The 228,872-nt window shown below is 64.5% G+C and carries 200 protein-coding genes, 4 tRNA genes and 2 pseudogenes (2 of these 206 running past the window's edge); 99 read left to right on the top strand and 107 right to left on the bottom strand.

Annotated features, from left to right (window positions below; genetic code table 11):
- The 6 genes in view from ACSUZJ_RS00240 to mnhG are tightly spaced (at most 40 nt apart) and all read left to right on the top strand, a layout consistent with a single transcriptional unit that may run on beyond the window.
- Window positions 1-2,723, top strand: the 3' portion of a protein-coding gene (locus tag ACSUZJ_RS00240) for a monovalent cation/H+ antiporter subunit A (RefSeq protein ID WP_499412270.1). The gene continues 178 nt to the left of window position 1, outside the view; only the last 2,723 of its 2,901 coding nucleotides appear in the window; its start codon lies beyond the left edge, outside the window; the stop codon is at window positions 2,721-2,723.
- Window positions 2,723-3,067 (top strand): Na+/H+ antiporter subunit C, encoded by a 345-nt coding sequence (locus ACSUZJ_RS00245; protein WP_499412271.1) that lies wholly within the window; start codon window positions 2,723-2,725, stop codon window positions 3,065-3,067. Before ACSUZJ_RS00240 ends, ACSUZJ_RS00245 begins: the two co-directional genes overlap by 1 nt.
- The gene (locus ACSUZJ_RS00250) at window positions 3,064-4,719 is read left to right on the top strand and encodes a monovalent cation/H+ antiporter subunit D (protein WP_499412273.1); all 1,656 of its coding nucleotides are present in this window, start codon (window positions 3,064-3,066) and stop codon (window positions 4,717-4,719) included. The genes ACSUZJ_RS00245 and ACSUZJ_RS00250 overlap by 4 nt, the downstream gene beginning before the upstream one ends.
- A complete protein-coding gene (locus ACSUZJ_RS00255; protein WP_499412274.1) occupies window positions 4,716-5,234 on the top strand; it encodes a Na+/H+ antiporter subunit E in 519 nt (172 codons plus the stop codon). The genes ACSUZJ_RS00250 and ACSUZJ_RS00255 overlap by 4 nt, the downstream gene beginning before the upstream one ends.
- 40 nt (window positions 5,235-5,274) lie before the next feature.
- Entirely contained in the window at window positions 5,275-5,496 is a 222-nt protein-coding gene (locus tag ACSUZJ_RS00260) for a K+/H+ antiporter subunit F (protein ID WP_499416657.1), read from the top strand.
- Window positions 5,493-5,867 (top strand): monovalent cation/H(+) antiporter subunit G, encoded by a 375-nt coding sequence (mnhG, locus tag ACSUZJ_RS00265; RefSeq protein WP_499412276.1) that lies wholly within the window; start codon window positions 5,493-5,495, stop codon window positions 5,865-5,867. The genes ACSUZJ_RS00260 and mnhG overlap by 4 nt, the downstream gene beginning before the upstream one ends.
- Window positions 5,868-5,879: 12 nt before the next feature.
- Here mnhG and ACSUZJ_RS00270 read toward each other — a convergent pair whose 3' ends face one another.
- Complete coding sequence (locus tag ACSUZJ_RS00270) at window positions 5,880-6,983, bottom strand: FecR family protein (RefSeq protein ID WP_499412277.1); 1,104 nt, start codon at window positions 6,981-6,983, stop codon at window positions 5,880-5,882.
- Window positions 6,980-7,990, bottom strand: a complete 1,011-nt coding sequence (locus tag ACSUZJ_RS00275) for a hypothetical protein (protein ID WP_499412278.1) — start codon at window positions 7,988-7,990, stop codon at window positions 6,980-6,982. Before ACSUZJ_RS00275 ends, ACSUZJ_RS00270 begins: the two co-directional genes overlap by 4 nt.
- 255 nt (window positions 7,991-8,245) lie before the next feature.
- Here ACSUZJ_RS00275 and ACSUZJ_RS00280 point away from each other — a divergent pair, with 255 nt between their 5' ends.
- From ACSUZJ_RS00280 to ACSUZJ_RS00290, 3 genes are all read left to right on the top strand, one after another.
- On the top strand, window positions 8,246-9,373 hold the full coding sequence (locus ACSUZJ_RS00280; protein ID WP_499412279.1) for a type IV toxin-antitoxin system AbiEi family antitoxin: 1,128 nt from the start codon (window positions 8,246-8,248) through the stop codon (window positions 9,371-9,373).
- Window positions 9,360-10,214, top strand: coding sequence for a nucleotidyl transferase AbiEii/AbiGii toxin family protein (locus ACSUZJ_RS00285; protein ID WP_499412281.1), 855 nt, complete (start codon window positions 9,360-9,362; stop codon window positions 10,212-10,214). Before ACSUZJ_RS00280 ends, ACSUZJ_RS00285 begins: the two co-directional genes overlap by 14 nt.
- 634 nt (window positions 10,215-10,848) lie before the next feature.
- A complete protein-coding gene (locus ACSUZJ_RS00290; RefSeq protein WP_499412282.1) occupies window positions 10,849-12,102 on the top strand; it encodes an AIPR family protein in 1,254 nt (417 codons plus the stop codon).
- A gap of 1,323 nt (window positions 12,103-13,425) precedes the next feature.
- Here the strand turns inward: ACSUZJ_RS00290 and ACSUZJ_RS00295 are convergent.
- The 7 genes from ACSUZJ_RS00295 to ssb all read right to left on the bottom strand — a co-directional run bounded on the left by ACSUZJ_RS00295 (window position 13,426) and on the right by ssb (window position 21,989).
- Window positions 13,426-15,624, bottom strand: coding sequence for an AAA family ATPase (locus ACSUZJ_RS00295; RefSeq protein ID WP_499412283.1), 2,199 nt, complete (start codon window positions 15,622-15,624; stop codon window positions 13,426-13,428).
- Between the two features lie 71 nt (window positions 15,625-15,695).
- Window positions 15,696-16,136, bottom strand: a complete 441-nt coding sequence (locus tag ACSUZJ_RS00300) for a VPA1267 family protein (RefSeq protein ID WP_499412284.1) — start codon at window positions 16,134-16,136, stop codon at window positions 15,696-15,698.
- On the bottom strand, window positions 16,136-16,570 hold the full coding sequence (locus ACSUZJ_RS00305) for a hypothetical protein (RefSeq protein ID WP_499412286.1): 435 nt from the start codon (window positions 16,568-16,570) through the stop codon (window positions 16,136-16,138). The genes ACSUZJ_RS00300 and ACSUZJ_RS00305 overlap by 1 nt, the downstream gene beginning before the upstream one ends.
- A complete protein-coding gene (locus ACSUZJ_RS00310; protein ID WP_499412287.1) occupies window positions 16,567-18,579 on the bottom strand; it encodes an integrase in 2,013 nt (670 codons plus the stop codon). The genes ACSUZJ_RS00305 and ACSUZJ_RS00310 overlap by 4 nt, the downstream gene beginning before the upstream one ends.
- Entirely contained in the window at window positions 18,576-20,114 is a 1,539-nt protein-coding gene (locus ACSUZJ_RS00315) for a site-specific integrase (protein WP_499412288.1), read from the bottom strand. Before ACSUZJ_RS00315 ends, ACSUZJ_RS00310 begins: the two co-directional genes overlap by 4 nt.
- On the bottom strand, window positions 20,098-21,357 hold the full coding sequence (locus ACSUZJ_RS00320) for a tyrosine-type recombinase/integrase (RefSeq protein WP_499412289.1): 1,260 nt from the start codon (window positions 21,355-21,357) through the stop codon (window positions 20,098-20,100). Before ACSUZJ_RS00320 ends, ACSUZJ_RS00315 begins: the two co-directional genes overlap by 17 nt.
- Before the next feature lie 134 nt (window positions 21,358-21,491).
- Window positions 21,492-21,989 (bottom strand): single-stranded DNA-binding protein, encoded by a 498-nt coding sequence (gene ssb / locus ACSUZJ_RS00325; protein ID WP_499412290.1) that lies wholly within the window; start codon window positions 21,987-21,989, stop codon window positions 21,492-21,494.
- Window positions 21,990-22,527: 538 nt separating this feature from the next.
- Here ssb and uvrA point away from each other — a divergent pair.
- Complete coding sequence (gene uvrA, locus ACSUZJ_RS00330) at window positions 22,528-25,377, top strand: excinuclease ABC subunit UvrA (RefSeq protein ID WP_499412292.1); 2,850 nt, start codon at window positions 22,528-22,530, stop codon at window positions 25,375-25,377.
- Between the two features lie 187 nt (window positions 25,378-25,564).
- On the opposite strand, the gene ACSUZJ_RS00335 is transcribed toward uvrA, so the two are convergent.
- A complete protein-coding gene (locus ACSUZJ_RS00335; protein ID WP_499412293.1) occupies window positions 25,565-26,362 on the bottom strand; it encodes a lipid-binding SYLF domain-containing protein in 798 nt (265 codons plus the stop codon).
- 203 nt (window positions 26,363-26,565) lie between these two features.
- Between ACSUZJ_RS00335 and ACSUZJ_RS00340 the strand changes: the two genes are divergently transcribed.
- Both ACSUZJ_RS00340 and ACSUZJ_RS00345 read left to right on the top strand, forming a co-directional pair.
- Window positions 26,566-27,021 carry a DUF2214 family protein gene (locus tag ACSUZJ_RS00340; RefSeq protein ID WP_499412294.1) on the top strand — a complete coding sequence of 152 codons (456 nt, stop codon included), beginning with the start codon at window positions 26,566-26,568 and terminating at the stop codon, window positions 27,019-27,021.
- Window positions 27,022-27,087: 66 nt separating this feature from the next.
- Window positions 27,088-27,396, top strand: a complete 309-nt coding sequence (locus ACSUZJ_RS00345) for a P-loop NTPase family protein (RefSeq protein ID WP_499412295.1) — start codon at window positions 27,088-27,090, stop codon at window positions 27,394-27,396.
- Between the two features lie 348 nt (window positions 27,397-27,744).
- Here the strand turns inward: ACSUZJ_RS00345 and ACSUZJ_RS00350 are convergent, their stop codons facing one another.
- The gene (locus tag ACSUZJ_RS00350) at window positions 27,745-29,610 is read right to left on the bottom strand and encodes a phosphoenolpyruvate carboxykinase (GTP) (protein ID WP_499412297.1); all 1,866 of its coding nucleotides are present in this window, start codon (window positions 29,608-29,610) and stop codon (window positions 27,745-27,747) included.
- A gap of 349 nt (window positions 29,611-29,959) precedes the next feature.
- Here ACSUZJ_RS00350 and ACSUZJ_RS00355 point away from each other — a divergent pair, with 349 nt between their 5' ends.
- Entirely contained in the window at window positions 29,960-30,949 is a 990-nt protein-coding gene (locus ACSUZJ_RS00355) for a D-2-hydroxyacid dehydrogenase family protein (RefSeq protein WP_499412298.1), read from the top strand.
- A 207-nt stretch (window positions 30,950-31,156) separates the two neighbouring features.
- On the opposite strand, the gene ACSUZJ_RS00360 is transcribed toward ACSUZJ_RS00355, so the two are convergent.
- On the bottom strand, window positions 31,157-31,912 hold the full coding sequence (locus ACSUZJ_RS00360; protein ID WP_499412299.1) for an L-asparaginase: 756 nt from the start codon (window positions 31,910-31,912) through the stop codon (window positions 31,157-31,159).
- A gap of 138 nt (window positions 31,913-32,050) precedes the next feature.
- Here ACSUZJ_RS00360 and ACSUZJ_RS00365 point away from each other — a divergent pair, with 138 nt between their 5' ends.
- Together ACSUZJ_RS00365 and ACSUZJ_RS00370 are read left to right on the top strand one after the other, a co-directional pair.
- Entirely contained in the window at window positions 32,051-32,536 is a 486-nt protein-coding gene (locus ACSUZJ_RS00365) for an asparaginase domain-containing protein (RefSeq protein WP_499412300.1), read from the top strand.
- 101 nt (window positions 32,537-32,637) lie between these two features.
- Entirely contained in the window at window positions 32,638-34,239 is a 1,602-nt protein-coding gene (locus tag ACSUZJ_RS00370; RefSeq protein WP_499412302.1) for a catalase, read from the top strand.
- Window positions 34,240-34,478: 239 nt separating this feature from the next.
- Here ACSUZJ_RS00370 and ACSUZJ_RS00375 read toward each other — a convergent pair whose 3' ends face one another.
- The 4 genes from ACSUZJ_RS00375 to ACSUZJ_RS00390 all read right to left on the bottom strand — a co-directional run bounded on the left by ACSUZJ_RS00375 (window position 34,479) and on the right by ACSUZJ_RS00390 (window position 41,358).
- Entirely contained in the window at window positions 34,479-35,375 is an 897-nt protein-coding gene (locus tag ACSUZJ_RS00375; protein WP_499412303.1) for a recombination-associated protein RdgC, read from the bottom strand.
- An 86-nt stretch (window positions 35,376-35,461) separates the two neighbouring features.
- The gene (gene dinB, locus ACSUZJ_RS00380) at window positions 35,462-36,538 is read right to left on the bottom strand and encodes a DNA polymerase IV (RefSeq protein WP_499412304.1); all 1,077 of its coding nucleotides are present in this window, start codon (window positions 36,536-36,538) and stop codon (window positions 35,462-35,464) included.
- A 421-nt stretch (window positions 36,539-36,959) separates the two neighbouring features.
- Complete coding sequence (locus ACSUZJ_RS00385) at window positions 36,960-38,771, bottom strand: S8 family serine peptidase (protein ID WP_499412306.1); 1,812 nt, start codon at window positions 38,769-38,771, stop codon at window positions 36,960-36,962.
- 364 nt (window positions 38,772-39,135) lie between these two features.
- Window positions 39,136-41,358 (bottom strand): TonB-dependent receptor, encoded by a 2,223-nt coding sequence (locus tag ACSUZJ_RS00390; protein WP_499412307.1) that lies wholly within the window; start codon window positions 41,356-41,358, stop codon window positions 39,136-39,138.
- Between ACSUZJ_RS00390 and ACSUZJ_RS00395 the strand changes: the two genes are divergently transcribed.
- The 4 genes from ACSUZJ_RS00395 to ACSUZJ_RS00410 all read left to right on the top strand — a co-directional run bounded on the left by ACSUZJ_RS00395 (window position 41,357) and on the right by ACSUZJ_RS00410 (window position 42,169).
- Window positions 41,357-41,521, top strand: a complete 165-nt coding sequence (locus tag ACSUZJ_RS00395) for a hypothetical protein (RefSeq protein WP_499412308.1) — start codon at window positions 41,357-41,359, stop codon at window positions 41,519-41,521. The two genes, ACSUZJ_RS00390 and ACSUZJ_RS00395, sit on opposite strands and share 2 nt — an antisense overlap.
- A gap of 306 nt (window positions 41,522-41,827) precedes the next feature.
- Window positions 41,828-41,903: transfer RNA gene (locus ACSUZJ_RS00400), tRNA-Val, on the top strand.
- A gap of 36 nt (window positions 41,904-41,939) precedes the next feature.
- Window positions 41,940-42,016, top strand: a tRNA-Asp gene (locus tag ACSUZJ_RS00405).
- Window positions 42,017-42,092: 76 nt separating this feature from the next.
- Window positions 42,093-42,169: transfer RNA gene (locus ACSUZJ_RS00410), tRNA-Asp, on the top strand.
- A 260-nt stretch (window positions 42,170-42,429) separates the two neighbouring features.
- Here the strand turns inward: ACSUZJ_RS00410 and ACSUZJ_RS00415 are convergent.
- The 7 genes from ACSUZJ_RS00415 to ACSUZJ_RS00445 all read right to left on the bottom strand — a co-directional run bounded on the left by ACSUZJ_RS00415 (window position 42,430) and on the right by ACSUZJ_RS00445 (window position 53,787).
- Entirely contained in the window at window positions 42,430-43,593 is a 1,164-nt protein-coding gene (locus ACSUZJ_RS00415; RefSeq protein ID WP_499412309.1) for a GGDEF domain-containing protein, read from the bottom strand.
- Window positions 43,594-43,903: 310 nt separating this feature from the next.
- Window positions 43,904-46,237 carry a YgiQ family radical SAM protein gene (locus ACSUZJ_RS00420; RefSeq protein WP_499412311.1) on the bottom strand — a complete coding sequence of 778 codons (2,334 nt, stop codon included), beginning with the start codon at window positions 46,235-46,237 and terminating at the stop codon, window positions 43,904-43,906.
- Between the two features lie 93 nt (window positions 46,238-46,330).
- Window positions 46,331-46,615: a DUF4404 family protein gene (locus tag ACSUZJ_RS00425; protein ID WP_499412312.1), complete on the bottom strand. Its 285-nt coding sequence runs from the start codon at window positions 46,613-46,615 to the stop codon at window positions 46,331-46,333.
- Between the two features lie 12 nt (window positions 46,616-46,627).
- The gene (locus ACSUZJ_RS00430) at window positions 46,628-46,840 is read right to left on the bottom strand and encodes a VF530 family protein (RefSeq protein WP_312547380.1); all 213 of its coding nucleotides are present in this window, start codon (window positions 46,838-46,840) and stop codon (window positions 46,628-46,630) included.
- A gap of 230 nt (window positions 46,841-47,070) precedes the next feature.
- The gene (locus ACSUZJ_RS00435) at window positions 47,071-49,191 is read right to left on the bottom strand and encodes a M3 family metallopeptidase (protein ID WP_499412313.1); all 2,121 of its coding nucleotides are present in this window, start codon (window positions 49,189-49,191) and stop codon (window positions 47,071-47,073) included.
- 140 nt (window positions 49,192-49,331) lie between these two features.
- The gene (locus tag ACSUZJ_RS00440; protein ID WP_499412314.1) at window positions 49,332-51,455 is read right to left on the bottom strand and encodes a M3 family metallopeptidase; all 2,124 of its coding nucleotides are present in this window, start codon (window positions 51,453-51,455) and stop codon (window positions 49,332-49,334) included.
- 196 nt (window positions 51,456-51,651) lie between these two features.
- Window positions 51,652-53,787: a M3 family metallopeptidase gene (locus ACSUZJ_RS00445; RefSeq protein ID WP_499412316.1), complete on the bottom strand. Its 2,136-nt coding sequence runs from the start codon at window positions 53,785-53,787 to the stop codon at window positions 51,652-51,654.
- Between the two features lie 356 nt (window positions 53,788-54,143).
- Between ACSUZJ_RS00445 and ACSUZJ_RS00450 the strand changes: the two genes are divergently transcribed.
- Window positions 54,144-54,650: a PEP-CTERM sorting domain-containing protein gene (locus ACSUZJ_RS00450; RefSeq protein ID WP_499412317.1), complete on the top strand. Its 507-nt coding sequence runs from the start codon at window positions 54,144-54,146 to the stop codon at window positions 54,648-54,650.
- Window positions 54,651-54,695: 45 nt separating this feature from the next.
- Complete coding sequence (locus ACSUZJ_RS00455; protein ID WP_499412318.1) at window positions 54,696-55,994, top strand: FAD-dependent oxidoreductase; 1,299 nt, start codon at window positions 54,696-54,698, stop codon at window positions 55,992-55,994.
- Between the two features lie 152 nt (window positions 55,995-56,146).
- Here ACSUZJ_RS00455 and ACSUZJ_RS00460 read toward each other — a convergent pair whose 3' ends face one another.
- Both ACSUZJ_RS00460 and ACSUZJ_RS00465 read right to left on the bottom strand, forming a co-directional pair.
- The gene (locus ACSUZJ_RS00460) at window positions 56,147-56,350 is read right to left on the bottom strand and encodes a SlyX family protein (RefSeq protein ID WP_499412320.1); all 204 of its coding nucleotides are present in this window, start codon (window positions 56,348-56,350) and stop codon (window positions 56,147-56,149) included.
- A gap of 25 nt (window positions 56,351-56,375) precedes the next feature.
- Window positions 56,376-58,457: a UvrD-helicase domain-containing protein gene (locus ACSUZJ_RS00465; RefSeq protein WP_499412321.1), complete on the bottom strand. Its 2,082-nt coding sequence runs from the start codon at window positions 58,455-58,457 to the stop codon at window positions 56,376-56,378.
- A gap of 69 nt (window positions 58,458-58,526) precedes the next feature.
- Here ACSUZJ_RS00465 and modA point away from each other — a divergent pair, with 69 nt between their 5' ends.
- From modA to ACSUZJ_RS00485, 4 genes are all read left to right on the top strand, one after another.
- The gene (gene modA, locus ACSUZJ_RS00470; RefSeq protein WP_499412322.1) at window positions 58,527-59,309 is read left to right on the top strand and encodes a molybdate ABC transporter substrate-binding protein; all 783 of its coding nucleotides are present in this window, start codon (window positions 58,527-58,529) and stop codon (window positions 59,307-59,309) included.
- Window positions 59,306-60,004 (top strand): molybdate ABC transporter permease subunit, encoded by a 699-nt coding sequence (modB, locus tag ACSUZJ_RS00475; RefSeq protein WP_499412324.1) that lies wholly within the window; start codon window positions 59,306-59,308, stop codon window positions 60,002-60,004. The genes modA and modB overlap by 4 nt, the downstream gene beginning before the upstream one ends.
- 80 nt (window positions 60,005-60,084) lie before the next feature.
- Window positions 60,085-60,570, top strand: a complete 486-nt coding sequence (locus tag ACSUZJ_RS00480; protein ID WP_499412325.1) for an SRPBCC family protein — start codon at window positions 60,085-60,087, stop codon at window positions 60,568-60,570.
- 195 nt (window positions 60,571-60,765) lie between these two features.
- Window positions 60,766-61,305, top strand: coding sequence for an REP-associated tyrosine transposase (locus ACSUZJ_RS00485; RefSeq protein ID WP_499412326.1), 540 nt, complete (start codon window positions 60,766-60,768; stop codon window positions 61,303-61,305).
- A gap of 134 nt (window positions 61,306-61,439) precedes the next feature.
- Here the strand turns inward: ACSUZJ_RS00485 and ACSUZJ_RS00490 are convergent, their stop codons facing one another.
- From ACSUZJ_RS00490 to hemE, 3 genes are all read right to left on the bottom strand, one after another.
- Window positions 61,440-62,879 (bottom strand): dihydrolipoyl dehydrogenase, encoded by a 1,440-nt coding sequence (locus tag ACSUZJ_RS00490; protein WP_499412327.1) that lies wholly within the window; start codon window positions 62,877-62,879, stop codon window positions 61,440-61,442.
- A 47-nt stretch (window positions 62,880-62,926) separates the two neighbouring features.
- Window positions 62,927-64,930 (bottom strand): primosomal protein N', encoded by a 2,004-nt coding sequence (locus ACSUZJ_RS00495; RefSeq protein ID WP_499412329.1) that lies wholly within the window; start codon window positions 64,928-64,930, stop codon window positions 62,927-62,929.
- A gap of 605 nt (window positions 64,931-65,535) precedes the next feature.
- Window positions 65,536-66,618 (bottom strand): uroporphyrinogen decarboxylase, encoded by a 1,083-nt coding sequence (gene hemE, locus ACSUZJ_RS00500; protein ID WP_499412330.1) that lies wholly within the window; start codon window positions 66,616-66,618, stop codon window positions 65,536-65,538.
- 133 nt (window positions 66,619-66,751) lie between these two features.
- On the opposite strand from hemE, the gene ACSUZJ_RS00505 reads away from it, so the two are divergent.
- The 7 genes from ACSUZJ_RS00505 (at window position 66,752) to ACSUZJ_RS00535 (ending at window position 79,271) form a co-directional block, all read left to right on the top strand.
- Entirely contained in the window at window positions 66,752-68,689 is a 1,938-nt protein-coding gene (locus tag ACSUZJ_RS00505) for a S9 family peptidase (RefSeq protein WP_499416659.1), read from the top strand.
- A complete protein-coding gene (locus ACSUZJ_RS00510; RefSeq protein ID WP_499412331.1) occupies window positions 68,686-72,825 on the top strand; it encodes a DEAD/DEAH box helicase in 4,140 nt (1,379 codons plus the stop codon). Before ACSUZJ_RS00505 ends, ACSUZJ_RS00510 begins: the two co-directional genes overlap by 4 nt.
- A 335-nt stretch (window positions 72,826-73,160) precedes the next feature.
- The gene (locus ACSUZJ_RS00515) at window positions 73,161-75,077 is read left to right on the top strand and encodes a DUF885 domain-containing protein (RefSeq protein WP_499412332.1); all 1,917 of its coding nucleotides are present in this window, start codon (window positions 73,161-73,163) and stop codon (window positions 75,075-75,077) included.
- A 197-nt stretch (window positions 75,078-75,274) separates the two neighbouring features.
- Window positions 75,275-76,072, top strand: a complete 798-nt coding sequence (locus tag ACSUZJ_RS00520) for a CsgG/HfaB family protein (protein ID WP_499412333.1) — start codon at window positions 75,275-75,277, stop codon at window positions 76,070-76,072.
- A 334-nt stretch (window positions 76,073-76,406) separates the two neighbouring features.
- On the top strand, window positions 76,407-78,161 hold the full coding sequence (locus ACSUZJ_RS00525) for an extracellular catalytic domain type 1 short-chain-length polyhydroxyalkanoate depolymerase (RefSeq protein ID WP_499412335.1): 1,755 nt from the start codon (window positions 76,407-76,409) through the stop codon (window positions 78,159-78,161).
- Window positions 78,162-78,460: 299 nt separating this feature from the next.
- The gene (locus tag ACSUZJ_RS00530; RefSeq protein ID WP_499412336.1) at window positions 78,461-78,928 is read left to right on the top strand and encodes a hypothetical protein; all 468 of its coding nucleotides are present in this window, start codon (window positions 78,461-78,463) and stop codon (window positions 78,926-78,928) included.
- 79 nt (window positions 78,929-79,007) lie between these two features.
- A complete protein-coding gene (locus tag ACSUZJ_RS00535; RefSeq protein ID WP_499412337.1) occupies window positions 79,008-79,271 on the top strand; it encodes an MbcA/ParS/Xre antitoxin family protein in 264 nt (87 codons plus the stop codon).
- A gap of 70 nt (window positions 79,272-79,341) precedes the next feature.
- Here ACSUZJ_RS00535 and tatC read toward each other — a convergent pair whose 3' ends face one another.
- From tatC to ACSUZJ_RS00685, 30 genes are all read right to left on the bottom strand, one after another.
- A complete protein-coding gene (tatC, locus tag ACSUZJ_RS00540; protein WP_499412338.1) occupies window positions 79,342-80,097 on the bottom strand; it encodes a twin-arginine translocase subunit TatC in 756 nt (251 codons plus the stop codon).
- Window positions 80,098-80,592: a Sec-independent protein translocase protein TatB gene (gene tatB, locus ACSUZJ_RS00545; protein ID WP_499412340.1), complete on the bottom strand. Its 495-nt coding sequence runs from the start codon at window positions 80,590-80,592 to the stop codon at window positions 80,098-80,100.
- A gap of 15 nt (window positions 80,593-80,607) precedes the next feature.
- Window positions 80,608-80,850: a Sec-independent protein translocase subunit TatA gene (gene tatA, locus ACSUZJ_RS00550; RefSeq protein WP_499416661.1), complete on the bottom strand. Its 243-nt coding sequence runs from the start codon at window positions 80,848-80,850 to the stop codon at window positions 80,608-80,610.
- A gap of 99 nt (window positions 80,851-80,949) precedes the next feature.
- Window positions 80,950-81,324: a histidine triad nucleotide-binding protein gene (locus ACSUZJ_RS00555; RefSeq protein ID WP_499412341.1), complete on the bottom strand. Its 375-nt coding sequence runs from the start codon at window positions 81,322-81,324 to the stop codon at window positions 80,950-80,952.
- A gap of 115 nt (window positions 81,325-81,439) precedes the next feature.
- Window positions 81,440-81,781: a phosphoribosyl-ATP diphosphatase gene (locus ACSUZJ_RS00560; protein WP_499412343.1), complete on the bottom strand. Its 342-nt coding sequence runs from the start codon at window positions 81,779-81,781 to the stop codon at window positions 81,440-81,442.
- The gene (gene hisI, locus ACSUZJ_RS00565; RefSeq protein ID WP_499412344.1) at window positions 81,774-82,211 is read right to left on the bottom strand and encodes a phosphoribosyl-AMP cyclohydrolase; all 438 of its coding nucleotides are present in this window, start codon (window positions 82,209-82,211) and stop codon (window positions 81,774-81,776) included. Before hisI ends, ACSUZJ_RS00560 begins: the two co-directional genes overlap by 8 nt.
- A 2-nt stretch (window positions 82,212-82,213) precedes the next feature.
- On the bottom strand, window positions 82,214-82,975 hold the full coding sequence (gene hisF, locus ACSUZJ_RS00570) for an imidazole glycerol phosphate synthase subunit HisF (protein WP_499412345.1): 762 nt from the start codon (window positions 82,973-82,975) through the stop codon (window positions 82,214-82,216).
- 19 nt (window positions 82,976-82,994) lie between these two features.
- Window positions 82,995-83,771, bottom strand: a complete 777-nt coding sequence (gene hisA / locus ACSUZJ_RS00575; RefSeq protein ID WP_499412347.1) for a 1-(5-phosphoribosyl)-5-[(5-phosphoribosylamino)methylideneamino]imidazole-4-carboxamide isomerase — start codon at window positions 83,769-83,771, stop codon at window positions 82,995-82,997.
- 28 nt (window positions 83,772-83,799) lie between these two features.
- Complete coding sequence (hisH, locus tag ACSUZJ_RS00580; RefSeq protein ID WP_499412349.1) at window positions 83,800-84,441, bottom strand: imidazole glycerol phosphate synthase subunit HisH; 642 nt, start codon at window positions 84,439-84,441, stop codon at window positions 83,800-83,802.
- 16 nt (window positions 84,442-84,457) lie between these two features.
- Window positions 84,458-85,048, bottom strand: coding sequence for an imidazoleglycerol-phosphate dehydratase HisB (gene hisB / locus ACSUZJ_RS00585; RefSeq protein ID WP_499412351.1), 591 nt, complete (start codon window positions 85,046-85,048; stop codon window positions 84,458-84,460).
- Between the two features lie 19 nt (window positions 85,049-85,067).
- Window positions 85,068-86,174 (bottom strand): histidinol-phosphate transaminase, encoded by a 1,107-nt coding sequence (gene hisC, locus ACSUZJ_RS00590; protein WP_499412352.1) that lies wholly within the window; start codon window positions 86,172-86,174, stop codon window positions 85,068-85,070.
- Between the two features lie 2 nt (window positions 86,175-86,176).
- Window positions 86,177-86,995, bottom strand: a complete 819-nt coding sequence (locus ACSUZJ_RS00595) for a DNA-methyltransferase (RefSeq protein ID WP_499412354.1) — start codon at window positions 86,993-86,995, stop codon at window positions 86,177-86,179.
- A complete protein-coding gene (gene hisD, locus ACSUZJ_RS00600) occupies window positions 86,992-88,311 on the bottom strand; it encodes a histidinol dehydrogenase (protein ID WP_499412356.1) in 1,320 nt (439 codons plus the stop codon). Before hisD ends, ACSUZJ_RS00595 begins: the two co-directional genes overlap by 4 nt.
- Before the next feature lie 14 nt (window positions 88,312-88,325).
- On the bottom strand, window positions 88,326-89,018 hold the full coding sequence (gene hisG / locus ACSUZJ_RS00605) for an ATP phosphoribosyltransferase (RefSeq protein WP_499412357.1): 693 nt from the start codon (window positions 89,016-89,018) through the stop codon (window positions 88,326-88,328).
- A 7-nt stretch (window positions 89,019-89,025) separates the two neighbouring features.
- Complete coding sequence (gene murA, locus ACSUZJ_RS00610) at window positions 89,026-90,276, bottom strand: UDP-N-acetylglucosamine 1-carboxyvinyltransferase (protein WP_499412359.1); 1,251 nt, start codon at window positions 90,274-90,276, stop codon at window positions 89,026-89,028.
- A 2-nt stretch (window positions 90,277-90,278) separates the two neighbouring features.
- On the bottom strand, window positions 90,279-90,515 hold the full coding sequence (locus ACSUZJ_RS00615) for a BolA family protein (RefSeq protein ID WP_499412360.1): 237 nt from the start codon (window positions 90,513-90,515) through the stop codon (window positions 90,279-90,281).
- A gap of 58 nt (window positions 90,516-90,573) precedes the next feature.
- Window positions 90,574-91,296, bottom strand: coding sequence for an ABC transporter permease (locus tag ACSUZJ_RS00620; protein ID WP_499416663.1), 723 nt, complete (start codon window positions 91,294-91,296; stop codon window positions 90,574-90,576).
- 41 nt (window positions 91,297-91,337) lie between these two features.
- Complete coding sequence (locus ACSUZJ_RS00625; RefSeq protein ID WP_499412361.1) at window positions 91,338-92,279, bottom strand: ABC transporter ATP-binding protein; 942 nt, start codon at window positions 92,277-92,279, stop codon at window positions 91,338-91,340.
- Between the two features lie 329 nt (window positions 92,280-92,608).
- Window positions 92,609-92,884 (bottom strand): STAS domain-containing protein, encoded by a 276-nt coding sequence (locus tag ACSUZJ_RS00630; RefSeq protein ID WP_499412362.1) that lies wholly within the window; start codon window positions 92,882-92,884, stop codon window positions 92,609-92,611.
- Between the two features lie 3 nt (window positions 92,885-92,887).
- Window positions 92,888-93,535, bottom strand: coding sequence for an MlaC/ttg2D family ABC transporter substrate-binding protein (locus ACSUZJ_RS00635; RefSeq protein WP_499412364.1), 648 nt, complete (start codon window positions 93,533-93,535; stop codon window positions 92,888-92,890).
- Window positions 93,536-93,615: 80 nt separating this feature from the next.
- Window positions 93,616-94,407, bottom strand: coding sequence for an MlaA family lipoprotein (locus tag ACSUZJ_RS00640; protein ID WP_499412366.1), 792 nt, complete (start codon window positions 94,405-94,407; stop codon window positions 93,616-93,618).
- Complete coding sequence (gene mlaD / locus ACSUZJ_RS00645; protein WP_499412368.1) at window positions 94,404-94,877, bottom strand: outer membrane lipid asymmetry maintenance protein MlaD; 474 nt, start codon at window positions 94,875-94,877, stop codon at window positions 94,404-94,406. The genes ACSUZJ_RS00640 and mlaD overlap by 4 nt, the downstream gene beginning before the upstream one ends.
- 50 nt (window positions 94,878-94,927) lie before the next feature.
- Window positions 94,928-95,713, bottom strand: a complete 786-nt coding sequence (mlaE, locus tag ACSUZJ_RS00650; RefSeq protein WP_499412370.1) for a lipid asymmetry maintenance ABC transporter permease subunit MlaE — start codon at window positions 95,711-95,713, stop codon at window positions 94,928-94,930.
- Window positions 95,710-96,513: an ABC transporter ATP-binding protein gene (locus ACSUZJ_RS00655; RefSeq protein WP_499412372.1), complete on the bottom strand. Its 804-nt coding sequence runs from the start codon at window positions 96,511-96,513 to the stop codon at window positions 95,710-95,712. The genes mlaE and ACSUZJ_RS00655 overlap by 4 nt, the downstream gene beginning before the upstream one ends.
- A 359-nt stretch (window positions 96,514-96,872) precedes the next feature.
- Complete coding sequence (locus tag ACSUZJ_RS00660) at window positions 96,873-98,336, bottom strand: glutamate synthase subunit beta (RefSeq protein ID WP_499412374.1); 1,464 nt, start codon at window positions 98,334-98,336, stop codon at window positions 96,873-96,875.
- A 141-nt stretch (window positions 98,337-98,477) separates the two neighbouring features.
- Complete coding sequence (locus ACSUZJ_RS00665; RefSeq protein ID WP_499412376.1) at window positions 98,478-103,199, bottom strand: glutamate synthase-related protein; 4,722 nt, start codon at window positions 103,197-103,199, stop codon at window positions 98,478-98,480.
- 301 nt (window positions 103,200-103,500) lie between these two features.
- Window positions 103,501-104,205, bottom strand: coding sequence for a transposase (locus ACSUZJ_RS00670; protein ID WP_499412378.1), 705 nt, complete (start codon window positions 104,203-104,205; stop codon window positions 103,501-103,503).
- Window positions 104,206-104,426: 221 nt separating this feature from the next.
- A complete protein-coding gene (locus ACSUZJ_RS00675) occupies window positions 104,427-105,107 on the bottom strand; it encodes a response regulator transcription factor (RefSeq protein WP_499412380.1) in 681 nt (226 codons plus the stop codon).
- Entirely contained in the window at window positions 105,104-106,309 is a 1,206-nt protein-coding gene (locus ACSUZJ_RS00680; protein ID WP_499416665.1) for a PAS domain-containing sensor histidine kinase, read from the bottom strand. The genes ACSUZJ_RS00675 and ACSUZJ_RS00680 overlap by 4 nt, the downstream gene beginning before the upstream one ends.
- 312 nt (window positions 106,310-106,621) lie before the next feature.
- Window positions 106,622-109,738: a DEAD/DEAH box helicase gene (locus ACSUZJ_RS00685; protein ID WP_499412382.1), complete on the bottom strand. Its 3,117-nt coding sequence runs from the start codon at window positions 109,736-109,738 to the stop codon at window positions 106,622-106,624.
- A 343-nt stretch (window positions 109,739-110,081) separates the two neighbouring features.
- On the opposite strand from ACSUZJ_RS00685, the gene ACSUZJ_RS00690 reads away from it, so the two are divergent.
- The gene (locus ACSUZJ_RS00690; RefSeq protein WP_499412383.1) at window positions 110,082-112,436 is read left to right on the top strand and encodes a Tex family protein; all 2,355 of its coding nucleotides are present in this window, start codon (window positions 110,082-110,084) and stop codon (window positions 112,434-112,436) included.
- A gap of 10 nt (window positions 112,437-112,446) precedes the next feature.
- On the top strand, window positions 112,447-112,893 hold the full coding sequence (locus ACSUZJ_RS00695) for a GNAT family N-acetyltransferase (protein ID WP_499412384.1): 447 nt from the start codon (window positions 112,447-112,449) through the stop codon (window positions 112,891-112,893).
- Window positions 112,894-113,006: 113 nt separating this feature from the next.
- Here the strand turns inward: ACSUZJ_RS00695 and ACSUZJ_RS00700 are convergent, their stop codons facing one another.
- The gene (locus tag ACSUZJ_RS00700; RefSeq protein WP_499412385.1) at window positions 113,007-113,318 is read right to left on the bottom strand and encodes a hypothetical protein; all 312 of its coding nucleotides are present in this window, start codon (window positions 113,316-113,318) and stop codon (window positions 113,007-113,009) included.
- A 155-nt stretch (window positions 113,319-113,473) separates the two neighbouring features.
- Here ACSUZJ_RS00700 and grxD point away from each other — a divergent pair, with 155 nt between their 5' ends.
- Window positions 113,474-113,785 carry a Grx4 family monothiol glutaredoxin gene (gene grxD, locus ACSUZJ_RS00705; protein ID WP_499412386.1) on the top strand — a complete coding sequence of 104 codons (312 nt, stop codon included), beginning with the start codon at window positions 113,474-113,476 and terminating at the stop codon, window positions 113,783-113,785.
- A 3-nt stretch (window positions 113,786-113,788) separates the two neighbouring features.
- Window positions 113,789-114,412, top strand: a complete 624-nt coding sequence (locus ACSUZJ_RS00710) for a UbiX family flavin prenyltransferase (RefSeq protein ID WP_499412388.1) — start codon at window positions 113,789-113,791, stop codon at window positions 114,410-114,412.
- 9 nt (window positions 114,413-114,421) lie between these two features.
- Here the strand turns inward: ACSUZJ_RS00710 and ACSUZJ_RS00715 are convergent, their stop codons facing one another.
- The 3 genes from ACSUZJ_RS00715 to ACSUZJ_RS00725 form a co-directional block, all read right to left on the bottom strand.
- The gene (locus ACSUZJ_RS00715) at window positions 114,422-114,595 is read right to left on the bottom strand and encodes a hypothetical protein (RefSeq protein WP_499412389.1); all 174 of its coding nucleotides are present in this window, start codon (window positions 114,593-114,595) and stop codon (window positions 114,422-114,424) included.
- 118 nt (window positions 114,596-114,713) lie between these two features.
- The gene (locus ACSUZJ_RS00720) at window positions 114,714-115,127 is read right to left on the bottom strand and encodes a hypothetical protein (protein ID WP_499412390.1); all 414 of its coding nucleotides are present in this window, start codon (window positions 115,125-115,127) and stop codon (window positions 114,714-114,716) included.
- Window positions 115,128-115,404: 277 nt separating this feature from the next.
- Window positions 115,405-116,457, bottom strand: a complete 1,053-nt coding sequence (locus ACSUZJ_RS00725; protein ID WP_499412391.1) for an MBL fold metallo-hydrolase — start codon at window positions 116,455-116,457, stop codon at window positions 115,405-115,407.
- Window positions 116,458-116,585: 128 nt separating this feature from the next.
- Here ACSUZJ_RS00725 and ACSUZJ_RS00730 point away from each other — a divergent pair, with 128 nt between their 5' ends.
- From ACSUZJ_RS00730 to ACSUZJ_RS00775, 10 genes are all read left to right on the top strand, one after another.
- Window positions 116,586-117,008 carry a MerR family transcriptional regulator gene (locus ACSUZJ_RS00730; RefSeq protein ID WP_499412392.1) on the top strand — a complete coding sequence of 141 codons (423 nt, stop codon included), beginning with the start codon at window positions 116,586-116,588 and terminating at the stop codon, window positions 117,006-117,008.
- Between the two features lie 126 nt (window positions 117,009-117,134).
- Window positions 117,135-118,319, top strand: a complete 1,185-nt coding sequence (locus tag ACSUZJ_RS00735; protein ID WP_499412394.1) for an isovaleryl-CoA dehydrogenase — start codon at window positions 117,135-117,137, stop codon at window positions 118,317-118,319.
- A gap of 241 nt (window positions 118,320-118,560) precedes the next feature.
- Window positions 118,561-120,387 (top strand): bifunctional isocitrate dehydrogenase kinase/phosphatase, encoded by a 1,827-nt coding sequence (gene aceK / locus ACSUZJ_RS00740; RefSeq protein WP_499412395.1) that lies wholly within the window; start codon window positions 118,561-118,563, stop codon window positions 120,385-120,387.
- On the top strand, window positions 120,380-121,579 hold the full coding sequence (locus ACSUZJ_RS00745) for an acetyl-CoA C-acyltransferase (RefSeq protein WP_499412396.1): 1,200 nt from the start codon (window positions 120,380-120,382) through the stop codon (window positions 121,577-121,579). Before aceK ends, ACSUZJ_RS00745 begins: the two co-directional genes overlap by 8 nt.
- 181 nt (window positions 121,580-121,760) lie before the next feature.
- Window positions 121,761-122,429 carry an SDR family oxidoreductase gene (locus ACSUZJ_RS00750; protein ID WP_499412397.1) on the top strand — a complete coding sequence of 223 codons (669 nt, stop codon included), beginning with the start codon at window positions 121,761-121,763 and terminating at the stop codon, window positions 122,427-122,429.
- 37 nt (window positions 122,430-122,466) lie between these two features.
- Complete coding sequence (locus ACSUZJ_RS00755; RefSeq protein ID WP_499412399.1) at window positions 122,467-123,594, top strand: acyl-CoA dehydrogenase family protein; 1,128 nt, start codon at window positions 122,467-122,469, stop codon at window positions 123,592-123,594.
- A gap of 105 nt (window positions 123,595-123,699) precedes the next feature.
- Complete coding sequence (locus ACSUZJ_RS00760) at window positions 123,700-124,254, top strand: GNAT family N-acetyltransferase (RefSeq protein WP_499412401.1); 555 nt, start codon at window positions 123,700-123,702, stop codon at window positions 124,252-124,254.
- 106 nt (window positions 124,255-124,360) lie between these two features.
- Window positions 124,361-125,470 carry an MORN repeat-containing protein gene (locus tag ACSUZJ_RS00765; RefSeq protein ID WP_499412402.1) on the top strand — a complete coding sequence of 370 codons (1,110 nt, stop codon included), beginning with the start codon at window positions 124,361-124,363 and terminating at the stop codon, window positions 125,468-125,470.
- A 66-nt stretch (window positions 125,471-125,536) separates the two neighbouring features.
- On the top strand, window positions 125,537-126,562 hold the full coding sequence (locus tag ACSUZJ_RS00770) for an MORN repeat-containing protein (RefSeq protein WP_499412404.1): 1,026 nt from the start codon (window positions 125,537-125,539) through the stop codon (window positions 126,560-126,562).
- Window positions 126,563-126,642: 80 nt separating this feature from the next.
- Window positions 126,643-127,743: an MORN repeat-containing protein gene (locus tag ACSUZJ_RS00775; protein WP_499412405.1), complete on the top strand. Its 1,101-nt coding sequence runs from the start codon at window positions 126,643-126,645 to the stop codon at window positions 127,741-127,743.
- Window positions 127,744-127,753: 10 nt separating this feature from the next.
- Here the strand turns inward: ACSUZJ_RS00775 and ACSUZJ_RS00780 are convergent, their stop codons facing one another.
- Window positions 127,754-128,710: a S66 peptidase family protein gene (locus ACSUZJ_RS00780; protein WP_499412406.1), complete on the bottom strand. Its 957-nt coding sequence runs from the start codon at window positions 128,708-128,710 to the stop codon at window positions 127,754-127,756.
- Here ACSUZJ_RS00780 and ACSUZJ_RS00785 point away from each other — a divergent pair.
- The gene (locus tag ACSUZJ_RS00785) at window positions 128,694-128,939 is read left to right on the top strand and encodes a hypothetical protein (protein WP_499412407.1); all 246 of its coding nucleotides are present in this window, start codon (window positions 128,694-128,696) and stop codon (window positions 128,937-128,939) included. The genes ACSUZJ_RS00780 and ACSUZJ_RS00785 overlap by 17 nt on opposite strands.
- Here ACSUZJ_RS00785 and ACSUZJ_RS00790 read toward each other — a convergent pair.
- Together ACSUZJ_RS00790 and ACSUZJ_RS00795 are read right to left on the bottom strand one after the other, a co-directional pair.
- Complete coding sequence (locus ACSUZJ_RS00790) at window positions 128,920-131,676, bottom strand: TonB-dependent receptor (RefSeq protein WP_499412409.1); 2,757 nt, start codon at window positions 131,674-131,676, stop codon at window positions 128,920-128,922. The two genes, ACSUZJ_RS00785 and ACSUZJ_RS00790, sit on opposite strands and share 20 nt — an antisense overlap.
- 183 nt (window positions 131,677-131,859) lie before the next feature.
- Window positions 131,860-133,662 carry an ABC transporter substrate-binding protein gene (locus tag ACSUZJ_RS00795; protein WP_499412410.1) on the bottom strand — a complete coding sequence of 601 codons (1,803 nt, stop codon included), beginning with the start codon at window positions 133,660-133,662 and terminating at the stop codon, window positions 131,860-131,862.
- A 338-nt stretch (window positions 133,663-134,000) separates the two neighbouring features.
- On the opposite strand from ACSUZJ_RS00795, the gene ACSUZJ_RS00800 reads away from it, so the two are divergent.
- From ACSUZJ_RS00800 to ACSUZJ_RS00815, 4 genes are all read left to right on the top strand, one after another.
- Window positions 134,001-135,239: a nucleoside recognition domain-containing protein gene (locus tag ACSUZJ_RS00800; protein WP_499412412.1), complete on the top strand. Its 1,239-nt coding sequence runs from the start codon at window positions 134,001-134,003 to the stop codon at window positions 135,237-135,239.
- A gap of 8 nt (window positions 135,240-135,247) precedes the next feature.
- Window positions 135,248-136,861, top strand: coding sequence for a D-alanyl-D-alanine carboxypeptidase/D-alanyl-D-alanine endopeptidase (gene dacB / locus ACSUZJ_RS00805; protein WP_499412414.1), 1,614 nt, complete (start codon window positions 135,248-135,250; stop codon window positions 136,859-136,861).
- A 171-nt stretch (window positions 136,862-137,032) separates the two neighbouring features.
- Window positions 137,033-137,428, top strand: coding sequence for a hypothetical protein (locus tag ACSUZJ_RS00810; RefSeq protein ID WP_499412415.1), 396 nt, complete (start codon window positions 137,033-137,035; stop codon window positions 137,426-137,428).
- A gap of 1 nt (window position 137,429) precedes the next feature.
- Entirely contained in the window at window positions 137,430-138,260 is an 831-nt protein-coding gene (locus ACSUZJ_RS00815; protein WP_499412416.1) for a DUF2145 domain-containing protein, read from the top strand.
- Between the two features lie 94 nt (window positions 138,261-138,354).
- Here ACSUZJ_RS00815 and ACSUZJ_RS00820 read toward each other — a convergent pair whose 3' ends face one another.
- From ACSUZJ_RS00820 to ACSUZJ_RS00865, 10 genes and pseudogenes are all read right to left on the bottom strand, one after another.
- Window positions 138,355-139,011 (bottom strand): hypothetical protein, encoded by a 657-nt coding sequence (locus ACSUZJ_RS00820; protein ID WP_499412418.1) that lies wholly within the window; start codon window positions 139,009-139,011, stop codon window positions 138,355-138,357.
- A gap of 409 nt (window positions 139,012-139,420) precedes the next feature.
- A complete protein-coding gene (locus ACSUZJ_RS00825; RefSeq protein ID WP_499412419.1) occupies window positions 139,421-140,047 on the bottom strand; it encodes a M15 family metallopeptidase in 627 nt (208 codons plus the stop codon).
- Window positions 140,044-140,949: a LysR family transcriptional regulator gene (locus ACSUZJ_RS00830; protein WP_499412420.1), complete on the bottom strand. Its 906-nt coding sequence runs from the start codon at window positions 140,947-140,949 to the stop codon at window positions 140,044-140,046. The genes ACSUZJ_RS00825 and ACSUZJ_RS00830 overlap by 4 nt, the downstream gene beginning before the upstream one ends.
- A gap of 390 nt (window positions 140,950-141,339) precedes the next feature.
- A pseudogene (locus ACSUZJ_RS00835) lies at window positions 141,340-142,104 on the bottom strand (N-acetylmuramoyl-L-alanine amidase); the annotation flags it as partial.
- 25 nt (window positions 142,105-142,129) lie between these two features.
- On the bottom strand, window positions 142,130-143,056 hold the full coding sequence (locus ACSUZJ_RS00840) for an N-acetylglucosamine kinase (RefSeq protein ID WP_499412422.1): 927 nt from the start codon (window positions 143,054-143,056) through the stop codon (window positions 142,130-142,132).
- Between the two features lie 190 nt (window positions 143,057-143,246).
- The gene (locus ACSUZJ_RS00845; RefSeq protein ID WP_499412424.1) at window positions 143,247-144,800 is read right to left on the bottom strand and encodes a glycoside hydrolase family 10-like protein; all 1,554 of its coding nucleotides are present in this window, start codon (window positions 144,798-144,800) and stop codon (window positions 143,247-143,249) included.
- A gap of 95 nt (window positions 144,801-144,895) precedes the next feature.
- Complete coding sequence (locus ACSUZJ_RS00850; protein WP_499412425.1) at window positions 144,896-146,038, bottom strand: acyltransferase family protein; 1,143 nt, start codon at window positions 146,036-146,038, stop codon at window positions 144,896-144,898.
- A 17-nt stretch (window positions 146,039-146,055) separates the two neighbouring features.
- Window positions 146,056-147,321, bottom strand: coding sequence for an MFS transporter (locus ACSUZJ_RS00855; RefSeq protein WP_499412427.1), 1,266 nt, complete (start codon window positions 147,319-147,321; stop codon window positions 146,056-146,058).
- A 63-nt stretch (window positions 147,322-147,384) separates the two neighbouring features.
- Window positions 147,385-148,266, bottom strand: a complete 882-nt coding sequence (murQ, locus tag ACSUZJ_RS00860) for an N-acetylmuramic acid 6-phosphate etherase (protein ID WP_499412429.1) — start codon at window positions 148,264-148,266, stop codon at window positions 147,385-147,387.
- Window positions 148,267-148,487: 221 nt separating this feature from the next.
- Window positions 148,488-149,231, bottom strand: a complete 744-nt coding sequence (locus ACSUZJ_RS00865) for a GntR family transcriptional regulator (protein ID WP_499412430.1) — start codon at window positions 149,229-149,231, stop codon at window positions 148,488-148,490.
- 201 nt (window positions 149,232-149,432) lie between these two features.
- Between ACSUZJ_RS00865 and ACSUZJ_RS00870 the strand changes: the two genes are divergently transcribed.
- Entirely contained in the window at window positions 149,433-150,749 is a 1,317-nt protein-coding gene (locus ACSUZJ_RS00870; RefSeq protein ID WP_499412431.1) for a serine hydrolase domain-containing protein, read from the top strand.
- Window positions 150,750-150,869: 120 nt separating this feature from the next.
- On the top strand, window positions 150,870-152,105 hold the full coding sequence (locus tag ACSUZJ_RS00875) for a D-amino acid dehydrogenase (RefSeq protein WP_499412432.1): 1,236 nt from the start codon (window positions 150,870-150,872) through the stop codon (window positions 152,103-152,105).
- Between the two features lies 1 nt (window position 152,106).
- Here the strand turns inward: ACSUZJ_RS00875 and ACSUZJ_RS00880 are convergent, their stop codons facing one another.
- On the bottom strand, window positions 152,107-153,264 hold the full coding sequence (locus ACSUZJ_RS00880; RefSeq protein ID WP_499412434.1) for an aspartyl/asparaginyl beta-hydroxylase domain-containing protein: 1,158 nt from the start codon (window positions 153,262-153,264) through the stop codon (window positions 152,107-152,109).
- Window positions 153,265-153,421: 157 nt separating this feature from the next.
- Here ACSUZJ_RS00880 and ACSUZJ_RS00885 point away from each other — a divergent pair, with 157 nt between their 5' ends.
- The 10 genes from ACSUZJ_RS00885 to ACSUZJ_RS00930 all read left to right on the top strand — a co-directional run bounded on the left by ACSUZJ_RS00885 (window position 153,422) and on the right by ACSUZJ_RS00930 (window position 164,823).
- A complete protein-coding gene (locus tag ACSUZJ_RS00885; protein WP_499412435.1) occupies window positions 153,422-153,886 on the top strand; it encodes a YchJ family protein in 465 nt (154 codons plus the stop codon).
- Between the two features lie 71 nt (window positions 153,887-153,957).
- On the top strand, window positions 153,958-155,580 hold the full coding sequence (locus tag ACSUZJ_RS00890; protein WP_499412437.1) for a carboxyl transferase domain-containing protein: 1,623 nt from the start codon (window positions 153,958-153,960) through the stop codon (window positions 155,578-155,580).
- Window positions 155,581-155,613: 33 nt separating this feature from the next.
- A complete protein-coding gene (locus ACSUZJ_RS00895; RefSeq protein ID WP_499416667.1) occupies window positions 155,614-156,399 on the top strand; it encodes an enoyl-CoA hydratase/isomerase family protein in 786 nt (261 codons plus the stop codon).
- Window positions 156,400-156,418: 19 nt separating this feature from the next.
- Window positions 156,419-157,759, top strand: coding sequence for an adenosylmethionine--8-amino-7-oxononanoate transaminase (bioA, locus tag ACSUZJ_RS00900; protein ID WP_499412438.1), 1,341 nt, complete (start codon window positions 156,419-156,421; stop codon window positions 157,757-157,759).
- A gap of 2 nt (window positions 157,760-157,761) precedes the next feature.
- Window positions 157,762-158,943, top strand: a complete 1,182-nt coding sequence (gene bioF, locus ACSUZJ_RS00905; RefSeq protein ID WP_499412439.1) for an 8-amino-7-oxononanoate synthase — start codon at window positions 157,762-157,764, stop codon at window positions 158,941-158,943.
- 128 nt (window positions 158,944-159,071) lie between these two features.
- The gene (gene bioD / locus ACSUZJ_RS00910) at window positions 159,072-159,776 is read left to right on the top strand and encodes a dethiobiotin synthase (RefSeq protein ID WP_499416669.1); all 705 of its coding nucleotides are present in this window, start codon (window positions 159,072-159,074) and stop codon (window positions 159,774-159,776) included.
- Between the two features lie 32 nt (window positions 159,777-159,808).
- Entirely contained in the window at window positions 159,809-160,843 is a 1,035-nt protein-coding gene (bioB, locus tag ACSUZJ_RS00915; RefSeq protein ID WP_499412441.1) for a biotin synthase BioB, read from the top strand.
- An 86-nt stretch (window positions 160,844-160,929) separates the two neighbouring features.
- Window positions 160,930-162,972, top strand: a complete 2,043-nt coding sequence (locus ACSUZJ_RS00920; protein WP_499412442.1) for an acetyl/propionyl/methylcrotonyl-CoA carboxylase subunit alpha — start codon at window positions 160,930-160,932, stop codon at window positions 162,970-162,972.
- A complete protein-coding gene (locus ACSUZJ_RS00925; RefSeq protein ID WP_499412444.1) occupies window positions 162,972-163,901 on the top strand; it encodes a 2-hydroxyacid dehydrogenase in 930 nt (309 codons plus the stop codon). Before ACSUZJ_RS00920 ends, ACSUZJ_RS00925 begins: the two co-directional genes overlap by 1 nt.
- A 1-nt stretch (window position 163,902) precedes the next feature.
- Entirely contained in the window at window positions 163,903-164,823 is a 921-nt protein-coding gene (locus tag ACSUZJ_RS00930; RefSeq protein ID WP_499412445.1) for a hydroxymethylglutaryl-CoA lyase, read from the top strand.
- A 188-nt stretch (window positions 164,824-165,011) separates the two neighbouring features.
- On the opposite strand, the gene ACSUZJ_RS00935 is transcribed toward ACSUZJ_RS00930, so the two are convergent.
- Window positions 165,012-165,088 (bottom strand) — tRNA-Pro (locus ACSUZJ_RS00935).
- Between the two features lie 103 nt (window positions 165,089-165,191).
- On the opposite strand from ACSUZJ_RS00935, the gene ACSUZJ_RS00940 reads away from it, so the two are divergent.
- Window positions 165,192-165,809, top strand: a complete 618-nt coding sequence (locus ACSUZJ_RS00940) for a hypothetical protein (protein WP_499412447.1) — start codon at window positions 165,192-165,194, stop codon at window positions 165,807-165,809.
- Between the two features lie 247 nt (window positions 165,810-166,056).
- Here the strand turns inward: ACSUZJ_RS00940 and rsmI are convergent, their stop codons facing one another.
- The gene (gene rsmI / locus ACSUZJ_RS00945; protein WP_499412449.1) at window positions 166,057-166,962 is read right to left on the bottom strand and encodes a 16S rRNA (cytidine(1402)-2'-O)-methyltransferase; all 906 of its coding nucleotides are present in this window, start codon (window positions 166,960-166,962) and stop codon (window positions 166,057-166,059) included.
- 213 nt (window positions 166,963-167,175) lie between these two features.
- Here rsmI and ACSUZJ_RS00950 point away from each other — a divergent pair, with 213 nt between their 5' ends.
- The 6 genes from ACSUZJ_RS00950 (at window position 167,176) to ACSUZJ_RS00975 (ending at window position 171,329) form a co-directional block, all read left to right on the top strand.
- A complete protein-coding gene (locus ACSUZJ_RS00950) occupies window positions 167,176-168,228 on the top strand; it encodes a penicillin-binding protein activator (RefSeq protein ID WP_499412450.1) in 1,053 nt (350 codons plus the stop codon).
- A 2-nt stretch (window positions 168,229-168,230) separates the two neighbouring features.
- Window positions 168,231-168,590, top strand: a complete 360-nt coding sequence (locus tag ACSUZJ_RS00955; protein ID WP_499412451.1) for a YraN family protein — start codon at window positions 168,231-168,233, stop codon at window positions 168,588-168,590.
- A 67-nt stretch (window positions 168,591-168,657) separates the two neighbouring features.
- Window positions 168,658-169,254, top strand: a complete 597-nt coding sequence (locus tag ACSUZJ_RS00960) for a phosphoheptose isomerase (RefSeq protein WP_312553724.1) — start codon at window positions 168,658-168,660, stop codon at window positions 169,252-169,254.
- On the top strand, window positions 169,247-169,888 hold the full coding sequence (locus tag ACSUZJ_RS00965; RefSeq protein WP_499412453.1) for a BON domain-containing protein: 642 nt from the start codon (window positions 169,247-169,249) through the stop codon (window positions 169,886-169,888). Before ACSUZJ_RS00960 ends, ACSUZJ_RS00965 begins: the two co-directional genes overlap by 8 nt.
- Window positions 169,889-169,952: 64 nt before the next feature.
- Complete coding sequence (locus ACSUZJ_RS00970) at window positions 169,953-170,471, top strand: peroxiredoxin family protein (RefSeq protein WP_499412454.1); 519 nt, start codon at window positions 169,953-169,955, stop codon at window positions 170,469-170,471.
- Window positions 170,472-170,687: 216 nt separating this feature from the next.
- Window positions 170,688-171,329 (top strand): hypothetical protein, encoded by a 642-nt coding sequence (locus tag ACSUZJ_RS00975; protein ID WP_499412455.1) that lies wholly within the window; start codon window positions 170,688-170,690, stop codon window positions 171,327-171,329.
- A 50-nt stretch (window positions 171,330-171,379) separates the two neighbouring features.
- On the opposite strand, the gene ACSUZJ_RS00980 is transcribed toward ACSUZJ_RS00975, so the two are convergent.
- The 9 genes from ACSUZJ_RS00980 to ACSUZJ_RS01020 all read right to left on the bottom strand — a co-directional run bounded on the left by ACSUZJ_RS00980 (window position 171,380) and on the right by ACSUZJ_RS01020 (window position 179,972).
- Window positions 171,380-171,799, bottom strand: coding sequence for a PaaI family thioesterase (locus tag ACSUZJ_RS00980; protein ID WP_499412457.1), 420 nt, complete (start codon window positions 171,797-171,799; stop codon window positions 171,380-171,382).
- Window positions 171,800-172,102: 303 nt separating this feature from the next.
- The gene (locus ACSUZJ_RS00985) at window positions 172,103-174,091 is read right to left on the bottom strand and encodes a helicase-related protein (protein ID WP_499412458.1); all 1,989 of its coding nucleotides are present in this window, start codon (window positions 174,089-174,091) and stop codon (window positions 172,103-172,105) included.
- A 146-nt stretch (window positions 174,092-174,237) separates the two neighbouring features.
- On the bottom strand, window positions 174,238-175,236 hold the full coding sequence (gene lipA / locus ACSUZJ_RS00990) for a lipoyl synthase (protein ID WP_499412460.1): 999 nt from the start codon (window positions 175,234-175,236) through the stop codon (window positions 174,238-174,240).
- 21 nt (window positions 175,237-175,257) lie between these two features.
- A complete protein-coding gene (gene lipB / locus ACSUZJ_RS00995; protein WP_499412461.1) occupies window positions 175,258-175,989 on the bottom strand; it encodes a lipoyl(octanoyl) transferase LipB in 732 nt (243 codons plus the stop codon).
- 87 nt (window positions 175,990-176,076) lie between these two features.
- On the bottom strand, window positions 176,077-176,343 hold the full coding sequence (locus tag ACSUZJ_RS01000; protein WP_312552756.1) for a DUF493 family protein: 267 nt from the start codon (window positions 176,341-176,343) through the stop codon (window positions 176,077-176,079).
- 116 nt (window positions 176,344-176,459) lie between these two features.
- Window positions 176,460-178,370 (bottom strand): DUF6600 domain-containing protein, encoded by a 1,911-nt coding sequence (locus tag ACSUZJ_RS01005; RefSeq protein WP_499412462.1) that lies wholly within the window; start codon window positions 178,368-178,370, stop codon window positions 176,460-176,462.
- 141 nt (window positions 178,371-178,511) lie between these two features.
- On the bottom strand, window positions 178,512-179,153 hold the full coding sequence (locus ACSUZJ_RS01010; protein ID WP_499412463.1) for a LysE family transporter: 642 nt from the start codon (window positions 179,151-179,153) through the stop codon (window positions 178,512-178,514).
- A gap of 89 nt (window positions 179,154-179,242) precedes the next feature.
- Window positions 179,243-179,527, bottom strand: a complete 285-nt coding sequence (locus ACSUZJ_RS01015; RefSeq protein ID WP_499412465.1) for an HU family DNA-binding protein — start codon at window positions 179,525-179,527, stop codon at window positions 179,243-179,245.
- A 223-nt stretch (window positions 179,528-179,750) separates the two neighbouring features.
- Window positions 179,751-179,972, bottom strand: coding sequence for a BrnA antitoxin family protein (locus tag ACSUZJ_RS01020; RefSeq protein ID WP_499412467.1), 222 nt, complete (start codon window positions 179,970-179,972; stop codon window positions 179,751-179,753).
- 201 nt (window positions 179,973-180,173) lie between these two features.
- Here ACSUZJ_RS01020 and ACSUZJ_RS01025 point away from each other — a divergent pair, with 201 nt between their 5' ends.
- A complete protein-coding gene (locus ACSUZJ_RS01025; protein ID WP_499412469.1) occupies window positions 180,174-181,109 on the top strand; it encodes a DUF808 domain-containing protein in 936 nt (311 codons plus the stop codon).
- A 38-nt stretch (window positions 181,110-181,147) separates the two neighbouring features.
- Here the strand turns inward: ACSUZJ_RS01025 and ACSUZJ_RS01030 are convergent, their stop codons facing one another.
- From ACSUZJ_RS01030 to ACSUZJ_RS01055, 6 genes are all read right to left on the bottom strand, one after another.
- Window positions 181,148-181,474 carry a hypothetical protein gene (locus ACSUZJ_RS01030; protein WP_499412471.1) on the bottom strand — a complete coding sequence of 109 codons (327 nt, stop codon included), beginning with the start codon at window positions 181,472-181,474 and terminating at the stop codon, window positions 181,148-181,150.
- Window positions 181,475-181,707: 233 nt separating this feature from the next.
- Window positions 181,708-183,039 (bottom strand): DUF2135 domain-containing protein, encoded by a 1,332-nt coding sequence (locus tag ACSUZJ_RS01035; protein WP_499412473.1) that lies wholly within the window; start codon window positions 183,037-183,039, stop codon window positions 181,708-181,710.
- Window positions 183,036-183,581, bottom strand: a complete 546-nt coding sequence (locus tag ACSUZJ_RS01040) for a hypothetical protein (protein ID WP_499412475.1) — start codon at window positions 183,579-183,581, stop codon at window positions 183,036-183,038. Before ACSUZJ_RS01040 ends, ACSUZJ_RS01035 begins: the two co-directional genes overlap by 4 nt.
- A 311-nt stretch (window positions 183,582-183,892) precedes the next feature.
- A complete protein-coding gene (locus ACSUZJ_RS01045) occupies window positions 183,893-184,174 on the bottom strand; it encodes a hypothetical protein (protein WP_499412477.1) in 282 nt (93 codons plus the stop codon).
- A gap of 45 nt (window positions 184,175-184,219) precedes the next feature.
- Window positions 184,220-184,402, bottom strand: a complete 183-nt coding sequence (locus ACSUZJ_RS01050; RefSeq protein WP_499412480.1) for a hypothetical protein — start codon at window positions 184,400-184,402, stop codon at window positions 184,220-184,222.
- A gap of 24 nt (window positions 184,403-184,426) precedes the next feature.
- On the bottom strand, window positions 184,427-184,876 hold the full coding sequence (locus tag ACSUZJ_RS01055) for a hypothetical protein (RefSeq protein ID WP_499412482.1): 450 nt from the start codon (window positions 184,874-184,876) through the stop codon (window positions 184,427-184,429).
- A gap of 55 nt (window positions 184,877-184,931) precedes the next feature.
- Between ACSUZJ_RS01055 and ACSUZJ_RS01060 the strand changes: the two genes are divergently transcribed.
- The 3 genes from ACSUZJ_RS01060 (at window position 184,932) to ACSUZJ_RS01070 (ending at window position 187,772) form a co-directional block, all read left to right on the top strand.
- On the top strand, window positions 184,932-186,221 hold the full coding sequence (locus ACSUZJ_RS01060; protein ID WP_499412484.1) for an SDR family oxidoreductase: 1,290 nt from the start codon (window positions 184,932-184,934) through the stop codon (window positions 186,219-186,221).
- Complete coding sequence (locus ACSUZJ_RS01065) at window positions 186,221-186,685, top strand: DUF2269 family protein (protein WP_499412486.1); 465 nt, start codon at window positions 186,221-186,223, stop codon at window positions 186,683-186,685. Before ACSUZJ_RS01060 ends, ACSUZJ_RS01065 begins: the two co-directional genes overlap by 1 nt.
- A gap of 67 nt (window positions 186,686-186,752) precedes the next feature.
- On the top strand, window positions 186,753-187,772 hold the full coding sequence (locus ACSUZJ_RS01070; protein WP_499416671.1) for a zinc-dependent alcohol dehydrogenase family protein: 1,020 nt from the start codon (window positions 186,753-186,755) through the stop codon (window positions 187,770-187,772).
- Between the two features lie 3 nt (window positions 187,773-187,775).
- Here the strand turns inward: ACSUZJ_RS01070 and ACSUZJ_RS01075 are convergent, their stop codons facing one another.
- The 5 genes from ACSUZJ_RS01075 to ACSUZJ_RS01095 form a co-directional block, all read right to left on the bottom strand.
- Complete coding sequence (locus tag ACSUZJ_RS01075) at window positions 187,776-188,555, bottom strand: glutaminyl-peptide cyclotransferase (protein WP_499412488.1); 780 nt, start codon at window positions 188,553-188,555, stop codon at window positions 187,776-187,778.
- Between the two features lie 64 nt (window positions 188,556-188,619).
- The gene (locus ACSUZJ_RS01080) at window positions 188,620-189,102 is read right to left on the bottom strand and encodes a DUF6644 family protein (protein ID WP_499412490.1); all 483 of its coding nucleotides are present in this window, start codon (window positions 189,100-189,102) and stop codon (window positions 188,620-188,622) included.
- Window positions 189,102-189,443: a DUF6152 family protein gene (locus ACSUZJ_RS01085; protein WP_499412492.1), complete on the bottom strand. Its 342-nt coding sequence runs from the start codon at window positions 189,441-189,443 to the stop codon at window positions 189,102-189,104. The genes ACSUZJ_RS01080 and ACSUZJ_RS01085 overlap by 1 nt, the downstream gene beginning before the upstream one ends.
- A gap of 68 nt (window positions 189,444-189,511) precedes the next feature.
- A complete protein-coding gene (locus ACSUZJ_RS01090; RefSeq protein WP_499412494.1) occupies window positions 189,512-190,108 on the bottom strand; it encodes a histidine phosphatase family protein in 597 nt (198 codons plus the stop codon).
- A 319-nt stretch (window positions 190,109-190,427) separates the two neighbouring features.
- Window positions 190,428-191,447, bottom strand: coding sequence for a zinc-binding alcohol dehydrogenase family protein (locus tag ACSUZJ_RS01095; RefSeq protein ID WP_499412496.1), 1,020 nt, complete (start codon window positions 191,445-191,447; stop codon window positions 190,428-190,430).
- Window positions 191,448-191,546: 99 nt separating this feature from the next.
- Between ACSUZJ_RS01095 and ACSUZJ_RS01100 the strand changes: the two genes are divergently transcribed.
- The 6 genes and pseudogenes from ACSUZJ_RS01100 to ACSUZJ_RS01125 all read left to right on the top strand — a co-directional run bounded on the left by ACSUZJ_RS01100 (window position 191,547) and on the right by ACSUZJ_RS01125 (window position 197,759).
- A complete protein-coding gene (locus ACSUZJ_RS01100; RefSeq protein ID WP_499412498.1) occupies window positions 191,547-192,434 on the top strand; it encodes a LysR family transcriptional regulator in 888 nt (295 codons plus the stop codon).
- Window positions 192,435-192,669: 235 nt separating this feature from the next.
- Window positions 192,670-193,206, top strand: a complete 537-nt coding sequence (locus ACSUZJ_RS01105) for a (2Fe-2S)-binding protein (RefSeq protein ID WP_499412499.1) — start codon at window positions 192,670-192,672, stop codon at window positions 193,204-193,206.
- Window positions 193,203-194,237, top strand: a complete 1,035-nt coding sequence (locus tag ACSUZJ_RS01110) for an FAD binding domain-containing protein (protein ID WP_499412500.1) — start codon at window positions 193,203-193,205, stop codon at window positions 194,235-194,237. The genes ACSUZJ_RS01105 and ACSUZJ_RS01110 overlap by 4 nt, the downstream gene beginning before the upstream one ends.
- The gene (locus ACSUZJ_RS01115) at window positions 194,230-196,524 is read left to right on the top strand and encodes a xanthine dehydrogenase family protein molybdopterin-binding subunit (RefSeq protein ID WP_499412502.1); all 2,295 of its coding nucleotides are present in this window, start codon (window positions 194,230-194,232) and stop codon (window positions 196,522-196,524) included. Before ACSUZJ_RS01110 ends, ACSUZJ_RS01115 begins: the two co-directional genes overlap by 8 nt.
- Window positions 196,525-196,608: 84 nt before the next feature.
- Window positions 196,609-197,049, top strand: a complete 441-nt coding sequence (locus ACSUZJ_RS01120; protein WP_499412504.1) for a DoxX family protein — start codon at window positions 196,609-196,611, stop codon at window positions 197,047-197,049.
- Between the two features lie 15 nt (window positions 197,050-197,064).
- Window positions 197,065-197,759 (top strand): annotated as a pseudogene (locus ACSUZJ_RS01125) (SDR family oxidoreductase).
- Between the two features lie 269 nt (window positions 197,760-198,028).
- Here ACSUZJ_RS01125 and tssG read toward each other — a convergent pair.
- From tssG to tssE, 3 genes are read right to left on the bottom strand one after another with little or no spacing between them, the layout of a single operon-like run.
- Window positions 198,029-199,114 (bottom strand): type VI secretion system baseplate subunit TssG, encoded by a 1,086-nt coding sequence (gene tssG / locus ACSUZJ_RS01130; protein WP_499412506.1) that lies wholly within the window; start codon window positions 199,112-199,114, stop codon window positions 198,029-198,031.
- Window positions 199,078-200,910, bottom strand: coding sequence for a type VI secretion system baseplate subunit TssF (gene tssF, locus ACSUZJ_RS01135; protein ID WP_499412508.1), 1,833 nt, complete (start codon window positions 200,908-200,910; stop codon window positions 199,078-199,080). Before tssF ends, tssG begins: the two co-directional genes overlap by 37 nt.
- A 1-nt stretch (window position 200,911) precedes the next feature.
- Window positions 200,912-201,391, bottom strand: a complete 480-nt coding sequence (gene tssE / locus ACSUZJ_RS01140) for a type VI secretion system baseplate subunit TssE (RefSeq protein WP_499412510.1) — start codon at window positions 201,389-201,391, stop codon at window positions 200,912-200,914.
- A gap of 205 nt (window positions 201,392-201,596) precedes the next feature.
- Here tssE and tssK point away from each other — a divergent pair, with 205 nt between their 5' ends.
- From tssK to ACSUZJ_RS01160, 4 genes are all read left to right on the top strand, one after another.
- A complete protein-coding gene (tssK, locus tag ACSUZJ_RS01145; protein WP_499412512.1) occupies window positions 201,597-202,937 on the top strand; it encodes a type VI secretion system baseplate subunit TssK in 1,341 nt (446 codons plus the stop codon).
- Between the two features lie 12 nt (window positions 202,938-202,949).
- Window positions 202,950-203,213: a PAAR domain-containing protein gene (locus ACSUZJ_RS01150; RefSeq protein WP_499412514.1), complete on the top strand. Its 264-nt coding sequence runs from the start codon at window positions 202,950-202,952 to the stop codon at window positions 203,211-203,213.
- A 15-nt stretch (window positions 203,214-203,228) separates the two neighbouring features.
- On the top strand, window positions 203,229-204,608 hold the full coding sequence (locus ACSUZJ_RS01155; protein WP_499412516.1) for a hypothetical protein: 1,380 nt from the start codon (window positions 203,229-203,231) through the stop codon (window positions 204,606-204,608).
- Between the two features lie 180 nt (window positions 204,609-204,788).
- Window positions 204,789-205,229 carry a hypothetical protein gene (locus ACSUZJ_RS01160; RefSeq protein WP_499412518.1) on the top strand — a complete coding sequence of 147 codons (441 nt, stop codon included), beginning with the start codon at window positions 204,789-204,791 and terminating at the stop codon, window positions 205,227-205,229.
- Between the two features lie 236 nt (window positions 205,230-205,465).
- Here ACSUZJ_RS01160 and glmS read toward each other — a convergent pair whose 3' ends face one another.
- Window positions 205,466-207,295, bottom strand: a complete 1,830-nt coding sequence (gene glmS / locus ACSUZJ_RS01165) for a glutamine--fructose-6-phosphate transaminase (isomerizing) (protein WP_499412520.1) — start codon at window positions 207,293-207,295, stop codon at window positions 205,466-205,468.
- A 157-nt stretch (window positions 207,296-207,452) separates the two neighbouring features.
- Between glmS and ACSUZJ_RS01170 the strand changes: the two genes are divergently transcribed.
- Window positions 207,453-207,926, top strand: coding sequence for an Lrp/AsnC family transcriptional regulator (locus tag ACSUZJ_RS01170; protein WP_499412522.1), 474 nt, complete (start codon window positions 207,453-207,455; stop codon window positions 207,924-207,926).
- Between the two features lie 167 nt (window positions 207,927-208,093).
- On the opposite strand, the gene glmU is transcribed toward ACSUZJ_RS01170, so the two are convergent.
- Complete coding sequence (gene glmU / locus ACSUZJ_RS01175; protein ID WP_499412524.1) at window positions 208,094-209,470, bottom strand: bifunctional UDP-N-acetylglucosamine diphosphorylase/glucosamine-1-phosphate N-acetyltransferase GlmU; 1,377 nt, start codon at window positions 209,468-209,470, stop codon at window positions 208,094-208,096.
- 28 nt (window positions 209,471-209,498) lie between these two features.
- Between glmU and ACSUZJ_RS01180 the strand changes: the two genes are divergently transcribed.
- From ACSUZJ_RS01180 to ACSUZJ_RS01210, 7 genes are all read left to right on the top strand, one after another.
- Window positions 209,499-210,395 carry a DUF6279 family lipoprotein gene (locus ACSUZJ_RS01180; protein WP_499412526.1) on the top strand — a complete coding sequence of 299 codons (897 nt, stop codon included), beginning with the start codon at window positions 209,499-209,501 and terminating at the stop codon, window positions 210,393-210,395.
- A gap of 54 nt (window positions 210,396-210,449) precedes the next feature.
- Window positions 210,450-211,100, top strand: a complete 651-nt coding sequence (rsmD, locus tag ACSUZJ_RS01185) for a 16S rRNA (guanine(966)-N(2))-methyltransferase RsmD (protein WP_499412528.1) — start codon at window positions 210,450-210,452, stop codon at window positions 211,098-211,100.
- Between the two features lie 112 nt (window positions 211,101-211,212).
- Entirely contained in the window at window positions 211,213-211,710 is a 498-nt protein-coding gene (gene coaD, locus ACSUZJ_RS01190; protein WP_499412530.1) for a pantetheine-phosphate adenylyltransferase, read from the top strand.
- Window positions 211,711-211,738: 28 nt separating this feature from the next.
- Complete coding sequence (locus ACSUZJ_RS01195) at window positions 211,739-211,999, top strand: YfhL family 4Fe-4S dicluster ferredoxin (protein ID WP_499412532.1); 261 nt, start codon at window positions 211,739-211,741, stop codon at window positions 211,997-211,999.
- Between the two features lie 113 nt (window positions 212,000-212,112).
- Window positions 212,113-212,655: a DUF1003 domain-containing protein gene (locus tag ACSUZJ_RS01200; RefSeq protein ID WP_499412534.1), complete on the top strand. Its 543-nt coding sequence runs from the start codon at window positions 212,113-212,115 to the stop codon at window positions 212,653-212,655.
- A gap of 236 nt (window positions 212,656-212,891) precedes the next feature.
- A complete protein-coding gene (locus ACSUZJ_RS01205) occupies window positions 212,892-214,493 on the top strand; it encodes a methyl-accepting chemotaxis protein (RefSeq protein WP_499412536.1) in 1,602 nt (533 codons plus the stop codon).
- A 17-nt stretch (window positions 214,494-214,510) separates the two neighbouring features.
- Window positions 214,511-215,098: a chalcone isomerase family protein gene (locus tag ACSUZJ_RS01210; RefSeq protein WP_499412538.1), complete on the top strand. Its 588-nt coding sequence runs from the start codon at window positions 214,511-214,513 to the stop codon at window positions 215,096-215,098.
- 76 nt (window positions 215,099-215,174) lie between these two features.
- Here ACSUZJ_RS01210 and ACSUZJ_RS01215 read toward each other — a convergent pair whose 3' ends face one another.
- On the bottom strand, window positions 215,175-215,453 hold the full coding sequence (locus tag ACSUZJ_RS01215; protein WP_499412540.1) for a hypothetical protein: 279 nt from the start codon (window positions 215,451-215,453) through the stop codon (window positions 215,175-215,177).
- A 160-nt stretch (window positions 215,454-215,613) separates the two neighbouring features.
- Here ACSUZJ_RS01215 and ACSUZJ_RS01220 point away from each other — a divergent pair, with 160 nt between their 5' ends.
- The gene (locus ACSUZJ_RS01220; RefSeq protein ID WP_499412542.1) at window positions 215,614-216,570 is read left to right on the top strand and encodes a LysR family transcriptional regulator; all 957 of its coding nucleotides are present in this window, start codon (window positions 215,614-215,616) and stop codon (window positions 216,568-216,570) included.
- A gap of 289 nt (window positions 216,571-216,859) precedes the next feature.
- On the opposite strand, the gene ACSUZJ_RS01225 is transcribed toward ACSUZJ_RS01220, so the two are convergent.
- Window positions 216,860-217,315, bottom strand: a complete 456-nt coding sequence (locus tag ACSUZJ_RS01225) for an Lrp/AsnC ligand binding domain-containing protein (protein ID WP_229436257.1) — start codon at window positions 217,313-217,315, stop codon at window positions 216,860-216,862.
- A gap of 287 nt (window positions 217,316-217,602) precedes the next feature.
- Here ACSUZJ_RS01225 and putA point away from each other — a divergent pair, with 287 nt between their 5' ends.
- Window positions 217,603-221,250 carry a trifunctional transcriptional regulator/proline dehydrogenase/L-glutamate gamma-semialdehyde dehydrogenase gene (gene putA / locus ACSUZJ_RS01230; RefSeq protein ID WP_499412544.1) on the top strand — a complete coding sequence of 1,216 codons (3,648 nt, stop codon included), beginning with the start codon at window positions 217,603-217,605 and terminating at the stop codon, window positions 221,248-221,250.
- Between the two features lie 44 nt (window positions 221,251-221,294).
- On the top strand, window positions 221,295-222,410 hold the full coding sequence (ald, locus tag ACSUZJ_RS01235) for an alanine dehydrogenase (protein ID WP_499412546.1): 1,116 nt from the start codon (window positions 221,295-221,297) through the stop codon (window positions 222,408-222,410).
- On the opposite strand, the gene ACSUZJ_RS01240 is transcribed toward ald, so the two are convergent.
- Together ACSUZJ_RS01240 and ACSUZJ_RS01245 are read right to left on the bottom strand one after the other, a co-directional pair.
- A complete protein-coding gene (locus tag ACSUZJ_RS01240) occupies window positions 222,380-223,174 on the bottom strand; it encodes a 5'-methylthioadenosine/adenosylhomocysteine nucleosidase (protein ID WP_499412548.1) in 795 nt (264 codons plus the stop codon). The two genes, ald and ACSUZJ_RS01240, sit on opposite strands and share 31 nt — an antisense overlap.
- A gap of 181 nt (window positions 223,175-223,355) precedes the next feature.
- Window positions 223,356-223,685 carry a hypothetical protein gene (locus tag ACSUZJ_RS01245; RefSeq protein WP_499412550.1) on the bottom strand — a complete coding sequence of 110 codons (330 nt, stop codon included), beginning with the start codon at window positions 223,683-223,685 and terminating at the stop codon, window positions 223,356-223,358.
- Between the two features lie 1,034 nt (window positions 223,686-224,719).
- Between ACSUZJ_RS01245 and ACSUZJ_RS01250 the strand changes: the two genes are divergently transcribed.
- The 4 genes from ACSUZJ_RS01250 to ACSUZJ_RS01265 form a co-directional block, all read left to right on the top strand.
- Window positions 224,720-225,754, top strand: a complete 1,035-nt coding sequence (locus ACSUZJ_RS01250; protein ID WP_499412552.1) for an NAD(P)H-dependent flavin oxidoreductase — start codon at window positions 224,720-224,722, stop codon at window positions 225,752-225,754.
- A 15-nt stretch (window positions 225,755-225,769) separates the two neighbouring features.
- The gene (locus ACSUZJ_RS01255) at window positions 225,770-227,431 is read left to right on the top strand and encodes a GMC family oxidoreductase (RefSeq protein WP_499412554.1); all 1,662 of its coding nucleotides are present in this window, start codon (window positions 225,770-225,772) and stop codon (window positions 227,429-227,431) included.
- Between the two features lie 424 nt (window positions 227,432-227,855).
- The gene (locus ACSUZJ_RS01260) at window positions 227,856-228,629 is read left to right on the top strand and encodes an ABC transporter ATP-binding protein (RefSeq protein WP_499412556.1); all 774 of its coding nucleotides are present in this window, start codon (window positions 227,856-227,858) and stop codon (window positions 228,627-228,629) included.
- Window positions 228,626-228,872, top strand: the start of a protein-coding gene (locus tag ACSUZJ_RS01265) for an ABC transporter ATP-binding protein (RefSeq protein WP_499412558.1). It continues 473 nt past the right edge of the window; only the first 247 of its 720 coding nucleotides appear in the window; the start codon lies at window positions 228,626-228,628; its stop codon lies off the right edge, out of view. The genes ACSUZJ_RS01260 and ACSUZJ_RS01265 overlap by 4 nt, the downstream gene beginning before the upstream one ends.

Below are 228,872 nucleotides of genomic sequence, written 5' to 3' on the forward strand. Positions count from 1 at the left end.
AATGGCTGCCCGCCTTCGGCCTGGACCTGGTGCTGCGCATGGACGGGCTGGCCTGGCTGTTCACCGTCATGGTGCTCGGGATCGGCCTGCTGGTGCTGCTCTACGCGCGCTACTACATGTCGCCGCGCGACCCGGTGGCGCGCTTCGTCGCCTACATGCTCGCCTTCATGGGCTCGATGCTGGGCGTGGTCCTGTCGGGCAACCTGATCCAGCTGGTGGTGTTCTGGGAACTGACCAGCCTCACGTCCTTCCTCCTGATCGGCTACTGGCAAAGCCGCAACGACGCCCGGCGCGGCGCGCGCATGGCCTTCACCGTCACCACCACCGGCGGCCTGTGCCTGCTGGCCGGCGCCCTGGTGCTCGGCCACATCGTCGGCAGCTACGACCTCGACGCGGTGCTGTCCGCGGGCGAGCGCATCCGCGCCCACGACCTCTACCTGACGGCACTGGTGCTGGTGGTGCTCGGCGCCCTGACCAAGAGCGCGCAATTCCCCTTCCACTTCTGGCTGCCGCACGCGATGGCCGCACCGACCCCGGTCTCCGCCTACCTGCACTCGGCCACCATGGTGAAAGCCGGCGTGTTCCTGCTGATCCGCCTGTGGCCGGCCCTGTCCGGCACCGAGGCCTGGACCTGGCTGGTCGGCGGCGCCGGCGTGTGCACCCTGCTGATCGGCTCCTTCTTCGCCATCTTCCAGCACGACATGAAGGGCCTGCTGGCCTACTCGACCATCAGCCACCTCGGCCTGATCACGGTATTGATGAGCATTGGCACGCCCTTGTCGGTGGTGGCTGCGGTGTTCCACACCATGAACCACGCGATCTTCAAGGCCTCGCTGTTCATGGCGGTCGGCATCGTCGACCACGAGACCGGCACGCGCGACATGCGCCTCTTGCGCGGGCTGCGCCGGGCCATGCCGTTTACCGCCGCGCTGGCGATCGTCGCCAGCGCCGCGATGGCCGGCGTGCCGCTGCTGAACGGCTTCCTGTCCAAGGAGATGTTCTTCGCCGAAACCACCCACGTAGGCGGCACCGAGGACTGGTCGATGTCGTATGCCGCGGTGGCGATGGGCATCTTCAGCGTGGCCTATTCGCTGCGCTTCATCAGCGTCTTCTTCGGGCGCTTGGCCGAGGACCTGCCGCACCGTCCGCACGAACCGCCGCGCTGGATGCGCTTCCCGGTCGAATGCCTGGTGGTGCTGTGCATCGCGGTCGGCGTCATGCCCGAGCGCGTGGTCGGCGACGTGCTGGCCGTTGCCGCGCACTCGGTGCTGGGGCCGAACATGCCGGAGTATGACCTCGGCATCTGGCACGGTTTCAATTTGCCGCTGGTGATGAGCATCGTTGCCCTGCTTGGCGGCCTCGTCTTCTACGTCGTATTGCGGCGCCGCTTCGCCCTGGCCGAACGCGACAAGGTGCCGGTGCTGCACCGCTTCAAGGGCGCCCAGGCCTACGAAAACACCCTGCTGGCGGTCTACGGCGCCTCGGCCTGGCTGCTGCGCCGCACCGGCACCCGGCGCCTGCAGCCGCAACTGCTGGTCCTGATGGCGGCGATGGTGGCCGTGCCCCTGCTGCTGGTGCGTCCGCTGCCAGGCCTGCCGATGCCGGGCGTGGAGGACATCGACATCCTGTTCGCCCTGCTGTGGCTGATCGGCGCAGCCTGTGCGCTGGGTGCGGCCTGGCAAGCCAAGTACCACCGGCTGGTGGCGCTGATCCTGGCCGGCGGCGTCGGCGTCGTGGTCAGCCTGACTTTCCTGTGGCTGTCCGCGCCGGATTTGGCGCTCACGCAATTGATGGTCGAGACGGTGACGACCGTGCTGATCCTGCTCGGCCTGCGCTGGCTGCCGCCGCGCCTGCCGCCGCCGGGCCTGGCGCCGCGCATTCCGCGCAGCGCCTGGTTCCGCCGCGCACGCGACGGCTTCATCGCGGCCGCCGGCGGCCTGGGGCTGGCCGCGGCCACCTATGCGCTGCTGTCGAGCGCCCCACCCAAGACCATCAGCGATTTTTATCTGCTGCGCGCCCTGCCAGAAGGCGGCGGCGCCAACGTCGTGAACGTGCTGCTGGTCGACTTCCGCGGCTTCGACACCCTGGGCGAGATCACCGTGCTGTCGGCGGTGGCCTTGACGGTGTATGCGCTGCTGCGGCGCTTCCGCCCGGCGCCCGAGAGCGTGGCCATTCCCGTGCAGCAGGCCAGCGACGTCGACCCGGCCGTCACCCAGGCGCCGGCGGTGCAGGCGCGCAGCGGCTACCTGATGGTGCCGGCGGTGTACCTGCGCTTCCTGCTGCCCTTCATGGGCATGATCGCGGTCTACTTCTTCATGCGCGGCCACAACCTGCCCGGCGGCGGTTTCGTCGCCGGCCTGATCTTCGCCACCGCCCTGATCGTGCAGTACATGGTGGCCGGCACCGACTGGGTCGAATCGCACCTGCGCCTGCGTCCGCACCGCTGGATCGGCTTCGGGCTGCTCACCGCCTGCCTCACGGGCCTTGGCGCCTGGCTGTTCGGCTACCCCTTCCTGACCAGCCATACCGCCCACCTCGACCTGCCGCTGGTGGGAGAAATCCACGTGCCGAGCGCCTTCGTGTTCGACCTGGGCGTGTTCCTGGTCGTGGTCGGCACCACCATGCTGATCCTGGTGGCGCTGGCCCACCAGTCGCTGCGCAGCCACCGCATGCCACCGGGCGCGACCCGCCACGCCATGCCACCGACCAAGGAGATTGCCTGATGGAACTCGTCATCGCCCTGGCCATCGGCATCGTCTTCGGCTCCGGCATCTGGCTGCTGCTGCGTCCGCGCAGCTTCCAGGTGCTCACCGGCCTGATGCTGATGTCCTATGCCGTCAACCTGTTCATCTTCATCATGGGCCGCGTCTGGCTCGACCAGCCGCCCTTCACCCCGGCCGGCACCAGGACGGACCCGTCCACCCTGGCCGATCCGCTGCCGCAGGCGCTGGTACTGACCGCCATCGTGATCGGCTTCGCCACCACGGCCCTGTACCTGGTGGTGATGATCGGCGCGCGCGGCCTGACCGGCACCGACCACGTCGACGGCGAGGAGCCGGAAGTATGAGTTTGCCGCAGCACCTCGTCATCGTCCCCATCCTGCTGCCGCTGATCTGCGGCGCGGTGCTGGCGCCCTTCACCCAGGGTGCGCACCGCTTCAAGTTCGCGCTCGGCTATGCCTCGGTGCTGGGCCAGCTCGTTTGCGCCCTGCTCCTGATGCAGCAGACCGACAGCCAGGCCTGGTCGGGCGGCATCGGCGTCTACCTTGCCGCCAACTGGGCCGCGCCTTTCGGCATCGCCCTGATGGCCGACCGCCTGTCGGCGCTGATGTTATTGCTGTGTTCCGTGCTGGCCCTGGCCGCCCTGCACTACGCGATGCAGCGCTGGAGCCGCATCGGCGTGCACTTCCACCCGCTGTTCCAGTTCCTGCTGATGGGCATCAACGGCGCCTTCCTGACGCACGACCTGTTCAACCTGTTCGTGTTCTTCGAAGTCATGCTGGCCGCCTCCTATGGCCTGGTCCTGCACGGCTACAACGCCGAGCGCCTGCGCGCAAGCATGCAGTACATCGCCGTGAACCTGGCCGCCGCCCTGCTGTTCCTGCTCGGCACCGCCCTGATCTACGCCACCACCGGCACCCTGAACATGGCCGATCTCGCCGCCCGCATCGGCGCCATGCCGGCGGAGCACAGCGGCCTGCTGAAGCTGGGCGTGACGGTGCTGGTGCTGGCTTTCCTGGCCAAGGCCGCGATGTGGCCGCTGGGCTTCTGGCTGCCCACCACCTATGCCGCCGCCTCCCCGCCGGTGGCCGCGATGCTGGTCCTGATGACCAAGGTCGGCGCCTACGTCATCCTGCGCCTGTGGCTGCTGCTGTTCTCCGAAGGGTCCAATGCCGGTTTCGGCTTCGACGCCCTGATGTGGGGCGGCATGGCCACCATCGTGTTCGGCGCGGCCGGCATGCTCTCGACCGACAGCGCCGGGCGCATGGCCGGCTACAGCGCCGTCATCTCCTCGGGCACCCTGCTGGCGGTGATCGGCTATGGCCAGGCCTCGCTGGTCACGGCGGGCCTGTACTACCTGGTCGGCTCGACCCTGGCCGTGGCCGCCTTCCTGCTGCTGATCGAACTGGTCGACCGCATCCGCACCCCGGCTGCGGCGGTACTGGCGCTGACGATGGAAGCCTGGGCCGTGGACGAAGCGGAGGCCGACGACACGCCGGGCGAGCCGCGCGGCAAGGGCGTGCCGGCAGCCATGGCTTTCCTGTCGGTCGGATTTGCCGCCTGCGCCCTGATGATCGCCGGCCTGCCGCCGCTGTCGGGCTTTGTCGCCAAGTTCGGCATGTTCCACGCGCTGCTCAATCCGGAAAGCGGCAGCATCGGGACCGCCGGCTGGACCCTGATGGCCCTGATCATCGGCTCCGGCCTGATCGCGGCCATCTCGATGCTGCGCTTCGGCGTGCGCACCTTCTGGGCCACGCCCGTGGCGACGCCGCCGCGCCTGCACCTCTCTGAGGTGGCGCCGGTCACGGCCCTGCTGCTGCTATCGCTGGCAATGACGGTGCAGGCGCGCCCGCTGTTCGACTTCCTGGGCCGCGCCAGCGCCGACATCCACCGCCCGGCCAACTACATCGAACGGGTGCTGACCGAACCGGCCGTGCCCGGCCCCGGCACCAGTCCGGTCACAGGCTCAGGCGCAAGCGCGGGCAAGGAGGCGCCATGACCCGCTGGCTTCCCTATCCCTTCGTGTCGCTGATCCTGTGCGTACTGTGGCTGCTGCTGAACCAGACCGCCGACGCCGCCAACATCCTGCTCGGCGCCCTGCTGGGGATCGTGGTGCCGCTGCTGGTGCGCAACCTGCAGCCGCTCGGCTATCCGCGCCTGCGCGCGCCGCTCACCTTCATCCGCCTGATGGGCATGGCCGGCGTCGAGATCGTGCGCTCCTGCTTCAACGTGTCGCGCATCATCCTGTTCGCCGACTACAAACAGGTCAATGCGCAGTTCATCCGCATCCCGCTGACGATCACCGATCCCTACGGGCTGGCGATGCTGTCCTGCCTGATCAACATGACCCCCGGCACGGTCTGGGTCGAGATCCTGCCCGAGCGCTACGAACTGTCGCTGCACGTGTTCGACCTGCACGACGAGCAATGGTGGATCGACACCATCAAGACGCGCTATGAACAACCCTTGATCGAGATTTTTGAAACGGAGGCGGCCCGTGGCGACCCTGCTTGAGTACTCTGTTGCCTATGCCCTGGTGTGCGTGCTGGTGGCGATGGTGTTTTGCGCCTTGCGCCTGCTGCGCGGCCCTTCGGCCCACGACCGCGTGCTCGCGCTCGACACGCTGTGGATGACCGGCATGCTGCTGGCCCTGGTGCTGGGCATCCGCTTCGGCACGCAGGTGTATTTCGAGGTCGCGGTGCTGATCGCGCTGGTCGGCTTCGTGTCGACGATTGCCATGGCCAAGTTCCTGATGCGCGGGGAGATCATCGAATGAGCGGCGTCGAAGACTTGCCCGGCTGGGCGGCGCTGGTCGTGGCGCTGCTCCTGATCCTCGGTTCGAGCATCGTCCTGATCGGCGCCCTGGGCCTGGCGCGCCTGCCGACCTTCTACCAGCGCATGCACGGGCCGGCGATCACGATCACCCTGGGCGCCGGCTGCCTCCTGATCGCGTCGATGGTGTTCTTCACGGTCGGCCAGGCACGCCTCGTGATCCACGAGGTGATCATTTCCCTCTTCCTCCTGATGACGGCGCCGGTGGTGTCGATGCTGATCATGCGCGCGGCCGTCTACCGCGACCTGCGGGCGCGCAAGGGAGAAAGCGGCGCGACCGCCGGCGGGGTCTACACGATCAGGGAAGAGAAATAAGGTCTTGCCGCCTTAGTGGATGACTGGCGGTTTCTCCTCCGTCGGCGGGGGCGGCGGCGGGACCGCGGGAGGCGGCGTCACGTCCGTATTCGCCGGGGGCGCCGGTTGCGTCTCGGGGATGGGCTGCTCGACTGGAGGGGGCACAGGCGGAAGCTCGCGCGTTGGTGTCGTGTCCGTATTGGCCGGCGGTGCCGTCCGCGGTGTCGACTGCACGGGCGGCGGCAGGTCCGGTGGTGATTCCGGCGGTGGCGGCAGGTCCGGCGGTGATTCCGGCGGTGGCGGTGGCGGCGGTTCCGGCGGTCGTCCGGGCGGTGCCGGCGGTAATGGCTCGGGCTGCGGTATGGGAGGCGGCTCGGGCTGCGCTTGCGGCAGCGTCTCCAGGCGCGGCGGCGGTTCCTGCTGCTCAGGCCTGTCCCTGTCGTGGCGCAGGATCTCCAGGAGTCCCCCGATGGCGCCGCCAACCGCGGCAGCGCCCATGGGAGAAAGGCCACCGGACGGTTGCGCGGCGGGTTGGTGGAAGTAATTCCGGGTCCACGCAATCCTGGCCATGGTCTCTTCCGGCGTCAACTGCGACACCTGGACCGCCCCCTCGCGCGTGGCGGCATACTCCATGTCCGCACCCAGGATCGCCGGGCTGGGACTGCGCATCTCGACCTCGCCCGCGATGACGGTCACGCGAGACTCCTCTTCCGCGCTCATGATGTGGACGAGACTGCGCGCCACACCGGCCATTTTCAGCCCATCTTCGAACTCCTGGCATCTGATGTTGTGGAACACCACCCGGCCGCGGAAGATCTTCATCAGCAGGCAGGCGCCCTGCTTGAACAGCGGATCGGTGTTCTCGTCGAGCTGGATGGTGCCGCCATCGTTCAACACCAGCATCGCACTGGTGCGCGGTCCGGTGGAAACGGTGTCGCCATCGGCCACGTAACTGCCGCTGCGCGCCGGCTGGCCGTTGAGATAGGCGTTCGGACCGTCGACCTTCAGCCGCGCAATCGTCCCCGCACGGATCGGCGGCAGTTCGGCCTCGGCGGAGGGCGGACTGGTCGAGGCGCAACCGCCCAGGGCGAGCGTGCAGAATGCAAGCCCGGATAACAGCAGACGAAGGGATCTCATTTTCTCTCTCCATGTTGTTCAGCGGGATAGCGTGGCGCGCCGAACAGGTCGTAGGTGCCATCCAGCTCCGCCCGCCTGACGGCGCCAGCCGGGATCCAGAACACCTTGCGCACGGCGGCATCCCAAACGATGAAGTCGCGCGTCGTCTGGTTCAGCAGGAACAAGGGTCCGGCCCCGGGAAACGCCAGCTTCTCGTCCAGGGTCAGCGTGATGCGGGGATAGGTGATGGACCGTTGCAGGACGCCGTAATCCATCGGCAGCAGGACGAGGTAGAGGACCGCCGCGATGAAGGAAGGCGCGACCAGCCAGGCGCGCCCTCGCCAGGGCAGCGTGGTGCGCCAGGTGAGATAAGCGAGTACGACAGCAAGCGCGAAGCCGAACACCAGTTCCTCGAAGGCATTGTTCAGCAGGTGCTCGTCGCGTGCCAGCAGGGCCTGCTTCAGCTTACCTGCACCGTGCTCCATCATCGCGGCGGGACAGGGCGCGCTGCCGGATTCGGCATACAACAGGTTGCCGATGCAGAGCGGATGCTGGAACTTCAGGAGGTAGGTCTCGGCATGCCAGAGAAACGCGAAGAACAGGAAGACGAAGGCCAGCAAGCGCATCCATCCCCCTGCTCCGAAACCGGGCAGGCGGCTGCGCAGAAGCGCGTGCCAGCGCTGTGCGCGGCTGCCCAGCAGATGCCGTACCACCATCGCCGCGATGACCGCCGGCCCCAGCACGGCAAGCAGGGGCAAGGCCACGTTGCTCACCGTCGAATACCCGACGACGAGAAAAAATTTCCCGCCTTCCTGGACGATATAGTGGTTATCGAAGTCGAGCACGCCTTGCAGGCCGAGCATGCTCAGGTGGGCGCGCGTGATCAGGTAACCGGTGGCGAAGAACATCGCCGTGATACTCGCCAGCGAACCGCCCAGCCACACGAGGAAGCCCTTGACCCCGGCAACGAGGCTCGCCGGCCCTTCCCTCGGAACGGAAGAGGACAACTCGGAAGGATTGTCGGCCATCACGTTCCCTGTTGATCCATCACACACAGTGCGCGATCGGGACCTGACGATGATACGGCGGCGCCGCACGCGGTCACTTTGACCTTGAGCAGACGTCGCGGAGGATGGCTGCCCGCAGGGGCGGAACAGGCATGGCTGTTTTTAGAAAGAAAAAGTTCGCCAGATCGAGGGCATGGAGGGCTGTGACCCAATGGCGCTGGGCGCAGGAATTCTCGTGTTGTTCAGTTTTAATCGCTGTTCACGATACGTGAACACATGGATTCATTTGAACACCCAGGACATTTCGTTCATAATTCAAGCCTGTTCACGTTTCGTGAAAACCTGAAAACCATGAACAACACCGCTCCGATCTCGCCAGCCAGGATGGAACTCGATCTCATCAATCGCGCCTTGTCCGAGCTACGCCAATCCCTCGACGTCCATGGCAAAGTCCTGCCTGCGAAGAACTCTCCCTGGGACGCAGTTGTCCTCCTTGAAATAGGCGGACAGCAGCTGCAGTACCAATGCGAAGTAAAGCAACGAATCGATCGGCGCGCGATTCTGCTGGACCTGAAAGCACGAGGTCTGGCCACATCGGAAGGCCTGTTGGTCACGACGCTCCTGAGCCAGGAGCTGGCAACGGCATGCCGCGAGCTGGGGCTGCAATTTATCGACACCGCAGGCAACGCGTACCTCGAAAACGGCGCTGGCTTGTATGTCTACATCAGCGGGCGCCGAGGCAAGGACCCAGGCCTTGGCAACATGGAAGGGGCAAGCATTACCCCAGCCGCCCTGCGAATGATGTTTGCATTCCTCGCTGCCCCATCCATGTTGAATGCTCCCTATCGTGAGATTGCGCCGGCGGTCCGCGTCTCCACCGGTGCTATCGGCAAGGTATTCGACGTCCTGGAAGCACGCGGCTTCATCGCAAGGGCGTCCAACGGCGACCGTGTCATCGCAGCGCCAGAACTGCTGCTGGGCGAGTGGGCCACGGGCTACCTGAGCCGCCTGAAACCGAAGCTCAAGACCTTTCGGCTCAGCGGCGTGAGCCCGAAAGAGTTCAGTGAACGGTGGAGTCCGGGTTTGCATATTTCTGCCTGGGGGGGCGAAACCGGCGCAGCGATCCATACCAGGCATCTGACGCCTGGCACCTGCACTGTGTATATCGACATGGATGAACCGAACGCCTTGCGCGACCTGGTCAGGGAGTTCAGGCTGAAGGCAGATGCGAACGGCCCCATCGAAGTCGTCGAAGCTTTCTGGAACATGAACTGCTTCACGAATACCTTCCCATCCGTGCCACTTCCCCTGATATATGCTGACCTGCTGGGCACGCACGACTCCAGGAATCTCGCCGTCGCTAAACATATCGCATCGGAGGTTCTGAACTATGTACGCAGTTAGAACGGATCGCCCGCTCAATCCCAACATCCTGGCCATCGTCAGCGCTTTGCACGCTGTCACAGCAAAACTCGGCTTCAGTTATTTCCTGGCCGGTGCTACCGCCCGTGACGTTCTGATGACCCATGTATTCGGTCTCGAAGTGCAACGAGCAACCCACGATGTGGATTTCGCGGTCGCGTTGGAAGACTGGCGTTCTTTCGATGCACTGAAGGGCGAGCTCTTGGGTACTGGCGATTTCGAACCTGCCGATGGCCGCATGCATCTGCTCCGATACAAGCCCCAGGAATTCAATAACGCTTACCCATTGGACCTGATTCCTTTTGGAGGCATTGAACAAAAACCTCACGAGATTGCCTGGCCACCCGACATGGATGTGGTCATGAACGTGACCGCCTACTCAGAAGCCTTGAAGTCGGCGCTGCAAGTTGATGTCGGCAATGGGCTTGTCGTGCCAGTGATTTCGATACCTGGACTGGCTGTGCTCAAACTGTTTGCGTGGAGCGACAGGGGGCTGGCCGAGAACAAGGATGCAAGGGACCTGTTCTTCTTACTCAGCCGTTATGCCGATGCCGGAAATGCCGGCCGCCTTTATGACGAAGCCTTTCCCATCCTTGAGGCATGCGGATTTGATCCCAGCCTGGCTGGAGCAAGGCTGCTCGGACAGGACGCGCGCCTGATACTGGAAGAGCACTCGCGCCAAGCCATCCTGGCCGTGTTGAAAGAGCCAAGAAAGCGCGACAGACTGATCATCCAGATGGTTCCGGATCGATTGGTCAACTCGGAAACAGCCTTGGCCTTGATCGAGCAATTCGAGCAAGGAATCGAGTCCGAAACGCTGTAAAACAAAAAGCCCCGCAAGCGGTGCTTGCAGAGCTTTCATGAATCAGGCTGCCTGGGTAGCGGATCAGAACGGTTATACCCACTAAAAAGTGTTGGTAGCGAACTCCGTGTGAGTGAGTGAGCCCGGATTCAAGCCCAAGGCAGGCACCAGAATGTTGGTAGCCCGCCTGAAAACACGCTTTTCATTGCAAGACAGACCTCGGAACCTCGTTTTGTGGGTGGCACTTTAGGCCCAACTTTATGCCAGGCGATCAGTTCTGCCCCGTCGCGCCACGTACGTAGGCCTCCCGCTGAAGTGGGACCGGCAACAACGACCCGAAGCCTGACTTCGCGCTCGTGTACCCGCCGTTTATCACGTCCTCGACGATCCCGCACTTGAGCTTGAGCCACGTGCGGCGGCGTCCTGGCACGTAGACCGCGCGCATGCGAGGCGAAGCGAACCGCGCAACGGCTGCATGCGCGTTGAAACCTGTCGACCGTCAATCCTCGGCATTGGATTACGACAATCATGCTTAAAGTAAAAAAGTCCTTGCGGGAAATGGACAATTAATGTAGCGTTACCCCGGCTGGCGTCATCGAGCGCACAGCATCTACAAACCAAGCTGCATCGTCAGCATTGAAAAAGGAGTACTTCTGTGGGCGAATCCGTCTATCGCGTCTGTGCGCATGAGATGCGCAAAATTTCCCATCCTGTTTTTCCTCATATCGAAAAATATTGGCTAACTGTTGCCGCAAAAGAGTTTCCGGCTGGCATCAGCACCTCGGCCAACGCGCGTGATCCAGTCGGGCTGAATCGCAGAGTGTATAAAGACGTTCGCGCGAGTCTGGACGGCAGAACATCTGAGTTAGGCACGTTTGACCTTATGAACAAGGGCATAACGATACTTGCCCTCAACGTTAAGTTGGTTGATAAAGCCAAGGGAATCATTGACATTACCATTGATAACGAAAATGGGGGCATTGTCGATGGCGCACACACGGCAGAGATCATCAAAGAAGCCAACCGCGACAAAACGACGCCTGACGAACAGTATGTCGAAGTATATGTCCGAACCGGTGTCACTCAACAACAAATTGCGGATATTGCACGCGGTCTAAATACAGGAATCCAGGTCGCGCCTCAATCAATTTACAATATCGGTGGCGTCTTTGATTGGCTTAAAGAAGAAATTGAGGACCAGCCGTATTTCAACGAGATCGCGTGGAGTGAAAGTGACGATCGCGATTACGATGTCCGCGACCTGATAAGTGTTCTTGAGGTTTTCAACATCTTTGATTTTCCAAATGATGTCAGCGTAAGCAAGCACCCCATTGCAGCCTACGAAAAATGGAGCGCACCCCTCAAGAAATTTGCTGATGACTATAAAGAACATGAAGACGATATCCGGAATAGTAAGTATTATCGTCTCCGACCGCTTTTAATTGGCGGGCTAGCTCTTTATGACCGTATCCGTCACGATTTTCATGCCTTTCACAACCGGACGGGCGGGCGTGCCGGTTTAATGAAAATTTTGGAGGAAGCTTCCGATCGACGCGGCGCCTTTGATTTTCCATTTGCACAGCTACCCGACAGCAAATACCGTCTTACCAAGGGTGCAGCCATCCCCATCCTTGCCGCGTTTCGTAATTTTGTTTACGAGACTTCTACAGGGGAAGCTGCATGGCTTGGCGGATTTGAAGCCGTCATGAAGGCTTGGGAAGAGGCTGGACCTGATTTGGTCGCCGAAACCTATCAACTCACGCAAGACGGTATCCGAAACCCGGACCAACTCGGTAAAAATCGTAAACATTGGGCGACGCTGTATATGCGGATGCAACTTCGTTTGCTGCAGGCTAAGCTTCACGAAAAGAGCGTCAAAGCACCGACTCGCCGCCGAACCAAAAAATAAGTTTATATCGCAACATTTCCCGCGTCCCTGGCTCTGCAGCTAGGGACAATTGCGGAGGTACAAAGGCCCGCCTACCGCAGACATCCCCATCCTTGAAGACATCGAAGCCTCTTGCTGATCTTGAGTCGCCACAGTTCCAAACTAGCGGTTCGGACGACTAACCTGGGCGTTCGTGTCTATCATGGCTCATCCATGTTAAAGTAAATCTTTTAGTATAGAAGGCGAAAATGCTGAGGCAGACGGAAATCTACAAAGGGCACACTATTAATGTCAACGTGAGTGATGCGCGCGGTGGCCAATATACTTGGAGCTACACTATTGACGGTGGAAACCTTGGTCGATGCGAGGATAGGCCTCTGGGTTCGGAAGAAATGCTGCTCAGTGAAGCACTAAATCACGCCAAGTATCGAATTGACACGGGCCAGATTCGCACTTCCACGGGCGAATGAGCTTCAGCAGAAATTCAGTCAGCATTCGACTGTTGAGTGAGTTCCGATGGGATGACCAATATAGCTTTCCCTGCTTCATCGCCGCACGCAATCTATACGCTCTGAGTCACGGCCGATAACTACGCTTGCGCATCGCTCACGGATTGCAGCCAACTTTGCTGGCCCTACCCCTTTAATGGCTAGGAGGACCTCGTCCGAAGCAGAAGCAATACGGTTTGGCGTGTTCAATCGGGGACCGAGCTTCATAAAGTATGGGAAAAATTTGTCGACAAGTCCCGTCTTCCCACCATGCTTACGTAAGAACCCTTTCCATTCAGGCGGCACCTCCATATCACGTAACGCTACGATTCGGTTCTCAATTGAGTCGTTAGCTTCGACAATCTTCCGAACAGCTACAAGGAACGGTAGATAGCTGTCCGCGAGCACAGGTCCAACATCTGAAGCCACCGTCGACGGTCGGGCCATCGCGGAGTCAAGCCGCCTAAAAAACTGAGCATCTTCATCAGCCCGGCCGTGGCCACCGACGAGTTCTTCAAAACTCTTAGTAATCGGAAGCCATGCTCCTTCCCATTGTTCTTGCGCGATTTTTGGCGGTGCGCCATATAAAGAGTGTGTTTGTCCGTGTCGCGACAAGACCCGTAGAGGCGTCCGAAGTTGCAGAGTTGCGTGAAATCGATACCCTTTTACCACGTCATCCATAACTTCTGCCCTCTTCATAAAATAGTATTAGGAATTGTTAGTGTAACTACTTTTTTAAGCAAAAATCGTCTTTATGGCGCGAGCACTGTCGCATATGTTCAAAGTCCTCAGCCGCAGACGAGGCAAGCGCACTGCGGGCGGGCTGGTCTATATGGGCCCTGCGGCCCATACCCCGCTAAACTGAACCTATCCGTGCCCAAAACGTGGACTGCGCTACCGTCGCAAGACAACCCTGATGCAAGTTGGCGAGGTCATCACGCAGAAGGTCTCCTAACGCAACCAGACGTGCGGTTGCCCGTGGCGGTGACACCACAGCTACGCGAGCTGCCTCCACATCGCCGATGATTATGACTTGGCTCTGAGCCCGGGTTATCGCGGTGTAAATCAACGTACGGTCGAGCAGGCGGCTACCGCTAAGGGCGACGATAACCTTGGGCCACTGCGAACCTTGGGCTTTGTGAATGGTGATGGCGTAGCCGAGCTCGAGGTGCTCCAGCATCGACTCTAGAACCGGGCGGCGCTCACCGTCGTCCCACCGCACCCAAGCCAACGCGTATCCCATTTCGCTGCCGTCCGGCTTCGTCAGACGGCGGGGCTGACGCTCAATCTCCTCCAGGGTCCCAAGGGAGCCGTTTTGTAGGCCCCAGTCCCACAAGTTCCTGGTGCAAAGAATTGGATCCCCAAGATAAAAGCCGGTGCTCGCATTGGATTGCAGTTCCTCGCTGTACACGAGCAGGGGCGCGGCGCTTATTGAGAACCGACGCTGGCAGAGCGAATTCAAGTATTTGGTGCCGTCGGCGTTACCCTTCCGCGCACTCAGGATTTGCGTTCCTTCTCTTTCCTGCTCGTATAACGAGACGACGATTTCCGCGATGGAGCTGGCCGGGCAGTGTACAAACGATATCGGCGTCTCCCCGTCCGCCGGCAGCTCAGGCCAGCGCCCGTTTCGGATGTCCAGAGCCGCGGCGGCGATGGCCCCGCCATGACGTTTCACTTGCGTGAGCTCGACCTTCGGCATGAACTCCAGGCTAACAAGCGCGTGCAGTACCAGACCCGGACCGACCGGCATCAGCTGGCTGGTGTCGCCGACGAGAAGCAGCCGGGTATGGGGCGGGAGCAGTTCACACAAGCGGTGCATTGCAATGATGTCGACCATTGATGCCTCGTCGACTACGACAACTGAAGCCCCGGCCAGGTCTTCATCACGAAAATTGACGAAGAAAGAAGCAAGGGTAGTCGCGGGTTTGCCGGTAGCTTCTGCCATGCGTTTCGCAGCCCGGCCGGACAGCGCTGCCTGGAAGATGCGAACGCCGGCGTCGTCATAAGCCGTATAAATGGCTTTCAACACGGTCGTCTTGCCGACGCCGGCGCCGCCGAGGATAAGCGCGAAACCATGGGCGATCGCGCAGTGCACTGCCTGGCGTTGCTCGACGTTCAGCGTGATCCCCTCAGCTTGTTCGTAGCTGTTCAAAAGTTCGTCGATGCGCCCACTTTTCAGAGTAGCGTCGGTTACGAGTCGAGCGGCAATGGCCTTGGCCACTGTCCTCTCCATGACCAGCGCACCCAGCGGGTGGACGTTTCCATTTTGCCCGATAACATAGCTGCCATTAGTTAGCCCGCTCTCTAGAGCTGCCATTGTCAGGGCCCGGGGTGCAGAAGCGTCTAAAACGGCCCGTGCGCGCGTTAGAAGGGCGGAGATAGGGGTGACAGTGTCTCCGCCGTCAAAAACCTGATACAGCGCCTCTTCGACGGCTGCTTGCAACCGCCGTGGATCGTCCTCTGCGACTCCGAAATGCGAGCGCGCGAACGCATCGACATGCTTCCAACCGGCTGAGAACGATAGAAGCCGGTATGGATCCTCCCTCAGCTTCTCGCCGACCTCTTTCCCGAAGTAAGCCAGGAGCTTCCGACCTGTTTTCACATCGATGCCGCTGCTGTGGAGCCACTGCAGGGTGCACGCATGCTCCTGGAGCGACCAGGCCGAGATGACTTGGCGCGCACTATCTTCGGTAAGTACACTGGTCAGCGCCTCTACGTCTGCATTGTCCAGAATCTGGTACAGCCGTTCGCCAAATGTGTCCCAAAGCTTGCGTGCTTTCACCATACCTATGCCGTGAAAATCGTTGGATTCGGCGATGAAGGTAATGATGTGCTCGCCTGACAGCCTCATGAGCGATACCTCGTCCGCCCTGATTTTCCGCTCGCGGACGAGGTACCCGTTTATCGTGCGCTCATATGACTCCGATTTGCCGCTCACCCGCCACCACTGGCCAGGCTGCACGCGAAGTTCGCCGAGCTGGGAGCCCGTAGCCATGATCACGAGGTAGCTTTTGGCATCGACGACATCGCCCGCATCATTGATTTCCGTGCTCACGAATATACATCCGCCGCGACCGTAGGGATTCTGGCTGCGGACAGACTGGACTCGAACGAGGACGGAGGGTTTCATCGTGGTAGCCGCCCGGTAGTGGAAAGGACTTCTCGGATTACCGCGTAGCGCTCCAGCTCCCGCTTTAGCTCGCTGTTCTCGGCCCGCAGGCTCGCATTTTCTTGCTCGAGGCGTCGCTGGCGTTCGGCATCGCGCGACCGACGGGCGGAACCGGGTTCGGGTAGCACTGGTGGGGTCTCGTTGGCGTCGACAGTCGTACTGGCGATCGCAGGCAATACGCCCGCTTCGCGCAAGAGTGCTTCCTTTGCCAATAGCGCGGACTTGATGCGGGGATTCTGATTCAAGGCGCTAACCGCAAATCCACACTGCACCGCGATTTCTTTCCTCGACAAGCTGCCGCGGGTCACCAGCTGCCTGAAGTCCCCGTCCGTACGGCTGGACAGCCAGACGGTGAACGCTTGAAAATTTTGCTCCGCAAGTTGCTGACCACTGGCCATTACTTCACCTCTTTGCTTCGGTCGCGTGGGGGCTTGGGCAGCGGAGCGTTCAATACGTCCAAAGTGACGCCCTTGCGCTCGGCGTTAATCGCCCACGTCACGAACTGCTCGGTCAGTAGCCGGTTCTCTGCTTCCAGCCGGTGGATTTTGGCTTGGTAGCGTTCTACCTGGGCAAGTGCGGCACGAAGTCGTTCGTCGCGAGGCTCGCCCCGAGCCCGCGGCAGCGTGCCGCGCAACGCGTCCTTCCTTAGAGAGAACGCATTGGCAATTTCGGGGTACTCGGCGAACGTGAACCTCGAATAGCGGTGGCCGGTAGCTTTCTCGACCACGCCGAGCAAAAGCTCCCAGGTGAGCTTACCCTTCCACTCATCCAACATCTCGATGACATTGGTAATGCGTTCATCGGTCAAATCGGGCGCGCGGTTCTTTTTCATGGCACCGCCTTTCCTCGCATATTCTTGACCACCTTCACAGGATGAACCTCGTCGACGCTGATGAGTGGAGCGTTTGCTACGTCTAACCTGATCCGCGCGCCATCTGGAACTTCGGGATCGTCCAAAATCGACAGCAGGGCGTTGACCCGCTCCAGTGTGTCGCTCTGGTGTTTGACCCAGGTGTCGGCGTTGTACTCTTCGTCCCCCAGGGCTTCCCGCGCCTGCTTTAACAGGTACTCGGTCTCGCCCTTGAGCATCCGGAGATTCGCTTCCTTCTGCTCCTCACCCTTGATGCATTCCTGCTCCTCGCAGTTAATGCAGTCGCGGTAGATCTGACAGGGCTCGCATGCGAAGTCGTGAGTGCACCAGCCGTACTCGGTCGTATGTGCCGCCGTCAGGCCCAACCCTTTGAACTCGCTACGCGTAACCAGGTTGCGCCGCGCGCCAGAAACTGGTTCCAGCTCGGACGTGAACCCATTCTTCAAGGCTTGGCTGATAGGCGCCTGGACTTCGTCCGAGGTCATGTGGTCGTAGGCGCGGTTCTGCTTCACGTCCTTCCGACCGGAGAATATGGCGATCTCGGCACTGCTCAACCCGCCGGTCTGCGCGAGCATATTCAGGTAGTGGCGCAGGCTATGGCTCTTGAGCTTGATTAGTGAGCCATCGTCTTCGACGTGGCCGAAACGCTCGAAGATAGACTTCCTGTCCTTGCACCTCCCTAAATGACTAGTGATAGCTGTGTAGTCGGCGCAAGTGAACATGCACAAACATGTCGCTTTCGCGGCATGCAGTTCGTTCGTTCGCATGACCGCCATCGAGTCCTTGCACAAAAGCTCGGGAGCACCGGGCACGAACGGGAACGTCGCTGGCAACATCGCAATGACAGCGAGCTCTACGTCCTTGAAAAAAAATCCAATACGGCGCCTACCTAAGTCGGTTTTGGTCAGCTTGTTGGTGCACTGGGCCCAGTTACATGCCTGGATCATGGCCGTCTCATCACCCCAAAGTACCAGTGCGATTTCAGCCGGCGTTAAGACCTCTCGGTCTCCCAGATGCTGGGCCCCCTCATGCAGATACAACTTCGTCGGATTCGCGGTGTACCACGATGCCAACCTTTGGGCGGGGGCCGTCACCTGAATGATGTTTGCGACGGCCTGCCGTGCAATGGGTGCCATTTCCGTGGGAAGCCACTTCGTGCTGTTCTCGAAGCCCTTTGATCCGGACCACCGTAGTCCGAGCTTCCCGCGATATTCGCCGTCCCCCTCGACAAGGCAGTTCCGCCGAAGCCGCAACAGTTCATTAATGCGCTCTGGAGCGCACAGCATCAGTGCGGCGTTGCTCGAAACCAGAACGTCAACGGGCTCGGCAGCCTCATAGAAAATGGCCCCGAGCGCACGAAGTGTGGCGGCAGACGGCAGCTTTGCCTGGCGCGCGGTCAGCGCCTCCTTCGAGATACGGGATCCCAGCTCCTGAGGCCCTTTCATGCCGTGTGTCCAGCGCTGGCGGAGGGTGATGAATCCATTGACGCGCATGAAATCGGCAATATACTCAAGCTGCCCGGCAATTCGGTGGGCAACCTGTGGTGATACCTGCCTCTTTGCAAGCTCGACCGCGCTGTCCAGCACTGATTCATCGACGGCCGTCGGCCGCGAGCCTTTGCTAGACGCCTGCAAGGCTGCTTCCATGCATCGAAGTGCAGCGACGCGCACACTTTGAGATGTGACAGGTCGCTTGTCCTGGAGATAGACGAGGGTCGCTTTCGCGAAGTCCAAGAATGGATGCGGCAGGCTCGGTTCGGGCTTGTGGCTGTCAGCCGCCTCCAAAGTACTGAACACCACCCGGTGGACCTTGTTCTGTCCTTTCAAGTAGCCGATATCCCAAATGTTCTTATCGAACTCCCTCTTGGCGCCGAGGACCTCCGAGTGCCTGCAGAGTTCCACGAAGGCAGCAAGATTAGCCGAGGGCTGTAGTTCGGCCCGGGACATGAAGTTGAGGACTGGCGCGCTCAAGACTCGGCTCCTGATGCCGGTTCGACCCGCTGCTGCCAAACCTGAGTACAAAGCGCGATAACCTCCTGGACCGCCCGAATGGGCTCATCGTTCACGGCTGCCATCCGATCGTCTGCAGACCATTTCTCCCGCTCGGCCAGCAACCGCGTAAGAACCTTCGCGTGCGGAGCGTCCAGCCATGGCTCGAACCGGAAGCACGTGTAGCAAGCCACTGGTTTGTTGAATGCGCAATTGCGTCCATGGCCCCCGCAGCTACCTACCGGATCTTTCGAGACTCGGAAGTCAATAATGCGGCTGCCAATAGCACCTTTGTGGGTGCTGTGCGCCTCGTCCTCGACGACTTGGCCCGTGAAGGCCCTCGCAAGCGGGGCGAGTAGTGCCCCCATGGCCTTGTCGATGTTCTCGACAATCTTCGGCGAAGCCGCCACATACACATCAACATGCTGCAGGTCCGCATGGCCCAGACGATTCGCAATGACCACTTTGCTTGCGCCTTCCTCGGCTAGCCGCGTGCCAAAGGTGTACCTGAACCTCCTGGATGTGAGGGGCATCGGCGCGAAGTCGAGTCGGGATGTCGGCGGGGCGATTTCGGTCATAAGAATGCTAAACCGCTTTGACAAGGTGCTTGGAGAGCAGTGCCCGTAAAACAAGTGCTCACTGCCCCGCAGCTGCTTGCGTGGTCCTCGAGGCATGATCAAATCTTGGGGGAAAAAGGCGCAGTTGCCGTCGTATCCCTCAGCCCTTAAACCATCGACATAGTCCGTGATGAGCCGACCCGTTTGAGGACTAATGTCGAAGAGAAGAAAGCGGCTTCGCGTGTGTTCTTCCCCGGTTTTGGCCTGCGGAAGACTCAGCTCCAACTTGTCGCCATCGAAGTCGCAAAGCTTGAGCGAGGCGTATTGAGAGATGCGCCCGCCGCAAGCTAAGAGCAACCGAGCGAGCAGAAGCACCCATAACGGAAGCTCGCCGCGGCCATACGCAGTATTGACCGCCGAATACAGCGAACTGTACTCCTCTTCGCTCAGAGGTCCTTCGACCGGATCTCGCGTCCTGACTGCCTCGCCCTTCTTGTGCCCGGGTTTCCGTCTCTCCAGCAAATATGTCGCGCACTCCGGCTCCACACCGGGCAGACCGAGGGCAACCCACTTCTGCAGCAGGCCGTTGAGTGTTCCAAGTCGGCCGACTTCATGTGCGCCCAACTTCGCTGCGTAGTTGGAGATATGCTGGGCACTGATTGCCCCTTCCGGACATGTCTGTGTTACGTCTGCAAAATGGGAGAAGGCCCCCAGCAAATTCGAGACATGTGCAGACGAGTGCCCCTTGACGAAGTGGAGCAGTGCCTGCTTGAGCGAGGGAACGAATGCGTCGAACCCGCGGTTGTACCGGCGAAAGTCGATCCGTGCATTGAACGGGCCATCGGCCCACTCCCAAAGGTCTTCCCTTGGGTCGAAGCTGCTCCCGCTGCGGGTAAACACACGCTCAGGCAAAGCGATGACAAGAGCAGTGGACCAGCCAGGTTCAGTGCTCTGCGACATCGAGTTGCTCCTGTAGTTTCAGGGAGAGTTCCCGCCCCTTGCGGCTAACGTAACGACGAGTATAAGTTGCTGCAGACTTGGAGCTATCGGTCCACCCTTGTTGTTCGTTCCGCGCCTTCTCTTCGACGGCATCCGTCAGTCCCATCATTTCAGCTTGGTCCGAGAAGCGGTCGTTCCAGGTATGGCGCAACACATGGCTCGTCAGGGTATCGGGCAAGCCCGGGCAGGCATCGCGAAGCTGCACGAAAATCTTGTCGATACTCTTCAAGGACAACGGCCGGCCGTCATCCGCCACGATGAGCTGTGGATACTTGCGGGCAGCCTTGATTTTCTTTCTCTGCTGATTGATGTAGTCCCAAACGGTCCGCATGATGGCGGGCCGCAACTCGATCTCGCGGTCGTAGGTCTTGGTACCTGGCTGAATATCACGAGGATCCTCGCTTGCGTCTGCCCGGCGGAGGATACGCAGCTTCGGGAGCCGTTGGTCAAGGTCTCGAATCTGCAGGCCGAGCAACTCGCCGCGACGCATGCCGGTTGCGAGCAAGAGCACGACAATCAGCCAGTTCCGCTGACGTACGAAGCGCCGCTTCCACGGATTTTCGGGCGAATCCGGGTGAATTACCTTCAGGAGCCGCTCCTGATCCTCCCTCGATAGTCCCTCTCGGGCTCCTAACTTGGCTCGCTTGGAAATTCGGGGCACCTCGGCACGAAATTCCTTCAGTACGCGGGCGGTTTCTATCGCCAGCCCCGCTCCCAAGGCTGGCGATAGCGTCGCGCTCACATACGTCGCCAAAAAGTCCAGATAGTCCGCCATGTACCGAAGCCGGGAAGCCTGAGTCGCCATATCGACCGCCATGATGTCCTCCCCGACCGCCGCCTTGCGACGCATCCGGATTCGTTTGATATCAATGACGTTCGATCCACGTGGTTCGTCCACGTCTTCGCAGGACAGGTCATCAAGCCGATATTGAGCAGCATCGGCCAATCGGTTGAGCTCGGGTGCCGTCAAGAACGCGCCCTGCCGTAACCGGGCGAGCAAGTCAATGCCGGCCTTGGCTAGCTCTCGGTACAGCAACGCCAACACACCGCACACGCCATGAATCGTGTTGGCGGCTCGGCCGCGCTTGCGGTACCTCGCCAAATACAGGGTAGCCTCGTGGACCGGTAGGCCGCCTGGCCGGCTCAGAACTGAGCAGCGCTCCCCGTTCCGGAACTTGACGCGCTTTGCAATGAATGTAGTCATCTACCCACCTTTTTTGTGAAGTAGGAGCTGAACGACAGCCCTACTACATCACAAAACGAAGTGTGGGTGAATAAAAAGGCCCGCATCCTTTGGGGGATGCGGGCCTTCTCAACAAAAACGCAACGAAGTAGGTTCTAGAACGGAATGTCGTCGTCCATGTCCGAGAAGTTCGGCGCCGGACGCTGCGGCTGCGGACGGGCGGCCGGGGCCGGTGGCGCCTGGCGCGGTGCCTGGCGCTGCGGTGGGGCGTCGTAGCCGCCGTCGTCCATGCCCATGTCGTTGCCGCCGCCCATGCCCTGGCGGCCGCCGAGCATTTGCATGTTCTCGGCGATGATGTCGGTGGCGTAGCGCTCGATGCCGTCCTTGTCCGTGTACTTGCGGGTCTGCAGGCGGCCTTCGACGTAGACCGAGGAACCTTTCTTCAGGTACTGGCCGACGATTTCAGCGAGACGGCCGAAGAAGGAGATGCGGTGCCATTCGGTCAGCTCTTTCTGTTCGCCGGTGTTGCGGTCTTTCGACTTGAACGAGGTCGCAACCGCGATGTTCGCGATCGCATCGCCGCTCGGCATGTAGCGGATTTCGGGATCGCGGCCCAGGTTGCCGACGATGATGACCTTGTTGACTGATGCCATGGTGTTACTCCTTCAAATTGATGTGAGCCCTGACTCTGCACATGACTAAGCGTCAGGGAACTAGGTGATGCAGCACGCTATTATGGGGCCGTTGCCGCCTGAGTTAAAGAGGATTTTTTGCGGTTCGACAAACGGTTTTGAGGGGTGGAATCAGGTCGGGGTTCCGCGACATGTGGTTGAACGCGTGGAGTGATGCGGGCTAGATGCCCGCGTCACGAGCCGTCCACCCTACGGGTATGCCGGACGCGCCAAGGCTGAGCAAAAACCAGCAAATCGCGAATTTATTTTCGGATTCTGAACGGTTTGTCATTGAAGCGGAGCGGAAACGGCACACATAAGACGGGCCAGGGGGCGAACGCGTTAGCCAAGCTTGCCAAGGTGGCATATCAGCTTGCCAGCGCTGATACACCCACCACTGGATAAACGTACAGCCGAAGCAAAAAACGGCTAAACTAGCAGATTCCCCTCGATTGGCCCGCTCACCGCGACAGTATCGTGCGCGGCCCGCACAAACTTATTGAAAGCCTGCCAAAAATTAATGGAAGAAATTCGTATTCGTGGTGCCCGCACGCACAATCTGAAGAACATCAACCTCGACCTGCCGCGTAACAAGCTGATCGTCATCACCGGCCTGTCGGGTTCGGGCAAGTCCTCGCTCGCCTTCGACACCCTGTACGCCGAGGGTCAACGCCGCTACGTCGAGTCGCTGTCGGCCTACGCGCGCCAGTTCCTGCAATTGATGGAAAAGCCGGACGTCGACCTGATCGAAGGCCTGTCGCCGGCGATCTCGATCGAGCAGAAGGCCACTTCGCACAATCCGCGCTCGACGGTGGGCACCGTGACCGAAATCCACGACTACCTGCGTCTGCTGTACGCGCGCGTCGGCACGCCCTACTGCCCGGACCACCCGCACGAGCCGCTGGCCGCGCAAACCGTCTCGCAGATGGTCGATGCCGTGCTGGCGATGCCTGAAGGCACGAAGCTGATGATCCTGGCGCCGGTCGTGGCCGGCCGCAAGGGCGAGCACAGCGATTTGTTTGCGACCATGCAGGCGCAGGGCTTCGTGCGTTTCCGCATCCAGAGCGGAGTCAATCCCGCCAGGATTTACGAGATCGACGACCTGCCGAAGCTCAAAAAAACGGAAAAGCACTCGATCGACGTCGTCATCGACCGCGTCAAGGTCAATCCCGAGATCAAGCAGCGCGTGGCCGAGAGCTTCGAGACCGCGCTGCGCCTGGCCGACGGCCGCGCCGTCGCCTACGAAATGGACACGGAAAAAGAGACCGTGTTCTCGAACAAGTTCGCCTGTAACGTCTGCGGCTATTCGCTGCAGGAGCTCGAGCCGCGCCTGTTCTCGTTCAACAACCCGATGGGCGCCTGCTCGGAGTGCGACGGCCTCGGCCACATCGAGTTCTTCGATCCGAAGCGCATTGTCGCCTTCCCGAACCTGTCGCTGGCCTCCGGCGCGGTGAAGGGCTGGGACCGCCGCAACCAGTTCTATTTCCAGATGCTGTCGAACCTGGCGGCCTACTACGACTTCGACCTGGATACGCCTTTCGAGAAACTGCCGAAGAACGCCCAGGACGCCGTGCTGTTCGGTTCCGGCAAGACCGCGATCCCCTTCACCTATGTGAACGAGCGCGGCCGGACCGTGATCCGCGAGCACACCTTCGAAGGCGTGGTCAACAACCTGCAGCGGCGCTACCGCGAGACCGACTCGATGGCGGTCAAGGAAGAGCTGGCCAAGTTCATCAACGAAAAGAAGTGCCCGGTCTGCGAAGGCGCGCGCCTGCGCACCGAAGCGCGCTTCGTCAAGATCGGACAAGGAGCGCAACAGCGCGCGATCTATGAAGTGTCGGACCGTCCGCTGCGCGAGACCCTCGACTACTTCGAGTCGCTCGAGCTGACCGGCGCGAAACGGGATATCGCCGAGCGCGTGATCAAGGAAATCACCGCGCGCCTGAAGTTCCTGAACAACGTGGGCCTGGACTACCTGTCGCTCGACCGCAGCGCCGATACGCTCTCGGGCGGCGAGGCGCAGCGCATCCGCCTGGCCTCGCAGATCGGCTCCGGTCTCACCGGCGTGATGTACGTGCTGGACGAACCCTCGATCGGCCTGCACCAGCGCGACAACGACCGCCTGATCGCGACCCTGAAGCACCTGCGCGACATCGGCAACAGCGTGCTGGTGGTCGAGCACGACGAGGACGCGATCCGCACCGCCGACTACATCGTCGACATGGGTCCGGGCGCGGGCGTGCACGGCGGCGCCGTGATCGCCGAGGGTTCGCTCGAAGAGATCATGAAGAACGAGCACTCGCTGACCGCGCAGTACCTGGACGGCCGCCGCAAGATCGAGGTGCCGAAGAAGCGCACCCCGGCCAACCCGGAGCGCCAGCTCGTGATCACGAACGCGACCGGCAACAACCTGAAAAAGGCGACGCTCACGCTGCCGGTCGGACTGATGACCTGCGTAACTGGGGTCTCGGGTTCGGGTAAGTCGACGCTGATCAACGACACCCTGTACCCGGCCCTGTCGCGCCACCTGTACGGCTCGCAGACGGAACCGGCGCCGCACGACGCGATCCACGGCCTCGAGCACTTCGACAAGGTGATCTCGGTCGACCAGGCGCCGATCGGCCGCACCCCGCGTTCGAACCCGGCGACCTACACCGGCGTGTTCACCCCGATCCGCGATTTGTTCGCGACCGTGCCGACCGCGAAGGAACGCGGCTACTCGGCGGGCCGCTTCTCGTTCAACGTGAAGGGCGGACGCTGCGAAGCCTGCCAGGGCGACGGCGTGATCAAGGTCGAGATGCATTTCCTGCCGGACGTGTACGTGCCTTGCGACGTCTGCCACGGCAAGCGCTATAACCGCGAGACGCTGGAAGTGCAGTACAAGGGCAAGAACATCACCGAAGTGCTGGAGATGACGGTTGAAGATGCGCACGAGTTCTTCAAGCCGGTGCCGGTGATTGCGCGCAAGCTGCAAACGCTGCTGGACGTGGGCCTCGGCTACATCAAGCTGGGCCAGAGCGCGACCACCCTGTCGGGCGGCGAGGCCCAGCGCGTGAAATTGTCGCTGGAACTGTCCAAGCGCGATACGGGACGCACCCTGTACATCCTGGACGAGCCAACCACTGGCCTGCACTTTGCCGACATCGACCTGCTGCTGAAGGTGATCCATCGCCTGCGCGACCAGGGCAACACGCTCGCGATCATCGAGCACAATTTAGATGTGATCAAGACCGCGGACTGGATCGTCGACCTCGGTCCCGAAGGCGGCGCCGGCGGCGGCACCATCGTCGCGACCGGCACGCCGGAAGAGGTGGCCGAGAACCCGGCCAGCGTCACCGGCAAGTACCTCAAGCCGTTGTTGAAGGCTTGATGCGCCGCTAAGAAAGAGTAAGCACTGGAGTAAGCCCGGAACCGCGCATGCGGATCCGGGCTTTTTTCATGGGCGAGCCGCGGATACGCAGGCCGACGCGGCGCATACGGTCGCGTAGCCTGCTTACGTGCTGCAACCAAGGTGGGTTCGAGAACCCACCCTACGTGTTTGTGATCGACCAGCGTGCCTAACGGCTGCGCTCGTCTTCCTTGGTGCTCTTGTCGCCTGACTTGGTGCCGGCGGTCCCGCTGCTGCCCATGCTGGACGCGCCCTTGCCGCTGGAGGCGCTCGCCAGGGCCTGGCGCAGCTCGGCGGCATGGGGATTGTTGACCTTCCCGCCCAGGACGTCGCGCGCCGCCACCTGGCGGCCGTAGTAGCCCGAGGTTTCGTCCTCGTCGTAGTCGACGTCGTCGACGCCAATGGCCGCACCGCCGAACAGCCCCTCGGTGTTCGACCAGGCGGTGATGTTGCCCCAGCCGGCCGCGCCGGTCCCCTTCTTCGACCAGTCCACCACCGTCAGGCCGGCATCGGCATTCAACGAGAACTTGTTGTTCTGCATGAAGCTGTTCATGGCCTTCTGGTCGTTCAGCACGAAGGCAATCGCGCCGGCTTCCGCACCGGCCTGGGCGCCGATGCTGACGCCGCCGAAGTTGTAGAAGGCCGGATTGCTCCAGGAGTCTCCTTTGCGCATCAGCAGCACGCCGGCGCCGCCGCGCGCGCCGATGCCCAGGGCCGCGGTGCCGTAATCGGGCACCACGAACACGCCTTTCGAACGCTGCAGCAGCGCGCGCATTTCCGGCGTCGCCTGCATCTGCTGTACCACCCGCACCGCCTTGTCGACGTGCTCGATGCCTTTTTTCATCTCCTTCTGCTGGCGCGTGGTGCCCGGGGTGCCAGCTTCCTTCGCCGCCCCGACCTGCGCGCTGGCCTCCCCGGCCACTCCTGCCAATAGCACGGCAAAAGAAGTCGCAGCGAGTTGCTTCATGGTCGTTTTCATGACTCGGCCCTCCTCAGGTGACATGGGAACATGAAGAGCCTAAACCCCACGTCGAAGGAGGAGCGCCAGTTTGAAAGCGGGAAACCAGGCATCCGCGGCCGCGCGGCAGGACGTGATCGACGCACGTCGGTCTTGACACTGCAGAGATACGAGAAGACATTGGCATATCTTCATCGTCCAGGATATTGACCATGAGCGACCTCCTGCTTGCCATCGTCCACCACCTGATCGTCTTCGGCATCGCGGCCGTGCTGGCAGCCGAACTGGCGCTGATGCGCCCGGCCGCCATGTCGGCGCAGACGGTGCGGCTGCTGGGACGCTTCGATGCCGCCTACGGCATGCTGGCGCTGGCGATCCTCGCCGCCGGCTTCGTGCGCGTCTGGTACGGCGCCAAGGGACCGGATTTCTACCTGCACAATCCCATGTTCTGGGCCAAGATCGCCGCCTTCGGCGTGGTCGGATTGCTGTCGATCCAGCCGACGCTGCGGATCGCGGCCTGGCAAAAGGCGGCCAAAGCCGACGCCGGCTTCCTGCCCTCGCTGCAGGAAGTGGGCAAGCTGCGCCGGGTGCTGCTGGCGGAGATCCACGTATTCGCGCTGATTCCGATCTTTGCCGCCGCCATGGCGCGCGGCATCGGTCTTGGCTGAACAGGGCATGCGCATGCATTACCATGTCGCCTGATCGGTTTCTCTCGGCCGGACAAAGGAGAATGCATGCGAGTACTCATCATGGGCAATTCCGGGTCGGGCAAGTCGCATCGTGCGCAGGCCCTGGCGGCACGGCACGGGCTGGTGCATCTGGACCTGGACACCATCGTCTGGGAGCCGGGACAGATTGCGGTGCCGCGCGCGCCCGAACAGGTGCGCGCCGACCTGCTGGCCTTTGTCGACAGGCATGAGAGCTGGATCGCGGAAGGCTGCTACGGCGACTTGATCGAAGCGGCGCTGCCCCACTGCTCGGAACTGGTGTTCATGAATCCCGGGCTGGAAACCTGCCTGGAGAACAACCGCAAGCGGCCGTAGGAGCCGCACAAGTATGCGTCGATGGAGGCGCAGCAGAGCAAACTGAGCTTCCTGCTCGACTGGGTAGCGGGATATTACACGCGGGACGATGCGATGTCGTATGCAAGGCACCGGCGGCTGTTCGATGCGTATGGCGGACACAAGACCGAAGTAACAGCGCTGTCATAACGTAGGGTGGGTTCTTGAACCCACGCGGTACGCTAGATGCTCAGCTGCAATATTTCCACAGGTTTGCGGCGGCGCATACGGTGGGTTCAAGAACCCACCCTACAAAAAAAGGGCAGGACCACACGGTCCTGCCCTTTTTCACGTGACGGCGCTCAACACGCGCCGCCCCTCCTCAGAAACTTACTGGGCCAGCTGCTTTTCCAGCTTGGCCTTGGTCTCCACCAGCTCCTGCGGCAGGTGGTAGGCCAGCTTCTCGAACAGCTCGCTGTGCAATTTCAGTTCTTCACGCCAGGCGTCCTTGTCGATCGAGGTGATCTGCGTGAACTGTTCCTGGGTGAACTCCAGGCCGTCCCAGTTCAGGTCGCCGTAGTTCGGCGAGGTGCCGAACAGGTGCTCGCTGCCGCCGGCCTGGCCTTCGGTACGTTCCAGGATCCACTTCAGTACGCGCATGTTGTCGCCGTAGCCCGGCCACACGAAGTTACCTTGCTCGTCGGTACGGAACCAGTTGACGCAGAAGATCTTCGGCAGCGCGGCCGCGTTCTTCTCGGCCACTTTTTTGCCGAGATCCAGCCAGTGCTGGAAGTAGTCGCTCATGTTGTAGCCGATGAAAGGCAGCATCGCGAGCGGATCGCGGCGCACCACGCCCATCTGGCCGGCGGCGGCGGCGGTCGTTTCCGAGCCCATGGTCGCGGCCATGTAGACGCCTTCGACCCAGTCGCGCGCCTCGGTCACCAGCGGCACCGTGGTCGAGCGGCGGCCGCCGAAGATGAAGGCCGAGATCGGCACGCCGGCCGGATCGTCCCAAGCCGGGTCGATCACCGGGTTCTGGGTGGCGGCCACCGTGAAGCGGGCGTTCGGGTGCGCAGCCTTGGTGCCGGACGCCGGGGTCCAGTCCTTCCCCTGCCAGTCGATCAGGTGGGCCGGGGCTTCCTTGGTCATGCCTTCCCACCAGACGTCGCCGTCGTCGGTCAGCGCGACGTTGGTGAAGATCACGTTCTCGCGCAGCGAGGCCATGCAGTTCGAGTTGGTCTTGTCGTTGGTGCCCGGGGCCACGCCGAAGTAGCCGGCTTCCGGGTTGATCGCGTACAGCTTGCCGTCCGCGCCCGGCTTGATCCAGGCGATGTCGTCGCCGATGGTCGTGACCTTCCAGCCGTTGAACGAGGTCGGCGGGATCAGCATGGCGAAGTTGGTCTTGCCGCAGGCCGATGGGAAGGCGGCAGCGACGTATTTCTTGTCACCTTGCGGCGACTCAACGCCCAGGATCAGCATGTGCTCGGCCAGCCAGCCGGTGCCGCCCTGTTGCGCTTCCTGGTAACCCATGTTCGAGGCGATGCGCAGCGCGAAGCACTTCTTGCCCAGCAGCGCGTTGCCGCCGTAGCCGGAGCCGAAGGACCAGATTTCGCGGGTTTCCGGATAGTGGACGATGTACTTGGTGCTGTTGCACGGCCAGCGCACGTCCTGCTGGCCAGCGGCCAGCGGCATGCCGACGCTGTGCACGCAAGGCACGAACTCGCCGCTCTCGCCCAGCACGTCGTAGACGGCCTTGCCCATGCGCGTCATGATGCGCATGTTGACGGCGACATAAGGGGAGTCGGACAGTTCGACGCCGATGTGGGCGATCGGCGAACCCAGCGGGCCCATCGAGAACGGCACCACGTACATCGTGCGGCCGGCCATGCAGCCGTCGAACAGGCCGTTGAGCGTCGTGCGCATTTCGGCCGGGTCCATCCAGTTGTTGGTCGGGCCTGCCTGTTCCTTCGTTGCCGAGCAGATGAAGGTGCGGTCTTCCACGCGCGCCACGTCCGAGGGATCGGAATGGGCCAGGTAGGAATTCGGACGCTTCTCCGGGTTCAGGCGCTTCATCGTACCGGCTTCGACCATCTGCGCGCACAGGCGGTCGTACTCTTCCTCGGAACCGTCGCACCAGTAGATGGCGTCAGGCTTCGTCAGGGCGGCGATGTCCGCGACCCAATTGATGAGCTTTTGGTGTTTGATGTAAGCTGGAACGTTCAGTGCGGCGACGCCGCCCATCACGGGCTGGTTCATAGTACCTCCAATGCCAATAAAGAATTCTGGTCTGGTCCCGGCACGGCAGATCGTCGTGTGCCCGGGACTACGCTTTGAATCCCTTCGCTCGGGTCGAGCGCGGCGGTACGGCGGTCATGTCGACAACCCCGGTGACGAGGCTGGGTGGAACGGTGCAGCCGGGTCTGATATAAGAAACAGTGGTGTCAAACCCTTAATATTCGGGCGATTGTACACCCCTGAAACCGATGCACAAGCTCTTCGGCCGGAAAAATGTAGGAAATATAGTTGACTAAAGTAGTAGGCTACATACATTCTTCCGGATCGTGTTATTTCTTTACGTACTCATCAATAACTTCGGCCAACTCCGATGAAAATTGCCATTCTTGACGATTACCAGAATGCCGTACCGGGTCTCGACTGTTACAAAATTTTGGACGGCCACGAGGTCAAAGTGTTCAACAATTCGACGCGCGGCCTGGGCCAGCTCGCGGTCCGGCTGGCGCCCTACGACGCCCTGGTCCTGATCCGCGAGCGCACGCCCTTCCCTGCCGCCCTGCTGAACAGGCTGCCGAACCTGAAGCTGATCTCGCAGACGGGCAAGGTCAGCGGGCACGTCGACGTGGCCGCCGCGACCGCGCGCGGCATCGCGATTGCCGAAGGGGTCGGCTCGCCGGTAGCGCCGGCCGAGCTGGCCTGGGCGCTGATCATGGCGGCCAGCCGCAAGATCCTGCCGTATGCGAACAACCTGAAGGAAGGGCTCTGGCAGACGGCCTCGCTCAACCTGCAACTGAACGGCCTGGGCCGGGTGCTGCACGGGCGCACGCTCGGCATCTGGGGCTACGGCAAGATCGGCCGCCTGCTGGCGGGCTACGGCAAGGTGTTCGGGATGCAGGTGATGGTGTGGGGTAGCGAAGCGAGCCGGGCCGCAGCCATCAGCGACGGTTATAGCGCCGCAGCCTCGCGCGCGGCTTTCTTTGCCGAGGCCGATGTGCTCAGTGTGCACCTGCGGCTGGCGGAGGGGACGCGCGGCATCGTCAAGGCCGAGGATTTCGCGCGCATGAAGCCGGATGCCCTGTTCGTGAACACGAGCCGCGCGGAACTGGTGGAAGAAGGCGCGCTCGAGGAAGCGCTGCGCCGCGGCTGTCCGGGCGGCGCGGCCGTGGACGTGTTCACCAGCGAACCGCTGGCGCCGGACGCGCCCCTGCTGCGCATCCCGACGGTGCTGGCCACGCCGCACCTGGGCTACGTCGAGCAGGATAGCTACGAGATGTATTTCCGGGCGGCGTTCGAGAACATCGTGAATTTTGCCGCAGGCAAGCCGACGAATATCCTGAATCCGGAAGCGTTAGCACCCTGAAGGGCCCTTAACCGTAGGGTGGGCACCCCGTGCCCACGCGAAAGCCTGCACGGTGTTAGCACAACACGCTTCGGAACAGCCGCGCTGTCGAAAGGTATCGAATGATCATCTGGAAGCGCTTCGATTTGTCCGCGGCCGCTCGTACAAATGCTGACAACGCGGCGCGAACTTCCGCGTGGGCACGGGGTGCCCACCCTACGAGTGAGGTTAACCCAGCTCCGGCTCGCCCGTTAGCCTGATGCGCCGCGCCGGCATCACGTGGGTACCCGTCCACAAGCCCGCCCAACCCGGCGGCCAGCCGATGTCGGGACCGGCATACGGTTTCACGCCCGCGCGCACCGGCACCACGGGCACCGGCGGCGCCTCGACCAGGCCGCCGCCGGCGGGACGCTCCATGTTCAGGCTGTACATGTAGCCCGGCAGCAGCAGCTCGCAGACATCGGCAAACCAGGCGGTGTGGTCTTCGTCGCGGCCCAGGGCCTGGGCCAGGCCCTGCGGGTCGAATTTCGCCAGTGCGTGGATCAGTTCATCGGTGCTGGCGCCCGGGGAATCTCCCCATCCCATCACCGGATTGTTGTTGTACTCGGCGCCCGAGCCATACCAGCCTTCGCGCCAGGAGCGCTGCATCCAGTTGCGCTGGCCGGTGAACAGATGCCAGCGCCAGTGCAGGCCGGAAGGCTTGGGCCAGGAATACAAATACAGTTTCTGGTAGCCGGCCTTGTGCAGTTCGCGCACCACGGCCATCAGGCGCGCATGCGGCATGCGGTCGGGCGGGGTACGGCGGAACAGGATCGGTTCGCCATCGGCATGCTGCACTTCGTCGCTCGACAGATTCAGGTCGAGCGTACGCGATTCGTTGCCGAACCGCGCCGAGATCCACCCGGTCAACAGGTTGACGTGGGTGATCACGCCATACCCGCGATGACGGTGGAAAATAACGGTTCCTGGAGCAACGGCTTTCATGTTCTATCGCAGGCAAATGCCTATAAAAAAGGGGAGTCTACTCATCCGATCCAATTGATTCTAGCGCAGTCACATGTGGATACACTACCGTTTGCGGCTATCATTACCCACCTTTTTTCACTGCCTTTACAAACCGATATGACTCTGCGACTCATCGCCACCGGCGGCACCTTCGACAAACACTACAATGAGCTGAACGGCGTGCTCGGCTTTGCTGAAAGCCACCTGCCAGCCGTCATCGCGCGTGCCCGCATGACCATTCCCGTCGCGCTCGAAGTGCTGCCGCTGCTCGATTCGCTCGACATGCAGGACCCCGACCGCCAGCGCGTACTGGCCTCCTGCCAGGCCGCATCCGAGAAGGCGATCGTCATTGTGCACGGCACCGATACCATGCGTGAAACCGCGGGCGTGCTCGGCGGCGCGCAGCTCGACAAGACCATCGTGCTGACCGGCGCCATGATCCCCTACGAGATCGCGAACTCGGACGCGCTGTTCAATCTCGGCTTTGCCTGCGGCGTGGCGCAGACCCTGCCGGCCGGCGTCTACGTGGCGATGAACGGCCAGGTGTTCAGCTGGGACAACGTCACCAAGAACCGCGCCGCTGGCGTGTTCCAGCCATTGTAGGCAGCGCCGGATACAAGCCCTTTCCCAAGGGCAGCAGAGCGCTGCCCTTGGGAAGAACTTCCTATACTTTTCTCTCCCGTGACCAGAGAGGAGAGTTTCCCATGTCAGACCGTCCCATCCTGACCACCCGCCAGGGTCACCCCGTGCGCGACAACCAGTCGCTGCGATCCGTCGGCGAACGCGGTCCGGCTACTCTCGAGAACTACCAGTTCATCGAAAAGATTACCCACTTCGACCGCGAACGCATCCCCGAGCGCGTGGTGCATGCGCGCGGCACCGGCGCCCACGGCTACTTCGAAGCCTACGGCAAGATCGGCGACGAACCGGCCAGCAAGTACACCCGCGCCAGGGTGCTCAACGAGGTCGGCGTGCAGACGCCCGTGTTCGTGCGCTTCTCGACCGTGATCGGCGCCAAGGAGTCGCCGGAAACGGCGCGCGACCCCCGCGGCTTCGCCGTGAAACTAAAGACCGTCGAAGGCAACTGGGACCTGGTCGGCAACAACCTGAAGGTCTTCTTCATCCGCGACGCCATCAAGTTCCCGGACATGATCCACGCCTTCAAGCCGGACCCGGTCACCAACCAGCAAGAGCCCTGGCGCTTCTACGACTTCATCGCGAACCACCCTGAGTCGCTGCACATGGTTACCTGGGTCAAGAGTCCATGGGGCATCCCGGCCAACTACCGCGAGATGGAAGGCTCGGGCGTGAACACCTATAAACTGGTGAACGACGAAGGCGTGGCCCACCTCGTGAAATTCCACTGGCAGCCGCGCCAGGGCGTGCGCAACCTCACCAGCCAACAGGCGGCCGAGATCCAGGCCCACGACACCAGCCATGCCACGCGCGACCTGTACAACGCCATCGAGCGCGGCGACTATCCGGAGTGGGAATTCTGCGTGCAGATCATGGCCGACGGCGAGCATCCCGAGCTCGACTTCGATCCGCTGGACGACACCAAGCGCTGGCCGGAAGACCAGTTCCCGCTGCTGCCGGTGGGACGCATGGTGCTCGACCGCAATCCGGACAACGTGTTCGCCGAGACCGAGCAGTCGGCCTTCGGCACCGGCGTGCTGGTCGACGGCATCGATTTCTCGGACGACAAGATGCTGCAGGGCCGCACCCTGTCCTATTCCGACACCCAGCGCTACCGCGTCGGCCCGAACTACCTGCAATTGCCGATCAACGCGCCACAGGAAAAGGCCCGCGCGAAAACCAACCAGCGCGACGGCCAGATGACGTATTACGTCGACGATGGCGGCGAAAACAAGCACATCAACTACGAACCGAGCCTGATGGGCGGCATGCAGGAAGCGCCGCAGCCGCAGCGCGACTACCACCAGTATGTGGAAGGCCACCTGGGGCGCTACCAGACGACCAGTACCGCGGCCGACTACAAGCAGGCGGGCGACCGCTACCGGACCTTCGAGGACTGGGAGCGCGACGACCTGGTCAACAATGTCGGCGGCGATTTGAAGCAGTGCCCGGAACCGATCCAGCTGCGCATGGTCTGGCACCTGTGGCATTGCGACGAGGACTATGGCCGCCGCGTGGCGGAAATTGCCGGCATCGACCTCGAGAAGGCCAAGGCCCTGCCGCCGCTGCCGGGCAAGCCGGCGCCGCACGAGAACCGCCAGGGAGCGACCTATACCGATGGCAAGAGTGCGGAGCCGGCGACCAGCGAGGAGGTGGCGAGCGCGAAGTAAGGTGCTTGCTGCGTCGGCAAAACAAAACGGACCCGCGCGGGTCCGTTTTGTTTGTGGCTTTTCGTAGGGTGGGCGCGGCCGGCGTAGGCACCTGTGTCCACGCGGTACGACGTATGATCCGCCGATACGTCAATCATATGGCATCTGCCAACGATCTCCGGAAGCGCCAGGGTATGCGTGAGCACGACCGCGTGGGCACAGGTGCCCACCCTACGCCTTCGGCAAACGCGACGGCGTTCTCAGGCCTTCGCTTCGCCGCCCAGCGCCTCGACCACATCGGTCAGCATCTTGGCCAGCTCGCCGGTCATCAGCATGATGTCGTTGTCGAAACGCTCGTCGTCGCTGTAGGTGACGGTTTCGCCTTCCTTGATGACGTCCAGCGGCTTGACGCCCTTGATCGCCAGCGCTTCGGTCAGCACGAACGAGATGCGGCTGTTCCAGGTCATCGCCAGGCGGGTGCACTGCTTGCCCGAGGCGATGTGGCGGCGGATGTCTTCCGGATCGAGCGAATGCTTCACGTAACGCACGGCCGCGCGGCTCTCGCCGGTGGCGCGCAGTTCGGTGTCCTGGTCGATCGTGAAGTTGTACGGCGCTTCATCCGATTCGAGCCAGCCGGTCATCACGGCCACCGGCGAGCGCTGCACGCGCAGCGATTCCAGCGGCAGGCGGTCCACCGCCTTCAGCAGCAACTTGATGACGTCGTCGGCCTTCGACGGGCTGGCGGCATCGATCACCAGCCAGCCGTTCACCGGGTCGATCCAGGTCCAGACATTGCTGCGGATCGAGAATGCGCGCGGCAGCAGTTCGTCGGCCACGCGTTCCTTCAGTTCCTTCATCGCCTTCTTGCCCGGTGGGAAACCCTGCTGCTCTTCCAGCTCGGCCGCCTTGGCCTTGGCCACCTGGTTGATCACCGAGCTCGGCAGCAGTTTCTTTTCCGTGCCCAGCATCATCAGCATCTGCTTGTTGACCACGTGGACCAGCTTGCCGTTGCCGCGCGGCGAATCCCAGCCCTGGCGCAGCAGTTCATTGCTGCTGGCCGGCGTGAAGGCCTGCGACTGCAGCGCGTCTTCCATCTGTTCAGGGGTGAACGCCCAGTTCTGGGGCAGGCGGTAAATCTGAAGATTCTTGAACCACATAGTTGCTTTCTGTTGTCTCAGTATTTCAGGGGAACGACATTCTACACGTTGATGTCGAAGTATTTTCGGGCGGAAACGGCAACAATTTAATGTGTTGCGTGTTCGTCAAACAGGCTGAGCTGCTCGACGTTTTCGGTTTCGCCCAGGCGCACACCGACGCCCAGCAGGCGCACCGGGCGGCTGGCGCGCTGCCAGCCGATTTCCATCAGGCGGGCGTAGCTCGGCAGGTGTGGCGCGTAACCGACACACTCCACCGTGGTCTGCTGGAAGTCCGCGAATTTGATCTTCACGAACAGTTTATTGATGAATTTTTCCGCGCCGGCGCGCTTGATGCGCCCGAGCAGGTGTTCATACAGATCCGGCAATAGTGCCAGGCAGCCCGGCAGGTCCGGGATGTCCGGCGTATAGGTTTCCTCGGTGCTCACCGACTTGCGTTCGCGCTCGGGGCTGACCTCACGGTAATCGATGCCGCGGCATAAATCGTGCAGGCGCGCGCCGAAACTGCCGAAGTGCTCCTGCAGCTTCTGCAGGCTCCAGCCGCGCAGGTCGGCACAGGTCTTCAGCCCCAAATTGTTCATCTTGGCGGCCGTGACCTTGCCGACGCCATGCAGTTTCTTGACCGGCAGTGCGGCAACGAAGGCATCGACTTCTTCCGGGCGCACCAGGAACAGGCCGTCGGGCTTGTTCCAGTCGCTGGCGATCTTGGCCACGAATTTATTGGGCGCCACCCCGGCCGAGGCCGTGATGCCGACGGTCTCGAAAATGCGGCGCCGGATCTCCTGCGCGATCAGGGTCGCGCTGCCCCTGCAGTGTGGCGAGTTCGAGACATCGAGGTAGGCCTCGTCCAGCGACAACGGTTCGACCAGGTCCGTGTAGTCGCGGTAGATGTCCATGATCTGGCGCGAGGCGACCCGGTATTTTTCCATCGCCGGCGGAATCACCAGCAGGTCCGGGCACAATTTCATTGCCTGTGCTGTGGCCATGGCCGAGTGGATGCCGTAGCGGCGCGCCTCGTAGTTGCAGGTCGCGATCACCCCGCGCTGGTCCGGACGCCCACCGACGGCCAGCGGCCGGCCGCGCAAGGACGGATCGTCGCGCATCTCGACCGACGCATAGAAGCAGTCGCAATCGCAATGGATGATTTTACGTGCGGGGGCGTTCACTCGGGCGGCGGCGGGAGCCGACTACTGTCATTCTATACAGTATCTCGTCAATTGGGATTTGGTGCAAGAGCAGTCGTAACGCCGACTGTGGCCCATGGCGTTGGCCGATCCGTAGGGTGGGCACTCCGTACCCACGCGGAAGGTCGCACTGTGTTGATTGCTGTGCTGGCCCAACAGGATAATGATTGTTGACGTCTCCCAGAGAGTAGTAGCTAACGTCTCTCCCTTGGATACTCATCGGCATGCACTTGGCACCGATTACTGTTACCGCGCCGATGACGCGTCGTTCCGCGTGGGCACGGGGTGCCCACCCTACGGTCGAGGCCGCAGTCTTCAATGACGCAGTCGGTATATCAAAACGAAAAAAGACGCGCGGCAAGCCGCGCGTCTTCACCCTTGGTAAGCGACTGTTTTACTGCAATTACCAGCTCAGCTTCAGCGTGTACTTGCCGTTGGTCGAACCGGTGCCGCCGCTGTAGTACTTCACGCGCACGTAGCGTGCCGCGGTAGCGGTGGTCGTGTTCGTCACGGAAGCGCTGTCGACGGCGCCGGCGCTCTTCTCGCTGTAGGCCAGCTGGGTGCCGGCGCTGTTGTAGATGTACAGGTCGTAGTCGGCGGTCGACGAACCTGGGGTCATGGTCGCCGTGAGCGTCTTGCCGGCCGGCAGCTGGACCACGAAGTAGTCGTTGTCGGTGCTGGCGCTCATGGTGCCGTTGACCGTGGTGCCGCTGGTGCTGACGGCGTCGGCCGTCGAGATCGTGTTATTCGATTCCGATTCCGAGATCGTCGGGCCAGGCGCCGGGGTGGCGCCGCTGGCCGCTGCCACCGCTGCTGTCGCGTCGACGATGCCGCTGCCGCAGCCCGAGCAGGTCGCCGGGAAGGCGCGTGCCGTGCTCTTGAGCGTGGACTCGATCTGGTCGGGCGTCAGCGCCGCGTTCTTCGCCAGCATCAGGGCCGCCACGCCGGCGACGTGCGGGGTCGCCATCGAGGTGCCCTGGTAGGCGGCATAGCTGTCGGAACCCGGCGAACTGGTGCCGCTGTTCAGGGTCGACAGGACACCGCCGCCGGTGCCGCCGCCCGGGGCCGCCACGTCGACCACGGTGCCGTAGTTCGAGTAGGAAGCGCGGCCGCCGGCGCGGGTGGTCGCGGCCACGGTCACGACGCCCGAGCAGTTGGCCGGGTTCGAGTTCGAGGCGTTCTGGTTCTCGTTGCCTGCTGCCACGATCACGACGGTGCCGCGCGAACGGGCACTGTTGATCGCGTTCTGGGTGGTGCTGTCGCAGGCGCCGCTGCCGCCCAGCGACATGTTGATCACATGGGCGCGGGCCGCGATGGCCGGCACGCCGCTGACGCTGCCGCCCGAGGACCAGACGATCGCGTCGGCGATGTCCGAGGTATAGCCGCCGCACTTGCCGAGCACGCGCACCGGCACGATCTTGGCGCCATAGGCAACGCCGGCGACGCCGACGCCGTTGTTGGTCGCGGCGGCGATGGTGCCGGCCACGTGGGTGCCGTGCCAGCTCGAGTTCGATGCCGGCGAGCCGGCGTAGCAGGCGCCCGCGGCAACGGCGTCGCCCGGATCGGATGCGTCGCTATCGCGGCCGTTGCCGTCGTTGGAGATGGCGGTGTCGGAAATGAAGTCATAGCCGGCCAGGACCTGGCCGGAGAGGTCGGCGTGTGGACGATAGCCGGTGTCGATGACGGCGACGCGGATGCCGCTGCCGGTCGAGCTGTCCCAGGCTGCCGGCAGGCGCAGGCCGCCGGTCGCCTCGTAGTAGTGCCACTGTTCAGTGTAGCGCGGGTCGTTCGGCGTCATCATCCTGGTCATGATGCGGTCCGGCTCGGCGTATTCGATCGACGGGTCGCGCGCCATCATTTCCTTGGCCAGCGCGCCGGCTTCGGTCAGCGACAGCTTGCGGTTCATCTTCATCACATGCGCGCCGGTGGCGGTGGTGCGCACCGGTTCGAGCTTGGCCCCGAAGTCCTGGCCGGCACGGTCGACAACCGACTGGCGCGCCGCGGTCACGGCCGGCACGAAAGCGCGGCCGTTGACGACCTTGGCATCCTTGTACTTCACGATCATGCGATCGGTGTGCAGGATGTATTGCGATTCCTTGGCGGCGCCGGGAACGGCGTCGGGAACCGCCGCCGAGGCGTGGAGCGGCCCCACGACGATGGCCAGTGCTGCGGTGACCTTCAACAAGCTCGGATAAATCGAAAGCGTCGACTTCATGTTTCGTCCTTTGTTGTGTAGTTTTCCGTCAAGGCAAGAATTTGCCTTGTTGTGTAGTTGCTCCGGTTCTCTCCTACCGGAGTGCCCTCTCTTGGCGGCTCCAAAAGACTACTCCTGAGTAAATATGCGCGCAGGGAATTTCCAACGGTATGAGGCGCCGACGCAACGGATTTTACGGCCCAGTTAACAAAAACATCGTTTATTTGCAACAAATGTATGTACACCAAATAATATTAGGCCAAAGTTCATTATCATGTCTGCAACATCAATTACTTTACGTATATAGCAAGATATTTGTTTATTCAACAAGCATAAAAAAAGGCCGCGATTGCTCGCGGCCTTGTGTCCTGTCAGGTTCCTGTAATTAGAAGTTACCCTTGAATTGCACACCCCAGGTACGTGGCTCGTTCGTGAAACCGGTCAGGTTGTTGAAGTCGATTGCGCCCGTGATACGGCGCTCGTCCAGGATGTTGCGGCCGAAGACGGCGGCTTCATACTTGCCGTTGGCCCAGGTGTAGCCCACGCGCAGGCCGCCCTCGGTCAGCGGCTTGCCGGTGAACTCGGCCGCTTCGTACAGGAAGAAGTTGATCTTGCTGCGGTAGGACCAGTCGGTGAAGACGAAGAACTCGCCGTCGGCGACCGGCACGCTGTAGCGGGCGGTGGCGTTGACGATCCAGCGCGGCGCCTGCGGCAACATGTTGCCGTCGATGACGACGCGGCCGGCTTCATTGACCGGGTCGGTGATGGTGCAGGCGGCGCAGCGGTTCACCGACAGGCTGGCATCGCGGATCTCGGTGAAGTTGTAGCTGGTGCTGGCCGTCAGGCGCAGCGACGGGCTGACCGCCGCTTCGACGTCGAGCTCGACGCCGCGGCCCTTGGTTTTATCCGCATTGATCAGGCGGTTCACGTTCGAATTGCCGCCCACGACCGTCAGCTGCTGGTCCTTCACCGCGTAGTCGTAGACCGAGAACGCGACGCGGCCGCGGCGCTCGAACAGGTCGGCCTTCACGCCGGCCTCGACCGAGGTGATGGTCTCGGCGTCGGCCACCGTGATCGGCACCGATGCCGAGGCGGCGGCGATGCTCGGGGCGCGGAAGCCGGTGGCCACGCGGCCATACACGTTCACTTCCGGGGTCAGCTTGTAGCTGCCGCTCAGGTCCCAGCTGACCTTGTTCTTGCTGGTGCTGACCGCGGTGTCGCCGATCTGCACCACGTTTTCCGCGCGCACCGTGCGGAAGTCCTTCTCGTCCTTCGTGTAGCGCACGCCGGCGCGCAGGTCGAAGCTTGGGGACACCTTGTAGGTCGCCGAACCGAACACGGCCCAGGCGGTATTGCCCTGGCGGCTCGCCAGCACCGAGGTGCGCGCGCCGGTGCTGCTGTTGAAGTTGTCGCTGCCGCCGGTGGCGCTCTCGTCGAACCAGTAGACGCCGGTCTGCCAGTTCAGCGGGCCCGCGTATTCGGACTCGAGGCGGAATTCCTGGCTGTATTGCTTCAGGTCGTCGATGTAACCCGCGGTCTCGACCTGGAAGGGGATGCGGCCCGGGCCGGCCGGGATGCCGCCGTCGATGTCGCCGCGGCTCAGGTAGTCGGCCACATTCTCGTAGCCGGTGACCGAGTACAGGCGGTAGTCGCCAAGGTCCCAGTTCAGGCGCAGGTTGGCGCCGCGCGTGGTCAGCTGCTGGTAGTTCTGGGCGTTGGTGACGATGCGATCCAGGTCGAGGCCGGCGGCAATGTCGTTGCTGCCCGGACGGATCAGGTTGGCGCGGAACAGGCGGGCGCTGCCGCTGGTGGTGCGCTGGTGCACGTTGAACAGCGCGTTGAAGGCGCCGCTCGGCTTGTACAGGAACTGCACGCGCTCGGCATGCTCGTTGTAGCCGTCGAGCTCGCCGCGGCGTTCGGTCATCGCCAGGTCGGCGTAGTTGTCGACGTAGTCATCGCGGTGCTGGCGCAGGGTCGAGGCGCGCATGGCCCAGGTGTCCGACAGCGGCACGTTGACCGCGCCTTCGAGATTGATGGTGTTGTGGGTGGCGACCGAGGCGTTGTAATAGCCCTCGATCTTGCCGAGGCGCGGCTTCTCGGATTCGAACTTCACGACGCCGGCCGGGGTATTGCGGCCGAACAGGGTGCCTTGCGGACCGCGCAGCACTTCGACGTTGGCCACGTCGAAGATCGGGAAGCCCTTCAGGATCGGATTTTCCTGCACCACTTCGTCGTAGATCAGCGAGACCGGCTGCGAGGCGAAGGTGTTGAAATCGGTATTGCCGTAGCCGCGGATGTAAAAGCGCGGGAAGGTGCGGCCGTTCGACGACTCCACGTTCAGGCTCGGGAGTTTGCCGGCCAGCAGGCGGATGTCCTCGCCACCCGAGGTCAGCACGTCGAGCTTTTCGCCGCGCAGGGCGCTGACGGCCACCGGCACGTCGCGGATGTTCTCGCTGCGGCGCTGCGCGGTCACGGTCACGGTCTGCAGCTCGGCCGCCGGCTGGGCAGCGCTCTGGGCCAGGGCCGGAACGGCCGGCAGGGCGGCCAGCGCCAGCATGGCGGCGTGCGCGCGCACGACGCGTTTGTGCATCTTGGACATCTTGATCATGAGTCTCTTCCTTGAAGTTAAAAAAACCGCGATGTCCACCATTCCTCCATGCGCCATCCAGGCGCGGCGGTTTGCCCGCCACGGCACCGCATCTTCTGATGTCTCGAGGTTGCCGTCTTACAAGGGCGCCATTGTTTGCTATACGAATTCGAATATCAAGTAAATATTCATATACAGATGTCGATTAGCAACAAATGTGCTAGACGGATTCCTAATGAGCTCGGAAGTCGTTGACAGGCCTGCCAGCGGCGGCCGATCGGTCCGGTCAGGCACGTGGCCATCTTGCCGGTGCCGATGGCGGGTATGTCCATTGACCTTGCATAAAACATCCACTTGGAACGGCCGGGTCGAAAAACCGTGTTTTGCATATTTTTCAGAAAAACCCTTGCACATTCTCGAAGCCATACGCTATGATTCGGGCCTCTTCGGACGTGATGACAAACGTCAGACGAAACGAATTCAGTGAGTGGGGCGCTTAGCTCAGTTGGTAGAGCGGATCCCTTACAAGGATTAGGTCGGGAGTTCGAGCCTCTCAGCGCCCACCAGATTCAGTTTCGATCGAAGAACCGATCAGTAAAAACGGAGCGGTAGTTCAGTTGGTTAGAATACCGGCCTGTCACGCCGGGGGTCGCGGGTTCGAGCCCCGTCCGCTCCGCCAGCATCGAGGGAAAAAGGTCCGGATCCCGGACCTTTTTTCTTGCCGTAGTACCGGTCCTGGCAAGACCACGAAAACTGGAGCGGTAGTTCAGTTGGTTAGAATACCGGCCTGTCACGCCGGGGGTCGCGGGTTCGAGCCCCGTCCGCTCCGCCAGCTTCAAGAAAAAAGGTCCGATTCGTCGGGCCTTTTTTCGTTTACGCGCAGGAGCGCTCCCCCTGCGGGGTGATTCCGACCAATGGGAGGAGTCACGGGTTTGGGGCGAGAAGGGATTCCCTTGCAAGGGAATCCGCGGCCCGCGGCACGTGGGCGAGCCCCGTCCGCTCCGCCAGCTTCAAGAAAAAAGGTCCGATTCGTCGGGCCTTTTTTCGTTTACGCTTTATTTTCCATTGCCCCGCATGATGGATGTTCACCCATCATGCCGCCTGCCGCACCGCCCCGCCGATCTCGATCCGGTTGCGCCCGTTGCGCTTGGCCGCATACAGTCCGCGGTCGGCGCGCGCCAGCGCCGCCGCCAGGTCTTCGTTGGGCTCGATCACCACCAGACCGGTACTCACCGTCATCGTGTAGTGGTTGCCGCAGGTGAGCAGGCGGATCCCCATCGTCGCTTTGCGCAAGCGCTCGGCCGCCTGCATCGCGCCGGCCAGGTCGGTGCCGGGCAGGGCCAGGGCGAATTCCTCGCCGCCCATGCGGCCCAGGATGTCGTGCTCGCGCAGGATGGCGCCCGTGGTGCGTGCGAACAGCAACAGTGCCTCGTCCCCTGTGGCGTGGCCGAAGCGGTCGTTCAATTGCTTGAAATGGTCGATGTCGAGCATCAGGAGCGCGATCGGCTGGCGCTGGCGCAGCGCCAGCATGCGCGCGGCCTCGGCGCGGGCGAAGAACTCGCGCCGGTTCAGCAGGCCCGTCAGGTCGTCGGTGCTGGCCAGCCGCTTCATGGTGGCATCGTTGCGCTGCTTGCACATCAACAGGAAGCCGAATCCGTTCACGATCATCAGCATGTAGCCTGAGACGTACGCCGCCACCTGGCTGATGTCGGCGCCGCCCAGGTCCAGCTCCCCGCGCGTGACGGCGCCCAACGCCCAGGCCGCGATCGCCAGCCCGAATACGGCATCGTTCACGCCGATCATACGCTGCAGCAGCGAGGGATTCTTCAGCTTCGGGTGGAGCAGCAGGCAGGCGGTGGTGATTGCGCACAGCGAGAACATGCAGGCGATCAAGCCCATCAGCTCGCCATATCCCGCTCCCATCAGCGGCGCGGTGCAGGCCAGCAGTAGCGCCAGCCCGGCCAGCGGATAGACGATGCGCCGCCAGTGGCGCAATTCGAAGAAGGTGCAATATGCCGCGACCTCGAGCGCGAGCCCGGCGATCCAGCCCATGGGCTCGAGCAGGGCCAGGGCCGGTACGCCCAGCTGGGGACGCGCAAAGGCGAGCAGCTGGGTGGCACCCGCGACCAGGCGCGCCCAGGTCCAGATGCGCAGGCCAGGGCTGGGCGCGGTGTCATGTATGTAGGCGACCATCAGCAGGGCAAACGAAATGTTGCCGATACCGAGCGCCAGCATGAAGGTTTGAATATCGATCACTGCGCGTTCCTTACGGGAGAGTTGATGCCGTCAAAGCGCAACCGACCGATGCGCGGCGCCGCAGCCTGACAGAGGAATTACTAATAAAATTACAACAACTATTTCCCAAAGGAACTATATTACAGACTTTCCCTCGTTTCCGTACGCACGATTGAAAGATTTAGCCAGGTCCGCCCTCCCTGGCGCCGCGCATCATGCAATGTATCTCCATGCATGTCGTCAACAGACAACAACCACAGCAGCCATGAAAAAGGCCAGCACACGCTTGGGGCGTGGCTGGCCTGATTGGCTTGCGGGTGCTTGGCTGCTCTTACTTGCGTCCCGCCTTCGGCTTGGCCTTGATGGTCGACAGGATCGACGGCCGGGTCTTCTCCGCGGCGGGCGCCGCGCGTCCGCCTGCCTGGGCACGTTCCGGCTGGCGCCGCGCATTGGCCGCGATCTGCGCATTGACCATCTGATGCGCAGGCGCGGAGATGCCGTTGCCACGCTTGCCCGGCGCCGCCGCCACCGGCCGTGCGCCGGTCTGGCGGTTGCCGCCCTGGCGCGCCCCGGTCTCGCGCACCGCGGGCATGGCGCCCTCTTCCGACGGATGCCAGGCCGGCACCAGGTGGCGCTCGCCATTGCCGATCAGGTCGCCACGGCCCATCTTGACCAGGGTCTCGCGCAGGATCGGCCAGTTCTCCGGATGGTGGTAGCGCAGGAAGGCCTTATGGGCCTTGCGCATCTTGCCGCTGCGCGCGGTCTCCACGGTTTCCGAATCTTCCGTCACCTTGTGCAGCGGATTCTTGCGGCTGTGGTACATGGTCGTGGCCATCGCCATCGGCGTGGGCGTGAAGGTCTGCACCTGGTCGAGCTTGAAGTTGTTCTTCTTCAGCCACAGGGCCAGGTTCAGCATGTCCTCGTCGGTCGAACCCGGGTGGGCGGCGATGAAGTAGGGGATCAGGTACTGCTTCTTGCCCGCTTCCAGCGAATACTTGTCGAACAGGCGCTTGAACTCGTCATAGGCGCCGATGCCCGGCTTCATCATCTTCGACAGCGTGCCCTGCTCGGTGTGCTCCGGCGCGATCTTGAGCAGGCCGCCCACGTGGTGGGTGACCAGTTCCTTCACGTACTCCGGCGAACGCACGGCCAGGTCGTAGCGCAGGCCCGAGCCGATCAGGATCTTCTTGATCCCAGGAATGGCGCGCGCCTTGCGGTACAGCGAGATCAGCTTGCTGTGGTCGGTGCCCAGGTTGCTGCAAATCGTTGGATACACGCAGGACAGGCGGCGGCAGGATTCCTCGATCCTCTTGTCCTTGCAGGCCAGGCGGTACATGTTCGCGGTCGGGCCGCCGAGGTCGGTGATCGTGCCGGCGAAATTCTTCGTCGTGTCGCGGATCAGCTCGATCTCGCGCAGGATCGACGGTTCCGAGCGGCTCTGGATGATGCGGCCCTCGTGCTCCGTGATCGAGCAGAAGGTGCAGCCCCCAAAACACCCGCGCATGATGTTCACCGAATACCGGATCATTTCCCAGGCCGGGATATGGGCCTTGCCATAGCTCGGGTGCGGCGCGCGCGCGTAGGGCAGGTCGTAGACGTTGTCCATCTCGTCCATGGCCAGCGGCAGCGGCGGCGGATTGAGCCAGACGTCGCGGTCGCCGTGCGCCTGCACCAGGGCGCGCGCATTGCCCGGGTTCGATTCCAGGTGGAACACGCGCGAGGCGTGCGCATACATCACCGGATCTTCGCTGACGGTCTCGAAGGACGGCAGGCGCACCACGGTCTTTCTCGCCTGCTCGCGCTTGGCGGCCTGGCGCTCTTCGCGCGTCATGATGACGACCGGTTTCACTTCCGGCTCCGGCGCGGCATTGTCGAGCGCGCAAGCTTTTGGATCTTCCAGCGCCATCGCGTAGGGGTTCGGCTGCTTGTCGATGCGGCCCGGCACGTCCACGCGCGTGGAATTGTGCACCGACCACTCCTCGTCCGGCAGCCAGCCCTGGGGTACCAGGAAGGCGGTGCCGCGCAGGTCGCGGATATTCTTGATGTTCTCCCCGGCCGCGATGCGGCGCGTGACGTCCACCAGGGCGCGCTCGGCGTTACCGAAGATCAGCAGGTCGGCCTTCGACTCGAACAGCACCGAGCGGCGCACTTTATCGGACCAGTAATCGTAGTGGGCGATGCGGCGCAGCGAGGCCTCGATCGAGCCGATGATGACCGGCACGCCGGGATAGGCTTCGCGCACGCGCTGCGCGTACACCGTCACCGCCCGGTCCGGGCGCTTGTTCGGCTCGGCGTTCGGCGTATACGCGTCGTCCGAGCGGATTTTACGATCGGCCGTGTAGCGGTTGACCATCGAGTCCATGTTGCCGGCGGTGATGCCCCAGTACAGATTGGGTTTGCCGAGCGCACGGAAGGGCTCGGCCGAGGTCCAGTCTGGCTGGCTGATGATGCCCACGCGGTAGCCTTGTGCCTCGAGCAGGCGCCCGACCAGCGCCATGCCGAAGCTCGGATGGTCGATATAGGCGTCGCCGGTCACCAGGATGATGTCGCACGAATCCCAGCCCAATGCGTCCATTTCGGCGCGGGTCATCGGGAGGAAAGGCGCGGCAGGTGCGCGGCTGGAGCGCTTGGGGACGCTCGCGAAGAGATTGGTTGGGGAGTTCATTGGCCGGCATTGTACCGGAAAACCATTTTTCCGGCTGCTCCCCCGGCCGGAAAATGGCTTGAATATCAATGACTTGTGGCTGAGAAGCCTATTTTATATGCCCATGCTCGACAGGATGTTGCCGAGTTCGCGCAGCGTAGTCGCCATGTTCGGGTGGCGCGCGGTGAAGCGGGCGCTCAGTTCCTGGGTGCGCGAACCCAGGCCATAGGTGTTGGCGTCGAGGTCCTGGTTGGCGCGGCGCTCCAGCACCTGCTTGATGTCGCCGTCGAGCTGGCGCAGCAGCATCTGCAGCTCCTCGTCGACCTCGTCGGTCTCGGACAGGCTGCGGTGCAGGGTTTTCAGGTGCGCCTTCAGGTTCGATTCGTTCTCGTTCAGCATGTCGTTCTCGCTCTAGTTGGGGAAGCGGGTCTCGAGATACAGCTTCTCGACCTGCTCGCGCGCCCAGGGCGTGCGGCGCAGGAACTTCAGGCTCGACTTGATGCTCGGATCCTTTTGGAAACAGTTGATGTCGATCCGGCGGCCGAGTCCGTCCCAGCCGTAGTGCTCGACCAGGCGGGTTAACAGCGATTCTAAGGTAATACCGTGGAGGGGTTGAGCACTCATCGCTTGGGGGGATTGTTGTGGTGGGAATCGGGTGATTTATACACCGGATTCATGGCAGGCGGTGGGGTATTCATGAACACGAAAAAACCGCGTGGACACAGGTGTCCACCCTACGTTACGCATCGGTCCGGTGTTATCAGTCGCGTTACGGTTTTCGTAGGGTGGACTCCCGAGTCCACGCGGTGATCGCTACTAGGCGGTCAATCGCGACCGCGCTGGCATCAATTAACTTACTCGCCCGTCAAACCACGGCGCTCCAGCAGCGGCTGCACCTGCGCGTCACGCCCGCTGAAGTTGCGGTACATCTGCATCGCGTCCAGCGTGCCGCCGCGCGAGAGCAGGGTCTTGCGGAAGTGGTCGCCGTTCTTGCGGGTCAGGCCGCCGTGTTCCTTGAACCAGTTCACGGTATCGGCATCGAGCTTCTCGGCCCACAGGTAGCCGTAGTAGCCGGCCGAGTAGCCGCCCGAGAAGGTGTGCGAGAAGTAGGTCGTGCGGTAGCGCGGCGGCACCAGCGCGAAGTCCACGCCCGCCTTCTTCAGCGCCTGCGCCTCGAAGGCCAGCACGTCAGTCGGAATCTGCGACGGCGACAGCTGGTGCCAGGCCTGGTCCAGCAGCGAGGCGGCCAGGTACTCGGTGGTGCGGAAGCCTTCGTTGAACTGCGCGGAAGCCTGCACCTTGTCGAGCAGTTCCTTCGGCATCGGCTCGCCGGTCTGGTAGTGCTTGGCGTAGTTGGCCAGCACTTCCGGCCAGGCCATCCACATCTCGTTCACCTGCGACGGGAACTCGACGTAGTCGCGCGGTACGCGCGCCAGGCGCGGGTATTTCACTTCCGAGAACATGCTGTGCAGCGCGTGGCCGAACTCGTGGAAGGTCGTGCGCACTTCGTCGTAGGTGAGCAGGGTCGGCTCGCCCGCGGCCGGCTTGGCGATGTTCAGGTTGTTCGCGATGACCGGCTTCGTGCCCAGCAACTTGCTCTGCGCGACCAGGGCATTGGCCCAGGCGCCGCCGCGCTTGTTCGCGCGCGCGTACGGGTCGAAGGTGAAGATCGCCAGGTGCGAACCGTCGGCGTCAAATACGTCGAAGGTGCGCACGTCCTCGACATAGGTCGGCAGGTCCTTGCGTTCCTTGAAGGTGAGGCCGAATTCCTTGTTGGCGGCGAAGAACACGCCGTCCTGCAGCACGCGGTTCAGCTCGAAGTACGGACGCAGCTGGCCGGCGTCGAAGGCGTAGCGCTGCTGGCGCACCTTGTCGCTGTAGAAGGCCCAGTCGTGGGCGGCGGCCTGGAAGCCGCCCTTCTCCGCATCGATCGCTTTCTGGATCTCGGCCGCTTCCTTCCTGGCGTTGTTCACGGCCGGCTTGGCGAATTCGGCCAGCAGCTTGTTGACGGCGCCGGTGGTCTTCGCGGTCTGGTCTTCCAGGTTGTAGGCGGCGTAGTTCGGGTAGCCCAGCAGCACGGCGCGTTCGGCGCGCAGCTTGGCGATCTGCAGCACGACGTTCCTGTTGTCGAACTCGCCGCCGCGCGAACCGCGCGCCAGCGATGCGGCCAGCAGTTTTTCGCGCGTGGCGCGGTTGGTCAGCACCGACAGGCCTGCCTGCTGGGTGGTGTTCACGACCGGGATCACGAACTTGCCGTCCAGGCCGCGCTTTTTGCCTTCGGCGGCGGCGGCGTCGATCTGCTTGTCGGTCAGGCCGGCCAGTTCGGCGCGGGTGTCGACCACCAGCGCCGAGGCGTTGGCTTCCTTCAGCACGTTCTGGGCGAACTGGGTCGACAGCGCGGCCAGCTGGGCGTTCATCGCCTTCAGCTTCTGCTTGTCGGCATCCGAGAGCTTGGCGCCGGCGCGCACGAAGTCGGTGTGATAGCGCTCGAGCAGGTATGTCGACTCGGCGTCCAGGTTCAGCTTGTCGCGCTTGTCGTACAGCGCCTTGATGCGCGCGTACAGTTTCGGGTTTAGGCGAATGGCGTCGTTGTGCGCGGCCAGCTTCGGCGACAGTTCCTTGGCCAGTGCCTGCAGGGTGTCGTTGGTGTACGAGCCCTGCAGGGTGCCGAAGACCGAGCTGACGCGGTCGAGCAGGCGGCCCGAACGTTCCATCGCGACGATGGTGTTGTCAAACGTCGGCGCCGCCTTGTTGTTGGCAATTGCCTCCATCTCGGCCGCTTCCTGGCGCATGCCTTCGGCGAACGCGGGCGCGAAGTGCTCGTTCTTGATCTTGTCGAAGGCCGGGTACTGGTACTGCAGGGTGCTCGGCTTGGCGAACGGGTTCGACGCTTCCAGCAGGGACGCCGGTTGGGCATAAGCCAGGTTCGCGACGGCGACGCTGGCGGCAATCAACAACATTTGAGGACGATTCATGAATACTCTTCCAGATAAAAAACCGGCGGCCAAACCGAAGCCGCCGTAGGGTGGGCACTCCGTGCCCACGCGAAACGATGATCATTGTTGGCAGAGCAAACGATGAGCCCGAGGCCCAACCGCCAGTCCGCCACGCCAGATCAGTTAGCCGTCAACCCACGACGCTCCAGCAGCGGTCCAATCTCCGGATCACGGCCACGGAAGGAACGGTACATCTCGACCGCATCCATGGTGCCGCCCTTCGACAGCACCATCTGGCGGAAGCGTTCGCCGTTCTTGCGCAGCAGACCGCCGTTTTCCTTGAACCACTCGCCGGCGTCGGCGTCGAGGCGCTCGGCCCACAGGTAGCTGTAGTAGCCGGCCGAGTAGCCGCCCGAGAAGGCGTGCGAGAAGTAGGTCGAGCTGTAGCGCGGCGGAACCGGACCGAAGTCGAGGCCGGCCTCTTTCAGGGCCTGCGCCTCGAAGCTCTTCACATCCGACGGAATCGCCTTCGAGCCCAGCTGGTGCCATTTCTGGTCCAGCACGGCAGCGGCCAGGTACTCGGTGGTGCGATAACCCTCGTTGAAGCGCTGCGATGCGCGCAGTTTATCGAGCAGTTCCTTCGGCATCGGCGCGCCGGTCTGGTAGTGCCTGGCGTAGTTCGCGAGAACCTCAGGCCAGGCCATCCACATCTCGTAGACCTGCGACGGCAGTTCGACGTAGTCGCGCGGCACGCTGGTGCCCGAAAAGCGCGGGTACTTCACGTTCGAGAACCAGCCGTGGGTGCCGTGGCCGAACTCGTGGAAGGTGGTGCGCACTTCGTCCCAGGACAGCAGGGTCGGTTCGCCGGCGGCCGGCTTGACCAGGTTCAGGTTGTTGGTGATGACCGGCTTGTTACCCAGCAGCTTGCTCTGGGTGACCAGGGCGCTCATCCAGGCGCCGCCGCGCTTGTTCGGGCGCGCATACGGGTCGACGACAAAGATCGCCAGGTGGGTGCCGTTTTCTTCGAAGATGTCGTACACGCGCACGTCCGGATCGTAGACCGGCAGGTCCTTGCGCTCCTTGAAGGTGATGCCCCACAGTTGATTGGCAGCGAAGAAGGCGCCGTTCAGGACGTTGTTGAACTCGAAATAAGGCTTCAGTTCGTTCGCATCGAAGGCATACTTGGCGGCGCGCACCTTGTCGCTGTAGTAGTTCCAGTCGTAGGCCGCGACCTGGAAATTACCCTTCTCGGCATTGATTACCTGCTGGATCTCGGCCGCTTCCTTGCCGGCGTTGCGCACGGCCGGCACGGTCAGGTCGGACAGCAGCTTGTTGACGGCTGCGGTGGTCTTGGCGGTCTGGTCTTCCAGCGAATAGGCGGCGTGGCTTTCGTAGCCGAGCAGCTCGGCGCGTTCGGCGCGCAGCTTGGCCAGCTTCAGCACGACCTCGCGGTTGTCGAACTCGCCGCCGCGCGAACCGCGCGCCATCGACAGAGTCAACAGCTTCTCGCGGGTGCCGCGATTGCTCAGGCTCGACATCAGGGGCTGCTGGGTCGTGTTCACGACCGGGAACACGAACTTGCCTTCCAGGCCGCGCTTCTTCGCCTCCGCCGCTGCGGCAACGATCGCCTTTTCCGGCAGGCCGGCCAGTTCCTCGCGGGTGTCGACCACGAAGGCCGAGGCGTTCACTTCCTTCAGCACGTTCTGGCTGAACTGGGTCTGCAGGGCGGCGAGCTGGCTGTTCATGGCCTTCAGCTTGGCTTTATCCGCTTCCGACAGCTGAGCGCCGGCGCGCACGAAGTCCTTGTGGTAGCGCTCGATCAGGTAGGTCGATTCGGCGTCCAGCTTGAGGCTGTTACGCTTGTCGTACAGGGCCTTGATGCGGGCGTACAGCTTCGGGTTCAGGCGGATCGCGTCGCCGTGCGCGGCCAGCTTCGGCGCCAGCTCCTTGTCCAGCGCCTGCAGCTGGTCGTTGGTGTAGGAACCGATCAGCGCCTGGAATACCGACTGCACGCGGGTCAGCAGCTGGCCCGAACGCTCCATCGCGACGATGGTGTTGTCAAACGTCGGCGCGGCCTTGTTGTTGGCGATCGCCTCGACTTCGGCGGCCTGCTGGCGCATGCCTTCGGCGAACGCCGGCGCGAAGTGTTCGTTCTTGATCTTGTCGAAGGCCGGGTAGCCGTACTGCAGGGTGCTCGGCTTGGCGAAGGGGTTGGCGGCGTCGAGCGAAGCGCTCGGCGCGGCCCAGGCGAGGTTGGCCATGGCGACGCTGGCGGCGATCAGGAGCATGCGGGGACGGTTCATAGGGTCTCTAGTTGTTGTGTTGCGATGAAAATGGGGTTGGCAGGTAGTGGATGCGCGTGTCCGCCTACATCCGGTGGGCACGGGGGCGCCCACCCTACGGTTGAAGCTGCGAGCAAGGATGGACTCGGGAATTTACGCGCCCTGGCCCGTAGGGTGGGCGCCCCGTGCCCACGCGTGAACGATGATCAGCGTTAGCTCACTGCGCGGTGAGGCCGCGGCGCTCGAGCAGCGGCTCGATGACCGGATCGCGGCCGCGGAAGTTGCGGAACAGGTCCATCGCCTCGGCCGTGCCGCCGCGCGACAGCAGGGTCTTGCGGAAATGGTCGCCGTTCTTGCGCGACAGGCCGCCGTTCTCGGTGAACCACTGCACGGTGTCGGCGTCGAGCTTTTCGCTCCACAGGTAGGCGTAGTAGCCGGCCGAGTAGCCGCCGTTCATCGAGTGCGAGAAGTAGGTCGTGCGGTAGCGCGGCGGCACCGGCGCGAAGTCGACGCCGGCGTCCTTCAGCGCCTTCGCTTCGAACGCGAGCACGTCGGTCGGCACCTGGGCCGGGGTCAGCTGGTGCCATTTCTGGTCGAGCAGCGAAGCGGCCAGGTACTCGGTCGTCATGAAGCCCTGGTTGAATTTTTTAGAGGCGACCACCTTGTCCAGCAACTCCTTCGGCATCGGCGCGCCGGTCTTGTAGTGCTTGGCATAATTGGACAGGACCTCGGGCCAGATCGCCCACATCTCGTTGACCTGGGACGGATACTCGACGAAGTCGCGCGGCACGTTGGTGCCCGAGAAGTGCGGGTACTTCACGTCCGAGAACATGCCGTGCAGGGCGTGGCCGAACTCGTGGAAGGCCGTGCGCACCTCGTCGTAGGTCATCAGCGTCGGCTCGCCCTTGGGTGGCTTCGGGATGTTCAGGTGGTTGCCCACGACCGGGTGCTTGCCCAGCAGGTGGGACTGCGAGACGTACTCGTTCATCCAGGCGCCGCCCTGCTTGTTGCCGCGTGCATAGGGGTCGAAGATGAAGATGGCGAGCGGCTTGCCGTTGGCGTCGATGACATCAAAAGTGCGTACGTCCGGATCGTAGACCGGCAGGTCGCGGCGCTCCTTGAAGGTGATGCCGTATTCCTTGGTGGCGGCGAAGAACACGCCGTTGACCAGGACGTTGTTCAGTTCAAAGTAGGGGCGCAGCTGGTTCTCGTCGAAGTTGTATTGGGCGGCGCGCACCTTGTCCGTGTAGAAGGCCCAGTCGTGCGCGGCGACCTTGAAGCCCCCTTTTTCCGCATCGATGATCTTCTGGATCTCGCCTGCTTCCTTTTTCGCGTTGTCGACGGCCGGCTTGGCCAGTTCGGCCAGCAGCTTGTTGACGGCGGCCGGGTTCTTCGCCGTTTCCAGTTCCTGCGAGTAGGCGGCGTAGTTCGGGTAGCCCAGCAGGGTGGCGCGTTCGGCGCGCAGTTTAGCGAGTTTCAGCACCAGCTCGCGGGTATCGAATTCGCCGCCGCGGCTGCCGCGGCTCATCGAGGCCGCCTGCAGGCGCTCGCGTACCGAGCGGTTGGTCAGGCTCGCCAGCGGCGGCTGGATCGTGGTGTTGACGAGGGCGATGGCGTACTTGCCGTCCAGGCCGCGCTTCTTCGCTTCCGCGGCGGCAGCGTTGATTTCGGCGTCGGACAGGCCGGCCAGCTCTTCGCGGGTGGTCACCACCAGCGCCGACGCGTTCGCTTCCTTCAGCACACGCTGCGAGAACTCGGACTGCAGCGAGGCGATCTGGCCGTTGTAGGCCTTCAGTTTTTCCTTGTCGGCGGCGGACAGCTTGGCGCCGGCGCGCACGAATTCCTTGTAGTAGCGCTCGAGCAGGAAGGCCGCTTCGGCGTCCAGGCCCAGGCTGTCGCGCTTGTTGTACAGGGTCTCGACACGCTTGAACAGCTTCGGGTTCAGGTGGATGGCGTCGCTGTGCGCCGCCAGCTTGGGCGACATCTCGCGGTCGATCGCATCCAGGCGGTCGTTGGTATTGGCGGTCTGCAGGTTCGAGAACACGGCGGCGACGCGCGCGAGCATCTGGCCCGAGCGCTCCAGCGCGACGATGGTGTTATCAAAAGTCGGCGCCGCCTTGTTGTTGGCGATGCTTGCCACTTCGCGCAGCTGTTCGCGCATGCCGGCAGCGTAGGCCGGCAGGTAGTGCTCGTCCTTGATCTTGTCGAAGGCCGGGTAGTTGAACGGCAGCGCGCTCGGCTTGGCGAAGGGGTTGGAGGCATCCAGGACCGTGCCGGAGCCGGGGGGAGCAGCGAAGGCCGCGCCGGCGAATGCCAGGCTGGCCGCAATGATGAGCATTGGTGGACGTTTCATGGTCTCTCTCACGAACTCGAAGGGACTGCCCGCGGGATCGCCGCCGACAGCTGCGCGCCAGATCATAGCAGGCTTTATTGCCCTATCGTCATAGTGAAACAAAAGCATACAAACATGTATAGACAAGCATGGTGGTTAGCGTGCGCTGGCGTAGAGGCTGCTTGTTGGTTGCTTGTCGATAATTTTTACACTCTGGTAACAGCACATTTTATTGCACCAACGTAAACATATGATTTCCTGAAACATTTTCTAATGGCATGTTTCTTGCGAGTATCGAGGGCACTGCCACATGCAATCACCGAGCAGAACATACGCGCTGCTGGCAGCGGACATACCAAAACTTCCAGGGAAATCAAATGAACAAGAATATCCTCGCACGCGCCGCTTTCGCCGGCGTCACACTGATGGCGGCAGTCCTGCCGGCCCAGGCAGCGCCGATCACCTTCACGCTGCAAGACCTGAGCTTCACCGACGGCGCGACCGGCAGCGGCCACTTCACCTACGACGCCGATACCGGCGCCGGCTACGACTTCAGCATTTCGACGACGGACGGCGTACTGCCGGCCTTTACCTTCGACGCCACGAACAGCCGGTTCTACTCGGGCTTCGGTTTCGGCCCGAACAATCTCATCATCACGACCGGTGACCGGTATATCAACTTTTCGTTCCTGGAAGCGCTGTCCCGGCCAGGCGTGTATGCGATCAATACCGAGTCCAGCTGGGAGTGCAACAACTGCGGCATCTATCGCTATGTCGCCAGCGGCAGCGTCGCCTCGCTCATTGCCGAGGTTCCGGAACCGGCCACCGCGCTGCTGATCCTGCCAGCGCTGGGCTTCCTCGCCGCCCGTCGCCGCAGCCGCTGATTGGAGGCGTGGTAGCATCGGCGTCTTCCGACAGCCCTTGCCACCATGCCTTCCACCCTGCTCCCCTCGTATGATGCCGTCGTCGTGGGCAGCGGCCCCGGCGGCGCGAGCACCGCGCGCGAACTGGCCAGATCAGGCCTGCGCGTGCTGGTGCTGGAACAGGGCGGCGCCGAACCATTAAAAGGCACGGTGACGCAGATGGCGGCCATCGCCGCCGTTCCCGGCAAGGGCGCCTACCTGCACCGCGACGCCTCGCTGCTGGTGGCCGGCATCACGGCAGGCGGCAGCTCGGCGATCAACTTCGCCACCGCCGCCCCGCCGCCCCAAGGCATGTTCGAGCGCCACGGCATCGACCTGGCGCCGGCCCTGGAGCAACTGCGCGCCGAACTGCCGATGGCGCCCCTGCCCGATACCCTCGTCGGCCCGATGGCCGCGCGCATGATGGACGCCGCGCGCGCCCTGTCGCTCGACTGGCATAAGCTCGACAAGATGATCCGTCCCGCGGCCTGCCGCAGCGGCTGCTGGCGCTGCGTCTACGGCTGTCCCTTCGGCGCCAAGTGGACGGCGCGCGATTTTCTCGACGAAGCGTGTCATCACGGCGCGCAGCTGGTCGAGCGCGCCCGCGTGCTGCGGGTGGTGCTTGAAAACGGCCGCACCGCCGGGGTCGAAGTGGAAACCGGTGGCAAGACGGTGACGGTCAACGCGCCCATCGTGGTGCTCGCCGCCGGCGGCCTGGGCAGCCCGCGCCTGCTGCACGCCTCAAGCCTGGGGCCGCGTCATGTGCCCTTCTTCAGCGATCCGGTGATCGCGGTGATGGGCAGTGTCGACGACATCGAGGGCGGCGCCGAGGTGCCGATGGCGGGCGGTCTCTCGCTGCATGACGAGGGCATCGCGCTGGCCGATCTGACCTTGCCGCAGCCGATGTACGCAGCCTTTGCGGCCCAGGTCGGCCGGGTCGACCGCCTGTTCGCGCACAAGCGGACCCTGACGATGATGGTCAAGATCCGCGACGAGATCGGCGGCAAGGTGAGTTCGCGCTGGGCCGACAAGCGGCTCACGGAGAGCGATCGCCAGAAACTGGACAAAGGTGTGGAAATGGCACGGGCGATCCTGCGCCAGGCCGGCGCACATCACATTTTCCAGTCCTGGCATTTCGCTGCGCATCCGGGCGGGAGCGTGCGCATCGGCGAGGGTGTCGACGCGAATCTGCAGACGTCGACGCCAGGGCTGTACGTCTGCGATGCTTCCGTCATTCCCGAACCGTGGGGGCTGCCGCCGACCTTGACCCTGCTCTGCCTGGGCAAGCGGCTGGGTGGGCAGCTGGGAGACAGCCGGGGGGCGTAGGGTGGACACCTGTGTCCACGCGGTCGTACCTTGATAAACCGTACCATCATTCGAATCCGGAATGCAGGCATGCAGATTTCTCATGCGTTTCGACTCCGCAAACGCTCTACAGCGTGGACACAGGTGTCCACCCTACGAACAACAACAGCAGTTCAATAATGCGGCGGCCGCTCGTTGATCGGGCTCTGCCCCGCTTCCTGCAGCGTGCGCACATGCTCGGCCAGCTTGGTGACCATGGCCTCCAGTTGATCGATCCTGCGCGCCTGCTGGTAGACGGTCTGGTTCAGGGTGTCAACCAGATCTTCCTGCTGCGCGAGCTTGATTTCGATGTCGACAAAACGGTCTTCGTGGTCCACGGTGCTTCCCTGGTTTAAACGGGCATTATGACATCAGCTTGGCGGCGTCCGGCTTCGGCGTATTCAGCAGCGCCTTCAGGCTGGCCAGGCGCTCCTTCGGGCTGAGCACTTCGGATTCCTTCGGCGGCGCGTCGCCTTCATCCAGCGCCATCTCCTTGATGAAGCGGGAAGGATCGCAGTGCACCAGCTCGCCGGCGCGCTTGCGCTTCTTGCACCAGGTGATCTGCAGCGTGCGCTGGGCGCGTGTGATGCCGACGTACATCAGGCGCCGCTCTTCCTGGATGCGCGCGGCGATCTTCTCGATCGGGTCGTCGGGATCGCCCTTGTGCGGCAGGATGCCCTCTTCGACGCCGACCAGGAACACGTGCGGGTACTCCAGGCCTTTCGAGGCGTGCAGGGTCGACATGCGCACTGCGTCCAGCTCTTCGTCCTGGCCTTCCAGCATCGACATCAACGCCACCATCTGCGTCAGCTCCAGCAGGTTCTTTTCTTCACCGGTGCCGTCGCGTCCGCCGTTGCCGCGCTCCTTCAGCCAGTTGATGAATTCCATGACGTTCTGCCACTTGGCCTGCGCCGCGCGGTCGTCGAAGTTCTCGTACAGGTAGTGCTCGTAATTCATCTCCTTCATCATGTCGTCCAGCACCTCAGCGGCATTCTCTCCGCTGCCGGACGGTCCGGGGCGCGTGGCGCGGCTTTCCAGCTCGTCGATGAAGCGGCAGAAGTCGCGCAGCGGATGCAGCTGGCGGTCCTGCAGTTTGGCCTCGATGCCGCCCTTGCCGGCGGCCTCGAACAGCGAGCAGTTCCACTGCTTCGAGAACTCGCCCAGCACCTCGAGCGTCGCCATGCCGACGCCGCGCTTGGGCGTCGTCACGGCACGGATGAAGGCCGGGTCGTCGTCCTGGTTCGCGATCAGGCGCAGGTAGGCGATGATGTCCTTGATCTCGGCTTTATCGAAGAAACTCTGCCCGCCCGACATCGTGTACGGAATGCGTTCCTTGCGCAGCGCCTGCTCGATGATGCGCGCCTGGTGATTGCCGCGGTACAGGATCGCGTAGTCGGTCCACTTGTTCTTGCGCTGGAAGTGGTCGGCCGAGATCATGATCGCGACCTGGTCGGCTTCCTGCTCGTCGCTCTGCATGCCGAGCACCTTGATCGGCTCGCCCAGGCCGTGTTCGGACCACAGCGACTTCTCGAACAGTTTCGGGTTGTTGCCGATGACGGCGTTGGCCGCCTGCAGGATGCGCGTGGTCGAGCGGTAGTTCTGCTCGAGCTTGATCACGCGCAGGTCGGGGAAGTCGGTCTGCAGGGTCTTGAGGTTTTCGACCGAGGCGCCGCGCCAGGCGTAGATCGCCTGGTCGTCGTCGCCCACGGCCGTGAACATCGGCTTCTTGCCCAGGCCCGTGACCAGCAGTTTCACCAGTTCGTACTGGCAGGTGTTGGTGTCCTGGTACTCGTCCATCAAGAGGTAGCGCAGGCGGCGCTGCCAGCGGTCGCGGATCGGCTCGTTGTTGCGGAACAGCTCCACCGGCAGGCGGATCAGGTCGTCGAAGTCGACCGCCTGGTAGGCCTGCAGGGTGGCGACATAGCTGCGGTAGATGCGGCCGGCCTGGGCCTCGTCCTCGTCCTTGGCATTATTGATGGCGTCGTCGGGATCGACCAGGCCGTTCTTCCACAGCGAGATCATGTTCTGGATGCGCCGCACTTCCTGTTTATCGGTGGTGACGGCCAGGCTGGAGACGATCGTGTAGCAGTCGTCGCTGTCCATGATCGAGAATTTGTCTTTCAGGCCGACGCCGGCCGCCTCCTGGCGCAGGATTTTGACGCCCAGCGAGTGGAAGGTCGAGACTGTGATCTGCTTGGCCTGCTTCGGCTGCTTGAGGAGCTTGCCGATGCGCTCCTGCATCTCGAGCGCGGCCTTGTTGGTGAAGGTCAGCGCCGCGATCGTGCGCGGATCGTAGCCGCGGTCCTCGATCATGTATGCGATCTTCTGGGTGATGACCCGCGTCTTGCCCGAGCCGGCGCCCGCCAGCACCAGGCAGGGGCCGTCGAGGTAGAGCACGGCTTCGCTTTGCGGCCCGTTCAGGCCGAACTTTGGTGCATTAGACATGGGAAATATTCTTGAGGACAGCCGAGCATTGTAGCGAAGCCTCGATGGCTGCGCGCTACAATGTTCAGCATGAAAAAATTCTTTGTACTGTTGCTGGCAAGCGTATTGGCAAGCACCCTGACGCTGCCGGCGCTGGCGCGTCCGCTGCTGGTCGCTGCCGCCAGCGATCTCGGCTATTGTATCGATGAACTCGCTGCCGCGTACCGGAAAACCGCACCCGACGTCGAACTGAAAGTCTCGCTTGGTGCGTCTGGCAACTTTTTTGCACAAATCCGCAACGGCGCGCCTTTCGAGGTCTTCCTGTCGGCCGACATGGATTACCCGCGCCAGCTCGCCAGGCTCGGGGTGGCCGACGGCGCCACCCTCGCCCCCTATGCGGTCGGGCGCATCGCCCTGTGGACGCTCAACGCCCAACTCGACCCCAATCAAGGCCTGGCCGCGCTGCTGAACGACAAGCGCGTGCGCCGCTTCGCCATCGCCAATCCGGTCACCGCCCCCTACGGCCGCGCGGCCAAGGCGGCGCTCGAGCGCGCCGGCCTGTGGCAGGCGGCCCAACCCAAAATCGTGGTGGGCGAAAACATCGCCCAGACCGCGCAGTTCGTCCAGAGCGGCAACGCCCAGGCCGGCATCATCTCGTTTGCGACCCTGCACTCGACCAGGCTGAAGGGTACTGGCCGCTACTTCCTGATTCCCCAGGACGGGCTGGCGCCAATCGAACAGGGCGCCATCGTCACCCGCGCCGGCGCGAACAATCCGCATGCGGCCGGCTTCCTGCGCTTCCTGGCCTCCCCTGAAGCACGCGCCATCCTGGCGCGCAACGGTTTCAGCCTGCCGGCGGGCGCCGCTCAATGACGGATTGGCAGTTTCCGCCCGAATTGTGGGATGCGATCGGCCTGACCCTGCGCCTGGCCTTCGTCACCTCGGCGGTGCTGCTGGTGATCGGCATTCCGCTGGCCAACTGGCTCAACAACAGCCGGATGCGCGGCGTGATTTTCGTGGAAACCCTGGTCAGCCTGCCGATCGTGCTGCCGCCGACCGTGATCGGCTTTTACCTGCTGATGCTGATGGCGCCGCAGCAGCCGCTGGGTGCGGCCTGGATGAGCGTACTCGGCCATCCCCTGCCCTTCTCCTTCGCCGGCCTGGTGGCCGGTTCCGTCGTCTACAGCCTGCCCTTCGCGGTGCAGCCCTTCCAGGCGGCTTTCCGCAGCGTCGGACGCGAGATGGTGCAATCGGCGCTGGCCCTGGGGCTGACCCGCCGCCAGGTCTTCTGGTCCATCGTGCTGCCGCTGTCGAAGCACGGCATCCTGACCGGCGTGTCGCTCAGCTTTGCCCACACGATGGGCGAATTCGGCGTCGTGCTGATGCTGGGCGGGAATATCCCGGGCCAGACCCGGGTGGCCTCGATTGCGCTCTACGATGAAGCGCAGAAGTTGAATTATGGCGCGGCGCACGCATATGCCCTGGTGTTGCTGGCCATTTCCTTTGCCATCCTGATCGGGATCGCTTTCCTGCAACGCAGGCAGAACGCGATCCTGCTGTCCAATTGACCTAGGTGCGCCTTTCGCACGATCGGTTACCATCGCCCCTTTGGCGCACCGCGCGCCACCCGACGACGAGCACGAGAACGATGAAATTTGAACACCTGATTGAAATTAACGACCCGCTCAACCCGCTGATCGACACGATCACCCGCGAACAGCTGTGGCGCGGCCTGGTCATCCGCGCCGAATCCCCGAAAATGTTCGTGCCGCACCTGGACGAATGCGAGATCGGCGAGCGCAGCAGCGGCAGCTTCACCCGCCGCCTGCGCTACGGCGACCTGGTCATCGAAGACACCGTCATCCTCACGCCCCTGCAGCAGGTGCGCTACGACGTGCCGGCCCAGGGCGAGATCCAGGCTTCGAGCCTGACCATGACGATCGAGGCCCCGGACGAGGTCCGTCTTTTCGTACGTTTCCACTACGACGACGGCACCGGCGAGCATGTCGACGAGGCCAACAAGATGTACGACGAATTCAAGAAGTCGGCCTACCAGGAAGCGGACCTCGATACGATCCGCATCCTGCGCCAGCTGGCGGCGCAGGGCAAACTCGACGCGAGTTATCTGAATTAACGTGGAAAACGATTATCCGGTCACGCCCGGGTAATCGTGCTGTCTCCCGTAGGGTGGGCACCCCGTGCCCACGCGAAACGTCGCATACCGGCTGCTCAACCTGAACTGATACAGCCGCGTTCCGTTGACGTGTCTCATTGATCACACGCGACGTCGTTTGGACCACCGCATGCGTGCCCTACAATCCGCGGCACCATGCCCTACTACCGCCGCGCCCGCGATGGCCGCACCTACTTCTTCACCTTGGTCTCGTACCGGCGCCGGCCTATCCTCTGCTATTCACCCATCCGCAATGCCCTGCGCTCGGCCTTGATCGAAGTGCGGCAGCGCCGGCCATTCGATATCGATGCCTGGGTGCTGATGCCGGATCACCTGCATTGCATCTGGACGCTGCCAACGGACGATAATGATTACTCGACGCGCTGGGCGCTGATCAAGCGCCTGGTGTCGCGTTCGTGTGCGCGTGAGCTCGATGACGGCTGGCGGCCGAGTACGTCACGCATCAAGCACCGCGATTCCATCATCTGGCAACGGCGCTTTCACGAGCACATGATTCGCGACGAGTGGGATTTCGAAAGGCACGTGGATTACATCCATTTCAATCCGGTGCGGCACGGACATGCCGATAACGCTGCGGCGTGGCCGTTTTCGACCTTCCATCGGTATGTGCGCGAGGGCATGTATCCGGCGGATTGGGGCGGCACGACGCACGCGGCGAGGATCGAATGGGGATAGCGCAGGCACGTGACCGTAGTCGGAGTCGCGGAGCGACAAGTTGCGGCAGCGGACCATGGTCACGCACGTAACGCGTGGGCACAGGGTGCCCACCCTACGGTTGATTGCCCGATTAACGAACCGTCATCAATGCATCACGTCCCCGGCTCCGAATCAGCGGGGTCGGTATGGTTCGCCCCTTTCGCCAGGTTCGCCGCCAGGTCGCGCAGCGCGGTGCGCACGCCCTCTTCGATCACGGGATGGTAAAACGGCATGTCGAGCATCTGCGGCACGGTCAGGCGGGCCTGCACGGCCCAGGCCAGCAAATGACCGATGTTCTCGCCGCGCGGGGCAATCATTTCGGCGCCCAGGAAGCGACAAGTGCCGTACTCGGCATACACGCGCAGCATGCCCTTGTTCTGCAACATCACCCGGCTGCGGCCCTGGTTCTCGAACGAGACCTTGCCGATGGCGAACTTCGGCCGGCCGCCCTCGCACAGCGTCTTGTAGTTCTTGCCCAGCGTGGCGATGTTCGGTTCGGTGAAGGCGATCGCCAGCGGGGTACGGCGCAGGCCCGGGCGCACGTCGGGGAAACGGCCCGCGTTTTCGCCGGCGATCTTGCCGTGGTCGGCCGCCTCGGCCAGCAGCGGCAGCTCGTTGTTGGCGTCGCCTGCGATGAAGATGTGACTGTTCCCGCACTGCATGGTGCGGCTGTCGAATACGGGAATGCCGTTGGCCTGGAGTTCGATCCCGGTTTCCTCCAGCCCCATCCCCTGCACGTTCGGCGTGCGGCCGGTGGCCAGCAGCACGTACTGGAAGCGTTCGCCGGTTTCCTTGCCGAGCGCGTCGCGCGTGGTCAAGAGCACCTCGTCGCCCTGCTGTTCTGCGCGCACGACCTCGGTCTGGAAGCGCAGGTCGAGTTCCTGGGCAAGCGTGCGCGTGGCCGCGTGCAGCACCTCGGGGTCGCTCAAGTGGGCCACGCTGCCGCCGCGCGCGAACAGGCTGACCCGCACGCCGAGCCGGCTCAAGGCCTGGCCCAGTTCGAGGCCGATGACGCCGGTGCCGATCACCGCGACCGAGTTGGGCAGATCGTCCCAATAAAACACGTCGTCGCTGGTGACGACGTTCGGGCCGACATTCTTCAACTGCGGCAGCACCACCGGCGTGGAACCGGTGGCGATGACGACCGTCTTCGCCTCGATCTCGGTGTGCTCGTCCACGCGCAACGTGTGCGGCCCGATGAAGCGGGCGCGGCCCTGGATCTTGTCCTGGGCCGGAAAACCCTCGACGCTTTCCAGCACGAAGCCGACGAAGCGGTCGCGCTCGCGGCGCACGCGCGCCATCACCGCGCGCCCGTCGATGCGCTTTTCTCCTGGATGCACGCCGAAGCCCGGCGCCAGGTCCAGCATGTGGGCCGCGTCGGCGGCGGCGATCAGGAGTTTACTGGGCATGCAGCCGACCCGTGCGCAGGTGGTGCCGTAGGGCCCGCTTTCGATCGCAATCGTGCGCGCGCCTTCCGCCCGCGCGGCGCGGTAGGCCGACATGCCGGCCGTGCCGGTGCCGATGACGGCGACATCCACATTCAGTTTGTTCATCTTGTTCCCCGTTTGCTGTGCCGCCATGACGATACGCTTTTTCGGGCTCAGATGTCGAGCGGATCGACCTCGAGCGACCAGCGCACCCGCGTCTTCATCGCGCGCAGCAGACCCATCCACTCCTTCAGGAAGGCCTGCAGCGCCGGGCGCGAGTTCGACTCCACCAGCAACTGGGCGCGGTCGACATTGTGTACCCGCGTCATGGTCATCGGGATCGGGTCGTTCAGCATCACCGCCTCGGTCGGCAGGATGTCGCGTGCTTCCTCGAGGAAGGCGATGGCGTTCGCCAGCTCGGGCGCCTCGGCACGCAGCAGCGCCTGATACATGTAGGGCGGTAGCGCGGCCTGGCGGCGCTCTTCGAGCAGGCTGCCCGCGTAGCGGTCGTAGTCATGGCGCACCACCGCCGAGTACAGCGGATGCTGGGCGTAACGAGTCTGGATCAGCACCTCGGAGGCAAGGCCGGCGCGGCCGGCGCGGCCCGCCACCTGCATCAGCTGGGCGAACAGGCGCTCGCTGGCGCGGTAGTCCTGCGAGAACAGGGCCGTGTCCGGGTTCAGGATGCCGACCAGGGTCAGCTTTTTGAAGTCGTGGCCCTTGGCGACCATCTGCGTGCCGATCAGGATGTCGACCTCGCCGCGGTGCACGGTGTCGAAGGCTTCCTGGGCGCTGCCCTTCTTGCGGGTCGAGTCGGCATCGATGCGCAGGATGCGCGCCTGCGGGAACATCGCCGCCAGCCCTTCCTCGAAGCGCTGGGTGCCGCGTCCCAAAGGCTGCAGGTCGACGTTGCCGCAGGTCGGGCAGTGACGCGGGATGCGCAGCTCCAGGCTGCAATGGTGGCAGCGCAAGCGGTGTTCCGGCTTGTGCAGCACCATGAAGGAAGTGCAGCGGGTACAGTTGCTGATCCAGCCACAGGACTCGCAGGTGATCACGGGCGCATAGCCGCGCCGGTTCAGGAACAGCAGCGACTGTTCGCCGCGTTCGAGGCGCCCGCGCAGCGCAGCCAGCAGGCCAGAAGTGAGGCCTTCCTTCGGCTTGTCCCGTTCCATGTCGAGCAGGCGCACGGTCGGCAGCACGGCGTCGCGCACGGCGCGCTCGCGCAGTTCCAGCTTGCGGTAGCGGCCGGTCTGGGCGTGGTGCCAGCTCTCCAGCGAGGGCGTGGCCGAGCCGAGCACGATCGGGATCGCCAGCTGCCAGGCGCGCCACACGGCCAGGTCGCGCGCCGAATAGCGCAGCCCTTCCTGCTGCTTGTACGAGGGGTCGTGCTCCTCGTCGATGATGATCAGTTTCAGGTGCGGCAGCGAGGCCAGGATCGCCAAGCGCGTGCCCAGGACAATACGGGCCTGTCCCCCGTGCGCCGCCAGCCAGTGCAGCATGCGCTCGCCTTCGGACAGGCTGCTGTGCAGGGTGGCCAGCATCAGGCCGGGGAAGCGCGCGCGGATGTTCGCTTCCAGTTGCGGCGTCAGGTTGATCTCGGGGACCAGGATCAGGATCTGCGCCTGCGGGTCGCGCGCCAGCACCTGGGCGCAGGCCTGCAGATACACCTCGGTCTTGCCGCTGCCGGTGACGCCGTACAGCAGGAGCGGCGCGAAGCCGCGCGCGCCGCCGATGGCATCGGCCGCCTCGCGCTGGGCCGGGTTCAGGGGCGGCATGCCGGAAGGCGTCGCGTCGTTCGCCGCCTCGACCTTGGCCAGCTTCTTCAATGCGCGGTCGAGCGCGACCGTCTTCGGCACCCGCAGATTCTTCGGCAGGCCGGGCAAGGCCACCTCGCCCAGCGGACGCTGGTAATAGTCGGCCGCGAAACCGGCCAGCGCCAGCCATTCGGGCGACAGCGGAGCGAGCTGGCTGCGCACCGCCAGCGCGTTCTTCAGCTTGTCCGGCGGGACGTCGGTCTCGTCCTTGATCGCCACGATGATCCCCATCACCTCGCGCCGCCCGAAGCTCACCAGCGCCAGCTGGCCGACCTGGGGCGCACCGTCCTCGTAGGGCCAGCCGTAGTCGAACACGCTGTTGAGCGGGGTATCGAGGGCGATTTGTAGGATGCAGTAGGGCACGTCGACCTTGGTTTGAAAAGCTGTGGAAAACTTTGTGGAGAATGAACTGCTTGACCGGTGGAGAAGTTTACGTTAAGTCAAACCATGCATAGACGCGCGGAAATACAAGAAAAATAAAACGCTAAAAATCAACTACTTACATATATCAAAGTAGTCCACAGCAACTTGCTTCCCGCTCTGCAATGATTGTGTATAACCCGTGTGCCGCTTGTTTTGGCTGCACCAAGGTAATGAAGATTTAAACAATTATCTGCGAAGCTTTTGCTAAGTATCGGTAAACACGAGAATTTTTATTGCTGAGCTATTCGTGCTGTTGATAACTTTGTGAACAAGGGAGAGAAAAAGGCTGATTTTCTTGGGAAAACTAGCTTTCGGAACAGCAAGCACAAGAAGTAAACGAGAAAAAATCTTTTGTATTCAATGGCTTGCTGTCTTTGTCCACCCATCCAATTGTCCACAGGCGGACAGCTTGTTCTTTTGAAACTTGTGAACAAGTGCGATTTTGCTGCGCCGCCACCTGCCCCTTGTCCCTGCCTGTTGAGCTGGCTGCAGGGCAAAATACGGTGCGGCGCAGCGCGGGACGCCGCACCGCCCGGCACGCGCCTTCAGGCGGCGCGCTGGCGGCGGCTGAAGCTGTGGACAGCTTCCACCATGGCGCTCACGGATTCCGGCGGCGTGAACTGCGAGATGCCGTGGCCGAGGTTGAACACATGGCCGGAGCCGGCCGATGGTACGCCATAGGCGGTGAGCGAACGCTCGACTTCGGCGCGGATCTGCTCCGGCGAAGCGAACAGGATCGCCGGATCGAGGTTGCCCTGCAGGGCCACGCGCTCGCCGACCAGGGCGCGTGCGCGGCCCAGGTTGACGGTCCAGTCCAGGCCCAGCGCGTCGGCGCCGATATTCGCCATCTCGTCGAGCCAGATGCCGCCGCCCTTGGTGAACACGATCGCGGGAATGCGCACGCCGTCCTTTTCGCGCTGCAGCTGGCCCACCACCTTCTCCATGTACTTCAGCGAGAACTCCTGGTAGGCGCCGTCGGCCAGGGCGCCGCCCCAGGAATCGAAGATCATGACGGCCTGGGCGCCGGCGTCGATCTGGGCGTTCAGGTACTGGGCCACCGCCGTGGCGTTGATCTCCAGGATGCGGTGCATCAGGTCCGGACGCGCGTACAGCATCTTCTTGATCGTGTGGAATTCACGCGAGCCCTGGCCTTCGACCATGTAGCAGGCCAGCGTCCACGGGCTGCCCGAAAAGCCGATCAGCGGCACGCGGCCGTTCAGGGCGGTGCGGATCTGGGTCACGGCCTTGAACACGTAGTCGAGCGACTCCATGTCCGGCACGCGCAGGGCCAGCACGTCGGCTTCGGTCTGCAGCGGACGCTCGAACTTCGGGCCTTCGCCGTCGGCAAAGTACAGGCCCAGGCCCATGGCGTCGGGCACGGTCAGGATGTCCGAGAACAGGATCGAGGCGTCCAGCGGATAGCGGTCGATCGGCTGCAGCGTGACTTCGGTGGCGTAGTCCGGGTTTTTCGCCAGCCCCAGGAACGAGCCGGCGCGCGCGCGCGTGGCGCGGTATTCCGGCAGGTAGCGCCCCGCCTGCCGCATCAGCCACACGGGCGTGTACTCGGTCGGTTGGCGCAGCAGGGCGCGCAGGAAGGTGTCGTTCTTGAGCGGGGCAAATTGTGGCATGGCTGGCAATATTTGTCGTCGTAAGAGGGTTATTATCGCATCCCCGGAGCCCGCTGAGAGCACCGGCCGCGACGCGTGCCGGCCGGGATAGGCTCTTATAATGCGGTTCCATCCTTTTTTCGACGCCATCGCCATGACCGACCCGCACCGCCCACAGGCCGCGCCCTGCGGCACCTGGACTTCCCCGATCAGCGCCGCCGTGGTTGCGGCCGGCGCCACGCCGCTGTCGCAGCTCGCGCTCGACGGCGATGACGTGCTGTGGCTGGCCGGCCGCGCCAGCGAAGCCGGCCGCACCACCCTGCTGCGCCAGCGCGCAAGCAGCCAGGCCGAGCTCACCCCGGCGCCCTTCAACGTGCGCAGCCGCGTGCACGAGTACGGCGGCGGCGCCTATGCGGTGGACGGGGGCACGGTCTGGTTCTCGCATCACACCGACAACCGCCTGTACCGGGCCGAGGAAGGCCGGGAACCGGTCATGATGACGCGCGAAGAAGCCGTGCGCTACGCCGACTTCGTGCCCGACCGTGCAAGGAACCGCCTGATCGCGGTGCGCGAAGACCACCTGGCGGGCGAGGCCTACCCGGTCAACACGATCTGCGCGGTCGGCTTCGACGGAACCGAGACCATCCTCGTCGACGGCAACGACTTCTATGCCGCGCCGCGCCTCTCGCCGGATGGACGCCACCTCGCCTGGCTGTGCTGGGACCATCCGCGCATGCCCTGGCAGGGCACCGAGCTGTGGGTGGCCGATGTCGCCCCGGATGGTAGCCTGGTCGACGGGCGCCTGATCGCCGGCGGCATGGATGAATCCATTTGCCAGCCCGAGTGGTCGCCCGATGGCCTGCTGCACTTCGTATCGGACCGCAGCGGCTGGTGGAACCTGTACCGCTTCGAGCACGGCGTGGTGCACGCGCTGTGCCCGCGCGAAGCCGAGTTCGGCGGCCCGCACTGGGTCTTCGGCGGCTCGATGTACGGCTTCCGCTCGGCCGACGAGATCGTCTGCACCTATATCGAGGAGGGCGTCAGCCGCCTGGCGCGCCTGTCCACGCACGGCTGCACCCTCACCCCGATCGACACGCCCTACCAGGAAATCCGCGAGCTGCGCGTCACGCCGCAGCACGTCGCCGTGCTGGCCGGCTCGCCCACGATCGCGCTGGAGCTGGCCCTGATCGACGCCGGGACCGGCGCACGCGAGGTACTGGCGCGCTCGATCGAACAGTTGCCGGACGAGGGTTATCTGTCCGTCCCGCGCAGCATCCGCTATCCAAGTGCGAACGGACGCACCGCCTACGCCTTCCACTATGCCCCGACGAACAGGGATTTCGTGCCGAACGATGGCGAACTTCCTCCCCTGATCGTGATCGGCCACGGCGGCCCGACCGGCATGGCGACCAGCACCCTCAAATTGGCCACCCAGTTCTGGACCAGCCGCGGCTTTGCCGTGCTCGACGTGAACTATGGCGGCAGCACCGGCTTCGGGCGCCACTACCGCGACCTGCTGCGCGGCCAGTGGGGCGTCATCGACGTCGAGGACTGCGTGGCCGGCGCGCGCCACCTGGCCGAACAAGGCCTGGCCGACCCGGAGCGCCTGCTGATCCGCGGCAGCAGCGCCGGCGGCCTCACCACCCTCTCCGCCCTCGCCTTCCACGACGTGTTCAAGGCCGGCGCCAGCTACTACGGCGTGTCCGACCTGGCCGGGCTGGACGCCGACTCGCACAAGTTCGAATCGCACTACAATGAGTACCTGATCGCCCCGAAAGCACAGGCGGATGCCGTCTACCGCCAGCGCTCGCCGATCCACCACACCGCCTCGCTCACGCGCCCGATGATCTTCTTCCAGGGCCTGGACGACAAGGTGGTGCCGCCGCAGCAATCCGAATCGATGGTCGAGGCGTTACGCGCGCGGGGCGTGCCGGTCGCCTACATCACACTCGAGGGCGAGGGCCACGGCTTCCGCAAGGCCGACAGCGTGGTGCGCACGCTCGAGGCCGAGCTGGTGTTCTACCTGCGCGTGTTCGGCATTGCGGTGCCGGGCGAGCTGCCCCCGGTGGAAATCGAGAATTTATCTGCATGACATTGACAAGCCCACGCAAACGCATTGACGGCCTTTCCGACGAATTCAAGCGCGCCCTCGGCCTGCTCGCGATAGCTGGCGAGCCGGTCGGCCGCAAACGCGTCTACGAATGCCTGAAACTCATCTACGACGCCGAATTCACCGAAAAGGCTTCGAACGAAGACCTGAGCACCCTGCGCGACAATGGCCTGATCAGGGAAGTAACGGGCCGCGGCTTCGTGATCGAGCCCGAGCTGGCTTGGCCAATGTTGCACGTCATGCTCGATGCCGACGAACTGGATACGCTGGCAGGCGCCTATCTGCACGAGATGCCCTTGCGGATCGACTGGCAGGGCCGTCCGGTGCTGCGCAGCTACCGCCAGGGCGTTGCCCTGCTGCGTTTGGCGCTGGTTGAAGGCAAGGACGCGGCCCATGTCACACCGCTGCTGACGGCTTGCCTCGCCTGCCATGAAGCGGCATATTCGCATCCGCTGGTCGACATCTGCGCGCGCCCCTTCGAGCCGGAACTGGTCGACTGCATCCACCCGAAACTGCGCGACGACGTGCTGGCGGTGTTGATCGCCAATGTCCAGCGCGAACCGGCCGCCGCATCCGACATCCGCGCCTACGTCGAGCGCCACGTCGCCCATGGCGGCGCCTCGATGGCCCTGCGCGTGGCCCTGGCCGAACACCTGATCCTGTGCGGGCGCCTGATTGATGCCGGCGCCCTGCTCGCGGAGCTGGACGACTCGGCCGCCCTGTTCTACCGCAGCGTGATCCTGCTGCTGCGCGACCAGCTCGACGAGGCGCTGACCGGCTTCGAGGCGGCCCTGAAACTGCTGCGCCGCGAGACCGGCAAGCGCAAGGCGATCTTTACCGGCATCGGTGGACACCTGTACGTGGCTGCCCTGCTGCGCCGTGGCGACGCAAAACATCAAAAAGCCGTCGAAAGCTACCTCGACAGCGCCACGCGCGCCGTGCAGAGCCACGACACCGCCGTCTACCAGCAACTGAGCATGCTGCGCCAGATCCGCGGCGGCACGGTCGACGCCGAGGTGCTGCCTTCGCGCAGCTGGGAAAGCGCGCTGCAGCCGGTGATGTTCCGCGCGCTGCTGCACTGGTGGCTGGGCATGCCGCAGTTGGCGAGCCGGCGTGCGCAGCTGGAAGAATGCCTGGCGCTGTCGGAAGCGGCCGGCTTCGACTTCATCAGCGCGCAATTGGCCGGCCTGCTGGGTCAGCTGGGAGCCGTTGGCCATGAGCAGCGCGCAATCGCCCTGCGCCAGCAGCACCGCCTGAGCGACATGACGCTCTGGTTCGAGCGCGAGCAGCCCTGGGAACGCCAGCTGAACGCCCTGATCAACCTGCAGCCAGCCGTGAACGTCGAGGTGGTGAAGGAATCGCGCCTGGTCTGGCTGCTGCGCTACGACCCGCACCTGGGCGGCGTTCAAGAAATCGAGCCGCGCGAACAGAAGCGCGATGCGCAGGGCGGCTGGAGCCGCGGCCGCCCCGTCGGCCTGAAGCGCCTGCTCGACGAGGCGGCCAAGCTCGACTTCCTGACGGCCCAGGACCTGCAGGTGGTGGCCAGCATCGGCGCCCAGCGCCAGCATTACGGCAGCGGCCTGCGCTACGACTTCGACCTCGACAAGGCAGTGGCCGCGCTGATCGGCCATCCGCTGCTGTTCTGGTTCGATTCGCCGGGCACGCGGGTCGAACTGCTGCCGGGCGAACCGGAACTGCTGGTGAAAGCCGACCGCGAGCAGGTGAGGATCTCGCTGCGCCCGCCCGTGCGGCTTGGCGACGGCGACGTGGTCGTCACGCGCGAATCGCCGACCCGGCTGCGCGTGGTGCGCATCCGCGAGGAGCACCACCGCATCGGCGCCATCGTCGGCGACGGCCTGGTGGTGCCGCTGGAGGCCGAGGTGCGGGTGCTGCAGGCGATCAGTGCGATCTCCTCGATCGTTACGGTGCAGTCGGACATCGGCGGCAGCGCCGTCGACCTGGAGCGCATCGACGCCGACCCGCGCCTGCACGTACATCTGCTGCCCTACGGACAGGGCCTGCGCATCCGCATCCTGGTGCGTCCGCTCCCGGACACCGGCGCCTATTACGCACCGGGCAGCGGCGCCGAGCGCGTCATCGCCGACGTCAACGGCGTGCGCACCGAAGCGAAGCGCGACCTGAACGCCGAACGCGACAGCCTGCGCCAGCTGCTGGCGGACTGCCGCGCACTGGAAAGCGCCGAGGAAGAGCACGACGAATGGCTGCTCGGCCAGCCGCTGGCCTGCCTGGAGCTGGTGAGCGAGCTGCAGGGGCTCGATGCCACGAAGGTCGTGATTGCCTGGCCCGAGGGCGAGCCTTTCAGGGTCAGCAAGAAGGTCTCGTCCAAGTCCGTGCGCTTGACCATCAAGCGCGACAAGGATTGGTTCGCCGCCAACGGCGAAGTCGTGGTCGACGAGAACCGCGTGCTCGACCTGGTCTCGCTGCTGGAAAAACTGCGCGGCAGCGAAGGCCGCTTCGTGGCGCTGGGCGACAACCAGTTCCTGGCGCTGACCAACGAACTGCACCGGCGATTGATGGACCTGGCCGCCTATACCGATGCCGACGCGGAGGCGCTGCGCGTGCATCCGCTGGCCAGCTTCGCGCTGGAGGAACTGGCGCTGGACGCCGGCGGCGTGGAAAGCGATAAAGCCTGGCGTGCGCACCTGCAGAAGATGGCGGCGAATGCCGAATACCTGCCGCAGCTGCCGAGCACCCTGCAGGCCGAGCTGCGCGACTACCAGCGCGAAGGTTTCGAGTGGCTGGCGCGCCTGGCGCACTGGGGCGTGGGCGCCTGCCTGGCCGACGACATGGGTCTCGGCAAGACCCTGCAGGCGCTGGCCCTGATCCTGCTGCGCGCGCCGAACGGTCCGACCCTGGTGGTGGCGCCGACCTCGGTCTGCACCAACTGGATCGCCGAGGCCGCGCGCTTCGCGCCGACCCTGAACGTCACATTGTTCGGCCCCGGCGAGCGCGCCGAGATGGTCGAGAATGCCGGCGCCTTTGATGTGATCGTGGCCAGCTACGGCCTGCTGCAACTGGAAGCGCCGCTGTTCGCGAAGAAGACCTGGCATACCATCGTGCTCGACGAGGCCCAGGCCTTCAAGAACGCGGCCACGCGCCGCTCGCAGGCGGTGATGGCGCTGCGCGGCGACTTCCGCATGATCGCCACCGGCACGCCGCTGGAGAACCACCTGGGCGAATTGTGGAACCTGTTCCGCTTCATCAATCCGGGTTTGCTTGGCACCGCCGACCAGTTTCAATTGCGCTTTGCCGGCCCGATCGAAAAGGCCCAGGACAAACGTGCCGAAGCGGGTGCGCGGGCGCGCCTGCGGCGCCTGACGCAACCCTTCATCCTGCGCCGCACCAAGAGCCAGGTGCTGACCGAGCTGCCGCCGCGCACCGAGATCGTGATCCCGGTCGAACTGACCCAGGAAGAGACGGCGCTGTATGAGTCGCTGCGGCGCGAGGCGCTGGATAAACTGGCCGCGCTGGAAGCGCCCGAGAGCCAGAAGTCGATCGCGATCCTGGCCGAGATGATGCGCCTGCGCCGCGCGGTCTGCAATCCGGAGCTGGTGGCGCCGGGCATCGGCATCGCCAGCAGCAAGCTGTCGACCTTCGCGCACCTGATCGACGACCTGCTGGAGAACCGCCACAAGGTGCTGGTGTTCAGCCAGTTCGTCGACCACTTGAGCCTGATCCGCAAGCACCTCGATGCGCGCGGCATCATGTACCAGTACCTGGACGGGTCGACGCCGATGCAGGAGCGGAAGAAACGGGTCGACGCCTTCCAGGCCGGCGAGGGCGATCTGTTCCTCATCAGCCTGAAGGCGGGCGGCGTCGGCATCAACCTGACCGCGGCCGACTACGTGATCCACATGGACCCGTGGTGGAACCCGGCGGTCGAAGACCAGGCCTCGGACCGCGCTCACCGCATGGGCCAGCAGCGGCCGGTGACGATCTACCGGCTGGTGGCGCGCCACACCATCGAGGAAGGCATCGTCGAACTGCACCACCACAAGCGCGACCTGGCCGAAAGCCTGCTCGAAGGCGGCGACATGGCCGCGCGCATGTCCCCCGGCGACATGCTGGCGATGCTGCAGCAGGGACTGGCGCGCTGAATCCCGATTTGCCGTTCGCGTGCCATCCGTGTGATCATTGACGCTTTTGCAAGCGGACCCGATGGCAGATAGATAAGAGCGCAAGCGCTCTCTTGAGCGCCTAACAGAACCTTCAGGGCAAGGGATGCGGCCACCCGACGCAGCGTCGAAGACAGTACGTGAGTACGGCGAGACGATGCAACGCAGCCATGGAGGTTCTGTTAGGCGCTCACTTGCGCGAAACGTGACGTAATGTTTCAGCAGCCCGCAAGCGGGCTGAATGGTGCTACTCTGGCGCGCTGGCCGGCATTCGCCGCGGCCGGCGCCCCGATCTACACTCCACAGGGCAGATGACGATGATGAAAACGAAACTCGCGCTGGCAGCCATTGTCGCCAGCCTCGTGCTGGCGCCCGCCAGCGCCAAGCCGACCAAGACCGCCAAAGCGAAGGCGGCAAAGATAGTCAAATCGAAGGCCTCGTCGAAGGCCAAGGCGCCTGCCGCCAAGGGCAAATCGAAACGCAAGGGCAAGGCCGTCGCCGCTGCGGCCGCCACCGGCGCCGCGGTCGCCGCTGCCGCACCGCGCCAGGCCGCATCCGAAAAGCGCCTCGACCGCCGCGCCGACTCCTACAGCATGCAGTACCTGACCGCGCTGTGGCGCATCGATCCGGAAGGCGGCATCGCGGTCGGCAAGTTCGACGCCGCCGCCAACCTGACGATCCCCGACGACGCCACCCGCGCCAAAAAGCTGGCCTTCGCCAACGAGTGGCTCGAGAAGTTCCGCAAGCTCGACGCGCGCCAGATGTCGCCGCGCCAGCGCACCGACGTCGCGCTCCTGATCAACAAGCTCGAAACCGACATCTGGCGTTTGACCACCTTCCGCGAATTCGAGTGGAATCCTTCGCTGTACAACGTGGCCCAGCCGCTCGACCTGATCCTGAATACCGAGTACGCGGCCAAGGCCCAGCGCCTGCGCACCATCCTCAAGCGCCTGGCCGAGGTGCCGGCCTACTACCAGGCGGCGCAGGCGACGATCAGGAACCCGACGCGCGAACACACCCAGCTGGCGATCGCACAGGCGCCGGGCACGCTGGCCGTGCTGGCCGACCTCGGCCAGGCGGCCCAGGACTCGATCCTCAATGTCCAGGAAAAGGCGATCTTCGCGCAGCGCATCGCGAACGCCGGCAGCGCGGTGCTGGGCTATGTCGACTACCTGACGAACCTGGAAAAGACGCTGGCGCAGAGCGGCCAGGCGCGTTCCTTCAGGATCGGCAAGGCGCTGTACGAACAGAAGTTCGCGCTCGAGATCCAGTCGGCCAGCAGTGCCGAGCAGACCTACCGCAAGGCACTCAGCGCGCGCGAGGAACTGCTGGCGCGCATGGACGCGATCTCGGACGAGCTGTGGCCGCGCTACATGACTGGCGTCGCCAAGCCGAACGACCGCTTCCGCAAGATCGGCATGCTGATCGATAAGCTGTCGAGCCGCCATGTCGCGCGCGAGAACTTCCTGCCCGAGATCCGGCGCCAGATTCCGGAGCTGCAGGACTGGGTCATCAAGCACGACCTGCTCACGCTCGACCCGAACAAGCCACTGGAAGTGCGCGAGACGCCGATGTACCAGCGCGGCGTGGCCGGCGCCAGCATCGACGCGCCGGGCCCTTACCGTCCGAAGGACCGCACCTACTACAACGTGACGCCGCTGGATGGCTTATCGAACGAGCAGGCCGAGAGCAGCCTGCGCGAGTACAACGAGTGGATCCTGCAGATCCTGAACATCCACGAAGCCATCCCCGGCCACTACGCCCAGCTGATCCACGCGAACCGCTCGCCGTCCCTGGTCAAGTCCCTGTTCGGGAACGGCGCGATGGTCGAGGGCTGGGCCGTGTACGGCGAACGCATGATGCTCGAATCCGGCTATGGCGGCAACGCGCCCGAGATGTGGCTGATGTACTCGAAGTGGAACCTGCGCAGCGTGACCAACACCATCCTCGACTACTCGGTCCACGTGCTGGGCATGAAGCAGGACGAAGCGATGGACCTGCTGGTGCGCCAGGCCTTCCAGACGCGCCAGGAAGCAACGGAGAAGTGGCGCCGCGTGCAGCTGTCGTCGGTGCAGCTGACCAGCTACTTCAGCGGCTACGCCGAGATCATGGAGCTGCGCGAGCAGCGCAGGCAGGCCCTGGGCGAACGCTTCAACCAGAAGGCCTTCCACGACCAGTTCCTCAGCTACGGCAATGCGCCGGTGAAGATGATCGCGGAGCTGATGCGCGACTGATCGCCTTTGCAGCGAACCACGAGAACCGGGACCAGTGTCCCGGTTTTTTTTTGCCTTGGGCGGTCCGCGCTTTGCCTGTTTGCCGCAAGCCAGCCTGCCCGACTACCCCGCTTGACCGTCCACAAATCCCCCGCAAGGACGCCCCTTACGATTTGATGCTGCCGTTTTGTCATCCTCAAACTCAACCGGGACCCTGCATGAAGACCACTTACCTCCTGCCCCTGCTCCTGCCGCTGGCGCTGGCCGGCTGCGCCACCACGCCCAGCATCGGCGCCTCCGGCGCCAAGACCGTGGCCACCGGATCGGCCGGCGGCGCCATCGCCATCAATGCCAACGAACAGCTCGAAAAATGCGACAGGACGCTCGGCACGCTGTCGATCGTCGAGGAAGCGAACCAACCCTGGATCCAGCAATTCACCGCCGAATACAAGATGCAGAGCACGGTGCCGCTGCTGCGCATGATCGTCCAGCAGTCGAACTGCTTCGCCATCGTCGAACGCGGCCAGGCCCTGCGCAGCATGCAGACCGAACGCGCCCTGATGGAGTCGGGCGAGCTGCGCAGGACCAGCAATCTCGGCAAGGGACAGATGGTGGCGGCCGACTACACGATCACGCCTTCGGTGACCTTCAGCGCCAAGGGCACCAGCGGCATCGGCGGGCTCATCGGCGGACGCGCCGGCGTCGTCGCCTCGCTGATCGGCAGCTCGGTGAAATCGAACGAGGCGTCGACCATGCTGCTCCTGACCGACAACCGCTCGGGCCTGCAACTGGCCGCCGCCGAGGGCAGCGCGCAGAATTGGGACATCGGTATGATGGCCGGCTTCTTCCACCACGGCCTGGCCGGCGCCAGGGGCTTCAGCAACACGCCGCAGGGCAAGGTGCTGGCCGCTTCCTTCATGGACTCGTACAACCAGCTGGTCAAGGCGGTGCGCAGCTACAAGGCGCAGTCGGTCGACGGCGGCCTGGGCAATGGCGGTCAGCTGAAGACCAACTGATTCTCTTCAGGGCGTGCCGCTGCTTGGCACGCCCATCTCTTTTCCCGTTCTCTCCGCGTCGACTCGCCGCCAAAGCTGTGCAAAGCCGCACAAACGGCGTGCTTGCGCTCCACTTGTGTGCAATTTCTCGCTGGCTACAATAAGTTGGCGACTTCCCGTCGCGACTACAACAACAGCCGGAGACACGCCATGCAATTCCTTTCATTGCCGTCCTCCTAGCACCCGCCGCCGGCGGCCTGCTTTCCCTCGTGTCATCGATCCCGGCCGCCGAGAGGCGTCGTCACGTCCTCGCGCGCCCGGGCCCATCGCAGTGCATCACGCAACGGAGGCTTCAATGGCATTTTCCTTCCACAGGGCAGCGCGCTACGCCGCCCTGGCCGCAGCGCTCGTCACCTGCGCCGCAAGCCAGGCGCAGACGCAGGTCCAGGCCGGCCCCGGCACCTGGAGCGCCAACCAGACCTGGGCCAGCGACACCGTCAACGGCGGCGCCCTCACCGGCTACTATTACTGGCCCGCCACCGCCCCTGCGCTTGCCGGCAAGCGCGCCCTGGTGCTGGTGCTGCACGGCTGCTCGCAAACTGCCGCCGGCGACGTCATCGACAGCAGCAGCGACAAGGGCTACAACTGGAAAACAGTGGCCGACCAGTACGGCGCCGTGATCCTGGCGCCCAACGCCACCGGCAACGTCTATGGTGTGCACTGCTGGGACTGGGCCAGGACCACGCACAGCCGCAGCACCGGCCACTCCGGCATCCTGCTCGACCTGATCAACCGCTTCCTCAGCAACCCGCAGTACGCGATCGACCCGAAGCAGGTCTACGTCACCGGCCTGTCCTCGGGCGGCGCCCAGACCATGGTGATGGGCTGCCTGGCGCCCGACATCTTCGCCGGCATCGGCATCAATGCCGGCCCGGCGCTGGGCGTGTCGACCACGCAGATCGGCATGGTCCCATCCGGCTTCACCGCGACCACGGCCGGCAACAACTGCAAGAACCTGGCCGGGACCCAAGCGGCGCAATTCGCGACCCAGATCGCCGGCGTCATCTGGGGCACCAACGACTACACGGTGGCGCAGGGCTATGGTCCGCTCGACGCGGCGGCGATGCGCATCGCCTACGGCGGCAGCTTCACCAAGGGCGCGGCAGTGAGCGTGCCGACCGGCGGCAGCAACATCCCGTACACGGACGCCAACGGCAAGCTGCGCACCTCCGAGATCACGGTCACCGGCATGGGGCACGCCTGGCCGGCCGGCACCGGCGGGCAGAACAGCAATTACGTGGACGCGACCAAGGTCAACTACCCGTCCTTCGTGATGGACTTCTGGTTCAAGAACAACCTGCGCGTGGCGCGCGCGGCGGCGCCGACCATGAACTCCTGCAGCGCGACCGTCTCGGGCTCGACCGTCACCGTGAACGGCGCGGCCAGCGGCGGCACGATAGCCAGCTACCAGGTGACGCTGAACGGCCCGACGCCGGTAAGTGACGCCGCGGCCGGCAGCGGCGCCAGCTTCAGCAAGGCCTACAGCGGCCGCGCCGACGGCTACTACACTGGCAGCGTCACCGCCACCGACAGCAGCACCGGCCTGACCTCGAACGCCTGCGCCATCCCGCAATTCCTGGTGGGAACGGCGCCGGCGCTGCAGCCGCCGGCGGGCCTGGCGGTCTCCGGCAGCACGGCCAGCAGCATCACGCTGGGCTGGAACGCCGCGAACGGCGCCACCGGCTACAACGTCTACCGCAACGGCAGCAAGGTCAACGGCACGGCGCTCACGGCGACCGGCTACACCGACACCGGCCTTGCTGCTGCCACCAGCTACAGCTACCAGGTTTCGGCCGTCGGCAACGGCGGCGTGGAAAGCGCACGCTCGGCGACGGTCACCGGCAGCACGGGCTCCGGCTTCGTTTGCACGACGAGCTCGGCCAGCAACTACAGCCATGTCCAGGCGGGACGCGCCCACGACAGCGGAGGGTATGCGCTGGCCAACGGCTCGAACCAGAACATGGGGCTGAACAACACTTTCTATACGAGCACCCTGGCGCAGACCTCGCCCGGCTACTACATCATCGGCAACTGCCCACCGGCAGACTGATACAACAGGTCAGACGCAGCGCTTGCCGGGGCCTTGGTCCCGGCTTTTTTATGCGTGAACGCGGCACTTCGGCGCCCACGTTCTCGACAAGACTAAAATTGATGAGTATTCGCCGCCACTTCGGCGCCTAGAATACAGGCAGTTTCAGGCACAGTGCCGATTCGACAAACACCGGCGTACGTTGCCGGATAAACGGGGAAGACATGGCAGGCACCACAACCGTTCGATTACGAAACCTCGCGCTTCTACTGTGCGCACTTGTCGTCCAGGACGCCTGGGCTTGCCGGGTCGCTCCCGCCATGCAACTGATGAGCGTGGACGAACAGGTGACGCTAGCCAGCGACGTTTCCGTCGCCCGGGTCACGCGTGCGACGCCACTCAATGGCAAGGAAGTCGAGTACCAGTTCTTCGTGCTGCAACGCCTGGCTGGGCAGGACCGCGACGCCTTCACGATCCGGGGCCGTCCTGCCGCCACCGGCGAGGACAAGACCGGCACGTTCGGCAATCACACCGATCCGGTGTTCTGGAAGCGCGGCGGCGGGCGCGTGATGAACGGATCCGACTGCCGGATCCGGCCGAGCTTCGCCGTCGGCGCGACCTACCTCGTGTTCCTGGATTCGCCTTGGACCTGGCGCAGTTTCGAGCGCATCGACGTCGTGGATGGAAACATCAACGAGCGCGACGAATGGCTGGCCTATGTGAAGGCCGGACTGCACAAGAGAACGACACCGGCACCGCCGGATCCTGCAAGCCCGCCACCGGGCTGACGGCGTTTCAGCGCCGCCTTGGGCAGGAAGGTATGATGACGCATCGGCACTGCTGCCTTTCATCTTCGATCACCAGACCATGAGCAAGGACGAACAACTCTCCCCCGATGCAATGACCGCGCTGCGCGAGCGCTTCGCAGCCCAGTCGCGCAAGGCGCAAGCCTATTACGCGGTCATGCACGAGATCAAAGCCATCGTCGGCAATGACGACGCGGCCAATGCCTGGATGAACGCGCCACTGGCGGCCTTCGACAGCCAGGCGCCGGCCCAGCTGGTCGCCGCCGGCCGCGAGCACGAGGTGCTCGATTACATCCGCACGCTGAAAACGAAGCCGGCGAAATAAGGCACGCCCATTTTGCAGGCATAAAAAAACCGGAGCCAGGCTCCGGTTTTTTTCGATCCGTTCCGACCGCTTACGCCGGCTCTTCCGGCGCCTGCGTCATGCGCACGAACATCGGCGCCACCAGCAGGCCCAGCTCGAACAGCAGGCACATCGGAATGGCCAGGGCCAGCTGGCTGACCACGTCCGGCGGCGTCACGATGGCAGCGATGACGAAGGCGCCGACGATGATGTAGGGCCGTACCGACTTCAGTTTCTCGATGCTGACGATGCCCATGCGCACCAGGATCACGACCACCACCGGCACCTCGAAGGTGGCGCCGAAGGCCAGGCACATCGACATCACGAAGTCGAGGTAGTTCTCGATGTCCGGCATCACGGCAATCGACGAGGGCGCGAATTCCGCAATGAAGTGGAATACGCGGCCGAACACGAGGAAGTAGCAGAACGCGACGCCGCCGATGAACAGCAGCGAGGACGAGATCACCAGCGGCAGCACCAGGCGCTTTTCGTGCGCATACAGGCCGGGCGCCACGAAGGCCCAGATCTGGTAGAACACCCAGGGCAGCGCGATGATCAGCGCCACCATCAGCGTGACCTTCATCGGCACCAGGAAGGGCGAGACGACGCCGGTGGCGATCATCTTCGCGCCCGTCGGCAGCGACTGCAGCATCGGGAAGGCGAGGAAATCGTACACCTCCTTCGGCCCCGGCCAGATCATCAGCGCGATACAGACCACCGCCACGCCGATGATGGCCTTGACCAGGCGGTCGCGCAGTTCGACGAGGTGGGAGATGAAGGTTTCTTCGACTGGCGCTTCTTCGGTCATCTAAAAGAATGAAGTATTAGAGGATTTCACGCCCGGCCGGAACTTGCGCACGCGCGCGGCGCCCGACAAGACCCGGGTCTTGCCGCCGTGGCGATGCTTGTACCAGGCGGGAACGGCGGAGGAACGCACCAGCTTCTTGCGCCGGAAGTCGCGCGCCTTGCGCTCGATGTCGTCGACGCTCGCGCTGGGCGCGGGAGCACTCGGCTGGATGTCGCCCTGCCAGGCCGATTGCACTTCCTGGGCCGCGCTCGAGAAATGATGCTCGATGTCGGACTGGAATTCGGCGGCGCTGTCGGCCACGTCCTTCTGCAGGTTGCGCAGCTCGTCGAGCTGGATTTCGCGGCTGACCTCGGACTTGACGTCGTGCAGGTAGCGCTGGGCGCGGCCATACAGGGTGCCGGCCATGCGCGCCACCTTCGGCAGCTTTTCGGGGCCGATCACGATCAGCGCCACCACACCGATGATGGCGAGCTTGGACAGTCCCAGGTCGATCATGACGCGACGACGGGATTAAGAACGGTGCTTTTCGCGGGTTTCGACGTCGATCGTCGACTTGTCCGCCACCTGCTGGGTCGGCTGTGCAGGATTGGCCGGATTGCTTGCCGACTTCTCTTCCTCACCGCGCACGCCATCCTTGAAGCCCTTGACGGCCTTGCCGATGTCGGAACCGACGTTGCCCAGTTTTTTGGTGCCGAACAGCAACACCACCACGACCAGCACGATTACCCAGTGCCAAATGCTCATCGAACCCATCATTTTCTCCTTCATGGGCACGCGTGCCCAAAATCAATGCAACTTTATGCGCCAGTATACGCCAAGCGGTGCCTGCGTAACCGTCGCTGGGGAATATTGTCAGGTGCCAAGACCACGCCAGGGGCGCGGGCCGCCGTACATGTGCAGGTGCAGGTGATACACCTCCTGGCCGCCGTTCGGACCGCTGTTGATCAGGGTCTTGTAACCGCCGCTGCGCTTGCCTTCGGCATCGACGGTCACACCGACGCCATGTTCGGCCGCCAGCTTCGGCGCCAGGGCCAGCATCTTGCCCAGTAGCGCGGTATGGCTTTCCGTCACGTCCGACAGCGTGCTGATGTGTTCCTTCGGGATCACCAGCAGGTGTACGGGTGCAGCCGGGTTGATGTCCTTGAACGCCAGCAGTTCCTCGTCCTCGTAGACGACGTTTGCCGGAATCTGCTTGGCCACGATCTTGCAGAAAATGCAGTTATCCATGTTGTCTCCAGTGTGCTTGCCGCAACGGCGCACCGCCGGGCAATCCCATCCATCGTAACCGAGAACCATGACGGTGCCATGACGCGCCGCGCAAGAACGGTTGAACGACGCGGTTTTACGCGTCCTTGCGCGCGGCTTTTTCTTCCAGGCCGGACACGCCTTCGCGGCGCGCCAGCTCGTCGATCACCTGCTGCGGGGTGAGGTCGAATTTCGCCAGCAGCACCATCGAATGGAACCACAGGTCGGCCACTTCGTACAGCAACTTCGCGCTGTCGCCTGCCGCGCGCGCATCCTTGGCAGCCATCACGGTCTCGGTGGCTTCCTCGCCGATCTTCTTCAGGATGGCGTCGTCGCCCTTGGCGAACAGCTTCGCCACGTAGGAGCTTGCGGGGTCGCCGCCGTTTTCCGGCTTGCGCGATTCGATCACGGCCGCCAGGCGGGCCAGGGTGTCACTCATGGGTTTTCTTCGTATTCGTGTAAATCGTTTCCGGATCGCGCAGCACGGGGTCGACCGCCTGCCAGTCCTCGCCGTCGAACTTCTGGAAGAAGCAGGAATGGCGCCCGGTATGGCAGGCGATGCCGCCGGCCTGCTCGATTTTCAGGAGCACCACGTCTTCGTCGCAGTCGAGGCGGATTTCCAGCACCTTCTGGGTGTGGCCCGACTCTTCTCCCTTGTGCCAGAGCTTCTTGCGCGAGCGGCTCCAGTAGACGGCTTCGCCCAGCTCCACCGTGCGCGCCAGGGCGTCGCGGTTCATCCAGGCGAACATCAGGATCTCGCCGCTGGCCGCTTCCTGGGCAATCACCGGTACCAGGCCGTTCTCGTCCCAGCGCACCTTTTTCAGCCACTTGGCGTTCGAGGCCGGATTCGTTGCGATCGTGTTCGGCATGTTCAGTCCATCCGCACCGGAATGCCACGCTCGGCCATGAAGCGCTTGGCTTCGCCGACTGTGTGCTGGCCATAGTGGAAGATCGAGGCCGCCAGCACCGCGTCGGCATGCCCTTCGAGCACGCCGTCGGCCAGGTCCTGCAGGCCGCCGACGCCGCCCGAGGCGATCACCGGGATGCCGACCGCGTCCGACACTGCGCGCGTCAGGCCCAGGTCGAAACCGGACTTGGTGCCGTCGCGGTCCATGCTGGTCAGCAGCAATTCGCCGGCGCCCAGTTCCTGCAGCTTCTTCGCCCATTCGACGGCATCCATGCCGGTGGCATTCCGGCCGCCGTGGGTGAACACCTCCCACTTGCCGGGAGCGACCTGCTTGGCGTCGATCGCCACCACGATGCACTGGGCGCCGTGCTTCTGCGAAGCTTGGTACACCAGTTGCGGGTTCTGCACGGCCGAGGTGTTCATGCTGACCTTGTCGGCCCCGGCGTTGAGCAGGCGCCGCACGTCTTCGACCTTGCGCACGCCACCGCCGACGGTCAATGGAATGAATACGGTGGAGGCCACCGCCTCGATGATCGGCAGGATCAGGTCGCGCCCGTCGCTCGATGCGGTGATGTCGAGGAAGGTGATCTCGTCGGCGCCCTGCCCGTCATAACGGCGCGCGATCTCGACCGGATCGCCGGCGTCGCGCAGCTCGGTGAAGTTGACGCCCTTGACGACGCGGCCACCGGTCACGTCCAGGCAGGGAATGATGCGTTTTGCCAGCATAAATATTCTAGTTGGTGCCTCAGGCCTGTTCGCCTTCGGTCAGTTCGTCCGCGCGGGCTTGCGCGGCTTCCAGATCGAGCGTGCCTTCGTAGATCGAGCGGCCGCAGATGACGCCTTCGATGCCCTCGTCCTGCACCGCGCACAGCGCTTCGACGTCGGCCAGGTTGTGCAGGCCGCCGGAGGCGATGATCGGGATCTTGACGGCTTGCGCCAGGCGCACGGTCGCCTCGATGTTCACGCCGCCCAGCATGCCGTCGCGGCCGATGTCGGTGTAGATGATCGATTCGACGCCGTAGCCCTCGAACTTCTGGGCCAGGTCGATGACTTCGTGGCCGGACATCTTGCTCCAGCCGTCGGTGGCCACCTTGCCGTCCTTGGCATCCAGGCCGACGATGATGGAGCCGGGGAAGGCGCCACAGGCGTCGTGCAGGAAGCCGGGGTTTTTCACGGCGGCGGTGCCGACGATGATGTAGCTGATGCCGTCATCGAGATAGCGCTCGATGGTGTCGAGGTCGCGGATGCCGCCACCCAGCTGGACAGGGATCTCCTCGATGTCGTTCTGTTCCGCATACTCCTGGACGACTTGCAGGATCGACTTGATCGCCGACTCGTTTTTCGGCTTGCCGGCGAAGGCGCCGTTCAGGTCGACCAGGTGCAGGCGGCGCGCGCCCTTCTTCAGCCAATGCAGGGCCATTTCGGCGGGGTCTTCGGAAAAGACGGTGGCGAGGTCCATATCGCCCTGTTTCAGGCGAACGCAGTGACCGTCTTTCAGGTCGATGGCGGGAATCAGCAGCATGGTCGTGGTTGGTAAGTGAGCGGAAAGGTCAAGGATTCCAGTGGATGAAATTGCGATACAGGCGCAGGCCGGCGGCCGCGCTTTTCTCGGGGTGGAACTGGGTGGCGACGATGTTCTCGCGCGCGACAGCGCAGGTGTAGTAACCGCCGTAGTCGGTTTCGCCGATGGTGTCGCTGGCGACCTCGGGCGCGACGTAATAGCTGTGCACGAAGTAGAAATAGCTGCCGTCGGCCACGCCATCCCACAGCGGGTGCGCGCGCGTCTGCCGCACGCGGTTCCAGCCCATCTGCGGGACCTTGAAGCGCGAACCGTCGGCCTGCGTTTTTCCATCCAGCTGGAAGCGCACGACCTTGCCCGGCAACAGGCCCAGGCCCGGCGTGCCGCCGTTTTCTTCGCTCTCGTCGAACAGCATCTGCTCGCCCACGCACACGCCCATCACGGGGCGGGTCCTGAATGCGCGCAGCACGGCTTCCTCGGCGCCGGAGGCGCGCAGGCTGTCCATGCAGTCGCGCATCGCGCCCTGGCCCGGCAGCACGATGCGGTCCGCCGCATCGATATCCTCGGCCTTGTTCGACACCAGGATGTCGGCTTCGGGCGCCGCGGCGCGCAGGGCCTGCGCCACCGAACGCAGGTTGCCCAGGCCGTCGACCACTACGATCTTGTTCGTCATGGCTCAGTCGACCCTGTTAAAGGCTGCCTTTGGTCGAGGGAATGATGCCGGCGGCGCGCTCGTCGAGCTGGGTCGCCATGCGCAGCGCGCGGCCGAAAGCCTTGAACACGGTTTCGCACTGGTGGTGGGCGTTCACGCCGCGCAGGTTGTCGATGTGCAGCGTCACCGCCGCGTGGTTGACGAAGCCGCGGAAGAATTCGCCGGTGAGATCGACATCGAAGCTGCCGATCATGGCGCGCGTCCAGGGAATGTGCATTTCCAGGCCCGGACGGCCGGAAAAGTCGATCACCACGCGCGACAGCGCTTCGTCCAGCGGCACGTAGGCGTGGCCGTAGCGGGTCATGCCCTTCTTGTCGCCGACCGCCTTGGCGATCGCCATGCCGAGCGTGATGCCGGTGTCCTCGACCGTATGGTGAGCATCGATATGCAAGTCACCCACGGCCTCGACTTCCAGGTCGATCATCCCGTGACGGGCGATCTGGTCGAGCATGTGGTCGAGGAAGGGCACGCCGGTGTTCAGTTTCTGGCGGCCGGTACCGTCGAGGTTGATCGCGACGCGGATCTGCGTCTCGTTGGTGTTGCGGGTGATTTCTGCGGTACGGGTCATGAAAAGGTGCTCGGTGGGGTCAGGTCGCGGCTTGCGTCGATGCGAGCGCGGCCTTCAGTCCGTTCAGGAATGCGGAGTTTTCTTCCGGCGTGCTGACCGTCACACGAATGCAATTGGCCAGCGATGGGTGCATTTTACTCAAATTTTTGATCAGCACCTTCCCGGATAGCAGTTTTGCGCAGACCCCGGCCGCGTCCGGCACCCGCAGCGAGATGAAATTCGCGGCCGACGGAAATACTTCGACTCCCGGCAGGGCCGCCAGTTCGGCGGCCAGGCGCTCGCGCTCGGCATTGAGCGAGGCGGCCTGGGCGTCCAGTACCTCGACGTGGTCGAGCACGAACTCGGCCGCCACCTGGGTCAGCACGTTGACGTTGTAGGGCGGGCGCACCTTCTCGAATTCGGCCAGCAGCTTGGGCGCGGCCGTCATGTAGCCGAGGCGGATGCCGGCCAGGCCCAGCTTCGATACCGTGCGCATCACGACCAGGTTCTCGAATTCGCCGAGGCGGTCCATGAAGGTCTGGCGCGCGAAGGGTTGATAGGCTTCGTCCAGCACGGCAATCCCGGTGTCGCCCAGGGCGCGCAGGATGGCTTCGATGTCGCTCGTCGCGAACAAATTGCCGGTCGGGTTGTTCGGGTAGGCCAGGAAGACCACGGCCGGCTTGTGCTCTTCGATTGCCGCCAGCATGGCCGGCAGGTCGAGCGTGAAGTCGGCCTTCAGGGGCACGCCGACGAAGTCCGCCCCCGCGAACTGGGCCGAACGCGAGTACATCACGAAGGCCGGGACCGGCGCCAGCACGACGGCGCGGCGCTCCTGGCTGGCCACCGTGGTGGTGACGATCTGGATCAACTCATCCGAGCCATTGCCGAGCAGGACGCCATAGCCTGCCGGGATGCCGAGCCTGGCGCTGACCTTCTCCTTGAGCGTGGCGTAGGACGCGACCGGATAGCGGTTCAGCACCGCGTCGGCCAGGCGCGTGGCCAGTTCCTGGCGCAGCGCGTCCGGCAGCGCGTACGGGTTTTCCATCGCGTCGAGCTTGATGTAGCCGCTCGCGTCGGGCACGACATAGGCGCTGTTGGCGCGGATATCGGCGCGGATGACGTTGGCAATCAGGTTATCGATGTTCATGCTCACTCCTCGGTGGCGGCGCGGGCGGCGCGCGCGATGCTCTTGCGTTTCTTGATGGTGGGTAGCGGGTCGGGGGCGGCAAGACGCGCCTCGATGATCTCGCAATACGCCGGATTGAGTTCAAATCCGGCAAACTGCCGGCCCAGGCGCTTGGCCGCGATCGCCGTGGTGCCGCTGCCCATGAAGGGGTCGAGCACCACGCCGCCCGGCGGGCAGGACGCCTTGATCATGCGCTCGATGATCTCGAGCGGTTTTTGCGTGGGATGGTCGGCGCGCTCCGGATGCTCGCGGTGCAGGCGCGACACGCTCCACAGGTCTTTCGGGTTGTAGCCGACTTCCAGCCACTTGGCGCCGACGAAGATCGAACGCGTGCGCGCCTTCTTGGTCGCCTCGTCGTAGGGCACGCGCACCGCGTCGAGATCGAAGTAGTAATCCTTGCGGTTCACGAAAAAGCCGATGGTGTCGTGCACCGACGAGAAGCTGCGCACGCTGCCGCCCATCGAGGGCACGCGGCGGTCCCAGATGATCTCGTTCATCATCGTCATGCGTTTTTTCAGCATGACAAAGATCTCGGGCGCAAAACGCCAGGTGAGGAAGATATACAGGCTGCCATTGGCCTTCAGCTTGGGCAGCGCCGCGTCGATCCACTGCTCGGTCCAGGCCAGGTAAGCCTCGACGCTCTGCTGGTCCGAGGCGTTGCCGTAGTCCTTGCCGAGGTTATAAGGCGGGTCGGTCAGGATCAGGTCAACGGATCCATCCGGAATGCGCGCCAGACCTTCGAGCGCATCCTCGCAGAAGACCTGGTTGACCCAGTCCGTCATGACTGCTGTTTTTTCAAACGCAGTTCCGCGCTGCGCGCGTGCGCCTGCAGTCCTTCGCCATAGGCCAGTTCGGCAGCAACCTTGCCGAGCGTCTGGGCGCCCGCTTCGCTCACCTGGATCACCGAGGAGCGCTTCTGGAAGTCGTACACGCCCAGCGGCGACGAGAAGCGCGCCGTGCGCGAGGTCGGCAGCACGTGGTTCGGGCCGCAGCAATAATCTCCCAGCGACTCCGACGAAAAGCGGCCCAGGAACATGGCGCCGGCGTGGCGGATCTGCTCGGCCCACTGCTGCGGGTTCTCGGCCGAGATCTCGAGGTGCTCGGCGGCGATGTCGTTGGCGATCGCGCAGGCCTCCGCCATGTCGCGCACTTTTACCAGGGCGCCGCGGTCGGTGAGCGAGGTCGTGATGGTTTCATGACGCGGCATGGTCGGCAGCAGCTTGTGGATGCTCGCCTCGACCTGCGCGATGTAGTCCGCGTCCGGGCACAGCAGGATGGCCTGGGCCAATTCGTCGTGCTCGGCCTGCGAGAACAGGTCCATGGCCACCCAATCCGGGTCGGTCGTGCCGTCGCACAGCACCAGGATCTCCGAGGGACCGGCGATCATGTCGATGCCGACCGTGCCGAACACGCGGCGCTTGGCGGCGGCGACATAGGCGTTGCCCGGGCCGACGATTTTATCGACTGCCGGAATCGTCGCGGTGCCGTAGGCCAGCGCGCCCACTGCCTGGGCGCCGCCGATGGTGATCACGCGCGTCACGCCTGCGATCGCCGCGGCGGCCAGCACCATCTGGTTCTTGACGCCGTCCGGGGTCGGCACCACCATGACGATTTCCTTCACGCCCGCCACCTGCGCAGGAATGGCGTTCATCAGCACCGACGAAGGATAGGCGGCCTTGCCGCCCGGGACGTAGATGCCGACACGGTCCAGCGGCGTCACGCGCTGGCCCAGCACGGTGCCGTCAGGCTCGGTGTAGGTAAAGCCGTTCAGCTCGCCCTTCTGGCGCTCGTGGAAGACGCGGATGCGCTCGGCCGCCACCTGCAGCGCGGCGCGTTGCGCTTCCGGCAGCGCCGCCAGGGCGGCCTGCAGTTCTTCCTGCGTCAGGTCGAAGTCGGCGATGCTCGCCGCATTCACGCGGTCAAAACGGTTGGTGTACTCCAGCACGGCAGCATCGCCGCGCAACTTGACGTCGGCGAGGATCTTCGCCACCGCGGTTTCGATCGCATCGTCGGTGGCGGCTTCGAAAGCGAGCAGCGTATGCAGCTGCTGCCTGAAATTCGCGTCGGTGGAATCGAGTTTGCGGATTTGAACTGCCATGATGTTTTACCTTGTTACTTCGTGTTGATGCCGGACGCGCCACGTGAGGCGCGCTCGAACGCTTCGATGATGGGTTGCAGGCGCTCGCGCTTGAGTTTCAATGCGGCCTGGTTGACGACGAGACGCGAGGAGATGTCCATGATCTTCTCGACTTCGACCAGGTTGTTGGCGCGCAGGGTGCCGCCGGTCGAGACCACGTCGACGATGGCATCCGACAGCCCGACCAGGGGCGCCAGCTCCATCGAGCCGTACAGCTTGATCAGGTCGACGTGCACGCCCTTGCTGGCGAAGTGCTCGCGCGCGGTGTGCACGAACTTGGTGGCCACGCGCAGGCGCGCGCCCTGGCGCACGGCGGTTTCGTAGTCGAAGCCGGCGTTCACCGCCACCGACATGCGGCAGCAGGCGATGTTCAGGTCGACCGGCTGGTACAGGCCTTCGCCGCCATGCTCGAGCAGCACGTCCTTGCCGGCCACGCCGAAGTCGGCCGCGCCGTATTGCACATAGGTCGGCACGTCGGTGGCGCGCACGATCAGCACGCGCACCAGCGGGTCGTTGGTGGCCAGGATCAGCTTGCGCGAGGTTTCCGGGTTTTCGGTGACGGTGATGCCGGCGCTTTCCAGCAGCGGCAGCGTGTCCTCGAAAATGCGGCCCTTGGACAGGGCCAGGATCAGGCCCGGTTCCGTCATCGATTGGGTTGCGATGGTCATACAGGCCTTATTTGATGCGCACGATGTCGGCGCCGACCGCGGACAACTTGACTTCCATGCGGTCGTAGCCACGGTCGAGGTGATAGATGCGGTCGACGATCGTCGTGCCTTCGGCCGCCATGCCGGCAATGACCAGCGAAGCCGATGCGCGCAGGTCGGTCGCCATCACCGGCGCGCCGATCAGGCGGTCCACGCCCTTGATGAAGGCGGTGTTGCCTTCGGTCGAAATGAAGGCGCCGAGGCGATTCATCTCCTGCACGTGCATGAAGCGGTTCTCGAAGATGGTCTCGGTCACGCGGCTCGGGCCGGCGGCGATGGTGTTCACCGCCATGAACTGGGCCTGCATGTCGGTCGGGAAGCCCGGATACTCCGTGGTGCGGAAGGACACCGGTTGCGGACGGCCATCCATGCGCGCGCGGATCGTGTCGCTGCCGACTTCCATCTGCAGGCCGACTTCGCGCAGCTTGTCGAGCGCGACATCAAAAATGTCGGTGCGGGTCTTGGTCAGCACGATGTCGCCGCCGGTGGCAGCCACCGCGCACAGGAAGGTGGCGGCTTCGATGCGGTCCGAGATCACGGCGTGCTTCGCGCCATGCAGGCTTTCCACGCCCTGGATCACCAGGCGGTCGGTGCCGATGCCTTCGATCTTCGCGCCCATCGCCACCAGCAGGTTGGCCAGATCGGTCACTTCCGGTTCGCGCGCGGCGTTTTCGAGAATCGTCTCGCCTTCGGCCAGGGTCGCGGCCATCAGGAGGTTCTCGGTGCCGGTCACGGTGATCATGTCGGTCAGGATGCGCGCGCCCTTGAGCTTTTTCGCCCTGGCATGGATGTAGCCGCCTTCGATCGTGATCTCGGCGCCCATCTGGCGCAGGCCCTTGATGTGCTGGTCGACCGGGCGCGAACCGATGGCGCAGCCGCCCGGCAGCGAGACCTTGGCTTCGCCGAAGCGCGCCAGCAGCGGGCCCAGCACCAGGATCGAGGCGCGCATGGTCTTCACCAGCTCGTACGGCGCTTCCAGGCTGGTGATGCTGGCGCCGTTCAGGGTGACGTTCTCGTCGTCCTGGCTCACCTTCAGGCCGGTCTGCTCGAGCAGCTTGAGGATGGTCTTCACGTCGTGCAGGCGCGGCACGTTGGTCAGTTCGACATCACCGGCGGTGAGCAGGCCCGCGCACAGGATCGGCAGCGCCGCGTTCTTGGCGCCCGACACCGGGATCTCGCCGTGCAGGCGCTTGCCGCCGACAATCTGGAGCTTGTCCATGCTTATCCTTGGTACTCTTCAGGGGTGAGGGTCTTCATCGACAGCGCGTGGATCTCTTCGCGCATGCGGTCGCCCAGCGCGGCGTACACCAGCTGGTGGCGCTGGATCGGGCGCTTGCCGGCAAAGGCCGGCGAGACGATCAGGGCCGTGAAGTGCTGGCCGTCGCCTTCCACCTGCAGGTGGGTGCATTCGAGGCCGTTGCTGATGTAGCTGTGGATCAGTTCGGGGGTGGTCGCCACGATAATTCCTAGTTAAATAGCTTTGATAAGTAAGCTTTGATGCGTTGCTTGGTGCGGTTCAGTGGCGCAGCTTGTAGCCGTGCCGGAGCAGGTTGATCGCCACCGCCGCCAGCACCGCGAAGAACGCGGACACGATGGCGAGGCTGGTCCACGGCGAGATGTCGGACTGGCCGAAGAAGCCGTGGCGGAACCCGTCAATCATATAAAAGAACGGGTTGAAATGCGAGACTGCCTGCCAGAATGCGGGCAGCGAGTGGATCGAATAGAACACTCCCGCCAGGAAGGTTGCCGGCATGATCAGGAAATTCTGGAACGCGGCCAGCTGGTCGAATTTATCGGCCCAGATACCCGCGATCACGCCCAGCGTGCCGAGAATGGCCGCGCCCAGCACCGCGAACACGACGATCCACAGCGGCGCGGCAAAGCTCAGGTGGGCGAACCAGGCGGTAATCGCGAACACGCCGGCGCCGACCACCAGGCCGCGCACCACCGAGGCCGACACATAGGCCAGCAGGATTTCCCAGTGCGACAGCGGCGGCAGCAGGATGAACACCAGGTTGCCGGTAATCTTGGACTGGATCAGCGATGAGGACGAGTTGGCAAACGCGTTCTGCAGCACGCTCATCATCACCAGGCCGGGAATCAGGAAGGCGGTGTAGCTTACGCCCGGATAGACCTCGACCCGGCCCTCGAGCACGTGGCCGAAGATCAGCAAATAGAGCATGGCGGTCAGGATCGGCGCGGCAATGGTTTGCGTGGCGACTTTCCAGAAACGCAGCATCTCCTTGTAGAACAGGGTACGGAAACCGACAGAAACGAAATTCACAGTGCACCCTTTCCGGCTTTGGCATCGCCCATGATTTGCAGGAAGATGTCTTCCAGGTCGGCTTGCTGCAACTGCATCTCGTCGACCACGGCGCCGCTTTCGCGCAGGCGCGCCAGGATAGCTTCGACCTCGCCCGGCGCATTGATGCGCAGGCTGTAGCGGTTGCCCTTGCCGCCGTCGTGACCATCGTGTTCGTCGTGCGACACGAGGTGGCGCAGGCCCTCCGGCAATGTTCCCTGCTTCAGGTGCACGATCAGCTGCGAGCCGGACACGCGGCGCAGCAGGCCCTGCATGGTGTCGAGCGCGACCACCTGGCCGAGTTTCAGCATGGCCACGCGCTGGCACATGGCCTCGGCTTCTTCCAGGTAGTGGGTGGTGAGGACGACCGTATGGCCTTCGCGGTTCAGGCGCGAGATGAACTTCCACAGCGTCTGGCGCAGTTCGACGTCGACGCCGGCGGTCGGCTCGTCGAGCACGATGACCGGCGGCTTGTGCACCAGCGCCTGGGCCACCAGCACGCGCCGCTTCATGCCGCCCGACAGGGCGCGCATGTTGACGTCGGCCTTGTTCGTGAGGTCGAGGTTCTCCATGACCTCGTCGATCCACTTGTCGTTGTTCTTGATGCCGAAGTAGCCCGACTGCAGGCGCAGGGTCTCGCGCACGGTGAAGAACGGGTCGAACACCAGTTCCTGCGGCACCACGCCGAGTTTCTTGCGCGCCTCGCGGAAGTCGGACACCACGTCATGGCCGTGGATCCTGACGCTGCCGACGTCCGGCCGGATCAGGCCGGCGATGGTGGAAATCAGGGTGGTCTTGCCGGCGCCATTCGGGCCCAGCAGGCCGAAGAACTCGCCTTGTTCGATGTTCAGGGAAACGCCCTTGAGGGCCTTGAAGCCCTTGTAGCTTTTCTCGACGCTGTCTATCTGGATCGCTGTCATTCTTGTTCGGAGTGGGCCGCAACGCGGGCGCGTGCGTGCCGGGCGGGGAAACGACCCATTATAGGGGAAATCGTCAATGCAAGAGCTTGGGGGAATGAGACGGCGGCGGTGACCGTAGGGTGGGCACGCTGTGCCCACCGGGACGGCGCGTCATTGGCGACGGTTGTGCCAAAGATAAAGTTTAACAACCGATCAGGTTCTGAGGGCAAATCGATAACGCATCAGGCCAAAACAAGCGTTATCGACGGCGGACCCATTTGACGCGCCGCGGGTAGGCGAAGTTTACGCGTGGGCACGGCGTGCCCACCCTACGAAACGCCGCAGGGCGCTCAGCTCCGTTCCAGCACCCCGTCCAGGCCATACAGATTGATCAGCGAATCGATATTCGCCGGCACATTGATGAATGTAAGCTTCTGCCCTGCATCGCGCGCCTGGCGCTGCCAGGCGAGCAGCAGGGCGACGCCGGACGAATCGACGGCGCGCACGCCGCCCAGGTCGAACACGGTTTCGCCGGCCCGGATCGCCGCAATGCCCTGCTCCAGCGCCGCGTTGGCGTTCTGGAAAGTCAGGGCGTCGAGCGAGAGCATGGGATTTGCTTCTGCCATCGATTACTTCGGCGCCTTCAGCGGCTTGTTGGCCAGCTGGCGGTTACGCTCGGCCAGGCGGTTGATCAGGCCATCGATGCCGGATTTGTTGATCTCGGCGGTGAAGGTGCCCTTGTAGGTCTCGACCAGCCAGGCGCCCAGCACGTTGATGTCGTAGATCTTCCAGCCCTGGTTGCCCTTGGCCAGGCGGTAGTTCAGGGTGATCGGCTCGCCGCGGGCGACGTTCACCTGCGAACGCACTTCGACGTCGGTGTCTTCCGGGCTCGAACGCATCGGCTTGAACTCGACGGTTTCGTTCTTGATCTGCGACAGCGCGCCCGAGTAGGTGTACACCAGCAGCGTGCGGAATTCTTCCGACAGGCGCTTTTGCTGTTCCGGGGTGGCCTGGCGCCAGAAGCGGCCGGCTGCCTGCGCGGTCATTTTTTCGGCATCGACGTGCGGCAGGATCTTCGAATTGACCAGCTCCATGATCTTGGCGCGGTTGCCGGCCTGGATGTCCTTGTCGGCCTTGACGGTCTCGATGACGTCGGCGCTGATGCGCTTGACCAGCACGTCAGGGGCTTCGGCGGTGGCCGGCGCCGGAGCGGCGATCACGCTGGTGGCAAAGGCAACGGAGGCAACGGTGGCGATGAGGTGGGCGATTGGTTTCATTGGGCTCTCTTTTCTGTTCGTTGGCATCTCCGGCCGGGCGCCGCGTCAGGCGGGGCTCCTTGCCGGAATCTTTTTGACCATTACTGCTGCGTCTTCTCGGGCGACGCCGGTTCCGGCACGGCCTGGGTGTTCGAGGTCGGCTCGTCCCCGGCATCGTCCTGTGCGCGCTCGCTTTCGCCGTCGCGCACCTGGCTCTGGCGGCGCTGCAGGAAGCCGTCACGGATGAATTCGTAACGGTCCAGCGCCGCTTCCTCCATCAGGTTCGATGCATCGAGGACCGCAGCGCGCGTGTCGACGACGCGCACGCCGGTACCGATGTTGCGCCAGTTGGCGGGATTCTTGTGGTTCCAGGGATCTCCCCACAGGTCTGCCGGCAACGCGGTGGTGTCACGTACCGTAGATGGGCCGAAAATCGGCAACATCAAGTAGGGACCGGAAGGAACACCCCAGTAACCCAGCGTCTGGCCGAAATCTTCGTCGTGCTTCTGCAGGCCGGCCTCCGAGGCGATGTCGAGCAGGCCGACGATGCCGAAGGTCGAGTTCAGCGCAAAGCGCGTGAAGTCGGTCATGCCGGCTTCGCCCTTGCCCTGCAGGATGTTGTTGACGGCGCTCCAGGCATCCGACAGGTTGCCGAAAAAGTTGCCGACACCGGTCTGGACGAAGCCAGGGGTGACATTCTTGTAGGCGGTCGCGGCCGGCTTCAGGGCGACACGGTCGACCGTGTCGTTGAAGGCGAAGCTGGCCCGGTTGAATTTCTCGAGCGGGTCCTGCGGATTGCTGGGCGCCGCGCAGCCGGACAGCACGGCGCAGGCGGCTATCGCCAGGGCCAGGCCGCGGGACCGCGGCAGGGTCATCATGTTCTTGCTTTTCATTCGCTGCCATCCTTTCCTTCGGCAGCCTTGCTGTAGATGAACTGGTTGATCAGGTCTTCCAGCACGGTCGCCGATTGCGTACGGTTGATTCGATCGCCGTCGACGAGGTTGTTGGTGTCGCCGCCCGGTTCGATGCCAATGTATTGCTCGCCCAACAAGCCTGCAGTCAGGATCTTGAGCGACGAATCTTTCGGGAAATGGTAGCTTTGGTCCAGATCGAGGCGCACCTGCGCCTGATAGGTCTTGTCGTCGAAAGTAATGTCGCCTACGCGACCCACCACGACACCGGCGCTCTTGACCGGCGCCTGTGGCTTCAATCCACCAATGTTATCGAACTTACCAGTAACGGCATACGTGTCAGTGAAGGAGAGCGAGCTCATGTTTCCTGCCTGGAGGGCCAGGAACAGAACGGCGGCAGCGCCCAACAGGACAAACAGGCCGACCCAGACGTCGATGATTTTGCGATGCATAGTATTTCCTAGTCTTCAGGCCGTCTGTGCGCGGCCAAACGAAACGATTTTTATTGTGGGGTGAACATCAGGGCGGTCATGACGAAGTCCAGGCCCAGGACCAGCAGCGAAGCGATGACGACGGTACGGGTCGTCGCGCGCGCCACGTCGGCCGGGGTCGGCTTCACGTGGTAGCCCTGGAACAGTGCAGTGAACGTCACGGCAACACCGAAGACGAAACTCTTGATGATGCTGCTGATCACGTCACGCTGGACATCCACGCCGGCCTGCATCTGCGACCAGAACGCGCCTTCATCCAGGCTGAGCAGTTTGACGGCGACCAGGTAGCTGCCCATGATGCCGACAGCCGAGAACACGGCGGCCAGCACCGGCATGGCGATGACGCCGCCCCAGAAACGGGGCGCCAGGACGCGCTGCACCGGGTTCACCGCCATCATTTCCATGGCCGACAGCTCGTCGTTCGACTTCATCAGGCCGATCTCCGCGGTCAGCGAGGTGCCGGCACGGCCCGCGAACAGCAGCGCCGTCACGACCGGACCGAGTTCGCGGATCAGCGACAGGGCCGTCAGGGAACCGAGCTTTTCCTCGGCGCCGAACTGGATCAGGTTGACGTAGAACTGCAGGCCCAGCACCAGGCCGACGAACAGGCCGGACACGATCGTGATGACCAGCGAGTAATTGCCGATGAAGTGGATCTGCTCGGAAATCAGGGTTGGACGACGGAAGGCCCCCAGCGAGAAACGCAGCAGGGTGAAGAAGGCGCGCGTGGCGAAGCCCAGGCTTTCGATCGACTCGCGCACGGTGCGGCCGGCCGCCTCGAAGAAATTCAGGATCATCGCTGCGCTCCCAGGCCCAGGTCGTCGGCAAGCGGCTTGCCCGGATAATGGAAGGGCACGGGTCCGTCGGGCTCGGCGTTCACGAACTGCTTCACGTAAGGGTCGGTCGACACGCGCAGCTCGGCCGGCGTGCCTTCGGCGACGATTTTGCCCGCTGACATGAAGTAGACATAGTCGGCAATCGCAAAGGTCTCGTTGACGTCGTGCGAGACCAGGATCGAGGTCGAGCCGAGTGCGTCGTTCAGGTTGCGGATCAGGTTGGCGGTAACGCCCATCGAAATCGGGTCGAGGCCGGCGAACGGCTCGTCGTACATGATCAGTTCCGGGTCGAGCGCAATCGCGCGCGCCACGCCGACGCGGCGTGCCATGCCGCCGGAAATCTCGCGCGGCTTGAGCTTGTGCGCATTGCGCAGGCCAACGGCGTTCAGCTTCATCAGCACGAGGTCGCGGATCATTTCTTCGGACAGGTCGGTATGCTCGCGCAGCGGAAAAGCGACGTTGTCGAAGATCGTCAAGTCATTGAACAGGGCGCCGAACTGGAACAGCATGCCCATGCGGCGGCGCAGCCGGTACAGGCCTTTGGTGTTGAGCTGATGCACGACCTCGCCGCCGACCCGCACTTCGCCGCGCTGCGGACGAATCTGTCCGCCAATCAGGCGCAGCACCGTGGTCTTGCCGCAGCCGGATCCGCCCATGACGGCAATCAGCTTGCCGCGCGGGAAGTCCATGCGCAGGTTCGACAGGATCTTCCGATCACCGTAGCCGAACTCGAGATCGCGTATTTCTACTAGGTTAGACACAGAGGGTTATTCGGTTTTGGGGAATCCCGTATTGTAGTGCAGAAACGGCAACCGCTGCTTGAGGCACCTCGGTTTCGACAGGGCCGCCGACGTGAGATTACAACACAAATAACCCGTGAGTCAGCTATTTAAAGTTGCAAGTAATTGTTTTTTCGAAGATATGCATATATGGCAACATTTCGATTTATTGTCTTGAGTCAACATTTGTAATCCTGCTGAACAATTCGCCCACACGCGTCGACGCTGGCTTGGCGCTCCCTTCTGCGGCGATTTCGCTCCGTCCATATGGACCGAGAACGACATCCTGATGACAAAAAGGGCGCACCCGGTGCGCCCTTTTCCAACCATCAGCTCATCGCTCAGCGCGGCAGCACCGACGATCCCATCAGGAACTCGTCGACCGCCCGCGCGCACTGGCGTCCTTCGCGGATCGCCCATACGACCAGGGACTGGCCGCGGCGCATGTCGCCGGCGACGAAGACTTTCGGCACCGAGGTCTGGTAGGCGTTTTCCCCCTCGACCGTGGCGCGGGCGTTGCCGCGGCCATCCTTCTGCACGCCGAAGGCGTCCAGCACCTGCTGCACCGGCGATACAAAACCCATCGCCAGGAACACGAGGTCGGCCTTGATCTCGAATTCCGAGTCCGGCACTTCGCTCATCTTGCCGTCCTTCCACTCGACATGGCAGGCAACCAGCTTTTCCAGCTTGCCGTTCTTGCCCTCGAAGCGCTTGGTGGCGACGGCGAAGTCGCGCTGGCAGCCCTCTTCGTGCGAGGACGAGGTGCGCAGCTTGGTCGGCCAGTAGGGCCAGACCAGGGGCTTGTTTTCCTGCTCGGGCGGCATCGGCATCAGCTCGAACTGGGTGATCGACGCGGCGCCGTGGCGGTTCGAGGTGCCGACGCAGTCGGAACCGGTGTCGCCGCCGCCGATCACGACCACGTGCTTAGCCGTAGCCTTGATCTGGTCCTTCAGCTTGTCGCCGGCATTCACGCGGTTTTGCTGGGGCAGGAAGTCCATCGCGAAATGCACACCCTTCAGGTCGCGGCCCGGCACGGGTAAATCGCGCGGCTGCTCGGCGCCACCGGCCATGACGACGGCGTCGAACTGCGCGGCCAGGTCTTCCGGGAAGATGGTGTCGCGCGCCATGTTGCTGACCGTGGTCGGGAAGTCCTTGCCGATCAGGACGCCGGTGCGGAAGCTCACGCCCTCGGCCTGCATCTGTTCGATGCGACGGTCGATCAGGCCCTTCTCCATCTTGAAGTCAGGAATGCCGTAGCGCAGCAGGCCGCCGATGCGGTCGCTCTTCTCGAAGACGGTCACGTCGTGGCCGGCGCGCGCCAGCTGCTGGGCGGCGGCCAGGCCCGCGGGACCGGAGCCGACCACGGCGACCTTCTTGCCGGTTTTCACACTTGGCGGCTGCGGCACGACCCAGCCGTGTTCCCAGGCCGTATCCGCGATCTTGCGCTCGATCGACTTGATGCCGACCGGGTCATTGTTGATGTTCAGGGTGCACGAGGCTTCGCAAGGCGCCGGGCAGATGCGGCCGGTGACCTCGGGGAAGTTATTCGTCGAGTGCAGGTTGTCGATCGCGCCGCGGTAGTTGCCGTGGTAGACCAGGTCGTTCCAGTCCGGGATCATGTTATTGACCGGACAGCCGGTGTTGCAGAACGGGATGCCGCAATCCATGCAGCGTGCGCCCTGCACTTTGGCCTGGCTATCGCTCAGGGTGAGGACGAATTCCTTGTAGTTCTTGACGCGTGCGGCAGGTTCCAGGTGGTCTTCTTCCTGCCGTTGAAATTCCATGAAGCCGGTGATTTTGCCCATGCTGTTTTTTCCTTGTATTCGTGCCAAAGATCGGCGCCGTATTCTGCGCGGCTGCGCTCATGCTGGTTGGACGCGTGGACGGCGGAGCCGTCCACCCTACGGGTCGGTGCGAACGCATCGACGGAAGATGCGTTCGCGCACTTACGCCGCGAGTTCGATCTTGTCGTTGGCTTCTTCCATGCTGCTGTTGTGCATCTCTTCCAGCGCGCGCTTGTATTCGGTCGGGAAGACCTTCACGAACTTGCCGCGGCTGTTGGCCCAGTCGTCGAGCAGGTTGCGTGCGCGGGTCGAACCCGTGTGCTTGAAGTGGCGCTCGATCAGGCGGCGCAGGATGACCTCATCCGACTCGCGCTCGCCGTTGCGGGTCTGGCTGTGCCAGCCCGAAACGTCGCCCTGCTCTTTCGTCGACACCACGCGCTCGAGGTTGACCATGGTCGTGTTGCAGCGCGCCTCGAATTCGTTCTTCGGATCGTAGACATAGGCCACGCCGCCCGACATGCCCGCCGCGAAGTTGCGGCCGGTCTCGCCCAGCACCACGACCGTGCCGCCGGTCATGTATTCGCAGCCGTGGTCGCCCAGGCCCTCCACCACTGCCGTCGCGCCGGAGTTACGCACCGCGAAGCGTTCGCCGGCCACGCCGTTGAAGAAGGCTTCGCCCGAAATCGCGCCATACAGCACGGTGTTGCCGACGATGATGTTGTCGACCGCCCAGCCGCGGAATTCGGTGTTCGGACGCACGATGATGCGGCCGCCCGAGAGGCCCTTGCCGACGTAGTCGTTACCTTCACCCACCAGGTCCATCGTGATGCCGGCTGCCAGGAAGGCGCCGGCGGACTGGCCGGCCGTTCCCTGCAGCTGGATGTGGATGGTGTCGTCCGGCAGGCCGGCGTGACCATAGCGCTTGGCGACCTCACCCGACAGCATGGCGCCGACCGTGCGGTTGACATTCTTCACCGGCGAGATGAAGGAGACGCGTTCGCCCCGGTCCAGCGCCGGCCGCGCCTGCGCGATCAGCTTGTGGTCGAGCGCGCGGTCCAGACCGTGGTCCTGTACGTCGGTGTGGAACAGGTTACGTGGCGACTCAAGCTTCGGTTGGTAGAAGATCTTCGAGAAGTCCAGGCCCTGCGCCTTCCAGTGCGTGATCGCCTTCGATTTATCGAGCAGGTCCGAGCGGCCGATCAGTTCGTCGTAGGTACGGATACCCAGTTGCGCCATCAGCTGGCGCGCTTCTTCGGCGACGAAGAAGAAGTAATTCACGACGTGTTCCGGCTTGCCCTGGAACTTGGCGCGCAGCACCGGGTCCTGCGTGGCGACGCCGACCGGGCAGGTGTTCAGGTGGCACTTGCGCATCATGATGCAGCCTTCGACCACCAGCGGCGCGGTCGCGAAACCGATCTCGTCGGCGCCGAGCATGGCGGCGATCACGACGTCGCGGCCGGTCTTCATCTGGCCGTCGGCCTGGACGCGGATGCGGCTGCGCAGGCCGTTCAGGACCAGGGTCTGCTGCGTTTCCGCCAGGCCCAGTTCCCATGGGGTGCCGGCATGCTTGACCGAAGACAGCGGCGAAGCGCCGGTACCGCCGTCGTGGCCGGCAACGACCACATGGTCGGCCTTGGCCTTCGAGACGCCCGCGGCGACGGTGCCGATGCCCACTTCCGACACCAGCTTCACCGAGATCGAGGCGTTCGGGTTGGCGTTCTTGAGGTCGTGGATCAGCTGCGCCAGGTCTTCGATCGAATAGATGTCGTGGTGCGGCGGCGGAGAAATCAGGCCCACGCCCGGCACCGAGAAGCGCAGCGAGGCGATGTACTCGGAGACCTTGTGGCCCGGCAGCTGACCGCCCTCGCCCGGCTTCGCGCCCTGCGCCATCTTGATCTGGATCTGGTCGGCCGAGTTCAGGTACTCGGCGGTGACACCGAAGCGGCCCGAGGCCACCTGCTTGATCTTCGAGCGCAGCGAGTCGCCCTCTTCGAGCGGGATGTCGGCCGCGACGCGGTCGGCGCCCAGCACCGAGGCCAGGGTCTCGCCCTTGCTGATCTTGATGCCCTTGAACTCGTTCATGTAGCGGCGCGGATCTTCGCCGCCTTCACCGGTATTGCTCTTGCCGCCGATGCGGTTCATGGCGATCGCCAGGGTCGCATGGGCTTCGGTCGAGATCGAGCCGAGCGACATCGCGCCGGTAGCGAAACGCTTGACGATTTCCTTGGCCGGCTCGACTTCGTCGATCGGGATGGCCTTGCTTGGGTCGATCTTGAACTCGAACAGGCCGCGCAGGGTCAGGTGACGGCGGGTCTGCTCGTTGATCAGTTGCGCGTACTCTTTATAGGTGCTGAAGTTGTTGGCGCGGGTCGAATGCTGCAGCTTGGCGATCGCGTCCGGCGTCCACATGTGGTCTTCGCCACGCACGCGGAAGGCGTATTCGCCACCGGTGTCGAGTGCGTTGGCCAGCAGCGGATCGTTGCCGAAGGCCAGGTTGTGCAGGCGCAGCGCCTCTTCGGCCACTTCGAACAGGCCGATGCCTTCCACGGTCGACGAGGTGCCGCGGAAGTATTTGTCGACCAGCGACTTGTTCAGGCCGACCGCTTCGAAGATCTGCGCGCCGCAGTAGGACATGTAGGTCGAGATGCCCATCTTCGACATCACCTTCAGCAGGCCCTTGCCGATTGCCTTGGTGTAGTTGTACATGGCAGTCTCGGGCGCCATTTCGTGCGGCAGGTGCTGGGCCAGGTCGCTCAGGGTTTCCAGGGCGAGATACGGGTGCACGGCTTCGGCGCCATAGCCGGCCAGCAGGGCGAAGTGGTGGGTTTCACGGGCCGAGCCGGTTTCGACCACCAGGCCGGTCGAGGCGCGCAGGCCGCGGCCCACCAGGTGCTGGTGGATGGTGGAAGTGGCCAGCAGGGCGGGAATCGCGACCATGTCGCCAGAGACGGCGCGGTCCGAGACGACCAGGATGTTGTGGCCGGATTTCACCGCGTCCACCGCTTCCGCACACAGCGAGGCCAGCGAGGCTTCGATGCCCTCTTTCCCCCAGGCGACCGGATAGCAGATGTTCAGTTCATACGACTTGAACTTGCCGCCGGTGTGCAGGCTGATGTTGCGCAGGCGCGCCATGTCGTCGAAGCCCAGCACCGGCTGCGACACTTCGAGGCGCATCGGCGGGTTGACGTTGTTGGTGTCGAGCAGGTTCGGCTTCGGGCCGATGAAGGACACCAGCGACATGACCATGCTCTCGCGGATCGGGTCAATCGGCGGGTTCGTCACCTGAGCAAACAATTGTTTGAAGTAATTGTACAAAGGTTTGAGCTTGTTCGACATCACCGCCAGCGGCGAGTCGTTGCCCATGGAACCGGTCGCTTCTTCGGCCAGCACCGCCATCGGCGCCATCAGGAACTTCAGGTCTTCCTGGGTGTAGCCGAAGGCCTGCTGGCGGTCGAGCAGCGTGATCGCCGCTTTTTCGCCCTGCGCCGGGGTATCCTTGGTGCGGCTTTGCGCCAGCTGCGATTCGCTCACCTTGATTTCGTTGAGCTTGATGCGCACCGACTTGATCCAGGCTTTATAGGGCTTGGCGTTGGAATAGGTGTCTTTCAGTTCCTTGTCGTCGATGATGCGCCCTGCTTCCAGGTCGATCAGGAACATTTTCCCAGGCTGCAGGCGCCATTTCTTGACGATGCGCGATTCCGGAATCGGCAGCACGCCGGATTCGGAGGCCATGATGACCAGGTCGTCTTCGGTGACAACGTAGCGCGCCGGACGCAGGCCGTTGCGGTCCAGGGTGCCGCCGATGTGGCGGCCGTCGGTGAACGCCATCGCCGCCGGGCCGTCCCAGGGCTCCATCATCGCCGCGTGGTATTCGTAGAAAGCCTTGCGGTTGTCATCCATGGCGCTGTGGTTTTCCCAGGCTTCGGGAATCATCATCATCATGGCCTGGGCGATCGGGTAACCGGCCATCACCAGCAGCTCGAGCGCATTGTCGAAGCAGGCGGTATCGGACTGGCCCTCGTAAATCAGCGGGAACAGCTTGTTCAGGTCTTCGCCCAGCACGGCCGACTTCATCACGCCTTCACGGGCGCGGGTCCAGTTGAAGTTGCCCTTGACGGTGTTGATCTCGCCGTTGTGCGCGATCAGGCGGTACGGGTGGGCCAGCGGCCATTCCGGGAAGGTATTCGTCGAGAAGCGCTGGTGCACCAGGGCCAGGGCCGAGACGCAGCGCGGGTCCTGCAAGTCCTTGAAGTAGACGCCGACCTGGTCGGCCAGCAGCAGGCCTTTGTAGACGATGGTGCGCGCCGACATCGACGGCACGAAGAATTCCTTGCCGTGCAGGAGTTTCAGCGCCTGGATCGCGTGACCGGACGATTTACGAATGACGTAGAGCTTACGCTCGAGCGCGTCGGTGACCATGATGTCCGGGCCGCGGCCGATGAAGATCTGGCGGATCACCGGCTCCTTGGCTCTCACCGTGGGCGACATCGGCATCGTCTCGTCGACCGGCACATTGCGCCAGCCGAGCACGACCTGGCCTTCGATGCGCACGGCGCGCTCGATTTCCTGTTCGCAGGCGATGCGCGAGGCGTGCTCCTTCGGCAGGAACACCATGCCGACGCCGTATTCGCCGGGCGGCGGCAGTTCGACGCCCTGCTTGGCCATCTCGTCGCGGAAATACTGGTCGGGAATCTGGATCAGGATACCGGCGCCGTCGCCCATCAGCGGATCGGCGCCGACGGCGCCCCGGTGGTCCAGGTTCTTGAGGATCATCAGCCCCTGGTCAATGATGGAATGACTTTTGTTGCCCTTGATATGGGCGATGAATCCAACGCCGCAGGCGTCGTGTTCATTGGCGGGATCGTATAAACCTTGGGCAATCATGAAGGGCTCCACAGCTTTTTCAGGGGTTGAAGGGCGAGAATAGTGCAATGCAGCAGAGGCATCAAGCAGAACAATTAGGGTCGGAGTCGAATTAACGGATGACTTACCGCTCTTTCTTTTAATTGGGGACAGATTCAAAGCCCGTTCCAAAGCCCTTTTCCTGGCAAAATTTATTCGTGCGAGTGAAGGTGGAAAGGCAGAAGATTGCGAACAGCCCGGAATGGGCCGATGCGCCTGAATGCGTGTGTGCGGCTGTGCGGTGGGTTGAAGCCGGCGCGGCAGTGCGCCGCCCCGGCATGGGTCAAGCCGGCTCGGAGGCTGGCTTCTTGAACGGACGGCCGCGCTTGGCCGGCAGAATGCGGCGCTGGGTCTTGCGTTCGAGTTCGCGTTTGAAGGCCTCGGTGCCCAGCGGCTGGCCTTTCTGGACGGACGACGCGATCAGCGCCAGCTCGTCGGCGCCGATGCCCTGCTGGACCAGGTCGGTATAGGCGGCCTCGCGCTGGAAAGGCGTATTGCCCAGTTCCCAGAACAGCGCGTGGTCGGTGATCACAGGATCGGGGCGCAGGCCGGCATGGTGCGCGTAGCTCGACCAGGCGTAGTCGCCCGGGTCCGCCGCCTGGCCTTCGCGCGTGGGCGCGAGCTCGATGAACCGGCTGCACATCAGGAAGTGTTTGTCGGTATCGACCACCGCCGTGCGGAAGCGTCCCTCGAACAGCCCGCCCGAGCGGCCATACTTGGCGTTGTACCAGGGAACGTAGAAGCGGCCGAGCTTTTGCATCATCGCGGCCAGGCTGTCCTCGTCTGGCGGCGTGGCCAGCAAGTGCACATGGGTCGGCAGCAGGGCGTAGGCGTGGATCGCCACCTTGTAAAAGCGCCCTGCTTCCTTCAGCCAGCCGAGGAAACGGGTGTAGTCCTCGTCGTCGCGGAACACCAGTTGCGGATCGTTGGCGCGCTGGAGGATGTGATGCGGTTGCTTGGGGAGGATGAGGCGGGGTTGGCGGGCCATTGGAGCGAGACAAAGCGGTTCAGATGCGTATTCTAGCGCTACCGACTGTCTCTGTCCCCGATTATTATTTCAGGAGACGAAATTCGGCATCACTCTGTCCCGATTTTCGTAGGGTGGACACCTGTGTCCACGCGGCCTCATCGTTTGCAGGCTGTAACCGCGTTTCGACCGCGGAGCTGGCGTACCTCGTGGACTCGGGAGTCCACCCTACGAAACCCGCATTACGCCAGCGTGAACCCGGCGGACAGGCTATATCCCTCGCCATACGCGCTGCGCAGCGGCAAATCCTGCCCCAAGCCATTTCGCGCCTTCTTGCGCAGGCGATACACCAGCATGTCGACACGCCGGCTGGCGTCCGGATCGTCGCCGCCCATGCCGGCGACGATGGTCGCGCGCGGCACCGGACGGGTGTTGATCGTCAAGAGATGCAAGAAATTGAATTCCTTCTCGGTCAGATCGATCACCTTGCCGCCGAGCTCGAGCTGGCGGGCGCTGACGCGCAGGGTCCACTTGGTCGGCAGCGGCGCCGGTTCGCTCGGGCGCACGCGCCGGCCCAGCGCCTCGATGTGGGCGGCCAGTTCGGGGAACTTGATCGGCTTGGTGAGATAGTGGTCGGCGCCGAGCTGCAGGCCGAGGATGCGGTTGTCGAACGCGACGCGCCCGGTCAGCACCAGGAGCCCGATCTCGGGATACAACTGGCGCATGCGCGGAATCACGGTGAAACCGTCTTCGTCGGGCAAGCCCAGGTCCAGCACCACCACCGCCGCGGGCGTGCGCGTCAGGGCTGCCCACATTTCGCTGGCGGAGGTGGCGATCGCGACGTCATGGTCGAGTTCCCGCAGGAAGTCGGCCATGTCGCCGGCGTAGTCGCCGTTGTCTTCAACAATCAATATCTGCGTCATGGGTGGGCCACGTTCTTCGTTTTACTTGTGCCTGTCGTACCGGCAGGGGCCGTTCCCGGAATATGCGGGGGATTATCACTGCTGGGATCAAGCTGCGCAAGCGCTTTGCCCGCGCCCGCCACCGGCAGCCAGATGCGAAATTCCGCGCCGCCGCCGGCCGGTGTCACCAAATTGATCAGCCCGCCATGGTGCTCGACGATGGAGCGCGCCATGTACAGTCCCAGGCCGCTTCCCGGCAGGCCCGCGGCATGGCGGCCGCGGTAGAACTTGTCGAAGATGCGCGCCTGCTCGTCTTCGGGCACGCCGGGACCATGGTCGCGCACCGCCAGCTCGATGCCGCTGGCGGCCAGCCGGCCGCGCAGGACGATCGCGGTGGTGGCCGGCGAGAAGGTGATCGCATTGTCGACCAGGATTTTCAGCGCCAGCCGCATGCCGTCCGGTTCGCAGCGCAGCGCGGCCGGCAATTCGCCCACCTCGACGCTGGCGACGCGTCCGGCATTGCGCACCTGGCTTGCCGCTTCGTCGAGCAGGTCGCGCGGGGCGACCGAGGTCGGCTTGCGCTCGCCGCCGATCTCGGCCATGCGTTCCGGCGACAAGTAGTCGTCGAGCATCGCGATCAGGCGGTCGGTGGCCAAGGCGATCTTGCGGTAACGCTGGCGGGTCGGCTCGTCGGCGTCCTGGCAGGTCGCCTCCAGGCGCTGGATGGCGCCGTCGATGGTGGACAAGGGCGTACGGAACTCGTGATTGAGCATGCTGGCGAAGCGCTTGCGCTCGGCTTCGCGCAGGCGCCGCGGCGACAGGTCGCGCACTTGGCCGACCAGGCTGACCGGCTCGCCAGCCGCGTCGCAGATCAGTGCGGAAATGACTTCGACCGGCACCAGGTAGCCATGCGCGCCGGGCAGTTCGGTTTCGCGAACCAGGCGCAGGCGGCTGCGGTCGCCGGCGCGCAGCCGCCGCACGCGCTCCTGCATCCCCGCGCATAGGGCGGACAGGGCGCTGCCGGGCTGGTCCAGCTGGGCGGCCACCTCGACTGGGCTGTAGCCGAGCAATTGTTCGATGGAAGGGCTGACGTAACGCAGGGCGCCGCTGGCGCAATCGATACTGAACCCAATGTCGCCGCCGATTTCGGCGATGACACGGAACTGCTCGGCCAGTTCCGGGACGGCCACGCCGGAACAGTCAACGCTGGCGCTACAGTTCATCACATCCCATCCAGAAAATAAGGTGTCAGGCAGGGGCGGCAGGGCACCCTAGCCAGCGAGTATATCGTTGGCAACGCCTTTTTGTATAGATAAGCGTTGATAAGGGGTGCTGCGATGTTCAATATCTAAAATTTAACCTTTATCAGTACACGATAAACGATGTTAGAAGAATTAGCAAAAGAACCAAATCCTATTCATTCCGCATGGACGTAGGGTGGGGTCATTGATGCCGGGGTATCGATGACCCCACCCTACTGGATAAAATAAAAACGCCCGCAGCATTGCAGGCGTTCCGTTTGGCGTCTTGACCGCTTACTGCTCGTCCAGCGGCGCGAAGATCGCCTGCAGGTCTTCCTGCGTCAGCGCCATCTTCTGCGATTCGCCTTCGGCCAGGATCGACTGCGCCAGTTCCGACTTCTTCTGCTGCAGCTGCTGGATCTTTTCTTCCAGCGTGCCTTTCGCAATCAGCTTGTAGACGAACACCGGCTTGTCCTGTCCGATGCGCCAGGCGCGGTCGGTCGCCTGGGCTTCGGCCGCCGGATTCCACCACGGGTCGTAGTGGATCACGGTGTCGGCCGCGGTCAGGTTCAGGCCGACGCCGCCGGCTTTCAGGCTGATCAGGAAGATCGGCACCGCGCCCTGCTGGAAGGCGGCGACTTGCGCCGAGCGGTCGCGCGTCTCGCCGGTGAGAATGGCGTAGCGGATGCCGCGCGCCTCGAGTTCTTCCTCGATCAGGCCGAGCATGCTGGTGAATTGCGAGAACACCAGGATCTTGCGGCCTTCCTGCAACAGATCTTCGACCATCTGCATCAGGTCGGTCAGCTTGGCGGAGACGGCGGCCGTGTTCTTCCTGGACGGCATCGACTTCACCAGGCGCGGGTCGCAGCAGACCTGGCGCAGCTTCAGCAGCGCTTCCAGGATGACGATCTGGCTGCGCGCCACGCCCTTGCGGTCGATCTCCTCGCGCACCTTCTTGTCCATCGCCAGGCGCACGGTCTCGTACAGGTCGCGCTGCGGGCCGCTGATCTCGATGCGGCGCACCACTTCCGTCTTCTCCGGCAGTTCCTTTGCCACATTGTCTTTCGTACGACGCAGCAGGAAAGGACGAATGCGGCGGTTCAGCAGCGTGCGGCGCACCGGGTCGTCCTGGCGCTCGATCGGGTGGCGGAACTGGGTATTGAAGGTTTTTTCCTCGCCCAGCAGGCCAGGCAGCAGGAAGTGGAACTGCGACCACAGTTCGCCCAGGTGGTTTTCCAGCGGCGTGCCGGTCAGGCACAGACGGTGGCGCGCGTTGAGCGAGCCGGCCGTCTGCGCCGCCTTCGAGCGGGTGTTCTTGATGTAGTGCGATTCGTCCAGGATCACCAGGTGGTACTCGTGCTCGCGCAGCTTTTCCTCGTCGCGCGGCAGCAGGGCGTAGGTGGTCAGCACCAGGTCGGCTTGCTCGATCTGGTCGAACATGTCCATGCGTTCCTTGCCCTGCAACAGCAGCACCTTCAAATCGGGCGCAAAGCGCGCGGCTTCTTCCTGCCAGTTGGTCATCAGGCTGGTCGGCGCAATCACCAGGGCCGGACGGGTCAAGCGGCCCGCTTCCTTCTCGGTCAGGATGTGGGCCAGCGTCTGCACGGTTTTACCAAGGCCCATGTCGTCGGCCAGGATGCCGCCGAGATCGTATTCGCGCAGGAACTGCATCCACGACAGACCGTCGAGCTGGTAGTCGCGCAGGGTGGCCTGCAGGCCTTTCGGCGCCGCCACCTTCTTCACCGCGCCGAACTGGCTCAGCTTGCGGCCAGTCTCGCGCAATTGCTCGCCGCCGAACCAGCGCATCTCGACGTTGCGCGCCAGTTCCTCCAGGCGGCTGGCGTCGAGTGTCGACAGGCGCACGCGGTTCTTGATCTTGTCGTTGAAGTACAGCTCGCCGAGCGTGGCCAGGATCGGTTTCACACGGTTCCATGGCAGGGCGACGCGCACGCCTTCCGGCAGGGTCGCCAGCATCTGGTCGGTTTCACCGTGGGCGGCCAGCACGGCCGGATCGAAGTCGGTCGGCGCATTGCGGATGAGTTGCACCAGTACCGGCAAGAGCGGCACGCGCTTGCGGTTGACCACGATGCCCAGCTCCAGCTCGAACCAGGCTTTACCCGCTTCCTCGGGCTCGTCGATCTCGGCATACCAGTCCTCGACCGGCACCACGTCGTAGCGGTACTTGTTCGACTTCTGCAGGTGCCAGCCGGCATCGAGCAGGGCGTCGATGTCGTTCTCGGCGAAGCGCAGCCAGTGCGCCTGGCTTTCCAGTTGCAGGGCGCCGGCCACGCCCGACAATGGGGTGGTCGCGGGCTTGCGGAAACCGAGTTCGCTCAATTTATCCAGGGCCGCCGCTTCCGCGTCGGCATCGCGCTCGATGATCTCGGTGACGTCGCCGATCTGGCGCACCACGCGCTGGGCCGGATCGAAGGACACGCGCTGGCCGTCGTAATCGAAGGACAGCACGGCGAAATCGTGCCAGCGCTGGGTGCCGGTATCGGCCAGCGCCACGGAATCGAGCAGCAGGAAGGGTTGCGGCTTGACGTCGGTGCGCAGGCGCTGGGTCAGCGGCTGCGGCAGCGGCATCAGTTGCTGCAGGCCGTGGGCCAGCAGCAGTTGCGACACGCGCTTCTTGTCGTTGCCGGTCAGGATAGGGGCCTGGGCGACCAGGGCCTGCAACTCGGCCAGCGAAATATCCACGCCGCCACGGTTCAGTTCCAGCGGGCCGCAGGACAGGTTATCGATGTACCACGGCGGATCCGTCGGCAGCATGTAGTCGATCAGGTCAGCGCCGGGGTGATTGGCGCCGTTGGCCGGTTCCACCGACCAGCCGAGCTTGGCAGCGCGGCCCTCGTCGCGCCAGGCAAGATTGGCCTGGCGGGTCGGGCCGGCCTGCAGCGGATAGACGAGACCGTTGGCCATGTCCTGCCAGGAGTTCGCCCACAGCAGCTTGCCCTGTTTCAGCAGCATCTCAAGCAGGATGGCGCCCACTTTGCCCTTCGGCTCGGTGGCGCTGGTGCTCTGCGAGGACCCGCTGCGCATGGCGATGAAGAAGCGCACCAGGTCTTCGTCCTCGCCCTCGAGGTAGGCGGGCGGGGCGGACAGCAGGGAAAACACTTCGTTGACCGGGCTGGCGGCGGCGACGTCGCCGTTCGGGCGCAGGCGCGCCTTGCACAGGCAGACAGCGACATGGCGGCCACCGCTGGTCGGGGCCATCACATAAACAAACTTGTACTGGATCGCCTTCGGATCGGCGATGTCGGCGGTCAGCTTCGGTTGCGGATGCGCTGCCGCTTCGACCCGTTGCAGCCAGGTCGCCACCGGTGCGGGCAGTGCGGGCGCGCGTGCCGGCGTCGCGCGCGGCGCCGGGGCGTCGCTCGCGTGTTCGCGTGGATAATCAACTGTGTGCATGGGTCTCTGGAGTCTGTAAAAAAAGAACAACAAACGCCATTATCTCTCATACGGACGCTTCAGTTTTGTTCGGAATCGCACGTTGCTGAGAAATCTTTACGGGGTGAAATTTTACGAATCGTTAAACCAACACTCTGCTGCAAGCCAAACAGCTGGGGTCAGGTCTGACATTCGGACACGAGCTCTGCCTTCACTGCAAATGCCGCTTCGTCTGCCGAGCTGCTGGCGAATCAAGGATGAGACCGTGTCCAAATGTCAGACCTGACCCCGGCTGTGATGTCAAGACTGGCGTATCTGTCACGATTGCGTATCATTGCCCGCCTGACTCACGGATTTCTGCCCCATGCTGCCCTCTATCGAACAACGCCTTGCCACTGAACTTGCCGCCAAGCCGGCCCAGGTTGCCGCCGCCATCGCCCTGCTCGACGAGGGCGCGACCGTCCCCTTCATCGCGCGCTACCGCAAGGAAGCCACCGGCGGCCTCGACGACACCCAGCTGCGCCTGCTGGAAGAACGCCTGCGCTACCTGCGCGAGCTGGAAGACCGGCGCGCGGCGATCATCGAATCGATCACCGAGCAGAACAAGATGACGCCGGAGCTGCTGCAGGCGATCGCGCTGGCGGAAGACAAGACCCGCCTCGAAGACCTCTACCTGCCCTATAAACAGAAGCGCCGCACCAAGGCGCAGATCGCGGTCGAAGCCGGCCTGGCGCCGCTGGCCGATTCGCTGCTGGCCGATCCGTCGCTCAATCCCGAGGAAGTCGCTGCGCAATACCTGCGCGAAGCGTTTACCAATGCCGACGGCGTGAACAACCCGGGCGTGCCCGACACCAAGGCGGCCCTGGATGGCGCGCGCCAGATCCTGATGGAGCGTTTCGCGGAAGACGCAACGCTGCTGCAGTCGCTTCGCGAATACGTGCAGGAGCACGGCGTGGTCGAATCCAAGGTGGTCGAGGGCAAGCAGGACGAGGGCGAGAAGTTCGCCGACTATTTCGATTACTCCGAGCCGCTCGCCACCGTCCCTTCGCACCGGGCGCTGGCCCTGATGCGCGGACGCCGCGAGGGCATCCTCGACGTCACCCTGCGCCTCGACACCGAACCCGAGAAGCCGAAGTGGGACGCGCCGCACAATCCCTGCGAAAGCCGCATCGCGGCGCGCTTCGGCATCAAGGCGCAAGGCCGTCCGGCCGACAAGTGGCTGCTCGACACCGCGCGCTGGACCTGGCGTGTAAAAAGCTTCATGTACATCGAGACGGAACTGATGGGCGCGTTGCGCGAGAAGGCGGAGCTGGACGCGATCCAGGTCTTCGCGCGCAATTTGAAATCGCTGCTGCTGGCGGCGCCGGCCGGCCAGCGCGCCACCATGGGCCTGGACCCGGGCCTGCGCACCGGCGTGAAGGTGGCCGTGGTCGACGCCACCGGCAAGGTGGTCGATACCGCCACCATCTACCCGCACCAGCCGAGGAACGACTGGGACGGCGCGCTGCACGTGCTGGGCCAGCTCGCGGCCAAGCACAACGTGTCGCTGATCTCGATCGGCAACGGCACCGCGTCGCGCGAGACCGACAAGCTGGCCCAGGATTTGATCAAGCAGCGCCCTGAATTGAAACTGACCAAGATCGTCGTCTCGGAAGCGGGCGCCTCGGTCTATTCAGCTTCGGAATTTGCCTCGCGCGAACTGCCGGAGCTGGACGTGTCGCTGCGCGGCGCGGTGTCGATCGCGCGCCGCCTGCAGGACCCGCTGGCGGAACTCGTCAAAATCGATCCGAAGTCGATCGGCGTCGGCCAGTATCAGCACGACGTGTCGCAGACCCAGCTCGCACGCTCGCTCGACGCGGTGGTCGAGGACTGCGTGAACGCGGTCGGCGTGGACGTGAACACGGCCTCGGCGCCGCTGCTGGCGCGCGTGTCCGGTTTGTCTTCCAGTGTGGCGCAGAGCATCGTCAACTACCGCGACATGCAGGGTGCTTTCCCTTCACGCGCTGCACTGAAGAAAGTGCCGCGCCTGGGCGAGAAGACCTTCGAGCAGGCGGCCGGCTTCCTGCGCGTGATCGGCGGCGACAATCCGCTCGACGCTTCGGCGGTGCACCCGGAATCCTACCCGGTGGTGCAAAAAATCCTCGCTGACATCCAGCGCGACATGAAGGCGGTGATCGGCGACACCTCGCTGATCAAGACCCTGAATCCCGCGAAGTACGCGGACGAGAAATTCGGCGTGCCGACGGTGTCCGACATTTTGAAAGAGCTGGAAAAGCCGGGGCGCGATCCGCGTCCGGAATTCACGACGGCCACCTTCAAGGAAGGTGTCGAGGAGATTTCGGACCTGCGTCCGGACATGATCCTGGAAGGCGTGGTCACCAACGTGGCGGCCTTCGGCGCGTTCGTCGACATCGGCGTGCACCAGGACGGCCTGGTCCACATCTCGGCGCTGTCGAACACCTTCGTGAAGGACCCGCACACGGTGGTGAAAGCCGGGCAGGTGGTCAAAGTGAAGGTGCTGGAAGTGGACGTGAAGAGGAAGCGCATCGCGCTGACCATGCGCCTGTCGGACAGCGCGCCGGCAGCAGGCTCGAAGCCGGAACAGCGCGGCGACCGCCAGGATGCCAAGCGCCTCGGCCAGCACCAGCGCCAGGAACGTTCGGCGCCGGCGACTGGCGGCGGCGCGATGGCGGCGGCGTTCGCCAAGCTGCGCAAGTAAGCACCGCGCCATGATCGCCTGCGCCAGCGCCGACCCGGACTGCGATGAGGCGCGTGACCTGATCGCCAAGCTGGATACGGCGCTGGCGGCGATCTGCGGCGACAGTGGCTCGAAGTCTTTCGATGCGGATGACGTGCGCGGGCCGCGGGCGGTGTTCCTGCTGGCGCGCGATGCGCTTGGGACCGCAGTCGGCTGCGGCGCCTTGCGGCCTTTGAAGGCCGATGTGGCGGAAGTGAAGCGAATGTATGCGCGGCCCGGGAGCGGGGCGGGTATGGTCCTGCTGAGCGCGCTGGAAGGGCGGGCGCGGGCGTTTGGCTATCGCGCGATCTGGCTCGAGACCCGGCGCGTGAATGCGCGGGCGGTGGCGTTCTACGAACGGCAGGGATATCGGGTGATCCCGAATTACGGCCGGTACGTGGGCCGCGACGATGCGGTTTGCCTCGGCAAGGTGTTGTAGGGTGGGCACCTGTGCCCACGCGGATTCACGAGCCGCGATCCTGCGACGTTGTTTCGACCGATCAGATGACGTACCGCGTGGACACAGGTGTCCACCCTACAAAACCCCGTTCTTCAGCCAAAAAACTGCGCCAGCTCCGGCACGCGCTTGACCAGGATGCCGAAGAAATACAGCGCCAGGCAGCCCAGGCCGATAGTATTCATGCGTTTGCGTGTAAATGCCGGGGTGCCTGTCTTCTTGATGTGCAGGGCGTCGCGCAGCAGGGTGACGGCGTAGATCGTCAGGGCCAGGCCGGTGATGAAGACCCCAAGACCGTCGCCGCGGGCGCCGAGGACGAGGTCGAAGACGCCGATGAAGCCGAGCACCGCGGCCAGCACGAAATTGAAGCCTGCCGAGGGTCCGGCGTTGGGACGTTGTTGTTGCATGAGCATGAAGCGACGGTTGAAATGTGGGCGATCATACCCGACCTGTCGTCCTGCCGGAACAACCGCGGGCCCAAGCCGGCTCGGGGCCGTACCGACGCCGCCGAATTCTTATAAAATGTCGGCATCCAACCCATTTCCACCGAAGGCAAAATCACATGAGCGACGTACAAACCTGGATCAAAGACACCGTGACCAACACCCCGGTCGTGCTGTTCATGAAGGGCACTGCGCAGTTCCCGCAATGCGGCTTCTCGGGCCGCGCCATCCAGATCCTGAAGGCCTGCGGTGTCGACAACATCGCCACCGTCAATGTGCTGGAAGATCCGGAAGTCCGCCAGGGCATCAAGGACTACTCGAACTGGCCGACCATCCCTCAGCTGTACGTGAACGGCGAGTTCATCGGCGGCTCCGACATCATGAACGAGATGTTCGAGTCGGGTGAACTGCAAGCGATGTTCAAGAAGTAATCAATGACCGCAACGCGGCCGCGCCGGATCGTTGTCGCCATCACCGGCGCGACCGGCGCGATCTACGGCGTGCGCCTGCTCGGGCGTCTGAGCGCCGTGCCCGGCGTCGAGACCCACCTCGTGCTGTCCGACGCCGCCTCCCTTACCCTGCACCAGGAAGTCGGCCTGCAAAGGCGCGACGTCGAGGCGCTCGCCCATGTCGTGCACAAGAACCGCGAAATCGGCGCATCGATCGCCAGCGGTTCGTTCCAGACCGACGGCATGGTGATCGCTCCCTGTTCGATGAAGACCCTGGCTGCCGTGGCCCATGGCCTGGCGGACAACCTGGTCGCGCGCGCGGCCGACGTGATCTTGAAGGAACGCCGGCGCCTGATCCTGATGGTGCGCGAAACGCCGTTCAACCTGGCGCACCTGCGCAATATGACGGCCGTGACGGAAATGGGCGGGATCGTGTTCCCGCCGCTGCCGAGCTTTTACCACCGGCCGGCGAGCATCGAGGAGATGGTCGACCACACCCTGGACCGGGTGCTGGATTTGCTCGGCATCGAGAATCCTCAGGCCCCACGCTGGCCTGGCATGCGCGGCTCGGCGGAGACGCCGGGCGACGCCCAGGCTGAACCGGGCTGAAGCGCAGCGCTAGCGCTTGTTCGAATACCCGCTATCGCCGGCTTTCTTCAACTCCCTGGCTTCCTCCAGCATCCTGCGCTGGGCGATGCGCTTGCGCATCACCTCGGCGTGACGCTCCGCGCTCATCGGCGGCGCCGTCATCAGTTCCTTCAGCTGGGCGGTGTTCACATAGTTGCTTTTCATGGGCGGCACGATCCTCGGCTGTGACGAGTCCGATTATGCGCCAGTCGCAGCGGTTTGTAACTGCCTTATTCGGAAGAAAATTTGTAAGCGGAAAAGCAGGCGTGAGGAAGGACTTTGCTTACTTGGATGGGGGTTGGTGGTTGATCCTTACCAGCATGCGGATGAATTCGCGAGCGAGCTGGCGATGATGCTCATCGAGGCGCTGCAGGTCGGCGATCAGCTTGACGTCGGCCGATTCGAAGCGTGCGCCACCGGCGTTCTCGCCTGCCTCGCCCGGGTTTTCCGGACCGCCAAAGCGCAGCCAGTCCGCCGGCACACCCAGCCATTGCGCGATCATGCGCAATTTTTCCTGCGTGGGAATGGCTTCGCCGACCAGCCACTTGCGGGCGGCGTGCACGGTGATCGGGCGTCCTTCGAAGCGAATGTTAAATTCGCGGGCCAGTCGGGTCGGGCTGTCCGGTGAGTAATGAGCGTTCTTGAGCGCTTGCTGGAGACGCTCACTGAAGCTCTCCCGTTCGTTCGTGGAATTCATGATGGCACTATTTCATGCTCGACTATAAATGTCAGTCTCTTGTCCATACAGACCGCTTGTGACATTTTTCGAGAAAATACGTAACAAAGATGTGAGAATTGGCGATACTCTGCATTGTGACATCATGCCACAAAATTTCCGCACAGCATCGCCCTATTCGATATGAATAAACATTCGTGCAAATGTTTGTCGCGTGAGGACCACGCGCGTCCGGCCGATTGCCGTCAAGTCGGGGCCGGGCGGGCTGGGGAAGCCCGCAAGAACCGGCTCTGGCTCATCAGATCAGTTGGAAACGAATGATCCCGTCGATGCCAGTTACTCGCTTTAACATACCATCATTCCAAAGTTTATGCAGGTGCGCGAGCGCCTCGCCGAGCGCAAAACTGAGCTGGTGCGCGTCGAGCTGGCGGCGGAACATGATCGGCACGATGTCGACCGCGCTTTGCGGTGCGCGGCAGGCTTCCAGCACCTCGGCCAGGCGCGCAATGTGGTGCTGGCGCAGCTGCTCGATGCGGGTGTGCAGGCCGCGGAAGGGCTTGCCGTGGGAAGGCAGCACCAGCACGTCCTCGGGCAAGCCGGCGAACTTGCCGAGCGAATCGAGATAATGCTGCAAGGGGTTGCCTTCCGGCTCGACGGCGAACACCGAGACATTGGTCGAGATGCGCGGCAGCACCATGTCGCCCGAGACAAGCACGTTCAGCGCTTCCGAATACAGCGAGGCGTGTTCCGGCGAATGGCCGAAACCGGTGATCACGCGCCAGCGGTGGTCGCCGATGGCGAACTGCTGGCCATCCTGGAGACGGGTATAGGCGTCCGGCACGCTCGGTACCAGCGAGGGATAGTAATTGCGGCGGCTGCGCATCTGTTCCAGCATGCCCTGGTCGACCAGGCCGTGGCGTTCGAAGTGGGGAATGGCCGAAGGGCCGTCCACGCCGGGCAGGGCGGCCGCCATCATGCGTGCGAAGCCGAATTCGCCGGCAGTCAGCCAGAAGGGCGCCTCGAAGCGTTCGCACAGCCAGCCCGACAGGCCGACGTGGTCCGGATGGCAGTGGGTGGCAATCACGCGCAGGATCGGCTCGCCGTCGAGCGGTCCGCTGAACACCTGCTCCCAGGCGGCCCGGGTAGCGTCGGTGGCCACGCCGCAATCGATCACGCTCCAGCCGGTGCGGCCTTCGCGCTCGTCCCTCAGCACCCACAAGTTGATGTGGTCGAGGGCGAAAGGCAGCGGCATGCGCAGCCAGCCGAGGCCTGGCGCCACCTCCTTGACCGTTCCTGGCGCGGGCAGTTCGTCGGCGAAGGGATAGGTCAGCTGGGACTCGAGCGGATTCATGGTTCAAATCTTTCGTATTCTGGAATGGGCGGGCGCGCTACAATGTGCTTGACGTTGACGTAAACGGCAAACGTCGAAGTTAGATTCTAAGCGATTGTCGCAAGCTGTACTTTCACCCCGCTTTTTTCATGGCTACCACCTACACCATCGCCGAACTGGCGCGCGAATTCGACATCACCGCGCGCGCCATCCGTTTCTATGAAGACCAAGGCCTCTTGAGCCCGAAGCGCGAGGGCGTGGGCGGACGTAACCGCGTCTATACCCCGCGCGATCGCACCCGCCTGAAACTGACGCTGCGCGGCAAGCGCCTCGGCCTGACCTTGTCGGAAATCAAGAGCATTGTCGACATGTACGAGTCGCCGAAGGACACGGTGGCCCAGATCAACCGTTTCCTCGGCGTGCTGGCCCACCAGCGCGAAACGCTGGAACAACAGCGTGCCGACATCGAGATGGCGCTCGAAGAAATTTCCGCCCACGAGGAGGAATGCCGCCGCCTGCTGGCGGAAAACACCTCGCCCGACACCACGCCCGGCGCCAGCAAGGCCGCCTGAGCCACACGAGTGCCTGACGGCGCTCACGCGTGCGCTACTTGACGTTTACGTTAACGTCACACGCGAGTATGATGCCGAATGCTCAGTTGCTAACGTAATTGCTAACCCGCTCACCGAGAGGACGACATGCTCCATCTTCCAGGCTTGACCTTTGACCACGGCGAAGACATCGCCGCGCTGCGCGAAGCAGTGCAACAATTTGCGGCAGCGGAAATCGCCCCGCGCGCAGCCGAAATCGACCGCACCGACCAGTTCCCGATGGATCTGTGGAAGAAGATGGGCGAACTGGGCCTGCTCGGCATCACCGTCAGCGAGGAATACGGCGGCAGCAACATGGGCTACCTGGCCCACATCGTCGCGATGGAAGAAATCTCGCGCGCCTCGGCTTCGGTCGGCCTGTCCTACGGCGCCCACTCGAACCTGTGCGTCAACCAGATCAAGCGCAACGGCAACGAAGAGCAGAAGCGCAAATACCTGCCGAAACTGATCTCGGGCGAGCACGTGGGCGCGCTGGCCATGTCCGAGCCGAACGCCGGCTCCGACGTCGTCAGCATGAAGCTGCGCGCCGACCTGAAGGGCGATCGTTACGTCCTGAACGGCACCAAGATGTGGATCACCAACGGTCCGGACGCCGACACCCTGGTGGTGTACGCCAAGACCGATCTGGAGGCCGGTCCGCGCGGCATGACCGCCTTCCTGATCGAAAAGGGTTTCAAAGGCTTCTCGATCGCGCAAAAACTCGACAAGCTGGGCATGCGCGGCTCGCACACGGGAGAATTGGTGTTCGAGGATTGCGAAGTGCCGGTCGAGAACGTGCTGGGCGGCGTGGGTAAAGGTGTGAACGTGCTGATGTCGGGCCTGGACTTCGAGCGCACCGTACTGTCGGGCGGCCCGTTGGGCATCATGTCGGCCTGCATGGACGTGGTGGTTCCCTACATCCACGAGCGCAAGCAGTTCGGCCAGGCGATCGGCGAATTCCAGCTGATGCAGGGCAAGATCGCCGACATGTATTCGACCATGATGGCTTGCCGCGCCTACGTGTATGCGGTCGGCCAGGCCTGCGACCGCGCCGACAACCCGGCCGCGGTGCGCGCCTTGCGCAAGGACGCGGCCGGCGCCATCCTGTACAGCGCCGAGAAGGCGACCTGGATGGCGGGTGAGGCGATCCAGACCCTGGGCGGCAACGGGTATATCAACGAGTATCCGGTCGGCCGCCTCTGGCGCGATGCGAAGCTCTACGAAATCGGTGCGGGCACCAGCGAGATCCGCCGCATGCTGATCGGGCGCGAACTGTTTGGCGAGACGGCCTAGTTCGTAGGGTGGGCACTCCGTGCCCACGCGAACGGTGATGGTTTGTTGGCCTCGTTTGGATGTTGTGGTTTGCACGGGCACGCGGTATCAAAATGAATATGACGCGGCCCGAATATGACCAACACGATGCGCCGTTCCGCGTGGGCACGGGGCGCCCACCCTACGGACCATCCAACGCCAACACCGCCACGCTGCAATGCAATAAAATGGCCGCTCAACCGGACAACGCGCGAGACGAACGATGACCGAAGTGACGTTCCCCAGACTGCTGTCTTCGCAGATCGCATTCGACATCGCGCGCACCATCCTCGACGGCTTCGACAAGCATTACCGCCTGTTCCGCGAAGCCAGCAAGAACGCCAAGCGCCATTTCGAGGCCGCCGACTGGGCCACCGCCCAGCAGGCCGCGCGCGAACGCATCGATTTCTACGACAAGCGCGTCCAGGAAGCCGTGCACATCCTCGAAGAGAATTACGTACGCGAGGAATTGACCGACCGCGTCTGGCGCGAGACCAAGCTGCACTACATCGGCCTGCTCTCGGGCTATAAACGGCCGGAACTGGCCGAAACCTTCTTCAACTCGGTCAGCTGCCACATCCTGCACCGCAGCTACTATCACAACGACTATATTTTCGTGCGCCCGGTGATCTCCACCGAGTACATCGAGACCGAGGAACCGCTGCCGACCTACCGCGTCTACTACCCGGCGGCCGACGGCCTGCGCTTCGCGCTGAACCGCATCGTGTCGAATTTCCAGCTCGAGCGTCCCTTCGCCGCGCTCGACCGCGACACCGGCCTGGTCGAAGCGCGCATGGTGGAGCAGTTCGGCCTGGACAAGCCCGAGTCGAACCTGCAGTTCCATGTGCTGTCCAGCCTGTTCTTTCGCAACAAGGGCGCCTACATCGTCGGCCGCGCCATCAACGGCGCGCGCGAGTACCCCTTCGTGATCCCGATCCTGCACAACCGCCGCGGCCAGCTGGTGCTCGACACGGTGATCACCGACCCGGAACAGATCACCCTGCTGTTCTCGTTCACCCGCGCCTACTTTTTGGTGGACATGGAAGTGCCCTCGGCCTATGTGCAGTTCCTGCGCAGCCTGATGCCGCGGAAACCGCGCAGCGAGATCTACACCGTGCTCGGCCTGCAGAAGCAGGGCAAGACGCTGTTCTACCGCGACTACCTGCAGCACCTGAAGCACAGTTCGGACCGTTTCCAGATCTCGCCCGGCATCCGCGGCCTGGTGATGCTGGTGTTCGAGCTGCCGTCCTTTCCCTACGTGTTCAAGGTCATCAAGGATTTCTATCCGCCGCCGAAAGAGACCACGCGCGCCCAGATCAAGCAGAAATACCTGCTGGTCAAGCACCACGACCGCGTCGGGCGCATGGCCGACACCCTGGAATATTCGGACGTCGCCTTTCCGCTAGCGCGCTTTTCCGAGGAACTGCTGGCCGAGCTGCAGCAGCACTGCCCCTCGCTGGTCGAGATCGAGGGCGAGCGCATCATCATCAAGCACCTGTATATCGAGCGCCGCATGGTGCCGCTGAATATTTTCCTGGCCAATGCGGAGCGCGCCGGCGACGAGGGCCTGCTCGAGCATGGCGTCTTCGAATACGGCAATGCGATCCGCGACCTGGTCGCCGCCAACATTTTTCCCGGCGACATGCTCTACAAGAATTTCGGCGTCACCCGCCAGGGCCGCGTCGTGTTCTACGACTACGACGAGATCGAGTACCTCACCGACTGCAACTTCCGCGACATTCCGGAAGCGCGCAACGAGGAGGACGAGATGTCGGCCGAACCGTGGTATCCGATCGGCAAGCACGACGTTTTTCCGGAACAGTTCGGCCGTTTCCTGCTGGGGAACCCGAAGATCCGGCAGTATTTCATGAAGCACCACGCGGAGCTCTTGAGCCGTGCCTACTGGCAGGCGCGCAAGGACCGCATCCTGGGAGGCGAAGTGGAAGACGTCTTCCCTTACCCGCAGCACATCCGCTTCCACAACCAGACCACCACACCACCGGCGCTGCATGCATCGCCACCCTATTTGGAGAACCTACACAATGAATGATCCAGTCGTTATCGTTGGCGCCGCCCGTACCCCAATGGGCGCGTTCCAGGGCGATTTTTCCTCGAAAACGGCGAGCGACCTCGGCGCGGTGGCCATCAAGGCGGCGGTCGAGCGCGCCGGCGTCGATCCGCAGACCGTGGAGCACGTCTACTTCGGCAACTGCCTGATGGCGGGTCAAGGCCAGGCCCCGGCGCGCCAGGCGCTTATTAAAGCCGGCCTGCCGCTGTCGACCGGCGCCGTGACCCTGTCGAAGATGTGCGGCTCGGCGATGCAGGCCGCGATCTTCGCCCACGACCAGCTCGTTGCCGGCAGCGCCGACATCGTCGTCGCCGGCGGCATGGAATCGATGACCAACGCGCCCTACCTGATCCCGAAGGCGCGCGGCGGCTACCGCATCGGCCATGCCCCGATGTTCGACCACATGATGTACGACGGCCTGGAAGACGCCTATTCGCGCAACGAAAAGACGGGTGAGGGCCGCTCGATGGGCACCTTCGCCGAGGAATGCGTCGCGACTTACCAGTTCTCGCGCGAAGACCAGGACAACTTCGCCATCACCTCCGTCAAACGCGCGCAGGCCGCCAACAGCGACGGCAGCTTCGATTGGGAAATCGCCCCGGTCAGCGTTGCCACCCGCACCGGCGAACTGCTGGTCGAAAAGGATGAAGGCCCGATGAAGGCCAAGATCGACAAGATCCCGTCCCTGAAGCCGGCATTCAAGAAGGAAGGCACCGTCACCGCCGCTTCGTCCTCGTCGATCAACGACGGCGCCGCCGCCCTGGTCATGATGCGCGAATCGAAGGCCAAGGAACTGGGCCTGACCCCGCTCGCCCGCGTGATCGGCCACGCCACCCACGCCCAGGAACCGAACCTGTTCACGACCGCCCCGATCGGCGCGATGCAGAAGCTGTTCAAGAAGACCGGCTGGATGCCGAACGATGTCGACCTGTTCGAGATCAACGAGGCGTTTGCCGCCGTGCCGATGGCCGCCATGCGCGACCTCGAGATCCCGCACGAGAAGGTCAACATCCACGGCGGCGCCTGCGCCCTGGGCCACCCGATCGGCGCCTCGGGCGCGCGCATCATCGTCACCCTGCTGGGCGCTTTGAGGAAGACCGGCGGCAAGCGCGGCGTGGCTTCGCTGTGCATCGGCGGCGGCGAAGCGACCGCGATGGCGATCGAGATGGTGTGATGTCGTGGACCGGAGATCGAATCGTTGATGGTGTCGATCTCCGGTTACGATATGTGTTTGGATACGTTGTACCGCGTGGACACAGGTGTCCACCCTACGAAACCCGCCTTTGTAGGGTGGACTCCCGAGTCCACGCGTTCGTACTCGTAAACACCGCAACGCCACTCGAAGGAACAAACACATGCCCACCGCTCTGATCATCGGCGCCTCGCGCGGCATCGGCCACGAACTGGCGCGCCAGTACCGCGCCGACGGCTGGCGTGTGATCGCCACCGCCCGCAAGGGGCAAGACCTCGACGAACTGGCCCGCCTGGGCGCCGAGCCGCACGCGCTCGACGTCAACGACCCCGAGGCCATCGCCGGTCTCGGCTGGAAGCTGGACGACGAGAAGATCGACACCGCCTGGCTGGTCGCCGGCCTCTACGGCCCGCGCCACGACGGCTTCCCGACCCAGCAGGACTTCGACGCCGTGATGCACACCAACGTGCTGGCTGCGATGCGCCTGCTGCCCATCGTCGCGCCGCTGGTGGCCAGCACTCGCGGCAAGCTGGGCGTGCTGTCCTCGCGCATGGGCTCGATCGGGTCGCGCACGGGTGCCGGCGGCTCGCTCTACCGCGCCAGCAAGGCCGCGCTGAACTCGGTGCTGACCGATACCGCCCTGACCTATGGCCCGCAAGGCGCCACCTGCATCGCCTTCCACCCTGGCTGGGTCCAGACCGACATGGGCGGCAGCGGCGCGGCGATCAGCGTCGAGCACAGCGTGCGCGACCTGCGCGCCACCCTGGCCAGGGTGACGAACGCCGACAACGGCAGCTTCCTGAACCACGACGGCAAGCCGATTCCCTGGTAAGCCGCTCACCACACGACAAGAACGTACACGAGACACCATGATCCTGACCGAAGAACACCAGATGATCCGCGACGCCCTGCGCAGCTACGCGCAGGAGCGCCTGGCCCCGAACGCAGCGCGCTGGGACAAGGAACATTATTTCCCGAAAGCCGAACTGAAGGAACTGGCGCAACTGGGCGCCTTCGGCGTCGCCGTGCCCGAAGCTTACGGCGGCGCGGGCCTCGACTACGTGTCGCTGGCGCTGGTGCTGGAAGAGATCGCGGCCGGCGACGGCGGCACCTCGACCATCATCTCGGTCAACAACTGCCCGGTCTGCTCGATCGCGATGATGTACGCGAACGAAGCGCAGAAAGAACGCTGGCTGCGTCCGCTGGCCCAGGGAGAACTGCTCGGCGCCTTCGCCCTGACCGAGCCGCACACCGGCAGCGACGCCTCGGCCCTGCGCACCACGGCGGTCCGCGACGGCGACGAGTACGTGATCAACGGTTCGAAACAGTTCATCACCAGCGGCAAGTACGGCGACGTCGCGATCGTCATGGCGGTAACAAGCAAGGCTGCGGGCAAGAAGGGCATCAGCGCCTTCTGGGTGCCGACCAATACCCCCGGCTACATCGTCGCCGGCCTGGAACAGAAGATGGGCCAGCACTCGTCCGACACCGCGCAGATCGTGTTCGACAACTGCCGCATCCCGGCAGAGAACCTGATCGGAGAGGAGGGCATGGGCTACAAGATCGCCCTGTCGGGCCTGGAAGGCGGCCGCATCGGCATCGCCTCGCAATCGGTCGGCATGGCGCGCGCGGCCTTCGAGGCGGCGCTCGGCTACGCCAGGGAGCGCGAGAGCTTCGGCAAGCCCATTTTCGAACACCAGTCGGTGCAGTTCAAACTGTCGGAAATGGCGATGAAGATCGAAGCGGCGCGCCAGCTGATCCTGCACGCGGCCTCGATGAAGGATGCAGGATTGCCCTGCCTGAAGGAAGCCGCGATGGCCAAGCTGTTCGCCTCCGAGATGGCCGAGCGCGTCGTGTCCGACGCGATGCAGATCTTCGGCGGCTACGGCTATGTGGCCGATTTCCCGATCGAGCGCATCTACCGCGACGTGCGCGTGTGCCAGATCTACGAAGGCACCAGTGACATCCAGAAGATCCTGATTGCGCGGGCGCTGTGATGGACGACGTTCGCAAGCAGGAAGTGCGCGCGCTGCTCGCGGCAACGGCCGGCGTGTTCACGGACGGCGCGGCGATGGCCCTGGTGCTCCGGCTGGCGCGCTGAGATGACCGGCGCCAGCGCACGCCAGCCGCGCATCCGCGCGGTCGAACAAAGCGAGCTGCCGGCGCTGTTCGTCTACCTCGACGACCACCTGCTCGACAACGGCAAGGACGGCGCCCCGCTGTTCCAGCCGATGCCGCGCGCCGAGTCCTTCTTCCCGGTCGACAAGCGCGCCGGCTTCGCGCTCGGCCTGGGCACCGCCGTCGGCGCGCCCGGCTGGCGGCGCGGCTGGATCGCGCTCGACGAGGACGGCGCCATCTGCGGCCACATCGACCTGCGCGCCCGCCCCGAGCGGCCGGCCGCCCATCGCTGCCTGCTCGGCATGGGTGTGCACCGCGACTGGCGCCGCCACGGCCTGGGCGCCCGCCTGCTGGCCCATGCCCTGGATTGGGCGCGCGAACAGGGGCTGGCCTGGGTCGACCTCGAAGTCCTGTCCGACAACCTGCCGGCACGCCGGCTCTACGAACGCAGCGGCTTCGTGCAGACCGGCGAGATACCGGACCTGTTCCGGATCGACGGCGAACAGCACGGCTATGTGTTCATGACGCGCAAGACCTGAACGGCGGCGGCGGCACCTCGTCAAAGAAATAGTTTCTATTGTCAAAGCAATATGATAAATTATTGACAATTGGAAACTATTTTTGCCGCCGACAATGCGGTCCCGCATGAAGCCTGTTCTCTTCTCCTTCTTCATCGCCGCGGCGGCTTCCGGCGCCATTGCCGCTCCCGCCAACGCTCCCGCCCGCGCCAACCTGCCCGGCTATACCGGCTTCGACGACTGCCGCATTGCGCCGCTCGAACCGGCGCCGCGCGATGACGCGGTCGATTGGAGCGGCGCCTGCGAAGGCGGCTTTGCCGTCGGCAAAGGGGAGCTCGACTGGAAAGACGCGTCGGGCAAGCGCTACCGCATCAGGGCAATCCTTACGAAGGGAGAGATCCAGGACGAAGGCGAGCTGAGGACCGACGGCTACACCTACATCGGCAGCTTCCTGCGCGGCCGGCCCCACGGTGCGGGCTACCTCACGTTCAAGAGCGGCAATCAGTACGAAGGCGGCTTCGTGGAGGGCAAGCAGGAGGGCAAGGCGATCTTCCTGTGGACGGACGGCACCGAATATACCGGCGAATGGAAGAACGGCATGCGTCACGGCTGGGGCGAGATCAAGTATGCGGAAGGGGGCAGCTATACCGGCCAGTGGCAGGAAAGCAAAAGGCATGGCCGGGGCCGCATCGTCTACGTGGGCAGTGGCCGCGTTTTCGAAGGTGAATTCGAAAACGACCTTGTCGCAGGCACGACGCCACTCGTACAAGAAATTTCCCCGGAGTCACTGCAGCGCAAGAATAGGTCGCCCACACTGACCGGCTACCTGCCGCTCGATCTAACTTGGGACAAGATGACGGAACCACAGAAGAACGTGGTCCGACAACACTACCGCGCTTTGCGCCCCGGCGACGATCCACCCTATCCCGCCACAGGGACCCGCGCCATGTTCGAGGCGATCGTCAAGGCCAACGGCAGCGTCGGCGCGGAGGGGCTCTTGCGGATTGACGTGCTCGTCGGCGCCAATGGCAAGGCAAAGAAGGTCAAGGTGCATGAAAAGCCGCAGGCCGAGGACCAGAAACACGCGGACTGGCTGCTGCAACAAGTCGCCGACGCGCTGATGCGCACCACCTACAAATCCGCCGTTTGCGAAGGGCAGCCATGCGAGATGCTGTATCCCTTCGTGTTCAATTTTGAAGTGAGCATGAGCCGCGACGTTCCGGCGATGTTTCGCTGACACTCTTCATTCAAACCCATGCGCAATGCTCTTTGCTTCGTCGCTGCTTCGCTCCTGAGCCACACTGTGCTCGCCGCCGAACCCGCTATTTATTTCGGCAAGCACAACTGCCGGATTGCAGCCTTGGAACCTGCCCCGCGCTACGACACGGTCGACTGGAACGGCGCCTGCGAAGACGGCTTCGCCGTCGGCCAGGGCGAACTCAAATGGAACGATGGGAAGAAGAAGGACCGCTACCGCCTGAAAGCCACGCTGGTGCGCGGCGAAGTGCAGGGCGAAGGGGAGCTGAAGACCGCCGACTACACCTATATCGGCACCTTGCGCCGCGGCGTGCCCCACGGTAAAGGCTTCTTTACCTACAAGAGCGGCATGCAGTACGAAGGCGACGTGGTCGCCGGCCAGCGCGAAGGCAAGGGCATCGCCGTGGAAACCGACCGTTCGGAATACGCCGGCGAGTGGAAGGACGGCAGGCCGCACGGCTGGGGTGAAATGAAGTACGCGGAAGGCGGCAGCTACAGCGGCCAGTGGCAGCAGGGAAAGCGCCACGGCCGGGGAAAACTCGTCTATGCGGGCAGTGGCCGCACCTTCGAGGGCGAGTTCGCCAACGACCTGATTGTCGGGGCAGAGGCACAGGAATTCGACACCTTGCGGTATGCGTTTCTGCGCGAAGACAGAGATAACAGGACAACCAACGGAGGCATACCGCTTAACCAGCCGTGGGAAGCCCTGACGCAGGCCCAGAAGAATATTGTGCGCAGCCGTTATCCGGCGCTGGCGCGCGGCGACGACCCGCCTTATCCAAGCAAGGGGCCGTTCGAGTTCCTCAAGGCGATTGCGGCGCTCAATCGAGATGCCGGTGCTGCCGAGGGCACCTTGCGCATGGCCGTGCTGGTCGGCGCCGATGGCAAGGCCAAGCGCGCCGACGTGTTCGAGAAACCGTCCTTGGGCGATCCGAAGGACGATCAAAAGCTGGTCAAGCGCATCGCCAGCATCCTGATGCTGACGCCTTACAAACCGGCGATGTGCCAGGGCGAGCCATGCGAGATGGTGTACCCGGTGCTCAACGAGTTCATCGTCAAGGACGATGACTAGCCAAGCATTCCGCTGAGCGGCCGCCCGGATGCGGACGATTCCTGATCGCCAACCAACCAGCGCCCGCGAGGGCATGAACAATGAAGAACCTGCTCTGTTTCACCGTCGCCTCCCTGTTCGCCCACACCGCGCTCGCCGCCGATCCGGCCTACCTCGGTAAACCCGACTGCCGCATCGCCGCCCTCGACACCGTCCCCGCCGGCACCGAACTGCGCTGGAGCGGCGCCTGCGAAGGCGGCCATGCCCAGGGCAAGGGCGTGCTCAAGTGGAAGGATGCCGACAACAGGCCGGTGACGCTGTCGGCCACCCTGGTGCGCGGCGAGGTCAGCGGCGAGGCCGACCTGGTCACCCCGGCCTACGAATACGCGGGCACGCTGAAGAAGGGCGTGCCGCATGGCGAAGGCTTCTTCAAGTACGCCGACGGCGAAGGCATGTACGAAGGCGGGGTCGTCAACGGCAAGCGCGAAGGCAAGGGCATCTTCATTTCCCCGGACCGCTCGCGCTACACGGGCGAATGGAAGAACGGCGTGCGCGAAGGCTGGGGCGAAGAAACCTTCACCCTGGGCGGCAGCTATGCCGGCCGGTGGGAGGACAACCGTTTCCATGGCCAGGGCAAGATCGTCTACGCCGGCAGCGGGCGCGCCTATGAAGGCCGCTTCGTTTGGGGACGCCCGGCGCACCAGGCCCACACCAAGGTGGAATACGACACCACCGAACGCAAGCACGAAGGCAAGACGCGCTGGCACGGCTCCAGCACCACCTATGGCGGCCAGCACGACGCGGCCTGGGACGCGCTGACCGAGGCGCAGAAGAACAACGCACGCTGGCACTACAAGGCGATGGAAGCCGGCGACGAGCCGCCTTATCCGGCCAAGGGACCGCAGGAAGTCATGGAGGCGTTCCGGAAAGTGTCGCGCGACATCGGCGGCGCCGACGGCATGCTGCGCATTTATGTCCTGGTCGGCAAGGACGGCAAGGGCAAGAGCGCCACCGTCTACCAGATACCGACCGGGCAGACCGGCCATCCGAACAAGGCGCTGGCCGAAGCCTACTCGAGCCTGCTCATGCTCGACAACTACAAGCCGGCGCGCTGCCATGGCGAGCCCTGCGAGATGCTGTATCCGCTGGAAATCATGTTCGGCACCGTGCAGCGCGTGCCCTTCGACTTCCACAAGGATTAAAAGGCCGCTCTCAGCTGACTGCCGTCTCCAGCAGGGTCACCGTCTGGCGCTCGGTATCGAGCCTTGCACGGATCCCCATCGGGATCGTGAACTGGTTGCGGATGTGTCCGATCGAGTAGCCGGTGACGGCCGGCACCGACAGCGGCTGCAGGTGGATGTCGAGCGTCTCGTCCAGCGTCAGCGAGCTGTCCTCGTGCTCGGGCCCGCAATGGTCGCAGATGCCGACCATCACGGCCGCCGCCCGGTCGAAGCCGACGGACAGGTCGAGCTGGGTCATCCAGCGGTCGATGCGGTAGGGCGCTTCGTTGACTTCTTCGAGGAAGAGGATGCAGTCGCGGAAGTCGGCCGCGTAGGGCGTGCCGGCGAGCGCCGACACCAGGCTCAGGTTGCCGCCCATGAGCGGCCCGGTGGCGCAGCCGCGGTGCACGGTACGCATGCCGAAATGCGGTTCCACCAGGGCGCGGCGGCTGTTTTCCAGCGCCATTGGGATCGTGTATTCGGGCTGCGGATCGCTCAGCACGGCGAGCATGTGCTCGCGCGCATAGTCGGACAAGGTCGACGAGGCCACCGGGCCGTGGAAGCTCACCAGTCCCGTCTTTCTATAGATCGCCAGGTGCAGGGCGGTGATGTCGGAGTAGCCGAGCAGGATCTTCGGGTTCTTGCGGATCAGCTCGTAATCCAGGTGCGCCAGCAGCGAGATGCAGCCCGAGCCGCCGCGGATCGGCCACAGCATCGTCACTTCCGGATCGGCGAACATCGCGTGCAGGTCGTACAGGCGCTGCTGGACGGTGCCGGCGTAGTTCCCGTTCACTTCGCGCAGAAACGTCCCCTCGCGCACTTTGAGACCGAGGCTCTCGATGTTGGCGCGCGCCTTGGCGATCGATTTCTCGGTGGTGTAACCGCCGGGCGCGATCAGGCCGACGGTGTCGCCGCGGCGCAGGCGTGGAGGTTTGATCAAGGATTTCATGGGGCGGGAGGAAGGGTGCTTGCGGGCGTGCCTGCGTGGTGCCGCCTCGGCGGTAGGCAACACCGCGCAGGCGGCGAGCCAGGCGGCAAAGGCGCGCCTGCTGATCTTCATGCTGCTCGACATGCTGTTCGCATCATCAAATAAAAAAGCCCACGCGAGGAAAGCATTCGCTTTCCTCGCGCGGGCCTTGCCTTATTCACCAATACAAATCAGAAGAACTTGTAGGTGACGTTGAAGGTGAAGGCACGGCCACGCGGGTCGGCCACGCGTGGATCCCAGCCGGCGCCGACGACGTCGTCGACGTTGTGGGCGGTGAACGGCGGATCGCGGTCGAACAGGTTCTGCACGCCCACGGTCAGCTTGGTGTTCCTGAAGCCGCTGTAGGTGGTCGACAGGCCGAAGCGGGTATAGCTCGACACGTCCGGATCGAAGCCCGGCGGCGGCGTGCCCTTGCCAGCGTTCGGCAGTTGATCCTTGTAGCCCGAGGCGAAGTTGTTGCTCAGCAGGACGTTCCAGTCGCCGCGGCTCACGCTGAGGGTCGCCGAGTGCTTCCAGCGCAGGTAGAGGTCGCGGGTGAAGAACTCGCCGACATATTCCTTGTACGGCTGGCCTGCGACTTCGGCGAACTTGTAGCTGTCGGTCCAGGTGCCGTCCAGGGTGGCGCTCCATTTGTAGCCGTCGCCGAACTTGCCGTCGCCGCGCAGGCCGAGGTCGATGCCGCGGGTCTTGGCGCCCGATGCGTTGAACCAGCGCGCATCGACGAACTCGATCAGGCCTTCTGCGTTACGGTAGATGTTGTCCGCGTAGACCGTCGGGTTGCGCAGGACTTCGGTTGCGCTGCGGCGCAGGATACGGTCCTTGATATTGATGGCCCACCAGTCGAGCGATGCCGAGAAGCCCTTGAACGGTTCGATGACGATGCCCAGCGTACCCTGCTTGGAGGTTTCCGGCTTCAGGTCCTGGTTACCGCCCTGCACATAGTCGAAGCGTTCCGGCGCGCAGAAGCGCGGATCGCCCGGGTGGGCTGCGCAGCCGACCGTGTCGGTCACGCCGCTCGCCAGTTCCTGGCGCAGCAAACCGGTATAGAGCTGGGTAAAGCTCGGCGCCAGGAAGCCCTTGTTGGCCGAACCGCGGAAGAGCAGCCAGCTGGTCGGCTGGTAGCGGAAGGCGATCTTCGGATTGGTGGTGGCGCCGATCACGCTGTAGTCGTCGCGGCGCACGGCCAGCTGCACTTCCAGGTCCTTGGTGACCGGCACGATGAATTCCGCGAACAGCGCCTTCACGTCACGCGAGGCCTTCGGCATGTTGTCGTTGCCCGGCGACAGCAGGATCGGCTCGGCCGCCACGTCCTGGTTGTACATGTAGCTTTCGCGGCGGAAGTCGAAGCCCGCCGCCATCGCCAGCTTGCCGGCCGGCAGGTCGAACAGCTCACCCGAGATGGTGCCGTCGAGCTGGGTCATGGTGGTCTTGCCGGTCTGGAAGGCGCCGCGGTACTTGGTCGCCTCGATCGCGTCCATCGCCGCCTGGGTCTGGCTGCCGTCGACCGACCACGGGTTGACGATGCCGCTGCCCAGCACCTTGTAGAAGTCGGCGGTGTAGGCGTAGCCGTCGAGCAGGTCCATGTGGGTCGTGCTCTGCGCCTTCGACAGGCCCAGCTTGTAGTCCCAGTTGCGGACCATGCCCTCGAGGCCGACCAGCAGGCGGCCGCTTTCGGTGGTGTTTTCCTGGGTACGGTTACCCAGCGGATTCGCACGCCATTTATAAATGATCGGCAGGTTGCGGTTGAAGGTCGGGATGTAGGCCGACAGGTCCTGGTAATACGGGCCGTTCACCGGATAGGCATTGCCGTTGGCGAGCGAGGTCGAGATCTGGGCCGGGGTCAGGATCGAGATCACTTCCGAGCGCGAGCCGATCGCCTCGACGAACACCTTGTGATCCGGCGCCAGCTTATAGCTGCCACGCAGCAGCAGGTTGGTCTGCTCGGACGGCGACTGCATGACGTAGTCGCCACCGTAGTCGTAGGCGCAGGAATAGGTCGAGCGCAGCGGCGAGGTGACGTCCTTCCACAGCGCGGTCTGGTATTGCGACATGCCCTCGACCGTATCGCACTTGCCGTCGAAGCTCAGCGGATTGGCCTGCAGGTAGGTGTTCGGGTCGCCCGGGCGCTGGAAGCCGGTACCCAGCGCGGTACCGGCGCCGGTCAGCTGGTTCGCGTACGGGGTGCCGGTGGTGTCCGGCGACAGGCCGCGCCAGGGCTGGAAGCCGTTGGCGAAGTCGCGCTGGCGCGATTCGAGCTTCTCGTTCTTCGTGAACGACAGCGTGGCCATGACGTTGAAGCCATCTGCTTCCAGGTCGCCGGTACCGGCGATCAGCGAGCCGCGGTGGATGTTGCCGCCGCCTTCCTCGGTGACGTTGGTGTAGGCCGACACTTCCACGCCCTGGTAGTCGCTCCTCAGGATGATGTTCATCACGCCGCCGATCGCGTCGGTGCCGTAGATCGCCGATGCGCCATCCTTCAGGATCTCGATACGCGAGATTGCCGCCATCGGGATCGAGTTCAGGTCGACCGCCTTGCCGCTCTTGCCGTGGGTCGGCGCGCGGCGGCCGTTGATCAGGACCAGGGTGCTGTTCGGACCCAGGCCGCGGAAGGAGGCGAAGGAAGCGCCGCCGCTGACGCGGTCGGAATCGGCGCCGAACACGTTGTTGCCCGAGGTCGGGTTGTCGGCGCCGGTACCGTTGGCCGAAATCGTCGCCATCAGTTGTTCGGCCGAGGTGATGCCCTGCTTTTGCAGGGTGTCGGCGGTGATCACCTGCACCGGCAGTGCGCCTTCCTTGGCGACGCGTTTGATGCTGCTACCGGTGACCTCGACGCGGGCCATCGGGGTAGTCTGCTGCACTTCCTGCGCAACAGCCGAACCTGCTACGCCGATCAGGGCAATCAGTTGGGCTAGCTTCTTTAACTTCACGCATCTCTCCTAAGGTATGGGGCGATCCAGGCCGATGGCAAATCGATGTTGCCGTGTAGTAATGTCTTAGCATTACCTTATGTGTCATTTCGAGGGTAGGCCAAGCATTTAGCCCTATCCAATGAAATAACCGGCGGGAAGTATAACTTCCGGGAATGTTTATAACTGGAAAACTCACCAATACTAGCGAGGCTGCTTCGACAATCGTTCCCTTTCCGCAACATCGACGTCCAGGTAGCGCCAGGAAGTGAACTCCACGGGATGGCGCTTGTAGTTTTTTAGCCACGGATGACGAATGTCTGCCGACAAAACATGGGTCAGCGGCACCCAGGGGTTGTAGGCGTGAATCAGCTGGTTCATCTCGAAATACAGCTTCTGGCGCTGCGGCCCATCGGTCAATTGGCGCGCCTGCTCGTAGCGTTGGTTATAGGCAGGCAGGTCGAAGCGCGCATAGTTGGCGCGGCCCGCGTTCGGGCCATAGAGCAGCTGGTAAAAATTGTCGCCGTCGGGGAAATCGGCGATCCAGTTACTCTCGAACATGGTGACCTTGCCCAGGCGCGAAGCCTTGATGATCTCGGTCTTCTTGTCCGACTTGAACACCACGCGCAGGCCGATCGCGTTCAGGCACTTGCGCCACAGTTCGTCGCGCAGGCGTCCGCCCACGGTGGCTTCGCTGTGCATCGTCAGGGTCAGCGGCTTGCCGTCGGGCGCCAGGCGAAACCCTTCGGCATCGCGCTTGCCGTAGCCATGGCGGTCGAGCAGGGCATTGGCCAGCGCCGGGTCGTAGGGCACGGGGCTGCGGTAGTGCGGGTCATAGCCGAGCACGTTCGGCGGCAGCGGCGATTCCGCCTTGATCGCAAACCCCTTTTTCAACAGCGCGATGTCCTCGGCACTGTTATAGGCAAGCGAGATCGCGCGGCGCAGGGCGATCCGGTCGAGGCTATAGCCGCCCAGCACCGGATCGTGCATGTTCATCCACATGTAATAGGTCTGCAGCACCGGGAAGCGCGACAGGCGCATGCCGCGCGCCTGCAGTTCGGGTTTCAACTGGCCGTCACGGATGACCATGTCGGTCATCGATTCCGGCACCTGCTCGAGGTAGTCGTATTCGCCGTTCAGGAAACCCAGCATGCGGCCCTGGAATTCCTCGGCAATCTTGACCTCGACGCGGTCCACGCGCGGCAAGCGCTTGCCGGCCAGGGCCGCGGCGATCGCGCGGTCTTCCGGATCGTTGCCGGGCGTGCCCTGGAACACCGCGGTCGAGTAGGGGTTGGCCAGCAGGACGATACGGTCGCTGCGCTTCCACTCGCCAATCATGAAGGGGCCGGTGCCGACCGGGTGGTTGCCGGCCTGGCCAGGGTAGGCCTCGATGACTTCACGCGCCACCACGCCGGATGCCGGCGTCGCCATATAGAACAGGAAATTATTGTCCGGCTCTTTCAGCTGGATGCGCAGGGTGAACCGGTCGGGCGCCTGCAGGCCGGCGACCGGCGTGTCGACATTGAAATTCTTTTTCAATACCTCGTCGCCGACGATCTTACCGTCGAACATGTACGACCAGGGGGATTTCAGGGTCGGGTCATACAGGCGCTTGATGCTGTAGACGTAGTCCTGGGCCGTCATCTCGCGCTTGTTTCCCTTGAAGGCGGGGTCGTCGGTGAAATGGATGCCGGGGCGGATGCGGAAGGTGTAGGTGCGGCCATCCGCGCTCACTTCCGGCAGCGCGGTGGCGGTGTTCGGGCGCAGTTTCACGGGGCGCGCCAGGTAGTCGTAGCGCAGCAGGGGGTCAAAAACGTTTTCCAGCAAGGACAGGGTGGCGATGTCGGACGCCGCCGCCGGGTCGAGGCCGGTTTCGCTGGTGGACAGGAACATGCGCAGGACTTTCTGCTCCTTCGGCGCGACGGGTGCCTGCGCGGCGGAGGGGAAGGCCAGGCCGAGGGCGCTTGAGGTCAGCAACAGCGCGGAGAGGGCGGAGCGAAATTTCATGTGTGCATGTCCTGGTTGAGCGTTGCGTATCATAGGCGGGGTGTTTGGAAGAGGCAACGTCGATGATGTAGGGTGGGCGCCCCCGTGCCCACGCGTGAAGCCGGCGTCATGTTGACGTTTGAAAGGCCGCGTCTGCTCATCGTTTACGCGTGGGCACGGAGTGCCCACCCTACGTCCATATAACTTCCGGGCATGGCGCGGGTGCATTCTTTCATCCTTGCAGCTTGCTCTGCGCCTATACTGTCCGCTGCACAATCGTGCGCAGGCATGCCGGGGCAACGCGCCCCTGGCTAGTGAACGCGCGGCGGCTTCTCCCTGGCTGCCCTTTCGGACTGAACATGGCTTTAAATTACATCTGGACCGGTTTCTTCCTCGTCGGCTTCGTGGCGGCACTTGCGCAGTGGCTGTTCATGGGCGACGCCGAAATCTTCAAGCGCATTATCGACGGCACTTTCTCGTCCGCCAAGATGGCGGTGATGGACATCGCCCTGCCGCTGGCCGGCGTGATGACGCTGTGGCTGGGCATCATGAACGTCGGCGAACGGGCCGGCGCGATCAACCTGTTCGCGCGCATCATCGCGCCCTTTTTCTCGCGTATCTTTCCGGAAGTGCCGCGCGATCACCCGGCCAACGGCCACATGGTGATGAACTTTTCCGCGAACATCCTCGGCCTGGACAATGCCGCGACGCCTTTCGGCCTGAAGGCGATGGAAAGCCTGCAGACGCTCAACCCGCGCAAGGACGAGGCCAGCAACGCGCAGATCATGTTCCTGGTCATCCAGACCTCGGGCCTGACCGTCATTCCCCTGGCGATCATGGCCCAGCGCGCCATCCTGGGCGCCGCCAACCCGGCGGACATCTTCATCCCGACCCTGATCGCCACCTTCTGCTCGACCCTGACGGGCATCGTGGCGGTCAGCCTGCGCCAGGGCATCAACCTGCTGCACCCGGTCGTGTTCGGCTGGATCGGCGGCCTCTCCGCCATCATTGGCGGCATCGTCTTCTACATCACCAATTACCTGGACAAGGCCCAGATCGAACAGGTCTCGGTAGTCGCCGCCAACCTGATCCTGTTCTCGATCATCGCCGCCTTCATGGTGGCGGCGCTGTATCAACGCGTCAACGTGTTCGAGTCCTTCATCGAAGGCGCCAAGGGCGGCATCGAGACCTCGCTGAAGATCATTCCCTACCTGGTCGGCATGCTGGTGGCGATCAGCGTGGTGCGCAATTCCGGCATCCTGGGCATGATCGTGAACGCCTTCGCCTGGGTGTTTACCCAGCTCGGCCTGCCCACCGATTTCGTCGGCGCCCTGCCGACCGCGCTGATGAAGCCGCTGTCGGGCAGCGGCTCGCGCGCGATGATGATCGACGCCATGAACACCTATGGAGTCGATTCCTTCGTCGGCCGCCTCGCATCCATCCTGCAAGGCGCGGCCGATACCACCTTCTATATCGTGGCCCTGTACTTCGGCTCGGTGGGCATCCGCAAGACCCGCTATGCGATCGGCTACGGCCTGATCGCCGACCTGGCCGGCGTCATCGCCGCGATTTTCGTCGCCTACCTGTTCTTCGGTTAAGGATTGCCATGTTCCGTCGTCTCGCCCTCGCCGCCGCCATCGTCGCCTGCCTGCCAGCTTGTGCCCAACTGGAGCAGGCGCCGGCCGCTACCGTGCAGCCGCCAGCCGGTTTGCCGCAGCCACAGCCACAGACGCAGGCTCCGGCGCCGGCCGCCCAGGCGCAGCCGGCGGGCAACTTGCCGGCGCCGGTGACGCAATTGCTGGCCCAGCACGGCATCGCGCCGGAATCGCTCAGCGCGCTGGTGCTGCGCGGCGACCAGGTGGTGCTGGCGCACGGCGCCGAGCGCCCCATGCAGCCGGCCTCGACGATGAAGCTGGTGACGACCCTGGTCGGCCTGGAACAGCTGGGGCCGGTGTTCCGCGGCCGTACCGAACTGCTGAGCATTGGCGAGGTGAAGAACGGCGTACTGAAGGGCGACCTGGTGCTGCGCGGCGGCGCCGACGCCGACCTCTCCACCGAGGTCCTGGAAAACATGCTGCGCGCGCTGCACCTGTCCGGCATCGAGCGCATCGACGGCAACCTGGTGCTCGACCGCAGCGTGTTCAACCCGGCCCGCCTGGATGTCGGCCTGCCGCCCTTCGACGAGTCGCCGGAAGCGTATTACAACGTGATTCCCGACGCGCTGCTGATCAACAAGAACATGCTGCAGGTCGACATGCGCTCGAGCGACAAGCGCCTGAAGCTGGACATGCAGCCGGCGCTGGAAGGCGTGCGCGTCGAATCGGCCATGCGCCTGATCGATGCCGACTGCGCAAGGTGGGAAGATGGCTGGAAGCTGCCGGAAGCGGTCAAGCAGGAAAACGGCCGCATCAAGGTCGTGCTGCACGGGACCTTCCCGAAAAACTGCGCGAAGACCTACAGCATCAATGTGGTCGACCGCGATGACTACATCGACGGCCTGTTCCGCCTGAAGTGGAAACAGCTCGGCGGCAAGCTGGACGGCAAGACGGTCGAGGGCGTCGCGCCGCCGGATGCGCGCGTGCTGGCGGCCCACGTGTCGCGGGCGCTGCCGGAAATCGTACGCGACACCAACAAACCCTCGGACAATGCGCTGGCGCGCACCCTGTTCCTGAGCCTGGGCGCGCTGGAAGCCGACCCGCTGCTCGGCAGCCGCCCGCTGCCACAGCTGCCCGGCCAGACCACCTATACCCGCGCCGACCAGACGGTGCGCAACTGGATGCGCGCCCATGGCATCGACGACAGCGGCTTCGTGATCGAGAACGGCTCGGGCCTGTCGCGCATCGAGCGCATCAGTCCGCTGCAGATGGGCGGCCTGCTGCAAGCGGGCCTGCGCAGCAACTGGGCGCCGGAGTTCCAGGCCAGCATGCCGATCGCCGCCATGGACGGCACCATGCGCCGCCGCCTGCAAGGCACGCTTGCCGCCGGCCGCGCGCGCCTGAAGACCGGGACGCTGCGCAACGTGGTCGCGCTGGCCGGTTATGTACCGGACGCGGCCGGCACGCAACACGTGGTGGTGGCGATGGTGAACGACGAGCGCGCGGGCGATGGACGCGGACGCGCCGTGGTCGACGCACTGGTGGACTGGGTGGCACGCTCGGGCGCGACACCGGCCCCGGCCAGTGCAACAGCCCCTGCGGCAGCGGGACCGGCACTGCACTGATATTCCCTCCCGCACCGGTGGAGGGCTCGACTGCCGATGCAGCCGCCGCGGCAGGCAGGCCGGTATCGTCAAACGATACCGCTGCGTCAAGCAAACAATACTCCGCATGCCGTGATTGGCCTGCGCCCGCGAATTCGTGATGATGCCTGCACCTGATCAAAGGAGCATCTCATGAAACGCATCCTTCGCGCATCCCTGCTCAGCCTTGCCTGCGCCAGCGCGACGGCGGCCGGCCAGTCCACGGCGTCCCAGGCCAGCGCCAACCTGTCGGGCGTGATCGTGTTCGGATCGGCTCTCAGCGTGGCAGCCGCCGGCAGCGTGGTGGTGGCCAGCGTCCAGACCGTCGGCGAAGGACTGATCATCGTGATCGAAAGCCTGGCCGACGGGAGCCGGGCGACGCTGCGCCTGTCGGGCAAGGCGGCCGCCGGCTTGTCGATCACGGCCGGCGCCGCCGTCGAAGTGGTGGCGGCCTCGACCGGACACGTGCTCGTCATGTCGGGCAAGGCGCTTGCCTTCATTCCGAACGAGGCGGGCAAGGCCCTGCTGCATCACGCGCGGGTGAGCTGAGATGCGCCGCCTGCTGCCCGCTGTGTTGCCCAGGCTGTTGCCTGCGGCCCTGCTGGCCTGCGCCCTTCCTGCCCGCGCCGGCCAGGCCTGCGCCGAAAAGCCCCTGACGCCGAACGAGGTCATCATGTCGATGGACCTCGCCCAGCGCACCGTGCAGGCCCTGGAGGCCAGCGGCGCGAAGGTGGCGCTGGTGTCGCGCGCCGGCCAGGACCTGAGCCGCTACCGCCTGCGCTACTCGCACATGGGCGTGGCCGTGCGCGACCATCCGGCCGGCCGCTGGACCGTCGTGCACGAACTCAACGATTGCAACACGGCCGCTTCAGGCCTGTACAACGAAGGCATGGGCAACTTCTTCCTCACCGACTTGTACCGCCACGAGGCCCAGGTCGTGATTCCCGGCCCTGCCATGCAGGCGCGCCTGGCCAGCCTGTTCGCCACGCGCACTCCGCTGCGGCTGCACGAGCCGCACTACAACATGCTGGCCTACGTGTACTCGACCCGGTACCAGAACTCGAACCAGTGGGTGCTCGAAGCCCTGGCCGCGGCGGCCGCTCCCGCCGGACAGGTCGAAACCCGCGCCGAGGCCCAGGCCTGGCTGCGCGCGATCCGCTACCAGCCGCTGACGGTGGAGATTCCGGCAGCGGTGCGACTGGGCGCGCGCATGTTCCGGACCAATGTCGCCTTCGACGACCACCCTTTCGAACGTCGCATGGCCGGCCAGATCGACACCGTGACCACCGATTCGGTCGTGCGCTTCGTGCGCATGACGGATCCGGAAGCGAAGACCATGGTGATCGACCAGGCCATGGCGCGGGCCGGCGACGCCCCATGAAGCAGCCGTGACGCGTGCCTGCACGGCCGGCACCGCTCGGATGGATGAAATAATATTTCAGCAGTAGCGCCTTCTCGAAAGAATATTTCACCAGTCACGGCTTCGAGGTCTGGCTGGTGCGCGGCGCCGCGCCCGCGGGCTCGAGCCAGGGCGTGCCGGCCACCTCGGGCTTCGCTTCGACCAGCGCCACCTGGGCGTTCGTGGACTCGCGGATCGTGCGCACGATGTCGAGCATGGTCTTTTCCACGTACTTGTCCGGCGTGCCCAGCACATAGCCGTAGGCGCGCCGCGGCCACTCGAGCCAGCCGCCTTCCTTCTTGACGAAGGCCGCGTAGGTACCCAGATGGTAACCGCCCTTGTAGGGGAAGAGGCAGGCGACGATGTTCATGTCCTGGCTGCCGCGCACGTCGGGCGCAGCCTTGGCGGTCCAGCTCGCGCCTTCGCAGCTGGGGCCGCGCGCCGGCACCGAACCGGGCGGCGCGCCGGCCAGGTCGGGCATCTGGAAGCGGCCCGGCTGGTCCTGCACCTCGGCGGTGTCGGGCAGGGGCGTGGCCAGCGTGGCGTTGTTGACGTTGCGGCTGATGCCCTCGCTGGCGGCGCGCGCCACCGCCTGCCCGGCGGCGTCGGTCTTGATGTCGAAGACGCGGATGTATTCGACCGTGCGGTCGCGCGACGCGAACATGTTGCCGCTGCCGGTGCTGCAGCCCGCCAGCGTGGCGGCCACGGCGACAGCGATCATCGAAGCTTTCATTACGCACCTCTCTTGTCCGTTGGGGATGGAAGTTCACGCGCGGAAGAAGCGGCCTGGTCAGTCAAGCAGGGGCGTCAAGTCTTCCGTTGGTATTCACCGATTGTCCGGGCGCGATCAGGAGGAAGGCTGAGAAAACTCAAGTGTGTGCCGGCGCACGATAGCGCTGGGCAGAGGCGGCGCCGGAGTGTATGGGGTGGGACTGGCGGAGGCTTCGCCGTATGGCATATGGTGAGACAGCGTGGGCACAGGTGCCCACCCTACGAGAATCGAAATCGGACATTGAAGCGCAGAGGCGTAGGGTGGACGGCTTCGCCCTGGCGTATGCGGGCATGCGGCCGATGCGCCGCCCAAGCGTTCAACGACTGCCTGAAACCGCGCGGCCCGTACAGGATCGCCGACGATACGCCGGCTACAGCACGCGCCTGAACGTCGCGCGCACGAGGTCGCGGTCGCCGCAGTCGAAATGCCACCACTCGGTGCGAATGCCGAGGAAACCGGCCTGGAACATGGCGTCGCGCAGTAGGCGGCGGTTGGCGACCTGCTGCTCGGTCAGTTTGCCCGCGGCGAGAAAACCTTCTTCCAGCGCCGGGTGCGACAGATCGCTCATGTCGTCGAAACCGGTGCCCATGTCGAGCTCCCGCCCTTCGGGATCGAGGAGGGTGATGTCGAGCGCCATGCCGTAGGAGTGGATCGAGCCGCGCGCCGGGTTGGCCAGGTACATCTGCAGGCCGGTGCCCTCGAGCGCGTCCCACAACTGCTGCTGCACGCGCTGGGGGCGCAGGGCGTCGAGCACCAGCGCCGTGTGGCCTGGGGCGCGCTCGGCGAGATACGCCACCACCTTTTCCAGCGCTTCGGCGGCGTCGCGGTGCAGCCAGGCGCAGTCGAAAGGCGAATACAAATCGCGGCCGACGAAATTGTTGGCGCTGGCGTAGCGCAGGTCGACGCGGATGCCCGCGATCGACGACAGGTGGCGAAATTCCGGGCTGCCGGCGATCTCTTCGCTGGCGACCATGGCACCCGAACCAGCTACGTTCATGGACTTCCTCGTTCGAGACAGGCGCGGGCGGTCGCGCCGATACAGTTGGCCAGTTCGCGCGCGCCGTGCGACAGCGGCGCGTGGCTGGCGGTCAGCAAATAGAGTTGCACCGGCATGTTCGGCGCCCACAGGCGGCGCTGCACCTTGTCGGGCGCGGCCGAGGCGGCCGTGAACGGATCGAGCACGGCGGTGCCGGCGCCGGCTTCCACCAGCGAGCGTGCGATCTGGTAAGTCTGCACCACGGTGCGGAACACCGGCTGCACGTCCTGGGCCTCGCAGGCGGCGACCACGATTTCCCCCAGGGGATCGTTGTCGGCCAGGCCGATCAGTTCGCCGGTCAGGCCTTCCGGGCCGATGGGCTGGGCGCATTCAAGCTCGCTCCAGGTGCCTGCGGGCGCCATCACCGTCAGCATGCCCTGCGCGATCGGCTCGGCGACGATGCCGGGGTGGCGCGGGTCCTGCAGCGACAGGGCGAGGTCCGCTTCGCCCAGGCGCAGCGCGTTGACGATCTCGCTGGTGTGGAAGGTGGCCAGCTCGCAACGGGTTTCCGGGAAGTCGCTCCGCCACAGCGTCATCGCCTGCGGCAGCACGCTGATGGCCAGCGTCGGGGTCGAGACCAGGCGCACCGTCTCGTGGGCGCGGCCCTTCAGGCTGGCGGCCAGGCGGCGGATGCCCTGCAGGTCGCGATTGAGCTTTTCGGTCTCGGCGAACAGGCGATGCGCTTCCGGCTTCGGATAGAGCTTGCCGCGTACGCGCTCGAACAGCGGCATGCCCAATTGAAGCTCGGCATGCTGCAGCACTTTCGTCACTGCCGGCTGGGAGATGTGGAGAACCTGGGCGGCACCGCTGATGGTGCCGACCTGCATGATGGCGTGGAAAACTTCGATGTGACGCAGGCGCATTGCTTCAATCCTTCAATCAGACACCCGCGCCGGGCGCGGACCGGTCGAAGGATACAGGGAATACCCAGCCATGGCGAGGCATCACTGTGGGCTGGCCGCAACCGGCGCGGCCGGCGCGGGGGCTGGCGCGGCCGGCGTGGCCGGGGTGGTGGTCGCCGGCGGCACGGTCGGCACCGGCGGTGCGGGCTGGGCCGGCGCTGCCGGTGGAACGGCCGGGACCGGTGGCACGGCCGGGGTCGGCGGTACGGCCGGGGCCGGCGGTACGGCGGGCACCGGCGGCGGCACGGGCGCGGTCGGATTCACGGGCGGCACGCCCGGCACCGGCACCGGGACCACCGGCGCGGCAGGCGCCACCGGGACCGGCGGCAGCGGCGCGTTGGCCGGCGTGGTCAGCGCTTCGAGCAGGGCTGCGGTCTCGGCATCCGGCTCGCCGGCGATGTTGGCCGGGCGGTATTTCATCTGGAAGGCGGCGATCACCGTGCGGGTCGGCTGGTCGAACACGCCGGTCTGGGCCAGGGCGAAGCCGTGCTGCGCCAGCCTCTTCTGGAACCAGACGGCGTCCGGCGCCGCGATATTGAACACCTGGCGCACGGCGGCGACGCGGTTGGCGTCCGGCCACACGACCAGGCCGGCCTGGGCCAGCTGGTACCAGGGGAACAAGGGACCCGGGTCCTGCTTGCGCAGCGGCGCGATGTCGCTGTGGCCGACCACGTTTTCCGGCGCAATCTTGTGGCGCGCAACGATGTCCTTGATCAGCGGGACCAGCACGTCGATCTGCGACTGCGGGAAGGGCGCGAAGACACGGCCCTGCGGGGTGTCCTTCCAGCCGGCGTTGACGATCTCGATGCCGATCGAGCTGTTGTTCAGCTGGGTATAACCCTTCCAGCTCGAGATGCCGGCATGGTAGGCCGAGCGGGTCTCGTCCACCAGGCCATAGACGACCGGCTGGGGATCGTCGGTGACGAGATAGTGGGCGCTCACCTCCTTCTCGGTCAGGATCTTCAGCGAGGCCGGGCGGTCGGAGACGGTGTAGTGCAGCACCAGGAAGCGCACGCGGCTGGCCTGGCCTTTCGCCGTATAGCTCTTGTCGATGCGCGGCCCCGTGGCGCAACCGGCGAGCAGGGCAATGAGGAGGGTGGCAAACAGTTTTTTCATCGAAGATCCCGAAGGTAAGTATGCGTTAGCAGGCGCCATCCAGCGCCGCCAGGCGGGCGGCGGCATGGTGGGCGCGCATGGCGGTCTGGGTCAGATGCGTATCGGCCGGCAGCGCGGCGCGCATGGCGGCGACGATAGCCGGGTGCAGCTCGGCGGCGCGGCCGGCCAGCGCCACCGGACGCGGCCCGAAACGCGCGATCAGGGCGTTGGCCAGGCGCGCCAGTTCACGGCCGGCGTCGCACAGGATGCTGGCGGCCGCCGGGTCGTGTTCCGCGCTGGCGGCCACGGCCAGCGCCAGCTTGCCGACTTCTCCGCGTTCCTGGCCGTAGATGAACTGGCGCGAATACGACCAGTCCGCGCCGCCGACGTAGTCGAACACGGCATGGGCCATGGGCGAGCTTTGCCAGCGGCCCGGGCATTCGTCCTCGTTGCGCCAGATGTGGCGCAGCGCCTCCCTGGCGATCCAGAAGCCGCCGCCGCCATCGTCGAGCACGACGCCACGCCCGCCCGCGCGGTGGAATGCACCGTCCGCGTCGATGAAGGCGCCGATCGAGCCGGTGCCGGCATAGACCAGGTAGCCTTCACCCGGTGCGAAGCTGGCGCGGTAGGCGATCTCGATGTCGTTGCAGAGGGCAATGGCGCCTGGTGCAACGCCGAGCAGCCCGGCCAGCCAGCTTTGCAGTTGTTCGCCTTCGCCGCCGAAGCCGGTCAGGCCGGCGCGCACGCGGCCCGGGCGGGCACAAGCCAGCACCTGTCGGGCCAGTTCTTCGAAGGTGGCGCGCACGGCCTGGCGGCCATCGTTGGTTGCCATTTGCAGCGCCGACAGGCCGGCGACCGTGCCTTCGGCCAGGAGCGCGCCGTCTGCCGTCGATACGGCCCAGCGGGTTTGCGTGCCGCCGGCATCGATGCCGAGGCCGATGACGGGGTCTGGTGCATGTTGGTGGTTCGACATGGAGCGAAGTGTAAGTCTTGCGGGTGGCTGGGGCGAATGAATGCTGGCCGTCAGTGCATGAATGGAGGTGATGATGGGCGGTCAGGGTGTGCTGCTGTGCCATACAGCGTGGACTCGGGAGGCCACCCTACGAAAACCGGTTTTGTAGGGTGGACACCTGTGTCCACGCGGTCTCACCGTATGATGAACGTTAAGGCTTGCGATACACCTGCACCCGATCGCTCTCGTTCCCGAGCCGGTCGACCGCCCCCACGAACACCGCATCCGCCGCGCCGAGGCGGGCATCGTCGGCCAGTTTCCAGTCCACCGTCGACGCCGGCAACACCTGGAACTTCCACTCGTTGCCATGGCGCTCCCACACCGTGAACAGTGAGTTCGCCTTGCCGGCAGTGAATTTCAACGCCACGCCCTTCGCAGAACGCGTCGCCTTCGCCTGCGGCAGGCCCGGCTTGTCGCTGCCCAGCCAGGGCGTGGCCGGCACCAGCGCCGGGGTCGTGTACAGCTGGGTGCGCAGCTGGTCGGCGATCCCTTTGCGGTTCTGCATCAGCGCCACCATGCTGAAGTGTACGTGACCGCCCGCCTGCGGGCGCGCACGGGTCGCCTCGATCTGATCGAGGATTTCCTGAGGCTGGTAGTCCTTGGTCGGCGCGCCGATGCGGCTGGTGAACAGGCCCGGCCAGATATGGCGGCCCATGGTGTTCTGGCCGATCCAGTAGTCGAGCAGCACGTCGTAGGCCTGCGCGGTCTGCGCGCGCGCCCAGTACAGCTGGGGCGTGAAGTAGTCGAGCCAGCCGTTCTGCAGCCACAGTTCGGCGTCCGCATACAGCTTGTCGTACTGCGAGAAGCCGGCAATGCCCGGCGGGCGGCGGTCCGGGCGGCCCAGGCCGAAGGGGCTGATGCCGAAGCGCACCCAGCTCTTCTCGCGGTGGATGCCCTTGTACATGTCCTCGATCAGGTGGTTGACGTTCTGGCGGCGCCAGGACGCGCGGTCGAGCTTGCCGCCGCCGGCCAGGTAGCGCTCCCAGGCCGGGGTGTCGGGGAAGTCCAGCTCGGCCTTGCTGGCCGGCTTGCCGTCGAGCGCGGCCTGGTTGCCGGCCACGGCCGGGGTTGCTTCGATCGGGTAGGGATAGAAATAATCGTCGATGTGCACGCCGTCGATGTCGTAGCGGCGCACCACGTCGAGCACCACGTCGAGGGTCTGCTTCGACGCCGATTCCTCGCCCGGGTCCATCCACATGAACTTGCCATAGCGCTTCACCGCCGCCGGGTTCGCACGCGTGATGTGATTCGGCGCGGCTGGCGAACGGGAGCCGTCGTGGCGCGCGCGGTAGGGATTGAACCAGGCGTGCAGCTCCAGGCCGCGCGCATGCGCCTCGGTCACCCAGAATTTCAGCGGGTCGTACCAGGGTTGCGGCGCCTTGCCCTGGGCGCCGGTGAGGTATTCCGACCAGGGCTCGATCGTCGAGGCGTAGATGGCGTCGGCCGAGGGACGGACCTGCAGCACGATGGCGTTCAGGTGCATGGCCCTGGCGCGGTCCAGGATGGCGATGGCCTCGGCCTGCTGCTGGGCCGCAGTCAGGTTCTGCTTGCTCGGCCAGTCGATGTTCGCGACCGTCGAGACCCAGGCGGCGCGGAACTCGCGCGGCGCGGCCGGCGGCAGCTCGCCAGGCGCGATGATGGCGCCATCGGGCGTGGTTGCGTTCCGGGTTCCCGGCGTCGAGCAGGCGCCCAGGAATCCACTCATGGCCAGTACGCCGGCCACGCCAGCAAGCGCGAACGCCCGTCTTTTCTTATCAGCTTGCACTACCGCTCCCCTATTCTTATCGATGTTATCGATGATTACACTTTCACAAACCACTTCCGGCGCCACATGCACCAGGCGATGGCGAACATGCAGGCATTGAACAGCAGCGCATACAGCACCGAGCTGTTCACAGCCCCGATCGGCAACTCCCGGATCGGCGCATACAGGCTGCGGCCGAGCGAGACCGTGCTGCCGTCCGGCTGGGCCAGCTTGATGAAGCCGAGCATTTTCGCCACCAGTCCCGAGAACGCGAAGATGAACAAGGCATTCATGCCGTAGATCTTGAACGGATGGGTCCAGCGCGACGCCGCCTCGCGCAGCGCGCGGTAGGGATTAACGTCGAGCAACCAGAAGAAGGCCGAGAATATTAGCAAAGCCCAGCCCGTCATCAGGAAACAGTAGGACGGCGTCCACAGGCTTTTGTTGATCGGCATGAGGATGCTGTCGCAGATCACGCCCAGCCAGACGAACAGCAGGCCGGCCAGCAGCAGCCACACGGTCTGCTCCGTGCGGCTCAGCCCGGACAGCAAAAAGCGCCCCGCCAACACCCCGAACAGCTGGCTGCACAGGGCGGGTAGCGTACTGAACAGCCCTTCCGGATCCCAGGTCTTCGATTGCACCCACATGTGGCCATCGAGCAGCATGCGGTCGATCCACGCCCCGAAATCCTTGCCCGGTTCCAGTACGCCAGCGCCGATGCCGGGCACCGGATAGAACAGCATCAGTGCGCTGTACAGGCTCAGCAAGGCGGCGATGATCGCCAGCTGCATGCGCCAGCCGCAATAGACCACGACGGGTGCGGCCAGCAGGGTGCACAGGGCGATGCGCTGCAGCACGCCCGGGATGCGCACCTTTTCGAAGTTGAAATAGGGGATCAGGTTCAGCAGGAAGCCGATCAGGAAGATCAGCAGGGCGCGCTTGGCCAGTTTCAGCAACAGGCGCGGCCTGTCGGCGCCGGCCGCGGCCAGCCGGCCCAGCGACAGGGTCATCGACACGCCGCCGATGAAGAGGAAGAAGGGGAAGATGGTGTCGGTGAAGGTCCAGCCGTGCCAATGGGCGTGCGCCAGTTGGGAATACAGATTGCTCCAGTCGCCGGGATTGTTGACCAGCACCATGGCGGCGATGGTGAAGCCGCGGAAGGCGTCGAGCGAATCGAGGCGGCCGGTGGGGTCGCTCATTGGTGCATGATCTCCAATTACTTCTTCCCGAACTCCGGATCAATCTTCACCAGCGCCGCCATGATGAACGCCGGGATAGTCGCCAGGCAGGTCCAGATGAAGAAGTTTTTATAGCCCAGGTATTCCTGCAGCGCGCCGCTCCACATGCCTGGCACCATCATGCCCAGCGCCATGAAGCCGGTGCAGATCGCGTAGTGCGCCGTCTTGTGCTCGCCTTCGGAGACCATGATCATGTACAGCATCATGGCGGTGAAGCCAAAGCCGTAGCCGAACTGTTCAATAGCCAGGAAAGCCGAGATCAGATAAAAATTGGTCGGCTGCGCTTGCGACAGATAAACAAATACCAGGTCCGGCAGGTGCACGGCGAATACCATCAGCCACAGGCAGCGCTTCAGGCCCAGGCGCGAGATCAGGTAGCCGCCGGCCAGGCCGCCGATCGTCAGGAAGATGATGCCGATGGTGCCGTAGGCGATGCCGTACTGGGCGGTGCTCAGGCCCAGGCCGCCTTTTTCGAGCGGGTCCTTGAGGAAGGGCGCGACCAGTTTCAGCAGCTGCGATTCGCCCAGGCGGAAGGTCAAAATGAAACCGAGGATCAGCCAGATGTCGCGCTTGCCGAAAAACGCGCCGAAGGTGCCGAAGAATTCAGCCAGCGGATTGGCGCCGCGCGCTACCGCGTGATCATCCTTGGGCCGCGGCAGCATCATCTGGTGCCAGGCAAAGGCCAGGGCAAACAGGCCCGCCAGCACGAAGAACACGATCGACCAGGCCTGGTGCGCGTCATTCAGGCTGACGGCCAGGTAGCCAGCCAGCACCACCAGCGGACCTTGGCCAGCCAGGTTCGCGAGACGATAGAAGGTGCTGCGCACGCCCACAAAAGCGGCCTGGTCCTTCTGGCGCAGGCCCAGCATATAAAAGCCGTCGGCAGCAATGTCGTGGGTGGCGGAACTGAAGGCCATCAACCACATCACGGCCAGGCTGACGCTGAAGAACACCGGCAAGTGCAGCACCGCGCCGACCGCCACCAGCGAGGCGGCCACCACCAGTTGCAGCGCCACCGTCCAGCCGCGCTTGGTGCCGAACATGTCGACCACCGGAGACCACAGGGGCTTGATCACCCAGGGCAGGTAGAGCAGGCTGGTGTAGAAGGCGATGTCGGTATTCGAGATCCCCAGGTCCTTGTACATGATGACCGACAACTGCATCGCCACCACGTAGGGAATGGCCTGGGCAAAATAGAGCGACGGCACCCACAGCCACGGACTTTTCGCTTGCGAAGTTTGCATAACTCTTTCGTGATGGATCGAGAGCCGCTGCTCGCCTAAGCCGGAAGCGGCCCTGGCGGCTTGCTATTCAGCCAAAGCCTGGCGCACGCTGCCGCGCGCCGCTTCCAGCAAGGCCCGTGCTTGCTCGACACCGGTTTGTTTGGACAAGGCCACGATCGCGGTCTTGACGTGGAAATCGCACTGTTCCAGCACGGCGCGCGCGGCGTCCTCGCTCGCTCCGGTAGCGAACGAGGTCAGGCGGATGGCGCGGCGTACCAGCTTGGCGTTGGTGGCCTTCAAGTCTACCATCAGGTTCCCGTAAACCTTGTTCAAACGCACCATCAAGGCACTGGAAAAACTGTTCAGGGCAATCTTCTGCGAGGTGCCCGCTTTCAGGCGGGTGCTGCCGGAAATGACTTCCGGCCCCGTGTCGAGGGTAATGCCGATCTCGGCTTCGTTCGCAATCGGCGCGTCGACGTTGTTGGCGAAGCCGATGGTCAGCGCGCCCACTTCCCGCGCTTTGCGCAGCGCGCCCAGCACATACGGGGTGGCGCCGGAGGCGGCGATCAGCAGGACGACGTCGTCGGCCGTGAGGTTCACCGCATCCAGGTCGGCCGCGCCCTGCACGGCGTCGTCCTCGGCGCCTTCGACCGCGACGAACATGGCGTCGCTGCCGCCGGCCAGCAGGGCGACCGCGCGGCCATGCGGCCAGGAGAAGGTGGGATACAGTTCCACGCTGTCGAGCACGCCCAGGCGGCCCGAAGTGCCGGCGCCGACGTAGACCAGGCGCCCGCCCGCTTCCACGCGCGGCAGCGCGGCGGTCACGGCGGCGGCCAGGCGCGGCGCGGCGGCGCGCACCGCATTGACCGCGTTGAGCTGGTCATCCACCAGCGCATTCACCAGTTCCGTGGTCGGATACTGGTCGAGCTGGGCATGGTCCTGGGCAGGGGTTTCGGTCTTCAGCATGGTCGCGGCGGTCCAAACGGGATTATTGATAAAACCAGTGTAATACCAATTACGCAAGTCCTTCCATGAAAGGAAGGTCCGTAGTTATGCCGAAAAGTTATGTGGCATGTGCTACGAGCGGCTAACAAAGCCTCCAGGGCAAGGGATGCGGCCACCCGACGCATCGTTGAAGACAGTACGAACCTACGGCGAGACGATGCAACGCGGCCATGGAGGTTTTGTTAGACGCTCGTGCGGCGCAGCTCGGCGACGAAGTCGTAATAGTCGCTGCGGCAATACGAATGGGTCAGCTCGACGGCCACGCCCGACTCCAGGTAACCGACGCGGGTGATGAACAGCACCGCCTGGCCTTCCGGCACGCCGAGGCGCTCGGCCAGCTCCTTGGGGGCGTTCATGGCGCGGATGTGCTGCAGGGCACGCACCGGCACCTGGCCGCCGCGCTCGAGGTGGGCATACAGCGAATGCGCCACCTCCTGCGGATCCGGCAGCACGGTGGCCGGGATCACGCTGGTTTCATACGCCATCACCACCTCGTCGGCCAGGCGCAGGCGTTCCAGGCGCGCCACCCGGGCGCCGGGCGACAGGCCCAGCGCCAGCTGCTCGTCGGGGTCGGCCGCCACCACCTCGCGACGCAGCCAGTGGGAATGCGGCGTATAGCCGCGCTGCTGCAGCTGCTCGGAAAAGCTCGACAGGTTCGACAGCGGCTGTTCGATGCGCGGCGCGATGTAATTGCCCGAGCCGCGGCGGCGCACCACCAGGCCCTGCTCGACCAGCTGGTCGATCGCCTTGCGCGCCGTTACGCGCGAAACGTCGAGCTGCTCGGACAGGGTGCGCTCGGAGGGCAGGGCCTGGTCGGCCTGGTAGCGGCCCTCGTGCACGTCCTGCATCAGCTTGCGCGCCAGCTGCATGTAGAGCGGGGAATTGTCGTTCAGGTCGACCCTGAAGTCGGTGATGGGCTGGTTCATAAACGCCAAGTGTAAGGGCAGCGCCGCGCTCGCAAGCGAAAATTTGCGTGCGCAGGCTCTATCATGTGCGCGGCAGCATAGCAAAAAGTTATGCGGCGTTCACGGCATTTCATTGGCGAGCGCGGCAGGCAGTGCCTATGCTCGGGCAAAGCCAGACAGGAAAGGACAGGCATGAATCAGGGCAGGCGGACGGTACTGGGAATGGCATTGCTGGGTGCGGTCGAACCCTTGTGGGCGATGACGCCCGGCAGCGCACATGCGGCAAATGCGGCGGCACATGCCCGGCTCGAGCGCGCGCTGGCGGCGATCGTTCAGGATCCCGCCTGCGAACTGGCCAGCCTGTCGGTGCTCGCGATCCGCGGCGGCAAGCCCGCCTTCGCAGGCGCCTGGGGACGCCGCCGCATCGGCGCCACGCCGGCCCAGGACCTGCCGGCCACGCCCGACACCCTGTACCGCATCGCCTCGATCTCGAAGATGATGACCACGCTCGGCCTGATGCGCCTGCTGGAAGACGGCAAGGTCGCGCTCGACGCCGACGTGTCCGCCTACCTCGGTTTTCGCTTGCGCAATCCGCACTTCCCCGGGCAGGTCATCACCCTGCGGCATCTGCTGACCCACCGCTCCTCGCTGCGCGACGAGGCCGGCTATTCCTTCCCGGCCGGCGCCGCGCTGCGCGACTTCCTGGTCCCTGGCGGCGCCCTGCATGGCGCGGGTGCGATGTGGTCGTCCAAGGCCGGCCCCGGCGAGTACTTCACCTACTGCAACCTCGGCTGGGGCCTGATCGGCACGCTGATGGAGCGCGTCACGGACGAGCGCTTCGACCGCCTGATGCGGCGCCTGCTGCTGCAGCCGCTGGGCGTGGAAGGCGGCTACAACCCCTCCGAGCTGCCGCCGCAGGCAATCGGCAATCTCGCCACCCTCTACCGCAAGCGCACGGTCGACACCGAAGCCTGGAACGCGGCCGGTCCCTGGATCGCCCAGGCCGACGACTACAGCGTCCGCGCCCCGGCCGTGCCGCCCGGCCTGGACAACTACGTGATCGGCGACAACGCCACCCCGTTCAGCCCGACGGGCGGCCTGCGCATCTCGGCGCGCGGCCTGGGCACCATCATGCTGATGCTGATGAACGGCGGCGTGCACGAGGGGCAACGCATCCTGAAGGCGGAGACGCTCGAGCGCATGTTCGCACGCCAGTGGACCGCCGACGGCAAGGGCGGCAATGGCGACACCCTGAACGGCTTCTTCAACGCCTGGGGCCTGGGCAACGCGCAATTCCCGGACCAGCCCGGCATGCGCCTGGTGGAGGGCGGTTTCGACGCCGTCGGGCACCTGGGCGACGCCTATGGGCTGCGCTCGGTGTTCGCGCTGGACCGCAAGCGCGGCAACGGGATGATCGTGCTGGTCGGGGGCAGTGCGGTGAATCCGGACAGCTTGCCAGGCCGCTATTCGGCGCTCGCTAGTTTCGAAGAAAAAGTGCTCACCAGCATTTTTCGCCATGCCATTGTTGGCGAAGGCTGATGCAGACCGCATAAACGTGCATGACCGGCGGTTATGGCGTGACATGTCACTTTCATTGGCCCGAAAGGGGTGCCAACCCCTAAGCTCCTCCTTTATGTCAGCAAACAAAAGTGTGTCGGGATGCAGCAAATAATCGTCATCGGCGGCGGGGTCGTCGGACTCACTTCGGCCTGGTGGCTGCTCGAGGCCGGCTTCGAGGTGAGCCTGGTCGAGCGCGCTTCCGAGCTCGCCAGCGGCGCCAGCTACGGCAACGGCGGCCAGCTGAGCTACCGCTACGTTTCGCCGCTGGCCGATGCCGGTGTGCCGCTCAAGGCCATCCGGTGGCTGTTCCAGGAGCACGGACCGCTGCGTTTCAGGCCGGAAGCCGATCTGCGCCAGTGGACCTGGCTGGCCAGCTTCCTCGGCCAGTGCACGGCCGCGGCGAACCGCCGCACCACGGCCAAGCTGCTGGAGCTGGGAGAATGGTCGCGCGCCGGCATGCATGAACTCGGGTCCATCATCTCGCCCGACGATTTTTCCTGGCGCGACGCCGGCAAGCTCGTGGTCTACCGCTCTTCGAAGATCTTCGAGCAGGCCGCCGGCAAGGCCACGGCCGGCGATATCTGGACCGGCGCCGAATGCGCCGAGCGCGAACCTTCGCTGGCGGCGGCGCGCAGCCTGCTGGCCGGCGGCATCTACAATGCCGGCGAAGCGGTGGCCGACTGCCATGCCTTCTGCGTGGCCCTCGCCGAGCGGGTGCGTCTGCACCCGCGTTTCAAAGGTTTCATCCATGCCGAGGTCGAGCGCATCGTCGCCACCGGCGGACGCGTGGTCGGCCTCGACACCAGCATTGGCGCGCTCGGCGCCGACGCCTTCGTGCTGGCGGCCGGCATCCAGAGCCGCAAGCTGGCGGCCCATGTCGGCATCAAGCTGCCGCTGTATCCGCTCAAGGGCTACAGCCTGACCGCGCCGATCCGCCCGACCGACATCGGGCCGCAGATCAGCGTCACCGATTTCGAACGCAAGGTGCTGTACGCGCGCATCGGCGATAAATTGCGGGTGGCGGCCATGGTCGACATGGTCGGCGAAGACCTCACGCTCAATCCGAAACGCATCAGGAGCCTGACGCGGCAGGTGCGGGAAACCATGCCGTACGCGGCCGACTACAGCCAGGTGTCGAGCTGGGCCGGCCTGCGCCCGGCGACGCCGAACAGCGCCCCCATCATCGGCGCCACGCCGTTATCGAACCTGTGGCTGAACGTCGGCCACGGCCCGCTCGGCTTCACCTTTGCCGCCGGCACGGCGCGTATCCTGAGCGACCTGATGCAGGGCAAGGCGCCGCCGTTCGCGCTCGACATGCTGACCCTGAAGAACTGATTCAGCCGCCGATGGCGGCAATCACCCGTTCGAAATCCGGATCGCCGAAGTCCTGGTAGGCGCCGATCAGCTCCACCAGCACGCGCATGGCGCAGCGCTCGTCAGGCGTCAGGTGCGGGTTCCAGCAATCCATCAACAGCACGATGCGCGGCAACGCCGAGCGGTTCCAGGCCTCGTGCAGGAAGGTGTCGTCGAACATCACCGGTTCGCGCTCGCGCCAGGCATGCTCGCCGCCGCCGAACACGTGCAGCACGCAGTCTTCCGGCACCAGCAGCGGCAGGTGATACACCAGGCGCGTATTGGTCACGCCATGGTGGGGCATGATGTGGGTGCCCGGCTGCAGCACCGAGAAGCAGATTTCCGGGGCCTGGCCTGCGATCTCGCAGCGCTCGATGCTCTCGAGCAGGTTCGACGTGAGCGGGCAACGCGCGTGGTTGTCGTCGTAGCGCCGGCCGTGACGGTAGAAGAAGAAAGCGTCCCAGGCCGGCTTGGGCCCGTCGCCGTCGAGATAGCCCTTCGTGCTCTGGCCCGGCTTGAAGCTCAGGAAGGATTCGAGGCCACCATCGCCATGCAGCACCGACAGGGCCTCGGCGCGGATACCGTCCCAGGCCTCGACCAGGCGCGCGCTCCAGGCATGCAGATCCGGGGCGTGGAAGGGTCCTTCGGCAAGGCCGGGGAAGAACAGGAACTTGGGCGCTTGATGGGGGCTCCGTGGGCGGTCCTGGACGCGGCCCAGATAGGCGTCCATCGCGTGCACCACGCGCCGCATGGCCGCAACGCCGTGGGTCGCCAGCACCTGCTGCACGCCCTGGCCTACCGTGTCGTAGAGCTGGCGGTTGACGTCGGCGATCACGCCCTGGATCACCGGACGCCAGGGCTCCGGCGTGGTCGCCATGTTCTGGAAATAGCCGGCGCGGCGGCCATGCCGCAAGCCGTTGGCGCGGGCCCGGATCGCGTCGCGCTTCAGGCCCGCGCGCTCGAGTGTATCGCCCAGCACCATCCAGCCAAAGGTGCTGTGCGGCTCGGAGGCGAGCAGGGAACGCAGGGTGCTGGCCGCTGCCCCGAGTTGCCCGGAACGCAGACTGGCATGCGCCTGCTGGAGTTGATCGGCGGGTGAATTGACGGGTGAAACGGGCGAAGCAAAGGCGGTGGTGCTCATCTGCGGCGACGTCGTATGCACGTGTATGTACGGTATTTACACCATAGCATGAGTTTCTGAGGAATATCAATTCCTTCAGCGCAAATTTTTATTCGGCTGACATGGACGCCGCTGCCCCGGATGCTGTGCCGCCAGCGAAATCGCGGATAATCCGCGCATGCCTACCAAGAACGTCTCCCAAGGAAGCTGCCCCTGCGGCGGTCCCACGCTTGCCGCCTGCTGCGGCCCCTACATCTCTGGCGAAGCCCTGCCGCCCACGGCCGAAGCGCTGATGCGCTCGCGCTACACCGCCTACACCCAGCGCAACGAGGATTACCTGCGCGCCACCTGGCATCCGAGCACCCGCCCGCATGACGCGATCCTCGACCAGGACGAGAACCTGCGCTGGCTCGGCCTTGAGATAAAATCTGCTTTACGTTTACGTCAACGTAAAGCAGAATTGCCGGACAATCCAGATAGCGATCGAGACAGCGATCGGAATACAGTCGAATTCGTCGCCCGTTTCAAGGTCGGCGGACGCGCGCACCGGCTGCATGAAGTCAGCCGCTTCCTGCGCGAACCCGACCCGATGCTCGGCGGCATACCGCGCTGGTTCTACCTGGACGGCACTTTTCCAAAATAAGCGTGCCCGACAACGCCCCCGATGCGTGTCCTGAGGGGTTTGTCAGGCGCTACAGAGACCAGAGGACGGCAATGCCCCATATCGAGAGCAAACTCAACCCGCGCAGCGACGACTTCAAGGCCAACGCCGCGGCCATGCAAACCATCGTCGACGATTTACGCGCGAAAGTGGCGCTCATCGCCGAAGGCGGCGGCGAGGCGGCGCGCGCCAAGCACGTCGCCCGCGGCAAGCTGCTGCCGCGCGACCGCGTGCAGATGCTGCTCGATCCGGGCACGCCCTTCCTCGAGTTTTCCCAGCTTGCCGCCTACGACATGTACGACAATGCGGCGCCCAGCGCCGGCATCATCACCGGTATCGGCCGCGTCGCCGGCCAGGAGTGTGTCATCGTCTGCAACGACGCCACGGTAAAAGGCGGGACCTATTACCCGATGACGGTGAAAAAACACCTGCGCGCCCAGGAAATAGCCGAGCAGAACAATTTACCGTGCATTTACCTGGTCGATTCCGGCGGCGCGAATCTCCCGAACCAGGATGACGTCTTCCCCGACCGCGACCACTTCGGCCGCATTTTCTACAACCAGGCCAACCTGTCCGCCAAGGGCATTCCGCAGATCGCGGTCGTGATGGGTTCCTGCACCGCCGGCGGCGCCTACGTGCCTGCCATGAGCGACGAATCGATCATCGTCAAAGAGCAGGGCACCATCTTCCTGGGCGGCCCGCCACTGGTGAAGGCGGCAACCGGCGAAGTGGTCAGTGCCGAAGACCTGGGCGGCGGCGACGTCCACACCCGCCTGTCGGGCGTGGTCGACCACCTGGCCCAGAACGACCTGCATGCCTTGTCCCTCGCGCGCACCATCGTCTCGAACCTGAACCGTGTGAAACCGGTCCAGGGCGCAACGCGCGAGGTGGCCTCTCGTGGCCCGGTCGAGCCGAAATATGCGCCGCAAGAGCTGTACGGTGTCATCCCCGTGGACACCCGCAAACCCTTCGACGTGCGCGAAGTGATCGCGCGCGTGGTCGACGGCAGCGAATTCGACGAGTTCAAGGCGCGTTACGGCACCACCCTGGTGTGTGGCTTCGCCCACATCTACGGCGTGAAAGTCGGCATCATCGCCAACAACGGCATCCTGTTCTCGGAGTCGGCGCTGAAGGGCACCCACTTCATCGAGCTGTGCTGCCAGAGAAAAATCCCGCTGGTGTTCCTGCAGAACATCACCGGCTTCATGGTCGGCCGCAAGTACGAAAACGAGGGCATCGCCCGCAACGGCGCCAAGATGGTCACGGCAGTGGCCACCGCGTCGGTGCCGAAGTTCACCGTCATCATCGGCGGCTCGTTCGGCGCCGGCAACTACGGCATGTGCGGCCGGGCGTTTTCTCCACGTTTCCTGTGGATGTGGCCGAACGCGCGCATTTCCGTCATGGGCGGCGACCAGGCCGCCTCGGTGCTGGCGACAGTAAAACGCGACGGCATCGAAGCCAGGGGCGGCCAGTGGTCGCCGGAAGAAGAGGCCGCCTTCAAGCAGCCGATCAAGGAGCAGTACGAGCACCAGGGCCACCCGTATTACGCGTCGGCCCGCCTGTGGGACGACGGCGTCATCGATCCGGCCGACACCCGCATGGTGCTGGGCCTGGGACTGTCGGCGGCGCTGAACGCGCCGATCGAAGAGACGAAGTTCGGCGTATTCCGGATGTAACAGCGCGCCTGTAAAGGAATCGAAAAAATGAACATGGATTACCAGACCCTGAGCATCGCGATCACCGACAAGGTCGCCACTGTCACCCTGAACCGCCCCGAGCTGCGCAACGCCTTCAACGAGCAGGCGATCGCCGAGCTGGCGCTGGCCTTCGATGAACTCGGCCGCAACGAGCTGGTGCGCGCCATCGTGCTGGCCGCCAACGGTCCGGCCTTCTGCGCCGGCGCCGACCTGAACTGGATGAAGAAGATGGCCGGCTACTCGCATGACGAGAACCAGGCCGACGCGGCGCGCCTGGCGGACATGCTGCGCACGATTTACCTGTGCCCGAAGCCCACTGTCGCCAAGGTGCAGGGCGACTGCTATGCCGGCGGCATGGGCCTGGTTGCGGCCTGCGACATCGTGGTTGCCGCCGAAGGAGTAAACTTCTGCCTGTCCGAAGTGAAGCTGGGCCTGATCCCGGCGACGATTTCGCCCTACGTCATCAAGGCCATGGGCGAGCAGGCCGCGCGCCGCTACTTTATTACCGCCGAGCGTTTCGACGCCGCGACGGCGCTGCGCTTGGGCTTTGCCCACGAAGTCGTGCCCATGGAGGCGCTCGACACCACCGTGGCCGGCATCGTGAAGGCGCTTGTGTCGAACAGCCCGCATGCCGTTGCGCAAGCCAAGACGCTGGTGCGCGAGATCGTCGGCCAGCCGGTCAGCGATGCACTTCTGGACGACACGGCGCGGCGGATCGCGGAGATCCGCGCGTCAAGCGAGGGACGCGAAGGCGTTTCATCCTTCCTGGAGAAGCGCAAGCCCTCATGGCTGAACTAGAGAAGTATTGGGATTCATTTTGAAGCAACAAACATCGTCCGACTGGATCGCACGCAGCCTGCGCAGCGTGTGGCATCCCTGCACGCAGATGCAGCACCACGAGGAAGTGCCGCTGATCGCGGTCAGCCACGGCAAGGGCGCCTGGCTGTACGACCACGAAGGCCGGCGCTACCTCGACGGCATCAGCTCGTGGTGGGTCAACCTGTTCGGGCACGCGAACCCGCGCATCAACGCGGCGCTGAAAGACCAGCTCGATAAACTCGAGCACGCCATGCTGGCCGGCTTCACCCACGAGCCGGTGATCGAGCTGTCCGAACAACTGGCCGCGCTCACCAAGCACGCGCTCGGCCACGCCTTCTACGCCTCCGACGGCGCCTCGGCGGTCGAGATCGCGATGAAGATGAGTTTTCACACCTGGCGCAACGCCGGCTACCCGGACAAGCAGGAATTCGTCTGCCTGCAGGGCAGCTACCACGGCGAAACCATCGGCGCGCTCGCCGTCACCGACGTACCGCTGTTCAAGGACGCCTACGGCCCGCTGCTGCGCGCCGCCCACGTGGTGGCCTCGCCCGACGCGCGCAATGCGGCCGAAGGTGAATCCTCGCAGGACGTGGCGCGCCGCGCATTGAAGGACGTGGAAAAACTGTTCAATGATCGGGGCAACAAGATCGCCGCGATCATCGTGGAACCACTGGTGCAGTGCGCGACCGGCATGGCGATGTACGACCCGCTCTACCTGGAACTGCTGCGCGAGCTGTGCGACCGCTACCACGTGCACCTGATCGCCGACGAGATCGCGGTCGGCTGCGGCCGTACCGGCACCTTCTTCGCCTGCGAACAGGCGGCGATCTGGCCGGACTTCCTGTGCCTGTCGAAAGGCATCAGCGGCGGCTACCTGCCCTTGTCGCTGGTGCTGACCACCGACGAGATCTACCAGGCCTTCTACAGCGAAGACATCACGCGCGGCTTCCTGCACTCGCATTCCTACACCGGCAATCCGCTGGCCTGCCGGGCCGCCCTGGCGACGCTGCAGATCTTCCGCGACGACGACGTCCTGAACCGCAACCGCGAACTGGCCACCAGGATGACGGTGGCGCTCGCGCCGCTGGTCGAGCACGAACGCGCCCACCAGTTCCGCCAGCGCGGCATGATCTTCGCGTTCGACGCCATCGAGCCGGATCCGGCCAGGGCCTCGACTTTCGCGCGCCGCTTCTTCACGGCGGCCGTCGAGAACGAACTGCTGCTGCGCCCGATCGGCCGCACCGTCTACATGATGCCGCCCTATGTGCTGGGCGACGAGGAGATCGACATCCTCGCCGTGCGCACCAAGGCCGTGTTCGAATCCGTGATCGCAGGTTGACTATGGATTTGATCGCAAGCGTCCAACGCAAGCTCGCGGCGCTGGAAGGACAAAGCCTCACGCGCCGCCGCCGCATCGCCGACACGGCCTGCGCACCGCAGCAGACGGTCGACGGCCGGCCCATGCTGGCCTTCTGCAGCAACGATTACCTGGGCCTGGCGAACCATCCGCGCGTGATCGAGGCCCTGCGCGAAGGCGCGCGCAAGTACGGCGCCGGCAGCGGCGCCTCGCACCTGATCAGCGGCCACAGCCGGGCTCACGCGATCCTGGAAGAGCGCCTGGCGGACTTCGTCGCGCCCCACCTCATCGATGCGCGCGCGCTCTACTTCAGCACCGGCTACATGGCGAATCTCGCCGTGCTGACCGCGCTGGGCAGTGAGCCCGATGCGATGATCTTCTCGGAGGCGCTGAACCACGCCTCGCTGATCGACGGCGCCCGCCTCGCCCGCGCCGGCGTGACTGTCTATCCGCACGGCGACGTCGACGCACTGGCCGCGCAGCTGGAAGCGAGCAGCGCCAGCGTGAAAATCGTCGTCACCGACAGCGTCTTCAGCATGGACGGCGACATCGCGCCGCTGCCGGCATTGCTGGCCCTGTGCGAGCGCCACGGCGCCTGGCTGGTGGTCGACGACGCCCACGGCTTCGGCGTGCTCGGAGAGCATGGGCGTGGCGCGCTGGAACACTGCGCGCTGCGTTCGCCGAACCTGGTCTACGTCGGCACGCTGGGCAAGGCCGCCGGCGTGTCCGGCGCCTTCGTGGCCGCGCATGCCAGCGTGATCGAGTTGCTGGTCCAGCGCGCCCGGCCCTACATTTATACGACGGCCTCGCCGCCGGCTGTCGCCCACGCGCTGCTCACCAGCCTGGACATCATCGCAGGCGAGGAGGGCGCAAGGCTGCGCGCGCACCTGGCGGCGCTGATCGCCCGACTGGACGAAGCGCTGCAGTTGAAACGCTGGCAGCGCCCGGTCTCGCACACGCCGATCCAGCCGATCGTCATCGGTGCCAACGACGAGGCGCTGCGCGTGGCGGCCAGCCTGCACGCGCAAGGCCTGTGGGTGCCGGCGATCCGCCCGCCCACCGTGCCTGCCGATACCGCCCGCCTGCGCGTGACGCTGTCCGCTGCGCATACTTTTGACCAGGTCGCCCGGCTGGCCGGCGCCATCAACGAACTGGAGGCCATGTGAGCCGCAACCTCAACGAACCCCAGGAACCGGCGGTCGAAACCGCCGCTCCGCTGCCGCTGGCGCAAACGAAACCGGCAGACACCCCGGCCCCGGCGCCGGCCGTGTCCGAAGCGCTCGCCGCCGAAGGCATCCCTTCGCGCTTCGCCTGTTTCGTCACCGGCACCGACACCGAGATCGGCAAGACCCTGGTTTCCGCCGCAATCCTGCACAAGCTGGTCGAAGCCGGCCAGCGCGCCTGCGGCATGAAGCCGATCGCCGCCGGCGCCGAACTGGTCGACGGCGTCCTGCACAACGAGGACGCCGACATGCTGGCCGGCGCCGGCAACGTCCACCTGCCCCAGAACATCACCACGCCCTTCATGCTGCGCGAACCCTGCGCACCGCACGTCGCGGCAAGCCTCGAGGGCGTGACGATCGACCCGGTGCCGATCATCGCCGCCTATGCCGAGATCTCGGCCGCGTCCGACGCGGTCGTGGTCGAAGGCGTGGGCGGCTTCCGGGTCCCGTTCACCGATACGTTCGATAGCGCCGACCTGGCCGTCCAGCTGAACCTGCCGGTGATCCTGGTGGTCGGCATGCGCCTGGGCTGCATCAGCCACGCTTTGCTGACGGTGGAAGCCATCGTCGCGCGCGGCCTGGTGCTGGCCGGCTGGGTCGCCAACACGGCCGACCCGGACATGCGCTTCTTCGACGAAAACATCGAAGCGCTCGCAGCACGCATCCCGGCGCCCCTGCTGGGCGTCGTGCCGCGCCTGGAACAAGCCACTGCCGCGCATGCGGCCCCATTCATCGATCTCGCGGGACTGCCGGGCTGGCCGTCCGTGCGCATTTGAGATCATCAAGCACCACAATAAGGAAACACCCAATGAACGCCCCACAAACCGTCGCCCTCCACCGCCCGACCGCCGCCATCAAGGAACGCGCGGACGCTACCTGGCCGCTGGCCGACGTCCTGGCCCTGTTCGAACTGCCGTTCAACGAGCTGATGTTCCGCGCCCAGCAGGCGCACCGCACCCACTTCCCGGACGGCGACGTCGAACTGGCGACCCTGCTGTCGATCAAGACCGGCGGCTGCGAGGAAGACTGTGGCTACTGCCCGCAGGCCGCGCGCTACGATACCGGCGTCGAAGCGAAGAAAATCCTCGACATCGACACCGTGCTCGACGCCGCGCGCCAGGCGAAAGCCAACGGCGCTACCCGCTTCTGCATGGGCGCCGCCTGGCGCAGCCCGAAAGAGCGCGACATGGAAAAGGTCGAGCAGATGGTGCGCGAAGTGAAGGCGCTGGGCATGGAAACCTGCGCCACGCTGGGCATGCTCGAAGAAGGCCAGGCCGAACAGCTGAAAAACGCCGGCCTGGACTTCTACAACCACAACATCGACACCGCGCCCGACTTCTACAACAACGTGATCTCGACCCGCGAATACCAGGACCGCCTGGACACGCTGGGCCGCGTGCGCAACGCCGGCCTGAAGGTCTGCTGCGGCGGCATCGTCGGCATGGGCGAGACGCGCGAGCAGCGCGCCGGTTTGATCGCACAGCTGGCCAACCTGAACCCGTATCCGGAATCGGTGCCGGTGAACCACCTGGTGCAGGTCGAGGGCACGCCGCTGCACGGCCTCGATCCGCTCGACCCGCTGGAATTCGTGCGCACCATCGCCGTGGCCCGCATCACCATGCCGAAGGCGCGCGTGCGCCTGTCGGCCGGCCGGCGCCAGCTGGGTGAAGCGGTGCAGGCGATGTGCTTCATGGCCGGCGCCAATTCCATCTTCTACGGCGACAAGCTGCTCACCACCGGCAACCCGGAAGCGGAAGACGACCGCGCGCTGCTGGCCAAGCTGGGCCTGAAAACCCGCTCGGCCACGCTGGAGTCGGCGCCGAAGGAAGCCTGCGGCTGCTAAGCCGCATTGGCTTGCCAAACCGGAGCGCCTGACCAACCCGGGCGCTCCAACCGATCAACATTAATAAAATATAGCGAGACAAACGCATGTTCACCAAGATCCTCATCGCCAACCGTGGCGAAATCGCCTGCCGTGTCGCCGCCACTGCGCGCCGCATGGGCATCCGTACCGTCGCCGTGTATTCCGAAGCGGATGCCGGCGCCAAGCACGTGGCGGTCTGCGATGAGGCGGTGTTGATCGGGCCGGCCCCGGCCAAGGAAAGCTACCTGCGCGGCGAGAAGATCATCGAAGTCGCGCTGGCCACCGGCGCCCAGGCCATCCACCCGGGCTACGGCTTCCTGTCGGAGAACGCGGAATTCGCCGAGGCCGTCGAGAAGGCCGGCCTGGTCTTCATCGGCCCGCCGGGCTCCTCGATGCGCGCGATGGGCTCGAAGTCGGCCGCGAAGCAGCTGATGGAAGGCGCCCGCGTGCCGCTGGTGCCGGGCTACCACGGCGACAACCAGGACCCGGATTTCCTGCGCGACCAGGCCGACCGCATCGGTTACCCGGTGCTGCTCAAAGCCAGCGCCGGCGGCGGCGGCAAGGGCATGCGCGTGGTCGAGCGCAGCGAGGATTTCGTCGCCGCGCTGGCCTCGTGCAAGCGCGAAGCGATCAGTTCCTTCGGCGACGACAAGGTGCTGGTCGAGAAATACCTGCTGCGCCCGCGCCACATCGAGATCCAGGTGTTCGCCGATAAACTGGGCAACTGCGTCTACCTGCACGAGCGCGACTGCTCGGTGCAGCGCCGCCACCAGAAGGTGCTGGAAGAAGCGCCGGCCCCTGGCATGCCGGCGGACCGCCGCGCGGCCATGGGCGAGGCGGCCGTCGCCGCTGCCCGCGCCGTTGGCTACGTGGGCGCCGGCACGGTGGAATTCATCGCCAACCAGGACGGCTCGTTCTACTTCATGGAGATGAACACGCGCCTGCAAGTGGAACATCCGGTCACCGAGATGATCACCGGGACCGACCTGGTCGAATGGCAGCTGCGCGTGGCCGCAGGCCAGCCGCTGCCGAAGAAACAACACGAATTGGCCATCCACGGCCATGCGATCGAGGCGCGCATCTATGCCGAGAACCCGGAGAAGGGTTTCCTGCCGTCGATCGGCACGCTGCGCCACATGGATACGCCGGCGGCCGTCAGCTTCGAGCTGGGCGGCACCGCCGGTGTCGAGCCGGCCGCCGTGCGCATCGACTCGGGCGTGCGCGAGGGCGATGCGATCTCGCCGTTCTACGACCCGATGATCGCGAAGCTGATCGTCTGGGGCGTCGATCGCACCCAGGCGCTGGCGCGCCTGTCCCAGGCTTTATCCGAATTCCAGATCGTCGGCCTGGCCACCAACATCGCATTTTTGAAACGCCTGGTCGAGGGCGAAGCCTTCGCCACGGCCGATCTGGATACCGGGCTCATTGAACGCAACCAGGCTTCTCTGTTCCCGGCCTCGAAAGCGGCGCCGGCCGGCGCGCTGGCGCTGGCCGCGGTGGCGTTGATCGAAGCCGAGAAACAGCAGTCCAGCGGCGCCTCGCGCGTTGCTGCCGACCCCTGGGGCCAGGCACAGGGCTGGCGCCTGAACGGCGACTACCGCCGCGTACTCTCCTTTGCCGACGAGTACGCGGCCAGCCTGGAAGGCGGCGCCTACCAGGTCGGCGTCGTGTATCACCCGCAGGGCTGGGAGCTTGAGGTCAACGGCAGCAAACAGCCTTTGACCCTGCTGGCGTGCGAAGGCGCGGCCTATTCGATCCGCCTGGGCGAGCAGTCCATGCACGGCAAGGTGCGCCGCGACGGCGAGCTGTTCCATGTGTTCATCAATGGCGAACACCACACGCTGAGCTACAACGACCCGATGGCCCATGCCGGCGAGGCGGAAGCGGCCGGCGGGCGCCTGACCGCGCCGATGCCGGGCAAGGTTGTCGCCGTCATGATCGAGGCCGGCCAGGAGGTCAGGAAGGGCACGCCGCTGGTCATCATGGAAGCGATGAAGATGGAGCACACCATCGCCGCGCCGGGCGACGGCGTGGTGGAAGAGGTGCTGTACGCGGTCGGCGACCAGGTCGCGGACGGCGCGCCGCTGCTGGCCTTCAAGGCCGCCTGATGCGCATCCTCCTCTACCGCGGCGACGGCCAGATAGCGGACTGGTCGCAGGATTTCGCCAACGCCATGCCCGGTGTCGAGACCATCGGCTGGCAGGAGGGCGAGACGCTGGCCGACTGCGACTACGCAGTGCTGTGGAACCCCGCTCCCGGCCTGCTGCCCCAGCTGGCAAGCGTAAAAGCCATCTTCCTGATGGGCGCCGGCGCTGACGCGATCCTGAAATTCGGCGAGGCGCTCCCCGATGTGCCGATCGTGCGCCTGGGCGACGCCGGCATGGCGGTGCAGATGGCCGAATACGTGGCCTACGCCACGCTGCGCTACTTCCGCCGCTTCGACGAATACGAGGAACAGGCGCGTCACGGCCTGTGGTCGCCGCTGCCGGCGTACGCGAAGGAAGAATTCACGGTGGGCGTCATGGGGCTCGGCAAGCTCGGCCTGCGCGTGGCCGAGACCATGCGCCATTTCGGCTTTCCGGTGCGCGGCTGGAGCCGCACGCCCAAGGACATCCCGGGCGTGGCCTGCTTTGCCGGCATGGAAGCGCTCGACGACTTTTTGAAAGGCACGCGCGTGCTGGTGTCGCTGCTGCCGCTCACCGCCGAGACGAATAACCTGCTCGACCGCCGGCGCCTGGCCACGCTGCCGAAAGGCGCCTACCTGATCAACGTCGCGCGCGGCGCCCAGGTGGCCGAGCCGGACCTGCTGAACCTGATCCGCTCCGGGCACATCGCCGGCGCCACGCTCGACGTGTTCCGCAACGAACCGCTGCCGGCGCCGCACCCGTTCTGGGAAGAGCCGCGCATCACGATCACGCCCCACATCTCTGCACTGACCGTACGCAGCGAGGCGGTGCGCCAGATCATCGATAAAATCACCGCTATCGAAGCGGGCCACCCGGTCGATGACGTGGTCGACCGCAACCTGGGATACTGACATGAACAACGGAACCACCCTGCCGAAGAAGGTCAAGATCGTCGAAGTCGGTCCGCGCGACGGGCTGCAGAACGAGAAGGAAACCATCAGCGCGCAAGTCAAGATCGAGCTGGTCGACCGCCTGACGCGCGCCGGCTTTGCCAACGTCGAGGCGGCTTCCTTCGTGTCGCCGAAATGGGTGCCGCAGATGGCCACCAGCAGCGAAGTCATGGCCGGCATCACGCGCAAACCCGGCACCATCTACTCGGCGCTCACGCCGAACATGCAGGGCTTCGAGGCGGCGCTGGCCGCCAGGGCCGACGAGGTCGTGATCTTCGGCTCGGCTTCGGAAGCCTTTTCGCAGAAGAACATCAACTGCTCGATCGCCGAATCGATCGCGCGTTTCGAACCGGTGGCGAAGGCCGCCAAGGCCAACGGCATCCGCCTGCGCGGCAGCATCAGCACGGCCTTCGGCTGCCCCTACCAGGGCGAGGTGCCGCTCGAGGCCGTGGCCGACGTGGTGCGCCGCATGCGCGACCTGGGTTGCGACGAGATCGACATCGCCGACACCATCGGCGTCTCGACCCCGCGCAAGACCCAGGAAGTGATGCTGGCGGCCGCGCGCGAATTCCCGCTGCAGCAGTTGTCGGGCCACTTCCACGACACCTATGGCCAGGCGCTGGCGAACATCTACGCCAGCCTGGAAGTGGGCGTGCAGATTTTCCATTCTTCCATTGCGGGACTCGGCGGCTGCCCGTATGCGAAAGGCGCGACCGGGAACGTCGCGACCGAGGACGTGGTCTACATGCTGCACGGCCTGGGCATCGAGACCGGGATCGACCTCGACCAGGTGGTGGACGCGGGGCAGTTCATTTCGCAGCAGCTGGGACGCAAGGGTTCCAGCCGCGCGGGCAATGCGATCGCGGCGAAGCGGGCGGGGTAAGCGGCGCGAGCTGGTGCGCACGGGGCGCCCACCCTACGAGACATTTTCATCATTCGGCCGGAAATTCTTGTAGGGTGGGCGCCCCGTGCCCACCATCAATGATCCCATCTCAGGACAACATTCCTATCAAAACAACGACGTAAACGAAAAAAGCCGACAACTTTCGCTGTCGGCTTCTCTCTTAATACTGGTCGGAGTACAAGGATTCGAACCTTGGACCCTCTGGTCCCAAACCAGATGCGCTACCGGGCTGCGCTACACTCCGAAGACATCAATAATAGCCGCTGACAGGATGTCGGTCAAGGTTGCACAGGCAAATAGTTGATCTTTTTCGGTTTTTTGGCACAACGGGAACAGGTATTGTGGATTTGGCAGCAACAGGTTTCCAATCATTCGGCAACGAGGAGCGGCGCCGCACCGAGCGCGTGCTGCTGGGCGTCGCGCTGTCGATCCTCGTGCACGGTGCGCTGCTGACGGCTTGGCGCGGCGGCAAGCCCGTCGCGCTGCCGGAACCGCCGCGCCCGATCGTGGTGCGCATACAGCCGCCGCCAGCGCCGCCGCCCGTCGAGGCCCTGGAAGCGCCGCCGCCGGCGCCTGCGCCCGCGCGCAAGCCCGAACGTCCGGCGCGCCCGCTCAAGCCCAGGGCGCCGCCGGTGATTGCGGTTCCGCCTGAAGCCAGCGATGACAGCGAACCCGATCCCTTTGTTGTCGAGCAGCCGGAAACACTGCCGGCGCCAGCGGACACGCCGCGTTTCGATCCGGAAGCGGCAAAGCGCAGCGCACGCGCGCTGGCGAACATGCGCGATCCGGCGAAAGAGGGCACGGCGATCGGGCAGTTTCCCGAGAAGCCGCTCGAGACCGAGACTCGCGCCGCCCGCGCCATCGGCGCAGCCAAGCGGCGCGATTGCAAGGATGGGGTGCCGGGTGGATTGCTGGCGCCGCTGCTGCTTGCGCTGGACAAGAAGGACAGCGGGTGCAAGTGGTGAGGGTGTGCGCTGCGGGATGGCACGCGCTGGTTGAACGCGTGGACGGCGCAGGCGGCGCGGATGGGCAAACAGTAGGGTATAGCCGTCCACCCTACGTTTCTGTGCATGTCTTTCGGAATCGAATGCGGCGCCTGAACGCGTGGACGGCTACACCCGGCAATGTGCATTCACGGAACCCGTGCGCCGCCCACGCGTTCAACCAGCGGCCGCACTGCCGCAACGCGGCCAGGACGACGCTCACTTACGTTCACTCGCCCTTGATCTGCAGCGCCCGCTCATACAGCGCATTCTTCTTGCGCCCGGTAATCTGCGCCGCCAGGTTTGCCGCCTGCTTCACGGAGCATTCGCTCAGGAGGATGTTCAGGATGCGCTCGGCTTCCACGTCGCCGGCATCGGTCTCCAGGGTCGCGCCCTCGACCAGCACGACGAATTCGCCGCGCTCGCGGTGCTGGTCGGCTTTTACCCAGGCCAGGGCCTCGCTCAGGGGACAACGGTGCACTTCCTCGAACAGTTTGGTCAGCTCGCGCGCGAACACGACCTGGCGCGTGGGCTCGAACACGGCCATCAGCCCCTCGACGCAATCGACGATCCGGTGCGGCGCCTCGTAGATGACGAGGGTGGCCGGCTCGCGCACCAGTTCCGCCAACGCCGCCTCGCGCTGCTTGGCCTTCGCCGGCAGGAAGCCGACAAAGTTGAAACGGTCGTTGACCAGGCCGCTGGCAGACAAAGCCGCCACCGCCGCCGAGGCGCCCGGCAGCGGGATCACGCGCAGGCCGGCGTCGCGCACCGCGTCGACGATGCGCGCGCCGGGGTCTGAGACAGCGGGCGTGCCGGCATCCGACACCAGGGCCACGCGCTCGCCAGCCTGCAGGCGTGCGATCAATTTATCGGCGGCTTCGCGCTCGTTGTGCTGGTGCGCCGCCACCATCTGCTTGTTCAAACCGTAACGGGTGAGCAGGGCGCCGGTCTTGCGCGTATCCTCACAAGCGACCACGTCGGCCAGCGCCAGCAGGTGCAAGGCGCGCAGCGTGATGTCGGTGGCATTCCCGATCGGGGTGGCCACGACATACAACGTTGCGGTAGGATAGGACTGCTGAGCTGCCTCGGCCATTACTGGCAGCTTGGCAATATCGATGGACTGGTTGTCGGTCATGTTGGAGATACGATGCTCGTAAATAGTCTGAAGGGCCTGCTTGCCGCTGCTGCCATTGCCACTGTGGCCGGCTGCACCAGCACGCCCCTGCCACCGGATCTGGGATGCGGCGTACCGGGCGGATTGTGCGCGCCCGCAGAGCCAAACACAAGTGCGCAACGTCCTGCGCCCCCACCACCGCCCACGCCTGCGCCGCGTTCGGAGACCCGCACCATGCCGGTCGACCTCTACCCGCGTACCGACGGCAGCCAGGCCGCGACGCCTGGCGTGCAGGCCCGCGTGGCCCTGCTGCTGCCGCTGCAGTCGCCCTCCCTCGGCCAGGCCGCCGAGGCCGTGCGCGCCGGTTTCCTGGCCGGCCATGAGCGCGACAGCGCCGGCATCACGGTCGACGTCGTCGCCAGCGGCGATACCCCCGAATCCACCCTCGACGCCTATGCGCGCGCGGCCGAGCAGGCCGACGTCGTGGTCGGTCCGCTGGCCCGTTCCGCCGTCGCCGCGCTGGCCGCGAACCGCTCCCTGAGCAAGCCGACTGTTGCCCTGAACCACCCGCAGACCGACCGGCCGCTGCCCGCCAACATGCTCGTGGTCGGCCTGTCGCTGGAAGACGAAGCGCGGCAAGTCGCCGACTGGGCCGCGCAGGAACACCCGACCGGACGCGCCCTCGTGCTGACCGGCAGCGCCGCCTGGCAGCAGCGCGCCGTCGGCGCCTTCACTTCGCGCTGGGCGCAAATGCAGCGCAACAATGCCACCATCGAACTGCCGATCAACGACGGCTATGTCGACGGCAATGCGCTGGCCGAGCTGCGCGCCCGCCTGGAAGTCGACCGCCCCGACCTGGTCTTCGCAGCGCTGGGCGCCAGCCAGCTGCGCCAGGTGCGCAGCGCGCTCGGCACCTCGCTGCCGACCTATGCGGTGTCGGCGGCGAACCCTGGCCACACCCCGGGCGCCGCCTGGCCCGAGCTCGACGGCATCCGCCTGCTCGACCTGCCGTGGACGGTCCAGCCCGACCACCCGCAGGTGATGGTCTATCCGCGCCCGCTCGACGCCGACACCCTCGACATGCAGCGCCTGTATGCGCTGGGCATCGATGCCTTCCGTGTCGCCCGTGAAGTGGCCCAGCATCCGGGCACCTCGTTCGAACTGGACGGCGTCACCGGCCGCCTGTCGGTGCGCGCGAACAACGGCGCGTACTCGCTGCGCCGCCAGGAAGCGGCCGCCGTCTACCGCGACGGTATCGGTTTCGAAGCGGTGAACACGGTCCAATAGCCATGACCGGCCCACGACTGTCCGAGAAACAGTCGCAGGGCCGCGACTGGGAACAGGTGGCGCTGCGCCACCTGAAGCGCCAGGGCCTGCGCTTTGTCGAGGCCAATTTCAGCTGCAAGGGCGGAGAAATCGACCTCATCATGCGCGACGGCGAGTCGCTCGTCTTCGTCGAAGTGCGCCAGCGCGCCGACCGCCGCCACGGCGGCGCGGCCGCCAGCATCACCCCCGCCAAGGTCCGCCGCCTGGTGCGCGCCGCCCAGGTCTACCTGCTGCGTTTCCCGAAGATGCCGGCCTGCCGTTTCGATGTCGTCGCCATCGACGGCGACCAGCTCGAGTGGCTGCGGAATGTGATTCAGCCGTAAGCAATTTTAAGAACCATTTAAGAACCCTTTGCCGCCCGTGCTTGCCACTGCACTATAATCGTCGGCTATGAACACTCAACGCATCCTCGCTCACTTCCAGGAGAGCGCCGATCTCAAGCTGAAGTCGGCCGCGGCTCTGTCCTCCCCCATTTCGCAGGCGATCGAACTGATGTTCAGCGCCCTGTCCAACGGCAACAAGATCCTGGCTTGCGGCAATGGCGGTTCCGCCGCCGACTGCCAGCACTTCGCTGCCGAACTGGTCGGCCGATTCGAGCGCGAGCGCTTCCCGCTCCCCGCCATCGCGCTGACGACCGACACCTCGATCATGACCGCGGTCGGCAACGACTACAGCTTCCGCGAGATCTTCTCGAAACAGGTGCAAGCCTTCGGCCAGGCCGGCGACATCCTGCTGGCGATCTCGACCTCGGGCAACTCGGCCAACGTGCTGGCCGCCGTCGAAGCGGCGCTCGAGCGCGAGATGCGCGTGGTGGCCTTCACCGGCAAGGACGGCGGCGCGCTGGCCAAGCTGCTGACCGACGCCGACGTGCACATCAACGTGCCGCACAGCCGCACCGCGCGCATCCAGGAAGTCCACCTGGTCGCGATTCACTGCATTTGCGACGGTATCGACGTCGCGCTTTTCGGAGGAGACGTGAATGAGTAAGACTGGCCAGGCCCTCAAGGGGCCGTTGACCAAGGCAATCCTGTGCGCAGCCCTGCTGGGCTCGCTCCAGGGCTGCGTGCCGCTGGTGATGGGCGGCGCCGCCCTCGGCGCGGCCGCGACCATGGACCGCCGCACCCTGGGCGCGCAGACCGAAGATAAATCGATCACGGTGAAGGCCGAGATCGCGGTGCCGAAGATCGTCGGCGACGCCGGCCACGTCAACATCGCCAGCTACAACCGCAAGGTTCTGCTCACCGGTGAAGTGCGCGACGAGGCAATGAAGGCCGCCGTCGAGCGCGAAGTGCGCGGCATCGAGAACGTGGTGTCGGTCATCAACGAGCTGGCGATTGCCGGCCCGTCGAGCTACACCTCGCGCTCGTCCGATGCCCTGATCACCACCAACGTCAAGGCCAGCCTGGTCGAGATGAAGACCATCTCGGCCACCTCGTTCAAGGTCGTCACCGAGCGCGGCACCGTCTACCTGATGGGCCGTGTGACCCAGCGCGAAGGCGACCTGGGCGCGAAGATCGCCCAGAGCGTCTCGGGCGTCCAGCGCGTGGTCAAGATTTTCGAGTACATTACCGAAGAAGAACTGCGCACGCAGTATCCGCAGACCTCCTCGGTCCAGCTGTAATCCAGTTGTAATCGTGCCGTAACCATTCCGGCAGGGTCCGCCCTGCCGTTTTTCTCGCACCGCCATGACTGCTTCCGCTTCCCGTTCCTGGATCAAGCCCGCCGCCATCGGCGCGGTCGTGCTCGCGCTGGCCGGCGTCGGCTACGCCACCTTCAACAGCAGGGAAAAGGCGCCCGACGTCACCTTCATCAGCATTGCCGGCGACAAGATCAGCACCCAAGGCCTGCGCGGCAAGGTGGTGATGGTCAATTTCTGGGCAACCTCGTGCACCAGCTGCGTGCGCGAGATGCCGGCGATGGTCGACACCTACAACAAGTTCAAGGGGCAAGGCCTGGAATTCGTCGCGGTGGCCATGCAGTACGACCCGCCGAACTACGTCGTCAACTTCACCGAAACGCGTAAACTCCCCTTCATCGTCGCGCTCGACTCGGGCGGCGACCTGGCCAAGTCCTTCGGCGACGTCACGCTGACGCCGACCACCTTCGTCATCGGCAAGGATGGCAGCATCCTCAAGCGCTACGTCGGCGAGCCGGAGTTCTCCCAGCTGCATGCCCTGCTGCAGAAGGCGCTGGCGGCCGGCTGATTGCTGCCGTGCTCGCCTTGCCGCGCGCCTCCTCCCTTATTACACTGACGGGTGCTGAAGGCGACTTGCCTCAGTATTCCACGCAGGCGCAGCGCCAAGGCGGTGCGCCTATGCCACAGCACGCCTGACTTAGCTCAAGCCTGGGACGCCACAATCGGCCAAGCTTGATGCGTTCGCTGACCGCAAATCCGCGGTCATGCTCGCAAAGGAGATGTAATGGGTCACTTTATTCGCAGGACAGCCATCGCGGCCGCGATGCTGGCGCTCGCCGGGTGTGCAAGCCAGGCGCGCAAGGCCGATGCGGTCCTGCACTACCAGCACGTGGCCAATGCACACGAAATCCGCTTCACCAATCCGATCGCGCTGTCGGCGGCGCTGTACCGCGTCGGCTACCTGACGCCCGTCGACTCCAAGGGTTTCTGGGCCATTTTCCTGCTGTGCAATGTCGATGTCGCCAACCACGCTTCGCGTGGCTTTCATTACAGCGTCAACAATTTCCGCGTCAGCTATGCGGGGCGCGAGATCGGCGGCCTGCCGCCCTACAGCCTGCGCTACCAGGGCCAGGTCGACCTGAACAACGCAGGCGATACGCTGCCCATCCTCGACGCGATTGCCGCCGAGATCCAGGAAGGACCGCCCGAGCAGATCTTCCACAGCGGTTTCTATCCCGACCTGAACTACCGCTTCGCCGTCTTCGTGCCCAAGGAACTCGAGGGTTACGCCGGCGAGGAATTGCAGCTCAGCTACAAGGGCCAGCAAGCCATCCTGGTCGGCAACGGCAAGTCGCCGTCCGACCTCCCGGCCGTCGGCGGCACCGCGGCCGGCGTGGCGGCAGCCTGCCTGCCGCCGTCGCCTTGACCACTCCGAATCCGGATATTTTTATATCCAGTTTCGGACTCCTGTAAGACTTATTTCGGATACAGGATCATCTGGGTGCAGCGGAACAGGGCGATCGTCTTGCCGTTCGCCTCGTCCGTCACCGTCACATCCCACACCTGCGTGGTGCGGCCCAGATGGGCCGGCGTCGCCACCGCTGCGATCGCGCCTTCGCGCGCGGTGCCGAGGTGGTTCGATTTCAGCTCGATGGTCGTGAAACTCTGCGCGCCTTCCGGCAGGTGGGCGATGCAGGCATAGCCGGCGGCGGTGTCGGCCAGCGTCACCACGCTGCCCGCGTGCAGGTAGCCGTTCGGCGCCAGCAGGTGAGACTTGATCGGCAGGCGGGCGGCAATGCGGCCTTCGGCCACTTCCAGGATGTCGATGCCCAGGTAGGCGGGCAGGGTGCCGGCGCCGCGTTCGTTGAAGAGTTCAGGAGTCAGTTGCTTGTTCATGTTAACGAGTGACGGATGAGGAATACGTCATCGTACACGTCGTCGGCGTTGGCTGCTGAAGTGACAATATTGCGAACGTTGACAGTAGGGTGGGCACACTGTGCCCACGCGGAACGCGGCATGTTCGCGGCCGTATTTTTACGTTGCGGTTTGCCCTGAGATGCGGCGTCAAGAAGCAGGCCACGCGGCCTTGATGACACTAGCGCTGTGCCGGCTTTCGCGTGGGCACAGCGTGCCCACCCTACGGTCCCGGCCAACATTCAACCTAGCGTAAGCAAAGCACAAGGACTCGAGACCTGTTTTCTATGCCCGGCGCTTCTGCTTCCCTTTCTCTCCCGCATGGCGCCGGCGCGAGGCCGAATTCTGCTGCTGCAGGATAGCATCGACCCGCTCGGCTGCCTCGCGCGCCAGTTGCTGGGCTTGCTCGATGCTGGGGAAGAACTCCGGCTGGCGGTAGCCCAGCCAGGCGTAGGCCGAGTACATGCGGCAGGTGTCCTCGACTTCCTGCAGGTTCATCCAGAACAGTTCCTGGCTGTGCGGCTGCAGCTTGCAGATCTTTTTCTTGGCCAGCGACAGCGACCAGTGTTCCCAGGCGCTCTGCAGCATCGGCACCTTGGTCGAGATCGGCACCAGCGACAACATGAATTTCTCGGCCACCGACAGCGGCAGCGTGTCGAGCCACTCGGCGCGCTCGTTCTGCTCCTCGGTAATGCGCGGATAAAAGAATCCGTCCGGCACGTCGATGTTGTGGACGAAGCGCTTGAGCAGTTTCACCAGCGAGGTCTCGCCGGTCACGGCCGAGATGCGGTGCAACTGCTCGAGCGAGGGCGCCACCGCGAAGCCGCTGGTGGGTACCGGCGGGATCTTTTCTTTCATGAGCGCACGCATCACCTCGTGGGTATCGTCGTCGTAACCGGCGACAAAACCTTCCTCGTGCACGCCGTAGCGGCCGGCGCGGCCGGCGATCTGCTTGGCCAGCGCCGCCGAGATTTCCTCCTCCTCGTAGCCGTTGTATTTGACGGCCGTGGTCATCACGATGCGGGCGATCGGCATGTTCAGGCCCATGGCCAGGGCGTCGGTGCCGACCACGATGTCGGCCTGCCCCTCGCGGAAACGCTCGGCCTGGGCGCGCCGCACTTCCGGCGACAGGTTGCCGTACACGGTGGCGACCGATAAGCCCTTCTCGGTGATCATGTCGCGCCACATCAGCACGTCGCGCCGCGAGAAGGCGATCACGGCGTCGCCGCGGCGCAGATTGGTGAGCTTGCGCACCGGCGACGGCTCCATCGCCAGCGGCGCCATACGTTTTAAAACGTGCACTTCGAGCGGCACTTCCAGCCGGTCGGCCAGCGCCTCGATCGCGCGCCGCGCTTCCGGCGCGCCGACCAGGTAGACGGTGTTGGCGGGCGCACCGCAGACCGCGGCGGTCCAGGCCGCGCCGCGGTCGCGGTCGGCCAGCATCTGGATTTCGTCGATCACCGCCACCTCGACCGGGGTCCTGGTATCCAGCATCTCGACCGTGCTGGCGACGTGGGTGCTGCCTTCGGCGATGCGGCGTTCCTCGCCCGTGATCAGGCTGACCTTCAGTTCCTCGCCGTGCGGACGGGCCGCCTGCAGGCGCTCGTAGTTTTCCAGCGCCAGCAGGCGCAGCGGGGCGAGATAGACGCCGCTGGCGGCTTTTGCCAGCGCCTCCATCGCGCGGTGGGTCTTGCCGGAGTTGGTGGGGCCGAGCAGGGCGATGAATTTGCGCGGCATGCGGCTGGCCACCTCGAACGATTGCGGGTATTCGGCCAGGTTGATGCTTTCCTTGGTGCGCGCGGCGTGGCGCTCTTCCTGTTCGCGCTCGATGGCGTGGGTGACGCGCTGGCGGATGCGGTCGAACACGTACTCGGCCGGTTCCGAGGTTTCCAGCTCGTCGAGCACGCCCAGGAACACGCGCGGATCGAAGCCGGCATCATCCGCCTCTTCGGCGATCTCGCGCACGAATTCCTCGGTGTCGACCTGCAGCTCGGCCATGGCCTTGTCGCTCGTGCGTTCCTCGATCAGCTCGCGCCGCGCATGCAGGTCCATCTTGCGCCACTTGCTCGGCTTGGCCAGCACCCCGCGCGAAGGCACCAGGGCATAGCGCACGCGCAGGCCTTCGTACTTCACTTCGCCGGAAAAGCGCAGGAACACGCGGCCTTCCATCTTGACCAGCTCGATGCCGCGCTCGGCCAGGCCCATGTCCTGCGCGAGGAAGGCGTCGTCGTCGCCGGTGTCGTTGTCGGGATTGTCGTAACGGGAATTGCTCATGTGTCGTGATCAGGATGTCTGGTTGTTATCACTATATCGCGGAAGGAAGGCGAACACGGTTCAGGGCGAACCTGCATCGGTAGGCTGCAATGAAAAACGGCCTCCGTCTGGAGGCCGCCTTTTCTGAAAACCAGGAAACGGAACGCTTATGCCGCCACGCCCGCGTCGTGCGCCTGCTGGTCGGCGTGGTAGGAAGAACGCACCATCGCGCCGACGGCGGCGTGCACGAAGCCCATCTCGTAGGCCGCTTCCTCGAACTTCTTGAACTGGTCCGGGTGCACGTAGCGGCGCACCGGCAGGTGCGAGTTCGACGGCGCCAGGTACTGGCCGATGGTCAGCATGTCGACGTCGTGGGCGCGCAGGTCGCGCATCACTTCCAGGATTTCCTCGTCGGTCTCGCCGAGACCCACCATGATGCCGGACTTGGTGACCGCGCTCGGGTACTTGGCCTTGAAGTCGCGCAGCAGTTCCAGCGAGTGCTTGTAGTCGGCGCCCGGGCGCGCTTCCTTGTACAGGCGCGGCACGGTTTCCAGGTTGTGGTTCATCACGTCCGGCAGGCCGTCGGCGAAGATGTTCAGGGCCTTTTCCAGGCGGCCGCGGAAGTCCGGCACCAGCACTTCGATCTTGGTGTTCGGCGACAGGGCGCGGGTCTTCTGGATGCACTCGACGAAGTGGCCGGCGCCGCCGTCGCGCAGGTCGTCGCGGTCGACCGAGGTGATCACGACGTAGGACAGGCGCAGGTCGGCGATGGTCTTGGCCAGGTTGCCCGGCTCGTTGACGTCGAGCGGATCAGGACGGCCGTGGCCGACGTCGCAGAACGGGCAGCGGCGCGTGCACTTGTCGCCCATGATCATGAAGGTCGCGGTGCCCTTGCCGAAGCATTCGCCGATGTTCGGGCAGCTCGCCTCTTCGCACACGGTCACCAGGTTGTTGGCGCGCAGGATGTCCTTGATCTCGTAGAAACGCGAAGACGCCGTGGCGGCCTTCACGCGGATCCAGTCCGGCTTCTTCAGGCGCTCGCCGTCGGCGATCGGCACGATCTTGATCGGGATGCGCGACGTCTTGCTGGCGCCCTTCTGCTTTTCGCTGGCGTTGTAGGCGGCGTTGTTTGCGGGAGTCAGACCGGTGTCGGTTTCGGTAGTCATGTCGCTCATGCCCGGAGGGGCTCAGTTGGTTTGTTCGGGTTCGCGGTGGTTCTCGGCAAGCGCGGCGGTCTCGGGCTCGGGGGCCTGCGCCAGGTGGCGCACCAGTTCGCGCGCCAGCGCCTGCTGCACGTCGGCCAGCGGCGCCTCGATGCCCATGGTGCGCATGTCGACGGTGGCCAGGCCAGAATAACCGCAGGGATTGATCCACGAGAAAGGCGCCAGGTCCATCGCCACGTTCAGCGACACCCCGTGGTAGGTACAGCCGTTGCCGCGCACCTTGAGGCCGAGCGCGGCGATCTTCGCGCCGCGGCGCGGGCCGTCGGCGATATAGATGCCGGGAGCGCCGGCAACGCGTTCACCGCCGAGATTATACGCCGCCAGCACGTCGATGACCGCCTGTTCGATTTTTGCCACAAATTGCCGGGCATACAACTTGCCGCCCGGCTTGTTGCGGCGCAGGTCCATCAACAGGTAGATCACCACCTGGCCGGGACCGTGATAGGTCACCTCGCCGCCGCGGTCGGTCTGCACGACGGGAATGTCATGCGCGGGTACGCCCGGACCTGCCAGCAGGTGCGCGCGGTCGGCCCCCAGGCCCAGCGTGAACACCGGCGGATGCTCGACGATCCACAATTCGTCCGGCGTGTCGGGCGTGCGCGCGTCGGTAAAGGCGCGCATCGCGGCGAAGGTCGGTTCGTAGTCGGCGCGGCCCAGCTCGCGGATGATCGGGCTGGCGGGACGGATCGGGTGCATGGGGGTCTGGTCGGGAATGTGGAACAGCCCCGACATTATATGCCAGTGCCCACGGCCTTGCCGGGGCACCGACGGGTGTTGCTTGGGTTAAAGAACGATCTTGACCATCGGGTGCGACGACAGGGTGCGGTAGATGTCGTCGAGCTGCTCGCGGCTGGTAGCACGCACGATGCAGGTCAGGCCCGTGTAGTTACCCTTGCCGGAAGGACGCACTTCCATGCGGCCGTGGTGGAAGGTCGGGTCGAAGCCCGTCACCACCTCGACGATGGTGGCGGCGAAGGCCTCGTGCGTCGGGCCCATCACCTTGATCGGGAAGTCGCTCGGGTATTCGATGAGGGATTCTTTCGGGTCCATGTGCAATTCCAGTGCAAAAGCACATTGTAGCCAATGCGCGCGGGCGGCGTAGCGTCCGGGTCCGGATTGGCTTTGTTGCCGGCGAAAAAGCGCCGGCCAGCCTGGCCGGCTGGCGCTCAGCGCTCCATCTGGCGCGGCACGCCGCGCCGTGCGTTGTTCTCCGTATGCCTCGGCTGGGCCGGCGCCGCTTCGGTCCGGGCCGGGGCGGCGGCCGGGGCGGGCGCCGACACCGGGGGCGGGGGCGGCGATACCACCGGCATCGCGCGCGGCGGCGGCGGCGCAACCGCAACCGGGGCCGGCCGTGCCTGCTGCTGCGCCTGCAGTGCCTGCTGCTGGGCCCGCATCGCCGCGGCCGCCTCGATGGCGCCGCGGTCGACGCCGCGCGTGACCGGCGGTGGCATCGGCTGGGCCGTCATGGCCGGGCGCGGCGCCGGGCTGCCGATCACGGTGACCGCGCCGCCGCTCTCGACGCGCTGCTGGTAGCGCTGGCGCCGGCCATCCTCGAACACGGCGCGCGGCTCGATGCGTCCACGTTCGTCGCGCGTGCCGCCATTGAATACCGGCGGCGCCGTCGTGATCACGCCCGGCTGCGGGGCCGGCGCCGCGACGGTTGCGGCAGGCGCCGGCTGGGTGACCGGGCTGGGCGCCGGCTGCGCAGCGGCGCCGGGATCGCGCCCGGTTTCGTCCGCACGGGGAACGCGGCGATCGCCCCGGATCCAGTCGCGCCGGCCATCCTTGCCCTCGGCGCGGCGGTTCTCGCCTGCGCCGCTGTGCCACAGCACCGGCGGCGTCGGCGGCAGCGCCACCGGGGCGCGCTGCCAGTTCGCCGGCGGCGTCGCGCGCGGTTCGCGCGGCACCACGACCTGGTCGCGGCGGTGGAAGCGGTCCTGCGGCACCACGGTCAGGCCCTCGCGCCGGTAATCGCGCTTCCTGCCGTCGCGATCGCGCCAGCCGTGCCAGTTCAGGCGGCGCTGGTGGTCGTCCGACAGCCGGTAGCCCGGCACATAGCGCTCGTGCGGGGCCAGCGGATACCAGCCCTGGCCGGGAGCGGGCCGCGAATCGAAGTTCAGGTTCCAGCCGATGCCGCCGACCCAGCCGACCAGGGCCGGCGCCCACACCGGATGGCGCTCGTGGCGTCCCGGCGCCCAGGCCCAGCGCTTGTTCACGTGCACCCAGCGGCCATAGTGGAAGGGCGCGTAGCCCCAGGGGGCGTTGTCGACCCAGGTCCAGCCCCAGGGAGCGATCCAGGTCCAGCGGCCGTCGCGGTAGGGCACCCAATCCGATGCGACCGAAGGCATCCAGAGCGCGCCGTATTCGCTGTCGCTGCGCCAGGTGCCGTAGCGGTCGAGCTCTTCGTAGCCGGTCATCTCCGGCGGAACATAGCGGGTGGCGAGCACGGCGTCGGCTGCACGGTCGCGTTCCGCGGCCCAGTCGTCGAAGGCGGTGCGCATGGCCTGGGCGGTGCGGATGTCCGGCCCGGCCACGTCGGCGCGGCGGCCGGCGCGCACGGTCAGGAGCTCGCCGCCGCCCTCGACGATGGCGACGCCGTCGAACACGTTGACGCTGCTGGTGTCGGGCACGCGCTCGGCGTCCACGCGCAGGCGGCCCGGTTCCTGCAGCAGGATCCGGCCCTGGGGCGTGGACAATTCAAAACCGGGGAGCACGTCGGCATTCACGATGCGGATGCTGACGCTGCCGTAGTGCAGGTGCAGGCGCAGGTTGTCGTCGTCGAGCCGGTCCACGTCGAGGCGGGAGTCGCCGTCGAGGCGGATCGCGGTCGAGCCCACGCGCAGCTCGGTGCGCGCGCCCGGCGCGGTGGTGACGGTATTGCTGGAAGTGATGGGCCAGTTGACCAGCGCGTTGCTGGCGCTGTCCCCGGTACCGCTGCTGATGCTGACCTCGCCCTGGGTGAGGGCAATGCGGCCGACCCGTGCCGGCGGATCGTCCGCCAGCGCCACGGTCGAACTCAGAAGGGAACTGAGCGCAAACGCCAGGAGCGTTGCGGTCTTCAGAAAACGTGGTTTCATGATGGGCTCCGGCGGGGGGACGGACAGCGTCTACCTGATTACAACGCAGGACGGGGCGGTGCGACAATGCGGGTTACAGACGGTTGCAACTTGTGCATGAGCGAAACATACCACGCCCATGTGCCCTCCGGAGCCGCCGTATCAGGCAGCCGCGCCGCGCTTGACGAAGAACAGCATGGAACCGACCACGACCAGCACGGCGCCGAAGAAGCGGTTCTGGATGCGCACCGCGCGCGCATCGCGGAACAGGCGCTGCATCGAGGCCGCCAGCGCGGCGTAGCCGTGCATGACCAGGCTGTCGATGGTGACCATGGTCACGCCCAGGATCAGCAGTTGCGGCAGCAGCGGCGCATCCTTCGAGATGAACTGCGGCAGCACCGCGACCATGAAGATGATGCCCTTCGGATTGGTGGCGTTGGTCAGGAAACCGGTCAGCACGCGCTTGCCGAACGAGGGATGCGCGGCCAGGCCGGCGCTGCTCGCCATCGGGCCGGACTCGGCCTTCGAGCGCCACTGCGACACGCCCAGGTAAATCAGGTACAAGGCGCCGACCACCTTCACCACGGTAAAGGCGGTTTCCGACGCCAGCAGCAGGGAGCCGACGCCGGCGCCGGCGATCGCCAGCACCAGGATCAATCCGAACTGCAGGCCCAGCACGGTGGCGCTGGCCTTCCTGACGCCATAGGCCAGGCCATGGGACATCGACAGGACGGCGCCCGAGCCGGGCGAAATGGCAATCACGGTGCCGGCGATGACGAAGGCAATCCAGGTGGCGAAACTCATGCTGGGAACTCGAAGACGGGAAAGGAGGAAAAACGGGGGAGGAAACGGCAGGGCGCGCGGCGTCGAGCCGCTGCGCCCTCGGTGCAGGATTACTTCTTGCGCGGGTTGACAGCGGCCTTCAGGGTGGCGCCGGCAGCGAAACGCGGGGTCTTCGACGCGGCGATCTTGATGACGTCGCCGGTTGCCGGGTTGCGGCCTTTGCGGGCTGCGCGCTTGGTCACGGAGAAGGTGCCGAAGCCGGTAATGCCGACCGTGTCGCCTTTTTTCAGACGCTCGGTGATGATCTCGATGATCGTGTTGACCGCAGTGTTGGCCGCGGTACCCGACATGTCGGTACGCTTGGCAAATTCAGCGATCAGTTCGCCTTTTTTCATGGTGCCTCCGGGGTTGAAAGAGCGGAAAGATTAGCACAAAAAATTGCCGGTTGTAATCTTTCAGCGCGGCCGTCAGCCACGTCCGCCTTCCCGGGAAGGCCGGAAACACGGGCTTCCTGCGAAATCGCCTGAAAATCGGCGGCCTGCCAGATGCACAGGCCGCGCAAGGCGGCCATGCGGTCCACGCGGCGATGGCCGCGGCCCATCTGGCGCGCGCTCCCGCTTACAGCAGCCCCGCCTCCGGCCCGGCGTTCGCCAGGCGCGTGCGCAGCGCGGCGTTGATCAGGGTCTGGTAGCCGGTGCCGCAGCGCTCGGACAGGTTGCGGAACTCGGTCAGCACCTCGTCGTCGAGGTAGATCGTGATACGGGTCTTGCGTTTGGGCGGACGGGTGCGGCGCGCCGGCGCAGTGGCTTGGTTCGCGGCTTGGTTCGTGGTCGGGGTCATGGTGGTCTCCTTCGCTAGGCGAGGCTGCCGTACCGCGGCCTCGATGCTGGACTATACGTACGTCGGCCGGCCGCGTGGGACCGAAAGCGACGAGCTGCAGTTTTTCGCGCCTGAACTGCAATAAATCGCGCTGAACCGTGTGCCCGGAGCTGCTGCCCTCGGTTAAGATGCTGCCATATTGACATCTGAGGAGCAGGACCCATGGCTGCAGGCAGTTTGCTGGCATTACTCGACGACATCGCAAGCGTGCTCGACGACGTCACACTGATGAGCAAGGTGGCGGCGAAGAAGACCGCCGGCGTGCTCGGCGACGACCTGGCCCTCAATGCCCAGCAGGTCACGGGCGTGAAAGCCGACCGCGAGCTGCCGGTGGTGTGGGCGGTGGCCAAGGGGTCCCTGATGAACAAGGCGATCCTGGTGCCGGCGGCCCTGCTCATTTCCGCCTTCGTCCCGTGGCTGATCATTCCGCTCCTGATGATCGGCGGCGCCTTCCTCTGCTTCGAGGGTTTCGAGAAGCTCGCCCATAAATTCCTGCACAGCCCCGAGGAAGACGCGGCCAACGAGGAACGCCTGGCGGCCGCCCTGGCCGACAGCAATGTCGACATGCGTACGGTGGAAAAGGACAAGATCAAGGGCGCGATCCGCACCGACTTCATCCTGTCGGCCGAGATCATCGTCATTTCGCTGGGCACGGTGGCGGCGATGCCCTTCCTGCAGCAGCTCTCGGTGCTGGTCATCATCGCACTGGTGATGACGGTCGGCGTGTACGGCCTGGTGGCGGGCATCGTCAAGCTCGACGACGCCGGCCTGTACCTGAGCAAGAAAACGGGTGGCTTCGCGCGCGGCCTGGGCCGCATGCTGCTGGCCGCCGCGCCACGCCTGATGAAATTCCTGTCGATCGTCGGCACGGCCGCCATGTTCATGGTCGGCGGCGGCATCATCGGCCACAACTGGGAACCGCTGCACCACTTCGCCGTGAGCGCGGCGGAGACGATGGGGAACGTTCCTGTCGTCGGCGGCGTGCTGCATGCGATCACGCCGACCGTGATCGATGCGCTGGCAGGCGTGATCGTCGGCGGCCTGGTGCTGCTGGTGGTGACGATTGTTAACAAGCTGCGCGGGAAGAAGACCCACTAAGAACAGCGCATGCCGCGCCGCCGGTGCGGCATGCTCTCTCAATCGCAGGGATTGCCGCCTGGACGCCGCAGGACACTGCCGCTGAGGGCATGCGCATAGCGCTCATACGCAAGGACACGCTCCTTCGTGTTCATCGTCCTGGCCCTGATTGCGGTCACGATGTCCGGCGCCTCGCTGGCGCTGAACTGCCGCCAGATGCACCCGACTCCACGGGTGATGGCGCGTGCCGAGGAGGCGACCGCCTGCGGATCGCTCACCTCGGCCTCGAGCGCTCCCTGCAAGGCTTGCGCAAACTGGATCATTGCTTTCTGTTGCACATCGGAAGTCTTCTTGCTGGCGATGAATGCGGCAACATCGGGACGCACGTTGTCTCCTTGCGACACGGGACCGGCAGAGGACAAGGTCGTCCCGGGGCGAGGCGCAACGGCCCTGGCCTGCGATCCCGCCGCAAACAGCACGGCAAGGAGCGGCAGGCAGATGGCAATCCTCGCTGGGACACGACGCAAGCTCACCGGTAAGCTCAGCTGAAAAAAGGGCCATTCATGTCGAATGGCCCGATTCTACCGCTGCCGGCCCTGCGCGAGCCGGCACCCCGCCATCAGTTGGCGACCACCTTGAAGTTGCCGTCGGCATCCTTGGTCACGTTGATCGTGGCGGCCCGGATCGGGGACTCGTTACCGCTCGTACCGAGCTGCGGACCGACATCGAGCGTGCGGGTCAGGAGCTCGCCATCGTGCGACGAGGCCACCTGCACGGTTGCGCGCCGCCCGTCCGCGCCACGGAAATTGTTGATGCCGATCGTGTAGACCCCGGTCTGCACCTTCGCCGCATCGCAGGATGCATAGTAATGCTCGGGGCCCTCGCCGATGATATTGTCCAGGTCGAGGTAGCCGCTGTTGGCTATCCGGTTCGCATAATAGGAGTGGGAGCCATCCGGCTCGAAGGTGTGCAGGTCGACATCGCCCTCGCCGTCCCAGGTCAGCGTGACCGTGAAGAATCCCTGGTTGGCGACCGTATCGGGCGGCTCCAGCTCGCCCAGCGCCGTGGTCATCTGCCCGCCAACCCGGGCGCGCGAGGCGCGCGTCGCGTCCAGATAGGTGTTGATCAGTGTATGGCCGGACAAATCGGTCTTCGACACCGGCAAGTTGATGTTCACGGGTTGTACTGTGGACAGCCCCTGGATGCGCAAGGCGTTGATCACCAGGTCGATGTCCGCCAATCCATACTCGCCCTGGACGGTCGGCGACGCGGGTGCGACGTGGACGACCCGGACGCTGGCGGCGCCGATCTTGGGCCGGATGAAGTTCGCGGCGCGGTTGACGAACAGGTTGCCTTGCGAATGGGCCACCAGCAGCAGCATCTGCCCCTCGACCCGGGCCTTCTCGAGCATACTTTCATGCTTGCGGTAGTCGGCATCGCTCGGCGGGTTGCTGATCAAGGAAGACAGGGCGGCGGCGGTCTTGGTTGCGATCAGGCTATAGAAGGAACCGAGGGCATCCGCCGCCGCCGGGAACAGGGCGGTGATGCGGCCCCAGAAACCCAGGTCTTTCCCCTGGCCCGTCAGGGTCTCCCAGAACAGTTCGGTGTGCTTGGCGAGTTCGCCGCTCGCGTCGATCTCGCCGGCACGCTGGATGAACACCTCGAGCACATCCTGGAGGGCGCTGCTGCCAGCCGCGGAACCGGTCGTGTTATAGAAGGTATCGTAGGTGATCGGTTTGCCTTCGAAGGTGTCGCCCTGTAGCGCGGCCAGGGCCTCCATGCCGTTGGCGGCATCGTCCGGCATGTTCCACACGCCATTGAAGAAGCCGATGGTATAGCCCTTGCCGGTACAGAGCGACGCGACCTGCGCCAGTACGGCGGGCGCGGGCAGCATCAGCGAGAGCGCCAGGAAGGCGGCAAGCAGCTTGCCGCAGAACTTATTGGTTTTCACAGGTATCCCCCCCTCGGCCGCGAAATGATGGTGCCGTTCAAGGCGCCCGCAAGCCGGCCATAGGCCAGCACCCGGTCCTTCGTATTCATGGTGATCTTCTTGAATTCCATGACCGTATCCGCGGCGCTGTCCTTGCCCAGCCGCTGCCAGATGCAATGGACACCACGGGTGATTGCTTTCGACGACGCATTCACCGCACTCTCGTCCGCGAGATCGACCAACAGCGCGGCCTGCATTGCCCTGGCATGCTGGAAAAGCGCCTGTTTCTGTTCGGCCGGCAGGTTTTTGGCGTTGAGGTAGTTGTCCACATCGTCCCGGATGCCATTGTTGTTGGCGTCGGTGCCTGCCAATCCGCCATCGCGCTGAAGCCGCGGCAGTTCGCCCGAGGCTTCGAGCATCGCGATCGCCTCGGCCACCGACTTGGCGGTCTGCACCGGCGGCGGCGGCGGCGGCGGTGGCGGTACGTCGTCGTTGCTGCTTCCGCCGCAACCGGCAAGAAGCGCACCGGCAAACAGCAGCGCCATATAGTTTTCCTGTTTCATCAACTACCCTCGCTGGAAGGAATGCGACATATCGGTGGACGATTGGATATCGGCCTGGATGGGGTCCGAAATAGTTCGGTTAGACAACCTCTCGAAAACGATAGCGAGCCGATTCGGCCCGCATATTGAGCAGGCCGAACATTTAGTGAGAGATGTGGAATATAGGAAACGCGAAAAGCGGATCTCAACAGGGACGAATGCCCTGTCGTGGAGAAACGGAGATGCATCGGCGGCGCCCAGCCCCTACCGGACAGGACCGGCGCGCCGCCGCGCTAGCGAAAGAGGATGCGAACCGGGTGCCACCCGCCGGCTTACACGCCGGCCGCGACCTGCGGACGGCGCAAGGCCGCCACGCCATCGCGCACCGCCCAGACCAGCGAGCCGGCCGACATCGCGGTCAGCACCCAGCTCGCCCAGCCGTAATCGACCCGCACCAGCGCCGTCGGCGACGCGTGCCACCAGAGCAAAGCCTGCGTGACCAGGGTGATCAGGATTCCGAGATTGATGAACAGGAACAGGTGCAGCGCCCGTTCCGAGACCGGCAGCACGCGGATGTCGCCTTCGACGATCACGTCCCTGGTCGAGACCGCCACCTCGGCCAGCAGCAGCGCAGCGATCCACCAGACCAGCGCCCCCTCTCACGCGAACCAGGCGAGCGAGCCGAAGGTACAGGCGAAGATGCACTCGCGCGCCGCATGCAGGGCCTCTTCAGGCGCGCTGTCGCCGCGCCTGGGCAGCCTGGCCAGGAGCTCGTGGTTGACGACGATGTCGACGAAGCCGAGCACGCCGTGCAGCATGAGCGCATAGACAAAGAGCGGCACGTTTTTCCCGTCTGTTCTAGACTTTCACTGGTTGCGGCGCAATGCGATCGCGCCAAGCGCGAGACCGACGGCAAAGGCGGCGTAGACGCCGGCCAGCGATTTTTTCGACAGGCGTTTCTCGTAGCCCGGCTGCAGGCGCTTCGGCGTGAGCTTGTAGTCGGCGAAGCAGGCGATCGCCGAGGTGGCGGCGGAGGCGGCGAGCGTCACGCGCAGGTCCTTGCGATCGAGCTTTTCGCCGGCCAGGCGCTCGAACAGCACCGACCAGAAGGTGGCGCTGAGGTGGTGAATGGCATAGCCGGTGATCGTGTACTTCAGCGAGAAACCGTCGTGTTGCGCGGCCTCGTCGCCCCAGATCCAGTGGCTCACGGCGTTGGTCGGGGCGTAGGCGCTGCCTGCCTCGCCACGCCCGAGCAGGGCCAGGGCCACGGTCGAAACCACGCTGGAAGCGGCGCCCGATACCAGGCCGCGTTGCATCGATGTTGTCCAATCTGCCATTGTGTCGTCCTCATTCATCGGTAAAGGAGTGTGCATGCGGATCTTGCTGACGGGAGCCAGCGGTTTCATCGGACAACACCTGTTGCAGGCGCTGCTCGCCGAAGGCCACCACGTCGTGTGCGCGGTGCGCTCGCCGCCCAAAACCAGCCTCGATCCGCGCCTGAGCTACGTGCAAGCTGACTTCGCAAAAGATACCGATAAATCCGTCTGGCTGGCGCGCCTTAGCGGCATCGACGCCGTGGTGAACCTGGTGGGCATCTTCCGCGAATCGGGCAGCCAGACCTTCGAACGCCTGCACCTGGAGACCCCGCGCGCGCTGTTTGCCGCCTGCGCCGAGTCGCACGAGGTGCAGGTGGTGATCCAGCTCTCGGCGCTGGGCGCCGACCGCGAGGCCGAGACCCGCTACCACCTCACCAAGAAGGCCGCCGACGACTTTCTCGCCTCGCTCCCGCTGCGCGCGTACATCGTCCAGCCTTCCCTGGTCTACGGGAAGGAAGGGGCGAGCGCGCGCGTGTTCAAGGCGCTGGCCAGCCTGCCCTTCGCGGTGCGCTTCGGCAGCGCGCCGCAACTGGTGCAGCCGGTGCACATCGACGACGTGGTCGGCGCCATCATCGGACTGCTGCGCCACCGCCTGCCGCTTGCGCCCGGCGTCACGGCGCAGCGCGTGCCCCTGGTCGGGCCGCAGGCGCTGCCCTTTACCGACTACCTGGCGGCGCTGCGCACGGCGATGGGCATGGGGCGCCTGCGCGTGCTGCCCCTGCCGGGCTTTCTCGCGCGCGGCCTGGCCAAGCTTGGACGCTGGCTGCCCGGTGGCATCCTCGACGAGGACGCCCTGCGCATGCTCGACCGCGGCAATACGGGCGACCCGGCCATCACTGCCCAGCTGCTGGGGCGCCCGCCGACACCGATCGCTGAATTCGTCACCGACCCGCAGGCCGAACGCACCCAGGCCAAGCTGAGCTGGCTGCTGCCCATGCTGCGCTGGAGCATCGTCGCGGTGTGGATCATCACCGCCATCGTGTCCTTTGGCCTGTATCCGGCCGAGGCCAGCTACGACCTGCTGGCCCGCACCGGCATTCCCCCATTCCTGCAGCCGCTGATGCTGTACGGCGCGGCCACTTTTGATCTGCTGCTCGGCCTGGGCATCGCCTTCCTTTCTCGGCGGCGCTGGCTCTGGCTCGCACAATTGGCCCTGATCAGTTTTTACACGGTCGTGATAGCGTGGAAGCTGCCGGAATTCTTGCTGCATCCCTACGGGCCCCTGACCAAGAACCTGCCCATGCTGGCCGCCATCTGGCTGCTGTATGAACTCGAGGAGAAATAATGGAGTACGTCGTCGTGAAGTGGCTGCACATCCTGTCGTCGACCTTTCTGTTCGGCACGGGGATCGGTTCGGCCTGGTACATGCTGTTCGCCAACATCAGCCGCGACGTGCGGGCCATTGCCGTGGTCGCGCGCAATGTCGTGATCGCCGACTGGATCTTTACCGCCACCACCGCCGTCATCCAGCCGCTCACCGGCTTCTACATGATCCACCTGGCCGGTTACCCCTTCCACAGCAAGTGGATCATGTGGTCGGTTGCGCTCTACATCCTGGCCGGCGCCTGCTGGCTGCCGGTGGTGTGGATCCAGATGCGCCTGCGCGACTTGTCAAGCGAGGCGGTGCGCACCAACACCGAGCTGCCGCCCTTGTACTGGCGCTATTTCAAGACCTGGATCGCGCTGGGCGTGCCGGCGTTTATCGCCTTTGTCGTGATCTTCTGGCTGATGGTGGCGAAACCGATGTAACGAACGAAGCACGGGCGCGGGCCGCAGTAGAATGCCCGCCTTGATTGATCAACCAATGGAGGAAGCGATGCGGGCTTACCAGATACTACCTGGCGACAATATCGACGGACTGCAGTGCGTGGATTTTCCCCAGCGCGAACTGGCGCCGGGCGAAGTGCGGGTGCGGGTGCATGCGGTGTCGCTGAACTACCGCGACCTGATGGTTGCTAGCGGTAATTACCTGGTGAACGTGGACGACCCGATCATTCCCTGCTCGGACGGCGCCGGCGAAGTGCTGGCGGTCGGCAGCGGCGTGTCCCGCCTGCAGGTGGGCGACCGCGTGGCCGCTTCCTTCTTCCCCTACTGGCAGGACGGGCGCACCTCGCCCGAGAAGATCCGCCGCGCCCTGGGCGGCGACATCGACGGCATGCTGGCCGAGGAAGTCATCCTGCACGAAGAGGCACTCGTGAAGATTCCGCCGCAGCTGAGCTTTGTCGAAGCCTCGACCATGCCCTGCGCCGGCGTCACCGCCTGGAACGCGATCTTCGAGTCGAGCAACGACATCAAGCCGGGCGACACCGTGCTGCTGCTGGGTACCGGCGGCGTCTCGGTGCTGGGCCTGCAGCTGGCAAAGGCGGCCGGCCTGCGCACCATCATCACCTCCTCGAGCGACGAAAAGCTGCAGCGCGCGCGCGAGCTGGGCGCCCACCACACGATCAACTACCGCGCAACGCCGGAATGGCAGGAAGAAGTGCTGCGCGTGACCCACGGTCTAGGGGCCGACGTGGTGCTGGAAGTGGGCGGCCAGGGCACGGTGAACCGCTCGGTGGCCTCGGCGGCGATGGGCGGCAGCGTGGCCATCATCGGCGGCGTCAGCGGCTTCGGCGGCGAAGTCAATCCGGCGACCCTGCTCACCGGCGCCAAGCGCATGGTCGGCATTTTCGTCGGCAGCCGCAAGATGCTGGAAGACGTGATGCGCTTTGCCGCCACCACCGACCTGAAACCCGTGGTTGACCGCGTGTTCACCTTCGACCAGGCGAAAGAGGCTTACCGCTACATGGAATCGGGCTCGCACTTCGGCAAGGTCGTCATCGCGGTGACCGCCTAAGCCTTACCTTCCTTCGAAGCGGACCAGTTCGATCTCGAAGAGCTTCGGCCACAGCTTGCCGGTAACGTAGAGCCGGCGATGCTTGCCGTCCCAGGCGATGCCGTTCAGGACGGCGTCGACCGAGCTGGTGCCGCGTTTTTCGCGCGGCAGCAGGTTCGTCAGGTCGATCCAGCCGACCACGCGGCCGGATGCCGGGTCGATGCGCGCGATCACATCCGTTCCCCAGACGTTCGCATACAGTTCGCCCTCCACGACTTCCAGCTCGTTGAGAGAATCGATCGGCTTGCCCTCGGCCGTGACCGTCACGCGCCGCACTTCCTTCAGGGTCTTCGGGTCGAGCACGCGGATGTTCGCGCTGCCGTCGCTCATGTAGATATTGCGCGCGTCGCTGGCCAGGCCCCAGCCCTCTCCCTCGTACTGGAAGCGCCCCTTCATGCTGAAGGTCTTCGCGTCGAACACGTAGCCAGTCTTCGATTGCCAGGTCAGGCCCAGGATGTTGTCGCCATAGGCGGTCGAGCCTTCGCCGAACACGTCCGGCGGCAGCGCCGTCTTCTGCAGCACCTTGCCCGTCTTCAGCTCGACTTTGCGTAGCGTCGAGCGGCCGGTCAGGCCCGTGGTCTCGTACAGATGGCCGTCGCGGAAGAACAGGCCCTGGGTGAACGCCTGCGGATCGTGCGGGTAGGTGTTCTTGACGATGAAACCGTAGACGGGAACCGCGGCTTGCGCGGCGTGGCTGGCGCAGGCCGTCAGGACGAGCGCGGCGAGGGCAGAGTGTTTCAGCATGGGCTGGCTGGATGAGGCTGATCGAAGCGGTCACTGTAGCAGAAACGCGCAGCCGGCGACGGCGTCACAGATAGGCCAGCAGGCGGCCGCAGCTGATCACGCCCACCCACAGCAGGATCGACAGCAGGGCGTGCAGGCGCGCCGCCTTGGGCGCCGCCAGTTCGCGCTCCCAGCCGGCCACCGACCGGTAGGGAAAGACGTGGAAGGCGAGCGCATTGAAGCCGGCGGCGGCAATCAGGACGAGTTTCAGCTGGAAGGCCGGATTGCGCGCCAGTTCCCCCGGATGGGCGGAAAACAGCAGCAGGCCGGCCGGCACCACCAGCAGCAGGGAAGCGAGCGCCCAGCGCAGCAGGTGGCGCCCGAGCGCGGCAACCGGCAGCGTGCGCGCGAAGCCGAGCACGCGCAGGTCGAACAGCACCACGCTGCCGACCAGCACGGCAAAACCGAGAATGTGGACGATCTCGACGATGGGATACAGCCAGGCGTTCTCCCGCATTGCCCGGGACAGCGCAGTCGCCCCCAGCCAGGCCAGCGGCCCGTCGGTCATCAGCGCAGCTCCGTCGTCTTGCCCTCGATGGTGATGCGCTCGGCGCGCAGCTCGTTGCCCTTGCTGCGGTGTGGGTAACCGTGGACCGTTGCTTTCTGGCCCGGCACCAGTTTCTCGCGCGGCAGGCCGCGGCTTTCCATGCGGTAGGGTGGCGCCAGCACGACGAGCCAGGTCTTATCGGCCGTTTTCAGGCGCACGAAGCCATGCGGCTGCTCATAGCCGGCCTGTTCGATGGTGCCGGACAGGTCGAGCGGCGTGTCGGCCTTGTATTCGCTCCAGCCGTGATGGGCAAAGGCGCTGCCGGCGGCAAACGCAGCCAGCAGGATCAGACGACGTTTCATGACGGTCTCCCGGAACGCGACAGGAACCGATTGTACGTCGGCTTTTCGCGCTGCAGTGTGAACGGTCTCTATCGTGCGCCATTGCGCGCAACACCCGCACCCGCATGCGCATTCAGGCGTCCGACGACTTCCAGGCGCCCGCCGCGCAGCGCAGTCACGGCCATCTCGCCCGGCGCCAGCGACTGTCCCGTCAGCGCGCGGATGTTGACGTCGTGCGTGACCAGCACCAGCAGGCTCGTTTCGCTGCGTTCAACCAGCTTCGTGCGCAGCTCGCGCAGCTTGGCCGTGGATGTCGTGTCGTCGTCGTTGAACATCGAGTCGAGCGTGGGTTCGGGCTGGACCTGGCCAAAGGCCAGGCGGGCGGTTTCGAGGCAGCGGCACCAGCGGCTGGACCAGACGGCGCCGGGATTGACACCGCGGCTGCGAAAGGCGGCGCCGATGGCGCGCGCGTCGCGGCGGCCGGCGTCGGACAGCTTGCGCTGGGTGACGCACTTGCCGAGCTCGAAACCGGGCGGATCCCCGATGCCGGGCGTGGTGGCCGCATGGCGCATCAGCACGATCGCGCCGCCGGCGCGCAGGCGCTGCCACAGGGCCTCGCTGCCCAGCTCGGCCGCATGGGCGGTGGAAAGGAAGATCAGCAGGCAGGCAAGTGCGCATCGGAGCACGGCGGACTCCCGGGCGTGGACCGGCTCATTATGGTGCCTGCCGCAATGGAGGAGCGCACGGGCCGTGTCGCCCCTGGACGACTCCGGCCCACTCCCGAGACTGCTGTCTGGCGGAAAGGCGGGCCCAGGACGCGTTCAACCATGAAAACCGGCCCCGACCGTCACCTGCTCCGGACCCACCCAAAACAACGATATTACTGTTTATATCGTTTATTTTAAATAAACCGTATAAACAATATGATGGTTGATTTAGCGGTTTTCGGTCGTCCTGACGAGATCGTCAAGAAATCCCGGGAGACACCCGAAAACCGCCGTTGACTCAGTCGCCGAAGCCCTCGAGCACGACCTTGCCGCTGGCCGCGCCGCTCTCGATGAAGGCGTGGGCACGGCGCAGGTTGGCGGCGTTGATCGGTCCAAAGTTCTGCGACAGCGTGGTGCGGATGCGCCCCGCGTCCACCATCGCCGACACCTCGTTGAGCAGGTCATGCTGGGCCTGGATGTCCGGCGTGCCGAACAGCGAGCGGGTGAACATCAGTTCCCAGTGCAGCGAGATGCTCTTGCGCTTGAGCAGGCGCACGTCGATCGGCTCCGGGTCGTCGATCAGCGCCAGCTTGCCCTGCGGCTTGATGGCGTTGACCAGGGCGGTGAAATGCTTGTCGGTGTGGGTCAGGCTGATCGCGTAGTCGACTTCGCCCAGGCCGGCGTCCAGCAAGCCCTTGTCGAGCGGCTGGCTGTGGTCGACGACATGCTGGGCGCCGAGGTCGCGCACCCAGGCCTGGGTTTCGGGACGCGAGGCGGTGGCGATCACGGTGATGCCGGTCAGCTGGCGCGCCAGCTGGATCAGGATCGAGCCGACGCCGCCGGCTGCGCCCACCACCAGCAACGTTTCGCCGGCGTGGCCGCCCGGCTTAAGACCCAGGCGGTCGAACAGCAGTTCCCAGGCCGTGATGGCGGTGAGCGGCAGGGCGGCGGCTTCGGCAAAGCCGAGGGAGGCCGGCATGCGGCCGACGATGCGCTCGTCCACCAGCTGCAGCTCGCTGTTGCTGCCCGCGCGGTTGATGGCGCCGGCGTACCAGACGCGGTCGCCCGGCTTGAACAGGGTCACTTCCGGCCCGACGGCGCGCACGATCCCGCTGGCATCGAACCCCAGCACCCGCGGCTCGGCCTGGCCCTCGGCGGGCAGGCCGCGGCGCACCTTGGTGTCGACCGGATTGACCGAGATGGCGTGGACTTCGACCAGCAGGTCGTGGCCGCTGGCGACCGGGTCGGCCAGGGTGAGGTCCTGCAGGGCACTCGGGTGATCGGCGGGCAGGGCGGCGAATGCGGCAATGGCTTTCATGTCAGTTCCTGTAGATGGTTTGGATAGGTACAGTGTAACCACTCTGGATTGTATTGATTAGTCGCTATAATCCGAAAAGACTATCCAAAGGAACGGACAATGAAGCTCGACGCCATGGCGTTGTTCGTGCAGGTTGCCACCAGCGGCAGCTTTACCGCCGCCGCGCTGGCGACCGGGCTGCCGAAATCGACCGTCAGCCAGCGCGTGGCCGAACTCGAGGAAACCCTGGGGGTGCGCCTGCTGCACCGGACCACGCGCCGCCTCAGCCTGAGCGCCGCCGGCCAGGTGTATCTTGCACACTGCGAGACCATGCTCGACGCCGCCCATGCGGCCGACGCCGCCATTTCCCGCCTGCGCGACGAACCGGCCGGCAACCTGCGCCTCACTGCCCCCGAGGCCTCGGGCATCCTGTTGCTGCCGCCGCTGCTGGCGGCCTTCCATGCGCGCTATCCCGCTGTCACCGTCGAATGCGTGATCACCGACGCCCACCTCGACCTGGTGGCCGAACGCATCGACCTGGCGCTGCGCACCGGCCAGCTTGGCGACTCCTCCTTCGTGTCGCGCCGGGTCGGCACGGTGCGGCGCGTGCTGGTCGCCTCGCCACGCTACCTCGACCGGCACGGCGCGCCGCGCCAGCCGGCGGACCTGGCGCGCCACCAGTTGCTGCTGCACGAGGTGCTGCCGCAGTGGCCGCTGCGCAGCGAGGGCAAGATCATCCAGATCCCCGCCGCCGGCGCGCCCCTGCGCGCGAACAACCTGAACACCCTGCGCGGCCTGGCCGTGGCCGGCGCCGGCATCGCGCTGCTGCCCTGGTTCATGGTGCGCGACGCGCTCGAGAACGGCAGCGTCACGCTCGTGCTGCCCGAGCATCCTCCCACCGACAACAGCTATTACGCCGTCTATCCCGGCCGCAGCCACCGCCCAGCGGCGCTGAGCGCCTTGCTCGATTTTATCGACCAGTTCGGCTTGGCAAGCTACCTTTCCTGAGCGCTTATGGGCCGCTCTGCCGGCCGGGCGCACTGGGCCAAGCCGGCAGCAGGCGCAACAACGCAACGCCGCCATGGGCCTTTGTTCAGTGCGCTAATTGTGCGCCGGTTACACAAAAGTTAATACTAAGATGACCACGACGGTATGCCCCGCGCATCCGAAAGGCTGACTGTCGCCGCCGCAAGCGTCCGGCTGCACCGGGTCAGCACCTGCCATCATCCCGAAAGGACTCACCATGCCCGCTAACGAGCGCTATCCGCTCACCCTGCGCATCAACGGCCGCGACCACCAGATGGAACTGGAAGCCTGGGTCACGCTGCTGGACCTGCTGCGCGAGCGCCTGCACCTCACCGGTTCGAAAAAGGGCTGCGACCATGGCCAGTGCGGCGCCTGCACCGTGCTGGTCGACGGCCGCCGCATCAATTCCTGCATGACGCTGGCCGTGATGCAGAACGGCCGCGAGATCACCACCATCGAAGGCCTGGCCGAAGGCGGCCTGCTGCACCCGGTGCAGCAGGCCTTCGTCGACAACGACGCCTTCCAGTGCGGCTACTGCACGCCCGGCCAGATCTGTTCGGCCGTCGGCCTGATCAAGGAAGGCAATGCGAAGACGGCAGCCGACGTGCGCGAGCTCATGAGCGGGAACGTCTGCCGCTGCGGCGCCTATCCGCAGATCCGCAAGGCGGTTTGCGCGGCTGCCGGCATCGAGGACCGCGTCCAAGACGACAACAACGCGGTGCACGCGGTGGTGCCGGGGACGGTGCCGGCATGAACCCCTTCTCGTTTTCCCAACCCGAAGACGCCGGCGCAGCGATTGCCCAGGTAGCGGGCAACGCCAGTTTTGCCGGCGACGCCGTGCGCTTCATCGCCGGCGGCACCAACCTGCTCGATTTGATGAAGGAAGGCGTGATGGAATCGCGCCGCCTGGTCGACATCAACCGCCTGCCGCTCGACCGAATCGAGGAAGACAAGGAGGGTGGCCTGGTGCTGGGCGCGACCGCACGCAACGCCGATACGGCGTATCACCCGCTGGTGCGCGAGCGCTATCCGCTGCTGTCTGCCGCCATCCTGGCCGGCGCCTCTCCCCAGCTGCGCAATATGGCCAGCAACGGCGGCAACCTGCTGCAGCGCACCCGCTGCTATTATTTTTACGACCTCGCCACGCCCTGCAACAAGCGCGAACCGAACACCGGCTGCGGCGCGATCGGCGGCATCACGCGCCAGCATGCGATTCTCGGCGCCAGCGAGCAGTGCATCGCCACCCATCCCTCGGACATGTGCGTGGCGCTCGCCGCCCTGGAAGCGACGGTGCACGTCGAGTCGGCACGCGGCAAGCGCGCGATTCCCTTCGCCGAATTCCATCGCCTGCCTGGGGACGCGCCGCAGTACGACACCGTGCTCGAAGCCGACGAGCTGATCACCCACATCGCGCTGCCCGACGCGCGCCGCTACGCGAAGCACTCGGCCTACCTGAAGATCCGCGAGCGCCTGTCGTATGCGTTCGCGCTGGTGTCGGTGGCCGCCGCGCTCGACATCGGGCCCGATGGCGTCGTCAGGAGCGCGCGCATCGCCCTCGGCGGCGTCGCCCATAAACCCTGGCGCCGGCCGGAAGCCGAAGCGCTGCTGGAGGGCGCCCGGCCGGACGCCGAACAGTTCGGAAAAGTGGCCGACGTCCTGCTCGACGGCGCACGCGGCCAGGGCCACAACGACTTCAAGATCCGCCTCGCGCGCAACACCATCGTGCGTGCGCTGGAAACGGCGGTGCAGGGCACCGTCACCAATACCGGAGAGCGCCATGACTGACCTGATCCAGGATTTACGCGCGCCCGTCGCGGAACCGGGCACCGGCCAGGTGCGCACCGGCAGCGCCGTCTCGCGCATCGACGGCCGCGCCAAGGTGACCGGCGAAGCCCGCTACGCCGCCGAACACTTCGCGCCCGACCTGCTGTATGGCGTGGTCGTCAGCAGCACGGTGGCCAAGGGCCGCATCGTGACCATCGATGCCACCGAGGCCCTGGCCCTGGAAGGCGTGGTCGAGGTGATGAGCCACCTGAACCGCCCGAAGATGCGTTCCTTCGACATCCACTACAAGGACATGACGGCGCCGCCCGGCTCGCCCTTCAAGCCCTTTTACGACGACCAGGTGATCTATAACGGGCAGCCCGTGGCGCTGGTGCTGGCCGACAGCTTCGAGGCCGCGCGCCGCGGCGCCGCCCTGGTGCGCGTGTACTACCACGAGGCCGAAGAGGGCCACGACACGCGCATGACCGCAAACCTCGACCGCGCCCACAAACCGACGGGGCTGCGCGCCGGTTTCGAGCCACCGCCGCCGGAAAAGGGCAACGCCGAGAAGGCGTGGAAGGCCGCGCCCGTGAAAATCGAGTCCGAGTTCTACCACGGCGTCGAGCACCACAATCCGCTCGAACTGTTCGCCTCGACCGTGATCCGTGGCGAGGATGGTCACCTGACCATCTACGACAAGACGCAAAGCTCGCAGAACAGCCGCTGGTATGTCTCGCACGTGTTCGGGCTGCCGAAGCACAAGGTCACGGTGCGCAACCCGTATGTCGGCGGCGCCTTCGGTTCCGGCCTGCGCCCGCAATACCAGCTGACGCTGGCCGTGATGGCCTCGCTCAAGCTGAAGCGCTCGGTGCGCGTGATGCTGACGCGCCAGCAGATGTTCAGCTTCGGCCACCGCCCGGAAACCGTGCAGTACGTGAAGCTGGCCGCCGAGGAGGACGGCACCCTGACCTCGATCATGCACGAGGCGATCGGCGAAACCTCGAAGATCGAGGATTACGTCGAGGTCGTGGTGAACTGGTCTGGCCTCTTGTACGCCTGCGACAACATCAAGCTCGGCTACAAGCTGGTCAGCGTCGACCACTACACGCCGATGGACATGCGCGCACCGGGCGCGGCCCACGGCATGGTCGCGCTCGAAATCGCGATGGACGAGCTGGCGTATAAACTGAAGATGGACCCGCTGGCGCTGCGTTTGAAAAACTATGCCGAACGCACCCCGGTCGACGACAAACCGTATTCGAGCAAGGAACTGCGCGCCTGTTACGAGCAGGGTGCGGAAAAATTCGGCTGGGCCAAGCGCCCGCTCGAGCCGCGCTCGATGCGCGAAGGTTCCGAATTGGTCGGCTGGGGCATGGCCTCCGGCGTCTGGGATGCGATGCAGATGTTCGCGCGTGCCAGCGCCGTGATGCATGCCGACGGCAGGCTGGTGGTGTCGAGCGCGGCCAGCGACATCGGCACCGGCACCTATACCGTGATGGCGATGATCGCCGCCGAAGCCATGGGCCTGCCGCTCGAACGCGTGACTTTCCAGCTGGGCGACTCGACCCTGCCGGCGGCGCCGGTCGAGGGCGGCTCTTCGCACGTGACCACGGTCGGCTCGGCGGTGGCCGGCGCCTGCGACAAGCTGCGCCTGACCCTGCTGCGCTACGCCCAATCGGCCCCGGACTCTCCCTTCCGCGACAAGCGGTTAAAAGACGTGGAATTCGTCGGCGGCGCGCTGCGCCTGAAGCGCGATCCCGCGACCTGGGTGTCGCTGGCCACCATCGTCGAGCGCAGCGGGCACACCCAGCTCGAAGAGAAATACCTGATGCTGCCGCAGATGCTCAAGCAGCGCAAATACCGCCGCCTGGTCCACTCGGCCGTGTTCGTCGAGGTGCGCGTCGACGAGGAGCTCGGCGTCGTGCGCGTGACGCGCGCGGTCAGCGCGATCGCGGCCGGACGCATCATGAACACCAAGACGGCAGCGAGCCAGATCGTCGGCGGCGTGGTCTGGGGCATCAGCCAGGCCCTGCACGAGGAAAGCCATACCGACCACCGCTACGGACGCTTCATGAACCACAACCTGTCCGAGTACCACGTGGCCGTGAACGCCGACATCCACGACATCGACGTGATCTTCGTGGACGAGGACGACCGCATCGTCAGCCGCCTGGGCGCCAAGGGCGTAGGCGAGATCGGCATCATCGGCGTGGCGGCGGCGGTCAGCAACGCAATCTTCCACGCTACCGGCAAGCGCATCCGCAGCACGCCGATCACGCCGGACAAGGTGCTGGTCGGCGGGCCGTAAAGGCGCGGCCAGGCGTGCGCAGGGCGGCAGGGAGGCGGCGTATACTGTTCGCACGCATATTGTTCACATTCGCGGGAGCGTGACATGAAGAACGAAACGCAAGCAATGGATGCGGCGACGCTGTCTCGTTACGAGGATCTGGGCAAGCTGGTGCTGCGCCTGGCGCTGGGACTGATGATCCTGCTGCATGGCATCTCCAAACTGGTCGGCGGCATCGGTTTCGTCACCGGCGCGCTGCAGAAAATGGGGCTGCCGGGCGCGATCGGCTACCTGGTCTATATCGGCGAGGTGATCGCGCCGCTCCTGATTGTGTTCGGCCTCTGGACCCGGCTCGCGGCGCTCATCCTGGCCGGCAACATGATCGTCGCCGTGTTGCTGGTGCACACCGCGCAGTTCTTCGCCTTGTCCGCCACCGGCGGCTGGGAACTGGAGCTGCAGGGCATGTTCTTCTTCGCGGCAGTCGCACTGGTGCTGCTGGGCGCGGGCCGCTACAGCATCGGCGGACGCGCAGGGCGCTGGAACTGAACCAGGGAGAATGCGATGGCAGCAAACGGAAAAGCGGCAATCGTCACCGGCGCCTCGCGCGGCATCGGACGCGCGATCGCCCTGCGCCTGATGCTGAAGCGGTGGTGGCCGAGATCGAGGCTGCCGGCGGACGCGCGGTCGCGATCCAGGCCGACGTGGCGCAGGCAGCCGATGCGCAGCGCCTGTTCGACCAGGCCGAGGCCGCGCTCGGCGCGATCGATGTCCTGGTCAACAACGCCGGCGTGATCCAGCCCGGTACCACGCTGCTGGCCGACACCGACGATGCGCTGTACGAGCGTATCTTCTCGATCAACACGCGCGGCACCTTCCACATGATGCGCCTGGCCGCCACCCGCCTGCGCCACGGCGGGCGCATCGTCAACTTCTCGACCAGCGCCATCGGCCTGGCCATGCCGGGCTACGCCGTCTATGCGGGTGCGAAGGCGGCGATCGAGACGTTTACCAACATCTTTGCCAAGGAAATGCGCGGCAAGCGCATCTCGGTGAGCTGCGTGGCGCCGGGACCGACCGCCACCGAACTGTTCCTCGACGGGAAACCGGCCGAGCTGGTCGAGCGCCTGGCGAAGGCCGCGCCGCTCGAGCGCCTCGGCACACCGGAAGACATCGCCAACATGGTCGCCTTCCTGGTCGGGCCGGAGGGGGAATGGGTCAACGGGCAGACACTGCGGGTGAACGGCGGGATCGTTTGATTCGATTGCTCGTTCTTCAAACCGACGCCTCCAGAGCAAAGGTGCATGCAATCAAGCACTGTAAAAGAACGCTTTTCCTGCTGATTTGGCAATTATAAGAATGACTGATATCTCATGGTGACTGTTGGTTTCACTTGGTTTCACGTGAAACCGATGGGATATACGTTTGCCGAATTTGACGATTTTCAGTCCCACACGCATTTTCGAAACGGGCTGCCAGCGCCAGTCTGTCCGGGGCAGCGCTGCAATGGCCGTGTGTTGGCGCGGGCTCAACCGGCGAGAATGTCGTAGCGCACGTCGCGCCGGTCCTGTGCTTGCGGCCCCTCGACCAGGTAACTGTCCCAGCCCAGGCGGCCGAGCTGGCCGGCTTGCGCGATCGTCACCGGCCGCACGTCCGCCGCACGCAGCACCAGCTCGACTTCATATTCGAGCGAGACACCCGTCAGCATTGCCAGCAGGCTTTTCAGGGCGCGCGCCGCCATCCCGCCCGGCAGGAAAGCCGTAAAGCCGGCGTGGTCGAGCGGCCCGACGACCAGGCGCAGGCGCAAATCGCGCTGCCAGACACGTCCGCCGGCGATCGCATCCTTGCCGAGCACGCCGATGCCTCCGCCGAGCACGGTCTGCTGCGCCAGCGGCACCTCGTACCAGCGCCCGACGAACTGCTCGGCTTGCACCGGATGGCCGAAGTATTCGGACAGCACGCGCGCCAGCTGCACCGCCGAAGTGGGCCGGTGCCGGATCGCGGCGGCAAAGTAGCCGATCGATTCGTCCAGCACCGCACCATCGGCTTCGTGCGACAGGCGCCGCCGCAGCGAAGCGTTGCCCAGGCCGGCCAGGCCGAGCAGCAGCGGGAGGAAGGCATCCTGGCCGTCGAGCTGGTACTTGAACGGCATGCGGTACTTGCGCCAGGCTTCGTAGAACAGCGCCAGCGAGCGGTTCGAGAAGGTGTCGAGGAAGGCGCGCGCGCCCTCGTCCTTCTCGTTGAACAGGTGCTCGGCGATACGCTCGGTGTAGTGCGCCGGCAGCACGCCGCTGCCACCCAGGAGGCCCATGAAGGAGGGCGTCACACGCACGTATTTCAGCGCCTGCGAGGCCAGCGCCGCGCCGAGCGAGGCCGCATCGCGTTCGATGTCGCGCGGCTCGGTCTGGATGCTTTCCAGCTGGCTGGCCGGGAAACGCAGCGAGGTCGAATTCTGGAAGCGCAGGAAGTTCGCCACCATGCCGCGCTGCGGTACGCCGCTGCGCTTGAGCCAGAGCTCGATCACGCGCACCGCCTGGAAATACTCGAAGCGGTAGGGTTCGCGGAACAGCCGCTCGATTACAGCAGGCTCGAATCGCCGCTTCTTGGCGCGCATGTCAGCAGCTCCTCACCGTTCTTGTTGGAGACGACCACCAGCCGCGTAAAACTGTTGGCGTGCACGTACAACGCCAGGAAGCGCTCGACGATGTGGGCAAAGGCGTGGATGCCGCTGCCGACGAAGGCTTCCTCGTCGATCGACAGGCGCACCTCGACGCCGCGCACCAGGCAGGTGAAAGGGTTACCGGACAGCCAGGCGGTCGCGGCCTGCTGGGCGATGTCGGCGATGCCGCCGATCTGGCGCTGCGACGCGGGAGAGCGCGGCAGGTCATACAGCGCCAGCATCTCGCGGAAGGCATCGATGCCGCCGTCGGCCAGCGACAGGTGGTTCAGCGACAGGTGAGAAATGAGGCGCCAGTGTGCACTGTGCCCGCGCGCGAAGCGGTACGAGGGCGTCGGCTTGCGCAGGAAGGCGATCGCGCGCAGATTCGATCCGCCCTCGAGGAAGAGGTCGCCGCCGGCCTGGCCGTAGCCGAGCAGCGAGGGGAGGTCGCGGTTGGTGCAGGTCAGCTCGATATTCAGGGTATCGGTCTCGATCGCGGCCGGGTCGAAGTCGATATCGACGATGGAAATTTGCGCCTCGAATCCGGGGCTGCGCTCCATCAGTTCCTCGTCGCGCCGCATCGCCCAGTAATGGCCGTTCTGCTCGGGCGTCTGCGCGTGCTTCAGCGAATAAAAGGGACGAAACTCGACGACCGTCTCGCCCTGCGGGGTCTGGCGCACGAGGTTGACCGAATCGATCGAATACACCTCGTAGGCAAAGGCGCGGCGCGCATCGGCCAGCACCGGATAGCTGGCCGTGGTGTGGGTCAGGCGGATCGGCTCGCCGCGCTGGCGGAACAGGTTGATCACCGGCGTGCAGCCGAGCAGCACGTTATTGGTGGTCAGGGTGCCGAGCATGCGCGCCGTGTTCGAATCGGCACGAATCCCGTTCAAACCCAGGTGCAGGGTGATCGTACGCGCGCCCGGCGGCAGCACCGCCGCCAGTGCAGCGAGGTCGATATCGAAGAAATTGAATTTTTCGGGGAAGCAGAAGTATTCGGTCAGCAGGCGGTAGGCGGCGTGCGAGCGGGCCGGGAAATCGATCAGGGCGTCGTCCTCGTCGAAGCCGGCGACCTTGACGGGAATTGTCGGCAGCGCCACCCAGCGCCCGTTGTGGTCGGCCTCGGCCCAGGCGGCCACGCCGCGCATGAAGAGCGCATCGCGCAGCGCGGCGCAGAACGAGGGCTCGCCATCGATGAAGACGCGTAGCAGAGGCAGGGCAGGGCCGCTTGCGGCGCCTTCCTGGGTGTTGACCAGCGTCAGGTGCAGGCAGCTGCTCACCCCAGCGGGCAGGCGCACGGCCTCGGGCGGGCTGATGATGGCGTCGAACCCGGCATGGGAAAAGGCCAGCGGCGCCAGCGTCACCGGATACACGGTGCGGAAGGTGCAGGCGGCGCCGCGTACCGGGCGCGTCGTGAGCTGGGTGCCGCGCGGGATGGTGCTGGCGCCGCCTTGCGCGCCGGCGGCATCCATGCGCGCGATCGAGCACGAGGGAAAGGGGCGCAGGTAGTGCGGATACAGCACGTCGAACAGCGCCTCGGTGAATTCCGGGTAGTCGTCGTCGAGGCGCTTGGCGATGCGCGCGTTGAGCAGGGCGAAGGCCTCGATCATGCGCTCGGTGTGCGGGTCTTCGCAGACTTCGCCACTGATCAGGAGGCGGCCGGCGATCTTCGGATAGCGTTCGGCGAATTCGCGCAGGTTGCGGCGCAGATAGCCCAGCTCGCTTTCGTAATACGGCAGTAATTGTTCCAACTCAGGCTCCCGCGGGCGCGGCGCGGCCCGCCTTGCTGATGCTGTAGCTCAGGGTCGAGGGCTGCAGCACGGCGTCGAAGTTCACCGTCTCCTGCGCCGCATTGACGACGAGCAAGGCGTTGATCGAGAAATCGAGCCGGTTGACGCTGTTGGTGCGCAGCTCGAGCGAGGCCTTGACGTTTCTCAGGCGCGGCTCGTGGCGCGCAATGACACGCTCGATGCAGGCGCAGATATGGGCGCGGTCGGTCGGACTCGACAGAGATAAATCGGCGAAATCGATCAGGCCGTAGCTGACGATCGAATCGGCGCATTCCGGATAGGGTTTCAGGAATTCTTCGGGCAGGACCGAGCGCGTGTTGAGCAGGGCTTCGAGGTCGCGCGCCACCATGTCCTTCATGTCCTCGAGCAGCGCACGCGGATTGGCGGCGCGGACCGGCACGCCCAGCAGCCGGTCGAATAGTCCAGGCGTAAAACCTTTCATCGCATCCCCTTAGTGCTGCGGCCTCGGCCGTGGTCGGTTCGAAGCAAACCGCATGTTGCCACGTTGCGCAGCGCAAACGTTTGAGCAACTTCACATGGACAACTTCTGGCTGTTGTTATTGTTCCTTGAGAAAAGTTCGACCTATATCAACCAAGAGCACCCGATGGAAGGTTTGCCGGGTGCGCTCACTGAGGGATGCCAGAACATGAGCAGCAAGGTACTCTGGGGCGAAGGCCTCCTGCTACGCCCGCAACATTTCCAGCGCCAGGACGAATACCACGAACACTGCCTGCAAAAGGGCATCAAGGCAGTGCACCCCTACGCCTGGGGCGTCGAGCGCCTGCAGGTCGACCGCGAAGCCTTGGCCAGCAATGTCCTGCGTATCGTCGACCTGGCGGTGCGCTTCCAGGACGGCGAACTGGTCGACGCGCCCGGCGCCGACGAGCTGCCGGATTCAATCGACCTCAGCCTGGTGACGCAGGCGCAGCAGAGCGTGACCTATTATGTGGCGCTGCCCGGACTGAAACCCTTCAGCGGCAATTTCGCCCAGCCGGGCCAGGCCTCGAACACCGCGCGCTTCATCCAGGCCAACCAGGACACGCCCGACCTGTACACAGGCGCCGCGCCGGTGCAGCTGGCCTACCTGAAAAAATCGGTGCGCCTGGTGTCCGAATCCGAACCGCGCGACGCCTACATCCACTTTCCGCTGCTGCGCCTGCGCCGCGCCAGCACCGGCGGCTTCGAGCTCGACCCTGCCTTTGTTCCGCCGAGCCTGACGGTGGCCGCCGCACCGCCGCTGTTCCAGCAACTGCGGCGCCTGCTCGACGCCTTGCAGGCGAAAGTCAGCGCGCTGTATGGCCACCAGCGCGAGCCAAGCAAGAACGTGATCGAATTCCGCTCGGGCGACATGTCCTCGTTCTGGCTGCTGCACACGGCCAGCGCCGCCTATGCCGAACTGACCCACCATTTTCATCATCCAGCCCTGCACCCCGAGCGCCTTTATGAACAATTGCTGGGGGTAGCGGGACGCCTGATGACTTTCTCGAAAAGCTGGACCCTGGCCGATCTGCCCCCCTACCAGCACAACGATCCCGGCCCCGGCTTCACCAAGTTGCACCAGATCATCCGCGAGCTGCTCGACACCGTGATCTCGTCGAAATACTTCGCCATCGCGCTCAACGAAAACCGGCCCAGCTACCACATCGGCATGCTCGACTCGGGCAAGATCGACGAGAAGACCAGCTTCTACATCGCAGTGGGCGCGGACATTCCCGCGATCGAACTGGTCGACGTGGTGCCGCTGCGCTTCAAGGTCGGTGCCCCGGACGACGTCGAGAAATTCGTGCTCTCGGCCCTGCCCGGCGTGCGCCTGCAGTACACGCCGCAGCTGCCCGCAGCCGTGCCGGTGCGGCCCGACACCTGCTACTTCCTGCTGGAGGCGAAAGGGCAGATGTACGAGCGCATGATCAAGGCGCAGTCGATCTCGATCTATGTGCCGGCCGGGATGAAGGAGTTGCGGCTGGAGTTGCTGGCGGCGGCGGCATAAGGAGAGGCGCACATGTCCGGACCACTCATCACGCTCGGCGACAAGACTTCCCACGGCGGCGCCGTCATCGAGGCTTCGCCGAACAGCGACAGCGGCGGCAAGGGCATCGCCCGGGTCGGCGACAAGGCCACCTGTCCCAAGCACGGCCCGAACCCGATCGTCAGCGGCGACGCGACCCTGATCGTCGACGGCAAGCCGGCCGCAAGGCACGGCGACAAGACCGCCTGCGGCGCCACCCTGATCGCCGGCCAGCAGGCCACGATCGACAACATCTGACCGATTTACTGTCCCATGACGACTGCGATTACCCCGCCGGGCGGTCTGCCCGGCCCGCTCAAGGGCGGCCTCGTGGCCGCGACCCTGTTCGCCGCCTGCTGGGGCGGCGCGATCTGGTACTGGCGCGGCGCCGACGTCACACCCGGCACCGTCGAGCTGGCGCTGGCGCTGCTCGTGCTGCCGCTGGTCCTGGTCGGCTCCCTGTGGTTCGGCCGCAAGCTGATCGCGGCGCGGGCGGCGCCGCCGGCAGCGGTGGCCGGGAACAAGCCTGCCGCAGCCCAGCCGGTGAGCGTCGCCCTGCCGCCGCTGGCGATCGTCTCGAGCGCGCTGCGTTCGCCCCACGGCGGCTCGGCCGAGGAACTGGCCAGCGCCATCGCCGGCAACAAGGTGCGTCCCGATCTCGACCGTGAACTGGTCGACGACGACGGCTTTCCGGTCGCGGCGGCGCGCTGCGAGGAGGCCGAGGACGAAGCCCTGCAGGAAGAGATCGGCAACTGGCTGGTAGAAAACGCCATGCCGGAGGTCGGCTTCAGCGACGAACAGTGGCGCGCGCTGCTGCTGGGCAGCGCCGTCGTGGCCGAGCTGGCCAGCCGCGCCGGCGACCTGCTGCCTGCCGCGGGCACGCCGCCGACCCTGCAATTGCTGTCCCTGCTGCCGCACGACTGGCCGCAGGCGCAGCGCCACGCCGCCAGTAGCTGGTTCAGGCATCTCGCCAGCGGCTTCGGCTGGCCGGCTGCGCAGGTGGTGCTGCCGCCTGATGCGCCGGCGACACCGGTTTCGGTTTTCGGACAACTGGCGCGCGACGCCGCGCAGAATGCGGCGCCCGTCGTGGCGCTGGTCGTTGCCTGCGCCTCCCACATCGGCCAGGAAACGGTGGACGACTGGGCGAGCAAGGGCACCTTGTTCACGTCGAGCCGGCCGCAGGGACTGGTGCCGGGCGAGGGCGCCGCCGGCCTGCTGCTGACCGACTTGCAACTGGCGCAATCGATTGAGGGCACGCTGTTCGCCCTGCTCGACCCAAGCGAGCAGGCGCCAGGATCCCAGGACAGCCGGCGCGCCGATCCGAAACTCCTGGGCGAACTGGCAAGCCGCGCCGTCGCCCCTGCCGGCGCCGCGCTGGAAGAGCTGGCCATGGTCGTGGCCGATACCGGCCAGCGCCAGCAGCGCACGCTCGAGCTGATGGGCATGACCTCCAGCGCCATGCCCCAGCTCGACGACAGCGAGGACGTGCTGTGCGTCGGCACGGCCAGCGGCGCCTGCGCCGACGTGCCCTTTATTACCGCGCTGGCGCTGGCCCAGCACGGCGCGCTGGTGCGTGGCGCCCCGGTGCTGTGCATCAGCAACGAAGAAGCAGGCGGGCGCTGCGCCGCGCTGGTACGGCCAGCGGCTGCCTGAACGGCATCGTCCGATCCTTCCTACATCACGTCAGCGCTCGCGCCGATTGGAGCCAACGGCAGCGGCGCTACCATCGAGTCATCTGATAATCATGCTGGGAGAATCATGATGGCCGATAACAAAGACCTTTCCCCGAACGCAGGTGCGCAGGGCGGCGATGCAGGTAACCGCGGCGGCAATGTGGACAGTGGGTCCGGCAGCGGGCAAGGGCTGGACCGCCTGGCCGGTCCGGCTTCGGGAAGCGGCAACAGCCAGGATGCCGGCGCCGGCGGCTCGATGTCCGGGCAATACACGGGCGGACCGGGCGCGGGAACGACGCGCGAGAGCGGCATCGTCAGCGCTTCGCCTGAAAGCAATGTCAGGCCGGCGGGTGCGCCGCAGAGCAGCCGCGGCAGTGCGGGCGGACCGGTTCCCGGCGGCACCAGTGGCGCTGCGGGGCCGGGCGAAAGCACGGAGAATGGCATGGGCGCGGCCGCGGGCGGCGGCAATCCGGGCACGTCGGCGCAATCGGCGCCTGAGGGAGGCCAGCAGGGTGCAGCAGGCGGTGCGTCGGGCGAAAACGCCGTCAAGCGGCTGGCCGAGAAGGACGAGGGCGGCGTGGGTGGGGCGGATTCGCGCTGAGCCTTGCTCCAACTTCATCACTTTGCAAATTGGACATGAGGCGGTGTCTGCAACGGGCGCCGCTGCCTCAAGCGCCTGAAGGCCGGACCGGCAAGTGCTCGGGTGCCGGAGTACACACCAGGGCCCAGGCTGAGCATGTTGGCGCTGTTCCAATGCGAAGCGGCCAATACGACTGGGCATTGCCCTTCGTATTGGCCGCTTGCAGGTAGCGGCGGCTTTCCGCCAGCCAGGCTGCTTTACTCCACCGTCACCGACTTCGCCAGATTCCTCGGCTTGTCGACGTCGGTCCCACGCGCCAGCGCCGTGTGATACGCCAGCAGCTGCAGCGCCGCCACGTGCAGGATCGGCGACAGTTCGCCGTAGTGCTCCGGCAGGCGGATGACGTGCACGCCGTCGCTCGAGGTGATGCGCGAGTCGACGTCGGCGAACACGTACAGTTGGCCGCCGCGGGCGCGCACTTCCTGCATGTTCGACTTCAGCTTTTCCAGCAGCGCGTCGTTCGGGGCGATGGTCACGACCGGCATTTCTTCCGTCACCAGCGCCAGCGGGCCGTGCTTTAGTTCTCCCGCCGGGTAGGCTTCGGCGTGGATGTAGGAGATTTCCTTGAGCTTCAGGGCGCCTTCCAGGGCGATCGGGTAGTGCAGGCCGCGGCCCAGGAACAGGGCGTTTTCCTTGCGTGCGAATTCCTCGGCCCAGGCGATGATCTGCGGCTCCAGCGCCAGCACCGACGACAGCGCGACCGGCAGGTGGCGCATCTGTTTCAGGTGCTCGGCTTCCTGCTCGTCGCTCAGGCGGCCGTTGACTTGCGCCAGCGTCAGCGTCAGCAGGAAGAGGGCGGCCAGCTGCGTGGTGAACGCTTTGGTCGAGGCGACGCCGACTTCGACGCCGGCGCGGGTGATGTAGGCCAGTTCGCATTCGCGCACCATGGCGCTGGTCGCGACGTTGCAGATCGTCAGCGTATGCGGCATGCCGAGGCTGCGCGCATGTTTCAATGCCGCCAGGGTGTCGGCGGTTTCGCCGGACTGGGAAATGGTCACGACCAGGGTTTGCGGGTGCGGCACGCTGTCGCGGTAGCGGTATTCGCTGGCGATTTCCACGTTGACCGGGACCTTGGCGATGCATTCGATCCAGTACTTGGCGGTGAGACCGGCGTAGTAGCTGGTGCCGCAGGCCAGGATCAGCACGCGGTCGATTTCCTTGAACACCTTATACGCCTTGTCGCCGAACAGCTCCGGCATGATGCCGGTCACGCCCTCGAGGGTGTCGCCGATGACGCGCGGCTGTTCAAAAATTTCCTTCTGCATGTAGTGGCGGTAGGGACCCAGCTCGGCCGCGCCCGTGTGCGCGTGCACGGTTTTCACCTCGCGCTCGACCGGTTTGCCTTCGCTGTCGACGATCCAGTAGCGCGACAGTTGCAGGTCGACGACGTCGCCTTCTTCCAGGTAGATGATCTGGTTAGTCGTGCCGGCCAGCGCCATCGCGTCCGACGCGACGAAATTCTCGCCTTCGCCGACGCCGACGATCAGCGGCGAGCCCTGGCGTGCGGCAACCACGCGGTGCGGTTCTTCACGCGAGAACACGGCGATCGCGTAGGCGCCGTGCAGGCGTTTCACGGCCTGCTGGACGGTGTCGAACAGGTCGCCGTTGTACATGTGGTCGACCAGGTGGGCGATGACTTCGGTGTCGGTCTGGCTCTGGAACTGGTAGCCGATGTCGGTCAGTTCGCGGCGCAGTTCGTCGTGGTTCTCGATGATGCCGTTGTGGACCAGCGCGATGCGCGCGCTTTCTTCGTTCGGCGAGAAGTGCGGGTGGGCGTTGTGCGAGGCCGGGGCGCCGTGGGTGGCCCAGCGGGTGTGGGCGATGCCGGTATAGCCCTGCAGGCCGGTGCCTTGCACCTGGGTTTCGAGATCGGCCACGCGCGAGGTGCTGCGCGAACGCGCCAGGCGGCCATCCACGTGCAGCGCGACGCCGCAGGAATCGTAGCCGCGGTATTCGAGGCGCTTCAGGCCTTCGATCAGGATGGGGGTGATGTTGCGTTGCGCTACTGCTCCAACAATGCCGCACATGGGAGAACCTCGTTTAAAAAATTAACAATAAAGCATATCCTATGGCAATGCGCGTGAAATAAGCTTTCAGAATTCAGGCTGAAACGTTATAAAATTTCATATGTCTAAATAGATGAAATTTTATTTCATTTCTTGCTAAATATTTTTATTTAATTTCATGACCGAACTTACCCAGCCCCTGGACGATCTTGATCGTCGCATCCTCAAGGCCCTGCAGACTGATGCATCGCATACCAATGCCGAGTTGGCGGAACTGGTCCACGTCTCGCCGCCCACTTGTCTGCGCCGCGTCAAGCAACTCACCGATGCAGGTGTGATCGAAAGGCAAGTTGCGATCGTGGCGCCGGACAAGGTCGGCGCCCGCCTGACTGCCATCGTCGAGATCACGCTCGACGTCCAGGCTGCCGAGCGCATGGCCCAGTTCGAGCAACTGGTCGCCGCCGAAGAAGCGGTGCTGCAGTGCTACCGCGTCGCGCCGGGGCCGGATTTCGTGTTGATCGTGCAGGTGGTCGACATGCCGGCCTACCACGCGCTGGCGCACCGCCTGTTCGCGACCCACGCCAATGTGCGCAACGTGAAAGCCTATTTCTCCACCTTCCGCAGCAAGTTCGAGACCCGGATCGTCGTGTGAACCGATCCGGCGGAGGCGCACACGTCTGTGGATAAACCGGTGGATGAGTATGTGGAAGTGTTGCGGGTAACCCTTGGATAAGCCAGTGGATTACCCTGTGATTTAGCTGTGATCTAACTGTAAATAAGCTGTCCATATCCGGTGGATTGGCTGTGGACAGCAAGACCTCACTTCTTCACCTTGACCGGACGGCTCCAGCCGTCGATCGTCATCTGCTTGGGACGAGAAATCGTCAGCTTGCCTGCCGGCGCGTCCTTCGTCAGCGTGGTGCCGGCGCCGAGCGTCGCGCCCTTGCCGACGGTGACCGGGGCCACCAGCTGGCTGTCGCTGCCGATGAAGGCGTCATCCTCGATCACGGTGCGGAATTTGTTGGCGCCGTCGTAATTGCAGGTGATGGTGCCGGCGCCGATGTTCACGCGCGAGCCGACCGTGGCGTCGCCGACATAGGCCAGGTGGTTTGCCTTGCTGTGCGCGGCGACCTGGCTGTTCTTGATCTCGACGAAGTTACCCACATGGACGTCTTCGCCCAGCTCGGTGCCCGGGCGCAGGCGCGCGTAAGGGCCGATCTGCGATTTCGGGCCGACCACGGCGTCCTCGATGTGGCAGAAGGGCTTGATGTTGGCGCCTTGTTCCACTTTGGCGTTCACCAGCAAGCAATGCGGGCCGACCGTGACGCCGTCAGCCAGCTCGACGCGGCCTTCGAACACGCAGCCGACGTCGATCACGACATCGCGTCCGCAGATCAGCTCGCCGCGCACGTCGATGCGCGCCGGATCCATCAGCGTGACACCCTTTTCCAGCAGCGCGTTGGCAATGTTCAGCTGATGGCGGCGCTCGAGCTCGGCCAACTGGACCTTGCTGTTCACGCCCGCCACTTCCCATTCGGCCGAAGGCGAGGCCGACACCACCTCGACACCCTCGGCAACGGCCTGGGCGACGATGTCGGTCAGGTAGTACTCGCCCTGCGCGTTGTTGTTCGACAGCGCGGCCAGCCAGCGTTTCAGGTGGCGCGTCGGGATGCACATGATGCCGCTGTTGATCTCGCGGATCGCGCGTTCGGTGTCGCTGGCGTCCTTTTCCTCGACGATGCGCACGATGCGCCCGTTCTCGCGCACGATGCGGCCCAGGCCGAAGGGATTGGCTTGTTCGACGGTAAGAATGCCGAGCTTGTCATTGCCGGCGGCCTCGACCAGGCGGCGCAGCGAGGACTCGAGGGTGAGCGGCACGTCGCCGTACAGCACCAGGGTCGGCGCGTCCTCGTCAAGTTGCGGCACGGCCTGCATCACGGCGTGTCCCGTACCGAGCTGGGGCTGCTGCAGGGCGGTCTCGATTGGCGTCTGGCCATGCCCGGCCAGCTTGGCCACCATCTCCGGCACCGCTGCGCCGCCGTGCCCATAGATCACGCATAATTTACTCGACGACAGGCTACGCGCCGTATCGATGACATGCTGCAACAGCGGCTTTCCAGCCAGCGGGTGCAACACTTTTGGCAGAGCGGACTGCATCCGCTTCCCCATGCCGGCGGCAAGGATGACAACGTTCATAAGCCGTATTCAAAAAAGAGTTAATAAGATGAAAAAGTCTATCACGCAAGACCCCTTGTTCCAGCGCACGCGTGCGCTGTTCCTGATCGCGCTGATGACCGTGTTAGCCGCATGCAGCACCATCCGTTTCAGCTACAACCACGGCGACACCTTACTTTACTGGTGGTTGGATGCGTATGTGGATTTCGAGGGCGATCAGTCCGACTGGGTCAAACGTGATATCCGAGAACTGTTTCAATGGCATCGCAAGACCCAGTTGCAGGACTATGCGGCCCTGCTCGGCAAGTTCCAGCGCCAGCTGGCCGGCAATCCGACGCAAGCCGACCTGGTCAACGCCTACAAGGACATCCGCAGCCGTACCGAGGTGCTGGCCTACCGCGCCGTGCCCGACATGGCGGCCCTGGCGCTGTCGCTCACGCCCGACCAGATCCACCAGATGGAGCAGCGTTTCGAGAAGAAGAATAACGAATACCGCCGCAAGTTCGTCAGCGGCAGCGTCGAGAAGCGCAACGAGGCGCGTTTCGACAAGTCGATGGAGCAGTTCAAGCTCTGGTTCGGCAACTTCAGCCGCGAGCAGGAAGCGGCCCTGCGCCGCGCCTCGGATGCGCGCCCGCTCGACAACAACATCTGGCTCGAAGAACGGATGTACCGCCAGCGCAAGATCGTGGCCCTGGCGCGCAAGATTCAGGCGGAAAAGCCGAACAAGGAACAGGCGGCGAACATGATCACGGCCCTGATCCGCGAATTCTTCGGCCGCATGGACGCGCCCGACCGCAAGGCCTTCTATGACAGCTACACCAACGCGACGACCAATTACATCCTGAGCGCCATCCACATGGCCACGCCGCAGCAGAAGGCGCATGCCCAGAAACGCATGCAGGGCTGGATCGACGACCTGAATGCCCTCGCGCGCGAAGCCCCATAAGGGGTGAAATACGGGGGCTGAAATACCGGGAAAGGCACATGGTATAGTGCGCGCATGCAAAGAAAGCCAGCAAAACCCCAGGGCCGGCACGGCCCGCATGGACGTCCTCGCCTCGCACCCCAGCAGGTGCGCATCATCGGCGGCGAATGGAAACGGCGCCTGCTGCCGGTCCTCGACGCCCTCGGCCTGCGCCCCACGCCCGACCGCGTACGCGAGACCGTCTTCAACTGGATCAACCACCAGCTCAAGAGCGATTGGGACGAGGTCGATTGCCTCGACCTGTTCGCCGGCAGCGGCGCATTGGGCTTCGAGGCAGCCAGCCGCGGCGCCCGTTCCGTCCTCATGCTCGACTACCATGGCCCGGTGGTGCGCCAGCTCGAACTGAACAAGGAAACCCTGAAGGCGGGTAACGTGAGCGTCGTGCGCGGCGACGCCTTTGCCGTGGCGCGCGACATGGCCCTGCGCGGCCAGCGTTTCGATGTGATCTTCCTCGATCCGCCTTACCAGCAGGATTTTTTAGCCAGGGCGCTGCCGCTGTGCGTCGACCTGTTGAAAGAGGGCGGCATGGTCTATGCCGAGGCCGAACATGCGCTGCCGGCAGGCGATGCAGCGCCGGACTGGCTGGCGCCCTGGGAACAGATCCGTGCAGATAAAGCGGGCATGGTCTATTATCACCTGCTGAAATTGCACGAAAACAAGGCTTAAAGCGTTTAATTCTGCTCAATTTTCGGGCATGCCAGGCCCCGGGCTGGGGCAACTGCCGGATTTTCAGGCATAATGCGTCTTTAAACACAGGTGTTTCTCCCAGGGAGCCACAATGGTTGTAGCCGTTTATCCAGGTACCTTTGACCCGCTCACCCGCGGCCATGAAGATTTGGTGCGCCGCGCATCGGGCCTGTTCGATACGCTCGTGGTCGGTGTTGCCGACAGCAAGAACAAGAAGCCCTTCTTCACGCTCGAGGAACGCCTGGAAATCGCCAACGAGGTGCTCGGCCACTACCCGAACGTGAAGGTCGAAAGCTTTTCCGGCCTGCTCAAGGATTTCGTGCGCCAGCACGACGCCCGCGTGATCGTGCGCGGCCTGCGCGCCGTGTCCGACTTCGAGTACGAGTTCCAGATGGCGGGCATGAACCGCTATTTGCTCCCAGACGTCGAGACTTTGTTTTTGACGCCGTCCGACCAGTACCAGTTCATCTCGGGCACCATCGTGCGCGAGATCGCGATGCTCGGCGGCGACGTGTCGAAATTCGTGTTCCCTTCGGTGGACCGTTGGCTGCAGAAGAAGATCGCAGCGATGAACCTGCCGAAAGCCTGAAATCCAGGCAGTTTTTGAGAGCAGTATCATGGCCTTATTGATTACCGACGACTGCATCAACTGCGACGTGTGCGAGCCCGAGTGCCCGAACGACGCCATCTCGATGGGCGAGGAGATCTACGAGATCGATCCGCACAAGTGCACCGAATGCGTCGGCCACTTCGACGAACCGCAATGCGCCTCGCTGTGCCCGGTCGCCTGCATTCCGCTGAATCCGGCCTGGCGTGAAACACGCGAGGAATTGCAGGCGAAATACGAGCGCCTGACGGCGGCGAAAAACGCCGCCTGAGCGCTGCGCCGGCACACGCTTGCCGGCACTTTCTTTCTACCCTTCTTTCTCGGTGCGCACGCACGCCTGCCAACCGGCCGGTGAGCGATCAGGCGCCATGCTATGCTCTCCGCATGGCTCCCCAGGACGATATCGATGCGCGTGGAGCGTTGCCGCCCAGCGTCAGCGAAAACATCGGCACGATCGCTGAATATTGCGAACGCAGCGAGGAGCAGGTCACGACGGCCCAAAGAATCGTCGAAAAGGTGAGCCTGTTCCTGGGCAGCCCTGCCTATTTTGCGGTCAACGTCACCTTCATCATCGGCTGGATCGTCTGGAATGTCGCGGCGCCCGAACTCGACTTCGACCAGATCGACGAACCGCCCTTCTTCTGGCTGCAGGGCTTTGTCTCCCTGAACGCCTTCATCATCTCCACCACCGTGCTGATCCGCCAGAACCGCATGTCCAAGCTGGCCGAGCGCAACGCCCACCTCGACCTGCAGATCAGCCTGCTCTCCGACGAGAAGACCAGCAAGATCATTGCCATGCTCGAAGAACTGCGGCGCGACGATCCCCACCTGCCCGACAAGGCCGACCCCGAAGCCGACGAACTGGCCCACCCCACCGATACCCCGAGCGTGCTCGGCGCCATCGAACGCGAAACCAAGAGCACCTGATAAAACCTCCATGGCGGCCTTGCATCGTCTCGCCGTACGTTCGTACTGTCTTCCACGACGCGTCGGGTGGCCGCATCCCTTGCCCTGGAGGCTTTCCAAGGCGCTCTGAATCCCCGTTGTATTGTGCTCTTGCAGCATTGAAATAATTGTTGCTTCTTGATTTTCATCAAGAGTTCAATGCTATATTTATATTGCTGTTTTAGCATGATCATTCTTTTTCATCGGGACGGGGATCAATGGTGAACATCAATAACTTGCGTATCGGCCAGCGCCTGGCCATCGGGTTTGGCGTCGTGATTTCCCTGCTGGTCTTGCTGGCCGGCCTGTCGTATGGGCGCATGGCCAGCCTGGACGCGGAGATGAGCCATCTGGTGAAAGTACGCTACGCCAATACCGTCAGCGCCAACGCCATCCAGGCCGAGGTCAACGAAGCCACCCGCGGCATGCTCAGCGTGCTGGTGATGGCCGACCCGGACCAGATCAAGAAAGAGCTCGAGCACGCCAGCCGCAAGAGCGCCAGCGCCAGCGTCGCCGTGGCGCGCCTGGTGCAGAGCACGCGCGATGCGGAAGGAACGAAAATCCTGGAAGCAATCGCCCAGATCCAGGCCAAATTCCTGCCGGCCCAGGAAGCGTTCAGCAAACTCGTACTCGAAGACCGCAAGGACGAGGCAATGGTGAAATTCATGTTTTCGCTACGTCCGCAACAGGCCAAGTATTTCGAACAGCTCGACCGCTACATCGCCTACCAGAACGCGGCCATGAACCAGGCCGGGGAAGCCGCCGGCGCCGTCACCCGCCGCACCCAGCTGCTGGTGCTGGCGCTGGCCGGTGTGGCTGCTGCAATCTCGCTCGCGGTGGCCTTCCTCGCCACGCGCAGCATCACGCGTCCGCTGAACCAGGTGGTCGATATCGCCCGCCGCGTCGCCGACGGCGACCTGACCAGCGAGATCCGCGCCGACACGCGCGACGAGACCGGCCAGATGATGCGGGCGCTGCAGCACATGAACAGCAGCCTGGTGCGCATCGTCGCCGAGGTGCGCGGCAGCACCGAAGCGATGGCGGCGGCCTCGAACGAGATTGCCAGCGGCAACCTCGACCTGTCGAGCCGCACCGAACAGCAGGCCGCCGCCCTCGGCCATACCGCCGGCTCGATGCGCGAACTGACCGACACCGTCCAGCAGAACGCCGACAACGCGCGCCAGGCGAACCAGCTCGCGGCCAAGGCCTCCGACGTGGCCGAGCAGGGCGGTACCGTGGTCGCGCGCGTGATCGACACCATGGGTTCGATCACGGCGTCCTCGCGCAAGATCGTCGACATCATCGGCGTCATCGATGCGATCGCCTTCCAGACCAATATCCTGGCCCTGAACGCCGCGGTGGAAGCGGCGCGCGCCGGCGAGCAGGGACGCGGCTTTGCGGTGGTGGCGTCCGAAGTGCGCAACCTGGCCCAGCGCTCGGCCGCCGCCGCCAAGGAAATCAAGGTGCTGATCGGCGACTCGGTCGACAAGGTGCGCGAAGGCAGCACCCTGGTCGAGCAGGCCGGCGCCACCATGCAGGACGTGGTGGCGAGCGTGCGCCGCGTGACCGACATCATGGCCGAGATCACGGCCGCCAGCATGGAACAAAGCGCCGGCATCGCCCAAGTCAGCCGCAACGTGGTCGAGATGGACCAGACCACCCAGGAAAACGCCGCCCTGGTCGAGGAAGCGGCCGCCGCCGCCGCCTCGATGCAGACGCAGGCGGCGCAACTGGCGCACGCCGTCAGCGTCTTCAAGCTGGCCGAAGACACGGCCCGGCTGGCCGCGCCCGTCCCACACAAACGATTGACCGCCCACTAAAAATAGAAGGAGACACCATGAAAGCCCTGACAACCCTGGCCACCGGCGCCGCACTGGCGCTGGCCCTCGCACTGCCGGCCGCGGCCGCTGTCGATGTGAACGGCATCAAGTTCGACGACACCAACAAGGTCGGCGGCAAGGACCTGAAACTGAACGGCGCCGGCATGCGCACCAAGCTCGTGATCAAGGTCTATGCCGCCGGCCTCTACCTGACGGAGAAGAGCAAGAACGTCGCCGACATCCTCAAAATGGACGGCCCGCGCCGCGTCACCCTGGTGATGGCACGCGATATCTCGTCCGAAGACCTGGGCAAGGCCTTCATGGACGGCATCAACGAGAACCTGGACAAGACGGAAAAAGCGAAGATCGTCGGCCAGATCGGCAAGTTCGGCGAAATGTTCGCCAGCGTCGACCAGATCCGCAAGGGCGACGTGCTGCACATGGACTGGATCCCGGGCACGGGCACCGTGTGCGAGCTGAACGGCAAGCGCATCGGCGAGCCGGCCGCCGACATCACGTTCTATAACGCCGTGCTGCGTATCTGGCTGGGTGAAAAGCCGGCCGACCGCTCATTGAAACCGGCACTGCTGGGCGACGCCAAGTAATCTTCTCGAGTACAAAAAAAACGCGGCGCCGGGGTTCCGGTCGCCGCGTTTTTCTTTATGCGGGGGTGCTGGTTCTTCAGGCGCCCGAGCCGAGCGTACCGGTGCCGGGGCCCTTGGCCGAGTCGATTGCGCGCTGCAACACGGCGCCGGTCTTTTGCGCCAAACGGGCGGCGCGCTCTTCCTTCGTCATGCGCGGACGGATGGTCAGCACCAGGGCGCGCACGATGCCGCTCAGGAGGGGGCGGAAAAACATCAGGACACTGGCCAGCAGCGCCAGCAGCAGGGCGGCGCGCAGCAGCTCCGCCAGCGGGAGCACAGGGAAAGAGAATTGCGTCAGAGTGGATACGAACGACATGATCAGGCCGGTATGTTGTTTTTCCGAACTATAGTGCAACGCAACATATAAATCTAATTCCGTTCAATGATGTGGCTTATATTGATCATGAATGAAATGGGGTACACTGGCAGACAGACTTAGAACCGGCGTGAATTTGACGCCCATATCGAGACACATCATGAGTTTTCTGACGCTGGACCTGAACCTGCTGCGCGTATTCGACGCAGTCATGACCGAACAAAACCTGACGCGCGCCGCCGGCCATCTTGCGATGACCCAGCCGGCCGTATCGAACGCCATCAAGCGCCTGCGCGAGAGCCTGGGCGACGAATTGCTGATCCGTACCGCCTACGGGGTGAAACCGACGCCGCGCGCCGAGGCGCTGTGGCCGGCCGTACGCCAGGCGCTGGCGGCGCTGGAAGCGGCCGTGATGCCGGAAACCTTCGACGTCTCCAAGGCCCAGGCCACCTTCCGCATGGCGATGGCCGACGCCACCGCCGCCTACTGGCTGCCGTCGCTGATGCGTTCGATCGAGCGCGAGGCGCCCGGCGTGAACATCCGCATGGTGCCGCTGACCACGCGCGAACCGCGCCCGATGCTGCTGCGCGGCGACATCGACCTGGCAGTCGGCTTCTTCCCGGGCGTGGCGGCCCAACTGTCCTACGAGACCGGCTCGCCGATCCGCCATGAGCGCCTGTATTCCGGCCAATACGTGTGCGTGATGCGCAAGAAGCATCCACTGGCCGAGGGCAAGCTCGACCTGGATTCCTACTGCAAGGCGAACCACCTGCTGGTGAGTTTCTCGGGCCGGGCCCACGGCCTGGTCGACGAAGCCCTGGCCCAGATCGGCCGCGAGCGCCGCATCCTGCTGACGGTGAACCAGTTCTTCACCGCGGGCCGGGTGGTGGCCAATTCCGACCTGATCACGGTGCTGCCGAAGCATTTGATGGTGTCGACCGGCATGACCGATGCGCTGATCTGGCGCGAACTGCCTTTCCAGCTGCCGGCCGTGCACCTGGACATGCTCTGGCACGAGCGCGACGGCCGCAGCCCGGCGCACCGCTGGCTGAGAAGTAACCTGGAAACGACGGCGGCGACGGCAACCAAGCCGTTGATGGAGCGCCAGGCGGCGTAAGGCAAGATTGGTTTTCGTAGGGTGGGCACTCCGTGCCCACGCGGTGCGGCGCATGCGCTCACGGAACGCGTGCGAACATCTCGCGGCCGTGTTGGATTGATAACCGCACGAAAAAGCAAACCATTACATTGATTGCCGCGTGTCCGCATTCGGATACGCCGCGTCACCTCATCCGTCTCGACGAAACAGCGCCAACACGGCGCATCGTTCCGCGTGGGCACGGAGTGCCCACCCTACCGGATGCGTCAACAAATTCGTTCACAGCACGGCGTTTATCCGCCGAAAAAGTTCACCGGATCGGCAACTTCGTCGTATTTTTGACTTCTTCCATCACCGCATAGGTGTGCGTTTCACGCACGCCCTTCTGCAGCAAGGTTTTGCCGAGGAATTCACGGTATGCTGCCATGTCCTTCACGCGCGCCTTCACCAGGTAGTCGAAGCCGCCGGCTACCATGTGGCATTCGAGCACTTCCGGGATCAGTTGCACGCTCTGTTTGAACGCGTCGAAGACTTCCGGCGTGGTGCGGTCCAGCACCACCTCGATGAAGACCAGCAGCGACACGTCGAGCAGCTGGGGGTTGAGCTGGGCCGTGTAACCCGTGATATAGCCGGACTCGTGCAGCTTGCGCACGCGCTCGAGGCAGGCCGCCGGCGACAGGTTGACCCGCGCCGCCAGCTCGACGTTGCTGATGCGTCCATCGTTCTGCAACTCGGCCAGAATCTTTTTCGAAATCTTGTCCAGCATGGTGTCTCTCTCTTCACCGTAAATATTATTTGGCCGAATTCTCGCATCAAAAACTATCTATTGCTAGTACCCTTTAAAAACAGAATTAATCCAGAAGATTTCCTTCTACAATCAAACGATTGAGAGTGCCCAAAAAATCTCCGGGGCAAGGCGCATCGCACTACAGCCAGGGGGATTGTTGGGTACTCGGAAGCACGTACCAAAACGCGCGCCGACTGCCCTGCAGGACGGCGCGTTTTGCTGTGCGCAACCCGTTCACCTGATCCTTCTTTTTTTAAAGACACGCCATGCAGATCGCCGCCACCCCGGCCACCACCTTCGTTCCCTTCGACGCCTACCAGGCAGAAACCAGGCAGGAGCAGACGCCACTGCGCGCCGCCATCACGGCCGCCTACCGCCGCGACGAACTTGATGCCGTCCAGTGGCTGCTGGCCCAGGGCGCGCGTCCAAGTGCGGATGCCAAGCCGCTGGCGCATCGCCTGGTCTCGAGCGTACGCGCGAAACGCACCCGCGCCTCGGGTGTCGATGCGCTGATGCACGAGTTTTCGCTCTCGTCGGAAGAAGGCGTGGCGCTGATGTGCCTGGCCGAAGCGCTGCTGCGTATTCCCGACAGCGCCACCGCCGACCGCCTGATCGCCGACAAGATCAGCAAGGGAGACTGGCGCAGCCACCTGGGCGAATCGCCTTCGCTGTTCGTGAACGCCGCAACCTGGGGCCTGCTCGTCACCGGCAAGCTGGTCTCGACCACCAGCGAACGCGGTCTGGGCTCGGCGCTGACGCGCCTGATCGCCAAGGGCGGCGAACCGCTGATCCGCAAGGGCGTCGACATGGCCATGCGCATGCTGGGCAACCAGTTCGTCACCGGCCAGACGATCGAGGAAGCGCTGAAGAACAGCCAGGCCAACGAGACGCGCGGTTATCAATACTCTTACGACATGCTGGGCGAAGCAGCGCTGACCGAGCTTGATGCGCAGAACTACTACGCTTCCTACGAAGCGGCGATCCACGCGATCGGCAAGGCCTCGAACGGACGCGGCATCAAGAACGGCCCCGGCATCTCGATCAAGCTGTCGGCCCTGCACCCGCGCTACAGCCGTGCCCAGTATGCCCGCGTGATGGGAGAATTGCTGCCGCGCGTGCGTAATCTCGTGCTGCTGGCGAAAAGCTATAACATCGGCATCAACATCGATGCCGAGGAAGCGGACCGCCTGGAAATCTCGCTCGACATGCTCGAAGCCTTGGCTTTTGACGCGGAGCTTGCCGGCTTCGAGGGCATCGGCCTGGTGGTGCAGGGCTACCAGAAGCGTTGCCCCTTCGTGATCGACTACGTGGTCGACCTGGCCAGGCGCAGCGGCCGCAAGTTCATGGTGCGCCTGGTAAAAGGCGCCTATTGGGACGCCGAGATCAAGCGCGCCCAGGTCGACGGCATGCCGGGTTATCCGGTGTACACGAGAAAAGTCTACACCGATGTGTCCTACCTGACTTGCGCCCAGAAACTGCTGGCCGCAACCGACGTCATCTATGCCCAGTTCGCGACCCACAATGCGCATACCCTGTCCGTCATCTACACCTGGGCGAAAGAACGCGGTGTGGACAACTACGAATTCCAGTGCCTGCACGGCATGGGCGAAACCCTGTACGACCAGGTCGTCGGCAAGGACAACCTGAATAAAGCCTGCCGCATCTATGCGCCGGTCGGTTCGCACGAAACCCTGCTGGCCTACCTGGTGCGCCGCCTGCTGGAAAACGGCGCGAATTCCTCCTTCGTGAACCAGATCGTCGACGAAAAGATCCCGGTCGACACCCTGCTGAACGACCCGTTCGAGGTGGCGCGCGCCGCCGGCGGCCTGCCGCACCCGGGCATTTCCCTGCCGCGCGCCATGTTCGGCGCCGAGCGCAAGAACTCCGCCGGCCTCGATCTCACCAACGAGGATACGCTGCGCCTGCTCGGCACGGAACTGTCGCGCCAGCGCGAATACAAGGCGGCGCCGCTGGTCGCCGGCAGCGTGCAGGGCGCCGATGCGCTGGCGGTCGTCAACCCGGCGCAGTCGGCCGATATCGTGGGCAGCGTGCTCGAAGCGTCGCCGGCCAATGTCGACACCGCCCTGCAGGCGGCCGCCGGCTTTGCTGGCCAGTGGCAGGCCAGCGCCAGCGGCGAGCGCGCCGCGATCCTGATGCGCGTCGCCGACCTGTTCGAAGAAAACATGGCGGAATTGATGGCCCTGGCCGTGCGCGAAGCCGGTAAATCGCTGCCGAACGCGATTGCCGAGATCCGCGAAGCGGTCGACTTCCTGCGCTACTACGGCGCGCAAGCGAAAGACGCCGGCACCGTGCAGGCCCTCGGTCCCGTGACGTGCATCAGCCCGTGGAACTTCCCATTGGCGATTTTCACCGGCCAGGTTGCCGCGGCCCTGGCTGCCGGCAACGTCGTGCTGGCGAAACCGGCCGAGCAGACCCCGCTGATCGCTTACCGTGCGGTGCAGATGTTCCATGAAGCCGGCATCCCGGCCGCTGCGCTGCAACTGCTGCCGGGCCGCGGCGAAGTCGTGGGTGCAGCGCTCACCTCGGATGCGCGTGTAAAAGGCGTGATCTTCACCGGGTCGACCGAAGTGGCGCAATTGATCAACCGTACGCTGGCCCAGCGTGCCGACAAGGAGGGCGTCGACATCCCACTGGTGGCCGAAACCGGCGGCCAGAACGCCCTGATCGTCGACTCCTCGGCGCTGCCGGAACAGGTGGTGCAGGACGTGCTGACTTCCGCTTTCGATTCCGCCGGCCAGCGCTGCTCGGCCCTGCGCGTGCTGTTCCTGCAGGAAGATATTGCGGATAAAACCATCCGGATGCTGAAGGGCGCGTTGCAGGAACTGCGCGTGGGCAGCCCGGACCGCCTGTCGACCGACATCGGCCCGGTGATCGACGCCGAGGCCCAGCGCAACCTGCTGGCCCACATCGAGCGCATGAAGGCGACCGCGAAACAGCATTTCGCGCTCGAGCTGCCGGCGGCCATCGCCTCGCAGGGCACCTTCGTGCCGCCGACCGTGCTGGAAATCGGCTCGCTGTCGGAACTGAAGCAGGAAGTCTTCGGTCCAGTGCTGCACATCGTGCGCTACCGCCGCGCCGACCTGGGCAAGGTAATCGATTCGATCAACGCCACCGGCTACGGCCTGACCCTGGGCGTGCATTCGCGCATCGACGAAACCATCGATTTCATTGTCGCCCGTGCCCACGTTGGCAACATCTACGTGAACCGGAACATCGTCGGCGCCGTCGTCGGCGTGCAGCCTTTCGGCGGCGAGGGCAAATCCGGCACCGGCCCGAAAGCCGGCGGCCCGCTCTACCTGAAGCGCCTGCAGCGCGGGGCCGCGCCGCTGCTGGAGCACACCAATACGCCGAACCCGGCCCTGGTCTCGCTGCTGGTGTGGGCGCGCCATCACGGCCACGGAGACGTGGTCAAGCTGGGCGAGCAGTACATCCGCACCCACCTGAACGGCATCACGCTCGACTTGCCGGGCCCGACCGGCGAGCGCAACCGCCTGTCCTTCTGCCCGCGCGGCGCGGTGCTGTGCGCGGCCGGTTCGCAACAGGCGATGCTGAACCAGCTGGCCGCCGCGCTGGCCACCGGCAACCGCGCCTATGTGCTGGCCGGCGCCCATTCGGCGGTGCCGGACGACCTGCCGCTCGAGGTAAAGGACCGCATCCGTTTCGTCGGCGCGGCCGAGGTGGCCCAGTGCGAATTCCAGATCGCCCTGGTGGAGAGCGGCATGCAGGGCACGCTGCGCGCGCAACTGGCGGCGCGTCCGGGCGCCATCGTCGGCATCGTCGATACCGATGCGAACGCTCCGGTGGACCTGTGGCGCCTGGTGGCCGAACGCGCGGTATGCGTGAACACGACCGCGGCTGGCGGCAACGCAAGTCTCATGACGCTGGGGCTGTAATCATGTAGGGGTTTTTATTCTTAAAACTATTGGAGGAAGACATCATGCTAGTCGGCGTTCCGAAGGAGATAAAAAACCATGAGTACCGGGTCGGCCTGACCCCGCCTTCCGTGCACGAGCTGGTCGCACGAGGGCACCAGGTAATTGTCCAGACGAACGCCGGCAGCGAGATCGGGCTGTCCGACGATCAGTACCTGGCCGCCGGCGCCCGCATTGTCGGCACGGCGAAGGAGATCTTCGAGCGCGCCGACATGATCGTGAAGGTCAAGGAGCCGCAGCCGCTCGAATGCGCCATGCTGCGCGAAGGCCAGATCCTCTACACCTACCTGCACCTGGCGCCGGATCCCGAGCAGACCTCGGCCCTGGTCAACTCGGGCGCCGTCTGCATTGCCTATGAAACCATCACCGGCCCGGGAGGCGGCCTGCCGCTGCTCGCGCCGATGAGCGAGGTGGCGGGGCGCATGGCGATCCAGGCCGGCGCCGCCCACCTGGAAAAATCGAAAGGCGGCATGGGCCTGCTGCTGGGCGGCGTGCCGGGCGTGGCGCCAGGTCACGTGACGATCATCGGCGCCGGCGTGGTCGGCACCAATGCGCTGCAGATGGCGGTCGGCACCGGAGCCCGCGTCACCGTGCTGGACAAAAACATCGACCGCCTGCGCCAGCTCGACCTGGTCTACGGCAACCGCATCGCGACCCTGTATTCGAACGCGCATGCGATCGAAGAAGCCGTGGTCTCGAGCGATCTGGTCATCGGCGGCGTGCTGGTGCCGGGCGCGGCGGCGCCGAAACTGGTCACGCGCAGCATGATTTCACGCATGAAGAAGGGGGCCGTGGTGGTCGACGTGGCCATCGACCAGGGCGGCTGCTTCGAGACCTCGCACCCGACCACCCATGCCGATCCGACCTTCGTCGTCGACGGCGTGGTGCACTACTGTGTGGCGAACATGCCGGGTGCAGTGGCCCGCACCTCGACTTTCGCACTGAACAACGCGACGATAGGCCACGCCGTCGCGCTGGCGAGCAAAGGCTGGCGCCAGGCCCTGGAGGACGACGTCCACCTGCGCCAGGGCCTGAACGTCTGCCAGGGCAAGGTCACCTACCGGGCCGTGGCCGAAGCGCTGGGCTACGACTACACGCCGGCCGACTCGCTGCTCGCCTGAATGGGCGCTCCTTCCGTCTCCAGGCAAAAACGCCTGACGATGTGAAAGGCATAGCGCGCGGCCACCGACTTCACGAAACGCATGAAGTCGGTGGCTGCGTTTTCATTGGCGTTGTCCGAAATCGTCCGGATCACCGCGCAAGGCAGGCCGAGTTCGTAGCAGACCTGGGCTACCGCCGCCCCTTCCATCTCCACCGCAACCAGCCCGGGCAGGGCGGCGTTCAATCCATTGATGTGCTCGCGATCGTTGACGAACTGGTCGCCGCTGGCGATCAGGCCGCGGTGGATGCGCGGCTGCGCAAGGCGAAACGCCGCTTTCTCGAGCGGATCGATGGCGTCCACGAAGTCCCGGTCCAGGAAAGCCTGGGCTGCATCCATCAGGCGCGCACCCAGGCGATGGTCGGCCGGGAAGTGGGTCAGGCCGGTCAAGGGTACTTCGAAGCGGGGAAACAGGGGACTGGCATCCATGTCGTGCTGGACCAGCGATTCGGCGACCACGATGTCGCCCACCTGGACGGTTTTATCCCCTGCGCCGGCAACGCCGGTAAACAGGATGTGCGTAACTCCGAACTTTTCCACAAGCGTGGTGGCCGTCAACGCCGCTGCAACCTTGCCTATACGCGATAAAACGCACACAGCGTCGATTTCCCAGAGTTGTCCGAGCCAGTACTCGCGCTGACCATGGATGAGCTTGTAGGGCCCTTCCATGGCTTCCACGAGCCCCTGCTGTTCTTCGTACAGCGCGCTGATGATCCCGAGACGCATATTTTTGCTTGGTTTTATAGGTTGAGCGAGGGTGTTGAGCCGGCTGCAGGCCCGTTTTGGGGCACTTGTGCCCGCTGTTCGTGGTGTTTTTCTGTTTACAGTAGTAAACGTATATGTATACGGCTGGTAGTGATAGTAAACGATGATCTTGTTGTGGATAAGAAGAGATTTCTCCACAAGATCAGCGGTTTACGGCAGCGCGAACCGGCTGGACAAGGATTGTATCGGGCTTGCACGGATGTTGGAGAAAAAACGGCTTGTCTTCAGTAAACGTGTTTTTGCACATCCGATCCTGTGGATATGCAGCGGCTTGTCCACAGCCGCGCTGTTCGAAGGCCTGTTTTTGCCGGCAAAACCTGATTGAAAGGCCATTTTCCTGCCTGACCTGCGGGTAGTTGAGCAAACAGAGCATGCTGTGCGGATCCTGGCGCTGGCTGAACCAGGTCAGGAAAGCGGTCTCCGGCAGGTCCAGCACGTATGCGCATGCCGGCAGTGGGGTCAGCACGACCATGCCATGTCGGCTCCGCCAACATCTTCATCGCCCATTCCGGGTCTGCATGGCGCGAACCCTTTTTTGTGCCGTTGTCAAAGCGTTCAAACAACCTGCCGGCAGGCCGTTTGGCTTCCGTTGTCGGCAGCGTGTGCGCGATCGCGACTTCCTGCCAAACCTTTCTTCAGCCAGAAGATCGATAACGCAGGCATTGGCCAGAACGCGTGCGCGCGCTTGTACACCGTGCGCAGCACTCATCTTTTTAATAAATAGAGATAGATATAAAGCTGGTAGTAGTAGTAAACGCCGCCCGAACTGTGGATAAAGTCGCTTTTCTCCACAGCGTCAAGGGTTTACGCGTTTCCTGAAGTGCTGAACAAACCTTGCGTCTGGCTTGCACGGAATTTGTATAAATTTTCGGGAGCGCTGAAAGTCAGCCGTTCTGCACATTCCTTCCTGTGGATATGCATGGGCTTGTCCACAGCGGTCTGGCCTTCGGCAGGCAACGTCGTGCGGTTGGACCTGCGAGCAGGGCAGAGAAACCGGCCTGCAGGTCCTGGGACCGATGAATGGATGCCCGAGCGGATGCGTGAACGCGCGTTTGCGGCTTGGCGCCAACAGTCGGGCAGTCACGAAAAAAAAATTTTGTCGGGCGCGAGGCGCGAGGGTCCCCAGGTTTACAACCAAAATCTGTATACAACGATAGTAGTAGTGTTAACAACTGCCACTTTCTGTGGATAAGCCGGTTAACGGATGAGAAATCAGCGGTTTACGCGCGGTATAAGCCGGTGGCTTGCCGCTGTATGTTCCTGGTGGCAAATCTGGACAAAAATCGTGAGCGTGGAAAAAGCCGCGTTTTTGCACAAACCGTTCCTGTGGATATCAAGAAGCTTATCCACAGCAGGGGGTCTGGCGCATCGTTTACGATCTGGTAAGCTTGCTGCTGTGAACTGAAATGACGGGACCGGAGCGGCCCGGTGGGCGGTTTGCGCGCTGTATTGATCGTGCTGTTGGTCGTGCTGTGTTGATCGAATCGTTTAGCGGAGGAATTTCGAATGGACTTCAGTTCGCTGTTCAGGTTGCCCATCGTCCAGGGACCGATGGCGGGCGGCGCCACCACCTCGGAGCTGGTCGCTGCCGTGTCGAATGCCGGCGCCCTCGGTTCGTTCGCCGGTTCGTTGCTGTCGCCGGCGCTGATCCGCAGCCAGGTCGAGCGCATCCGCAGCCTGACCGGGCGCCCCTTCCTGTTGAATTTCTTCGTCCAGAAAACGCCCACGCCCGGGGAAGACGAAGTGGCGCGTGGCGTCGAACTGCTGCGCCCGGTCTGGGAAAGCGTGGGCTGGAGCGAGCTGCCGCGCCCGAAAAGCTGGTGCGAGGATTTCGACGCCCAGTTCGAGACGCTGCTCGAGCTGCGTCCGGCTGCCGCCAGCTTCACCTTCGGCATCCTGGACGCGGTCCAGGTCGAACGCCTGCACGCGGCCGGCATCCTGGCGATCGGCACCGTGACCACGGTCGAGGAGGCGCTGGCCTGGCAAGCCATCGGCGCCGACGCCGTCATCGCTTCCGGCATCGAGGCGGGCGGCCACCGCGGCACCTTCATCGGGCGCCAGGAAGACGCGACCTTGAGCGCCCGGGAACTCTGGCCGGCGGTGGCGCAAGCCGTCTCGATTCCGGTGATCGCCGCCGGCGGCATCATGAATGGCGCAGACATCAAGGCGGCGCTGGCGCTGGGCGCCAGCGCGGTGCAGATGGGCACGGCCTTCCTCGTCACCGACGAATCCGGCATCCATCCGGCCTATAAACAGCGCCTGATCGAGGCACAAGGACAGCCGACCCGGCTCACGCGCAGCTTTTCCGGCCGCTACGCGCGCGGTATCGAGAACCGCTTCATGCAGCAAATGGCGGCCATCGAGGACCAGGTACCGCCTTATCCGGTCCAGAACGCGCTGACCGGCAGCATCCGCGCCGCCGCGGCCAAGGCGGGCGACACCGAACTCATGTCGCTCTGGGCCGGTACTGGCGTGGCGCGGGCGCGGCCGATGCCGGCAAGCCGCCTGGTCGAATTATTAGCATCCGAATTGCAGTCCTAACTGGGAGAAACCTGGGTGGAATCGGCTGGAGAATACGACTACATCATCGTTGGAGCCGGTACCTCGGGGTGCGTGCTGGCCAATCGCCTGACCCGCGACAAGGACGTGAACGTCCTCGTCATCGAAGCCGGGGCGCGCGACGACTACCTCTGGATCCACATCCCGGTCGGCTACCTGCACTGCATCGGCAATCCGCGCACCGACTGGCTGTTCAACACCGAGCCCGATCCGGGGCTGGGTGGCCGCGCCTTGATTTATCCGCGCGGGAAAGTGCTGGGCGGGAGTTCGTCGATCAACGGCATGATCTACATGCGCGGGCAGAAGAGCGATTACGACCGCTGGGCCGAGGTGTGCGGCGATGCATCCTGGCGCTGGGAGCACGTGCTGCCCTTGTTCAAGAAGAGCGAAGACCATTACCGCGGCGCCAGCGAACTGCATGGCGCCGGCGGCGAGTGGCGCGTGGAAAAGCAGAGATTGTCCTGGCAGATCCTGGACGCCTTCCGCGACGCCGCCGCCGAAGTCGGCATCGCGAAAGTCGAGGATTTCAACACCGGCGACAACGCCGGTTCGTCCTATTTCGAGGTCAACCAGCGCCGCGGCATTCGCCTGAATACGGCGAAGGCTTTCCTGAAACCGGCGGCGCAGCGCCCGAATCTGACCATCATGACGGGCTGCCACGTGGAACGCCTGCTGATCGAGGAGGGCGAGGGGGGCCAGGTCTGCCGCGGCGTGCAGTTCAGCGGCGGCGGGCGCATGTTCACGGCGACCGCCCACCGCGAAACCCTGCTGGCGGCGGGCGCGATCGGCTCGCCGCACATCCTGCAACTGTCGGGCATCGGCCCGGCGGCCAGCCTGCAGCGCCACGGGATCACGCCGCGCGTGGATGCGCCCGGCGTTGGCGAAAACCTGCAGGACCACCTGCAACTGCGCATGGTCTACAAGGTCAGCGGCGTAAAAACCCTGAACGAGACGGCTTCGAACTGGTTCGGCAAGATGAAGATCGGCCTCGAATACGCGCTGTTCCGCAGCGGGCCGATGTCGATGGCGCCTTCGCAGCTGGGGGTGTTTGCGCGCTCGGGTCCGCACATAGCGACGCCGGACCTGCAATACCACGTGCAGCCGCTGTCGCTCGATAAATTCGGCGACCCGCTGCACGGTTTCCCGGCCTTTACGGCCAGCGTGTGCAACCTGCGCCCGACCGCGCGCGGCCACGTGCGCATCGCCTCGAACGACAGCTATGCGCCGCCGAAGATCACGCCGAACTACCTGAGCACGCTTGAAGACCGGCGCACGGCTGCCGCCGCGCTGGCGCTGACGCGCCGTATCGTGGCCGCGCCCTCGCTCGCCAAATACCAGCCGCAGGAATTCAAGCCCGGCCCCCTCTACCAGACCGAGGAAGAGCTGGCCGAAGCGGCGGGCCTGATCGGCACCACGATTTTCCACCCGGTCGGCACCTGCCGCATGGGCAAGAGGGACGATCCGCTGGCCGTGGTCGACAGCGAGCTGCGCGTGATCGGCGTCGCACGCCTGCGCGTGGTCGACGCCTCGATCATGCCCTTCATTACATCCGGGAATACGAATTCGCCGACCTTGATGATCGCCGAGAAGGCGGCCGAGATGATCGTCAGGCGCGCGGGTTCGTCATCGCACATCCAGTCCGCATTACTCGCGCGGTGATCGACGTAGGGTGGGCACGCTGTGCCCACGCGTTTCGCACGCTGGCGGTTGGTCATGTACGGTGAGGTGTCGCTCGCGCTGTAGCGCACTGAGTCGAAATCCGAAACGGCATGTTTTGGACTTGCGGTAACGATAGCGGGCGAATCCTCAACGCCGCAGGTGCAAGGATGTGCACGTAACGCGTGGGCACAGAGTGCCCACCCTACGGGGTAGCGCTGAAGTGTTATCTCGGCCGCACCGCGAAATACATAGACCTTGCGTGCATTTATGCACAATGAGTGGGCAAATCTACCCACCCTGTGCACCTGCGCACAGGGCTTGCGTTGTATTGTGGACCATAACTGTTGTGTGTAATATCTGTTAAGAGTCTACACAGATAGGCTGCAGTTCCCGAGTAGTACGTGAAAAACGTTCCGGAGACACAATGGCAGACGTCATTCTTGAAACAAAGCGCCTCACCAAGGAATTCAAGGGTTTCACTGCCGTCAGCGGCGTCGACCTGCGTGTGCAGCGCGGCCACATCCACGCGCTGATCGGCCCCAACGGCGCCGGCAAGACCACCTGCTTCAACCTGCTGACCAAGTTCCTCGTTCCCTCGTCCGGCCAGATTCTCTTCAACGGCCGCGACATCACGGATGCCAAGCCGGCGCAGATCGCGCGCATGGGCATCATTCGCTCGTTCCAGATTTCCGCCGTCTTTCCGCACCTGACCGTGCTGCAGAACGTGCGCATCGGCCTGCAGCGCGGGCTCGGCACCAGCTTCCACTTCTGGCGCAGCGAGCGTTCGCTCGACCAGTTGAACGAACGCGCGATGGCGCTGCTGTCCGAGGTCGACCTGGAAGGCTTCGCCGACACCGTCACCGCCGACCTGCCGTATGGCCGCAAGCGCGCGCTCGAGATCGCCACCACGCTGGCGATGGAGCCGGAACTGATGCTGCTCGACGAGCCGACGCAGGGCATGGGCCACGAGGACGTGCACCGCGTCACCGCGCTGATCAAGAAGGTCTCGAGCGGGCGCACCATCCTGATGGTCGAACACAATATGAACGTCGTGTCCGGCATCTGCGACCGCATCTCGGTATTGCAGCGCGGCGCGATGCTGGCCGAAGGCAGCTATGCCGAAGTATCGAAAAATCCCCAGGTGATGCAGGCCTACATGGGCAGCGCCGACGGCGAACTGGAAGGAGCCCACGCATGAATCCAACCTCCACCGCCGCACTCGAGATCCGCAACCTGCAGGCCTGGTACGGCGAATCGCACATCCTGCACGACATCGGCTTTTCGGTGGCCCAGGGCGAAGTCGTCACGCTGCTGGGACGTAACGGCGCCGGACGCACGACCACGCTGCGCGCCATCATGGGCCTGACCGGCCGCCGCACCGGCTCGATCAAGATCAACGGCGTCGAATCGATTTCGCTGCCCACGCACCGCATCGCCCACC

Origin of the sequence: Telluria sp. B2 (genome assembly GCF_051789535.1) — a bacterium.
Lineage (GTDB): Bacteria > Pseudomonadota > Gammaproteobacteria > Burkholderiales > Burkholderiaceae_D > Telluria.

Bases quoted from the DNA above. Each gene is read 5' to 3' on its own strand.
- ACSUZJ_RS00245 (WP_499412271.1), top strand. From the start codon at position 2,723: ATGGAACTCGTCATCGCCCTGGCCATCGGCATCGTCTTCGGCTCCGGC.
- ACSUZJ_RS00250 (WP_499412273.1), top strand. From the start codon at position 3,064: ATGAGTTTGCCGCAGCACCTCGTCATCGTCCCCATCCTGCTGCCGCTG.
- ACSUZJ_RS00255 (WP_499412274.1), top strand. From the start codon at position 4,716: ATGACCCGCTGGCTTCCCTATCCCTTCGTGTCGCTGATCCTGTGCGTA.
- ACSUZJ_RS00260 (WP_499416657.1), top strand. From the start codon at position 5,275: ATGGTGTTTTGCGCCTTGCGCCTGCTGCGCGGCCCTTCGGCCCACGAC.
- mnhG (WP_499412276.1), top strand. From the start codon at position 5,493: ATGAGCGGCGTCGAAGACTTGCCCGGCTGGGCGGCGCTGGTCGTGGCG.
- ACSUZJ_RS00270 (WP_499412277.1), bottom strand. From the start codon at position 6,983: ATGAGATCCCTTCGTCTGCTGTTATCCGGGCTTGCATTCTGCACGCTC.
- ACSUZJ_RS00275 (WP_499412278.1), bottom strand. From the start codon at position 7,990: ATGGCCGACAATCCTTCCGAGTTGTCCTCTTCCGTTCCGAGGGAAGGG.
- ACSUZJ_RS00280 (WP_499412279.1), top strand. From the start codon at position 8,246: ATGGATTCATTTGAACACCCAGGACATTTCGTTCATAATTCAAGCCTG.
- ACSUZJ_RS00285 (WP_499412281.1), top strand. From the start codon at position 9,360: ATGTACGCAGTTAGAACGGATCGCCCGCTCAATCCCAACATCCTGGCC.
- ACSUZJ_RS00300 (WP_499412284.1), bottom strand. From the start codon at position 16,136: ATGGCCAGTGGTCAGCAACTTGCGGAGCAAAATTTTCAAGCGTTCACC.
- ACSUZJ_RS00305 (WP_499412286.1), bottom strand. From the start codon at position 16,570: ATGAAAAAGAACCGCGCGCCCGATTTGACCGATGAACGCATTACCAAT.
- ACSUZJ_RS00315 (WP_499412288.1), bottom strand. From the start codon at position 20,114: ATGTCGCAGAGCACTGAACCTGGCTGGTCCACTGCTCTTGTCATCGCT.
- ACSUZJ_RS00320 (WP_499412289.1), bottom strand. From the start codon at position 21,357: ATGACTACATTCATTGCAAAGCGCGTCAAGTTCCGGAACGGGGAGCGC.
- ssb (WP_499412290.1), bottom strand. From the start codon at position 21,989: ATGGCATCAGTCAACAAGGTCATCATCGTCGGCAACCTGGGCCGCGAT.
- uvrA (WP_499412292.1), top strand. From the start codon at position 22,528: ATGGAAGAAATTCGTATTCGTGGTGCCCGCACGCACAATCTGAAGAAC.
- ACSUZJ_RS00335 (WP_499412293.1), bottom strand. From the start codon at position 26,362: ATGAAGCAACTCGCTGCGACTTCTTTTGCCGTGCTATTGGCAGGAGTG.
- ACSUZJ_RS00340 (WP_499412294.1), top strand. From the start codon at position 26,566: ATGAGCGACCTCCTGCTTGCCATCGTCCACCACCTGATCGTCTTCGGC.
- ACSUZJ_RS00345 (WP_499412295.1), top strand. From the start codon at position 27,088: ATGCGAGTACTCATCATGGGCAATTCCGGGTCGGGCAAGTCGCATCGT.
- ACSUZJ_RS00350 (WP_499412297.1), bottom strand. From the start codon at position 29,610: ATGAACCAGCCCGTGATGGGCGGCGTCGCCGCACTGAACGTTCCAGCT.
- ACSUZJ_RS00355 (WP_499412298.1), top strand. From the start codon at position 29,960: ATGAAAATTGCCATTCTTGACGATTACCAGAATGCCGTACCGGGTCTC.
- ACSUZJ_RS00360 (WP_499412299.1), bottom strand. From the start codon at position 31,912: ATGAAAGCCGTTGCTCCAGGAACCGTTATTTTCCACCGTCATCGCGGG.
- ACSUZJ_RS00365 (WP_499412300.1), top strand. From the start codon at position 32,051: ATGACTCTGCGACTCATCGCCACCGGCGGCACCTTCGACAAACACTAC.
- ACSUZJ_RS00370 (WP_499412302.1), top strand. From the start codon at position 32,638: ATGTCAGACCGTCCCATCCTGACCACCCGCCAGGGTCACCCCGTGCGC.
- ACSUZJ_RS00375 (WP_499412303.1), bottom strand. From the start codon at position 35,375: ATGTGGTTCAAGAATCTTCAGATTTACCGCCTGCCCCAGAACTGGGCG.
- ACSUZJ_RS00385 (WP_499412306.1), bottom strand. From the start codon at position 38,771: ATGAAGTCGACGCTTTCGATTTATCCGAGCTTGTTGAAGGTCACCGCA.
- ACSUZJ_RS00395 (WP_499412308.1), top strand. From the start codon at position 41,357: ATGAGTCTCTTCCTTGAAGTTAAAAAAACCGCGATGTCCACCATTCCT.
- ACSUZJ_RS00390 (WP_499412307.1), bottom strand. From the start codon at position 41,358: ATGATCAAGATGTCCAAGATGCACAAACGCGTCGTGCGCGCGCACGCC.
- ACSUZJ_RS00420 (WP_499412311.1), bottom strand. From the start codon at position 46,237: ATGAACTCCCCAACCAATCTCTTCGCGAGCGTCCCCAAGCGCTCCAGC.
- ACSUZJ_RS00425 (WP_499412312.1), bottom strand. From the start codon at position 46,615: ATGCTGAACGAGAACGAATCGAACCTGAAGGCGCACCTGAAAACCCTG.
- ACSUZJ_RS00430 (WP_312547380.1), bottom strand. From the start codon at position 46,840: ATGAGTGCTCAACCCCTCCACGGTATTACCTTAGAATCGCTGTTAACC.
- ACSUZJ_RS00435 (WP_499412313.1), bottom strand. From the start codon at position 49,191: ATGAATCGTCCTCAAATGTTGTTGATTGCCGCCAGCGTCGCCGTCGCG.
- ACSUZJ_RS00440 (WP_499412314.1), bottom strand. From the start codon at position 51,455: ATGAACCGTCCCCGCATGCTCCTGATCGCCGCCAGCGTCGCCATGGCC.
- ACSUZJ_RS00445 (WP_499412316.1), bottom strand. From the start codon at position 53,787: ATGAAACGTCCACCAATGCTCATCATTGCGGCCAGCCTGGCATTCGCC.
- ACSUZJ_RS00450 (WP_499412317.1), top strand. From the start codon at position 54,144: ATGAACAAGAATATCCTCGCACGCGCCGCTTTCGCCGGCGTCACACTG.
- ACSUZJ_RS00455 (WP_499412318.1), top strand. From the start codon at position 54,696: ATGCCTTCCACCCTGCTCCCCTCGTATGATGCCGTCGTCGTGGGCAGC.
- ACSUZJ_RS00465 (WP_499412321.1), bottom strand. From the start codon at position 58,457: ATGTCTAATGCACCAAAGTTCGGCCTGAACGGGCCGCAAAGCGAAGCC.
- modA (WP_499412322.1), top strand. From the start codon at position 58,527: ATGAAAAAATTCTTTGTACTGTTGCTGGCAAGCGTATTGGCAAGCACC.
- modB (WP_499412324.1), top strand. From the start codon at position 59,306: ATGACGGATTGGCAGTTTCCGCCCGAATTGTGGGATGCGATCGGCCTG.
- ACSUZJ_RS00480 (WP_499412325.1), top strand. From the start codon at position 60,085: ATGAAATTTGAACACCTGATTGAAATTAACGACCCGCTCAACCCGCTG.
- ACSUZJ_RS00485 (WP_499412326.1), top strand. From the start codon at position 60,766: ATGCCCTACTACCGCCGCGCCCGCGATGGCCGCACCTACTTCTTCACC.
- ACSUZJ_RS00490 (WP_499412327.1), bottom strand. From the start codon at position 62,879: ATGAACAAACTGAATGTGGATGTCGCCGTCATCGGCACCGGCACGGCC.
- hemE (WP_499412330.1), bottom strand. From the start codon at position 66,618: ATGCCACAATTTGCCCCGCTCAAGAACGACACCTTCCTGCGCGCCCTG.
- ACSUZJ_RS00505 (WP_499416659.1), top strand. From the start codon at position 66,752: ATGACCGACCCGCACCGCCCACAGGCCGCGCCCTGCGGCACCTGGACT.
- ACSUZJ_RS00510 (WP_499412331.1), top strand. From the start codon at position 68,686: ATGACATTGACAAGCCCACGCAAACGCATTGACGGCCTTTCCGACGAA.
- ACSUZJ_RS00515 (WP_499412332.1), top strand. From the start codon at position 73,161: ATGATGAAAACGAAACTCGCGCTGGCAGCCATTGTCGCCAGCCTCGTG.
- ACSUZJ_RS00520 (WP_499412333.1), top strand. From the start codon at position 75,275: ATGAAGACCACTTACCTCCTGCCCCTGCTCCTGCCGCTGGCGCTGGCC.
- ACSUZJ_RS00525 (WP_499412335.1), top strand. From the start codon at position 76,407: ATGGCATTTTCCTTCCACAGGGCAGCGCGCTACGCCGCCCTGGCCGCA.
- ACSUZJ_RS00530 (WP_499412336.1), top strand. From the start codon at position 78,461: ATGCAACTGATGAGCGTGGACGAACAGGTGACGCTAGCCAGCGACGTT.
- ACSUZJ_RS00535 (WP_499412337.1), top strand. From the start codon at position 79,008: ATGAGCAAGGACGAACAACTCTCCCCCGATGCAATGACCGCGCTGCGC.
- tatC (WP_499412338.1), bottom strand. From the start codon at position 80,097: ATGACCGAAGAAGCGCCAGTCGAAGAAACCTTCATCTCCCACCTCGTC.
- tatB (WP_499412340.1), bottom strand. From the start codon at position 80,592: ATGATCGACCTGGGACTGTCCAAGCTCGCCATCATCGGTGTGGTGGCG.
- tatA (WP_499416661.1), bottom strand. From the start codon at position 80,850: ATGGGTTCGATGAGCATTTGGCACTGGGTAATCGTGCTGGTCGTGGTG.
- ACSUZJ_RS00555 (WP_499412341.1), bottom strand. From the start codon at position 81,324: ATGGATAACTGCATTTTCTGCAAGATCGTGGCCAAGCAGATTCCGGCA.
- ACSUZJ_RS00560 (WP_499412343.1), bottom strand. From the start codon at position 81,781: ATGAGTGACACCCTGGCCCGCCTGGCGGCCGTGATCGAATCGCGCAAG.
- hisI (WP_499412344.1), bottom strand. From the start codon at position 82,211: ATGCCGAACACGATCGCAACGAATCCGGCCTCGAACGCCAAGTGGCTG.
- hisF (WP_499412345.1), bottom strand. From the start codon at position 82,975: ATGCTGGCAAAACGCATCATTCCCTGCCTGGACGTGACCGGTGGCCGC.
- hisA (WP_499412347.1), bottom strand. From the start codon at position 83,771: ATGCTGCTGATTCCCGCCATCGACCTGAAAGACGGTCACTGCGTTCGC.
- hisH (WP_499412349.1), bottom strand. From the start codon at position 84,441: ATGACGAACAAGATCGTAGTGGTCGACGGCCTGGGCAACCTGCGTTCG.
- hisB (WP_499412351.1), bottom strand. From the start codon at position 85,048: ATGACCCGTACCGCAGAAATCACCCGCAACACCAACGAGACGCAGATC.
- hisC (WP_499412352.1), bottom strand. From the start codon at position 86,174: ATGAACATCGATAACCTGATTGCCAACGTCATCCGCGCCGATATCCGC.
- ACSUZJ_RS00595 (WP_499412354.1), bottom strand. From the start codon at position 86,995: ATGACGGACTGGGTCAACCAGGTCTTCTGCGAGGATGCGCTCGAAGGT.
- hisD (WP_499412356.1), bottom strand. From the start codon at position 88,311: ATGGCAGTTCAAATCCGCAAACTCGATTCCACCGACGCGAATTTCAGG.
- hisG (WP_499412357.1), bottom strand. From the start codon at position 89,018: ATGACCATCGCAACCCAATCGATGACGGAACCGGGCCTGATCCTGGCC.
- murA (WP_499412359.1), bottom strand. From the start codon at position 90,276: ATGGACAAGCTCCAGATTGTCGGCGGCAAGCGCCTGCACGGCGAGATC.
- ACSUZJ_RS00620 (WP_499416663.1), bottom strand. From the start codon at position 91,296: ATGCTGCGTTTCTGGAAAGTCGCCACGCAAACCATTGCCGCGCCGATC.
- ACSUZJ_RS00625 (WP_499412361.1), bottom strand. From the start codon at position 92,279: ATGACAGCGATCCAGATAGACAGCGTCGAGAAAAGCTACAAGGGCTTC.
- ACSUZJ_RS00630 (WP_499412362.1), bottom strand. From the start codon at position 92,884: ATGGCAGAAGCAAATCCCATGCTCTCGCTCGACGCCCTGACTTTCCAG.
- ACSUZJ_RS00635 (WP_499412364.1), bottom strand. From the start codon at position 93,535: ATGAAACCAATCGCCCACCTCATCGCCACCGTTGCCTCCGTTGCCTTT.
- ACSUZJ_RS00640 (WP_499412366.1), bottom strand. From the start codon at position 94,407: ATGAAAAGCAAGAACATGATGACCCTGCCGCGGTCCCGCGGCCTGGCC.
- mlaD (WP_499412368.1), bottom strand. From the start codon at position 94,877: ATGCATCGCAAAATCATCGACGTCTGGGTCGGCCTGTTTGTCCTGTTG.
- mlaE (WP_499412370.1), bottom strand. From the start codon at position 95,713: ATGATCCTGAATTTCTTCGAGGCGGCCGGCCGCACCGTGCGCGAGTCG.
- ACSUZJ_RS00660 (WP_499412374.1), bottom strand. From the start codon at position 98,336: ATGGGCAAAATCACCGGCTTCATGGAATTTCAACGGCAGGAAGAAGAC.
- ACSUZJ_RS00665 (WP_499412376.1), bottom strand. From the start codon at position 103,199: ATGATTGCCCAAGGTTTATACGATCCCGCCAATGAACACGACGCCTGC.
- ACSUZJ_RS00670 (WP_499412378.1), bottom strand. From the start codon at position 104,205: ATGGCCCGCCAACCCCGCCTCATCCTCCCCAAGCAACCGCATCACATC.
- ACSUZJ_RS00675 (WP_499412380.1), bottom strand. From the start codon at position 105,107: ATGACGCAGATATTGATTGTTGAAGACAACGGCGACTACGCCGGCGAC.
- ACSUZJ_RS00680 (WP_499416665.1), bottom strand. From the start codon at position 106,309: ATGAACTGTAGCGCCAGCGTTGACTGTTCCGGCGTGGCCGTCCCGGAA.
- ACSUZJ_RS00685 (WP_499412382.1), bottom strand. From the start codon at position 109,738: ATGCACACAGTTGATTATCCACGCGAACACGCGAGCGACGCCCCGGCG.
- ACSUZJ_RS00690 (WP_499412383.1), top strand. From the start codon at position 110,082: ATGCTGCCCTCTATCGAACAACGCCTTGCCACTGAACTTGCCGCCAAG.
- ACSUZJ_RS00695 (WP_499412384.1), top strand. From the start codon at position 112,447: ATGATCGCCTGCGCCAGCGCCGACCCGGACTGCGATGAGGCGCGTGAC.
- ACSUZJ_RS00700 (WP_499412385.1), bottom strand. From the start codon at position 113,318: ATGCAACAACAACGTCCCAACGCCGGACCCTCGGCAGGCTTCAATTTC.
- grxD (WP_499412386.1), top strand. From the start codon at position 113,474: ATGAGCGACGTACAAACCTGGATCAAAGACACCGTGACCAACACCCCG.
- ACSUZJ_RS00710 (WP_499412388.1), top strand. From the start codon at position 113,789: ATGACCGCAACGCGGCCGCGCCGGATCGTTGTCGCCATCACCGGCGCG.
- ACSUZJ_RS00715 (WP_499412389.1), bottom strand. From the start codon at position 114,595: ATGAAAAGCAACTATGTGAACACCGCCCAGCTGAAGGAACTGATGACG.
- ACSUZJ_RS00720 (WP_499412390.1), bottom strand. From the start codon at position 115,127: ATGAATTCCACGAACGAACGGGAGAGCTTCAGTGAGCGTCTCCAGCAA.
- ACSUZJ_RS00725 (WP_499412391.1), bottom strand. From the start codon at position 116,457: ATGAATCCGCTCGAGTCCCAGCTGACCTATCCCTTCGCCGACGAACTG.
- ACSUZJ_RS00730 (WP_499412392.1), top strand. From the start codon at position 116,586: ATGGCTACCACCTACACCATCGCCGAACTGGCGCGCGAATTCGACATC.
- ACSUZJ_RS00735 (WP_499412394.1), top strand. From the start codon at position 117,135: ATGCTCCATCTTCCAGGCTTGACCTTTGACCACGGCGAAGACATCGCC.
- aceK (WP_499412395.1), top strand. From the start codon at position 118,561: ATGACCGAAGTGACGTTCCCCAGACTGCTGTCTTCGCAGATCGCATTC.
- ACSUZJ_RS00745 (WP_499412396.1), top strand. From the start codon at position 120,380: ATGAATGATCCAGTCGTTATCGTTGGCGCCGCCCGTACCCCAATGGGC.
- ACSUZJ_RS00750 (WP_499412397.1), top strand. From the start codon at position 121,761: ATGCCCACCGCTCTGATCATCGGCGCCTCGCGCGGCATCGGCCACGAA.
- ACSUZJ_RS00755 (WP_499412399.1), top strand. From the start codon at position 122,467: ATGATCCTGACCGAAGAACACCAGATGATCCGCGACGCCCTGCGCAGC.
- ACSUZJ_RS00760 (WP_499412401.1), top strand. From the start codon at position 123,700: ATGACCGGCGCCAGCGCACGCCAGCCGCGCATCCGCGCGGTCGAACAA.
- ACSUZJ_RS00765 (WP_499412402.1), top strand. From the start codon at position 124,361: ATGAAGCCTGTTCTCTTCTCCTTCTTCATCGCCGCGGCGGCTTCCGGC.
- ACSUZJ_RS00775 (WP_499412405.1), top strand. From the start codon at position 126,643: ATGAAGAACCTGCTCTGTTTCACCGTCGCCTCCCTGTTCGCCCACACC.
- ACSUZJ_RS00780 (WP_499412406.1), bottom strand. From the start codon at position 128,710: ATGAAATCCTTGATCAAACCTCCACGCCTGCGCCGCGGCGACACCGTC.
- ACSUZJ_RS00795 (WP_499412410.1), bottom strand. From the start codon at position 133,662: ATGAAATTTCGCTCCGCCCTCTCCGCGCTGTTGCTGACCTCAAGCGCC.
- ACSUZJ_RS00800 (WP_499412412.1), top strand. From the start codon at position 134,001: ATGGCTTTAAATTACATCTGGACCGGTTTCTTCCTCGTCGGCTTCGTG.
- dacB (WP_499412414.1), top strand. From the start codon at position 135,248: ATGTTCCGTCGTCTCGCCCTCGCCGCCGCCATCGTCGCCTGCCTGCCA.
- ACSUZJ_RS00810 (WP_499412415.1), top strand. From the start codon at position 137,033: ATGAAACGCATCCTTCGCGCATCCCTGCTCAGCCTTGCCTGCGCCAGC.
- ACSUZJ_RS00815 (WP_499412416.1), top strand. From the start codon at position 137,430: ATGCGCCGCCTGCTGCCCGCTGTGTTGCCCAGGCTGTTGCCTGCGGCC.
- ACSUZJ_RS00820 (WP_499412418.1), bottom strand. From the start codon at position 139,011: ATGAAAGCTTCGATGATCGCTGTCGCCGTGGCCGCCACGCTGGCGGGC.
- ACSUZJ_RS00825 (WP_499412419.1), bottom strand. From the start codon at position 140,047: ATGAACGTAGCTGGTTCGGGTGCCATGGTCGCCAGCGAAGAGATCGCC.
- ACSUZJ_RS00830 (WP_499412420.1), bottom strand. From the start codon at position 140,949: ATGCGCCTGCGTCACATCGAAGTTTTCCACGCCATCATGCAGGTCGGC.
- ACSUZJ_RS00840 (WP_499412422.1), bottom strand. From the start codon at position 143,056: ATGTCGAACCACCAACATGCACCAGACCCCGTCATCGGCCTCGGCATC.
- ACSUZJ_RS00845 (WP_499412424.1), bottom strand. From the start codon at position 144,800: ATGAGTGGATTCCTGGGCGCCTGCTCGACGCCGGGAACCCGGAACGCA.
- ACSUZJ_RS00850 (WP_499412425.1), bottom strand. From the start codon at position 146,038: ATGAGCGACCCCACCGGCCGCCTCGATTCGCTCGACGCCTTCCGCGGC.
- ACSUZJ_RS00855 (WP_499412427.1), bottom strand. From the start codon at position 147,321: ATGCAAACTTCGCAAGCGAAAAGTCCGTGGCTGTGGGTGCCGTCGCTC.
- murQ (WP_499412429.1), bottom strand. From the start codon at position 148,266: ATGCTGAAGACCGAAACCCCTGCCCAGGACCATGCCCAGCTCGACCAG.
- ACSUZJ_RS00865 (WP_499412430.1), bottom strand. From the start codon at position 149,231: ATGAACCAGCCCATCACCGACTTCAGGGTCGACCTGAACGACAATTCC.
- ACSUZJ_RS00870 (WP_499412431.1), top strand. From the start codon at position 149,433: ATGGCATTGCTGGGTGCGGTCGAACCCTTGTGGGCGATGACGCCCGGC.
- ACSUZJ_RS00875 (WP_499412432.1), top strand. From the start codon at position 150,870: ATGCAGCAAATAATCGTCATCGGCGGCGGGGTCGTCGGACTCACTTCG.
- ACSUZJ_RS00880 (WP_499412434.1), bottom strand. From the start codon at position 153,264: ATGAGCACCACCGCCTTTGCTTCGCCCGTTTCACCCGTCAATTCACCC.
- ACSUZJ_RS00885 (WP_499412435.1), top strand. From the start codon at position 153,422: ATGCCTACCAAGAACGTCTCCCAAGGAAGCTGCCCCTGCGGCGGTCCC.
- ACSUZJ_RS00890 (WP_499412437.1), top strand. From the start codon at position 153,958: ATGCCCCATATCGAGAGCAAACTCAACCCGCGCAGCGACGACTTCAAG.
- ACSUZJ_RS00895 (WP_499416667.1), top strand. From the start codon at position 155,614: ATGGATTACCAGACCCTGAGCATCGCGATCACCGACAAGGTCGCCACT.
- bioF (WP_499412439.1), top strand. From the start codon at position 157,762: ATGGATTTGATCGCAAGCGTCCAACGCAAGCTCGCGGCGCTGGAAGGA.
- bioB (WP_499412441.1), top strand. From the start codon at position 159,809: ATGAACGCCCCACAAACCGTCGCCCTCCACCGCCCGACCGCCGCCATC.
- ACSUZJ_RS00920 (WP_499412442.1), top strand. From the start codon at position 160,930: ATGTTCACCAAGATCCTCATCGCCAACCGTGGCGAAATCGCCTGCCGT.
- ACSUZJ_RS00925 (WP_499412444.1), top strand. From the start codon at position 162,972: ATGCGCATCCTCCTCTACCGCGGCGACGGCCAGATAGCGGACTGGTCG.
- ACSUZJ_RS00930 (WP_499412445.1), top strand. From the start codon at position 163,903: ATGAACAACGGAACCACCCTGCCGAAGAAGGTCAAGATCGTCGAAGTC.
- rsmI (WP_499412449.1), bottom strand. From the start codon at position 166,962: ATGACCGACAACCAGTCCATCGATATTGCCAAGCTGCCAGTAATGGCC.
- ACSUZJ_RS00950 (WP_499412450.1), top strand. From the start codon at position 167,176: ATGCCGGTCGACCTCTACCCGCGTACCGACGGCAGCCAGGCCGCGACG.
- ACSUZJ_RS00955 (WP_499412451.1), top strand. From the start codon at position 168,231: ATGACCGGCCCACGACTGTCCGAGAAACAGTCGCAGGGCCGCGACTGG.
- ACSUZJ_RS00960 (WP_312553724.1), top strand. From the start codon at position 168,658: ATGAACACTCAACGCATCCTCGCTCACTTCCAGGAGAGCGCCGATCTC.
- ACSUZJ_RS00965 (WP_499412453.1), top strand. From the start codon at position 169,247: ATGAGTAAGACTGGCCAGGCCCTCAAGGGGCCGTTGACCAAGGCAATC.
- ACSUZJ_RS00970 (WP_499412454.1), top strand. From the start codon at position 169,953: ATGACTGCTTCCGCTTCCCGTTCCTGGATCAAGCCCGCCGCCATCGGC.
- ACSUZJ_RS00975 (WP_499412455.1), top strand. From the start codon at position 170,688: ATGGGTCACTTTATTCGCAGGACAGCCATCGCGGCCGCGATGCTGGCG.
- ACSUZJ_RS00980 (WP_499412457.1), bottom strand. From the start codon at position 171,799: ATGAACAAGCAACTGACTCCTGAACTCTTCAACGAACGCGGCGCCGGC.
- ACSUZJ_RS00985 (WP_499412458.1), bottom strand. From the start codon at position 174,091: ATGAGCAATTCCCGTTACGACAATCCCGACAACGACACCGGCGACGAC.
- lipA (WP_499412460.1), bottom strand. From the start codon at position 175,236: ATGACTACCGAAACCGACACCGGTCTGACTCCCGCAAACAACGCCGCC.
- lipB (WP_499412461.1), bottom strand. From the start codon at position 175,989: ATGCACCCGATCCGTCCCGCCAGCCCGATCATCCGCGAGCTGGGCCGC.
- ACSUZJ_RS01000 (WP_312552756.1), bottom strand. From the start codon at position 176,343: ATGGACCCGAAAGAATCCCTCATCGAATACCCGAGCGACTTCCCGATC.
- ACSUZJ_RS01005 (WP_499412462.1), bottom strand. From the start codon at position 178,370: ATGAAACCACGTTTTCTGAAGACCGCAACGCTCCTGGCGTTTGCGCTC.
- ACSUZJ_RS01010 (WP_499412463.1), bottom strand. From the start codon at position 179,153: ATGAGTTTCGCCACCTGGATTGCCTTCGTCATCGCCGGCACCGTGATT.
- ACSUZJ_RS01015 (WP_499412465.1), bottom strand. From the start codon at position 179,527: ATGAAAAAAGGCGAACTGATCGCTGAATTTGCCAAGCGTACCGACATG.
- ACSUZJ_RS01020 (WP_499412467.1), bottom strand. From the start codon at position 179,972: ATGACCCCGACCACGAACCAAGCCGCGAACCAAGCCACTGCGCCGGCG.
- ACSUZJ_RS01025 (WP_499412469.1), top strand. From the start codon at position 180,174: ATGGCTGCAGGCAGTTTGCTGGCATTACTCGACGACATCGCAAGCGTG.
- ACSUZJ_RS01040 (WP_499412475.1), bottom strand. From the start codon at position 183,581: ATGAAACAGGAAAACTATATGGCGCTGCTGTTTGCCGGTGCGCTTCTT.
- ACSUZJ_RS01055 (WP_499412482.1), bottom strand. From the start codon at position 184,876: ATGCAACGCGGCCTGGTATCGGGCGCCGCTTCCAGCGTGGTTTCGACC.
- ACSUZJ_RS01060 (WP_499412484.1), top strand. From the start codon at position 184,932: ATGCGGATCTTGCTGACGGGAGCCAGCGGTTTCATCGGACAACACCTG.
- ACSUZJ_RS01065 (WP_499412486.1), top strand. From the start codon at position 186,221: ATGGAGTACGTCGTCGTGAAGTGGCTGCACATCCTGTCGTCGACCTTT.
- ACSUZJ_RS01070 (WP_499416671.1), top strand. From the start codon at position 186,753: ATGCGGGCTTACCAGATACTACCTGGCGACAATATCGACGGACTGCAG.
- ACSUZJ_RS01075 (WP_499412488.1), bottom strand. From the start codon at position 188,555: ATGCTGAAACACTCTGCCCTCGCCGCGCTCGTCCTGACGGCCTGCGCC.
- ACSUZJ_RS01080 (WP_499412490.1), bottom strand. From the start codon at position 189,102: ATGACCGACGGGCCGCTGGCCTGGCTGGGGGCGACTGCGCTGTCCCGG.
- ACSUZJ_RS01085 (WP_499412492.1), bottom strand. From the start codon at position 189,443: ATGAAACGTCGTCTGATCCTGCTGGCTGCGTTTGCCGCCGGCAGCGCC.
- ACSUZJ_RS01095 (WP_499412496.1), bottom strand. From the start codon at position 191,447: ATGAAAGCCATTGCCGCATTCGCCGCCCTGCCCGCCGATCACCCGAGT.
- ACSUZJ_RS01100 (WP_499412498.1), top strand. From the start codon at position 191,547: ATGAAGCTCGACGCCATGGCGTTGTTCGTGCAGGTTGCCACCAGCGGC.
- ACSUZJ_RS01105 (WP_499412499.1), top strand. From the start codon at position 192,670: ATGCCCGCTAACGAGCGCTATCCGCTCACCCTGCGCATCAACGGCCGC.
- ACSUZJ_RS01110 (WP_499412500.1), top strand. From the start codon at position 193,203: ATGAACCCCTTCTCGTTTTCCCAACCCGAAGACGCCGGCGCAGCGATT.
- ACSUZJ_RS01115 (WP_499412502.1), top strand. From the start codon at position 194,230: ATGACTGACCTGATCCAGGATTTACGCGCGCCCGTCGCGGAACCGGGC.
- ACSUZJ_RS01120 (WP_499412504.1), top strand. From the start codon at position 196,609: ATGAAGAACGAAACGCAAGCAATGGATGCGGCGACGCTGTCTCGTTAC.
- tssG (WP_499412506.1), bottom strand. From the start codon at position 199,114: ATGCGCGCCAAGAAGCGGCGATTCGAGCCTGCTGTAATCGAGCGGCTG.
- tssE (WP_499412510.1), bottom strand. From the start codon at position 201,391: ATGAAAGGTTTTACGCCTGGACTATTCGACCGGCTGCTGGGCGTGCCG.
- tssK (WP_499412512.1), top strand. From the start codon at position 201,597: ATGAGCAGCAAGGTACTCTGGGGCGAAGGCCTCCTGCTACGCCCGCAA.
- ACSUZJ_RS01150 (WP_499412514.1), top strand. From the start codon at position 202,950: ATGTCCGGACCACTCATCACGCTCGGCGACAAGACTTCCCACGGCGGC.
- ACSUZJ_RS01155 (WP_499412516.1), top strand. From the start codon at position 203,229: ATGACGACTGCGATTACCCCGCCGGGCGGTCTGCCCGGCCCGCTCAAG.
- glmS (WP_499412520.1), bottom strand. From the start codon at position 207,295: ATGTGCGGCATTGTTGGAGCAGTAGCGCAACGCAACATCACCCCCATC.
- ACSUZJ_RS01170 (WP_499412522.1), top strand. From the start codon at position 207,453: ATGACCGAACTTACCCAGCCCCTGGACGATCTTGATCGTCGCATCCTC.
- glmU (WP_499412524.1), bottom strand. From the start codon at position 209,470: ATGAACGTTGTCATCCTTGCCGCCGGCATGGGGAAGCGGATGCAGTCC.
- ACSUZJ_RS01180 (WP_499412526.1), top strand. From the start codon at position 209,499: ATGAAAAAGTCTATCACGCAAGACCCCTTGTTCCAGCGCACGCGTGCG.
- rsmD (WP_499412528.1), top strand. From the start codon at position 210,450: ATGCAAAGAAAGCCAGCAAAACCCCAGGGCCGGCACGGCCCGCATGGA.
- coaD (WP_499412530.1), top strand. From the start codon at position 211,213: ATGGTTGTAGCCGTTTATCCAGGTACCTTTGACCCGCTCACCCGCGGC.
- ACSUZJ_RS01195 (WP_499412532.1), top strand. From the start codon at position 211,739: ATGGCCTTATTGATTACCGACGACTGCATCAACTGCGACGTGTGCGAG.
- ACSUZJ_RS01200 (WP_499412534.1), top strand. From the start codon at position 212,113: ATGGCTCCCCAGGACGATATCGATGCGCGTGGAGCGTTGCCGCCCAGC.
- ACSUZJ_RS01205 (WP_499412536.1), top strand. From the start codon at position 212,892: ATGGTGAACATCAATAACTTGCGTATCGGCCAGCGCCTGGCCATCGGG.
- ACSUZJ_RS01210 (WP_499412538.1), top strand. From the start codon at position 214,511: ATGAAAGCCCTGACAACCCTGGCCACCGGCGCCGCACTGGCGCTGGCC.
- ACSUZJ_RS01215 (WP_499412540.1), bottom strand. From the start codon at position 215,453: ATGTCGTTCGTATCCACTCTGACGCAATTCTCTTTCCCTGTGCTCCCG.
- ACSUZJ_RS01220 (WP_499412542.1), top strand. From the start codon at position 215,614: ATGAGTTTTCTGACGCTGGACCTGAACCTGCTGCGCGTATTCGACGCA.
- ACSUZJ_RS01225 (WP_229436257.1), bottom strand. From the start codon at position 217,315: ATGCTGGACAAGATTTCGAAAAAGATTCTGGCCGAGTTGCAGAACGAT.
- putA (WP_499412544.1), top strand. From the start codon at position 217,603: ATGCAGATCGCCGCCACCCCGGCCACCACCTTCGTTCCCTTCGACGCC.
- ald (WP_499412546.1), top strand. From the start codon at position 221,295: ATGCTAGTCGGCGTTCCGAAGGAGATAAAAAACCATGAGTACCGGGTC.
- ACSUZJ_RS01240 (WP_499412548.1), bottom strand. From the start codon at position 223,174: ATGCGTCTCGGGATCATCAGCGCGCTGTACGAAGAACAGCAGGGGCTC.
- ACSUZJ_RS01245 (WP_499412550.1), bottom strand. From the start codon at position 223,685: ATGGTCGTGCTGACCCCACTGCCGGCATGCGCATACGTGCTGGACCTG.
- ACSUZJ_RS01250 (WP_499412552.1), top strand. From the start codon at position 224,720: ATGGACTTCAGTTCGCTGTTCAGGTTGCCCATCGTCCAGGGACCGATG.
- ACSUZJ_RS01260 (WP_499412556.1), top strand. From the start codon at position 227,856: ATGGCAGACGTCATTCTTGAAACAAAGCGCCTCACCAAGGAATTCAAG.